This is a genomic window from Nonomuraea rhodomycinica (genome assembly GCF_013363995.1).
In the GTDB taxonomy this organism is placed as follows: domain Bacteria; phylum Actinomycetota; class Actinomycetes; order Streptosporangiales; family Streptosporangiaceae; genus Nonomuraea; species Nonomuraea rhodomycinica.
The window spans coordinates 1-221131 of the sequence record NZ_JABWGO010000012.1 but is presented as its reverse complement, the minus strand read 5'-3'; the positions used below and the strand labels follow the sequence as shown (position 1 = coordinate 221131).

The 221131-nt window shown below is 72.4% G+C and carries 250 protein-coding genes, 8 tRNA genes and 2 pseudogenes (1 of these 260 cut by a window edge); 144 read left to right on the top strand and 116 right to left on the bottom strand.

Annotated elements, in window-relative coordinates:
* From pgm to HT134_RS36700, 4 genes are all read left to right on the top strand, one after another.
* Window positions 1-759, top strand: the 3' end of a protein-coding gene (gene pgm / locus HT134_RS36715; protein WP_175605069.1) for a phosphoglucomutase (alpha-D-glucose-1,6-bisphosphate-dependent). It extends 879 nt beyond the left edge of the window; only the last 759 of its 1638 coding nucleotides appear in the window; its start codon lies beyond the left edge, outside the window; its stop codon occupies window positions 757-759.
* Between the two features lie 153 nt (window positions 760-912).
* Entirely contained in the window at window positions 913-2151 is a 1239-nt protein-coding gene (locus HT134_RS36710) for a hypothetical protein (protein ID WP_175605068.1), read from the top strand.
* Between the two features lie 16 nt (window positions 2152-2167).
* Window positions 2168-2866, top strand: a complete 699-nt coding sequence (locus tag HT134_RS36705) for a DUF2786 domain-containing protein (RefSeq protein WP_175605067.1) — start codon at window positions 2168-2170, stop codon at window positions 2864-2866.
* Window positions 2867-2910: 44 nt separating this feature from the next.
* Window positions 2911-3576 (top strand): HD domain-containing protein, encoded by a 666-nt coding sequence (locus HT134_RS36700; protein WP_175605066.1) that lies wholly within the window; start codon window positions 2911-2913, stop codon window positions 3574-3576.
* Here the strand turns inward: HT134_RS36700 and HT134_RS36695 are convergent.
* From HT134_RS36695 to HT134_RS36685, 3 genes are read right to left on the bottom strand one after another with little or no spacing between them, the layout of a single operon-like run.
* Window positions 3557-3862 (bottom strand): DUF4031 domain-containing protein, encoded by a 306-nt coding sequence (locus HT134_RS36695; RefSeq protein WP_175605065.1) that lies wholly within the window; start codon window positions 3860-3862, stop codon window positions 3557-3559. The two genes, HT134_RS36700 and HT134_RS36695, sit on opposite strands and share 20 nt — an antisense overlap.
* Window positions 3859-4635, bottom strand: coding sequence for an HAD family hydrolase (locus tag HT134_RS36690; RefSeq protein ID WP_175605064.1), 777 nt, complete (start codon window positions 4633-4635; stop codon window positions 3859-3861). Before HT134_RS36690 ends, HT134_RS36695 begins: the two co-directional genes overlap by 4 nt.
* 19 nt (window positions 4636-4654) lie before the next feature.
* The gene (locus HT134_RS36685; protein ID WP_246366195.1) at window positions 4655-5791 is read right to left on the bottom strand and encodes a cytochrome P450; all 1137 of its coding nucleotides are present in this window, start codon (window positions 5789-5791) and stop codon (window positions 4655-4657) included.
* Between the two features lie 346 nt (window positions 5792-6137).
* Here HT134_RS36685 and HT134_RS36680 point away from each other — a divergent pair, with 346 nt between their 5' ends.
* A complete protein-coding gene (locus HT134_RS36680; protein WP_312888703.1) occupies window positions 6138-6695 on the top strand; it encodes a lytic polysaccharide monooxygenase in 558 nt (185 codons plus the stop codon).
* Window positions 6696-6754: 59 nt separating this feature from the next.
* On the opposite strand, the gene HT134_RS36675 is transcribed toward HT134_RS36680, so the two are convergent.
* The 9 genes from HT134_RS36675 to HT134_RS36640 all read right to left on the bottom strand — a co-directional run bounded on the left by HT134_RS36675 (window position 6755) and on the right by HT134_RS36640 (window position 15242).
* Window positions 6755-7579 carry a carbohydrate ABC transporter permease gene (locus HT134_RS36675; protein WP_175605061.1) on the bottom strand — a complete coding sequence of 275 codons (825 nt, stop codon included), beginning with the start codon at window positions 7577-7579 and terminating at the stop codon, window positions 6755-6757.
* Window positions 7569-8498: a carbohydrate ABC transporter permease gene (locus tag HT134_RS36670; protein ID WP_175605150.1), complete on the bottom strand. Its 930-nt coding sequence runs from the start codon at window positions 8496-8498 to the stop codon at window positions 7569-7571. Before HT134_RS36670 ends, HT134_RS36675 begins: the two co-directional genes overlap by 11 nt.
* Entirely contained in the window at window positions 8498-9730 is a 1233-nt protein-coding gene (locus HT134_RS36665; protein ID WP_175605060.1) for an ABC transporter substrate-binding protein, read from the bottom strand. Before HT134_RS36665 ends, HT134_RS36670 begins: the two co-directional genes overlap by 1 nt.
* Before the next feature lie 21 nt (window positions 9731-9751).
* Window positions 9752-11329, bottom strand: a complete 1578-nt coding sequence (locus HT134_RS36660) for an FAD-dependent oxidoreductase (protein ID WP_217708788.1) — start codon at window positions 11327-11329, stop codon at window positions 9752-9754.
* Window positions 11322-12317: a LacI family DNA-binding transcriptional regulator gene (locus HT134_RS36655; protein WP_175605059.1), complete on the bottom strand. Its 996-nt coding sequence runs from the start codon at window positions 12315-12317 to the stop codon at window positions 11322-11324. The genes HT134_RS36660 and HT134_RS36655 overlap by 8 nt, the downstream gene beginning before the upstream one ends.
* Window positions 12318-12422: 105 nt before the next feature.
* Entirely contained in the window at window positions 12423-13652 is a 1230-nt protein-coding gene (locus HT134_RS36650; protein WP_217708787.1) for a hypothetical protein, read from the bottom strand.
* Window positions 13625-14260: a hypothetical protein gene (locus HT134_RS44950; RefSeq protein ID WP_217708786.1), complete on the bottom strand. Its 636-nt coding sequence runs from the start codon at window positions 14258-14260 to the stop codon at window positions 13625-13627. Before HT134_RS44950 ends, HT134_RS36650 begins: the two co-directional genes overlap by 28 nt.
* A gap of 241 nt (window positions 14261-14501) precedes the next feature.
* Window positions 14502-14606, bottom strand: a tRNA-Ser gene (locus tag HT134_RS36645).
* Window positions 14607-14729: 123 nt separating this feature from the next.
* The gene (locus tag HT134_RS36640; RefSeq protein WP_175605058.1) at window positions 14730-15242 is read right to left on the bottom strand and encodes a hypothetical protein; all 513 of its coding nucleotides are present in this window, start codon (window positions 15240-15242) and stop codon (window positions 14730-14732) included.
* Between the two features lie 167 nt (window positions 15243-15409).
* Between HT134_RS36640 and HT134_RS36635 the strand changes: the two genes are divergently transcribed.
* The 38 genes from HT134_RS36635 to HT134_RS36445 all read left to right on the top strand — a co-directional run bounded on the left by HT134_RS36635 (window position 15410) and on the right by HT134_RS36445 (window position 34716).
* Window positions 15410-15658, top strand: coding sequence for a hypothetical protein (locus HT134_RS36635; RefSeq protein ID WP_175605057.1), 249 nt, complete (start codon window positions 15410-15412; stop codon window positions 15656-15658).
* Window positions 15655-15903 carry a helix-turn-helix domain-containing protein gene (locus HT134_RS36630; protein ID WP_175605056.1) on the top strand — a complete coding sequence of 83 codons (249 nt, stop codon included), beginning with the start codon at window positions 15655-15657 and terminating at the stop codon, window positions 15901-15903. The genes HT134_RS36635 and HT134_RS36630 overlap by 4 nt, the downstream gene beginning before the upstream one ends.
* Window positions 15904-15977: 74 nt before the next feature.
* Window positions 15978-16994, top strand: a complete 1017-nt coding sequence (locus HT134_RS36625) for a hypothetical protein (RefSeq protein ID WP_175605055.1) — start codon at window positions 15978-15980, stop codon at window positions 16992-16994.
* Window positions 16991-17188 carry a hypothetical protein gene (locus HT134_RS36620; protein ID WP_175605054.1) on the top strand — a complete coding sequence of 66 codons (198 nt, stop codon included), beginning with the start codon at window positions 16991-16993 and terminating at the stop codon, window positions 17186-17188. The genes HT134_RS36625 and HT134_RS36620 overlap by 4 nt, the downstream gene beginning before the upstream one ends.
* Window positions 17188-17370 carry a hypothetical protein gene (locus HT134_RS36615; protein ID WP_175605053.1) on the top strand — a complete coding sequence of 61 codons (183 nt, stop codon included), beginning with the start codon at window positions 17188-17190 and terminating at the stop codon, window positions 17368-17370. The genes HT134_RS36620 and HT134_RS36615 overlap by 1 nt, the downstream gene beginning before the upstream one ends.
* Before the next feature lie 106 nt (window positions 17371-17476).
* Entirely contained in the window at window positions 17477-17680 is a 204-nt protein-coding gene (locus HT134_RS36610) for a hypothetical protein (protein WP_175605052.1), read from the top strand.
* Window positions 17673-18512 carry a hypothetical protein gene (locus HT134_RS36605; RefSeq protein WP_175605051.1) on the top strand — a complete coding sequence of 280 codons (840 nt, stop codon included), beginning with the start codon at window positions 17673-17675 and terminating at the stop codon, window positions 18510-18512. Before HT134_RS36610 ends, HT134_RS36605 begins: the two co-directional genes overlap by 8 nt.
* The gene (locus HT134_RS36600; protein WP_175605050.1) at window positions 18512-19711 is read left to right on the top strand and encodes a recombination directionality factor; all 1200 of its coding nucleotides are present in this window, start codon (window positions 18512-18514) and stop codon (window positions 19709-19711) included. The genes HT134_RS36605 and HT134_RS36600 overlap by 1 nt, the downstream gene beginning before the upstream one ends.
* Window positions 19711-20445, top strand: a complete 735-nt coding sequence (locus HT134_RS36595) for a 3'-5' exonuclease (RefSeq protein ID WP_175605049.1) — start codon at window positions 19711-19713, stop codon at window positions 20443-20445. The genes HT134_RS36600 and HT134_RS36595 overlap by 1 nt, the downstream gene beginning before the upstream one ends.
* Complete coding sequence (locus HT134_RS36590) at window positions 20442-20783, top strand: hypothetical protein (RefSeq protein WP_175605048.1); 342 nt, start codon at window positions 20442-20444, stop codon at window positions 20781-20783. Before HT134_RS36595 ends, HT134_RS36590 begins: the two co-directional genes overlap by 4 nt.
* Window positions 20780-20989: a hypothetical protein gene (locus HT134_RS36585; RefSeq protein WP_175605047.1), complete on the top strand. Its 210-nt coding sequence runs from the start codon at window positions 20780-20782 to the stop codon at window positions 20987-20989. The genes HT134_RS36590 and HT134_RS36585 overlap by 4 nt, the downstream gene beginning before the upstream one ends.
* The gene (locus HT134_RS36580) at window positions 20986-21171 is read left to right on the top strand and encodes a hypothetical protein (RefSeq protein WP_175605046.1); all 186 of its coding nucleotides are present in this window, start codon (window positions 20986-20988) and stop codon (window positions 21169-21171) included. The genes HT134_RS36585 and HT134_RS36580 overlap by 4 nt, the downstream gene beginning before the upstream one ends.
* A complete protein-coding gene (locus HT134_RS36575; protein ID WP_175605045.1) occupies window positions 21168-21578 on the top strand; it encodes a DUF6197 family protein in 411 nt (136 codons plus the stop codon). Before HT134_RS36580 ends, HT134_RS36575 begins: the two co-directional genes overlap by 4 nt.
* Complete coding sequence (locus tag HT134_RS36570; protein WP_175605044.1) at window positions 21575-21814, top strand: hypothetical protein; 240 nt, start codon at window positions 21575-21577, stop codon at window positions 21812-21814. The genes HT134_RS36575 and HT134_RS36570 overlap by 4 nt, the downstream gene beginning before the upstream one ends.
* Window positions 21814-22050, top strand: a complete 237-nt coding sequence (locus HT134_RS36565) for a hypothetical protein (protein WP_175605043.1) — start codon at window positions 21814-21816, stop codon at window positions 22048-22050. The genes HT134_RS36570 and HT134_RS36565 overlap by 1 nt, the downstream gene beginning before the upstream one ends.
* Before the next feature lie 88 nt (window positions 22051-22138).
* Window positions 22139-22648 (top strand): hypothetical protein, encoded by a 510-nt coding sequence (locus HT134_RS36560; RefSeq protein ID WP_175605042.1) that lies wholly within the window; start codon window positions 22139-22141, stop codon window positions 22646-22648.
* The gene (locus HT134_RS36555; RefSeq protein WP_175605041.1) at window positions 22645-23325 is read left to right on the top strand and encodes a DNA cytosine methyltransferase; all 681 of its coding nucleotides are present in this window, start codon (window positions 22645-22647) and stop codon (window positions 23323-23325) included. The genes HT134_RS36560 and HT134_RS36555 overlap by 4 nt, the downstream gene beginning before the upstream one ends.
* Window positions 23322-23603, top strand: a complete 282-nt coding sequence (locus HT134_RS36550; RefSeq protein WP_175605040.1) for a hypothetical protein — start codon at window positions 23322-23324, stop codon at window positions 23601-23603. Before HT134_RS36555 ends, HT134_RS36550 begins: the two co-directional genes overlap by 4 nt.
* Entirely contained in the window at window positions 23600-24043 is a 444-nt protein-coding gene (locus HT134_RS47900) for a WhiB family transcriptional regulator (RefSeq protein WP_175605039.1), read from the top strand. The genes HT134_RS36550 and HT134_RS47900 overlap by 4 nt, the downstream gene beginning before the upstream one ends.
* Entirely contained in the window at window positions 24040-24420 is a 381-nt protein-coding gene (locus tag HT134_RS36540) for a MazG-like family protein (RefSeq protein WP_217708785.1), read from the top strand. The genes HT134_RS47900 and HT134_RS36540 overlap by 4 nt, the downstream gene beginning before the upstream one ends.
* Window positions 24417-25499 carry a DNA polymerase III subunit beta gene (gene dnaN / locus HT134_RS36535; RefSeq protein WP_175605038.1) on the top strand — a complete coding sequence of 361 codons (1083 nt, stop codon included), beginning with the start codon at window positions 24417-24419 and terminating at the stop codon, window positions 25497-25499. Before HT134_RS36540 ends, dnaN begins: the two co-directional genes overlap by 4 nt.
* Before the next feature lie 223 nt (window positions 25500-25722).
* Entirely contained in the window at window positions 25723-26025 is a 303-nt protein-coding gene (locus HT134_RS36530) for a MerR family transcriptional regulator (protein WP_175605037.1), read from the top strand.
* Window positions 26022-27038: a DNA-methyltransferase gene (locus HT134_RS36525; protein ID WP_175605036.1), complete on the top strand. Its 1017-nt coding sequence runs from the start codon at window positions 26022-26024 to the stop codon at window positions 27036-27038. The genes HT134_RS36530 and HT134_RS36525 overlap by 4 nt, the downstream gene beginning before the upstream one ends.
* 18 nt (window positions 27039-27056) lie before the next feature.
* Complete coding sequence (locus tag HT134_RS36520) at window positions 27057-27242, top strand: hypothetical protein (protein ID WP_175605035.1); 186 nt, start codon at window positions 27057-27059, stop codon at window positions 27240-27242.
* A gap of 63 nt (window positions 27243-27305) precedes the next feature.
* Window positions 27306-28796 (top strand): AAA family ATPase, encoded by a 1491-nt coding sequence (locus HT134_RS36510; RefSeq protein WP_217708784.1) that lies wholly within the window; start codon window positions 27306-27308, stop codon window positions 28794-28796.
* Between the two features lie 247 nt (window positions 28797-29043).
* Entirely contained in the window at window positions 29044-29481 is a 438-nt protein-coding gene (locus HT134_RS36505; protein ID WP_175605034.1) for a hypothetical protein, read from the top strand.
* On the top strand, window positions 29478-30128 hold the full coding sequence (locus tag HT134_RS36500; protein WP_175605033.1) for a hypothetical protein: 651 nt from the start codon (window positions 29478-29480) through the stop codon (window positions 30126-30128). Before HT134_RS36505 ends, HT134_RS36500 begins: the two co-directional genes overlap by 4 nt.
* The gene (locus HT134_RS36495; protein ID WP_175605032.1) at window positions 30125-30409 is read left to right on the top strand and encodes a hypothetical protein; all 285 of its coding nucleotides are present in this window, start codon (window positions 30125-30127) and stop codon (window positions 30407-30409) included. Before HT134_RS36500 ends, HT134_RS36495 begins: the two co-directional genes overlap by 4 nt.
* Before the next feature lie 113 nt (window positions 30410-30522).
* Window positions 30523-30957: a hypothetical protein gene (locus HT134_RS36490; protein ID WP_175605031.1), complete on the top strand. Its 435-nt coding sequence runs from the start codon at window positions 30523-30525 to the stop codon at window positions 30955-30957.
* Window positions 30950-31222, top strand: coding sequence for a hypothetical protein (locus HT134_RS36485; RefSeq protein WP_175605030.1), 273 nt, complete (start codon window positions 30950-30952; stop codon window positions 31220-31222). Before HT134_RS36490 ends, HT134_RS36485 begins: the two co-directional genes overlap by 8 nt.
* Window positions 31219-31479 (top strand): hypothetical protein, encoded by a 261-nt coding sequence (locus tag HT134_RS36480; protein ID WP_175605029.1) that lies wholly within the window; start codon window positions 31219-31221, stop codon window positions 31477-31479. The genes HT134_RS36485 and HT134_RS36480 overlap by 4 nt, the downstream gene beginning before the upstream one ends.
* On the top strand, window positions 31476-31712 hold the full coding sequence (locus HT134_RS36475; RefSeq protein ID WP_175605028.1) for a hypothetical protein: 237 nt from the start codon (window positions 31476-31478) through the stop codon (window positions 31710-31712). Before HT134_RS36480 ends, HT134_RS36475 begins: the two co-directional genes overlap by 4 nt.
* 4 nt (window positions 31713-31716) lie before the next feature.
* Window positions 31717-32475: a hypothetical protein gene (locus tag HT134_RS36470; RefSeq protein WP_175605027.1), complete on the top strand. Its 759-nt coding sequence runs from the start codon at window positions 31717-31719 to the stop codon at window positions 32473-32475.
* A complete protein-coding gene (locus HT134_RS36465) occupies window positions 32472-32732 on the top strand; it encodes a hypothetical protein (RefSeq protein WP_175605026.1) in 261 nt (86 codons plus the stop codon). The genes HT134_RS36470 and HT134_RS36465 overlap by 4 nt, the downstream gene beginning before the upstream one ends.
* A gap of 115 nt (window positions 32733-32847) precedes the next feature.
* Window positions 32848-33888: a tyrosine-type recombinase/integrase gene (locus HT134_RS36460; RefSeq protein WP_175605025.1), complete on the top strand. Its 1041-nt coding sequence runs from the start codon at window positions 32848-32850 to the stop codon at window positions 33886-33888.
* Window positions 33881-34228, top strand: a complete 348-nt coding sequence (locus tag HT134_RS36455) for a hypothetical protein (RefSeq protein WP_175605024.1) — start codon at window positions 33881-33883, stop codon at window positions 34226-34228. The genes HT134_RS36460 and HT134_RS36455 overlap by 8 nt, the downstream gene beginning before the upstream one ends.
* An 8-nt stretch (window positions 34229-34236) precedes the next feature.
* The gene (locus HT134_RS36450) at window positions 34237-34377 is read left to right on the top strand and encodes a hypothetical protein (RefSeq protein ID WP_175605023.1); all 141 of its coding nucleotides are present in this window, start codon (window positions 34237-34239) and stop codon (window positions 34375-34377) included.
* An 87-nt stretch (window positions 34378-34464) separates the two neighbouring features.
* Window positions 34465-34716, top strand: coding sequence for a hypothetical protein (locus HT134_RS36445; RefSeq protein WP_175605022.1), 252 nt, complete (start codon window positions 34465-34467; stop codon window positions 34714-34716).
* Here the strand turns inward: HT134_RS36445 and HT134_RS36440 are convergent.
* Window positions 34713-35054 (bottom strand): hypothetical protein, encoded by a 342-nt coding sequence (locus tag HT134_RS36440; RefSeq protein WP_175605021.1) that lies wholly within the window; start codon window positions 35052-35054, stop codon window positions 34713-34715. The genes HT134_RS36445 and HT134_RS36440 overlap by 4 nt on opposite strands.
* Before the next feature lie 56 nt (window positions 35055-35110).
* Between HT134_RS36440 and HT134_RS36435 the strand changes: the two genes are divergently transcribed.
* From HT134_RS36435 to HT134_RS36330, 22 genes are all read left to right on the top strand, one after another.
* Window positions 35111-35908 (top strand): hypothetical protein, encoded by a 798-nt coding sequence (locus tag HT134_RS36435; RefSeq protein ID WP_175605020.1) that lies wholly within the window; start codon window positions 35111-35113, stop codon window positions 35906-35908.
* Between the two features lie 9 nt (window positions 35909-35917).
* Entirely contained in the window at window positions 35918-36259 is a 342-nt protein-coding gene (locus tag HT134_RS36430; protein ID WP_175605019.1) for a hypothetical protein, read from the top strand.
* Window positions 36260-36263: 4 nt separating this feature from the next.
* Window positions 36264-36866 carry a hypothetical protein gene (locus HT134_RS36425; protein ID WP_175605018.1) on the top strand — a complete coding sequence of 201 codons (603 nt, stop codon included), beginning with the start codon at window positions 36264-36266 and terminating at the stop codon, window positions 36864-36866.
* A gap of 16 nt (window positions 36867-36882) precedes the next feature.
* Window positions 36883-37167, top strand: a complete 285-nt coding sequence (locus tag HT134_RS36420; RefSeq protein WP_175605017.1) for a hypothetical protein — start codon at window positions 36883-36885, stop codon at window positions 37165-37167.
* Between the two features lie 13 nt (window positions 37168-37180).
* The gene (locus tag HT134_RS36415) at window positions 37181-37588 is read left to right on the top strand and encodes a hypothetical protein (RefSeq protein WP_175605016.1); all 408 of its coding nucleotides are present in this window, start codon (window positions 37181-37183) and stop codon (window positions 37586-37588) included.
* Window positions 37589-37599: 11 nt separating this feature from the next.
* A complete protein-coding gene (locus HT134_RS36410; protein ID WP_175605015.1) occupies window positions 37600-37902 on the top strand; it encodes a hypothetical protein in 303 nt (100 codons plus the stop codon).
* Window positions 37903-37906: 4 nt separating this feature from the next.
* A complete protein-coding gene (locus HT134_RS36405) occupies window positions 37907-38806 on the top strand; it encodes a hypothetical protein (protein ID WP_175605014.1) in 900 nt (299 codons plus the stop codon).
* Window positions 38806-39090: a hypothetical protein gene (locus HT134_RS36400; protein ID WP_175605013.1), complete on the top strand. Its 285-nt coding sequence runs from the start codon at window positions 38806-38808 to the stop codon at window positions 39088-39090. The genes HT134_RS36405 and HT134_RS36400 overlap by 1 nt, the downstream gene beginning before the upstream one ends.
* Window positions 39087-40622, top strand: a complete 1536-nt coding sequence (terL, locus tag HT134_RS36395) for a phage terminase large subunit (protein WP_175605012.1) — start codon at window positions 39087-39089, stop codon at window positions 40620-40622. The genes HT134_RS36400 and terL overlap by 4 nt, the downstream gene beginning before the upstream one ends.
* 10 nt (window positions 40623-40632) lie before the next feature.
* Complete coding sequence (locus HT134_RS36390; RefSeq protein ID WP_175605011.1) at window positions 40633-42711, top strand: phage portal protein family protein; 2079 nt, start codon at window positions 40633-40635, stop codon at window positions 42709-42711.
* 9 nt (window positions 42712-42720) lie between these two features.
* On the top strand, window positions 42721-43932 hold the full coding sequence (locus HT134_RS47895) for a head maturation protease, ClpP-related (protein WP_175605010.1): 1212 nt from the start codon (window positions 42721-42723) through the stop codon (window positions 43930-43932).
* Between the two features lie 2 nt (window positions 43933-43934).
* Window positions 43935-44315, top strand: coding sequence for a capsid cement protein (locus tag HT134_RS36380; RefSeq protein ID WP_175605009.1), 381 nt, complete (start codon window positions 43935-43937; stop codon window positions 44313-44315).
* A 21-nt stretch (window positions 44316-44336) separates the two neighbouring features.
* Window positions 44337-45263: a phage major capsid protein gene (locus tag HT134_RS36375; protein WP_175605008.1), complete on the top strand. Its 927-nt coding sequence runs from the start codon at window positions 44337-44339 to the stop codon at window positions 45261-45263.
* A gap of 11 nt (window positions 45264-45274) precedes the next feature.
* Window positions 45275-45652, top strand: coding sequence for a hypothetical protein (locus tag HT134_RS36370; protein ID WP_175605007.1), 378 nt, complete (start codon window positions 45275-45277; stop codon window positions 45650-45652).
* Between the two features lie 73 nt (window positions 45653-45725).
* A complete protein-coding gene (locus HT134_RS36365) occupies window positions 45726-46175 on the top strand; it encodes a hypothetical protein (RefSeq protein WP_175605006.1) in 450 nt (149 codons plus the stop codon).
* Window positions 46176-46184: 9 nt separating this feature from the next.
* Window positions 46185-46637, top strand: coding sequence for a hypothetical protein (locus tag HT134_RS36360; protein ID WP_175605005.1), 453 nt, complete (start codon window positions 46185-46187; stop codon window positions 46635-46637).
* 2 nt (window positions 46638-46639) lie between these two features.
* The gene (locus HT134_RS36355) at window positions 46640-47068 is read left to right on the top strand and encodes a hypothetical protein (protein WP_175605004.1); all 429 of its coding nucleotides are present in this window, start codon (window positions 46640-46642) and stop codon (window positions 47066-47068) included.
* Entirely contained in the window at window positions 47068-47397 is a 330-nt protein-coding gene (locus HT134_RS36350; RefSeq protein WP_175605003.1) for a hypothetical protein, read from the top strand. The genes HT134_RS36355 and HT134_RS36350 overlap by 1 nt, the downstream gene beginning before the upstream one ends.
* A complete protein-coding gene (locus tag HT134_RS36345) occupies window positions 47394-47666 on the top strand; it encodes a hypothetical protein (protein ID WP_175605002.1) in 273 nt (90 codons plus the stop codon). Before HT134_RS36350 ends, HT134_RS36345 begins: the two co-directional genes overlap by 4 nt.
* The gene (locus HT134_RS36340; protein ID WP_175605001.1) at window positions 47666-48220 is read left to right on the top strand and encodes a phage tail tube protein; all 555 of its coding nucleotides are present in this window, start codon (window positions 47666-47668) and stop codon (window positions 48218-48220) included. Before HT134_RS36345 ends, HT134_RS36340 begins: the two co-directional genes overlap by 1 nt.
* The gene (locus HT134_RS36335; RefSeq protein WP_175605000.1) at window positions 48220-48684 is read left to right on the top strand and encodes a hypothetical protein; all 465 of its coding nucleotides are present in this window, start codon (window positions 48220-48222) and stop codon (window positions 48682-48684) included. The genes HT134_RS36340 and HT134_RS36335 overlap by 1 nt, the downstream gene beginning before the upstream one ends.
* Window positions 48685-48961: 277 nt before the next feature.
* Window positions 48962-52360 (top strand): phage tail family protein, encoded by a 3399-nt coding sequence (locus tag HT134_RS36330; protein ID WP_175604999.1) that lies wholly within the window; start codon window positions 48962-48964, stop codon window positions 52358-52360.
* A gap of 1 nt (window position 52361) precedes the next feature.
* Here HT134_RS36330 and HT134_RS36325 read toward each other — a convergent pair whose 3' ends face one another.
* Entirely contained in the window at window positions 52362-52673 is a 312-nt protein-coding gene (locus tag HT134_RS36325) for a hypothetical protein (RefSeq protein WP_175604998.1), read from the bottom strand.
* A gap of 87 nt (window positions 52674-52760) precedes the next feature.
* On the opposite strand from HT134_RS36325, the gene HT134_RS36320 reads away from it, so the two are divergent.
* The 4 genes from HT134_RS36320 (at window position 52761) to HT134_RS36305 (ending at window position 57616) form a co-directional block, all read left to right on the top strand.
* Window positions 52761-53945: a hypothetical protein gene (locus tag HT134_RS36320; protein WP_175604997.1), complete on the top strand. Its 1185-nt coding sequence runs from the start codon at window positions 52761-52763 to the stop codon at window positions 53943-53945.
* A gap of 235 nt (window positions 53946-54180) precedes the next feature.
* On the top strand, window positions 54181-56886 hold the full coding sequence (locus tag HT134_RS36315; protein ID WP_175604996.1) for a phage tail protein: 2706 nt from the start codon (window positions 54181-54183) through the stop codon (window positions 56884-56886).
* Complete coding sequence (locus HT134_RS36310) at window positions 56883-57437, top strand: hypothetical protein (protein WP_175604995.1); 555 nt, start codon at window positions 56883-56885, stop codon at window positions 57435-57437. Before HT134_RS36315 ends, HT134_RS36310 begins: the two co-directional genes overlap by 4 nt.
* On the top strand, window positions 57437-57616 hold the full coding sequence (locus HT134_RS36305; protein ID WP_175604994.1) for a hypothetical protein: 180 nt from the start codon (window positions 57437-57439) through the stop codon (window positions 57614-57616). The genes HT134_RS36310 and HT134_RS36305 overlap by 1 nt, the downstream gene beginning before the upstream one ends.
* On the opposite strand, the gene HT134_RS36300 is transcribed toward HT134_RS36305, so the two are convergent.
* Window positions 57613-57978, bottom strand: a complete 366-nt coding sequence (locus HT134_RS36300) for a hypothetical protein (protein WP_175604993.1) — start codon at window positions 57976-57978, stop codon at window positions 57613-57615. The two genes, HT134_RS36305 and HT134_RS36300, sit on opposite strands and share 4 nt — an antisense overlap.
* A gap of 240 nt (window positions 57979-58218) precedes the next feature.
* Here HT134_RS36300 and HT134_RS36295 point away from each other — a divergent pair, with 240 nt between their 5' ends.
* The 5 genes from HT134_RS36295 (at window position 58219) to HT134_RS36275 (ending at window position 60097) form a co-directional block, all read left to right on the top strand.
* Window positions 58219-58440 (top strand): hypothetical protein, encoded by a 222-nt coding sequence (locus HT134_RS36295; protein ID WP_175604992.1) that lies wholly within the window; start codon window positions 58219-58221, stop codon window positions 58438-58440.
* A complete protein-coding gene (locus tag HT134_RS36290; RefSeq protein ID WP_175604991.1) occupies window positions 58437-58646 on the top strand; it encodes a DUF7620 family protein in 210 nt (69 codons plus the stop codon). Before HT134_RS36295 ends, HT134_RS36290 begins: the two co-directional genes overlap by 4 nt.
* A complete protein-coding gene (locus HT134_RS36285) occupies window positions 58639-58953 on the top strand; it encodes a putative phage holin (RefSeq protein ID WP_175604990.1) in 315 nt (104 codons plus the stop codon). Before HT134_RS36290 ends, HT134_RS36285 begins: the two co-directional genes overlap by 8 nt.
* A 5-nt stretch (window positions 58954-58958) precedes the next feature.
* Window positions 58959-59738 (top strand): peptidoglycan recognition protein family protein, encoded by a 780-nt coding sequence (locus HT134_RS36280; RefSeq protein ID WP_246366240.1) that lies wholly within the window; start codon window positions 58959-58961, stop codon window positions 59736-59738.
* Window positions 59739-59839: 101 nt separating this feature from the next.
* Window positions 59840-60097 carry a holin gene (locus tag HT134_RS36275; RefSeq protein ID WP_175604988.1) on the top strand — a complete coding sequence of 86 codons (258 nt, stop codon included), beginning with the start codon at window positions 59840-59842 and terminating at the stop codon, window positions 60095-60097.
* 87 nt (window positions 60098-60184) lie between these two features.
* On the opposite strand, the gene HT134_RS36270 is transcribed toward HT134_RS36275, so the two are convergent.
* On the bottom strand, window positions 60185-60355 hold the full coding sequence (locus HT134_RS36270) for a hypothetical protein (protein WP_175604987.1): 171 nt from the start codon (window positions 60353-60355) through the stop codon (window positions 60185-60187).
* A gap of 134 nt (window positions 60356-60489) precedes the next feature.
* On the opposite strand from HT134_RS36270, the gene HT134_RS36265 reads away from it, so the two are divergent.
* Window positions 60490-60723, top strand: coding sequence for a DUF8825 domain-containing protein (locus HT134_RS36265; RefSeq protein ID WP_175604986.1), 234 nt, complete (start codon window positions 60490-60492; stop codon window positions 60721-60723).
* On the opposite strand, the gene HT134_RS36260 is transcribed toward HT134_RS36265, so the two are convergent.
* A complete protein-coding gene (locus HT134_RS36260) occupies window positions 60697-60912 on the bottom strand; it encodes a hypothetical protein (RefSeq protein ID WP_175604985.1) in 216 nt (71 codons plus the stop codon). The two genes, HT134_RS36265 and HT134_RS36260, sit on opposite strands and share 27 nt — an antisense overlap.
* Window positions 60913-60940: 28 nt before the next feature.
* Window positions 60941-61192 (bottom strand): GntR family transcriptional regulator, encoded by a 252-nt coding sequence (locus HT134_RS36255; protein ID WP_175605147.1) that lies wholly within the window; start codon window positions 61190-61192, stop codon window positions 60941-60943.
* 177 nt (window positions 61193-61369) lie between these two features.
* On the opposite strand from HT134_RS36255, the gene HT134_RS36250 reads away from it, so the two are divergent.
* Together HT134_RS36250 and HT134_RS36245 are read left to right on the top strand one after the other, a co-directional pair.
* The gene (locus tag HT134_RS36250) at window positions 61370-61603 is read left to right on the top strand and encodes a hypothetical protein (RefSeq protein ID WP_175604984.1); all 234 of its coding nucleotides are present in this window, start codon (window positions 61370-61372) and stop codon (window positions 61601-61603) included.
* Window positions 61600-62211 carry a hypothetical protein gene (locus HT134_RS36245; protein WP_175604983.1) on the top strand — a complete coding sequence of 204 codons (612 nt, stop codon included), beginning with the start codon at window positions 61600-61602 and terminating at the stop codon, window positions 62209-62211. Before HT134_RS36250 ends, HT134_RS36245 begins: the two co-directional genes overlap by 4 nt.
* A 175-nt stretch (window positions 62212-62386) precedes the next feature.
* Here HT134_RS36245 and HT134_RS36240 read toward each other — a convergent pair whose 3' ends face one another.
* The 16 genes from HT134_RS36240 to HT134_RS36165 form a co-directional block, all read right to left on the bottom strand.
* Window positions 62387-62671, bottom strand: coding sequence for a hypothetical protein (locus HT134_RS36240; protein ID WP_175604982.1), 285 nt, complete (start codon window positions 62669-62671; stop codon window positions 62387-62389).
* Between the two features lie 11 nt (window positions 62672-62682).
* Window positions 62683-63102: a hypothetical protein gene (locus HT134_RS36235; protein ID WP_175604981.1), complete on the bottom strand. Its 420-nt coding sequence runs from the start codon at window positions 63100-63102 to the stop codon at window positions 62683-62685.
* A 20-nt stretch (window positions 63103-63122) separates the two neighbouring features.
* Window positions 63123-63269 (bottom strand): hypothetical protein, encoded by a 147-nt coding sequence (locus HT134_RS36230; protein WP_175604980.1) that lies wholly within the window; start codon window positions 63267-63269, stop codon window positions 63123-63125.
* A complete protein-coding gene (locus HT134_RS36225; protein WP_175604979.1) occupies window positions 63269-63577 on the bottom strand; it encodes a hypothetical protein in 309 nt (102 codons plus the stop codon). Before HT134_RS36225 ends, HT134_RS36230 begins: the two co-directional genes overlap by 1 nt.
* Window positions 63578-63604: 27 nt before the next feature.
* Window positions 63605-65071 carry a transfer protein gene (locus HT134_RS36220; RefSeq protein ID WP_175604978.1) on the bottom strand — a complete coding sequence of 489 codons (1467 nt, stop codon included), beginning with the start codon at window positions 65069-65071 and terminating at the stop codon, window positions 63605-63607.
* Window positions 65068-65931, bottom strand: a complete 864-nt coding sequence (locus HT134_RS36215) for a hypothetical protein (protein WP_175604977.1) — start codon at window positions 65929-65931, stop codon at window positions 65068-65070. Before HT134_RS36215 ends, HT134_RS36220 begins: the two co-directional genes overlap by 4 nt.
* Before the next feature lie 12 nt (window positions 65932-65943).
* Window positions 65944-66378 (bottom strand): hypothetical protein, encoded by a 435-nt coding sequence (locus HT134_RS36210; RefSeq protein WP_175604976.1) that lies wholly within the window; start codon window positions 66376-66378, stop codon window positions 65944-65946.
* Window positions 66379-66390: 12 nt separating this feature from the next.
* Window positions 66391-68223: a hypothetical protein gene (locus HT134_RS36205; RefSeq protein ID WP_175604975.1), complete on the bottom strand. Its 1833-nt coding sequence runs from the start codon at window positions 68221-68223 to the stop codon at window positions 66391-66393.
* 143 nt (window positions 68224-68366) lie between these two features.
* Entirely contained in the window at window positions 68367-68579 is a 213-nt protein-coding gene (locus tag HT134_RS36200; protein WP_175604974.1) for a hypothetical protein, read from the bottom strand.
* Between the two features lie 8 nt (window positions 68580-68587).
* Window positions 68588-69097, bottom strand: a complete 510-nt coding sequence (locus tag HT134_RS36195) for a GIY-YIG nuclease family protein (protein WP_376768143.1) — start codon at window positions 69095-69097, stop codon at window positions 68588-68590.
* 36 nt (window positions 69098-69133) lie between these two features.
* A complete protein-coding gene (locus HT134_RS36190) occupies window positions 69134-69598 on the bottom strand; it encodes a hypothetical protein (RefSeq protein ID WP_175604972.1) in 465 nt (154 codons plus the stop codon).
* Window positions 69599-69799: 201 nt separating this feature from the next.
* Window positions 69800-70849, bottom strand: a complete 1050-nt coding sequence (locus HT134_RS36185) for a hypothetical protein (protein WP_175604971.1) — start codon at window positions 70847-70849, stop codon at window positions 69800-69802.
* Window positions 70850-70918: 69 nt separating this feature from the next.
* Window positions 70919-71434, bottom strand: a complete 516-nt coding sequence (locus HT134_RS36180) for a hypothetical protein (RefSeq protein WP_175604970.1) — start codon at window positions 71432-71434, stop codon at window positions 70919-70921.
* 100 nt (window positions 71435-71534) lie between these two features.
* On the bottom strand, window positions 71535-71726 hold the full coding sequence (locus HT134_RS36175; RefSeq protein WP_175604969.1) for a hypothetical protein: 192 nt from the start codon (window positions 71724-71726) through the stop codon (window positions 71535-71537).
* Window positions 71723-72028, bottom strand: coding sequence for a hypothetical protein (locus HT134_RS36170; protein WP_175604968.1), 306 nt, complete (start codon window positions 72026-72028; stop codon window positions 71723-71725). The genes HT134_RS36175 and HT134_RS36170 overlap by 4 nt, the downstream gene beginning before the upstream one ends.
* 107 nt (window positions 72029-72135) lie before the next feature.
* Entirely contained in the window at window positions 72136-72384 is a 249-nt protein-coding gene (locus tag HT134_RS36165) for a helix-turn-helix domain-containing protein (RefSeq protein ID WP_312888702.1), read from the bottom strand.
* A gap of 216 nt (window positions 72385-72600) precedes the next feature.
* On the opposite strand from HT134_RS36165, the gene HT134_RS36160 reads away from it, so the two are divergent.
* From HT134_RS36160 to HT134_RS36140, 5 genes are all read left to right on the top strand, one after another.
* Window positions 72601-73119 carry a GntR family transcriptional regulator gene (locus tag HT134_RS36160; RefSeq protein WP_312888701.1) on the top strand — a complete coding sequence of 173 codons (519 nt, stop codon included), beginning with the start codon at window positions 72601-72603 and terminating at the stop codon, window positions 73117-73119.
* Between the two features lie 23 nt (window positions 73120-73142).
* On the top strand, window positions 73143-73853 hold the full coding sequence (locus HT134_RS36155) for a GntR family transcriptional regulator (RefSeq protein ID WP_175604966.1): 711 nt from the start codon (window positions 73143-73145) through the stop codon (window positions 73851-73853).
* A gap of 333 nt (window positions 73854-74186) precedes the next feature.
* Window positions 74187-74588, top strand: coding sequence for a hypothetical protein (locus HT134_RS36150; protein WP_175604965.1), 402 nt, complete (start codon window positions 74187-74189; stop codon window positions 74586-74588).
* Window positions 74585-75382: a flagellar biosynthesis protein FlhF gene (locus tag HT134_RS36145; protein WP_175604964.1), complete on the top strand. Its 798-nt coding sequence runs from the start codon at window positions 74585-74587 to the stop codon at window positions 75380-75382. Before HT134_RS36150 ends, HT134_RS36145 begins: the two co-directional genes overlap by 4 nt.
* Before the next feature lie 21 nt (window positions 75383-75403).
* The gene (locus HT134_RS36140; RefSeq protein WP_175604963.1) at window positions 75404-76540 is read left to right on the top strand and encodes a tyrosine-type recombinase/integrase; all 1137 of its coding nucleotides are present in this window, start codon (window positions 75404-75406) and stop codon (window positions 76538-76540) included.
* 78 nt (window positions 76541-76618) lie between these two features.
* Here the strand turns inward: HT134_RS36140 and HT134_RS36135 are convergent.
* A tRNA-Val gene (locus HT134_RS36135) sits at window positions 76619-76690 on the bottom strand.
* 442 nt (window positions 76691-77132) lie between these two features.
* Here HT134_RS36135 and HT134_RS36130 point away from each other — a divergent pair.
* Window positions 77133-77549 (top strand): SsgA family sporulation/cell division regulator, encoded by a 417-nt coding sequence (locus HT134_RS36130; protein ID WP_175594684.1) that lies wholly within the window; start codon window positions 77133-77135, stop codon window positions 77547-77549.
* 31 nt (window positions 77550-77580) lie between these two features.
* Here HT134_RS36130 and HT134_RS36125 read toward each other — a convergent pair whose 3' ends face one another.
* On the bottom strand, window positions 77581-78192 hold the full coding sequence (locus HT134_RS36125) for a DUF305 domain-containing protein (RefSeq protein ID WP_217708783.1): 612 nt from the start codon (window positions 78190-78192) through the stop codon (window positions 77581-77583).
* Window positions 78193-78409: 217 nt separating this feature from the next.
* Here HT134_RS36125 and HT134_RS36120 point away from each other — a divergent pair, with 217 nt between their 5' ends.
* Window positions 78410-79636, top strand: coding sequence for an LVIVD repeat-containing protein (locus HT134_RS36120; protein WP_217708782.1), 1227 nt, complete (start codon window positions 78410-78412; stop codon window positions 79634-79636).
* A gap of 66 nt (window positions 79637-79702) precedes the next feature.
* Here the strand turns inward: HT134_RS36120 and HT134_RS36115 are convergent, their stop codons facing one another.
* The 3 genes from HT134_RS36115 to HT134_RS46350 are packed head-to-tail and all read right to left on the bottom strand — an operon-like array spanning window position 79703 to window position 82646.
* Entirely contained in the window at window positions 79703-80533 is an 831-nt protein-coding gene (locus HT134_RS36115) for an aminotransferase class IV (RefSeq protein ID WP_217708781.1), read from the bottom strand.
* Complete coding sequence (locus HT134_RS36110) at window positions 80533-81543, bottom strand: chorismate-binding protein (RefSeq protein ID WP_175604960.1); 1011 nt, start codon at window positions 81541-81543, stop codon at window positions 80533-80535. The genes HT134_RS36115 and HT134_RS36110 overlap by 1 nt, the downstream gene beginning before the upstream one ends.
* Window positions 81510-82646, bottom strand: coding sequence for a LysR family transcriptional regulator (locus HT134_RS46350; protein ID WP_246366194.1), 1137 nt, complete (start codon window positions 82644-82646; stop codon window positions 81510-81512). The genes HT134_RS36110 and HT134_RS46350 overlap by 34 nt, the downstream gene beginning before the upstream one ends.
* 57 nt (window positions 82647-82703) lie before the next feature.
* Here HT134_RS46350 and HT134_RS36095 point away from each other — a divergent pair, with 57 nt between their 5' ends.
* Together HT134_RS36095 and HT134_RS36090 are read left to right on the top strand one after the other, a co-directional pair.
* The gene (locus HT134_RS36095; RefSeq protein ID WP_175604959.1) at window positions 82704-83960 is read left to right on the top strand and encodes a Rid family hydrolase; all 1257 of its coding nucleotides are present in this window, start codon (window positions 82704-82706) and stop codon (window positions 83958-83960) included.
* A gap of 58 nt (window positions 83961-84018) precedes the next feature.
* The gene (locus HT134_RS36090; RefSeq protein WP_175604958.1) at window positions 84019-85596 is read left to right on the top strand and encodes an alpha/beta fold hydrolase; all 1578 of its coding nucleotides are present in this window, start codon (window positions 84019-84021) and stop codon (window positions 85594-85596) included.
* 7 nt (window positions 85597-85603) lie between these two features.
* On the opposite strand, the gene hutH is transcribed toward HT134_RS36090, so the two are convergent.
* Together hutH and HT134_RS36080 are read right to left on the bottom strand one after the other, a co-directional pair.
* The gene (gene hutH, locus HT134_RS36085; protein WP_175604957.1) at window positions 85604-87154 is read right to left on the bottom strand and encodes a histidine ammonia-lyase; all 1551 of its coding nucleotides are present in this window, start codon (window positions 87152-87154) and stop codon (window positions 85604-85606) included.
* A gap of 15 nt (window positions 87155-87169) precedes the next feature.
* The gene (locus HT134_RS36080; RefSeq protein WP_246366193.1) at window positions 87170-87886 is read right to left on the bottom strand and encodes an ArsR/SmtB family transcription factor; all 717 of its coding nucleotides are present in this window, start codon (window positions 87884-87886) and stop codon (window positions 87170-87172) included.
* Window positions 87887-88042: 156 nt separating this feature from the next.
* Between HT134_RS36080 and HT134_RS36075 the strand changes: the two genes are divergently transcribed.
* From HT134_RS36075 to HT134_RS36040, 8 genes are all read left to right on the top strand, one after another.
* On the top strand, window positions 88043-88513 hold the full coding sequence (locus HT134_RS36075; RefSeq protein WP_175604956.1) for a hypothetical protein: 471 nt from the start codon (window positions 88043-88045) through the stop codon (window positions 88511-88513).
* Window positions 88514-88547: 34 nt separating this feature from the next.
* A tRNA-Gly gene (locus tag HT134_RS36070) sits at window positions 88548-88619 on the top strand.
* 15 nt (window positions 88620-88634) lie between these two features.
* Window positions 88635-88705, top strand: a tRNA-Cys gene (locus HT134_RS36065).
* A 7-nt stretch (window positions 88706-88712) separates the two neighbouring features.
* Window positions 88713-88787, top strand: a tRNA-Val gene (locus tag HT134_RS36060).
* A 424-nt stretch (window positions 88788-89211) separates the two neighbouring features.
* Entirely contained in the window at window positions 89212-91227 is a 2016-nt protein-coding gene (locus tag HT134_RS36055; RefSeq protein ID WP_312888698.1) for an ABC transporter ATP-binding protein, read from the top strand.
* Entirely contained in the window at window positions 91227-93053 is a 1827-nt protein-coding gene (locus HT134_RS36050) for an ABC transporter ATP-binding protein (protein WP_175604955.1), read from the top strand. Before HT134_RS36055 ends, HT134_RS36050 begins: the two co-directional genes overlap by 1 nt.
* 666 nt (window positions 93054-93719) lie before the next feature.
* Window positions 93720-94106: a hypothetical protein gene (locus HT134_RS36045; RefSeq protein ID WP_217708780.1), complete on the top strand. Its 387-nt coding sequence runs from the start codon at window positions 93720-93722 to the stop codon at window positions 94104-94106.
* 139 nt (window positions 94107-94245) lie between these two features.
* On the top strand, window positions 94246-94719 hold the full coding sequence (locus HT134_RS36040; protein ID WP_175604953.1) for a hypothetical protein: 474 nt from the start codon (window positions 94246-94248) through the stop codon (window positions 94717-94719).
* A 207-nt stretch (window positions 94720-94926) separates the two neighbouring features.
* Here HT134_RS36040 and HT134_RS36035 read toward each other — a convergent pair whose 3' ends face one another.
* The 11 genes from HT134_RS36035 to HT134_RS35985 form a co-directional block, all read right to left on the bottom strand.
* Window positions 94927-96057 (bottom strand): sugar kinase, encoded by a 1131-nt coding sequence (locus HT134_RS36035; RefSeq protein WP_175604952.1) that lies wholly within the window; start codon window positions 96055-96057, stop codon window positions 94927-94929.
* Window positions 96058-96278: 221 nt separating this feature from the next.
* The gene (locus tag HT134_RS44945; RefSeq protein ID WP_217708779.1) at window positions 96279-97187 is read right to left on the bottom strand and encodes a bifunctional 4-hydroxy-2-oxoglutarate aldolase/2-dehydro-3-deoxy-phosphogluconate aldolase; all 909 of its coding nucleotides are present in this window, start codon (window positions 97185-97187) and stop codon (window positions 96279-96281) included.
* Between the two features lie 4 nt (window positions 97188-97191).
* Window positions 97192-97467: a hypothetical protein gene (locus HT134_RS36025; RefSeq protein ID WP_175604951.1), complete on the bottom strand. Its 276-nt coding sequence runs from the start codon at window positions 97465-97467 to the stop codon at window positions 97192-97194.
* 1 nt (window position 97468) lies between these two features.
* On the bottom strand, window positions 97469-98614 hold the full coding sequence (gene dgoD / locus HT134_RS36020; protein ID WP_175604950.1) for a galactonate dehydratase: 1146 nt from the start codon (window positions 98612-98614) through the stop codon (window positions 97469-97471).
* A 159-nt stretch (window positions 98615-98773) separates the two neighbouring features.
* A complete protein-coding gene (locus HT134_RS36015; RefSeq protein WP_175604949.1) occupies window positions 98774-99454 on the bottom strand; it encodes a FadR/GntR family transcriptional regulator in 681 nt (226 codons plus the stop codon).
* On the bottom strand, window positions 99454-100182 hold the full coding sequence (locus HT134_RS46345; protein WP_175604948.1) for an SDR family NAD(P)-dependent oxidoreductase: 729 nt from the start codon (window positions 100180-100182) through the stop codon (window positions 99454-99456). Before HT134_RS46345 ends, HT134_RS36015 begins: the two co-directional genes overlap by 1 nt.
* A complete protein-coding gene (locus HT134_RS46340; RefSeq protein WP_312888697.1) occupies window positions 100179-102125 on the bottom strand; it encodes a beta-galactosidase in 1947 nt (648 codons plus the stop codon). The genes HT134_RS46345 and HT134_RS46340 overlap by 4 nt, the downstream gene beginning before the upstream one ends.
* Window positions 102122-103045, bottom strand: coding sequence for a carbohydrate ABC transporter permease (locus HT134_RS36000; RefSeq protein ID WP_175604947.1), 924 nt, complete (start codon window positions 103043-103045; stop codon window positions 102122-102124). Before HT134_RS36000 ends, HT134_RS46340 begins: the two co-directional genes overlap by 4 nt.
* Complete coding sequence (locus HT134_RS35995; RefSeq protein WP_312888695.1) at window positions 103039-103977, bottom strand: carbohydrate ABC transporter permease; 939 nt, start codon at window positions 103975-103977, stop codon at window positions 103039-103041. The genes HT134_RS36000 and HT134_RS35995 overlap by 7 nt, the downstream gene beginning before the upstream one ends.
* An 11-nt stretch (window positions 103978-103988) precedes the next feature.
* Window positions 103989-105329 carry an ABC transporter substrate-binding protein gene (locus HT134_RS35990; RefSeq protein WP_175604946.1) on the bottom strand — a complete coding sequence of 447 codons (1341 nt, stop codon included), beginning with the start codon at window positions 105327-105329 and terminating at the stop codon, window positions 103989-103991.
* 142 nt (window positions 105330-105471) lie between these two features.
* Window positions 105472-106185 (bottom strand): hypothetical protein, encoded by a 714-nt coding sequence (locus HT134_RS35985; RefSeq protein WP_175604945.1) that lies wholly within the window; start codon window positions 106183-106185, stop codon window positions 105472-105474.
* 251 nt (window positions 106186-106436) lie between these two features.
* On the opposite strand from HT134_RS35985, the gene HT134_RS35980 reads away from it, so the two are divergent.
* The 4 genes from HT134_RS35980 (at window position 106437) to HT134_RS35965 (ending at window position 109960) form a co-directional block, all read left to right on the top strand.
* Window positions 106437-107102, top strand: coding sequence for an NAD(P)H-binding protein (locus HT134_RS35980; protein ID WP_175604944.1), 666 nt, complete (start codon window positions 106437-106439; stop codon window positions 107100-107102).
* A gap of 117 nt (window positions 107103-107219) precedes the next feature.
* Window positions 107220-108326 carry an LLM class flavin-dependent oxidoreductase gene (locus HT134_RS35975; protein ID WP_175605141.1) on the top strand — a complete coding sequence of 369 codons (1107 nt, stop codon included), beginning with the start codon at window positions 107220-107222 and terminating at the stop codon, window positions 108324-108326.
* A gap of 78 nt (window positions 108327-108404) precedes the next feature.
* The gene (locus tag HT134_RS35970) at window positions 108405-109082 is read left to right on the top strand and encodes an FMN reductase (protein ID WP_175604943.1); all 678 of its coding nucleotides are present in this window, start codon (window positions 108405-108407) and stop codon (window positions 109080-109082) included.
* Between the two features lie 104 nt (window positions 109083-109186).
* Window positions 109187-109960: a chitosanase gene (locus HT134_RS35965; RefSeq protein ID WP_312888694.1), complete on the top strand. Its 774-nt coding sequence runs from the start codon at window positions 109187-109189 to the stop codon at window positions 109958-109960.
* A gap of 47 nt (window positions 109961-110007) precedes the next feature.
* Here the strand turns inward: HT134_RS35965 and HT134_RS35960 are convergent, their stop codons facing one another.
* The 8 genes from HT134_RS35960 to HT134_RS35925 all read right to left on the bottom strand — a co-directional run bounded on the left by HT134_RS35960 (window position 110008) and on the right by HT134_RS35925 (window position 119781).
* Window positions 110008-111423 carry an L-fucose/L-arabinose isomerase family protein gene (locus HT134_RS35960; protein ID WP_175604942.1) on the bottom strand — a complete coding sequence of 472 codons (1416 nt, stop codon included), beginning with the start codon at window positions 111421-111423 and terminating at the stop codon, window positions 110008-110010.
* Window positions 111424-111547: 124 nt separating this feature from the next.
* The gene (locus HT134_RS35955) at window positions 111548-113587 is read right to left on the bottom strand and encodes a bifunctional aldolase/short-chain dehydrogenase (RefSeq protein WP_175604941.1); all 2040 of its coding nucleotides are present in this window, start codon (window positions 113585-113587) and stop codon (window positions 111548-111550) included.
* Window positions 113587-114768: an L-rhamnose isomerase gene (gene rhaI, locus HT134_RS35950; RefSeq protein ID WP_175604940.1), complete on the bottom strand. Its 1182-nt coding sequence runs from the start codon at window positions 114766-114768 to the stop codon at window positions 113587-113589. Before rhaI ends, HT134_RS35955 begins: the two co-directional genes overlap by 1 nt.
* On the bottom strand, window positions 114761-115093 hold the full coding sequence (locus HT134_RS35945; protein ID WP_175604939.1) for an L-rhamnose mutarotase: 333 nt from the start codon (window positions 115091-115093) through the stop codon (window positions 114761-114763). The genes rhaI and HT134_RS35945 overlap by 8 nt, the downstream gene beginning before the upstream one ends.
* A gap of 97 nt (window positions 115094-115190) precedes the next feature.
* Window positions 115191-116264, bottom strand: a complete 1074-nt coding sequence (gene rhaS, locus HT134_RS35940) for a rhamnose ABC transporter substrate-binding protein (RefSeq protein WP_175604938.1) — start codon at window positions 116262-116264, stop codon at window positions 115191-115193.
* Window positions 116261-117217, bottom strand: coding sequence for an ABC transporter permease (locus HT134_RS35935; protein ID WP_175604937.1), 957 nt, complete (start codon window positions 117215-117217; stop codon window positions 116261-116263). The genes rhaS and HT134_RS35935 overlap by 4 nt, the downstream gene beginning before the upstream one ends.
* A complete protein-coding gene (locus HT134_RS35930; RefSeq protein ID WP_175604936.1) occupies window positions 117214-118242 on the bottom strand; it encodes an ABC transporter permease in 1029 nt (342 codons plus the stop codon). The genes HT134_RS35935 and HT134_RS35930 overlap by 4 nt, the downstream gene beginning before the upstream one ends.
* Window positions 118243-118284: 42 nt before the next feature.
* Window positions 118285-119781 carry a sugar ABC transporter ATP-binding protein gene (locus HT134_RS35925; RefSeq protein WP_175604935.1) on the bottom strand — a complete coding sequence of 499 codons (1497 nt, stop codon included), beginning with the start codon at window positions 119779-119781 and terminating at the stop codon, window positions 118285-118287.
* A gap of 122 nt (window positions 119782-119903) precedes the next feature.
* Between HT134_RS35925 and HT134_RS35920 the strand changes: the two genes are divergently transcribed.
* From HT134_RS35920 to HT134_RS35895, 6 genes are read left to right on the top strand one after another with little or no spacing between them, the layout of a single operon-like run.
* Window positions 119904-121259: a rhamnulokinase gene (locus HT134_RS35920; RefSeq protein WP_175604934.1), complete on the top strand. Its 1356-nt coding sequence runs from the start codon at window positions 119904-119906 to the stop codon at window positions 121257-121259.
* Window positions 121247-122251: a LacI family DNA-binding transcriptional regulator gene (locus HT134_RS35915; protein ID WP_175604933.1), complete on the top strand. Its 1005-nt coding sequence runs from the start codon at window positions 121247-121249 to the stop codon at window positions 122249-122251. Before HT134_RS35920 ends, HT134_RS35915 begins: the two co-directional genes overlap by 13 nt.
* A gap of 37 nt (window positions 122252-122288) precedes the next feature.
* Window positions 122289-122849, top strand: a complete 561-nt coding sequence (locus tag HT134_RS35910; protein WP_175604932.1) for a hypothetical protein — start codon at window positions 122289-122291, stop codon at window positions 122847-122849.
* Between the two features lie 58 nt (window positions 122850-122907).
* On the top strand, window positions 122908-123513 hold the full coding sequence (locus tag HT134_RS35905) for a cyclodeaminase/cyclohydrolase family protein (protein WP_175604931.1): 606 nt from the start codon (window positions 122908-122910) through the stop codon (window positions 123511-123513).
* Window positions 123510-124355, top strand: a complete 846-nt coding sequence (locus tag HT134_RS35900; RefSeq protein WP_175604930.1) for a bifunctional 5,10-methylenetetrahydrofolate dehydrogenase/5,10-methenyltetrahydrofolate cyclohydrolase — start codon at window positions 123510-123512, stop codon at window positions 124353-124355. Before HT134_RS35905 ends, HT134_RS35900 begins: the two co-directional genes overlap by 4 nt.
* A gap of 54 nt (window positions 124356-124409) precedes the next feature.
* On the top strand, window positions 124410-125099 hold the full coding sequence (locus HT134_RS35895) for a type 1 glutamine amidotransferase (RefSeq protein WP_175604929.1): 690 nt from the start codon (window positions 124410-124412) through the stop codon (window positions 125097-125099).
* 109 nt (window positions 125100-125208) lie between these two features.
* Here HT134_RS35895 and HT134_RS35890 read toward each other — a convergent pair whose 3' ends face one another.
* A complete protein-coding gene (locus HT134_RS35890) occupies window positions 125209-125949 on the bottom strand; it encodes a sulfite exporter TauE/SafE family protein (protein WP_312888692.1) in 741 nt (246 codons plus the stop codon).
* A gap of 80 nt (window positions 125950-126029) precedes the next feature.
* Here HT134_RS35890 and HT134_RS35885 point away from each other — a divergent pair, with 80 nt between their 5' ends.
* Window positions 126030-126689, top strand: a complete 660-nt coding sequence (locus HT134_RS35885) for an endonuclease V (protein WP_175604928.1) — start codon at window positions 126030-126032, stop codon at window positions 126687-126689.
* A 32-nt stretch (window positions 126690-126721) separates the two neighbouring features.
* Here the strand turns inward: HT134_RS35885 and HT134_RS35880 are convergent, their stop codons facing one another.
* Window positions 126722-127432, bottom strand: a complete 711-nt coding sequence (locus HT134_RS35880; protein ID WP_312888691.1) for an NADPH-dependent F420 reductase — start codon at window positions 127430-127432, stop codon at window positions 126722-126724.
* Window positions 127433-127462: 30 nt separating this feature from the next.
* Between HT134_RS35880 and HT134_RS35875 the strand changes: the two genes are divergently transcribed.
* Window positions 127463-128293 (top strand): maleylpyruvate isomerase family mycothiol-dependent enzyme, encoded by an 831-nt coding sequence (locus tag HT134_RS35875; RefSeq protein WP_175604927.1) that lies wholly within the window; start codon window positions 127463-127465, stop codon window positions 128291-128293.
* Window positions 128294-128318: 25 nt separating this feature from the next.
* Window positions 128319-128678, top strand: coding sequence for a winged helix-turn-helix transcriptional regulator (locus HT134_RS35870; protein WP_175604926.1), 360 nt, complete (start codon window positions 128319-128321; stop codon window positions 128676-128678).
* Between the two features lie 260 nt (window positions 128679-128938).
* Here the strand turns inward: HT134_RS35870 and HT134_RS35865 are convergent, their stop codons facing one another.
* Window positions 128939-129544, bottom strand: coding sequence for a response regulator transcription factor (locus tag HT134_RS35865; RefSeq protein WP_175604925.1), 606 nt, complete (start codon window positions 129542-129544; stop codon window positions 128939-128941).
* Entirely contained in the window at window positions 129541-130887 is a 1347-nt protein-coding gene (locus HT134_RS35860; RefSeq protein ID WP_175604924.1) for a sensor histidine kinase, read from the bottom strand. Before HT134_RS35860 ends, HT134_RS35865 begins: the two co-directional genes overlap by 4 nt.
* Window positions 130888-130997: 110 nt before the next feature.
* Between HT134_RS35860 and HT134_RS35855 the strand changes: the two are divergent.
* Window positions 130998-132125 (top strand): annotated as a pseudogene (locus tag HT134_RS35855) (RNA-guided endonuclease InsQ/TnpB family protein).
* On the opposite strand, the gene HT134_RS35850 reads toward HT134_RS35855, so the two are convergent.
* The 3 genes from HT134_RS35850 to HT134_RS35840 all read right to left on the bottom strand — a co-directional run bounded on the left by HT134_RS35850 (window position 132098) and on the right by HT134_RS35840 (window position 134659).
* Window positions 132098-132835 (bottom strand): ABC transporter permease, encoded by a 738-nt coding sequence (locus HT134_RS35850; RefSeq protein ID WP_175604922.1) that lies wholly within the window; start codon window positions 132833-132835, stop codon window positions 132098-132100. The pseudogene HT134_RS35855 and the gene HT134_RS35850 overlap by 28 nt on opposite strands.
* Window positions 132835-133737, bottom strand: coding sequence for an ABC transporter ATP-binding protein (locus HT134_RS35845; protein WP_175604921.1), 903 nt, complete (start codon window positions 133735-133737; stop codon window positions 132835-132837). The genes HT134_RS35850 and HT134_RS35845 overlap by 1 nt, the downstream gene beginning before the upstream one ends.
* Before the next feature lie 88 nt (window positions 133738-133825).
* Complete coding sequence (locus tag HT134_RS35840) at window positions 133826-134659, bottom strand: HAD family hydrolase (protein WP_312888690.1); 834 nt, start codon at window positions 134657-134659, stop codon at window positions 133826-133828.
* 90 nt (window positions 134660-134749) lie between these two features.
* Here HT134_RS35840 and HT134_RS35835 point away from each other — a divergent pair, with 90 nt between their 5' ends.
* On the top strand, window positions 134750-135121 hold the full coding sequence (locus HT134_RS35835) for a hypothetical protein (protein ID WP_217708817.1): 372 nt from the start codon (window positions 134750-134752) through the stop codon (window positions 135119-135121).
* Window positions 135122-135146: 25 nt separating this feature from the next.
* Here the strand turns inward: HT134_RS35835 and HT134_RS35830 are convergent, their stop codons facing one another.
* Window positions 135147-135623, bottom strand: coding sequence for a DUF2283 domain-containing protein (locus tag HT134_RS35830; protein ID WP_175604919.1), 477 nt, complete (start codon window positions 135621-135623; stop codon window positions 135147-135149).
* Between the two features lie 167 nt (window positions 135624-135790).
* Here HT134_RS35830 and HT134_RS35825 point away from each other — a divergent pair, with 167 nt between their 5' ends.
* The 5 genes from HT134_RS35825 to pyrF all read left to right on the top strand — a co-directional run bounded on the left by HT134_RS35825 (window position 135791) and on the right by pyrF (window position 140895).
* The gene (locus tag HT134_RS35825; RefSeq protein WP_175605136.1) at window positions 135791-136438 is read left to right on the top strand and encodes a GntR family transcriptional regulator; all 648 of its coding nucleotides are present in this window, start codon (window positions 135791-135793) and stop codon (window positions 136436-136438) included.
* Window positions 136439-136546: 108 nt separating this feature from the next.
* Complete coding sequence (locus HT134_RS35820; protein ID WP_175604918.1) at window positions 136547-137920, top strand: MFS transporter; 1374 nt, start codon at window positions 136547-136549, stop codon at window positions 137918-137920.
* Window positions 137917-138861, top strand: a complete 945-nt coding sequence (locus HT134_RS35815; protein WP_175604917.1) for a dihydrodipicolinate synthase family protein — start codon at window positions 137917-137919, stop codon at window positions 138859-138861. Before HT134_RS35820 ends, HT134_RS35815 begins: the two co-directional genes overlap by 4 nt.
* Entirely contained in the window at window positions 138858-139994 is a 1137-nt protein-coding gene (locus HT134_RS35810) for a mandelate racemase/muconate lactonizing enzyme family protein (protein ID WP_175604916.1), read from the top strand. The genes HT134_RS35815 and HT134_RS35810 overlap by 4 nt, the downstream gene beginning before the upstream one ends.
* A gap of 100 nt (window positions 139995-140094) precedes the next feature.
* The gene (pyrF, locus tag HT134_RS35805) at window positions 140095-140895 is read left to right on the top strand and encodes an orotidine-5'-phosphate decarboxylase (protein WP_175604915.1); all 801 of its coding nucleotides are present in this window, start codon (window positions 140095-140097) and stop codon (window positions 140893-140895) included.
* Window positions 140896-140931: 36 nt separating this feature from the next.
* Here the strand turns inward: pyrF and HT134_RS35800 are convergent, their stop codons facing one another.
* From HT134_RS35800 to HT134_RS35735, 14 genes are all read right to left on the bottom strand, one after another.
* Window positions 140932-141951, bottom strand: coding sequence for an AF_0692 family protein (locus tag HT134_RS35800; protein WP_175604914.1), 1020 nt, complete (start codon window positions 141949-141951; stop codon window positions 140932-140934).
* Window positions 141952-142049: 98 nt separating this feature from the next.
* Complete coding sequence (locus HT134_RS35795; RefSeq protein ID WP_175604913.1) at window positions 142050-142739, bottom strand: TetR/AcrR family transcriptional regulator; 690 nt, start codon at window positions 142737-142739, stop codon at window positions 142050-142052.
* 156 nt (window positions 142740-142895) lie between these two features.
* Entirely contained in the window at window positions 142896-143165 is a 270-nt protein-coding gene (locus HT134_RS35790) for a hypothetical protein (protein WP_175604912.1), read from the bottom strand.
* A gap of 57 nt (window positions 143166-143222) precedes the next feature.
* Window positions 143223-143939 carry a polysaccharide deacetylase family protein gene (locus HT134_RS35785; protein ID WP_175604911.1) on the bottom strand — a complete coding sequence of 239 codons (717 nt, stop codon included), beginning with the start codon at window positions 143937-143939 and terminating at the stop codon, window positions 143223-143225.
* A 37-nt stretch (window positions 143940-143976) separates the two neighbouring features.
* A complete protein-coding gene (rbsK, locus tag HT134_RS35780) occupies window positions 143977-144858 on the bottom strand; it encodes a ribokinase (RefSeq protein ID WP_175604910.1) in 882 nt (293 codons plus the stop codon).
* A complete protein-coding gene (locus HT134_RS35775) occupies window positions 144855-146264 on the bottom strand; it encodes an ADP-ribosylglycohydrolase family protein (RefSeq protein ID WP_175604909.1) in 1410 nt (469 codons plus the stop codon). The genes rbsK and HT134_RS35775 overlap by 4 nt, the downstream gene beginning before the upstream one ends.
* Window positions 146261-147481: an ADP-ribosylglycohydrolase family protein gene (locus HT134_RS35770; protein ID WP_175604908.1), complete on the bottom strand. Its 1221-nt coding sequence runs from the start codon at window positions 147479-147481 to the stop codon at window positions 146261-146263. The genes HT134_RS35775 and HT134_RS35770 overlap by 4 nt, the downstream gene beginning before the upstream one ends.
* Window positions 147478-148449 carry an ADP-ribosylglycohydrolase family protein gene (locus tag HT134_RS35765; protein WP_175604907.1) on the bottom strand — a complete coding sequence of 324 codons (972 nt, stop codon included), beginning with the start codon at window positions 148447-148449 and terminating at the stop codon, window positions 147478-147480. The genes HT134_RS35770 and HT134_RS35765 overlap by 4 nt, the downstream gene beginning before the upstream one ends.
* A 6-nt stretch (window positions 148450-148455) precedes the next feature.
* The gene (locus HT134_RS35760; protein ID WP_312888687.1) at window positions 148456-149682 is read right to left on the bottom strand and encodes an ADP-ribosylglycohydrolase family protein; all 1227 of its coding nucleotides are present in this window, start codon (window positions 149680-149682) and stop codon (window positions 148456-148458) included.
* Complete coding sequence (locus tag HT134_RS35755; RefSeq protein ID WP_175604906.1) at window positions 149679-150995, bottom strand: ABC transporter substrate-binding protein; 1317 nt, start codon at window positions 150993-150995, stop codon at window positions 149679-149681. The genes HT134_RS35760 and HT134_RS35755 overlap by 4 nt, the downstream gene beginning before the upstream one ends.
* Window positions 150996-151007: 12 nt before the next feature.
* The gene (locus HT134_RS35750; RefSeq protein WP_312888686.1) at window positions 151008-151859 is read right to left on the bottom strand and encodes a carbohydrate ABC transporter permease; all 852 of its coding nucleotides are present in this window, start codon (window positions 151857-151859) and stop codon (window positions 151008-151010) included.
* Window positions 151856-152776 (bottom strand): carbohydrate ABC transporter permease, encoded by a 921-nt coding sequence (locus HT134_RS35745; RefSeq protein ID WP_175604905.1) that lies wholly within the window; start codon window positions 152774-152776, stop codon window positions 151856-151858. The genes HT134_RS35750 and HT134_RS35745 overlap by 4 nt, the downstream gene beginning before the upstream one ends.
* Entirely contained in the window at window positions 152773-153837 is a 1065-nt protein-coding gene (locus HT134_RS35740; protein ID WP_175604904.1) for a LacI family DNA-binding transcriptional regulator, read from the bottom strand. The genes HT134_RS35745 and HT134_RS35740 overlap by 4 nt, the downstream gene beginning before the upstream one ends.
* 196 nt (window positions 153838-154033) lie before the next feature.
* The gene (locus HT134_RS35735; RefSeq protein ID WP_312888685.1) at window positions 154034-155320 is read right to left on the bottom strand and encodes an MFS transporter; all 1287 of its coding nucleotides are present in this window, start codon (window positions 155318-155320) and stop codon (window positions 154034-154036) included.
* A gap of 244 nt (window positions 155321-155564) precedes the next feature.
* On the opposite strand from HT134_RS35735, the gene HT134_RS35730 reads away from it, so the two are divergent.
* Together HT134_RS35730 and mihF are read left to right on the top strand one after the other, a co-directional pair.
* On the top strand, window positions 155565-156758 hold the full coding sequence (locus HT134_RS35730) for an ROK family transcriptional regulator (protein ID WP_175604903.1): 1194 nt from the start codon (window positions 155565-155567) through the stop codon (window positions 156756-156758).
* Window positions 156759-157479: 721 nt separating this feature from the next.
* Complete coding sequence (gene mihF, locus HT134_RS35725) at window positions 157480-157785, top strand: integration host factor, actinobacterial type (RefSeq protein ID WP_175594632.1); 306 nt, start codon at window positions 157480-157482, stop codon at window positions 157783-157785.
* Window positions 157786-157952: 167 nt separating this feature from the next.
* Here the strand turns inward: mihF and HT134_RS35720 are convergent, their stop codons facing one another.
* Together HT134_RS35720 and HT134_RS35715 are read right to left on the bottom strand one after the other, a co-directional pair.
* Entirely contained in the window at window positions 157953-158600 is a 648-nt protein-coding gene (locus HT134_RS35720) for a response regulator transcription factor (RefSeq protein ID WP_175604902.1), read from the bottom strand.
* Entirely contained in the window at window positions 158591-159838 is a 1248-nt protein-coding gene (locus HT134_RS35715) for a sensor histidine kinase (protein ID WP_175604901.1), read from the bottom strand. The genes HT134_RS35720 and HT134_RS35715 overlap by 10 nt, the downstream gene beginning before the upstream one ends.
* 204 nt (window positions 159839-160042) lie before the next feature.
* On the opposite strand from HT134_RS35715, the gene HT134_RS35710 reads away from it, so the two are divergent.
* From HT134_RS35710 to HT134_RS35700, 3 genes are all read left to right on the top strand, one after another.
* Window positions 160043-161329, top strand: coding sequence for an acyltransferase family protein (locus HT134_RS35710; RefSeq protein ID WP_175604900.1), 1287 nt, complete (start codon window positions 160043-160045; stop codon window positions 161327-161329).
* A 48-nt stretch (window positions 161330-161377) separates the two neighbouring features.
* Window positions 161378-161899, top strand: coding sequence for a GNAT family N-acetyltransferase (locus HT134_RS35705; protein WP_175604899.1), 522 nt, complete (start codon window positions 161378-161380; stop codon window positions 161897-161899).
* Window positions 161900-162187: 288 nt separating this feature from the next.
* Complete coding sequence (locus tag HT134_RS35700) at window positions 162188-164695, top strand: DEAD/DEAH box helicase (protein ID WP_175605132.1); 2508 nt, start codon at window positions 162188-162190, stop codon at window positions 164693-164695.
* A 30-nt stretch (window positions 164696-164725) separates the two neighbouring features.
* Here HT134_RS35700 and HT134_RS35695 read toward each other — a convergent pair whose 3' ends face one another.
* The 4 genes from HT134_RS35695 to HT134_RS35680 are packed head-to-tail and all read right to left on the bottom strand — an operon-like array spanning window position 164726 to window position 169036.
* Window positions 164726-166069 carry an alpha-L-fucosidase gene (locus tag HT134_RS35695; RefSeq protein WP_175604898.1) on the bottom strand — a complete coding sequence of 448 codons (1344 nt, stop codon included), beginning with the start codon at window positions 166067-166069 and terminating at the stop codon, window positions 164726-164728.
* A 9-nt stretch (window positions 166070-166078) separates the two neighbouring features.
* A complete protein-coding gene (locus HT134_RS35690) occupies window positions 166079-166918 on the bottom strand; it encodes a carbohydrate ABC transporter permease (RefSeq protein ID WP_175604897.1) in 840 nt (279 codons plus the stop codon).
* On the bottom strand, window positions 166908-167750 hold the full coding sequence (locus HT134_RS35685) for a carbohydrate ABC transporter permease (RefSeq protein WP_217708777.1): 843 nt from the start codon (window positions 167748-167750) through the stop codon (window positions 166908-166910). The genes HT134_RS35690 and HT134_RS35685 overlap by 11 nt, the downstream gene beginning before the upstream one ends.
* Before the next feature lie 8 nt (window positions 167751-167758).
* Window positions 167759-169036: an ABC transporter substrate-binding protein gene (locus tag HT134_RS35680; RefSeq protein ID WP_175604896.1), complete on the bottom strand. Its 1278-nt coding sequence runs from the start codon at window positions 169034-169036 to the stop codon at window positions 167759-167761.
* Window positions 169037-169147: 111 nt separating this feature from the next.
* On the opposite strand from HT134_RS35680, the gene HT134_RS35675 reads away from it, so the two are divergent.
* Window positions 169148-170284 carry an ROK family transcriptional regulator gene (locus HT134_RS35675; protein ID WP_175604895.1) on the top strand — a complete coding sequence of 379 codons (1137 nt, stop codon included), beginning with the start codon at window positions 169148-169150 and terminating at the stop codon, window positions 170282-170284.
* 33 nt (window positions 170285-170317) lie between these two features.
* Here the strand turns inward: HT134_RS35675 and HT134_RS35670 are convergent, their stop codons facing one another.
* Both HT134_RS35670 and HT134_RS35665 read right to left on the bottom strand, forming a co-directional pair.
* Window positions 170318-170839 carry a hypothetical protein gene (locus HT134_RS35670; RefSeq protein WP_175604894.1) on the bottom strand — a complete coding sequence of 174 codons (522 nt, stop codon included), beginning with the start codon at window positions 170837-170839 and terminating at the stop codon, window positions 170318-170320.
* Between the two features lie 220 nt (window positions 170840-171059).
* Window positions 171060-171638, bottom strand: a complete 579-nt coding sequence (locus tag HT134_RS35665; RefSeq protein ID WP_175604893.1) for a hypothetical protein — start codon at window positions 171636-171638, stop codon at window positions 171060-171062.
* 17 nt (window positions 171639-171655) lie between these two features.
* On the opposite strand from HT134_RS35665, the gene HT134_RS35660 reads away from it, so the two are divergent.
* Window positions 171656-172150: a DUF2087 domain-containing protein gene (locus HT134_RS35660; RefSeq protein WP_175604892.1), complete on the top strand. Its 495-nt coding sequence runs from the start codon at window positions 171656-171658 to the stop codon at window positions 172148-172150.
* 13 nt (window positions 172151-172163) lie between these two features.
* On the opposite strand, the gene HT134_RS35655 is transcribed toward HT134_RS35660, so the two are convergent.
* Genes HT134_RS35655 through HT134_RS35625 form a run of 7 tightly spaced genes read right to left on the bottom strand, consistent with a single transcriptional unit; the run spans window position 172164 to window position 181733 of the window.
* A complete protein-coding gene (locus HT134_RS35655; protein WP_175604891.1) occupies window positions 172164-173798 on the bottom strand; it encodes a beta-N-acetylhexosaminidase in 1635 nt (544 codons plus the stop codon).
* Between the two features lie 43 nt (window positions 173799-173841).
* A complete protein-coding gene (locus HT134_RS35650) occupies window positions 173842-175794 on the bottom strand; it encodes an NPCBM/NEW2 domain-containing protein (RefSeq protein WP_175604890.1) in 1953 nt (650 codons plus the stop codon).
* An 11-nt stretch (window positions 175795-175805) separates the two neighbouring features.
* Window positions 175806-177362: an alkaline phosphatase D family protein gene (locus tag HT134_RS35645; protein ID WP_175604889.1), complete on the bottom strand. Its 1557-nt coding sequence runs from the start codon at window positions 177360-177362 to the stop codon at window positions 175806-175808.
* Between the two features lie 14 nt (window positions 177363-177376).
* Window positions 177377-178687, bottom strand: coding sequence for an ABC transporter substrate-binding protein (locus HT134_RS35640; protein ID WP_175604888.1), 1311 nt, complete (start codon window positions 178685-178687; stop codon window positions 177377-177379).
* A 16-nt stretch (window positions 178688-178703) separates the two neighbouring features.
* Entirely contained in the window at window positions 178704-179522 is an 819-nt protein-coding gene (locus HT134_RS35635; protein WP_175604887.1) for a carbohydrate ABC transporter permease, read from the bottom strand.
* A gap of 10 nt (window positions 179523-179532) precedes the next feature.
* Window positions 179533-180417 carry a carbohydrate ABC transporter permease gene (locus HT134_RS35630; RefSeq protein ID WP_217708776.1) on the bottom strand — a complete coding sequence of 295 codons (885 nt, stop codon included), beginning with the start codon at window positions 180415-180417 and terminating at the stop codon, window positions 179533-179535.
* Window positions 180414-181733: a glycoside hydrolase family 36 protein gene (locus tag HT134_RS35625; protein ID WP_217708775.1), complete on the bottom strand. Its 1320-nt coding sequence runs from the start codon at window positions 181731-181733 to the stop codon at window positions 180414-180416. Before HT134_RS35625 ends, HT134_RS35630 begins: the two co-directional genes overlap by 4 nt.
* 162 nt (window positions 181734-181895) lie before the next feature.
* On the opposite strand from HT134_RS35625, the gene HT134_RS35620 reads away from it, so the two are divergent.
* Together HT134_RS35620 and HT134_RS35615 are read left to right on the top strand one after the other, a co-directional pair.
* A complete protein-coding gene (locus HT134_RS35620) occupies window positions 181896-183065 on the top strand; it encodes an ROK family transcriptional regulator (RefSeq protein WP_175604886.1) in 1170 nt (389 codons plus the stop codon).
* The gene (locus tag HT134_RS35615) at window positions 182957-184045 is read left to right on the top strand and encodes an NAD(P)-dependent oxidoreductase (RefSeq protein WP_312888682.1); all 1089 of its coding nucleotides are present in this window, start codon (window positions 182957-182959) and stop codon (window positions 184043-184045) included. Before HT134_RS35620 ends, HT134_RS35615 begins: the two co-directional genes overlap by 109 nt.
* Window positions 184046-184061: 16 nt before the next feature.
* On the opposite strand, the gene bla is transcribed toward HT134_RS35615, so the two are convergent.
* Window positions 184062-185021, bottom strand: a complete 960-nt coding sequence (bla, locus tag HT134_RS35610; protein ID WP_175604884.1) for a class A beta-lactamase — start codon at window positions 185019-185021, stop codon at window positions 184062-184064.
* A 193-nt stretch (window positions 185022-185214) separates the two neighbouring features.
* On the opposite strand from bla, the gene HT134_RS35605 reads away from it, so the two are divergent.
* Window positions 185215-185523, top strand: a complete 309-nt coding sequence (locus HT134_RS35605; protein ID WP_175604883.1) for a hypothetical protein — start codon at window positions 185215-185217, stop codon at window positions 185521-185523.
* Window positions 185520-186005 carry a GNAT family N-acetyltransferase gene (locus tag HT134_RS35600; protein WP_175604882.1) on the top strand — a complete coding sequence of 162 codons (486 nt, stop codon included), beginning with the start codon at window positions 185520-185522 and terminating at the stop codon, window positions 186003-186005. Before HT134_RS35605 ends, HT134_RS35600 begins: the two co-directional genes overlap by 4 nt.
* Window positions 186006-186082: 77 nt before the next feature.
* Here HT134_RS35600 and HT134_RS35595 read toward each other — a convergent pair.
* The 4 genes from HT134_RS35595 to HT134_RS35580 all read right to left on the bottom strand — a co-directional run bounded on the left by HT134_RS35595 (window position 186083) and on the right by HT134_RS35580 (window position 187047).
* Window positions 186083-186157, bottom strand: a tRNA-Val gene (locus tag HT134_RS35595).
* 1 nt (window position 186158) lies between these two features.
* Window positions 186159-186232: transfer RNA gene (locus tag HT134_RS35590), tRNA-Cys, on the bottom strand.
* A gap of 13 nt (window positions 186233-186245) precedes the next feature.
* Window positions 186246-186317: transfer RNA gene (locus HT134_RS35585), tRNA-Gly, on the bottom strand.
* Between the two features lie 94 nt (window positions 186318-186411).
* Window positions 186412-187047 (bottom strand): ACT domain-containing protein, encoded by a 636-nt coding sequence (locus tag HT134_RS35580; RefSeq protein WP_175604881.1) that lies wholly within the window; start codon window positions 187045-187047, stop codon window positions 186412-186414.
* An 82-nt stretch (window positions 187048-187129) separates the two neighbouring features.
* Here HT134_RS35580 and dusB point away from each other — a divergent pair, with 82 nt between their 5' ends.
* Window positions 187130-188239, top strand: a complete 1110-nt coding sequence (dusB, locus tag HT134_RS35575) for a tRNA dihydrouridine synthase DusB (RefSeq protein WP_312888681.1) — start codon at window positions 187130-187132, stop codon at window positions 188237-188239.
* A gap of 14 nt (window positions 188240-188253) precedes the next feature.
* Here dusB and HT134_RS35570 read toward each other — a convergent pair whose 3' ends face one another.
* A complete protein-coding gene (locus tag HT134_RS35570; protein WP_175604880.1) occupies window positions 188254-189033 on the bottom strand; it encodes a phytanoyl-CoA dioxygenase family protein in 780 nt (259 codons plus the stop codon).
* 41 nt (window positions 189034-189074) lie between these two features.
* Here HT134_RS35570 and HT134_RS35565 point away from each other — a divergent pair, with 41 nt between their 5' ends.
* Together HT134_RS35565 and HT134_RS35560 are read left to right on the top strand one after the other, a co-directional pair.
* A complete protein-coding gene (locus HT134_RS35565; protein ID WP_175604879.1) occupies window positions 189075-190397 on the top strand; it encodes a helix-turn-helix domain-containing protein in 1323 nt (440 codons plus the stop codon).
* Window positions 190398-190449: 52 nt separating this feature from the next.
* Window positions 190450-191220 carry a hypothetical protein gene (locus HT134_RS35560; protein ID WP_175604878.1) on the top strand — a complete coding sequence of 257 codons (771 nt, stop codon included), beginning with the start codon at window positions 190450-190452 and terminating at the stop codon, window positions 191218-191220.
* 21 nt (window positions 191221-191241) lie between these two features.
* Here HT134_RS35560 and HT134_RS35555 read toward each other — a convergent pair whose 3' ends face one another.
* Window positions 191242-191871 (bottom strand): alpha-ketoglutarate-dependent dioxygenase AlkB, encoded by a 630-nt coding sequence (locus HT134_RS35555; RefSeq protein ID WP_175604877.1) that lies wholly within the window; start codon window positions 191869-191871, stop codon window positions 191242-191244.
* Window positions 191872-192177: 306 nt separating this feature from the next.
* Between HT134_RS35555 and HT134_RS35550 the strand changes: the two genes are divergently transcribed.
* Window positions 192178-193422, top strand: coding sequence for an MFS transporter (locus tag HT134_RS35550; RefSeq protein WP_312888680.1), 1245 nt, complete (start codon window positions 192178-192180; stop codon window positions 193420-193422).
* 44 nt (window positions 193423-193466) lie between these two features.
* Here the strand turns inward: HT134_RS35550 and HT134_RS35545 are convergent, their stop codons facing one another.
* Window positions 193467-194780: an FAD-binding oxidoreductase gene (locus tag HT134_RS35545; protein ID WP_175604876.1), complete on the bottom strand. Its 1314-nt coding sequence runs from the start codon at window positions 194778-194780 to the stop codon at window positions 193467-193469.
* Between the two features lie 225 nt (window positions 194781-195005).
* On the opposite strand from HT134_RS35545, the gene HT134_RS35540 reads away from it, so the two are divergent.
* On the top strand, window positions 195006-196520 hold the full coding sequence (locus HT134_RS35540; RefSeq protein ID WP_175604875.1) for a glycoside hydrolase 5 family protein: 1515 nt from the start codon (window positions 195006-195008) through the stop codon (window positions 196518-196520).
* 24 nt (window positions 196521-196544) lie between these two features.
* Here the strand turns inward: HT134_RS35540 and HT134_RS47890 are convergent, their stop codons facing one another.
* The 5 genes from HT134_RS47890 to HT134_RS35515 form a co-directional block, all read right to left on the bottom strand.
* Complete coding sequence (locus HT134_RS47890; RefSeq protein ID WP_312888679.1) at window positions 196545-197285, bottom strand: CGNR zinc finger domain-containing protein; 741 nt, start codon at window positions 197283-197285, stop codon at window positions 196545-196547.
* A gap of 39 nt (window positions 197286-197324) precedes the next feature.
* Complete coding sequence (locus tag HT134_RS35530) at window positions 197325-198374, bottom strand: WD40 repeat domain-containing protein (RefSeq protein ID WP_175604874.1); 1050 nt, start codon at window positions 198372-198374, stop codon at window positions 197325-197327.
* A 5-nt stretch (window positions 198375-198379) separates the two neighbouring features.
* Complete coding sequence (locus HT134_RS35525) at window positions 198380-199387, bottom strand: hypothetical protein (RefSeq protein ID WP_175604873.1); 1008 nt, start codon at window positions 199385-199387, stop codon at window positions 198380-198382.
* Between the two features lie 85 nt (window positions 199388-199472).
* A complete protein-coding gene (locus HT134_RS35520; protein WP_175604872.1) occupies window positions 199473-199835 on the bottom strand; it encodes a DUF2203 domain-containing protein in 363 nt (120 codons plus the stop codon).
* 43 nt (window positions 199836-199878) lie between these two features.
* Window positions 199879-200559 carry a GntR family transcriptional regulator gene (locus HT134_RS35515; RefSeq protein WP_175604871.1) on the bottom strand — a complete coding sequence of 227 codons (681 nt, stop codon included), beginning with the start codon at window positions 200557-200559 and terminating at the stop codon, window positions 199879-199881.
* Window positions 200560-200653: 94 nt separating this feature from the next.
* On the opposite strand from HT134_RS35515, the gene HT134_RS35510 reads away from it, so the two are divergent.
* The 7 genes from HT134_RS35510 to HT134_RS35480 all read left to right on the top strand — a co-directional run bounded on the left by HT134_RS35510 (window position 200654) and on the right by HT134_RS35480 (window position 206105).
* Window positions 200654-201958: an MFS transporter gene (locus HT134_RS35510; protein ID WP_175604870.1), complete on the top strand. Its 1305-nt coding sequence runs from the start codon at window positions 200654-200656 to the stop codon at window positions 201956-201958.
* 102 nt (window positions 201959-202060) lie between these two features.
* Window positions 202061-202993: an SPFH domain-containing protein gene (locus tag HT134_RS35505; protein ID WP_175604869.1), complete on the top strand. Its 933-nt coding sequence runs from the start codon at window positions 202061-202063 to the stop codon at window positions 202991-202993.
* 269 nt (window positions 202994-203262) lie between these two features.
* Window positions 203263-203970 carry a sirohydrochlorin chelatase gene (locus HT134_RS35500; RefSeq protein ID WP_312888678.1) on the top strand — a complete coding sequence of 236 codons (708 nt, stop codon included), beginning with the start codon at window positions 203263-203265 and terminating at the stop codon, window positions 203968-203970.
* Between the two features lie 79 nt (window positions 203971-204049).
* Complete coding sequence (locus HT134_RS35495; protein ID WP_246366187.1) at window positions 204050-204562, top strand: GNAT family N-acetyltransferase; 513 nt, start codon at window positions 204050-204052, stop codon at window positions 204560-204562.
* Between the two features lie 166 nt (window positions 204563-204728).
* Window positions 204729-205184, top strand: coding sequence for a hypothetical protein (locus HT134_RS35490; protein WP_175604867.1), 456 nt, complete (start codon window positions 204729-204731; stop codon window positions 205182-205184).
* Between the two features lie 86 nt (window positions 205185-205270).
* Window positions 205271-205675, top strand: a complete 405-nt coding sequence (locus HT134_RS35485; RefSeq protein WP_175604866.1) for a nitroreductase family deazaflavin-dependent oxidoreductase — start codon at window positions 205271-205273, stop codon at window positions 205673-205675.
* A gap of 61 nt (window positions 205676-205736) precedes the next feature.
* Complete coding sequence (locus tag HT134_RS35480; protein WP_175604865.1) at window positions 205737-206105, top strand: PH domain-containing protein; 369 nt, start codon at window positions 205737-205739, stop codon at window positions 206103-206105.
* 46 nt (window positions 206106-206151) lie between these two features.
* Here the strand turns inward: HT134_RS35480 and glgA are convergent, their stop codons facing one another.
* Window positions 206152-207339 carry a glycogen synthase gene (glgA, locus tag HT134_RS35475; protein WP_175604864.1) on the bottom strand — a complete coding sequence of 396 codons (1188 nt, stop codon included), beginning with the start codon at window positions 207337-207339 and terminating at the stop codon, window positions 206152-206154.
* 206 nt (window positions 207340-207545) lie between these two features.
* Between glgA and glgC the strand changes: the two genes are divergently transcribed.
* Both glgC and kilB read left to right on the top strand, forming a co-directional pair.
* Window positions 207546-208781 (top strand): glucose-1-phosphate adenylyltransferase, encoded by a 1236-nt coding sequence (gene glgC, locus HT134_RS35470; protein WP_175595771.1) that lies wholly within the window; start codon window positions 207546-207548, stop codon window positions 208779-208781.
* A gap of 726 nt (window positions 208782-209507) precedes the next feature.
* Window positions 209508-210026 carry a plasmid transfer protein KilB gene (kilB, locus tag HT134_RS35465; RefSeq protein ID WP_175604863.1) on the top strand — a complete coding sequence of 173 codons (519 nt, stop codon included), beginning with the start codon at window positions 209508-209510 and terminating at the stop codon, window positions 210024-210026.
* A 47-nt stretch (window positions 210027-210073) separates the two neighbouring features.
* Here kilB and HT134_RS35460 read toward each other — a convergent pair whose 3' ends face one another.
* On the bottom strand, window positions 210074-211231 hold the full coding sequence (locus tag HT134_RS35460) for an NsdA family TPR-like regulatory protein (RefSeq protein WP_175604862.1): 1158 nt from the start codon (window positions 211229-211231) through the stop codon (window positions 210074-210076).
* A 463-nt stretch (window positions 211232-211694) separates the two neighbouring features.
* On the opposite strand from HT134_RS35460, the gene HT134_RS47305 reads away from it, so the two are divergent.
* Both HT134_RS47305 and HT134_RS35450 read left to right on the top strand, forming a co-directional pair.
* Complete coding sequence (locus tag HT134_RS47305; RefSeq protein WP_281387836.1) at window positions 211695-211826, top strand: hypothetical protein; 132 nt, start codon at window positions 211695-211697, stop codon at window positions 211824-211826.
* A 225-nt stretch (window positions 211827-212051) separates the two neighbouring features.
* Window positions 212052-212579, top strand: a complete 528-nt coding sequence (locus HT134_RS35450; RefSeq protein WP_175604861.1) for a hypothetical protein — start codon at window positions 212052-212054, stop codon at window positions 212577-212579.
* A 20-nt stretch (window positions 212580-212599) separates the two neighbouring features.
* Here HT134_RS35450 and HT134_RS35445 read toward each other — a convergent pair.
* Both HT134_RS35445 and HT134_RS35440 read right to left on the bottom strand, forming a co-directional pair.
* Window positions 212600-212779, bottom strand: a pseudogene (locus tag HT134_RS35445) (IS5/IS1182 family transposase); the annotation flags it as partial.
* Between the two features lie 119 nt (window positions 212780-212898).
* Window positions 212899-213615: a DUF4386 domain-containing protein gene (locus HT134_RS35440; RefSeq protein WP_175604860.1), complete on the bottom strand. Its 717-nt coding sequence runs from the start codon at window positions 213613-213615 to the stop codon at window positions 212899-212901.
* Between the two features lie 134 nt (window positions 213616-213749).
* Between HT134_RS35440 and HT134_RS35435 the strand changes: the two genes are divergently transcribed.
* Entirely contained in the window at window positions 213750-214460 is a 711-nt protein-coding gene (locus HT134_RS35435; RefSeq protein WP_175604859.1) for a TetR/AcrR family transcriptional regulator, read from the top strand.
* Between the two features lie 764 nt (window positions 214461-215224).
* Here the strand turns inward: HT134_RS35435 and HT134_RS35430 are convergent.
* The gene (locus HT134_RS35430) at window positions 215225-216184 is read right to left on the bottom strand and encodes a YeiH family protein (RefSeq protein ID WP_312888677.1); all 960 of its coding nucleotides are present in this window, start codon (window positions 216182-216184) and stop codon (window positions 215225-215227) included.
* Between the two features lie 643 nt (window positions 216185-216827).
* On the opposite strand from HT134_RS35430, the gene HT134_RS35425 reads away from it, so the two are divergent.
* Both HT134_RS35425 and HT134_RS35420 read left to right on the top strand, forming a co-directional pair.
* On the top strand, window positions 216828-217814 hold the full coding sequence (locus tag HT134_RS35425; RefSeq protein WP_175604857.1) for a LysR family transcriptional regulator: 987 nt from the start codon (window positions 216828-216830) through the stop codon (window positions 217812-217814).
* An 82-nt stretch (window positions 217815-217896) separates the two neighbouring features.
* Complete coding sequence (locus HT134_RS35420; protein WP_175604856.1) at window positions 217897-220851, top strand: ATP-binding protein; 2955 nt, start codon at window positions 217897-217899, stop codon at window positions 220849-220851.
* 74 nt (window positions 220852-220925) lie between these two features.
* On the opposite strand, the gene HT134_RS35415 is transcribed toward HT134_RS35420, so the two are convergent.
* Window positions 220926-221131: proprotein convertase P-domain-containing protein (locus tag HT134_RS35415; protein WP_175604855.1), on the bottom strand; the 206-nt coding region annotated here is incomplete at its 5' end.

Below are 221131 nucleotides of genomic sequence, written 5' to 3'. Positions count from 1 at the left end.
CGCTTCGACGTCGCGACCGGCAACGACGCCGACGCCGACCGGCACGGGATCGTCACGCCCGACGGCGGGCTGCTCAACCCCAACCACTACCTCGCGGTCGCGATCGACTACCTGTACGCGCACCGCGACGGCTGGCCGGCCGACGCCGGGGTGGGCAAGACGATGGTGAGCAGCTCGATCATCGACCGGGTGGCGCGCTCGCTGGGGCGGCGCCTGCACGAGGTGCCGGTCGGGTTCAAGTGGTTCGTCCCGGGGCTGCTCGACGGCTCGCTCGGGTTCGGCGGCGAGGAGAGCGCCGGCGCGTCGTTCCTGCGCCGCGACGGCTCGGTGTGGACGACCGACAAGGACGGCATCATCCTCGCGCTGCTCGCCTCGGAGATCACGGCGGTGACGGGCGCGTCGCCGAGCGCCCGCTACCGGGAGCTGACCTCCCGCTTCGGCGACCCGGCCTACGCCCGGGTGGACGCGCCGGCGACGCGCGAGGAGAAGGCCGTGCTGGGCCGGCTGTCGGCCGACCAGGTGACGGCGACCAGCCTGGCCGGGGAGCCGATCACGTCGGTGCTGACCCGGGCGCCGGGCAACGACGCGCCGCTCGGCGGGGTGAAGGTGGCCACCGAGAGCGCGTGGTTCGCGGCGCGGCCGTCGGGCACCGAGGACGTCTACAAGATCTACGGCGAGTCGTTCAAGGGGCCGGAGCACCTGGCCAAGGTCCAGGAGGAGGCGCGGGCACTGGTCTCCGCGACGCTCGCGGGGGCGTGAGCGGCCGGTGATGCCGGTGGGCGCCGTGGCAAGCTTCGATAAACCCGGGCAAAATGGGGCGGCAGCGGCTGTTTGGCGTACAAGATGGCGACATTCTGCAATGATCTCGTCGTTGGACAGCCTGAGTATGTAGCCCCCCACGGACAGTGACTGATGCCCACATTCGAGGAAATAGCCGCCTTCGTCACGGATAAGCCGGTCGCCACCGCTGTCATCGCCCTGCTGGGCCTGCTCGCCTTGGGCGCCGCCTTCCTCCTGCTCCGGCTCGCCTGGCGGGCCGGCGCGTTCCTGATCGCCCGGTACGTCTCGCCACGCCCGGTCGAGGACATCCTGACGATCGTCGCCGCGTCCATCGCGACCGGCGTGTCGGCGCAGGGCATGTGGCGCTTCTCCGGTGACGTGCTCGGCCTGGACGGCCCGCTGCGGCTGCTGCTGTTCGCGTTCATCGAGGTCGCCATCATCACCTCGGCCGTACGCGCCCGCCGCAACATGCGCGAGAACTTCTCCGCCGGCATCGACGGCATCGCCGTGTGGGCGCTGACCTGCCTGACGGCCGTGCTGTCCAGCATGGACGCGCGCAGTCTGCCCGAGGCGGTCTTCCGGCTCGCCGCGCCGCTCGTCGCCGCCTGGCTGTGGGAGCGCGGCATGGCCATCGAACGGCACCGCATCCGCGGCACCGGCCGCATCAACTGGCGGCTCACGCCCGAGCGGCTGCTGGTGCGCGTCGGCCTGGCCGAGGTGAGCGACCGGACCGCGAGCGAGGTCGACGCCCACCGCCGGCTCACCCGCGTGGCGCTGGCCGCCAAGAAGGCCAAGGCGCTGCGCGAGGCCGGCGCCTCCGACCGCAAGATGCGCGCCGCGCTGGCCCGGCTCGACAAGGCCATGGACCAGGCCGTCGAGCACACCGGCCTGGCCGTGGACCCGGCCCGCCAGGAGGCGCTGCTCGCCCAGATCGCGGCCCTGTACAACACCACGGCCCTCATCGACGCCGACCCGCGCGTGCCGTGGGAGCCGCACGCCGACCACCACCCCGTCCCGGCCCGCCCCGCCCTGCCGGCCGCGCTGGCCGAGCTGGTGGAGGACGAGGACGAGGACGTCACCGTGCTCGACACCACCCCGCAGGTGGTCGACACCGCCCAGCGCGCCGCCCTCATGCGGGCCGCCCGTGACTACTGGGACCGGCAGATCGCCAAGGGCATCGTGCCGCGCACCGTCGACATCGCGCAGGAGATCGGCATCTCGCTGGCCACCGCGCGCCAGTATCGTGCCCTGTGGAAGCTGGAGCCGGAGGCGCACGCCCTCATCGAGGCTCTGTACCAGCAGCACGGCATCGTCGACACAGGGGCCTTCCCGGCCCTCGGCGCCGACGGGCGGGTGCTGACCAAGTCCTGAGGGCGCGGGGGGCCGGGTGAGGGAGCGCACGCTCGAACGGGTCAGGAAGCTCCTGGCCAAGGCCGAACGCACCGACAACGAGCACGAGCGCGCCACGTTCATGGCGGCGGCCTCGGCGCTCATGGCCAAGTACGGCATCGACGCCCTCGACCCCGGCGAGCAGCGCCAGGGCCCCGGCGACCGGATCGTCACGCTGCCGGCGCCGTGGGCGCGGGAGAAGGCCCGCCTGGTGGGGCTGGTGGCGCAGGCCGTGCGCTGCCGGCCGCTGCTCATCGGGCGTGCCGACGGCGGGCACCGGGTCCACATCTTCGGCTTCGCCGCCGATCTGGAGCGCGCCGACCTGCTCGCGACGTCGCTGCTGCTGCAGATGGCCTCCGGGCTCGCCCGCACCCGCCCGCCGGCCGAGGCGGCCGCCGCCCGCGCGTACCGGCGCTCGTGGCTGCTGGGCTTCGCCGACGAGGTGTACCGGCTGCTGCGCGAGGCCGAGCAGCGGGCCGAGGCCGAGCACGTCGCCCCGTCCGGAAGCACCGCTCTGGTGCTGGCCGACCGGCGGGCCGAGGTGGAGCGCGCAGTGGCGGCGCGCTACCCGCGCATCCGGGTGACGGTGCCGCGGATGAGCGGCACCGGCTACCACGACGGGGCCGCCGCGGGTCGCCGCGCCGACCTCGGCCGCACCCGCGTGCCCGACGCCTCCTCCCCCGAGCTGGCCGGCTGATCGCGCCCGGCGGCGGCCGGATGCGGGGGCCTAGGGTGAGGCGCATGGACAACGGCTGGACGGACCCGGCGGGAGGCTCCCCCGCATCGCCGGTGGCCTGGACGGACCTGGCGGGTGGCTCCCCCGCGGCGCTGGCGACCGGCGCGGAGCTGGTGGCGCGCTGGAGCGAGCCGCACCGCCGCTACCACACGCTCGACCACCTGGCCGCCGTGCTGGCCGCCGCCGACCGGCTGGCGGGGGCCGCGGCCGATCCCGCCGCCGTGCGGCTGGCCGCGTGGTTCCACGACGCCGTCTACGACGGGCGGCCCGGCTGGGACGAGGAGCGCAGCGCCCAGCTCGCCCAGGCCCGCCTGCCCCGGTGCGGGGTGCCGCCCGCGCGGGTCGCCGAGGTGGCCCGGCTGGTACGGCTGACCGCCGCCCACGACCGGGTCGCGCCGGGCGACGCGAACGGGGAGGTGCTGTCGGACGCCGACCTGGCCGTGCTGGGCTCCCCGAGCCGGGAGGCGTACGACCTCTACGCGGCCCGGATCCGGCAGGAGTACGCGCACGTGCCCGACGAGCCGTTCCGCGCGGGACGGGCGGCCGTGCTGGAGCGGCTGCTGGCGGCGCCGCGGTTGTACCGGACGCCGGCGGCGTACGAGCTGTGGGAGGAGCGGGCCCGCGCGAACCTGCGCGCCGAGCTGGCGGCCCTCAGGACAGGCCGGCCGTGAGCCCCTCGGCGTCCCCGTCCGGGGCGCGGCGCTTGCGGCGGCGCAGGCCCGCGGCGACCAGGCGGCGCAGCAGCTCGCGCGAACCGACCGCCTCGGCCCCCAGCTCCACGGCCCGCGCGTGGACGGTCTCCGGCACGTCGTAGTGGTCGCGGTCGAACGCCCGGGCCGGCACCCCCAGCAGTGCGGCGAAGGCGTGCAGCTCCTCCAGGGAGTGGTCGCTGACCAGGTGGGACCACATGAGGCCGCGCGGGCCGGGCCAGTTCGGGGGGTCTATGAGCACGGTCACGTGCCCCAGGGTAGGACCCTCCCGCGTACGGTGAGCTCGCCGAGGTCGGCCACGACCACGTCCGCGCCGTGCTCGCGCAGCTCCTCGCCCCGCTCGTCGGCCCGCTCGTCGCCGAGCTCGGGCCGGCCGACCGCGACGACGAGCCCGAAGCCGGCCTTGCGGGCCGCCTCGACGCCCGGCAGCGCCGCCGCCACCACGGCGGTGCGCGGCGGCGGCACGGCCAGCCGGCGGGCGGCCTCCAGGAACAGCGCCGGATCGGGCAGGCCGGGCAGGTTCAGCAGGGCCGCGTCGTCGCCGTCGACGAGCACGTCGAACAGGTGGGTGACGGCGGCCGAGGTGATCAGCTTGCGGCCGTGCATGCCGGCCGAGACGGCCGCGGTGCGCGCTCCCCGGTGGCGCAGCTCGTGCAGCAGCGCCACGGTGGACGGGAACGCGGCGACGCCGTACTCGTCCACCTGGTCGACGAACAGCCGGTCCTTGGCCCGGCCGAGCCCGTGGACGGTCGGCGCGCCCGGCTCGTCGTCGGGCGCGCCCTCCGGCAGCTGCAGGCCGCGCGAGGCGAGGAACGCGCGGACCCCGTCCAGGCGGGTCCGGCCGCCGACGTGGCGCAGGTAGTCGTCGCGGATGTCGAAGGGGGCCGAGCGGCCGCGCAGGAAGGCGTCGAAGACGTGCTTCCAGGCGGCCGCGTGGCCCCGCGCGGTGTCGGTGACCACGCCGTCGGTGTCGAACACGACGACGCTCACCGTGCTCAGGTCGATCGCGGGCTCGTTCACACCTGTGAACGTAACCCCATCACCAGGCGACGGGTAGCTTCTCCACGCCGTGGACGATGGACAGCGCCCGGAACGGCACCTCGCCGGCCACGCGCAGGCCGGGGAAGCGGCGCAGCAGCGCGGGGAACGCGATGCGCATCTCCATCTGGGCCAGCGGCGCGCCGATGCAGCGGTGGATGCCGTGGCCGAAGGCCAGGTGCGAGCCCGCCGTGTCGCGGTGGGGCTTGACCTGGTCCATGTCGTCGCCGAGGCTCGGGTCGCGGTTGGCGGCGCTCAGCGAGCACAGCACCATCTCGCCCTTCTTGACGGTGTGGCCGTGCAGCTCCAGGTCCTCGCGGGCGAAGCGCGGGAAGGCGACCTGCACGACCGTCATGTAGCGCAGCAGCTCCTCGACCACCTCGTTGACGTGGCCGTCGACCTCGCGCACCTTGGCCGCCTGCTCGGGGTTCTGCAGCAGCCACAGGGTGCCGAGCGAGAGCATGCTGGTGCTGGTGTCGTGGCCGCCGGTCAGCAGGCCGTCGGCCATGCTGGCGAGCGTGCGGTCGTCGAGGTCGTCGCCGTGCTCGCGCAGGAGCTGGCCCAGCAGGCCCTCGCCGGGGGCGAGCCGCTCGCGGGCGACGAGGTCGGTCAGGTACGTCATCGCGTCGTTGACGGCCTGCAGGGACGCCTCGGGCCCGGCGGTGAGGTCGAAGCGGTTGGTGCTGATCCGCAGGAAGTCGGCCCGCTCCTCGTACGGCACGCCGAGCAGCTCGCACACCACCAGCGACGGGATCGGCAGGGCGAAGGACTCGACCAGGTCGGCCGGCGGCCCGGCGGCCTCCATCTTGTCGAGGTACTCCTCCACCAGGGCCTCGATGCGGGGCTCCATCCGGCGCAGGCGGCGCACGGTGAACTCCGGGGTGAGGTAGCGGCGCAGCCGGGTGTGCTCGGGCGGGTCGCGGAAGCCGAGGCCGCCCGGGTCCTCCTGGTTGGAGCCGAGCCCGATCACGTTGCCGAAGTCGTTGCTGAAGCGCTCGTGGTCTCCCAGCACGGATCGCACGTCGTGGTAGCGGGTGACCAGGTACACGGTCTGGCCGCCGGGGATCTCCATGGGATAGACGGGATGATCGGCGCGGATGCGCGCGAGCTCCGCTACCGGGTCGAAACCCTCCCTCATGAATTGAACGAGGGGGAACTCTGAGTCTGACATCGAATCCATCCTGTACGGGGAGTTATCGCCATCTAGGGAGGAACCCGGAACGATGGTCCCATCTGCGGGGGGTGGGTCCGGCCGCGGCCCATGCCAGGGGTGCGGGATGGGACGGCTCGCTCCATTCTGTGCCACCGGATGCCGCGGTGCGACGACGCTCTCGCGGAGCCTGCCGGGAGCGCGGGCGGCGACGCCGGCCGTCAGGGGGACGCGCGCGGGCGGCGATGAAAGATACAGGGCCGGCCGTCCCGGCGGGCAGCATGTGGGAGCGCCCCCATTCGTCCGATCCCCCCGCGGAAGATGGAGACCCACCGTGCACTCACCCCCTCACGCCCCGGCCCGCCGCTGGGCCGTCCGCGCCGCCGCCGTGCTGACCGCCGCCGTGGCGTTCCTGGCCACGTGGGCCGTCGCCGCCGACGCCCACGGCACGGTCGTCGACCCGGCCTCCCGCAACTACGGCTGCTGGCTGCGCTGGGGCAGCGACTTCCAGGCCGGGATCCCCGACGGCCGGCTCTGCAGCGGCGGCCACGCCGAGAGCGGCCGCTACGACTCCCTCGACACGCCAGGGGCGTGGAAGACCACGGACGTCCGCACCAGCTTCACGCTCAAGCTCCTGTACCAGGCCCGGCACGGCGCCGACTACCTGCTCGTCTACGTCAGCCGGCCGGGCTTCGACCCCACCCGCCAGGCGCCCGCATGGTCCGACATGCAGCTCCTGACCAGGACCGCGAAGTTCAGCCCGGGTGAGTCCTACACGGTCGGCCTGAGCGTGCCGGGCCGCACGGGCCGGGCGCTGGTCTACACGATCTGGCAGGCCTCGCACCTCGACCAGGCGTTCCTGCTCTGCAGCGACGTGAACTTCGTGAGCTGAGGCCGCGCGCGCGACGAGGAGGCCGCCTCCCCACGGAAGGCGGCCTCCGGTCCGGGCCGTCACCCCTTCAGACCGGTGTGGGCCAGGCCCTCGACGAACTGCTTCTGGGCCAGGACGAAGACCACCAGCACCGGCAGCGCCGTCAGCGAGGCCGCCGCGAGCTGGACGTTCCACATGGGACCGCCGTAGGCGTCGACGAACTGCGTCAGCGCCTGGGGCAGCGTGAACTTCTCCGGGCTGGACAGGAACACGATCGGTTCCAGGTAGAGGTTCCAGCTGTGCAGGAAGGTGAAGATGGCCACGGCCCCCAGGGCGGGGCGGGCCAGCGGGAGGGCGATGCGCCGGAAGGTGGCCAGGCGCCCCAGGCCGTCGACGGCCGCGGCCTCCTCCAGCTCGTGCGGCAGCACCAGGAAGAACTGCCGCATGATGAACGTGGCCAGCACGCTCGGCGCGCCCAGCACCGGCACCAGGACGAGCGGCCAGTGCGTGTCGGTCAGCCCCCAGCCGTGGAAGAGCTGGAACAGCGGCACGATCGTGACTTCGCTCGGGATCAGCAGGCCGGTCAGCACGATCACGAACAGCACGTTCGAGCCGCGGAAGCGGATCCGCGCGAAGGCGTAGCCGGCCAGCGCGGAGACCGCCAGCGTGCCGACGGTGACGACGAGCGCGATGTACAGGCTGTTCCAGTACTGCAGCGCGAACGGCTGCAACGCGAAGACCTGCCGGTAGGCCTCCAGCGTCGGCCGGCCGGGCCACGGCGTCGGCGGGAAGGCGAAGATCTCGCTCACCGGCTTCAGCGAGGAGGTCGCCATCCACCAGGTCGGGAAGACGAACGGCACGCACAGCACGCACAGCAGGCCGTACAGCAGCGTCTTACGCCTCATGGAACACCCACCTCCTGCGCATGCGCCACTGCAGCAGGGTGAGGGCGAGCACGATCACGAACAGCAGCACCGACAGCGTGGCCCCGTAGCCGAAGTGGTGGAACTGGAAGGCCTGCTGGTACAGGTAGTAGACGAGCACGGTGGTCGAGGTGCCGGGACCGCCCTGGGTGAGCACCGCGATCTGGGCGAACACCTGCAGGGAGCCGGCGACCGTGATGATCGAGGTGAGCAGCACGGTCGGGCTGATCATCGGCAGCGTGATCCGCCGGAACCGGGTCCACGCCGAGGCGCCGTCCAGCCGGGCCGCCTCGAACAGCTCCTTCGGCACGCCCTGCAGCGCCGCGAGGAACAGCACCATGTTGAGCCCGACGTTCTTGAACACCTGGACCACGATCACCGAGAGCGTCGCCCAGGAGCCGGTGCGCAGCCAGTTGGGCCCCTCGACGCCGGCGATCCGCAGGATGGCGTTGACGCCGCCGTTGTCCTGGAGGAGGAACCCCCACACGATCGTCCACGCCACGAGCGAGACGACCACCGGGGAGAAGAACAGCGTCCTGAACACCGTGGTGCCGCGCAGCCGCTGGTTCAGCAGGACGGCCAGCAGCAGCGCCAGCGACAGGTTGAGGACGACCAGCCCCGCCGAGAAGAGCCCCGTGGCCATCAGCACCGACGGCACGTTGGGGTCGCTCAGCAGCCGCCGGTAGTTGTCGGCGCCGACGAAGCTGAAGGTGTCGGCCAGAACGTTCCACTCGTTGAGGCTGTAGGTGAGGACCAGAGCCAGCGGCAGGAAGACGAACAGCAGGCTGCCGGCGAGCTGCGGCGCGACGAAGAGATAGCCGAGCAGGTGGTCGCGCCGCCGGCCGGTCCACCAGCCCGCACGGCTGACGGTCCGCGCCCGGCGAGCCACGGACAGCGCCATCACGGGGCCAGCATCGGCTGGATGGCGGCGCAGACGCCCTTCATCACCGTGGCGACGTCCGCATCCGGCTGCCACAGCTTGTCCAGCTCGGCGCGCACGGCCTGGCCGATCTCGGCCTGCCCGGCGTGGCTGGGCTTGACGCGACCGGCGGCGATGCCGTCGACCACGACGTCCTGGAGCTGATCCGGCTTGAGCAGCGGATTGCTCCTGGCCAGCGAGTCGGCGGTCAGCAGCGGCTGCCGGGGCGGCGGGAAGTACTGGGCGAGCTTGGCGGAGTTGGCGGGGTTGGTGAAGAAGGCCAGGAAGTCCGCGGCGGCCTGGGCGTTCCTGGACTTCTTGAGCACGCCGACGCCCGCCTGGCCGATCACGCTGTACGCGCCCTTCGGTCCGGTGGGCAGCGTCACCAGGTCCCAGGCGAAGGCGCCGTCCTTGAGCAGCGAGGCACGGGAGATCTGGGTGATCGTCATCGCGGCCTCACCGGCGAAGAAGTCGGCGGTGGTGCCGGGGGCGGGCATGGCCTTGTCGGTGAAGATCGCCTTGTGCAGGAAGCCCATCGCCTCGATCATCTCGGGCTTGTCGAAGCCGCAGGTCCTGCCGTCCTCGCTCCACGCCTCGGCTCCCCAGCCGCCCCAGACGGAGGCCAGGTTGTCCCAGCCCTTGTAGTCGAAGTCGCGCACCACCAGGCCGGCCTTGCCGGTCTTCTGCTGCACGGCCGACGCGATCTTGACGGCCTCCTCCCACGTCCAGCCCTTCGCCGGCACGCTCTGCCCGGCCTTCTTGAGCAGGTCGGTGTTGACGAAGACGCCGAACGGCGAGGTGGAGAAGGGGTAGGCGTAGAGCGTGCCGTCCTTCTGCCACAGTTTGGTGGTGCTGGGCACGAACTCCTCGGGCTTGACGAGGTTGCCCAGGGGGGCCAGCGCGCCGGAGCTGACGAAGTCGGGAGCCGCGTTCTCGAAGATCCACGCCAGGTCCGGCGCGTTCCCGCCGGCGATCTGGGTGGTCAGCGTGGTCGTGTAGGTCTCCACCGGCAGGGTGTCGTACTTCACCGAGACCTTCGGATGGGTCTTGTTGTACTCGGCCGCGATGTCGTCGAACAGCTTGAGGTGGGCCTCGTTGCCGGTCCAGATCGTCATCCGCAGCGAGACGGGGCCGTCCTGCGGCTCCGCCGAAGATCCGCAGGCCGCGAGGGCCAGCGCGCCCGCCAGCCCGAGCGCGGTCACCTTGATGCGCATGTCGTTACTCCTTGAGGGGGGTTAATATCCGGAGATCTCCGGCCAGTGGAGCTCGATCCCCTGCGCTTCCAGTCGATCCTGGAAGCAAGCCAGCAGGTCTGGATCGTTCCGGACGGCGCGCGGGGGCACCGACCTGTCCAGACAGAAGGCGGCCAGCGCGCCCGCGGCCTCGCCGATGTTCCACTCGACGGGGTGCAGCCGGTAGCAGCCGTTGGTGATGTGCGTGGTGCCGAGGTTCTTGCCGGCGGGCAGCAGGTTGTCCACCCGTCGCGGGATGAGCGCGCCCAGCGGGATCTCGAAGGGAGCGCTCGGCACGTCGATGTAGTTGTCGCCGCCGGTCGAGGGGTGCAGGTCGATGCGGTACATGCCGATGCCGGCCGCGTCGCCGTAGCGGGCGCCCTTGACGACGTCCTGCTCGATGACGGTGTGCTCGGCCAGGATGCGGCGCGACTCGCGGATGTAGGGCGCCTGGGCCAGGCCGTCGGCCGAGCCGGTCACGTCGCCGCGCAGCCTGAGCCCCGGCCAGCCGGTGCCGCCGTCGGGCCGCGGGGCCTCGGTCTGCAGCCAGTACAGGACCGACCGCGACAGCTCGCGCGCGGCGGCCAGGTGCTCGGCGGCGTCGGGCACGTCGAAGGCCGGGCCGAGCACGTAGTCGATCATCGGCCAGTTGACCAGGCAGATGTCGCTGGCGTAGGCGCCCGGGGTGAACAGGCGGCGGGCGGCGATCCGGCGGAAGGTCCACAGGTTGCCGTCGCCGGGGTTGCGCCGCTGGTCGGCGCGGACCAGCAACGGGTCGTCGTCCGGGTTGGGGGTGAAGCCGCGCTCGCCGATCTCCAGCGTGCGCGGGTTGGGGCTGCGCCAGCCCAGCAGCTTGCCGCCCCAGAAGGGCAGCTCGAAGTCGCGCCAGAAGTCGTAGGAGGCGGGCTTGTCGATGGTGTGGTCGCCGTCGACGTGGTCGATCGCGAAGCAGACCGAGACCGCCTGCATGTTGAGCGGCTGCGCCTCGGCGGGGGCGCTCGGCTCGCCGGTGTCGCTCTGCGACTCGAAGCCGGTGACGTACTCCGTGCCGGTGAGCGGCAGCAGCTCGCCCGTCTCGGTGGCGTCCAGGATGTACGGCGCGCTGACCACGACGTCGTCCGAGCCGTGGCGCAGCCGTACCGAGACGACCCGGTCCCAGTCGGTCTCGGCGGCCACCGGCGCGCACGGTTGCAGCACGGACAGCCGCCCGCTCCCGCGGTAGGGGGCCAGCATGGACTCGATGACGGCCAGCGCCACCCGGGGTTCGTGGCAGAGGGGGCTCACCCAGCCGGCGCCGGGGTTGAGCTCGCGCCATGCCCGCGCGGGCCCGGTCAGGGGGTAGTGCCGGCGGTAGTAGGCGCGGATGCCGTCGCGCAGCGCGCGGTAGCTGGCGGTGACGCCGAACTGCTCGACCCAGGTGTGCTCGTCCGGCGGCACGGCCTGGCTGGTCAGCTGCCCGCCCAGCCAGTCGTGCTCCTCGGTCAGGATCACCCGCCGGCCGGCTCTGAGCGCCGCGAGCGCCGCCGCCACTCCCCCGAGGCCGCCTCCGACGACCAGCACCTCGGTGCTCAGCTCACGCAACGTTGTTCCTTCCCAGGGTCGAGCCCTTGACGAGTTCGCATGGGAGCAGCCGCTGGACCGGGCCGCTGCCCTCGATGAGTTCGGTGAGGACCTCCACCGCCTGCCGGCCCATCTCGGCGCGGGGGATGCGGAAGCCGGTGAAGTCGATGTCGGTCGGGGCGGGCCGGGTGGGATCGCCGAGCGTGACGATCGACAGGTCGCCGGCCACGGCCAGGCCGCGCCGCCCGGCCGCCTGGAGGATGAGCGCGCCGTCGGCGTGCTCCTCCACGAAGATCGCGGTGGCGCCGGTGAGCAGCGCCTCCTCGGCGTCGGCCGAGGGGAGGGTGACGGCATGCAGCCCCGCCGTCCCCTCCCTGAAGCCGCGATGGCGGTCGGCGAACGACTCGGGGCCGGCGCCCTGCCCGACATAGGCGAATTTTTCGTGACCCAGGCCGCGCGCCTTCTCCACCAGTTCGCGCACCGCGCTGCCGTAGTCGGCGCCGACGTAGGAGATCGGGCCCCCCGCGTCGTCGCGGCGGCCCACCGAGACGAAGGGGTAGCCCTCGGCGACCAGCCGGGCCAGCTCCTCGCGGTCGAGCTCCCGGCCGAGCAGCACGCAGCCGTCGGCCAGGCGCAGGCGGTGGTCCTGGTGGTAGATGCGCTTGCGGCCGTCCACCAGCGGGGCGCTGGTCAGCAGCAGCAGGTCGCAGCCCACCTGCTCGGCGGACTCCTCGATGCCGACGAGGAACGGGTGGTAGAAGTCCCCCGTCGCGCTCGGGAAGACCGGCTCGTAGGTGAAGACGCCGAGGATCCGGTTCCTGCCCGCCGCCAGCCGCCGGGCCAGCGGGTCGGCCACGTAACCCGTCTCCCTGATGACGCGCAGCACCCGGTCCCTGGTCTCCGCCGGGATCCTCGTCTCGGCTCCCGGACGGTTGTTGAGCACCAGCGAGACCGTGGTCTGGCTGACGCCGGCGAGCCGGGCGATGTCGCGCTGCGTGATGCGTCCCATCTCACCTTCCCCTGCAGTAATGCGCATTAGCGTGACAGTGAGTGTTCAGCATGCGTTTCGTCACCGTCAAGAGGCGGCGCGGGAGTAATGCGGATTAGCAGAGGGTCAGAAGTCGAACGTGATCGTGACCTCGATGGCGCCGTCGTGCGGCACCCGGAGCACGTGCAGGCGCCGCCTGCCGTCCCGCAGGTAGGACACCGAGGTGACGGCGAAGGTGGCCGGCCGTGCCGTGCCCCAGCTGAAGCGGACCACTCCCCCGCCGCGGCGCAGCTCGAACCCGTCGGCGGTCGCGGTCGCCGAGCCGCCGTACGGCGCGGCCGTGCCGTCGGTGAAGGTGACCTGGTCGGTGGGGTGCACGACGATCGGGATCTGTTCGGTGGCCGCCGAGACCGCCTGGACCGAGCGGCGGATCTGGCCGCCGGTGATCCGGACGTCGGTGACCACCGAGGAGTCCGGCGTGTGGAAGCGCAGCCGGTAGGGGTCGCCGCCGAGGAGGTCCACCGGCATGGGGCCGTCGGCGTCGGGCCGCTGGCCGGGGAAGACCGTCGCCCAGCACGCGTGGCTGTTGTCGTTCAGCGACTGGATGATCGTCCCGGCGACCGGATGCCACAGGAAGCTCAGCCCGGTGCGGGGGAAGGAGCTGGACCGTCTGGTGCCGAAGCAGCCGCCCAGGTACAGGTTGGGCCGCCGGATGAAGAAGAACTCCTGCCCGTCGTCGCCGCGGATCTCCTCGAACCGCTTGGAGCGGAGGTAGGGCAGGGCGGCGACGGCCGCGTCCTTGTCCGCGCGAAGCGGATGGCGCTCGCCGTAGAGGGCGTGGGTGAGGATGCGCGGCGAGGTGTCCTGCTTGGCCAGCACGGGAACCGGCGAGGGATCCGCGGCCCAGGCGGCGCGGGCGGCGGCCAGGTCCTCGCGCGCGGACAGGAAGGCGGCCAGCGCGGGCACCTCCGGCACGAACTGGCTGGCCAGCGCGGTCCGCTCCGGGTCGGGCCGGACGTCGTCGTAGAAGCGGGTGCTGGTCCGCGAGGACGACGCGACGTTGGTCAGCCAGCCGGACCCGTCGGGCTCGCGCAGCAGGTTGTAGCCGAGCCAGTCGGCGTACCTGGCGGCCATCCGCACCAGGTGCGGGTCGCCCGACTGGCGCCAGGCGTCGGCCATCTCGGGGAGCATGACCTCGAAGTTGTAGTTCTGGTCCGGCCCCGACTTCTCGTAGAAGAAGCCCGCGGGGCTCTGGCCGGTGCGGGCCATGCGGGCGAAGGCGTCGGTGAGCTGCCCCTGCAGCGCCGGATCGGGGTCCAGGCGCAGGGTCAGGGCGGCGCCCGCGAGACCGGCCATGGTCTGGTTGGCGTACGCCAGTGTGCTTCCCCAGGCCGACCGGTTCGAGCCGTCGAGCAGCCAGGCGGCCGCCTTGTTGAGCGCCGCGGCGAGCTGGGGCTGACGGGCGGGCAGGACCTTGGCCTGGCGCAGCAGGGCGAGGGTCTTGCTGAGGTAGCCCAGCGCGAAGCCGGTGGGGGCGAGCCCGTGCTCGCCTCTGGAGTACTCGGGAACGATCCGTCGGCGTGCTGCAGGCTCAGGTAGTGGCCGAGCGCCGCGTCGAGGGCACTCTGGAGCGCCGGGTCGCCCGAGTACGGGTTCCAGGCCCGCCGCTGGGTGAGGAACCAGGCCAGCGTGTAGACGTGCTCCTGCACGCGGGCGTTGTACGGCGCCGCCGGGCTGCGCCACCAGCCGCCGGCGAAGAAGCCGGAGGCGTCCATGTCGTGGACCATCGGGGCGAGGGTGGTCAGATACGTCGCGAAGCGCTGCTCGGCGGGGGCGAAGAGCCGGCGGTCGGGGGCTCCGGGGGGCAGCGTGGCGAGCGCGAGGGCCTCGGCGCGGCCGGTCGGCAGGGCGGCGGACAGGGCGGCCGCGCCGGCGCCGGTCAGGAGGGTTCGGCGAGTGAGCATGGCGCACACGGTCACGCAGCGGGGTCACGCGTGTCAATAAGCTAATACGAATTAGCGCCCCATGATCACCCGGGAGGGGCGGGTCCTGGGCGATGGAGTGCCGATCGGGTGAATGCGCGCGCCGCACGTTCGGGCCGGCAGCACAGGGGGCGGGGCGCGCCGGCGACGGGGATGCCTGTGGTGGGAGAGCATGCGAGAAGGGGCCCCGGACATCTCCGGAGCCCCTTCTGCCTCTTCGCGGTGGGCGATACTGGGATCGAACCAGTGACCTCTTCGGTGTGAACGAAGACAGTAACCCCAGGTGAGAACTCTGCAGATGCTTCTCTACCTGCGAAAACTGTCGCCCCGTGTCGACTGGTGTCGACTGGTGTCGACACCTCTTGACGCACGCCTGACGCACACAGACGGTCTCGAGGATGCAGATTACAGAGAGCAACGTCTCGGCGGGCGACCAGGACCCCCACCGCCATCAGGAGGGCCGGCGGAACTGTCGGACGTCGGCGTTCGGCCGCTTGTCCTCTTCCTCCTCCATCCGGATCGCGCTCTGCATGGCCACGATCATCGAGCGGCGGACGAACTCCGACAGCCCTTCCATCTCCCACACCTGACGCTCGTACGGGTCGCTGTACGGGTTGGTGTCCGGCGCAGGCTCGGGATGAGACGCCTCTTCCAGTTCCTCCGGAGGGCGGACCGGCAACTCGTCACGCTCGACCTGCCCAGCGAGCACCAGCATCTCGCCGACGTTGAAGCCGAGTGCCCGGCCGATCCGTCGTAGGACGTCGATCTCGACACCTTGGCCCTTGTTGACGACCCGGTTGATGATCGAGACGTGCACGTCCGCTTCGCGCGCAAATTGCGACTGCCCGCCCTTGGCGAGGTCGTAGCCGCGTCGCGTCAGCTCCTGGCGCAGCCAAGCGCCTAGCTGACCTGCCATTTTGCCCACGAGCAATGATGATAGCGCGCTGATCACTTCCCACAACATGGCCGCTGAGGGCACCGAAGCCTGACTGTCCAGGTTTACCCATGTGAAAGCCCTGATTTGTAGCGCAAAGAATCTTGACTTCCCTATTGCTTCTCTGAACAGAGAAGACTAGATTCCAGGCACAGCTTCTCTCCACAGCAAAGTTCGAGCTTCAACTAGGAGGTGCCATGGCGCACAACGTCAAGCTGCGCCGCGACGAATTCGCAGATCAGGCCGCCGCGCTCGGCCTCGACTCGCAGAGCGCCCAGGCCCGCGCCATCGGGGTCCACGTCTCCATCCACAACCGCGTCATCACCGGCAAGACCAAGGACCTGTCGGGCCCTTACGTGATCGGGATCCTCCGGCTGCTCGGCGACGACACCGTACGCGAGCAGATCGAAGCCCTCTTCGACGTGGACGAGCAGGTCGCGTCGTGAAGCGCGCCAAGAGCAAGACCGCCGACACGCAGTTCCAGCTCCCCTTGCTGCTGACCATCCCCCAGGTGTGCGAACAGCTCGGCCTCGACAGCAGGGACGCAGTCTACGACCGCATTCGCGACGGCCTCCTCGAGGCCGTGGACGTGGCCGGACAGGGCAGCACCCGCACCCTGCTGCGCGTCCCGGCCTCCGCGCTCCTGGCGTACGTCGCCAACCTGCCCCGCGTGCACAACCCCACCCCGTAAAAGCCGCGAGGCCCGACCGCTGTCACCGGCCGAGCCCCGCCGATCACATCCCTACTCGAGCGAAGGACGAGATCGTGACCATTCTCGCAGACCACACCGACACCACCAACGAGCGCACCACCATCGAGCTGGCGCCCGCCGACATCCTCGACGCCACCGACGCCCTCCAGCGGCTCGGCGGCAAGCGCATCACCCACATGACCGCCCGCGACCGGCAGGCGCTCACCATGCTCACCTACCTGAACGAGCTGCCCCCGTACCGCCGGAACTTGCTCGCGAGCTTCGTCACCGGCGAGCTGACCGGGCTGACCGGCGGCGCCGCCCGACTGATCCAGCGGTATCTGCCGGCCGTCTCCGACGAGGACCGGCGGGAGTGGCGGTCAACCCGGTATACCGGGTCCGCTCCGGCCCACCAGATCATCACCGCGCTCGCCGGGTACGCCGCCAGCCGCGCCGACGAGTTCGGCAGCCACATCCTCGACGGGGCTCTCCAGACCGCGATCCGCATCGGCCGGCCCAACCTGCCCCTGCACGAGGTGCCCGGCACCGCCAACAAGCTGATCGCCGACGCGCTCGGCGACCTCGACGCGGCTGGGCTCGCCACCCCGTCGCAGGGCAACCCGGTCGAGCGGGCGCTGCGCATCATCGCCGCCCGCGCCGCCCGCCACCACGACGCCGTCGGCGCCGCGCTCCGATGGGCGATGCAGACGCTCGCCGCCGAGATGGCGCACGCCAGCCCCACCCCGATCTCGGACGTCGAGCAGCACGCCGCCCACCAGCAGGTGACGGAGCTGGTCGAGGGGGCCCGCACCGACGACGCGTCGGATCGCATCACCGCCGCGCTCGCCACGTACGTGGACGAGCACAGCAGCGACGCCGGCGGCGGCCACCAGCGCACCATGCTCCTCGCCGCCCAGATCGCCCGCCTGTTCAACGTCACCCCGGGCCAGGCGATCGACCTGGCCAAGCACGACCCCTACGACGACCGCGTCAAGGCCGCCAGCCAGGCCCGCGACGAGGCCCTCGCCCGGGCCCGCCACGCCCGCGAGAACGCCGACTACGACGTGACCCCCGTGGCGGTGACCCGATGAAGATCCGCGACCTGCGCGACGACGACGTCGTCACCAACCCCGACTGGGCCGAAGGTCGGCCGGTCCGCGTCACGAAGCTCGGCGCCAGCGGCGTCCGCTACCAGGACTTGACCGCGCACGGCCGCGCCCGCCAGGTGGACGTGAACCCCGACACCGAGGTCACCGTCAAGGCCCGCCGGTGGGGTGGTCGCTGATGTGGATCGTCCGCCTCCCCGAGCAGCGCATCCCGTTCGGGCCGTTCACCGACGAGCAGGAGGCCCAGCGGTTCGCCGCCTTCCTGACCGCCGAGGTCGACCCCGCCGTCGTCGAGCGGCTGTGCTCGCCGGCCACCGAACTCCTCAACTGGCGCGACCACCTGAACGGCGGTGACCAGTGAGCCGCACGCCGAAGCTGCCGTGGCTGCCGCCCGGCACCTCCTCCACCTGGATCTGCCGGAAGGGCCACGTCAACTTGCGCACGACCACCACCTGCGGGAGCTGCCGGTGAGCACCTTCACCCCCGAGTACGAGGGGCTGCCGTCCGAGGACGAGATCAGCGAGTACCTCGCCAGCCTCGGCGACCCTCACGAGCACCCGTACGACGCCTTCCCCGCCCAGGCCCGGCCCCGGCCGACCTGGCGGGGCGGGCCCCGCCTCGACCACGAGGCCGAGCTCGGCTACGAGGACGAAAGGCGCGACCGTGACTAATCCCAAGCACGCCCGCGACACCGACAACGGCCGCTACTACGAGGACCCCGCCACCGGCGATCTCTACGTCAGCGTCACCAACGTCCTCAACACCCTCAACAAGCCCGCGCTCGCCCCGGCCGCCGCCAAGGTCACCGCCGAGTACTTCGCCGACAACCTCCCGGCCGCCATCCGCGCCAGCCGCAACCCCAGCGCCATGGATGCCTTCATCAAGGCAGCCAAGGCCGAGCACAAGACCGTCTGGGAATCCCGCCGCGACCTCGGCACCCGCGTGCACGCCCTCGCCGAAGCCCACGCCCTCGGCGCCCCGGCCGAGCCCGACGAGGAGGCCCAGCCGTTCGTCGACCAGTACCGGCTGTTCCTCGACGACTTCGGCGTCAACCTCGCCACCGATCTTGAAGCCGTCGAGGTGACCGTCCTCGACCGCACCCACCGCTACGGCGGCACCGCCGACCTGTGGATGCGGCTCAAGGGCCTGCCCGGCGGCCACCCCGATGGCCTGTGGCTGATCGACATCAAGACGTCGCTCACCAAGCCGGCCACCACTGTCTACCGCGACCACCCGCTCCAGCTGTCCGCCCTCCGCTACGCCGAGCTCGCGCTCGCCCCGGACGACAGCGAGCACCCCATCCCGGAATTCGTCGGCACGGCCATCCTCAACCTGCGCTCCACCAACTACGGCTTCGTCCCCGTGCCCACCAGCCGGGAACTGCACGCCGGCTTCCTCGGCCTTCTGCAGGCCTCCTACGTGCTGCACGGCCTCGACATGAAGCCGTGCAAGCCGATCAACACCCCTGCCCGCAAGCCCCGTACCAGGAAGGCAGCCGCCTGATGGGCTCCCGCATCATCACCCTCCAGCGGCAGGCGCGCGAACTCGGCCGCCTGCGCACCGGCTACAGCGTCCCCAACGACGACCCGAACAAGCGGCCCCGCGCGGTCCGCTCCCAGACCTGGATCGTCACCAGCCACGCCGAGCACTACGTGCAGGCCGCCGCCGACATCTGGGGCGGCCAGGTCGAGAAGTGGCAGCCCCAGGGCAACGGCGCCGCCCAGTGGCGGGTCATCACCCAGACCAGCAGCCTCGACGCGATCCTCCCGCCCGGCGACCCGCTCTCCCAGGCGTACGAGACGTGGACGAAGGGCGGAGCGCAGCGCCGCTGCGACGGCATGACGGAGACCCTGTCCGACTCGCCCTGCCTGTGCCGGGCGCAGTGGGGCGAGAACTTCCACGAGGTCGCGCCGCGCGACCTGGCGTGCAAGATGACGACTCGGCTCAACGTCATCCTGCCCGAGATGCCGGACATCGGCGCCTGGCGGGTCGAGACGCACAGCTACCACTCCGCCAACGAGATCGCCGCCGCCGTGGACGTGCTGAAGGGGTCGATTGGCCTCGACGCGCTGATCCCCGTGCGGCTGCGCATCGAGCAGCGCACCCGGGTCGCGCAGGGCAAGACGAAGCAGTTCCCCGTGGTCGCGGTCGAGCTGCGCGGGAGCACGGCCGGGCAGGTGCTGGCCGGTGCTGCGCAGACCGTGCCGGTCGGCGGCGGGCAGCTGCGGCCGGAGGTGGAGCAGGGAGGCGCGGCGGCCCTCGAGGCGCCTCGCCCGGCCGTCAAGCCGACGGCCGAGGACTTCGTCGCTGCCGCGCAGGGCTCGCAGTCCCTGGACGATCTTTCCACCAACCTGGCCGCGGCCCAGCACGCCGGCTTCGCCCGGAACCTGCAGGACCAGAAGGACCCGGTCGCGGTCGCGTTTATGCGCCGCCGCGCCGAGCTGAGTGCCCCGACTACCGCGCCGGTGGCCCCGACTGCGCCGCCGCGTCTCGAGCGGGTGGCCGCCCAGCAGGACAGCGAGGACGCCGATCTGGTGTGGCAGCAGATCGTCGCCGCCTGGCCCGGCACCACCTCCGAGCTCAACACCGCGTTCGCGCAGACCATGAGCGGACTCGACCCCGCCTCCGCCGGCCCGGGCGACCTCTCCACGTTCCTGGCCAAGCTGCGTGCGGGCGAGCTCACCGAGGGGGCGACCTCCTGATGAGCTGGCACAAGGGCATGCTGTGCGCCTTCGACCTTGAAAGCACCGGGGTCCACGTCGACACCGCGCGGATCGTCACCGGCTGCGTCTCCCTCATCAACGGCACCACCGGCGAAGCCCAAACCAAGACGCTGCTCGCCAACCCCGGCATCGACATCCCCGAGCAGGCGACCGCCATCCACGGCATCACCACCGAGCACGCCCGCGAGCACGGCGACGACCCCGCCGTCGTGACTGGGCTGCTCGCCGACACCCTCATGCAGCGCGTGTACGACGGCGTCCCGATCGTCGGCTGCAACGTCGTCTACGACTTCACCCTGCTCGACCGCGAAACCCGCCGGCACGGGCTGGAGCCGTTCGGCGACCGGCTCGCCGCCGCCCAACCGGTCGCGATCGACGTGTACGTGCTCGACAAGGCGATCGACCGCTACCGCAAGGGCTCGCGCAAGCTGACCGACCTGTGCAGCCACTACGGGGTGCGCATCGACGGCGCCCACGACGCGAGCCATGACGCGATCGCCGCCGCCCGGGTCGCCTACCGGATCGCCCAGCGGAACCCGCGCATCGCCGGCATGCCGCTGCACGACCTGCACGCCCTCCAGGTGAAGGCGAAGGCCGAGCAGGCGCGCAGCTTCCGCGACTACCTGGCCCAGCAGGGCAAGCCGCACGGCGACGTGCGCGAGGAGTGGCCGCTCATCCCGTTCACCACCACACCTCAGGGGGTCGAGGCATGACCAGCATCTTCGAACCGGCCGTCCGGCAGTTCGGGCCCGGCGAGCCGCCCCCGCTCGAGGACCGCGACGCGGTACTCGACCGGCTCCACCGGTGGATGGCGCAGGCCGATGAGGACGCCGACGCGCTCGCCCAGCGCGGCGGCCAGGAGCGGGCCATCGCCGCCGAGCACCAGCGGCTGGCGGAACGCTACGACGAGGCCGCGGTCGAGGCCCGCAAGCGGGCGGACCGGTGGCGCCGCCACATCGAGATCGAGATGACCGAGCGGGAGCAGCCGGCGGAGGAGCCGGTGACGCGCCCGGTCGCGCTGCCGCAGCGGCGGGCCCTGTCCGAGTCGTGATCGACCTGCTGCACGGGCTGTCCTTCCTGGCCGGGCTGGCCGGCGGCATCTGGTGCCGCCCGGCCGTCCGCGCCGCAGCCCGCACCCTGCTCGCCTTCCTGAAGCGGCGCGCCCGGCTGGCCCGCCGCTCCCTGGCCGCCCTCTCCCGGGCGGCCCACCTCAGGCCGCACAGGCCCCGCCACGCAACCCCAAGGACACACCCATGAAGCTCATCCTCGCCATCGCCGCAGCCGCCGCCCCGGGCGCGCTCGCCGGCGCGCTCTACATGCTGATCGCCGACCCCGGCAACACCGCCGCCGACGCCGTCCTCGTCGCCGGCTTCGCCGCAGCCACGGCCGGCACCTGGCTGGCCAGCTTCCGCGAGTCGCGGACCGGGGGTGCGCGGTGACCGCCGACACCCTCGACCTCGCCATCAGCGCCGTCCTCCAGCGCGCCGCCGACACCATCGACGACTGGGACCTGTGCAAGGGCGACTACACCGACCCCATCGACGGCGGCTTCTGCACCGCCGGAGCCATCGCCCACGCCTGCGCCCTCGACGCCTCCGACTGGCAGGACGGACACACCCCCGTCTACAACGACCCCGACGAGAACACGCGTTGGCTTGCCCGCCGCGCCGCCGCGCTCACCGCCCTTCGCGCGCTCGCTGGCCACGTCCTCCCGTTCACCCCGCCGGAGGACATGTCCCGCCGGGAGCTGATCGACCTCATCGCCCTGTGGAACGACGACGAGGACCGCACCGCCGAGCAGGTCGTAGAGGCCATGCGCGCCGCCGCCAGCGAGGTGACGGCGTGACCCCGCACACGCTGTGCATCCTCGCCGTCGCCGCCGCATGCGCCGCCGCCGCGATCGGCCACTTCCACAACCCGAACCGGCGCGCCCGGCAGCGGCAGCAGCGGGACGCCGCCGCGCGCCGCCGGCACGACCGCATCCAGATGGCCGGGATGCTCGCCGTCCACGACCCGGAGGCGCTGTTCCTGCGGCTCCTCGCCGACCACCCCGAGCTCAGCACCATCCGCAAGGGGGCGTGATGCACGACGTCACCCACGAGTCCGCCCTGCGCGCCGCCATCCACGCCGAGGTCGACGACCTCGACCCGTGCGACTGCCTCCCGCAGATCCTGGCCGCCGCCCGTCGACGCGCCCCCTGGCTGCTCGCCGTCCTCGCCGGCATCGGCATCGCGCTCATCGCCACCGGCATCCTCCTCGCCACGCAGCAGCACGGCGAGCCCACCCCGACCGCCACCACCCGCCTGCTGGAGGCGTGACATGACCCAGCACCTCACGACGTCCGGGGCCCCCACCATCGGGGGTGGGGCCCCGGCCACCCCCCGCGTGTATGGCCTGGATGTCTCCTTGACCGGCACAGGGATCGCCTCCAGCAGCGGCTGGTGCGACACCACCGGCGAGACCGGCATCACCAGCATGCCCCTCCACGAGCGGGAGCCCGCCATCACCCGCCTGGCCGACCGCATCACCGACTTCATCGGCCCCGACGTCAATCTCGTCGTCATCGAAGCCCCCGCCTACAGCCGGCACGGCGGCGGCGCCCACGAGCGGGCCGGACTGTGGTGGCGCATCGTCCACCGCCTCCACGGCTGGGAGATCCCAGTGGTCGAGGTGCTTCCGAACCTGCGCAGCATCTACGCCACCGGCAAGCACAACGCCCGCAAGACCGAAGTGGTGGACGCGGTCGCCCGACGGTGGCCGAGCTGGCAGACCCGAGGCGACGACAACGCGGCCGACGCCGTGGTCCTCATGGCTCTCGGCCTCCACCACCTCGGCGCGCCGCTGTGCGACATGCCGGCCAAGAACCGGACCGCGCTCGACCGCGTCGCCTGGCCCGAGGCGGTGAGCGTCGCGTGAAGAAGCGCATCCTCGACGGCTTCTGCGGAGCAGGCGGCGCCGCCATGGGCTATCACCTCGCCGGATTCGAAGTCATCGGTGTCGACATCAACCCGCAGCCCAACTACCCCTTCGAATTCCACCAGGGCGACGCCATCGAGTTCGCCAAGCAGCACGGCCACGAATTTGACGCCGCCCACTACAGCCCGCCCTGCCAACACGACTGCACTCTCACCGCAGGCACCAACGCCGGAAAGTTCACCTACCCCGACCTGCTGGAACCGACCAGGCAGGTGGCCGAGTCGATCGGGCGCCCGTACATCATCGAGCAGCCGCCCGGCCGCGCATCGAAGCGGATGCGGGTCGACGTCACTCTGTGCGGCGAGATGTTCGGGCTCGCTGTCATCCGGCATCGCAACTTCGAGCTCGGCGGCTGGACCATGCCGCAGCCCGAGCACATCAAGCACCGCGGCCGGGTGGCCGGCCTGCGACACGGCCAGTGGTTCGAGGGCCCGTACTTCGCCGTGTACGGCGAAGGCGGCGGCAAGGGCACGGTCACGCAGTGGCAGCAGGCAATGGGGATCGACTGGACCGGTGTCCGTAAGGAGATCGCCGAGGCGATCCCGCCCGCATACACCCGACTCATCGGCGGGGCGCTGATGGCCTACCTCGGCGCCGAGGCGGTGATCGTCGGATGAGCCTCGGCATCGAAGTCGCCTGCCGCTGCTGCCACAAACTCGGCCCCCACAACGGCCGAGGACTCCGGCACACCTGCTGGCGCCGCCACCGCAAGGCCGGAACGCTCGACCAGTACCCGCCCCTCGGCGCTGGCCTGCCCCGCCTGTGGCGGATCGAGACCTACCTCGAACTCCGCGAGCGCGGCCTCTCCAAGCAGGAGATCGCCGCGAGGCTCGAAGTGACCGTCCGCTCCGTCGAGCGCTACGCCGCCCAAACCCGGACCGGGGTGGCGGCATGAGCGGCAAGCCCGTCCCCATCACCTGCCGCGACTGCGGACAAGACGGCTACCACGGCGGACGCGGCCTCTGCCGCACCTGCTACACCGCCCACCACAACGCCGGCACCCTCCACCAGTGGCCGTCCGTCAAAGGCGACCACGCCTGGCAGAAGACCAGCCGTCACAGCCGCCCCGAACAGGAACCCCCATCGACGCGGTCCCAGCGCGGCGGCAACTGGCGGGACGACGCAGCATGCCGCAGCGCAGACCCCGAACTGTTCTTCCCGATCACCTCCAGCGACGACCACCCGCAGGTCGAGCAGGCCAAAGCCGTATGCCGCGGCTGCCCCGTCCTCCACGACTGCCTCGACTGGGTGACCCGCAACCCGCAGTGGGACGGCATCTGGGCCGCCACCACACCCCGCCAGCGCCTCCTCCAGCCCGAAAGGACCTCGGCATGACCACCACCGTCCAGCCCGGCCTGTGGCAGCACATCGGCAACGCCCTCGCTTGGGTCGACGCCGCCAACGGCCGCAGCGACCACGAGACGTCCATGCGGCTCCTCAAGCTCGTCGAGGAGGCCGGCGAAGTCGCCGCCGCCTACATCGGCACCGTCGGCCAGAACCCCCGCAAGGGCGTCACCCACACCCGGCAGGACGTCGCCGACGAGCTGTGCGACGTTGCCATCACCGCCCTGGTCGCGCTGGCCACCATCACCGGCGACGCCGACACCGCCCGGGCCGCGCTTGACGCCCACCTGGCCAAGCAGGCGCCCCGCTTCGCCGCCCAGCCCGACACCCAGCTCACCCTCTTCACCACCGCGGAGCCCGCAGCATGAAGCTGACCATCGACCCCAAGCTGCTCGCCGACACCGTCGCCTGGGCCGCCCGCGCCATCCCCACCCGGCCCAGCATCCCCGTCCTGTCCGGCCTTCTCATCGCCGCCCACGACGACCAGCTCGACGTCTCGGCGTTCGACTACGACATCAGCGTCCGCGGCACCATCCCCGCCGACGTCGCCGAGCCCGGCCTCCTCCTCCTGCCCGGCCGCGTCCTCGCCGAGGTCGCCAAGGCGCTCCCCGACCGGGCCATGCTCAACCTCACCGCCACCGACGCCGAAGCCGTCCTCACCTGCGGACGAGCCGAATTCGCCCTCCCCACCCTCCCGGTCGAGGACTACCCCACCCTGCCCGAGCTGCCCGACACCGTCGGCAGCATCGACGCCGACCAGTTCGCCGCCGCCGTCTCCCAAGTCGCCCCCGCCGCCGGCCGCGACGACACCCTCCCCATGCTCACCGGCATCCGCGTCGACGCCGACGGCGACCAGCTCACCCTCGCCGCCACCGACCGGTACAGGATCGCCGCCCGCGACCTCATCTGGCAGCCGAACGGCGCGCCGTTCGGCCAGCTCATCCCCGCCCGGCAGCTCCAGGACATCGCCAAGGGGCTCGGCCACGGCACCGTGCAGATCGGCATCGGCGACGGGCTCACCTCCTTCACCAGCGGCAACCGCCACACCACCGTCCGGCTGCTCGACGACCAGTTCATCGACTACCGCTCCCGCATCACCCACGAGGCGGCCATCAACGTCAGCGTGGACGCCGCAGCGCTCGCCACCGCCGTCAAGCGGATCGCCATCGTGGCTGAGCGCACTACCGCCGTCCACCTCGCCTTCGACCGCGAGCAGGTGCTCGTCCGCGCCGGCGCTGCTGACGTCGGTCGCGGCAACGAAACCGTCGGGTGCACGCTCGCCGGCAACCCGATCCAGATCGCGTTCCAGTCGCAGTACCTGCTAGACGCCCTCAACGCCATCGACGGCACCGCCCGCATCGGCATGGACGGGACGACCAAGCCCGCCCTGTTCCGATCCGACGACGACACCTACCGGTGCCTCGTCATGAGCCTCCGGGTCAGCTGATGACACGCCCGTGCACGCGCTGGGACGCCGCCGCAGGCAAGCACTGCGGCGGCACCCCCACCAGGCTCTACATTTCCGGGCCCAGATGCGCTACCTGCACACCGGCCGCACTCGCCGGCCAGCCCGAGCCAGGCCAAGGCGCGCACTGCGCCCCCAACCGGCTGTACTGCCCGCCCACCAGCCGGTGCGCCACCTGCACCGCCCAGCACGGCGAGGCCACAGCATGAACCAGCTCACCCTGCAGGACGTCCTCGACCGCGGGCTCACCATGCGCACCCTCAACCGGTGGATCGCCCACGGCCACCTCCAACCCGGCCGCCACGGCCACGGCAAACCCCGCGAATGGCCCCAGCAGGAGTTGCAGATCGCCGCCCTGATGATCCGCCTCACCGAAGGCGGGCTCACCACCGGCGTCGCAGCCATCATCGCCCGCGCCCACATCGCCGACGGCGGACGCCCGCTCATCAAACTCGCCCACGGTCTGGTGATCGCGATCGACACCGACCTGCTCAAGGAGACAGCGTGAACGACCGCGCGATCGTGCTCCGCGGCGACGCCCGCAACCTGCCGCTGCCCGACGCCTCGGTGGACCTCATCTGCACGAGCCCGCCCTACTGGGCTCTGCGGGACTACCGCGATGGCGACGCCAGCCTGGAAGGGCAGATCGGCAACGAGCCCACCCCGTGGGGCTACCTCGGCGCGCTCTGGGAGGCCACCGCGGAGTGGGTGCGCGTGTTGAAGCCGTCCGGGTCGCTGTTCGTCGTCCTCGGCGACAAGTGGGCCAACCGCACCCGCGGCGCATGGAGGGGCAGCAGCGACGGCTACACCGGCCGCGCGGACAGCCCCCGCTACGTCCGCCCAAAGGACCTGCCGGAGAAGTCGCTGATCGGGTTGCCGTGGCGGTACGCGATCGGCTGCATCGACCAGCTCGGCCTGATCCTCCGCTCGGAGATCGTGTGGTCGAAGCCGTCCCCGATGCCGGAGTCGGTGACCGACCGGGCCCGACGCAGCCACGAGCAGGTCTTCCACTTCACGCTGCGCCAGCGGTACTTCTCCGCCACCGACGCGATCCGCGAGCCCCACAAAGCGCCGCGGCGGACCGCGGGCGTGACCGCGTTCGCCGCCCGAGACCGGAACATCGCCCGGACGGCGACCGGCGACTACGCCGGGCCGAACCCGCTGGGCGCGATCCCAGGCAGCGTGTGGGAGATCGCCACCCAGCCGCTCCAGGCCCCCGAGGAGCTGACGGTCGGCCACGACGCTGCGTACCCGCCGGCGCTGGTGCGGCGAATCGTCCTCGGCTGGTCACCAGAGGACGGCCTGGTGCTCGACCCGTTCGGCGGCAGCGGCACCACCGCGCTGGTCGCGGCCACGCTTGGCCGCCGCGGCGTGAGCATCGACCGTTCCGCCGGCTACTGCCGGCTCGCCCAGTGGCGCACCACGGACCCGGGAGAACGGGCCCGAGCCCTCGGACTACCGAAGCCGGAGCCCGTCCCCGACTCGCAGCCCGCGCTGTTCGACGACGAGGCGATCGCATGAGGCGCCCAGGAGGTCCGCATGTCCTGGTGCAGCACCTGCCGGCGGCCAGCCACCCGCATCATCACCGGCCGCCGACCAGGACGCTCGCTCTACAGCGCCCTCTCCTGCGACACCTGCGCCGACAAGCACCAGGAGAAAGCCCGGCAGGCCGGGGCCATCACCGACGAACCGCTCGAGGGACGCGCGCAGGACCCGCTGTTCTGACACGGCCACGCCGCCCCACCCCATAGCCCACCATCCGAACGCACACCGTCCAGGGGGGACCGGTTGACCTCCGAGCAGGACCCCAACCAACTGTGGGACCTCCAAGCCGAGCAGGCGGTCCTCGGCACCTGCATGACCGTGCTCTACATCGTCCCGCACATCCGCGCCGTCATCCCCGAACCCCGGGCGTTCTTCCGCAGCCAGCACCAGGTCATCTACAGCGCCATCCTCGACCTCGCCGACCAAGACGCCCCCACCGACACCATCGCCGTCCACGACTACCTGCAGCGCAACAAAACCCTCGGCCAAGCCGGCGGCGGCGACTACCTGCACACCGTCATGTCGGCAGGGCTCCTCGCCGGCGACCCCGCCTACCACGCCCGCATCGTCATGCGGCACTGGTCCAACCGCGAGAGCATCTACAAGCTCGAGCGCGCCATCCGCGAGATCAAGGAACAGGACCCCGACGACGGGCCCGACCGGCTGCGCACCCTCGGCGAGGACCTCCTCAAGTCCGCCGACAACCTCTCCATCGGCGGCGCCCCCGCCGGCGACACCAGCGACCGGTTCCCCCGCCTCGACTGGACGGACGCGTTCGCCACCGACTTCAGCGAAATCAACTGGCTGCCCGGGCGGTGGCTGGAGCGCGGCCAGCAAGTCGCCCTCGTCGGCGACGGCAAGGTCGGCAAGTCCATCTTCACCCTCGACTGGATCTGGCGAGCCATCACCGGCAGGCCCGCGCTCGGCGACATCCGCCGCGAACCCATCAACGTCCTCTACTTCGACCGCGAAAACTCGCTGCGCGACATCGTCACCCGCCTGTCCGCGTTCGGCGCCACCGACGACGACCTCGCCGTCCTCAACGAGCGCTTCGACTACCGGATGTTCCCCCGCTTCTCCGGCGCCCTCAACGCCTCCGACACCGCCGCCAGCGAACTGCTCGCCATCGTCGACGAACAGCCCCGCGACGTCGTCATCCTCGACACCGTCTCCCGCTACATCTCCGGCAAGGAGAACGACTCCGACACCTGGCTCGAGCTGTACCGGCGCGTCCACGAGCCGCTCAAGTCCCGCGGCATCGCCTCGGTCCGGCTCGACCACTTCGGCAAGGACATCGAGAAGGGCTCCCGCGGATCCTCGGCGAAGACGCAGGACGTCGACCACGTGTGGGAGCTCACCGCGTACGACGAAACCCGGACCTTCACCGACACCGTTGAGGCGGTCACCACCCGGCTCAAGATGCTGCGCACCCACACCCGGACCGGTCTGGGCGACGACGTCTTCCACATCACGCGGCGGGGCGAGAAGGAGCGTGGCGGGGCGTGGCTGGCCGGCCGGACCCGGCATGAGCTGACCGACTCCACCGCCGCTGACGCGCACAGGGCGCGCATCCAGACCTACGTGGACGACCTCATCATGCGCGGCGTGCCGGCGGGGTTCGGCAGGGACCGGCTGAAGCAGTGGGCGGCGCAGAACAAGGTGTCGCTGCCGACCAACAACGGCCATCTCGTGGAGGTTGTGCGGGCCCTCAAGGAAGCCCAGAACTCGGCGTAAGGAGGCTTGGAAGAATGTCCCGGTTTGTACCGAAAAACCTGTACCAAATCGCGTTGGTACAGGTCCCGATTTTGACCTGTACCACTGACTGTCCCAACCTGTACCAAGACCTCGCATCGCCGCAGGTCAGACCTGTACCCCTGACTGTCCCAACCTGTACCACCGGCAACCTGTACCTTGTACCACCCCCTTATAGGGGTGGTACAGGGGACAGCCCAGGTACAGCCCGACCCCGCGGCGGCGCCCGATGAACCGCCCCGCCGCCCTCCTCGAACAGCCCACCCTGTGGGACGACCCCGCCCCCGAACCGCAACCCGAGAACACCACCAAGCGCCACAACCGCCGGCACGTCCTCGGCCTGCCGCGGCCCTGGGCCGGGCGCATCCCCTGCGCCGCCCTCTGCCTCATCTGCGGGCGCCCCGACACCATGGGCGTCTGCCCCGACGGCTGCACCACCGTCTGCGGACGCCCCCAGCCAGCCCGACACGACGGCAAAGCCCCCATCGAGGTGTGCCTCATCACCGCCATCGCGATCGCCCGCATCGTCCCCGGAAGGCAGTGGGCCATCGTCACCTGCCCCCACTGCGAGCGCACCCACTGGCACCAACCCGCCCCCGGCCGCCGCTACCGCATCGGGCAGTGCGGGCAGCCCTACATCCTCCACATCCCCGAGGTGACCTCTTGACCAGCGACGACCTCATGCGCGCCGCGGGCGCGGCCTGGTGCGACCAGCACGGCAAGTGGGAGTGTTCGAAGCAGTCGAAGCGCAGCCAGTCCCGCTGCCACGGCCTGGCGATCCGGGGCACGGCGGCGTGCCGTACACACGCTGGCGTGTCCACCGCGGTGGCGAAGGCCAAGGGCGAGGCCCTGTCGGCGTGGCGCGCGGTGCCCGGCCGGCAGGACGTCAGCCCGGCCGAGGCCGTCATGGCGATGCTGCAGATGTCGTGGGCCAGGGTGCACATCTACGCCGGCCTGCTCGAGCAGCAGCTCGCCGAGGCGGACCCGTCGCGCGGTGTCGGCTACGGCGAAGGGCTCGTCGGGCACACCTTCAGCGCGTCGCCGAGCGTGGGCGTGTACGAGTCCGGCGAAGCCGTCCGCGGGCTCGCCAAGCTCGAGGCGGAGGAGCGGGACCGGTGCGTCCGGTACGCCCGGGTGGCGCACGACATGGGGATCGCCGACCGGGAGATCAGGCTGGCGGAGGCTCAGGGCGCTCTGCTGGCCGGGGCGATCTCCCGCATCCTCGACGCGCTCGACCTGACCGCCGCGCAACGCTCCCTGGTGCCGACCGTCGTGCCGGGCATCCTCCTCGAGGTCGCCGGAGGTGCGTCGTGATCCGCATCCGCTGCGCCATCCGCCGCATGCTGGAGTGGCAGCAGGCCAAACGCGACTACCGGGCGCTCTGCCGTCAGGGTCGGGCTCCGCATGTGCGGTTCACCGTGGAGATCCACCCTGACGACTACGAGTGGACGGGCCTGAACGGCATCACCGGCCTGAAGACCACGGTGCCGCTCACCCGCGAGGGCATGCGGTACATCCGGCGCGCCCTCGGCGACATCGAGACGACGTGCATCCGCGGCATCCTCGAGGCCAGCCGCCGCGCGGCTGAGCCATAGCCCGAACCCGCCGAGAAAACCCGCCCAGGACCGCTACAGCGCCGCAGAGATGCATCCTGGGCGATGCTGTGCAGCACAGAACAGGCCCCATCCCTCCGCAGAGACGAGGACCAGTGACCGAGACCGCGCTACGAGGGGACGAGGCGTTCGCCCTCACCACCCTCCGCGAAATGATCGTCAGCCTGCAGGATCACATCGACCGGCGCGCCGCCGAGATCGCCGCCCCCCGCATCACCACCGCCGAGCAAGCCGCCGCCGACGCCAAGGCCGAGACGGAACGCACACGCCAGAGCGTCCAGACGCGCCTCGACGATCTGCGCCAGGAGTTCGACCGTCAGGACAGCGTCCAGCGGCGAGAACTCGCCCGGATGGCCGCCCGCGCGGAGCACGCCGACGCGGTCATCGCCGCTGCTCGCGAACGGCACCCGTCCGCCGACGAGCTCGCCAAGACGAACTCGCAGTCCGGCCGGTACTGCCCGACCTGCATCACCCTCGCACCATGCGACACCAGGCAGATCCTCGACGGACAGGAGCCCGACCATGCCTGACCTCGCGACCGTCAACGCCCGCATCCAAGCGCTCGCCGACCACCTCGGCCGGGAGGGGCACCCCACCCACGACCACCTGTGCCCCGACGACGTGCGCCGCGACCTGCTCGTCGTGCTCGCTGGCCAGGACCTGCCCGGCATGGTGACCGTCGCCAGGGCCGACCTCGACCTCGTCATGAACCACGCCGGCAACCCGCTCCGCGTCGCCGAGTACCCGGCCGCCTGCCAGCGCATCCGCGACGCCCTCGCCCGGGAGCAGCCGTGAACCGCGTCTACGTCGCCCCCGTCGGCACCCGGCCGGACGAGCCCGGCTGGCAGGTCGTCGGCCACGTCGTCGACGACGGGCTCGTCATCATCGACGACCTCCCGCACGCCGAACCCATCCGGTGGCCACTCCGCATCTCGCTGACCCTCACCGCACCCGCGTCCCGGCTCACCTGGTGGCGGTGGCAGCTCGTCACCGGGCGGCCCGGGCCCGGAGCGTCGAGGGTGAAGGCCGAGTACCGGAGGCGGAGCCGATGAACCGCCCCGCCCGGATCGCGGTGCACCTGACCATCCTCGGCCTCATCGCCGACCTGGCCTACATCCTGGCCCACGCCGCCGTGTTCTTCCTCCTCGACGGCATGTGGCTGGAGAGCGCCGCCTACCTCGCGGTCGGCAGCAGCACGATTGCCTGGATCTCCACCACCGGAGCGAGCCGCACCCGCGCTCTGCTCTCCGAGGACAGCCACACCAGTACCGATCAGGGGGAGTAGCACCGTGCCGATCAACCCGAACGCCTGCCCCGGCATCTGCAACCGGGCCGCCCGCGCGGCATGGACGTCGTACGACCAGGCGCTCGCCGACCACGCCGACGCCATGACGGCGTGGCTGCGGCTGCCCGGCGACGACCGCGGACCGCAGCCGGTCGCGCCCGAGCAACCCGGCATGCCGGTCCACGAGGGCGAGCCCGTCTGGTGCCGCCGCTGCCCGAGCATCATCCGCCACGCGCTCGGCGAGCTGGACGACATCGGCGCGCTGCTCGCCGCCAGCGTGGATGGCCACCGCGGCGCTGCCATGGCGGGCCCGAACGGCGTCAAGCCGCTCGACCATCGGCAGCTCGTGGAGGAGCTGGACGATCTGTTCGGGTTCCTCGTCTCGGTGGAGGACGCGTGGCGGCCGGCACGCGGCTACCCGCCCCGACCGCGCCGCGCGCGCGGCGCTGACGCCCGGATGCGCACCGTCGGGTGGCTGCTCGGCCAGCTCGACAACATCCTCCTCGACCCGTGGTCGGTCGAGGTGGGGCTCGACATCCTGCGCTGGCACCGGCGGCTGCTTCGGATGACCAAGTCGGATCCCACGGCACGGCGGTCACCGATCGAGTGCCCGCGCTGCCGGGAACGGCAGGTGCAGCGCCGGGATGACGGGTACTACGAGTGCGGCTCGTGCTGCCGCCTGTTGAACGAGAGGGAGCACGACCGCGAGTATGCAGAGCAGGCCGACCAACATCAGCAGCAAGAGGAGCTGACCGCGAGATGACGCACTGGTTCCTGATCGACGAAGGCGCGCACGCCGGCCGTCCCCGCCTGCAGGGCTGGCTCGAGACCGCGGTCCAGACGGCGGACGGGTGGCTCAGCTACGCGACCTGCCCGCGCTGCTTCGCCATGGTCCAGGTGAGCGGCACCTCCGGCGACCAGACGTGGCGGCACGAGGAGTGGCACGCGGACACGGACTTCCCGATCCCGGCGCGGGTCCGTGACCGGCTCGCCAAGCCTGGCGAGAAGCGCGGCGGCTGAGCGTCCTACAGGGGCCCGATAGAGATCATTGCCACTACATAAGAATGTCTGTTATCAGGTAGCGTACCGGCGTAGCCTCGGGTCAGACGGATCCCCCTCCGAAAGAAGATCACCAGTGATCCATGACGCTGCCGCACTCACCCCCCTCGCCGACTCCCCCATCCCGTTACGCGGCCGGCCACCGGCCCGCGACGACCGCGCCCTCGTCGAACTCATGCACGCCGCCGGCATGACCCCGCTCGCCGTCGCCTCCACCGCCGCGTGGCTCGACGGCGAGAAGCGGGCCAGCCCGAGCACCCGCGCCAGCTACGTCACCGACCTCGGCTGGTGGCTGCACTACCTCCACGCCCGCGGACTCGACCCCGCCGACGTCCACCCGCTCGAGGCCGACCGGTATGCCGCGGCGCTGCGCGCGGCCGGGCTCGCCGACTCCACCCGCGCCCGCCGTCTCGCCGCCGTCTCTTCCTGGTACCGGTACCTCGTGCGCGCGGGCGCCGCCCAGCGCAACCCGCTGCTCGACATGGAGCGGCCCGCCGTCGAGGACGTGTCCAAGACGCGCAGCCTGTCGAAGGATGAGCTCGACCGGATGCTGGCCCACAGTCGCCAGTACGAGACCGCCCGCACCTACGCGCTGCTGTGCCTGCTGGTCGTCACCGCCTGCCGCGTCGGTGGTGTCGTCGCCGTCGGGGTGGACGCGCTCGGCTACGACAAGGGCAACCGGGTCATCGACCTGCCGGTCAAGGGCCGCGGGGGCACGAAGACGAAGCGGTTCATCATCCCGCCGTACGCGTCCGTCGCCCTCGACGCCTACCTGGTAGAGCGAGGCGCCAAGCCCGGCCCGCTGTTCAGCACCTCGACTGGCCGGCCGATCGACCAGCCGTACGTGTACCGGCTCGTGCGCCGTATCGCCAAGGCCGCCGGCGTCCCGCAGTGGGAGTCGCTGTCGCCGCACTCGGTGCGGCACTCGATCGCCACCTACCTGCTGGAGCAGCATCCGCTGCACGTCGTGCAGGACCTGCTCGGCCACGCCGACCCGCGCACCACGCGCCGCTACGACCGCGCCCGCGGGCTGCTCGACCGCTCCCCCGCGTATGCGCTCGGCGCGGCGTTCGCGCAGGGCGAGGCCCAGCATCTGAAGGTAGGCGTCGATGGTTGACCGCGACCCGATGGCCGAAGCCGCAGCACTCGCCGAGACGCTGCGCGAGACGATCGCGAACCTCGACGCCCGCATCGAGGAGCGCGCCTGCGCGATCGCCGCCGAGCAGGGCCACGCTGGCGGCGACCTGTTCGCCCCCGTGCGGAAGTCGCTCGAACAGGCGGGCGAGGCGATGCGCCGGGAGCTGATGGAGAAGGTGGGAGATGCGCCGGGCGCCCGAGAGTTCATCGCCGGCCTTCCGGCTGCTCATTGGACGTACAGCGCGACCGACCTGTTCTTCGAGATCTGGCAGCACAAGCAGCGTCAACTGTTGGCATCCAGCAGGCCCCACCTGCGATAATGGATCTTATGACGGATATCGACACGCTCGCCTGCGACGTGCACCCTGTCGCCGACGGCGTGCTCGTCATCCCCCGCCTGCTGCCCATCGCCATCCCCGAGTCCGCGCTCGGGCTGAGCGTCCGGGAATGGCTCGGCTTGCCCGCCTGACCAGCGGTGTGTAACACTTCTCGCGGTTACCACACGAATGCCCTCACGCCTCACCGCGGAGGGCATTACGCGTTCCAGGGGGTGAACGTGATCCCCGAGCCCGTCACCGCGCAGACCGCCGCCGCCCGCCTCCGCAAGAAGCCCGGGACGATCAGGCAGTGGGCGCGCCGCTACCAGGCCCGCCAGCTCGGCACCGTGGACCGCGCCGTCTACTACTGCTACGACGACCTCGCCACCATCGACGGGTGCATCGCCCGCGGCGAGCAGGTACCCGCCACGCCCGAGCTCCGCGACCAACTGCGCGCCTCGCTGCGCGACCGCTACCGTGCCGCCGCCTAGACCTTGAACCGGGCGATCCGGGCGAGGTGCTCATCGTCCGCCGGCTTGATCAGCCACCAGCCTACCGGCGGCACCTGGTGCAGCAGCACATGCTCGTGGTCCGGCAACCCGAACTGGCTACCGTCCAGGTCGACGAGGTAGGCGTGGAGTTCGATGCGCGGCTTCATCGGCCGGCCGTGCTCGTCGAGGTCGCCCGGCAGCACCTTCGGCGCGATGTAGCGGGCGTGGACGTGGGTGACCCGCCAGCGGTGGATGGGGTTGCCGTACGGCGCGACCCAGCCGCCTGGCTCGGCGGGGTTGTACGGCCAGTTGTGCAGCTCGACGCGTGACGGTTCCACGTCCACATTCTCGCGCAAAGGTTCGACTTGATGCCGGTCAGGGGGTGACCCGCGCGATGCAGTGGCCCATCCCGCCCTTCCCCACCAAAATCGTCGCCGGCGACGCGGTAAACGTGAACGGCTCCGCCCCCAACAGCAAAGGCGCCTGGGTCACCCTGCTCACCCTCCCGGCGGACCGGCCCGCCTCATGGCTCAACCTCGGAAACGACCAGATCAGTGCGTCAGGTGACCGTGCCGCCCTCATGGACATCGGCATCGGCAGCGCAGGTTCGGAAACGATCCTCGCGGCGAACCTGGTCGTCGGCTACCGTGACCACGGCACACTGGCGTTCCCATTGCACATACCCGCAGGCGCCACGATCCGGGCGCGCCTGGCCGGCGCAGTCTCCATGAACATCTGGACGACGGCCACCGCCTACGTTGGCGAGCCGGATTGCGGCTTGTCAGTGCCGGGCCGCATCACCACCTACGGCGTGGTGGCGTCACCGATAGACGCTACGAACGTCACTCCATCCGGAACGCTCAACGTCAAGGGCTCCTACGCGCAGATCACGGCAGCAACCACGGCCCCGATCCACGCGCTGATGGTGCTGGCCCAATCGTCCACTTCCACACCGACCGACACCCGCTACGCGATCGACATCGCAGTGGGCTCGCCCGGCAACGAAACGATCATCGTGCCTAACCACTACGTGCGAGTCGAGAACAGCCCCGTCTGCGTCTACCCGCAGTCGCCTCCGTTCGTTCCTCTGTCGACGTGCATTCCAGCGGGGGTTCGGCTGGCTGCTCGCTGCTCGATCTGGACCGGTTCGTCCGCGCCCATCGAGGTCGCCGTCTACGGGTTTACCTACTAGGAGGCGATCGTGGCGTTGACGATCAGCGCGTCGGGGACGCAGGCCGCGACCATCAACACCGAGCACACGCTCACGACGCTGACCGGCCCGAAGACGTTCACGTTGCACGTCGACTGCAATGCGATGTCCCATGGCAGCGGCACCGCCGACGAGCTCGAACTACGCATCAAGGCGAACGTGCTGTCGGGCGGCACGGAGCGGGTCGTCTACTTCGCGCTGTTCACCGGCGCACAGGACATCCCCATCAAGATCAGCCTGCCGGTGCCGGTTCCGCAGACAGCCACGGTCACCCTCAAACAGACCGCCGGGACCGGGCGCTCGTTCCCGTGGGCGATCACCACCCCCGACTGAGCCGATGTCCCGCTACCGCGACCGCACCATCCCGCGCGGCCAGCCGCCGGTCACCGGCAACCTCACCGCGGCCCTGCCCGCGCTCACCTCAACGGCCTCCGGCACGGTCGAAGCTTCCGGGGCGCTCGCCGCTGCTCTGCCACCCCTCACCGGGCAGGCGTCCGGCCAGGCCACCGCCCGCGGTACGGTCGCCGGAACGCTGCCTCCGCTCACCGCGAGCGCGGCGGGCGCCGTCCACGCGCCCGGCCTGCTCGACGCCACCCTCCCCGCCATCACCGCCCAACTCGACGGCGAGGTGACCGGCGGCTTCCTCACCCCCGTCCTCCCGGCGCTCACCGCCGACATGGCCGGAACCGCCACCGCGACCGGCAGCACGGCCGGGCTCCTGCCCGCCATCGCCGCAGACCTGGCTGGCCAGGTGGTGATCCCGCCTCACGACATCGCCGTCACCGCCGGCCAGGCGCGCCGCGGCTGGGCGTCCGGAAGCCTCGCCCGGTCGTGGGCGGCAGGCGCCCCCGCCACCCGCTGGACGGCCGGCTCGCCGACCCGGGTGTGGGGCAGCACCGAGGCAGCCCGCCGCTGGGCGGCACGCCAGCCCACCACCTGACCCGGGAGGGGTGAGCATGGCGACGAAGATCCCATCCGTCAGCGTCGAATATCTGAAGGTGCCCATCACCGGGCCCTCCGACGTCACCCTCTACACGGTGCAGATGGCGGTCATCCCCGACGGCCAAGACCCGGTCACCCTCGACTGGAAGGCCGCCATCTGGCTCGGCACCAACGCGGCCGTCCTCATCGGCCCAGGCGCCACGATCCCGCTCAGCGAGGGCACCTACCGCGTCTGGGTCAAGATCTCCGCCAGCCCCGAGACCCCGGTCCTCGACGCCGGCCTCATCAACATCACCTAGGAGGGAACGCGCGATGGCGCTCCGCATCCCCACCGCAGCCCGCAACGCCGCCATCGACGCCGTCGTCGACCTCCTCGACGCGGGCGCCGGCGCCGCCACCATCGAGGTGCGCACCGGCTCGCAGCCGGCGACCGCCAACGACGCCGCCACCGGCACCGTCTTGGCGACGTTCACGCTCGCCGACCCTGCCTTCGGGTCCGCGTCCAGCGGCGTGGCCACGCTGGCCAGCACACCGCGCTCCACGACCGGTGTGGCGGCGGGCACCGCCGGCTGGTTCCGCGCCAAGGACTCCAACGGCAACACCGTGTTCGACGGGGCCGTCGGCACGTCCGGCGCGGAGCTCAACCTCAACACGTTGACGATCTCGGTCGGCGTGAACGTCGAGATCACGTCCGGCACCATGACCATGCCCGCGGGCTGAGGGGACTGACCATGTCGCTCTACCTGACCGTCGAGGTGCGCCACGACCCGGCCCACATGACCAGCCCGCCCTACAAGATGCTGATGAACTGGTGCTCGGCCAACAACATCCCCTTGGTCACCGGCTGGATGCTGTACGTCTACAACGAGAACCCGGTGCGCGCCGTGCTGACGGTCATCGACCTTGACGAGCAAGGCGAGTGGATCTGGCCGGAAGGCGCCGACGCCCCGTCAACGCACGAGGTCACCTACACCTGCACGAGCCTGCCGCCGCTGTCCGGGTACATCGTCCGCGGCGGCTCGACCGCGCCGTAGCCCGATGGCGACCCGCCACAACACGGCCTCCAACCCGGCGCTGGCGGTCTCCGACACCGGCTGGGGCGGCGAGGCGGCGCCGGCCAGGACGGCCGTCACCGGCTTCGACCGCGGGTTCGCGGCCCGGTACACCTCCGGCACGTTCCTCCGCACCGCCACCGGCGGTGTGACCGCGGGCCTCGACTACACGCTCAGCGTCTACGTCCGGCCGGCCAACGGATTCTCGTCCGGCGGCAACATCTACATCGAATGGCGGGACGCCGGAGCCTCCGTCATCACCTACAGCAGCGGCTCCTACTCGCTGACCGCCAACACCGTCACCAGGGCCAGCCTCACCGGCACCGCCCCAAGTGGCGCGGCGACTGCCCAGCTCATCCTCGACGGGGCAAACTACAGCGTCACGACCGTGGACGCGACGATGCTGCTCGTCGAGCAGGCCAGCACGCTGCTCGACTACTTCGACGGCGACAGCCCCGGCGCCTCCTGGGACGGGACACCGGGCGAATCCCCGTCCACCCTCCCGGACGCCCTGCCTATCACCGGCGCCCTCGCCGCTGTCCTCCCGTCGCTCGCAGGCTCGGCCACCGCGCTGGTCGAGGCGTCCGGGACCCTGGCCGGGACGCTCCCTCCGATGGCCGCCACCGTGCAGGCGACGGCCAAGGCGTCAGGCTCGCTCACCGCCGCGCTGCCTACCCTCACTGGGGTACTGGCCGGCCAGGTCGCCGCCCCTCCGCAGGGCGCCCTCGCCACGACGCTCCCAGCGCTCCGGGCGTCGCTCACCGGCGTCTCCGACGTGCCCGACCTCGACAGCCCGGTGGACGTGGCACCGCCCCGGCTCGGCTGGCCGGTCGGCGTACCGCGCCTGGCCGACCTGGTAGGGCCGCCCCGACTCGGAGGTGCGTGATGCCGTACATGCCCGCCACCTCCACGGAAGAACTGCACGTCCCCTACCTGCAGGACCTGACCAGCTTCCCGGTCGAGATCGCCATCGTGCCCGTCGCTGATGGGGAACCCGGCGACGACGACTACCACCCCGCGACCTGGGAAGGCGCCGAGGCGGTCCTGCTCATCGGCGCCGGCACCCCCGTCGCGCTGGCGCCGGGCGCCTACGTGGTGTGGACGCGGCTGACCGCGGGCGCTGAGCGTCCGGTACGCCGGTCGGGGATCCTCACGGTCGGCGGGCCATGACCATCACGCCGTGGGAGGTGGCGGCCCGGCACTTCCAGCCGCGGCCCCGACGCTGGGCCACCCCCGGCCAGCTTGCCGCCGCCCTCGACCCCACCACCGTCCAGACGCCCGCGCTGGATGTCATCGACCGGCACCTCGTCGCGCTCGCCGACCGTGACATCGACCGGCTCATGGTGTTCATGCCGCCCCAGGAGGGCAAGTCGGTGCGGGTCTCGCACCGGTTCGTGGAATGGCTGCTCACCACCGACCCCGACCTACGGGTCGCCATCGTGTCGTACGCGGACGAGATGGCCCGCCGCTGGGGCTCCGACATCAAGCTCGACGCCCAGAGCTTCGACGGCACCGACGGCTCCGTGGATCTCGGGCTGCGGCTGCGCGCCGACTCCCGGGCCGCCGGGCGCTGGCAGATCGACGGGCGCAAGGGCGGCGTCTACTGTGTCGGCGTCGCGGGTGCGCTCACCGGCAAGCCGGTCGACGTGATGGTGATCGACGACCCGATCAAGGACCTGGAGCAGGCGCAGAGCGCGGTCTACAGGGAGCGGGCGTGGCGGTTCTGGCAGGCCGTCGCCGTGCCCCGGCTCGGGCCTGGATCCCGGGTGGTGCTGGTGCAGACCCGCTGGCACGAGAACGACCTGGCCGGCCGGCTGCTGGAGCAGGACCCGGACCGGTGGAAGGTCGTGTCGATCCCGGCGCTGGCCGAGTCCGATGAGGACCCGCTCGGCCGGGCGCCGGGTGAGGCGATGCGGTCGGCGCGCGGCGCCCGCGACTGGGCGAAGATCCGCAAGGATGTCGGCGAGTACGTGTGGGCCGCCCTCTACCAGCAGCGCCCGGCACCGGCCGATGGCGGCTTGTTCAAGCGCTCCGGGCTGCGGCACTGGACGCGCGGCGCCGACGAGCGGCTGCTGCTCGACGGGCGGGTCGTGGACCTGCGGGACTGCTGGCGGTTCCTCACCGTCGACCTCGCCGCGTCCACCAAGACGTCGGCCGACTACACGGTCGCGGCGGTGTGGGCGATCGGCGTGGACGGCGACCTCATCATGCTCGACGGCATCCGGGAGCGGATGGACCCGGCCGGGCACTGGCCCGCCGTCCGCGCGCTCCGGGAGCGCTGGTCCGCCGACGTCGTGTTCGTCGAGTCGCGCATGTTCGGCACCACGCTGGTCTACGAGGCGGGCCGCGACGGCGTCCCCGTGCAGGAGCTGCACGCCGACACCGACAAGGTCACCAGGGCGCTGCCGGCGACCGCCCGGGCCGACTCCGGCCGCCTGTGGTTCCCGCCCGAGACGGCGTTTCCGCAGTTCGCGGACTGGCGGGACGAGCTGCTCGCCTTCCCGAACGCAGCCCACGACGACGTCGTCGATGTCGTCGCGTACGCGGCGCGGGTGGCGGGCGCGCACTGGCTGCCGATGGAGTCCGCCGCCCAGGTGGACGCCCGCCGCGCTGCGACCTCCGCGGATGACGTGATCGGGCAGGCATACGCCGCGGCGACCGGCGGCAACACCGGCCTCGACCTGATGAGCATCAACTACTGAGCGGGGTGACATGACTATCAGCGCCCCCACCCAGGACATCGGCCACCTCGAGCAGCACTACGGGCTATGGCTCGGCGACTGGCTCGAGCAGATCCCCGACCTGATCTGGCCCCAGTCCGTCCAGACCTACGCACGGATGCGGCACGACCCCCAGCTCACCGCCGTCCTCGCCGCCTACACCCTGCCCATCCGCCGCGCCACCTGGGCGATCGACCCGGCCGGCTGCCGCGACGAGGTCGTAGCGCTGGTGGCCGACGACCTCGGTCTGCCCATCCTGGGCGCCGACACGGAGCCCGGCCCGGCGCGGCGGCGCGGCGTCCGCTGGGCCGACCACCTCCGCCTCGCTCTGCTCAGCCTCACGTACGGGTTCGCGCCGTTCGAACGCCGGTATGAGATCCGCGACGGCCGGGCCCGGCTCGTCAACCTCGGCGAGCGGCTGCCGCACACGATCGGCGCCATCAACCTGCACCGCGACGGCACCATCAAGACGATCCAGCAGGACCTCGCCCCGATCAGCCCACCGATCCCGGCCGAACGGCTCGTCTGGTACGTCCACGAGCGGGAAGGCGCGAACTGGGCAGGCCGCAGCATCATGCGCGCCGCCTACGGCGCTTGGCTGCTCAAGCACGAAATCTGGCGCGTCCACGCAACGTCGATCCGCCGGTTCGGGATGGGCGTCCCCAACGTGGAAGCACCGCCCGGCGCTACTCCCGTCCAGGTCGCGGAGGCTCAGCGGCTCGCCAGCGCGATGCGGGTGGGCGACCAGTCCGGCGTCGGCCTGCCGAACGGCTTCAAGTTGAACATCACCGGCATGACCGGCTCCGCGCCGGACGCCATGGCGTTCATCCACTACCTCGACCAGCAGATGAGCCGCCAGGCGCTGGCCGGGCTGATGGACCTGGGCGACACGTCCAACGGCTCCCGCGCGCTCGGCGACAGCTTCCTCGACCTGTTCCTCCTGTCGCTGCAGGCGGTCGCCGAGGAGATCGCCGACACCGCCACCTCCGGACAGCCCGGCATGGCCGGCATCGTCGCCCAGCTCGTCGACTACAACTTCGGTGAGGAGGAGCCCGCCCCGCGGATCGTCGTCCAGGACGTCGGCTCCCGCCAGGAGGTCACCGCCGAGGCGCTCGACATGCTGCTGCGGGCCGGCGCCATCAACCCCGACCCCGAGCTGGAGGCGTACGTCCGCAAGGCGTGGCGGCTACCGGAGCGGGCGACCGCGGCGCTCCCGCCGCCTCCCGCGCCGGAGCCGACCCCCGAACCCGCCCCGGCGCCGCAGGCCCGCCACAGGCGGCGTACAGGGCGCGCCCGGCAGGTGCGGGCCGCCGCCGACCAGGAGGGTGTCCGACGCCAGCTGACGCTCGCCGAGGACTCCTCCGGCATGGACCCGGCCGCGATCCAGCAGACGTGGCAGGACGCCCTCGACGCGCTGGTGAACGACTGGCAGGACGTGGCAGAGGGGTGGCGGGACGACCTCGCCGACCAGATCGAGCAGGCCATCGCCGACGACGACCTCGACCAACTCGCCCACCTGACCCTCGACAGCACGGCCGCGGCGGCGCTGCTCACCGCCGCCATGGTCGCGCTCGCCGCGCTGTCAGCCCAGCAGATGGCCGACGAGGCAGCATCCCAGGGCGTCACCGTGGAGCCGGCGCAGCCGGACGAGGAGGCGCTCGGCGCGGTCGCCGCCGTCATCGCCGCCCTGCTCGCCGCCTGGCTGGCCGGCGCCGCCGCCCGGGAAGCTCTGCGCCTGGCCGTGCCGGGCGCGGTCGCCACCGCGGTGGCCGCCGCGGTGCTGGCGTTCCTGGCCGGCCTGTCCGACCGCTTCCTGCGGGATCAGCTCGGGTCGGCTCTGTCGCAGGCGCAGGCGTCCGGCCGGTTCGCGGTGCTCGACGCCGCGCCTGCCGCCCGCTACGTCGCCAGCGAGGTGCTCGACACCGCCACCTGCGGGCCCTGCCGAGACGTCGACGGGGTCGAGTTCGACGACCTGGACGCGGCCCGGGCCGCGTACGGCAACGGCAGCTACATCCACTGCCAGGGCGGCGTGAGGTGCCGAGGCACCGTGTTCGCCCTCTGGAACGACTAGGAGACCCCGGTGAGGCAGAAGACGGCGCGCCCCCAAGCGCGCACCGGTACCGACCGCTGGTACCAGATCCGCAACCTCGCGGACGGGGCCGCAGAAGTCGTCATCTTCGACGAGATCGGCTGGTGGGGCACCAGCGCCGCCGACTTCATCCAGGAGTTGAAGCAGGTCACCGCCTCCGAGATCACCCTCCGGTTGAACTCGCCCGGCGGCGACGTGTTCGACGGCGTGGCCATCATGAACACGCTGCGCGCCCACCCCGCGAAGGTCACCGCCCACGTGGTGTCGCTCGCCGCGTCCATCGCCTCCGTCATCGCGATGGGCGCCGACCGAGTGGTGATGCAACCGCACTCGCAGATGATGATCCACGACGCCAGCGGCCTGTGCGTCGGCGACGCCTCCGACATGCGGAGCATGGCCGACATGCTGGACCGGCAGTCCGACAACATCGCCGCCGTGTACGCCGCCCGCGCGGGCGGCACAGTCGCAGAGTGGCGCGAGCGGATGGCCGCCGAAACGTGGTTCACCGCCGAGGAGGCGGTCGCCGCCGGGCTGGCCGACGAGGTCGCGGCCCGCCGCGAGGACGAGCCTTCCGCCACCAACTCGTGGGACCTGTCCGTGTTCCGCTACGCCGGCCGCGAGTCCGCGCCGGCCCCGGTCGTAGCCACTGCGACCGCCCAGACTCCCCCGGCCGAGCCGGCCGCGGGGCCCGCAATAACCGATCAGGAGGAGGACTCCATGTCCACTCTGAGCGAGGGCCTGCGTGAGCGGCTCGGCATCGGCGCCGACGCTGAGCTCGACGACGACGCCCTGCTCGCCGCGCTCGACGAGGCTCTGACCGAGCGCGCCGACCCCGACACCCCCGAGCCGGCGCCCGCGCCGGAGCCGGTCGCCGCGCGCCTGCCCGAGGGCACGGTCCTCGTCGACAAGGCCACCCTCGACCAGCTGCGCGAGGACGCCGCCCAGGGCGTCGCCGCCCGCGCCCAGCAGCGCACCGAGGCCCGCGACCGGGTGCTCGACGACGCGATCGCCTCCGGCAAGTTCCCGCCCGCGCGGCGCGAGCACTGGGCGCGTCTCTGGGACGCCGACCCCGACGGCACCCGCGACACCCTCGCCAACCTGGCCGAGGGCACCGTTCCGCTGGCCGACCTCGGCGAGCCCGGCGGCGACGACCTCACCGCCGACACCGAGTTCGACCACCTGTTCTCCCGGAAGGCGGGCTGATCATGGCCGACTACACGCCCGTCTACACCGGCGGCGCCGCCCCCTTCTCCATGACCGCGTCCGCCGCCATCACCGGCGGCCAGGTCGTGTTCGCCTCCGGCGTCGGCACCGTCGCCCCCACCGCGGGAGCCAATGGCGCCTACGTCGGCGTCGCCGCCCACGACGCCGCCTCCGGCACCCGAGTCACCGTGTGGCCCATCCCTGGCGTCATCCACGAGTCCACCACCCCCGCCGGTGTCACCGCCGGCGCCGCGCTCACCTCCTCCACGGCGGGCGGCGTCGACTCCGGCACCCTCGCCACTGTGGCCGCCGCCGGCACGCTCATCGGCACCGCCCTGTCCACCGCCGCCTCCGCCGCCAAGTGCCGGTGGATCGGCCGCTAACCCCCGAAAGGAGATCAGGACATGCCTGGTAGCTACCCGGCGGCGCCGCCCACCCTTTCGGGCGACCTGCTCACCATCCACCGGCTCCTCCAGTCGCCGACGCAGATCCAGCGCCGACTGCGCACCTTCACCGATCTGCGGTTCGTGTCCGATCAGATCCTCACCCAGCGGTTCCGCTCCAACGGCGGCGCCGTCCTGTACGAGGTGTCGGAGCCGATCCTCAACGCCCGGCCCGTCGAATCCGTGTCGCCCGGCTCCGAGTACCCCCTCGACGTGCCCCTGTCCGGGGCCGCCGCGATCGCCGCGGTCCAGAAGTGGGGCCAGGCCATCTTCATGACGGACGAGGAGATCCTGCGCAACGTGTACGCCGGCAACGCCGTCGACCGGAACCTGCGCAAGACCGTCAACTCCGTCATCAAGCAGGTCGACTCGGTCGCGCTGTCGGCGATCGCGTCCGCGGTGACGCAGACGATCGCCGCGGTCGGCGCCTGGTCGTCGGCGACGACGATCCTGCGCGACATCGAGAAGGCCAAGGCCGTCATCGTGGACCTGAACATGGGCTACATGCCGGACGCCATCCTGATGTCGTCCAACAAGTACGCGCTCATGGCCTCCGATCCGACGATCGCGAACCTGCGCCGCCGGGAGACCACCGACAACCCCGTCTACACCGGCAAGATCGACGTGCTGGACGACCTCACGGTGATCGTCGCCCCGCTGTCGTCGATGCCGGGCGGCTCAGACGACGTGTGGATCTTCGACACGCAGCAGCTCGGCGGCATGGCCGACGAGCAGGACGCGGCGCCCGGCTACACCGTGTCTGACATGGCGATCCAGGTTAAGTCGGTGCGCGAGGAGGACCGTGACGGCTGGAAGCTGTGGGGCCGCCGCAAGACGGTGCCGGTGATCCAGGAGCCCAGCTCCGGAATCAAGATCACCGGTACGTGAGGGGGGACACCATGACGCAGTACCAGGTGGTCGCCCCGTGCGTGACCCACATCCCGGTCGCCTCGGCGTCCGGGCAGATGCTCGCCACCTTCTACGAGGGCGCGATCCTGCCGGCCGGTGTCCCGGCCGACCGGGTCAAGCACCTGCTCGACTCGAAGCTCATCAAGGCCCTCGACGAGCCGAAGGCTGCGGTCCCAGCGCCGGTCAAGACCAGCTCGTCCGAGACCGAGCCAGCGCCGGCCGAGGGCGGGGAGCATCTGGCCAAGGTGAACTCGCGGTCGTCGAAAGGCGACCTCGTCGAGTACGGCGTCGCCCAGGGTGGCGACCGTGCCGAGCTCGACGCGCTCACCCGCGACGAGCTGCTCGACCGGTACGTCCGGCAGCAGTAGCACGTGGCCCGGCCCGGCGGGACCCCCCGTAACCGCCGGCCGGGCCACCCCACAACAGCAGAGGGAGGTCACCGTGGCGGATCCGTCGTGGACGCCGAGCCTTGAGCAGGTGGCCGACCACATCCCCACCCGCACCCGATCCGCCGCAGCCGCCGGCGACGACAGCATGCTCGGCACGTTCAACCAGCAGACGACGCCGACCAACGAGCAGGCCACCCGCCAGATCACAGCGGCCGTGGCCGAGGTGCTCGCCGCGGTCGGCGGCACCATCCCCGCCGCCCCACCACACCTGGTCACGCTCGCCTCCGAAGCCGCTGCGCTGCGGGCCGCGGCCGACATCGAGCTCGCCTACCCCGGCCGGCAGGCCGACGTCAGCGTCTACGAGCAGCTCGACCGGCGCGCCAAGGACGCGCTGCAGCGGCTGATCGACGCTGTCAACGACGCCAACGCCGGCCCCGAGGGCTCTCTGCTGCCCGTCTATGCGTTCCCCGGCCCGGCCTGGTACGGCGACTACCCCCTGTAGGAGGTGATCGTGGCCGACATCCGGTGGGTGTGGAACGAGCCCGAAGTCTTCCGCGTCCTCAAGTCGTACGAGGGGCCGGTCGGGATGCACATCGCCAAGCTCGCCCGCACGGTGACCCGCGGCGCCAAACGCCGCGCCAACGTCTCCCCCGCCGGCGACATCGAAGCCGGCCGGCCGCCCGGCTACATGCGGGCCCGGATCCGTTGGGACCGGGGACGCGACCTGATCGGTGTCTACGCCGACATCTCCTCACCCGCCCGCACCGCCCGCGACAACGCCCCGTACGGCCTGTTCATGGAGGTCGGCACGCGGGCTCACATCATCCGGCCGCGCCGCCCTGACGGGTGGCTGCGCTGGATCGGTAGCGACGGCCGCGTCCACTTCGCGAAGGTCGTCCACCACCCGGGCACCCGACCGTACGCCTACCTGCGGCGCGCCCTCTGGGCGCTACGCGGAGCCTGACCGTGGCCCGCGTCACCGCCGTCACCGCCATCCGCGCCTGGGTCAACGCGCACCCCACGCTCGCCGGCCCCGGCCGGCCCCTCGCCCTCGGCACCTTCCGCGCCCGGCCACGCTCGCCCGGCCAAGGCGCTTACCTGACCCTGCACCGGCTCGACGGAGCCGACGCCCTCATCGCCGAGGAAGCCGTCGACCAGGCGCGCATCGCCGGCGTCGTCTATGCCGGCACCGAAGAGGCCGCCGAGACCGCTGCGACGGCGTACGCCAACGCGCTCGCCGCCCTCTCCGGCGCTCACACGGCGATGGGCGACGCCGTCTGCCTGGTGGTGGACGACATCACGGGACCGCAGTTCATCGACGACCGGGCCGGGGACAGCGAGCTGTTCGCGTTCTCGGTCGACGCCGACTTCTACCTGATCAACGGAGGTTCATGATGGCGGCTCTACCCCTGCAGGTGATGCAGCCGGGAGGCGCGGCGATCACGCTCGCCGCCGCGTCCGGCGGCGGCGACACGTGCCCAGCCGGCGACGAGATCTTCCTGGAGGTTCTCAACGGCAACGCGGCGGCCCGCACGGTCGTCCTGGCGACGCCCGGCACCTTCCAGGGACTGCCGATCGGCGACCGGTCCGTGACGATCCCCGCCGGCGAGCGGTGGCAGATCCCCGTACCGCGCATCTTCGCGAAGGCCGACGGCCGGTGTGACCTGACGTACACGCCGGACGCCGCTTCGGTGACCATCGGCTGCTTCAAGTACGCGTCATGATGGCCGCCCGACGCGACGACAAGTCGCCCACCCCAGCTCCGGCTCCGGCCGCGCCGCCGTACTACATCGCCGAGCGCCCGCTGTACATCGGCGGCCAGTTCGGGCGCGCCTTCAACCCCGGCGACCAGGTGCCCGTCGAGCACGTCGAGAAGTACGGCTGGCAGACCAAGGTCCGCCTCCCTGACGGATACGCCGCCCCGGACCAGCCCCAAAGCGAGCCTGAGACCGAGAACGGCCAGGCCACCACCACCGGAAAGGGTGACGCCTGATGGCTCGTGGAAACCCGAACGCGATCGCGCTCGGCCCCGGCAAGCTGTACATCGCCGTGCTCGGCACTCCCGAGCCTGCCGACCTGACCACTCCGTGGGAGTCAGTGTCAGCGAACTGGGTGCCGCTCGGCTACACCGACGAAGGCTCGACGTTCAACTACAGCGTCGACAGCGAGAGCGTCGAGGTGGCCGAAGAACTCGACCCCGTCGCCGTCGCGCTCACCAGCCGCGAGGGCAGCGTCTCCTTCGCCCTGGCCGAGATGACGGCCAAGAACATGCAGCGCGCCCTCAACGGCGGCAGCATCGTCGCCGGCACCGGCATCGTCACCTTCGAACCGCCTGACCTGGGCGAAGAGGTCAGAGTCATGCTCGGTTGGGAGTCCGAGGACGGCGAGGAGAGGTGGGTGTATCGCAAGGCGCTGCAGACGGGCGGCCTTGAGATCAACCGCCGCAAGGGCGCCGAGAAGGCAGTCATTCCGTGCGAGTTCAAGCTGGAGAAGCCTTCGGCCGCCAAGCTGTTCAAGGTCATCTTCGACGAGGCGAGGGCCGCCTGATGCGCTCCTACACCTCCAAGCGCCAGCAGAACCAGGCGGCCCCAGTCCTACGGTTTGAGCTCGATGGCGAGGTCTTCACCGGCGAAGGCAGCGTCTCGATGATGGACCTGTCGGAGTTCGCCCGGCTGGCCAGCGTCGGCATGGACACCACCGACCCCCGCGCGGGCGCCATCCTCGCCGACATCTACCTGGCGCTGCTCGGCGAGAACGAGTACCAGCGGTTCCGCGCCCACTGCAGGCGCAACGGCACGGACGGCGAAACGCTGATGAACATCCTCGGCGACCTCGCCTCCGAGGAGGCCGACCGCCCTACGGACAGGTCCTCGGACTCTTCCGATGGGCCGCCGAACGCCGCGGGTACTGCCAGGGTCGTTTCCTTCTCTCGGGGCACGGTGGCCGAGGTCCCGAGCGAGGCCACGGCGGAGACGGAGACGGCGCCTCGCAAGGTCGTCTCCTACGGTTAGAGGATCTTCCCCTACGCGACCAGCTCGACGTCATCCACGCCTGCTGGATCGACTGGCAGCAGCAGACCCTGCAGACGACCGCGCTTCTGGCCCTGGCCGGAGCGCTCGACAAGGTCGAGCCTGACGCCCACACCAGCTTCCGTCAGGCGTTCTCCGACCCCAGCGATTCGAAGCCGCGTCGGCCGCGCACGCCAGAAGAACGCGCCGAGCGCCGCCGTCTGATCGCCCGCATGGCAGCCGGATAGCCACTCTCAAGGACCGGTCGAGGGGGTGCTGCATGCCCGGCACCCCACTGGCGGAGGCGTACGTCCGCGTCCGCGCCCTCACCGACCGGTTCAAGGACGACGTCGAGCGCGGCTTCGCCGGGCTAGGCGACCAGTTCGGCAAGCAGTTCTCCCAGGAAGCGGCCAACCGTCTGCGCGACGAGCGCGGCCGGTTCGCCGCCGCCGGCCGCGACCTCGGCGACGCCGCAGGGGACGCCGCGGGAGAAGAGTTCGGCCGCCGCATGGCCGAGGCGGGCGCCGTCCGGTTCGGTGACGACGGCGCCCCGTTCGTCGCCGCGGGCAAGCGGCTCGGCGGCGACGCCGGTGATGCGGGCGGGCAGGAGTTTTCGCGCCGGTTCTGGCGGGACGCCAACGGCCGGTGGAGGGACGAGCGCGGCCGATTCGTGTCCGCCGGCGAGGCGCTCGGCGAGGCCGCTGGTGACGGCATCAACCGCGGCATCGACCGGCGGATGCGAGACGGTCACGGATCGCGGCTCGGCGAAACCTTCGGTCGAGCGTTTGTCGACGGGCTCGGCGGCAGCCTGTCCAAGCTCGGCGACCTCGGCAAGCGGGCGCTCGACGCGATGCTGCCGTCGCTCGGCCGGTTCACGGCGGGGCTGGGCGCGGCCACGTCTGCTGCTGCTGGGCTGCTGGCCACGGTCGGCAAGTGGGCGGCGGTCGCGTCTGGTGTGGCCGCGCTGGGGGCTGCTGCGGCGTCGGCGGCCGGGTACACGGTGGCGCTGGCCGCGTCGCTGGCGCCGCTGGGCGGGCTGCTCGCTGCGCTGCCCGGCGTCGCCCTCGCTGGGGCTGCCGCCTTCTCGGTGTGGAAGCTCGCGACGGGCGGGCTCGGCGAGGCCATGGGCGCCGCACTGTCGGGCAACGCGAAGAAGCTGGAGGAGGCGCTCGGGAAGCTGAGCGAGAGCGGCCGGGCGTTCATCACCGAGTTCCAGCAGGCCATCCCGCTGCTGCAAGGGTTCAAGGCGGTCGCGCAGGACGCGTTCCTGGAGCCGCTCCTCGGCCAGATGGAGCGGTGGCTGACCTCGGCCAACGTGCTGCGGCCGGCGATCGCCGGGCTGGCCGGCGAGTTCGGCGGCATGGTGCGCACCGTCCTCGACTTCGCGACCGCCGACCGTACCCTCGGCCAGTTCAACACGGTCATCGGCGACACCCACACCCTCGTCGGCGCGCTGAACGGCGCGTTGCAGCCGCTGCTGCGCGGCTTCGTCGATCTGGGCACGGTCGGCTCGTCATGGCTGGCCGGCCTGTCCGGCGGGCTCACCGACTCGCTGACCAGGTTCGGCGAGTGGATGTCCCGGGTGTCGGCCGGGGGGCAGGCGTGGGCGTGGATGGACCGGGCGCTCGCCGTGCTCAAGCAGCTTGGCGCGCTCGCCAAGGACCTGTGGGACATCTTCGACGGGCTGATGGATGCCGCCCGCACCGCCGGGGGCGACGCGCTCGGCGTGCTCGGACAGCTCGTGGACGTGTTCGCCCGCTGGGTCAAGAGCGCGCAGGGCCAGGACGTGCTGGTCACGGTCTTCCGCGCGCTCAACGACATCGGCCGCGCCCTGCTGCCGATCATCCAGGCGGTCGGCGGGGCTGTCGCCGCCATCGCGCCCGAGGCGGCCAAGCTGGCGACCGCGCTCGGGCCGGTGCTCGCGCAGGCCATCGCCGCGCTCGGCCCGGCCATTGCCGCGGTCGGGCCCGGCATCGTCGCCATGATCCACGGTATCGGGCAGGCGGTCGCCGCGCTCGCGCCCGCCATGCTGCCGCTCGGCCAGGCCATCGCCGCGGCGTTCGCCACCTTGAAGCCGCTGCTCGCGGCGATCGGGCCTGCGATCGCCGCCCTCCTGCCCGGCGTGCAGGCGTTCTTCGGCGCCTTCGCTCTGGGGGTGGCCCAGCTCGCGCCGGCGCTGCAGCCCCTCGGCGCCGCCCTGGGCGGCATCCTCTCCGCGATCGCGCCGCTGCTGCCGGTCGTCGGCCAACTTGCCGCCCTGATCGCCACCTCGCTGGCGGGCGGGGTGCAGGCGATCCTGCCGTCCCTGCAGCGGCTCGTTGGCGCGCTCGGGCAGGCCCTGGCCGCGCTGGCGCCGATCGTCCCGATGGTGGTCGAACTGGCCGCCTCGGTGATCAACGCGCTCGTGCCGGCCTTGGCGCCGCTGCTACCGCAGATCGCCGCGCTGATCACTCACCTGGTGCAGGGACTCGTCCCGGCGCTGACTCCGCTGATGCCGATCATCGGTCAGCTGGTCGGGGTGATCGGCCAAGCCTTCGTGTCGGTGCTCGGCGAGCTCATCGGCGTGATCTTGCAAATCCTGCCGCCGTTGACGCAGACGGCGCAGATCATCGGGCTGGCGCTGCTGGACGCGGTCCGGCAGGTCGCGCCGTACATCCCGCAGCTCGTCGGCGCCTTCCTGTCCTTCCTGCCGGCGCTGGTGAACCTGCTGCCGCCGTTGGCGGACCTCGCGGTCAGCTTGATGCCTCGGTTCATCGACGCTGTGGTGGCGATCTTGCCGCACCTGCCGGCGCTGATCAGGAGCATGGTCGACCTGAATCAGGCGATGCTGCCGCTGCTGCCCGTCTTCACGGACCTGTTGAAGCGGATGGCGCCGCATATCCCGTTGTTCATCGAGCTGGCGGCGGTGATCGCCGAGCGGGTGCTGCCGCAGATCACCAAGTTTTTGATCATCGTCACGCAGACGGTCGGCGGCGTGATCCAGAAGTTCACGGAACTGTACGACCGGCTGATCGGCCACAGCATCATCCCCGACCTGATCAACGGCATCAAGAACTGGATCAGCGGCCTGCCCGACATGTTCGCCCGCTGGTTCGGCCAGGCCAAGGACTGGGCGATCGGCAAGTTCAACGAGCTCCTGAACTGGGTCCGCGGCCTGCCCGGCGCCATCACCGGCGCGCTCGGCAACATGGGCAGCCTGCTGGGCGGAGCCGGCCGGGACCTGATCGTGGGGTTCTGGAACGGCATGGTCGGCATGTACAACTGGCTGCGCGACTCGCTGTACAACTTCTTCCGCGGGATCATGCCCGACTGGGTGCGCGACGCCCTCGGCATCCACTCCCCGTCGCGGCTGTTCGCCGAGATCGGCAAGCAGTTGCCGGCCGGTCTCGTGGTGGGCATGGACGCCGGCCAGCCGATGATCCAGTCGGCGGCCCAGCGGATGGCCGATGCCACGGTGGGCGCGTTTACCGAGCCCGCCTCTCCGGCGCCCGCGTTCGACGGGGCGTTCGCGGCCCCGGCCGCGGCACCTGGTGCGGCGGCGGCCGGTGGAGGGGTGACGATCGAGAACCTCACCGTGCGGGGCATCCTCGACCCGCGCGACCCCGGCTCGTTCCGGCGGATGGTCGAGGAGATCCGGCAGGAGATACGCACCTTGGACCGGGAGGTGTACGCCGGATGAGTCATTCCGCCTTCTCGCCGATCATGTTGTACACGGTCTGACGGGCCAGCTTGGTGTGGTTGATGATCGCCTGCGGGGAGACCTGGCCGTCTTGGACGGTGCCGTTCCGCGCGGAAACGGCGGCGGCCCGGATGTAGCGCATCAGGTGCTTGACCTGCTCGCGAGCCGCTCTGAGGTCGTTGCCCAGCATTTCCAGCGTCTGAAGCGCATCAACTTCGGTGAGGAACCTGAAGTCGGGGTCTTCGGTCCAGTCGATGCTGTCGCGGTCGTCGTGGTACAGCTCGTTGGGTCCGGTGATGAGCCGCTGATCCATGCCCGCCTCCATGATGTCTACTACTAGACACTCTAAGGCTCCACCGCCCATCTGTCTACCGGTAGACACTTTCCGTTGGGAGGGCATGTGGCAGACCTGCAGCTCGGCCGTCTCACGCTCCGCGAGACGATGACCTTCTCGGAGAGCGCCTATCAGGGCTGGTCGCTTCACATCTCCGGCGTCGAGGTGTGTCCGCTCATCACCCGCGACGACGTGTGGGACCGCTTCGACGGCGTGCTCGGCGGCCAGGGCGGGCTGGTGCAGGCGATCTGGGAGGAGAAGTCCGAGCGCAACGGCTACTACACGATCAGCTCCGCGTCCGGCGACGTGAAGGACCGGAAGCGCCAGGGCATCACCGAGATCGCCTGGAAGATCAGCCTGCAACGGCACGGCCCGGACACCGACGTCGACCTGGAGTCGCGGCTCGCCGGCGCCGTCCGCGCGAACGACTTCTCGCTGGCGGGCGAGCGGTGGCATGCGCCGCCGATCGGGCACTTCGCCTACTACTCCGGCAGCACGCTGCCGTCCACGATGACCCGCCCCACCACCGACGGCGTGATGACCGTCTACCGCGGCGTGCCCGCGGGGGTGTCGCCGCGATGGGGCTGCCGCGTGGAGGACTACCTGCGCGGCCGGGTTCGGGTGCTGACCGGCGGCGTCGAGCGGGTCGGCACCGCGCACCCGCTGGACGAGGACGCCTGGGAGCTGTCCAACGGGCTCGTCCGCGTCCGGCCCGTGGCCAGCGGCGGAAGTCTGGAGGTTGCCAGCTTCACTGGCGGCGTGTGGCGGCCGAAGCGGTGGTGGGTCGACATCGGCGGCACCCAGGTCACCGGGTGGGACTCGGCGTCGGTGCTGCGCAATGACCTGGAGAGCTGCATCGTGCGGCTGGCTGTCCGCCGCTCGCCGGTCGGCCGCGCCTACCTGGACCTCACCCTGCGCCGCGGCTCCCGGATTCTCGAGGGGTATCTGCAGCGGGGCGACTCCGGCACCATGTCGGTCTACCTCGCCAGCGCGGAGACATGCACGGACGCCACCTCGTACGTGGTGCGCTCCGCCGACGACAGCGACGGCAACCGGGTCGTCGCCGGCTCGGCGCGCAACTTCGACCCGCACGTGAGCGGGGGCCTGACGAAGACGAGCTCGACAGCGATGGACTTCTTCCTCGGCGTCGTGGCCGGCGGCGGCAGCGCGGTGTCGGGCGATCAGGCCACCAACCTCAGGGATCAATACCTCGGCGCGCTGCCCGAGGTTGTCGCGGCCGTGAGGAGGTGACCAGGTGCCGGTCAACGAAGTCCTGATGGGGCTTGGGTCGTGGAGCCTCGTCCTCGTCGACGAGACCCCGAAGACGGTCACCGACCAGCTCGGCTTCTTCGGTCACGTTGCGATCGTGCCTGGCCGGGTGAACCCGGCCGAGTACGGCGACAGCCTGCTCACGATGGCCCGCTACGTCGGCGTCCTCACCGGCCGCGACTTCGACCACCTGCGCAAAACCGTCTCCGGGCATGGCATGGCGGTGTGGCTGGGCGATGCCGACGACAAGGGAGACGTCCTCGAGACCGCGGTGCAGATCACCAACAAGACCTTCCCCGAGGCGATCCGCGCGCTGCTCGGCGCGGCCACGGCGGTGGTGGAGGGCACCCTCTACAGCGGCATCCCGGGCACGTACACGGGCCGCCACCAGTGGCAGAGCAGGCGCAAGGCGATCGACTACGTGTGCTCGACGATGGGCGCCGAGTGGCGCGTCAACGGCAATGCGACCCTCGACGCCGGCCCCGCCGCCTCCCTCTTCCAGTCGACACCGACGTGCGTGATCGTGCGCCGCCGGCCGAACCGGCACACCGACGGCGACGACCTGACCATGCACGGGCTGCGCGGAGACATGGCGCTGGCCCGCGACGTCGACGACTTCACCACCCGCGTGGTGGTACTCGCCGAGGGCGAGGGCAGCTCAACGGCGACCGGATCGGCGAACCACCCGGCGAACCCGTACCTGGATCTCAGAGGCCAGCCCGTCAAGCGGGTCCGCCTGATCAGCGAGTCCGGCACCGCGCCCGGGAACGCCAACACCCGCGCGCAGATCCAGCTCAACCGCTACCTCGGCACCCGCAACGCCATGCGGCTGACCACCGACGACTACGACATCCAGGGCGCCTTCCGCGTCGGCGACTGGGTGTGGGTGTACGACCCCGACTCCGGGCTGGAAGACCCAGCGAACGAGATCACGTTCCGGGGCGAACGCATCAACCCGGTCAAGCTGCGGATGGCGGGCGCCTCGTGGCCAGTCCGCGAAGGGTCGACGGTCGCCTACCGGTCGCAGGCCGGCGTGTGGCTGGATCTGACGCCGTACGTGGACTTCGAGGGCGGCGAGACCACGGTCGATGTGGGTGAGCTGCTGCGGGCCCTGTCGTCGGGCGGTCTGGAGCCGGTCGGGCCGAGGCCGATTCCGGACTCGACGGTGCCGGGCATAGTCAGCTGGGATCTGCCGTTCCTCAGCGGCGTATACCTGGACGCGCTGGGCAACACCCGCGCGAAGATGCTGGTCAAGTGGCTGCTGCCGTTGAACATGGACGGGTCGACGATCCTGGACGGCCACCATTACGAGGTGCAGTACGGGGTGTCGCCCGCCAGCGACTGGCAGACCGCGTACGCGCCGTGGGGCGACCTCCAGGCGATGGTGTTCGACCTGTCTCCCGGCGTCGACTACGACTTCCGGATCCGCGCGGTGGACTCCAGCAACAACCAGGGCGCATGGAGCGTCGTCGAGACCGCGACGGCGAATCCGGACACCATCCCACCCTCAACGCCGGCCGCGCCGACGGTGGCCGGGTCGCGGCTGGCGATCCAGATCACGCACACGCTCGGCAAGGCCAGCGGCGGCACCTACAACTTGGAACTCGACCTGCACCACCTGGAGATTCACGTCGGCTCCACGAGTGGCTTCACCGCGGATGCCAGCACGCTGAAAGGCCAGGTCGCCGCCCACGCAGGCATGCTCACAGCCGGGATCCCGGCCATCGCCACCGTGGACGTCGAGGAGACCACCGCGCGCTGGGTCCGGGTGATCGCCGTAGACGAGGCCGGCAACCGGTCCCCAGCATCGGCGTCGGCCACCGCGACAGCCCTGCTCATCGACGACGCTCACATCAGCAACCTCACCGCCACGAAGATCACGGCGGGGACGTTGAGCGCCGACATCGTGCTCGGCGCCCGCATCAAGACGGCCGACAGTGGGGCGCGAGTGGAGATGAACGCCAGCGGCCTGCAGATGTACAACGGGGCCGGCACCTCGCTCGTCCAGTTGCAGACGAACGGGCAGTTTTTCCTGCGGAGCGGCACGACCGGGGCCCGTATGGACATGTCCACGGTGACCGGTATCCAGTTGTTCAACGCGGGCGGCACTCGGACCGTATGGCTCGACATCGACGGCTCCTTCGAGCTGCGATCGGGAGCCAGTGGTGCCCGCATCCAGATGGACGAGACCGGGCTCAAGGCGTTCAACGGCGGCGGCACCCAGACCGTCACCATCGACAGCTCCTCCGGCAGCTTCACCCTGCGATCGGCCACGTCGGGCGCTCGCATCGAACTCGACACGACCGGGTTCCGCGCCTACAACAGCAGCGGCAGCGCCACCTTCACCGTGTCCGCGTCAACCGGCGATGTCGACCTCACTGGGCGGCTCACGAGCACGGTGAGCGGCAGCTCAGCCCGGCTGGTGGTGAATCCGCTGTTCGGCGCGAACCCTGAGATCCGGTTCTACCGGGACGCCACCCAGTACCACTACATCACGTCGTTCACCGGCGACAATCCGCCCGCAATCCAGATCGGCTCTGTGCTGGTGTCGGACCGGAAGGGCACCATCCAGCTATCCCGGGACGTCGCCCAGCTGACCATCACCGCCGAGAGCGCTGCGATCATCAGCGGACTCGTGGCGAAGGAAGCCGGATGGCTCGACTTCTTCGGCAAGATGGGCAGCCCCGGCTCCGGCGCTGCGTTCGCTCGCGGGCTGGCCAGCTTCCCTTCAGGCACTATCGGCAGCATCGGATACGGGTTCACCTTCAGCGCCACCGCCCTGCCGGTGGCCACCATGTTCAACATCTTCGGCCCGCACGCCGTGTCCGTCACCAGCCGCAACAGCGGCGGTTTCAGCTTCGACACCTACCCATCGCCGCCGGGCGCGGGATACGACGTCATGTACTGGGTGTGGAACCAATGATCGAACGCGAGATCGTCGACGCCTACCTGTGGCAGGGCGACGACGGCACCGCATGGTGGATGATCCACACGACGAATCCGGGCGGCCCGCCGTATGTGTACGCGCTGCCGGCCTGTACGTTCGCGAACCTGGCGGTCGAGTACGGCCTGGACCCGGACGACATCGACACGCTGTTGGACGTCGCGATCCACCAGCTGCACATCCCGGAGCCGGGCGTGCGGCGCAACGCCGAGACCGACCCGGCCGCCCGCAAGGGCATGCTCCGCGGCGGCAGGCCCGTGACGCTGGGCAATGCCGACTCGACATCGCATGCGCGTGAGGCGCACTTGGAGCGCGTTGCCTGGGTGAAGGAGACCGCGGTGCGGGTGACGGCGCCGACGCCGGGACGCCGGCGTGTCGCTTCGCCGCACGCGCTGGATCTCGCCGGCCAGGCGGTCGAGGTGGATCCGGGTGAGCGGCTGGCGGTGTTGAAGGCCACCTACAGGCCGGACCCTCAGCTGATGGCAGAGACTCGCAGGCGGCTGAAGGCCGCCCTTGGAAGGGATGTGTAGTGGACGAGACGCAGCTGAGCGTGGCGACTGACGCCGTGCTGAAGGTGACCGCTGGGCAGCGCAATGCGGCCCTGGATGAGAACGCTCAGCTGCGCGCGCTGGTGCAGCAGCTCGTGGATGAGCGTGACGAGCTGGCCGCCGAGAACAAGCGGCTCCGCGCCGCAGGCCCGGGCGCCTAGTACTGGGGCGGGTACGGCGGCGGCTGGTGCTGCTGCTGGACCGGCACCGTGCGGGTGACCTTCCAGCCGATGAAGCTGACCGGGATCGCCACGAGCAGCCACAGCCCGATCGTCAATAGGGCCAGCCACCAGTGAACGAACACCCACAGGCAGCCGTGCACGATCGCGGTGATCGGGTTGAACCCGCGCTCCCGCACGGTGACCATCTGCACCGGCCCGTACTGCGGCATGGGCGCCGGCAGGTGCGGCTGGCTGTACGGCTGCGGCTGATACGGCTGGCCGCCGTACTGGGGGCCTGACTGCTGGTACGGGTCGTGCGGCTGCTGCGGGTAGCCCACGTTGATCTCCAATGGCCGGGGCATGTGAGACGCCTCCAGCATCCCTCCGGTTTACACCCGCTGCATGTCCGGATCCGGACACATGATCGTGCCGCCCGCCGTTTCGTGAGGGTGCCGGCGGGCGGCACCCCTCTCAGACCCTCCCAGGAAGGCAGGACACGAGTGGAGTGGGCCCAACTCCCGATCCCTCAATTCGGAGCCTTCGGCGTCCTCCTCAGCGTCCTCTGGCTCGTGTTCCGCGGCCACCTAGTCCCCCGCTCCCACGTGGAGGACCTGCGATCCGATCGCGACGCCCGGGTGGCCGAGGCCAACGAGGACGCCGAGCAATGGCGCGCCCTGTACGTGGGCGAGTGCGAAGCCCACGACCTCACCCGGCGAGCGCACGCGGAGGAGATCCGGGCCGCGCTGCTCGCCTCGACCGAGGGGGCGCAGATCGCCGCCGCGCTGCTGAAAGAGCTGCGAACGCAGATCGGGGCCGGCTCATGACCGACGAGCCGCGCGAGGACGAGCACCCGGACATCGATGACGCCAAGCATGCCGTCCAGCAGTCCCGAGAGCGCGCCGAGCAGGAACTCCGGCAGGCCCGGGAGCGGGCCCGGCGGATGCTCGGCCTCGCCGACCGCCTGCGCCGTCTCCGCGAGGAGAACGGCTTCCATCAGCTTTTCGAGGAGGCGTTCGGTGGCCGTGGCTGACCTCATCCAGCACGCCGGCACCGCGCTCATCACCATCTCAGCGTTGCTGGCGGTCGGCTGTGTCGTCGTACACAGCGCCCTGGCCCGCTGGTGGAAGACCGCGGCCGGCCGGCATGCCTTCTCGTTCGAGGCAGTCCTGGCCCTGTCCCTGACGCTGTGGGTGGTGCGGCTCGCGCTCCCGAATTGGGAGTGGTTCACGCTCTTGCGGCTGGCCGCGTTCGCGCTGGTGCCTGTCGTGCTGGCGTGGCGTCTCGTGATCATCGTTCAGGTATGGCGGCGCAGCCACCAACGTAAGGGAGCCTCGTGAAGTTCATGCCGGCCGCCAAGCACGGCGGCATCCAGACCCGCGTCACCCGGATCGTCATCCACGCCACCGTCTCCCCCTGCGTCGAGGGCGGCGCCCGTGCGGTGGCGCGCTACTTCCAGTCGGCGGGCGCCGGCGGCAGCGCCCACTACACGGTCGACCCGGGCGAGGTCGTCGCCTCGGTGCGCGAGGGCGTCGTCGCCTACCATGCGCCGCCGAACACCGGCAGCATCGGCATCGAGCTGTGCGACCCGCAGAAGGGCTCCAGCGCCCGCTGGCGGGACGACGAGCACGAGGCCATGCTCCGGCGCGCCGCGGCGCTGGTGCGGCAGGTCGCGGCCCGCTGGGACGTACCGCTGCGCCGGCTGTCGGTGGCGCAGGTGAAGGCGGGCAAGGCGGGGATCTGCGGGCACGTCGACGTCAGCAAGGCGTTCGGGCAGACCGACCACTCCGACCCGGGCAGTGGGTTCCCGTGGGATCACTTCATGGAGCTCGTCCGCGGCGACGGCGAGGAGCCGCCGCGGGTGGTGGTGAAGGACGGCGTCCCGCAGTGGTCCGGCCGCACGCTCAAGGTGGGCGAGCCGATGCAGCGCGGCGACGACGTGAAGACGTGGCAGGCCAAGATGGCCAAGCGCGGATGGGACATCGACGTGGACGGCTGGTACGGCGCGCAGTCGCGGACGGTGTGCCGAGGCTTCCAGCGGGCCACCGGGCTGCCCGCCACCGGCGAGGTGGACCGGGACACGTGGGCGATGACGTGGTCGTGGCGCCCGCCCGAGAAGTCGTGATCGACGATCTGGCCCGGCTGTACCTGCAACGGCAGCACGGGCCTTCGGTTCCAGATTTCCGCCCCCGCGCGAGGGGCGGCGCATCCCCTGAGGAGGGGCACATGCACAACGCACCTATCGAGTACGGCAAGCCGCCGGTCGAGGCCAAGGTGAAGTGGGCCAGCCTGGGCGGGTTCCTCGGCTCCGTCGGCCTGCTGGCGGTGCTGCAGGCGGTGGACGCTGACCACAGTCTGATCGCGTGGTGGCCCGACTGGGCCGAGGCGGTCACGATCCCGCTGCTGCCGACGGCGATCGGCGCGGTGGCTGGCTGGAAGGCGAAGCACACGGCTCGCCCGGATCTGCCTGTCAACAAGCGGTAGCTCTGGAGCGTCCCACGCTGGCGCCCACCCGGCGTGGGTCCGCCCCCGTCACCCCTTCGCGGGGTGGCGGGGGCTCCTTTCGTGTGCTCAGGCGCCGCCGCGGCGTTCCCGATACGCGCGGCGCACCCGCTCCCGCAGTTCCTCCGGCACCGGCTCGCCCTCGGCGAGCTGGTACTGCAGTCGTTCCGTCGGCGTCATCTGCTTCCACACCTCGGCCAGGTCTGGGTCTTCGCTCGGCAGCATGTGCTCGTCGCTCATCCCGCCATCCTCACCCCGCGGGTTGATCGTCTGAGGCATGTTGGCACAGCCCGCCGTCGAGCCGCTTCCGGTTGGCGCTCCAGGGGCTCATAGGATCGGCTCGCACCACACGCACCACCCCGGGGAGACGCGCCATGGCCTACAACGGACCCGACGACCTGCTGCAGATGAGGCGCGACTTCGTATCTGCGGAGAAGGAGCTCGCCAAGCTCAGCCGCCGGCCCGACCATGATCGGGAGAAGTGGCAGAAGACGCACGCCCAGATGAGGGAGCTCGCGGTCAAGATCCAGGCGCATCCCTGGATGGCTGCGGCCGAGAACCGCTACCAGGCGTGGATGCAGCTACGGGACGCGGCGGTCGAGGGGTAGGTCGATCACTTCGACGAGATCGGGCAGCGGCACCAGCGCGGCGACCTCGGCCACGGTGGTCGCGTAGGCGAGCACGATGTCGCGGATCGGGCCGCGCCGGGTCACGCGCAGCACCTGGCGGGCCCCGTGGCCGCGGTCGAGCAGGATGCGCTCCACCTCGATGCCGCCTGGGCCGTACCACCTGCTCACGGCCGCCAGGCTACGCCAGCCAGGACGGCTACTCGTCCGCCGGCTCCGGCTTCGGAGCGGCCACGAACGTGCCCAAGCCGCGCACCGCGTAAGCGACGCCCTCCTCCCGCAGCCGGATCAGCACCTTGCGGGCCGTGCCACGGGCGACACCGAACTCCTGCACCAGCTGGTGCTCGCTCGGCAGCGGCGAGTCCACCGGGTAGGTGCCGTCGGCGATCCTCGCCTTGAGGATCTCCGCGATCTGCACCCAGCGCGGGGCGTTCAACCGCCATTCGATCATCACGGTTTCACGCTAGGCACCCCTACTGACCTGCGGATACCCATACTTCCTCATGTCTCACCATGGTGAAGTATGGTGAACAGGCGTAGCATGACGGCCACCTAGCCACACATAAAAGTGGGCCCGACCGGCGCGGACACGCCAGCGGGCCCAGACGCACGGTGGAGGTGCGCCCCTATGGCCGAGTCTACGAGCGGCCACGCCGAGAACAACCCCCCGGCGCCGCTCCCCCAGATCCCCGAATGCGACGTAAGCCTGGACGAGACCGGGCTCTACCGGCTGACCCACCGGCGCACCCGGGAGACCGCCACCGCATCCACCCCAGAGCAGGCCGACCTGCAGGGCGCCATCCTCCGCGCGCACGCCGCCCTCACCCGCAAGCTGCCGTTCACGACCGGCGACCTGCGATGACCGCGACCAAGCTGCGCGTCCCCTATATCACTGCCTACTCGGGGGAAGAAGTCGAGGGGAAGCTGGTCCTTCGCTGGCATCCAGAGGCTGCGGGGCTACGCCTCGCCTACGTCGACGAGGTCGCCCTGGATCGCATGTTCGGCGTGCTGTGGGCGCGCCAGGGCATTTCCCGGGGCGGCGCCCCGCAGTGGAAGCTCGTCAACAGCCTGCGGCAGCGGCGCGCCATGTTGCGCAACCTGTGCCAGGTGTGCGGGCGGCCGGCCACTGACCCGATCTCAGGGCGGGTGTGGTGGGTGCTCGCCGATGACCCCACCGACACCAGCGACGGCGCCGGCTACACGAACGCCCCGCCCACCTGCCGTTCCTGCATCCCCGAGGCGATCGCCTCCTGTCCCCGCCTACGCCGATCAGCAGCGGTCTACACCGTCGGCGGCAGCGAGCCGTACGGCGTCCTCGCCGCCGTCGTCCAGGAGTCGACCAGCAACGGCGAGATCGTACTGAAGAAGAACGTCCCCATCCCGCTCGATGCTTTCCAGCGGCTGGAGTTGGCGATGGCGACGCAGCTGCTCGTCGTCGTGCGTGATCTGCGGCGGGAGGCGATCCCATAGTCAGCCTGGCTCCCGCGGAGGCCGGGTGCGCGAACCGCGACCACGTGGGAGCCGGGCGTCAGAGCTGGTCGGCCCTGTCCGGTCGCGGAGGGGGCACCGGGCAGGGCCGCCCTTTCCCCGCGCATGAGTGAGCCCCGACCGTAGGTGACGGCCGGGGCTCTCGTATGTGGCGGTTCTACAGCCCGTAGGCGGCGAGCTCCCGCCGCACCGCCCACCGGCAGAGCGTCCAGGACGCGGCCCGACGGATCTCCTGGGCGCGCTCCGACGTCATGTGGCCGTAGTACATCCATTCGTCGAACTCGTTGCTGGCCGCCGGCCACATGTCGCCGGCTTTCACGCATACCTGCTGCAGGTGGTCGAGGATGAACGCCGCCCCGGGGTCGAGGCAGGGGCGTGTGCTCAGCCCCAGGGTCCGCCGGAGCGTCTTTCGCGCTCGCCAGAAGGTGTAGCTGATGCTCATGGTCGGTGTCCTCACAGGCTGGTGGTGGTGGGCCCTTCGGCCCAGAGTCCGAACGTGGCGTCCGCCCACAGCTTGAGCCGGGTACGGCGCGCCACCTCCTCAGGCGTCAGGTGGGCGGTGCGGTGCGGCCGGCGCAGGATCCTTGCGACGCTCTCCTCCCAGAACTGGGTCAGGAGGTAGGCGACGATGCCCTCCAGTCCGGCGGCGGTGGCGATGTCGGCCTCGTACCGGAAGTGCTCGTGCCAGTCCCGCTTGTGGCCGAGGCCGTGCGCGTCCTCGTACCAGATGCAGCCCTCGGCGATCTCGGCGGCGATCTGGTGCGGCATGTGAGCGACCTGCGCCACGGTGAGCCCGAGCTCACTGGCGAGCGCCATCATGCGGTCGACGCAGCCGGCTCCCCGTACCCGCTCAAGGTTTTGGATCAGTGACATGGGGTTTCTCCCTTGAGAGGTCAGGCGGCCGACATGGGGGCGGGGGCGTGGTGCTCGACGTCGAGGTCGGCGGCCCAGATGGTGCGCTGGCAGTGGGCGCAGCGGTAGAGGATCGGGCCCTCGTCGAGCGCGTGGTGGCAGCGCGGGCAGCGCGAGGTGAGGGTCATCACAGCCACCAGGCGAGGTCGAGGATGACGAACATGGTCGCGCCGATGCCGGCGACGAGCGCCGAGACGGTGGGGACGGTGCCGCGCCGCCACAGGGTGAGGGCGACGTGGAAGCACGCGGCAGCGACGACGAGCGGCGGCAGGAAAACCCACGGGGGCCGCCACGGCTGGGTGTCGCCGAGGAGCCAGAGCGCCCAGACGACGGCGGAGCGCTGGGTGAGCGCCCACGCGCCGAGCAGGACGGCGGCGACGGCGAGGCACATCTCGACGCGGGCGCTGTCCTGTGAGGTGGGGGAATCGATCTCCATGGTGATCTTCCTTTCGTGTTGGGTGATTCAGGCGTTCTGCAGGACGTACATGCCGTGCCCGCCGCGGGCGACGTCGCCGGCGTTGACGAGATCACGGAGGGCGTTCCGGACGGAGTTGGCCGACTTGACCTGCCGGCCACCGTCGGCGTTGACAGAGGCCAGGACGTCTTCGACACTCATCGGCGCGCCAGCGTCGGCCAAGGCGGCCATGACACGGTCGGCCAGGAGGCGCGGCCGGCGGCGGGCCCCACCTTCCGGCTCGTCGTCACCGCCAGGGCCAGCCTGCCCGCGGCCCTTCTGCGAGAGCTCCTCACGCAACTCGGCACACAGCGCCGCCATGTCAGCCTGGTCGTGGCGGGCGGCGTACGCCGCGCCGGCGGCATCCCATGAGGCTTCCTCCAGTTGGGCAGGCTCACCGGGCCCGTAAAGGGCGAGAATCTCGGGATCCAGGCCGGGCAGCGGCGCGATGGAGCCGATCCTCCAGTGCCGCATCATGCTGGTGGGGGTCGAGCTGGACAGCAGATAGGCGGTGCCCTGGGTGTCGCAGAAGTCGTCATCGTCGTCGGCCAGGTCGAACTGGCTGCGCAGCTGGACCGGCTTGAACTGCTTGGGGATCGGCGTCAACGACTGGGCGGCGGACAGCAGGCCGTCCGCGACGAGCTGGGCCATCATCGACGACGACCAGCGCAGCAGGACGATCTCGCCTTCCTTCAGCATCGCGCGCAGCGTGTCCGAGCCGCCGAGCTCCTCGAGGTGGCTGGCCTGGGCGTCCAACTCGATGCCGATGCCTACGCTGCGCCCGGTCCGGCCCAACTCCTTGATCCAATACGTCATCTCGTCCCGGTAGGGGGCGCCGCGCTCCAGCCCGCGGTTGGCCTCATCGAGCCGCACCGACATCAGCGGGTCCGGGTCGCCGATCAGGAAGGCGTTGCGGCCCAACGCCGCGTACCGGCGCTGCCGGGCCTGGGCGACGGCGACCGCCGCCCGCAGCATCAGGACGACCTCCTCCTGGCTGGTGGCGCGCCAGTCGACCTGGCCCTCGGATTCAGGGGCGCTCTGGCCGCCCTTGAGGTCGCCGTACCAACTGACGATCCGGTTCCGCTTCTCGGCGGCGAGTGTGTACTGGACCGTCCGCGACTTGCCGGCGCCGGTCGTCCCCAGGACGAACGCGCGCACCGCGGATCCGGTGCGCGGGTCGAACAGGCGCCGCCGCGCCGGGCGGCCGTTGTGATGGCGGCCGACCACGATCCGCCCGTACCGGTCCATGAGCATGTCGCTCGGCGACGGCGGCGGCATCACGGCGAGCGGGTTGAACGGGTAGATGGTGACGATCGCCTGCCGTCCGCTGGTTTCGACGACGACGCGGGCCGGATCATCGGAGACACCGAGAGCGGAGCACAGCGCTTCCTTGTCGTACTTGATGACCTGGCCGGGCGGCGCCTCCAGCATCAGCTCCACGATCTCGTCGCTGCGGGCCAGCGTGTGCGCGCTCACTGGTCACCTCCGTCAGAGGCCGCGGCGGGCCGGCCGCTGCGCACGCTGATCAGCACGGTCCCTGGCATGGCCAGCGGGGCGATCCTGGAGGCCCACACCGAAGCTGGGTCGCGGGCATCCTCCTGCTGGCCGACCTTCAGCAGCCGCACGGACGCGCCGCGGCCGGGCACCGGCCCGATCGCGATCAGATCCTCGGGGATGTCCATGGCCGCCGACAGGTCCTTGACGTCGATGTTCGGGACCGGGCGGCCCGGGGTGGCCGAGCGGATCACGGCCTTGAGCGACCTCTCGCCGGTCCGCTCGATGCCCTCCAGCAGCGTGCCGGGCGCGGCACCGCCCTTGACGGCCACGTGCTCGGCCCACCAGCGCGCGGCCGGATGGTCGTCGACCAGCTCGTCGGCCGGGTCCTGGGCGGTCGCCGGGGCGGGCGGCGGCGTGGGGGACATCATGCGGCGGGCGACGCGGGCCGGCCGCACCAGCCCGACCCCCAGCGTCCACACGGCCAGAGCGAGCGCCTCCACCCAGTGGATGCCGGGCACGATCCGCTCGCCGACCAGCAGTGCGGCGAGGCTGGCCCCGGGCGCCAGGTACAGCACGGTCGCGACCGTCTTCTGCTGGCCGTCGGGCTTCCACAACCGCAGCGTGGCCAGCCCGACGCCGGACAGGGCGGCGGTCGCCAGTAGGGACGCCCCGGCGAAGTCGCCGGTGAACAGCCCGACCGCCGCGGCGGTGAAGCCGGCCGCGGTGGCCAGGCGGCCCGTGCCGCTGCGTGCGGCGTCGAGGCGGCGGAGCGCCCGGCTGAGGTCGTGCCACTCGGGCAGCGACATGTCCACCTTGGGCAGCGGCGGCGGCGTGTTCACGGTCGTCTCCCTTCAGCGGTTGCTGTAGAACTCGGCTTCGGCCATCGGCACCGACATGCTGCGGGCCTTGTCGGCGACGGTCCCGTAGTCGGCCTGGTGGGCGTCGGACGCCTGGCCGAACATGGTCGCCAGGTCCTCGGTGTCCGCGGCCATCGCGTCGGCTTCATCGAGCACGCTGCGCATGACGGCGGCGGCCTCGTGGTGCTCGCTGACGGTGTCGACGTCCACCTTCAGCGACGCCATCTGCTGGGCCAGCCGGTCCACGCCGGACGAGCAGCCTTCGATGTAGCGGTAGGTGTCCCGCACCTGCTCGCTCAGGCCGCGCAGCCGGATCCCGGCCACCGTGAGCTGGGCGATGATGATGCCGTAGCGCACCACCGTCTCCAGCACGCCGCCGCTGGCCGCCACCGCGGCGCCCGTGTGGCTTCTCTCCAGCTCTGCACCCATGACAGGGCCTCCCTACTCGTCGTGGTATTCGCGCTCGGCGGGCCTGGCGTGGCCTGCGTCGCGGACCGCGTCAGCCAGCGGCTTGTGCCGCGCCGCGGCGTTGCTGCCAGCAGTCGCGATCGCCTCGGCCGCCCGGGGCAGGCTCTCGGCGATGGCGTTCGCGCGGGCCTTGACGGTGAAGGTCTTGTCCATGAGCCGCACCATCCAGCCCGCCAGGACACCCGGCACCTTCAACTCGATGACCTTGGCGTGGACGGCTTCCAGCTTGGTGATGAGCCGTTCGCAACCGTCGGCGGTCGCGCGGGCCTCGGCGACGCCGTCGGTGATCTCCTCGGCCATGTCGGCGTCGGCTTCGATCACGTCGTAGATCGTCAACTCGGCGTCGCCGTACTGGGTCGTGCGGGGCGGCGGCGTGGACATGCTTCGGGCTCCCTGCTCGTACGGGGCTGACTGCGGCGTCGAGCTGGCGTGGCCGGCGGGCAGCGCACGCCACCCCGCCGCGGGCGCCCCGGCGACGGCCCTGGCCGGCTTGTCGGACTGGTCACGGCCGGAGGGCTCGTCGACGCGCTCCATCCGCTCGAAGCGGTAGGCCCGGTCGGCACCGGGCGGGGGTCTCATCCCCTCCCAGCCGGGAGGCGGCGGAGGCGGGGACCTCCACGAGCCGGCGGCGTCCTGGTAGTCGCTCGCGGGCTTCGCGCCCGTGGTGGCCTTGCCGCCGGGCCGTCCGGCTGTCCACCGCTTCGGCCCCGCGCTCCTCTTACCGCCCTTGCGCGCCTTCCAGGTCAGCTTCTGCCCTTCGGGGCGGCGGGATCCGCCCGGCGTCTTGGCGGCCGGCTCGTCCTTGCCGGCGCCGCCCTTCGGCTTCTTCGCCGGCTTGCCGCTGCTCTCAGGGCGTCCGCCGGTCCAGCGCTTCGGCCCGCCGTCGTCCTTGGCGTCCTTGCGCTTGGGCGCCTTCCACGTCAACGGGCGCGGGCCCGGGGGGCTGGGGCGCTTCGCGTCGGGCGCGCCCTTGTCGGAGGTCTTCTTAGCGGCGTCCGGGGAGGGCTGCTTCGGCGACTTGCCCTTCCCCTCGGGGGCTCGGGCGTCCGGGCGCGCCGGCGCGCTGCCGTCCTTGTCGGGACGGCGCTTGCGCTGCTTCGCCTTGTCCTGATCCCGCACCGTCTTGCCGCCAGGCCCGGCCTTGGGCGCCTTGCCGGGGCCGCTCTTGCCGTCGCCTGGCCTCCGCGCGCCTTCAAGGCCGCCTTTCGGCGCCTTGCGCGGCTTCCGCTCGCCGTCATGGCCCGTGTGCCCGCCAGCGCCCCGTCCGCCGCCACGCGGCCCGTGAGGCTTCCTGTGGGCGCCCTCCTGGTGCGAGCGCGTCAGCAACCCGGACCGCTTCCCCTCCGCGCGCGTACCGGCTCCGGCAGCGGCAGCCTTCGCGGTCGCCTTGTCCGCAGCGGCGCGGGCCTGATCGGCGAGCGCCGACCGGTGCCGAGCCCGATGCCACATGCCCTGCGCGGCGGCCACACCCATGGCCGTCATCAGCGCGACGGCGAGCTGGAGAGTGTCCCGCGGCGTCGGGTTGTCCGGGTCCTCCGGCTGCGGCGGGGCGAACGCGCCCTCCTCCTCGTCGTCGGCGGCGGTAGGCGTAGGGAGGGCGGGCATCATCAGGGCTAGCGGAGGAGCCATCTGGCCGACCCGCGGCAAGCTCGGCCACGTCCCGGCCGGCCGGGCCTCCGGTTCGCTGGGGGCGCCCTCAGCCAGGAAGGCGGGGAACTGCGGGGTGGGCTCCGGGGGCAGCGGCGGAGGCGGAACGGACCCGTCCGGCCGGGACCGGAAGCTCACGACATTGTCGTCGTCGCTCACGATGCCCGCTCCTCTCAAGTGTTGACGGAAAGTGACTGAATGACGTACTCTCGCGCGCTCGCGCGCGCAGGCGCTCGCGCGCTCGCATTACACGCGCGAGGCCAGTTCACGGATGAAGATGAACATGGCACCCCCGCGCACGGTTACTGCCTGTAGCGCTGGCAGTAGTTGGTGAGCGTCAGCGCAAGGTCGTGCCACGCCCCCTCGTCACCGTCCGCGGCGCGCTCGCGGGCGATCCTTCGCGCCTCGTCCCACCACAGCTCGGCCACTCCCTGAACCCCGCGGCCAGCTGCCAGCTCCCGGCGCTGCTCGGCGTGCCGACGCTGGTTGTAGGCACGTCGCTCAGCGTTGGTCATCGGCTGCTTCACGGCATCTCCTCACCAGGTCGGCTGATGGGTGCTTGCGGAGGGGCGTCGAACGACGGAGGTAGTACGACCGGCGGAATCTCGAAGAACTCGCTCGCCTCGTCCTCGGCCTTCGACACAGCCGGACGAGCCGGGTGGCGCGGCAGGCTGTTCGCGACCAAGCTGTCCACGAACCAGCGTGGCGCTGGCGACATGGGAGGCAGCAGGCTGGAGACGGCTTCCGGGAGCTTCCAAAAGCCCAGGAGCGCGGCGGTCGCGGCCACGAGCGCCACCGGGTCCTCGTCCCCGAAGTCGAACCATTCGCCGTGCTTCCAGTAGCTGCGGAAGCATGCGTGGAGAACCCGCTCCATATCCCGCCCACCTGGGGTTTTCCACAGCATCCGTAAGGCGACTGGGGAGCCGACCTGCAGCTCCTCCAGCCGCTTGTCCGGGTTGAAGCTGACTCCGATCTTCACAGGTCGCGCTTCGTCTGAGCCGATGAGGTAGAGCCACCTCTGACGCTTGGCCACTGACGTCCTCGCTTCTGCAGAGCGGTCGGTGCGATGTCACGCCGATTCCCGGCGGATCATGTCGAGAAAGCTGCCGTCCTGCGAGGTAGCCGGCGCGCGCGCCTCAGCCGGTCTCCGCTGGGCGACCCGGCCGGCGTCCGTCCCGCGCGCGAGGGCCGGCGCCTGCTTGGCCTGCGCGGCGGCCTGACGTGCGGCGGGGATCTCGTGGCGGTGCTTCCGGTAGCGAGCCTCCAGCCGGTGCGTGAGCTTCATCGCCTTCTCCAGGTGCTCCTGGATCTCGGCGAGCGGCGCAGTCACCCGCCCGTGCCGCCACCACGCTTCGAAGGAGCCGTACTCCGGCGGTGGGTTCTCCGCCCACATCGCCTCGGCGTCCCGTCGGATCCGGGACACATAGTCGGCATACTCCGCCAGGTGGTGCCGTAGCTGGCTGGCGAAGGCGGCCACCATCTCGGGGCGGTCCAGCATTTCCCCGGACCATCCCTCGTCTCTGGTTGTCGTCATCGCTGGGAACTCCTTCGGGAAGTGAACGGGAACAGAGGCAGGGAACTCCGGCGGGAACTCGGTGTCCGCGGAGAGGGAACAAGCGAGGGAACACCGCGGCGTGCTGCGCGGAACTGGGGCGGGAACTCCGGAGGGAACTGGAGCTTCTGCGCGGAGGGAACTGGAGCGCCCGCGCGGTGGAAGGGCGCGCTGGTGTGACCGCTACGGGACCGCACGGAGACGCACCTCCTCGCTTCCGGTTTCGCCCTGGCCGTTTCCGCGGCCGGGGGCCATGTCGGCGATCAGGTTGCGGGCGTACTTCGTGGTGCAGTCGAGCATCGCGGCGAGTTCCTTGACCTCGATGTCGGGGTTGGTGCGGAGGATGCTCGCGGCCCGCGCTCGCTTGTTGACCTGCTGGCCGGCGCCCTTCCCGGACGCGGACTCGATCTCTTTCGGGCGCCGCTTACCGGCGGTGCTGTTCTTGGTCAGCTCCAGTCGGACGCGGGCCTCGGTGGCGATCTCGGCGTCCCGGACCCTGTCCTCGGTTTCGGCCGCGGCTTCCTTCCGAATCTGGGCTACAGCGTGCTCCCAGCGGTCGGCCAGCTCTCCTCGGATCGCCTGCTCTCGCTCGTCCAGTTCCTCGCTGTGCCGCTCCGCGAGTTCCCTTCGGAGCGCAGCGAGTTCCGCGCTGTGGTTCTCCTCGAGTTCCCTCTGGAGTTCCCCGAGTTCCGTCTTCTTCGCCCGCTCCAGTTCCGCCCGCAGTTCCTCCTCGCGGGCGGCCTGTTCCGCTGTGAAATTCCGCCGCAGTTCCGCGTTCAGGACCGGCTCGAGTTCCTTCCGGAGTTCCTCCAACTGGAGAGCCCGGTTGTAGGAGTAGCCGACCCCGGACAGCGCCAGGAGGGCCATGACGGTGGACAGGTCGAGCACGATCGGGAAGAGGACGGCCAGGAAGTGGTTGCCGCCGACGAAGGGCAGCACCACTTCCTGTTGGGCGTTCACGCTGAGCGCCATGCCGCCGACGAAGACCAAGCCGACGCCGCCCTTCAGCAGGTTTGAGGCGTAGGGGTCGGTGAGCAGGTGGGCAAGGAAGGCGGCGGCGATGACGGGTGCGATGCCGATCAGGAAGCCCGCCACCGTCGCCTTGAGGTCGCCTTCGGCGGCTTTGCTGAGGGCGTGCATGACGCTCAAGGTCAAGGAGATGGCCCCGCAGAACACGAGCAGGCCCCAGAGCGGCCATCGCGTGTGGTTGTCGGTGTCGTGCTGGGCGGTCACGGGTGATCTCCTCAAGGTGCTGATGTTGATGTGTGGCGGTGGTTCAGGCGGTCGCTGACGCGAGGGCGATTACGCCGACCCCTCGCTCTCGGGCCGGTCGCGCTGGCTACGGCGGAGCCCGAACTGCCACCAGCGGGGCTGCGGCGTGAGGGCGTCCTGGACGCCGAGCAGGTTCGCGTCGAGCGTCTGGCTGGACTCGCGGATGGCGTCGGCGATGTTGTCGAGCGAGTCGCTGGCGGTCTTCTCGATCGAGGCGGTGATGCCGGAGAGGGCGTCCTCCAGGCGGGCGTTGGACCGGTCGTGGGCGCCGGCCAGGTACCGCACCGCGGTCGCGATCTCGGCGAGCTCCGTGCGGCAGGCGGCGACCTGGCGGACGGCCTCGCGCAGCTCGGCGAGCTCGCTGGTGATGGCCAGCAGCGTGTGCGCGGTCGCGGCCTGGGCCGCGTACATCGCGGTCGCGGCGTCCCGCTCGTGCAGGGTCCGGTGGTTGTCGTGGATGTAACCCTCGTAGAAGTGGCGCCCGTCGGCCGCGTAGGCCAGCAGCGCCATGGCCTGCTCGGCCGGCGTCGCGGTGGTGGTGCTCATCGGGTGGGCTCCTGCTCGTCGGTGTCGGGTGGCGGGTTCATGGCGGCGATGGCGACCTGCCAGGCGTTGAGCGTGGCGAGCGCCTCGGCGAGGCGGCTGTTCACCTGTCGCGGCTACGGCGCAGGCGGGGGTTGCGGGAGAGCACCTCGGCGCGGTTCCTCTCGGCGGCCGACCCCTCGCGGTCGCCTCGCAGCAGCGCGACGAAGGATCGGGCCCAGGTGCCTGCCACGAGTTCGAGTCCTTCGTCGGTGTAGGCGGGCGGGATGTCGTCGCCGTCAGCCCACCCGCTCATCGGGTGACCGTCCCGGCCCGGGCGGCGGCGACCGCGGCGAGGAGGGCGAGGCCGATCGTCTCGGCGTCGTCGAGGGAGAGCGGTTCGTCGGCGCTGCGGTACAGCTCGATGGCGATGCCGTAGCCGGGGTGGTGGTTGATGCCGACGTACGGCCGAGCACCGTGGTGGGGCTGGCCGGGGATCGGCCGGTCGGCGGCGTAGCAAGCCGACTCGCCGTGATCGTGGCGGACGCACCAGGGCGTCGCCACCGGGCAGGGGCGGCGCTGCTGCGGGACCAGGGCCGGGGCGAGGGTCTGTGGCATGATGGTTGCGTTCCTTCCGGCTCGTACGGGCGGGGGGACACGGCGGGCGGCCCGGGTCTTGGCAGATGCGGGGCCGCCTGCGGCATGTCTGGGGTAGGTCGGCGGCATCAGACCGCCACCTCGGCGAGGGTCTCAGCGCGATACACCGCGGCGTACTCCTCCACCACGACGCTCTGGCCCGACTCGGCAATGTCCAGCAGCCGGACGATGAAGGCGCGGGGGACCTTGTAGGTGCGGCGGAACCTGATGCTCGGGATCTCTCCGGCCTTGACCGCTCGATCCACGGTCATGCGGGAGACGTTGAGCATGGCCGCGGCCTGCTTGAGGGTCAGCAGGGCGTGGGGCTCCTTCTGCACAGAATTCACCTCCAGAACTCATGTCGCCCGTCGCTCCGGTGGCTCCTCGGGCACTAAGCGAACTGTATTGCTTCTCCGGAGAAGCCACAAACATTTCGAGGTAACAAACGCCTTGCCTTGATCGGGGAACCGTGTCGCTTCTCCAGTAAGGTGGAGCATTAAGAAGCCGGACATCGATCACAAAACAGGCAGGTCATGGCAGATGCGAAACGGTGGGTGAGCGTTTCCGCCCCATACGTCCGACCGCAAGCAGGTGAACCCGACGCCTGGGCTCAGGAAGCCGCACAGCACGGCCAGGCCGGTACCCAACTCCTCCGCGAAGTCGCCGAGATCGAGCCGCCCGCCCACATCGCCGCCGCACTCGGTATCCAGCCCGGCGAAACCGTGATCGTCCGCCGCCGAACCATGCTGCTCGACGGCCAGCCGGTCGAACTGACCGACTCCTACTACCCGGCGGACATCGCCCGGGGCACCCGCCTCGCCGAGCCGCGAAAGGTTCCAGGCGGAGCCGTCAGGCTGCTTACCGAACTCGGTCACACGCCCGGCCACGCGGACGAGGACGTGTCCGCCCGAGAGCCGACCGACAGGGAACGCCAGATGCTGCACCTACCGGCCGGCGAATGGGTGCTGGTGCTGTTCCGAGTCCTGAAATCCGATGCCGGCCGGCCGATCGAGGCCAGCATGATGACCATGCTCGCGCGGGGCAGACACCTGCGCTACGCCCTGTCCCTGTGACCAGAGAGGACCGACCGGTGGCTATGTCGGATGACCGGCCGAAGCACATCCAGATCGCGGCGGACCTCCGCGCGCAGATCATGGCCGGGACGCTCGCGCCCGGCGAGGCGATCCCTTCTACCCGTGCGCTGCAGCAACGGTACGGAGCGTCCGGCACGGCGATCGCGAACGCGGTCGGCATCCTGAAGGCGGAGGGATGGGTGCTGGGGCAGCAGGGCAAGGCCGTGACAGTGCGAGACGCGCAGATGGTGGTGGTGTCGGAGTCCGCCTACTTCGAGCCGTCGCCTGGCGGGTATTCGTACAAGCTCCTCGGCGTTGAAGAAGGCGAGCCGCCGAAGGATGTTGCGCGTGCCCTCAGCTTGGAGTCTGGGGAGGGGGCCGTGCTGCGCCAGCGCCTCACACTGCGCGCTGGCGTTCCCGTTGAGGTCTGCTGGTCGTACTACCCGCTGAGCATTGCTGCCGGCACTCCGCTGATCAACCGCACCAAGATTCGCGGTGGCGCGCCGGCGGTCCTCGCACAGGCGGGATTTCCCGAGCGGAGGCTGGTCGACCGCGTGTCGTCTCGGATGCCGACTCCTGAGGAGGTCGAGCACCTCGACATCCCCGACGGCGTGTCGGTGCTGAGGCAGTTCCGCGTCATCTACTCGGACAGCGGCCGGCCTGTCGAGGTGAGCATCATCGTCAAGCCGGGCCATCTCTATGAGCTGGAGTATGAGCGAACCATCGAGCAGTGATCCGGCAGCGAAGCCCCCGCATCTGCGGCGGACCTGCCGGCAGCCCTCGCGGTCATCTGTCGTACGACAGGTGACCGCGCACACCGACGCCCACCTGTGTTTTGACCGGCCGTAAACACCGCCTCACACATGGTCTTCGCAGGTAGTGAGGTTGTGCGCGCTAACAACCGAAACTCCTGGTATAGAGCGTGCTTTAAGCTGCATAAAGCTGCAACGTCACGTTCCTGCAACGGTCCTGTCCGTAAGTTGCCGATCGCGGTTTGTGAGCGTCAAATGCCCTATTGAGGCGCAATCCGAAACCGCGTGCGTGGGGCCGCAGCATACCGCCGGGGGGTGGGAAAGATCGCCAACAAAGAAGTGGGCGAAAGCCCGAGACATGCCAAAACAGCCCTGCGGGAGGGCACCACAGACGTACGACAGCTGACCGACGCCCAGCTAGTCGACCCACGGTTCATGCGCACCGTCGTCACCCGCATGGCCGACCAGATCGACACGCTCCAACTCCTCGTCGGCCAACTGTTCGAACAGCTCGACACCGAACGCGCCGGCCACGCGCCGCCCGAAATCCGGCACGCCCTCGCCCGGAAAGGCCGGCGCGTCCACTTCATCACCGAGTGGGTCGACGGCCGCGAGATCACCGTCGGCATCCGGCCGACCGGCCGCGACGACCCGGCCGACGCCGACAGACGGTGGCAGCTGCTGCGCGAACAGTACAGCGGGGGTCGAGACCAGTGAGCGGGTTACCCGACTGGGAGCTCCGGGAGGAGCACGACCCACCGTTCGACGTCGTCGCCCACTGGGAAAACGACCGGCTGATCATCACCGTCGCCACGACGCTCCAGGGCATCGAACGGCAGGACGCGATCGACGCCCTACTGGCCCGCTACCGCCGCCGCGACTGGCGCGGGGTCTTCCCCATCCCGCTGCTGGCCGGCGCCTGGGAGTGGGCGCGTGAGCACGAGCGCGCCGCCTCGGCTGCCGCCGGCACCGCGGCCACCGCGATCGTCGGCACGATCGCCCTCGCCATCACCGGCGTCCTGGACAGCGACGAGCGCAGGCCGTACGCGGCCCCGCCGCCGACGACCATCGTCATGACCGTGGACGGCACCCGCGCCGACCTCCCTTCCACGACCCGGCCGTCGACGGCGCGCCCGTCGCGGCGGCCCACCGCTCCCCCGGCCGTGGCCGAGCCCCGGAGGCTCGCCGCCACACCGGCCACCGCGGGCCCGAGCCAGCGAGGCGCGACGGAGGTGACCCGGCCGGCCCGCCGTACACCGGCGCCGAGCTCGCGGCCCACCAGGAGGCGACCGGAGCCGTCAGCCGCCGTGCGAGAGCCGCGACGGGAACGGGAGACGGTCGTCGCGGTGACGGCCCCGCCACGGCGCACCGAGCGGCCTACAGTGGACGCGCGCCCAGCAGCCACGACAGCGCCCGCACCCCAGCCCGGGCCGACCGCCGCAGCGGGGTGCGGCGGCATCATCCACGCCCGCGTGGATCCGCTGCTGGACGTGTGCGTCCGCCTCCGATAAGCACCCCCTGGAGCGTTCCCCATGCCCTACATCCGCCGCCTCCCGAGCGGCCTCTACCAGGCGACCGTGCGCATGCCCAACGGCAAGCGGGTCACCGAGACGAACCGGCTCAAGTCCGTCGTCGAGAAGTGGGCCAAGCAGCAGGAAGCCAAGTTCGCGGCCGGCGACGTCCGCGACCCGAACGCAGGCAAGATCAAGGTCGCTGACTGGTATGCCCGCTGGACGAAGGCCCGGCTTGTCGAAGGCCCGACGAAGGCCAAGAATGCCTCCCTGTGGGCGACCCACTGCCAGCCCAAGTGGGGCGACTGGCCCATGCAGGCGGTCCAGCGGGTCGACGCCCAGGCGTGGGTGGGCGAACTGATCGAAACCCGGCGTGTCCGGCACAAAGGCCGCACGGTCAGCCCGTTCGCCGACCCGGACGAGATCCCCACGCTGGCCGCGTCGACCATCCACGACATCGTGTATCTGATGGGATCCATGTATCGGGCCGCGATGAAGGAGAACCCTCCGGTCGTCATGGTGAACCCGTTCGGCGACCTCGACCTGCCGCGCCGCAACGCCAAGTCGGTCGAGTTCTACGAGCGGGAGGAGGCCCAGGCGCTGTACGCCGCTGTGGAGGAGCTACACGGCCCCGGGTGGCGGACCCTGGTCGAGCTCGGCATGGACGTGGGGCTGCGGCCTGGTGAGCTGTACGGGCTGCACGCGCACCGGGTGGACTGGATGCGTGGTCTGCTGGCGGTGGTGGAGGTGCAGACCCGGGAGGGGCTGCGCGCGTATCCCAAGAGCATGAAGAGCAACCGGGTGGTGCCGGTGCCGGCGCTCACGCTGGCGGGGATGAGCCGGCTCATGCAGGGCCGGGGGCGCATGGAGAGGGTGTTCACCGCGCCGGGCGGCGGGCTGATCGACGACGGCAACTTCCGCGACCGGATCTGGTACCCGAGCATCGAGGTGGCGGGGATCCGCCGCTTCCCGCCGAGGATCATGCGGCACACCGCGGCGAGCTGGTTGGTTCAGGACGGCGTGCCCCTTTACGACGTACAGTCGCTACTGGGACACGAGAGCTTCACCACTACCCAGCGTTACGCGCATCTGGCTCCGGACGCCCACGAGAAGGTCGTCCAGTCGTGGCGGCGGCGTGCGTCAGGCGACGCACGTTAGCGATCATGACGCACGTACGACGCACGATCATGCAAGAGGCCCTTCCCGGTCTTCCCGGAAAGGGCCTCTGACGTGCGGTGGGCGATACTGGGATCGAACCAGTGACCTCTTCGGTGTGAACGAAGCGCTCTCCCGCTGAGCTAATCGCCCTGATGTGCGGCCCCTTGCGGCTGCCGACGGGAAAACCATACCGCACCCCGGGACCTCCTGGCGAAGCGGCGGCGCGCCGGGAGGCGGTCAGGGGCGGGGATTCGAGGGAAAGGGGGTGGTTGCCCGTCGCCGGAGCGGGTCGGTGGCATACCATCGACGTGTTCCGGTAGGAGCCGATCGTGATCTTTTCTCCGGAAACGTTCATGAAGGGTTCCACCGCAGCCGGCTGGGGAGCGCGCAAAGCCCTCGCAAATACCAGCCGACTGATGACGTTTGGCCAGATAGATGCCCGAATGTCCAGCTGTGAGGTGCGTTACAGAAGGCCCTGGGAGCGGAATCTTTCCTACAGGTTTCTTCGTTCCGCGTCATAGCTCAGGACGAAGTCCGTCAGAGCAGTGAAAGCCCCGAAGAGGGGACCTACGACAAAAAGGTTTGGCTGACGATGAACAGCACCACCGTCTCCGCCGAGCTTGGCCTCCGGCTTGTGGTCCCCGACCGAACCACCGTCCCCCTGCTCGCCGGCCTCAGCTACACCGCCGACGACCCCTACGCGATCCGTATGGCCTTCCACGTGGGGAACGACGAACCGGTCGAGTGGATCTTCGCCAGGGAGCTGCTGACCGTCGGCATCGTGCGCCGCGTCGGCGACGGGGACGTGCAGGTGTGGCCGGCCCGCTCCGACGGCGAGCGCACGCTGCACATCAGCCTGACCTCCCCCTTCGGCCAGGCGCTGTTCGAGGTGCCGTTGACGCCGCTCACCGAGTTCCTGCACCGCACGTACGAGAAGGTGCCCGCGGGGCGCGAGACCGACTTCATGGACCTCGACGCCGAGCTGACCAACATGCTCTGGCCGTCCTGAACCCCCTCGGCAGCACCCTCGGCCCGGCCCGCTAGGCGCCGGGCAGCGACTCCAGCGTCCGCCTCATGCGGGCGATCTCCACGCTCTGGCCCGCGTACACGTCCCGCGCCATGCGCCGCATGCCCACGTCCCGCCCGGCGGAGAGCTGCTCGCGGGCCATCCGCAGCGCGCCCTCGTGGTGCCTGATCATCAGGCGCAGGAACAGGCGGTCGAAGGCGGCGGAGCGGGCGGCGCGCAGGGCGTTCATCTCCTCCAGCGAGGCCATCCCGTAGCCCTCCGGGCCGTGCTCGTGCCCGGCCGGGACGGAGCGGCCGAGGCCGGCGAGCCAGCGGGTCATCACGGTGATCTCGGGCTGCTGGGCCGCGGCGATCTGCGCGGCGAAGCCCCGCACGGTCGCGTTCCCCGTGCGCTCGGCCACCAGGGCGGTCATCTCCAGGGCCTGGCGATGGTGCGGGATCATGCCCTCGGCGAAGCGGACGTCCGCCGCGCCGGGCTCCCGGTCGGCCTGGCCGACCCGCTCCCCCGGCGTGGCCGTACGGGCGGGAGCTCCCGGTTCGCCTGGGACGATCACCGGGGCGCCGGTGCCCACGGCCGAGGGGCCGGCCGCCCGCTCGGCACACGCCCCCACCGCCAATATCGCCATAATTGCGACAAGAGGCGGTACGGACCGCGATCGTACTGACATAGCTTCCATACTGGGACACAAGACGAGGGGTACGTGCGTGATCTCTGCCAGGGTTCGGGGGGCGGTGTTGTGCGCGGTCGCCCTGCTCGTGTCCGCGTGCGGGTCGGGATCGGACCCCGGCGGGCCCACGCCGCGCTCAGCGGGCACCTCACAGGGGTCGGGCGACGACGCCGTGATGACCAGCTCCAACGTCAAGCTGGTGGCCAACGTCCCGCGCGCGGCGCCGCTGAACAACGAGATGGACTGGAACACCGACCTGGCCTTCCAGGGAGACTACGCGTTCGTCGGCAACTTCGGCGGGTTCTCCGTCTACGACATCAGCGACCCGGCCAGGCCGCGGACGGTCAGCCAGGTGGCCTGCCCGGCCCAGCAGAACGACGTCTCCGTCTACGGCGACCTGCTGATCCTGTCGGTGGACGAGCCCCGCAGCGACGCGGGCTGCGGCTCCGACGAGGACACGCGCGCCTGGGAGGGTCTGCGCATCTTCGACATCAGCGACAAGACCCATCCGACGTACGTCTCGTCCGTGGCGACCGAGTGCGGGTCGCACACGCACACCATGGTGCCGCAGGGCGAGACGCTCTACGTGTACGTCTCCTCCCCGGGCGGTGAGGCGGACTCGGCGACCTGCACGCCGGAGCACCAGGTCATCCAGGTCGTGGAGATCCCGGTCAAGGACCCCCGCTCCGCGCGGGTCGTCGCCAGGCCGAACATCTTCCCCGAGCGCCAGAAGGGCAGCGGCGGCTGCCACGACATCACCGCGTACCCGGAGAAGAAGCTCGCCGCCGCGGCCTGCTTCGGCGACGGGGTGCTGCTCGACATCTCCGACCCCGTGAACCCGAGGGTGCTGCAGCAGATCCGCGACGAGACCAACTTCCAGATCTGGCACTCGGCGACGTTCAACAACGACGCCACCAAGGTGGTCTTCAGCGACGAGCTGGGCGGCGGCAGCGCGCCCACCTGCGACCGCAACACCCCGCAGACCAAGGGCGCCAACGCGATCTACGACATCGTCGACGGCCGGCTGGAGCGGCGCGGCTACTTCAAGATGCCCCGCGAGCAGCAGCGGGAGGAGAACTGCGTCGCCCACAACGGCTCGCTCGTGCCGGTGCCCGGCAAGGACGTCATGGTGCAGGCGTGGTACCAGGGCGGGGTGTCGATCTGGGACTTCACCGACTCCTCGGCGCCGAGGGAGATCGGCTTCTTCGAGCGCGGGCCGTACCCGGACGGCGGCGACGACCCGGTGGCCGGCTCCTGGTCGGCTTACTACTACAACGGCTACATCTACTCCAGCGACATCCGCGAGGGGCTCGACGTGATCTCCATCGACGACCCGCTGACGAACCCCGCCAAGAAGGTCAAGATGGACGACTTCAACGTGCAGACGCAGAAGTCGTACTGAGTCAGGCTTCGGGGGCGTCGCCCCGCGCCCGGGCGGCCGGTCAGGCGGGCCGCCCGGGGCCGGACGTCACGGGTCGAGGTCGCCCGCCGAGCGCTCGGCGAAGACCCGCATGGCCTTGGCCGTGATGGGGCCGGGGGCGATCGGCAGCTCGGTGTCGTCGACCAGCCTGATCGGCTGGATGTCGCGCGTGGTGGAGGTCAGGAACGCCTCCTCGGCCTCGTACACGGCCGACAGCGGCACGTCGGCCTCCTCGCCGCCGCACCATTCGAGCACCAGCGCCCGCGTGACGCCCGCCAGGCAGCCGGACGCGAGGGTGGGGGTCAGCAGCCGGCCGTCGCGGACGACGAAGATGTTGGAGCCGGTGCCCTCGCACAGGTCGCCGGCGAGGTTGCCGAAGATCGCCTCGCCGCCCCCGCGGGCCTTGGCGTAGGCCAGGGCCTTGGCGTTGTCGCCGTAGGAGGTGCTCTTGACCCCGGCCAGCGCGCCGCGCTCGTTGCGCGGCCAGGGCACGACGGTCACGTTGGCGGTGACCGGGAACGGCTTCTGCTCGTCGACGATCACCACGGCGGTGGTGCCCTGGTCGCCGCGGTCGGAGCCGAGCGGGCCCGGGCCGCTGGTGTAGGTGATGCGGATGCGGCCCAGCGCCCAGTCGGGGGCGGCGGCCAGGCACTTCGCGACGCCGTCGGCGATGGCCTCGACGTCGGGCTCGGGCAGGTCCATGCGCTGCGCGGAGAGCCTGAGCCGGTCGAGGTGCCGGGTGAGCGCGAACGCGCGGCCGTGGACGATCTTCACGGTCTCGAACACGCCGTCGCCGACCATGAGCCCGTGGTCGAACACCGAGACGGTCGCCCGCTCGGGGTCGATCAGCTCCCCGTTGACCCAGACAGGGATGTTCATCAAGTGCCTCCTGATGATGCCAGTGAGATGAGCCTGGACGCCTTCAGCTCGGTCTCGAGCCACTCACGCCGGGGATCGCTCTCCCAGGTTATGCCCGCGCCCGTGCCGAACCGGATCTCGCCCGCGGCGATCCAGAACGTGCGGATGCCGACGGCCAGCGCCGCCCTGCGTCGGTCGGCGTCGACCCAGCCCACCGCCCCACAGTACGGCCCCCGGGGCGCGGGTTCGAGCTGATTGATGATCCTCAGGGCCGACGACTTGGGGGCCCCGGTGACGGAGCCGGGCGGGAACGTGGCCGCGAACAGCTCGGCCCAGCCCGCGCCGGGCCGCAGCCGGGCGCGCACCGTGGAGACCAGGTGCACCAGGCCGGGGTGCTCCTCGACCGCGCACAGCGACGGCACCTCGACGGAGCCCACGGCGGCGACCCGGCCCAGGTCGTTGCGGACCAGGTCGACGATCATGACGTTCTCGGCGCGGTCCTTGTCGAGCAGGTCGGCGGCGGTGGCGCCGGTGCCCTTGATCGGGCGGGACTCGACGACGTCGCCGTCGCGCGACAGGTAGAGCTCCGGCGAGGCGGACACGACGGTCACGCCCGGCACGTCGATCACCGCGGCGTACGGGGCCGGGTTGCCGGCGGCGAGCCGGGCGGCCAGGGCGAGCGGGTCGGCGTCGGACGGCACGGGCGCGCTCAGCACCCGGCACAGGTTGGCCTGGTAGACCTCGCCGCGCTCGATGTGGTCGCGGATCGTCCCGACGCCGCGCTCGTAGGCGGCCTGGTCGAGGGAGCTGTGCCAGCGGCCGGGCGGTGGACCGTGCCAGGGGCGGCGGGGGCGGGGCAGCGGAGCGGGACGCACCCGGTCGAAGCGGGCGCAGGTCACCTTTCCCTCGTAGTCGGCCACGACCGCCCACCAGCCGTCGCCGTCGAGGGCGGCGAGGTCGGTGGTCAGGTCGCGCAGGCCGGTGGCGAGGAGTCCGCCTACGCGGGCGAAGGCGTCGTGCACGGCTCCCATTGTCCCAGCAGCCGGAGGAACTCCAGCGCCGCGGGCAGCGGACCGGCGGGCACGACCGCGTAGACCTTGCGCGCGGGGGCGGTGCCGCGCAGCGGGCGCAGCACGATCGAGGGCGGCACGCCCCGGGCGGCCAGCTCGGGGACCAGCGTGACGCCCAGCCCGGCGGCGACGAACCCGAACTTGCCCGTCCACTCGGCCACGCGCAGGCCGCTGCGCGGGGTGAACCCGGCGGCGGCGCACGCGGCGGTCAGCAGCGTGGGCTGGCCGCGCGGGGCGGCCTCGATCCACGCCTCGCCAGCCAGGTCGCGCAGGTCGACGGCGTCCTCACGGGACAGGGGGTGCTCGCGCGGCAGGGCGACGAGCAGCCGGTCCTCCCGCAGCAGCACGGCCCGGCCCGGGCCGTCCTCAGGGTCGCCTCGCCGCGGAGCCGCCTCCCCCAGTCTCCCGTCGCGCGGTTGCCCGTCGCTCGGTTTCCCGTCTCCCCGTTTCACGTCTCCCGCGACGCGGCCTTTCCGGGCGGGATCCTCCGACGGCGTGGCGAGGTCTTCCGGAACGTGGCCTGCCGGGGCGAGGGCCTCGGGGACGAGGTCTTCCGGGGCGTACGCGCGGAGCGTGAAGCCGGCGGGCAGGCCGGCCGGGTAGTCGCTGATGACCGCGATGTCCAGCGACCCGGCCTGGAGGAGCTCGACCAGCCGGGAGGTCAGACCTTCGATCACGCGCGGCTCGACGCGCGGCCGGACGCGCGCGAAGACCCTGAGCGTGCCCGGCACCAGGTCCACGTTGGCCGTGGCGAACGCGCCCACGCGCAGCGTGCCGCCGCTCCCGCCGTGGATCGCCGCCAGCTCCTCGCCCGCGCGTTCGAGCCGGTCGAGGACGGCGACGGCGTGGCGATGCAGCGCCCGGCCCGCCGGGGTGAGCCGTACGCCCCGGGCCAGGCGTTCGAACAGCGGCCCTCCGGCGGCGCGCTCCAGCGCGGCGACCCGGCGGGAGACCGCGGACTGGGTGTAGCCGAGCAGCTCGGCCGCCGCGGTGAAGGAGCCGTTGCGGGCCACCTCGTCGAACAGCCGGAGGGTGGCGGTGTCCAAGGTATTCGCGTCAGTCATGGCTGCCATGCAATCTAGTCGCTGGTGGAATCTCTCGTCACGCGGTTCACTGATCACATGACCGCATTCAACGGAAATATCTTTGGAAAGATCACTTTTCTTGGACAGGGGCGGATGGGCGTCCCCATGGCGCGGCGCCTCGCCGACGCCGGCCACCCGGTGACGGTGTGGCGCCGGGGCACGGGCGTGACGGCCGCCGAGGCGGTGCGGGGCGCCGACCTGGTCGTCACGATGCTGCGCGACCCGGCCGCGGTCCGCGAGGTGCTGGCGGCGGCGCTGCCCGGGCTGGCTCCCGGGGCGACGGTGGTGGAGATGTCGACGATCGGCCCGGAGGCGGTGCGGGAGCTGCGGGCGCTGCTGCCGGCGTCCACCGGCCTCGTGGACGCTCCCGTGCTCGGCAGCGTCGGGCCGGCCGCGGACGGCACGCTGACCGTCCTGGCCGGAGGGCTGGACGGGCTCGACGCGCCGGTGGCGGCGAAGGTCCGGGAGGTGCTGTCGGTGTTCGGCACCGTGCGGGAGGCCGGGCCGCTGGGGGCGGCCGCCGCGCTGAAGGTCGCCGTCATGAGCGCGATCGTCCCGGCCCAGGTGCTGATCGCCGAGACGTTCGCGTACGGCACGGCGCACGGCGTGCCGCGCGAGGTGCTGGCCGACGTGCTCGCGGGCACCCCGATCGGGCCGCTGTCGGAGCGGTTGCGCGTGCCCGCGGCGGAGACCCGGTACGCCCTCGGGCTGGCGGCCAAGGACCTCAGCCTCGCGGCCTGGCCGGAGGCGACGCTGGCCACCGCGGCCCGCAGGCGGCTCCAGGAGGCCGAGGCCGCCGGGCTGGGCGGGCGCGACCTCACGGCGATCGCGCCCCACCTGGAAGGCCCCTCCACGCCGCACGCGCACTCGCCGGAGGCCGGTGACGGCGCGCGGACGGGGCGCGCGCCGAGGGCCGTGCCGCTGAACCCGCCGACCGTCCCGGCCACGAACGGCATGTACTCCCACGCCGTCCGGGCCGGCGACACGCTCTACGTGTCGGGGCAGGCCGCCCTCGACGAGGGGCACCGCGTGGTGGGCGAGGGCGACATGACCGTCCAGGCCGAGCACGTCTTCCGGAACCTGGAGCGCATCCTGGCCGACCAGGGGGCGACGTTCGAGGACGTCACGTTCATCCGGACGTACCTGACGGACATGGACCTGCGGATGGAGTACGGCGCGGTGCGGCGCAAGTACATCACCGGGACGCCGCCCGCCAGCACGACCGTCGAGGTGCCGCGGCTGTTCATGCCGGGGCTGCTGCTGGAGGTGGACGTGATCGCGGCCCTGCCGTGAGCGATCACCGGCGTCTCCTTATCCGGATCTAGCAAGATCACCGCTATCTCTGATCCGCATGACGTACCGAACATCACTGACGGCATTCGCGCTGGCGCTCGCGGGGCTGGTGGCGCATCCTTCCCCGGCGGGCGCCGGCGCGGACGCCGGCCCGAGGGCGAGCGCCACCCCCGGCCCGGGCTCCGGCGCGCCGTCCGTCCAGTGGACATCCTGCCCCGCCTACTCCGATGAGGTGATCCGGAGCCTGCGCGTGACCGAGGAGCAGATCCCGGCCTTCCGCGCCCTGATGAAGCGCCTGGAGTGCGGGACGGTCAGCGTCCCGCTGAACCATCGGGACCCCGGCGGGCGGAAGATCGACATCGCGGTGACCCGGCTGGCCGCCACGGACGAGACCCGCCGGCTCGGCGCCATCGCCGTCCTGCCAGGAGGGCCGGGCAACAGTGGATACCTGGACCCGGTCCTGCGGGTCGCGCTCAGGAACGAGCAGATGGCCAAGGCCAACGAGCGATACGACATCATCGGCTTCGACCCGCGCGGGGTGGGCTACAGCACCAAGGTCGCCTGCCCCGTCTCGCCCGTGGGCCCGCAGGAACCGGGCACGCTCACCGAGGAGGCGGCCAGGAAGATCTACGACGCCCAGGTCGCCGCCAACCAGGAGTGCGGACGCTCCGACCCCGCCTTCCTCGGACAGCTCACCACCGAGAGCGTGGCCCAGGACCTGGACCTGGTGCGGACCGCCCTGGGCGAGCGCACGCTCAACCTGCTCGGCTTCTCCTGGGGCACCTACCTGGGCATGGTGTACCGCAGCCGGTTCCCCGAGCACACCGGACGGGCCTTCCTGGACAGCGTGGCGCCGCCGTGGACCCGTCTCGACGAGCATATGAAGGACAGCGCGGAGGCGGCCGAGCGCGACTTCGGGCGCATGGCCGCCTGGCTGGCCCGCCGCGATGCGACCTACGGTCTCGGCGCCACCGCCCGGCAGGTGCGCGAGGAGGTGGCGAAGCTGGTCCGCGCGTACGACAAGAATCCCAAGATCTACACTGACGTGCGGCGGCCCGTCGACGGCTCGGCCGTCGCCGACCTGGCCAAGCGCAACTCGACCGAGTGGACGCGCGCGGGCAGGGCGCTGGCCGAACTGCGGACGGCGACGGGCACCACCGCCCCGCCCACCGTCAAGGAGCTGCTCGGCGCCCCGATGACGGGGACGCCCGTCCCCGGCGCGCCCGAGACGCTGAACATGACCATGAACCTGGCCGTCGCGTGCAACGAGGACGGCAGCCGGGTCGGTTTCGACACCGCCTGGCGTGACTACCGGCGGCTCGTGAAGCGCCATCCGGCGACCGGCCGGTCCTGGGGAGTCGGTGGCATGTGCGCCGGTTGGCCGCTGCCGGTGCAGCAGGTCGCGTTGAAGCGGGGCGGCGGGTCACTGGTCCTGGCCGGGCACCTGTACGAGTTCATGTCCGTCTACGACTGGACGCTGCAGACGCGGCGCGCCGTCGGCGGCACCGTCTACACGGTCGCCGACGACGTGCACGTGTCGACCACCCGGGTGCCCGGGTGCGCCGCCGACGTGGTCCGGTACTTCGAGACGGGCCGGATCGGCGCGGGCTGCGGGGGCGGCGCGGTCCCGAGCTGACCCCGGCTCAGTCGAGCGGGCCCGTGACCGCCTCCACGGCGGCGATCACCGAGCCGTCCGCCACCGAGCGGACCGCCGCGTCGATCTCCGGCGCCAGGAACCGGTCCGGGCCCGGACCCGGCACGGTCTCGCGCAGCGCCTTGACCACGGCCGCCGTGGCCGGGGCGGGCGTCAGCGGGGCGCGCAGGTCGAGCGCGCGGGCGGCGGTCAGCACCTCGATCGCCAGCACCCGCGTCAGGCCGTCGACGGACCGGCGGAGCTTGCGCGCCGCCGACCAGCCCATCGAGACGTGGTCCTCCTGCATGGCCGAGCTGGGGATCGAGTCGACGCTGGCCGGCGCGGCCAGCCGCTTGAGCTCGGAGACGATGGCCGCCTGGGTGTACTGGGCGATCATGTGGCCGGAGTCGACGCCGGGGTCGTCGGCCAGGAACGCGGGCAGCCCGTGGTTGCGGGCCACGTCGAGGAAGCGGTCCGTGCGGCGTTCGGACATGGAGGCGAGGTCGGCGGCGACGATGGCCAGGAAGTCCAGCGCGTACGCGACCGGGGCGCCGTGGAAGTTGCCGTTGGACTCGACGCGGCCGTCGGCGAGCACGGCCGGGTTGTCGACGGCGCTGGCCAGCTCCCAGGTGGCGACGTTGGAGGCGTGGGCGATCGTGTCGCGGGCCGCGCCGGCGACCTGGGGGGCGCAGCGCAGGGAGTAGGCGTCCTGGACGCGGGTGCAGGCGTTGGGGTCGCGGTGGCTCTCCATGATGGCAGAGCCGGCCAGGATCTTCGTCATGTTGGCCGCGGCCCGGGCCTGGCCCGGGTGCGGGCGCAGCGCCTGGAGCTCCGGGGCGAAGACGCGGTCGGTGCCGAGCAGCGCCTCGACGCTCATCGCGGCGCTGACGTCGGCGGTCCTGACCAGGCGGGTGAGGTCGTCGATGGCCAGGATCAGCATGCCGAGCATGCCGTCCGTGCCGTTGATGAGCGCGAGACCCTCCTTGGCGGCCAGCTCGACCGGCTCGATGCCGGCCTGCTTGAGCGCCTCGGCGGCCGAGGTGAGCCGCCCGGAGGCGTCGCGGACCGGGCCCTCCCCCATGAGGGCCAGCGCCACGTGGGCCAGCGGGGCCAGGTCGCCGGAGCAGCCGAGGCTGCCGTACTCGTGCACGACGGGCGTGATGCCGGCGCTGATGAGCGCGGCCAGGGTCTTGGCGGTCGTCGGCCGGATGCCGGTGTGCCCGGTGGCCAGCGTGTGCAGGCGCAGCAGCATGAGCGCGCGCACCACCTCGGTCTCCACCTCGGGGCCGCTGCCGGCCGCGTGCGAGCGGACCAGCGACCGCTGGAGCTGGGCGCGCAGCGCCGGGTCGATGTGCCGCGTGGCGAGCGCACCGAAGCCGGTCGAGACGCCGTAGGCGGGGACGGGACTCTCGGCCAGCTCGTCCACCCGCTGCCGCGCCGCCGCGACCGCCGCCACGGCGTCGTCGGTGAGCTCGACCGCGGCGCCGAGCCGGGCCACCCGGATGACGTCGTCGAAGGTGAGGGGTTCGGGGCCGACGTTCACGACTCCGTTGTCGCGCATGGTGTTCTCTCTCGTTCAGGTAACCGGCGTATGCGATGTTAGCTCCTTACCGGAGAACAGCGCCGCCAGCCCCTCCCTGCCCGCGTCGGTGAGGTTCACCGCCCGGGGGACGGGGCCTCTGACGTACCAGCCGCGTTCGAACAGCACGGCGGTGATCGCGGCGCCGAGCGCACCGCCGAGGTGGGCCCGCCGTTCGGTCCAGTCGAGGCATTCCGGGGCGAAGCGGCGCCTGGCGCGGCGCGCCCCTTCGACGTCCACGCCCAGGCCGCCGAGCAGGCGCTCCCCCTCCGGGGTCACCTCCTCCCCGGCGAGGCAGCCGGCCTCGCGCAGCCGATCGAACAGGCCGACCCCGGCGCGTCCGGCCAGATGGTCGTAGCAGGTGCGGGCCTCCTCCAGCATGCGCGCCTGCCGCGACTGGCGCAGGGAGCGCACGGGCGGGCGCCCGCCGACCCTGGCCAGCACCTCCAGCACCTCGGCGATCTCGGGCCCGGCCAGCCGGTAGTAGCGGTGGCGGCCCTGCCGTACGACGGCGACCAGAGCGCCGTCCAGCAGGCGCGACAGGTGCGCGCTCGCGGTGGCGGCGCTCACCCCCGCCATCCGGGCCAGCTCCCCGGCGGCCAGCGCCTGGCCGCCGAGCAGGGCCGTGAGGATGGCGGCCCGGGTGGGGTCCGCGATGAGCGCCGCGACGGGCGCGATGTCGGCGTCGGCCGCGACGTGCTCCATTGCTGCCATGCCCCCGACCCTAGCCGGGGCACGTTTCGCCGCAGGCCGAAGGATGCGGGCGCCCACGCGGCGGGGACACCCCACGCGATCGCGGTGGCACCCGCGCCTCCCCCGGCGGACATGCTTCGACCGCCGTTTGAGTGCTTCCGGTGCACGATCGGCGCCATGACCGACAACCCCGCGCTCCTCGTGGCCGACTCCGTGGACCGATGCCTCGCCCTGGCCGAGACCTGGCTCGCCTGGGACGGCCGTCCGATCCTGACCGACGGCGCCAACCTGTGGACCCCCGCCAAGGCGGCCCGCCGCATCCAGGACCACCTGATCGACCACCTCGCCGAGGTGGAGGCCCTGCTCGCCGGCGCCGCCCCCGCGCCCGACCCCTGGCACGGCCGCATGGTGACGCTGGACGCGGACTGGGCCCGCTTCACCGAGCTGGACCTCGCCGAGGCGCGTTCCCGCTGGCCCCGCCTCGCCCAGTCCTACGTCAACCGCTACGCGACCGTCCCTGACGCCTGGGACGTCCCCCGCGACCCCAACTGGACGCTGCGCCAGATCGCCGAGCACGTCGCCGGCGTCGTCTGGTACGCGGAGCAGGTCGGCGACCTCCGGTTTGGGGACTCGGCCAGGATTCGCTAGAGTTCTCTCGTCACCGCAACACAGCGGCGGCGACGCGGAAGTGGCTCAGTGGTAGAGCATCACCTTGCCAAGGTGAGGGTCGCGGGTTCGAATCCCGTCTTCCGCTCGGAGCTTCCGGCTCGGTGGAGTGGCCGAGAGGCGAGGCAGCGGCCTGCAAAGCCGTCTACACGGGTTCAAATCCCGTCTCCACCTCGGCAACGGACGATTAGCTCAGCGGGAGAGCGCTTCCCTGACACGGAAGAGGTCACTGGTTCAATCCCAGTATCGTCCACCACACCTCACCCCAGGTCATGCGACCTGGGGTGTTCGTGTTTATTGCCCTTACTTCCGGGGGTCTCCGGTCGCCGTACGGCGTCCTCCGTGGGCGTACGGGGCGGGCTCGCCGCCGGGGTACGGCGTCGCTCGCGGGCGTACGGGCTCATGGCGGGCTCTTGCAAGGAGCAGGACATCCATCGCCGGGGTCTCGTGGGAGTCTCCCAGGCGTACGGGCTGCCGGGCGGCCGTGGTGGCGCGGCGGGAGCAGCGGCGCGGCGCCAGGGACAACGGTGGAAGCAGCGGCGCGGCGCCACGCACAGCGGCGGCAAATCCCCGGGCACGGCCGAGCTCGGCGGCCGGAAATGCAGTGTGAATCTGTCGGTGCCCGGTGATAGAAAACAGGTTCGATACCCATCCGCCTGCCGCCTCGGGGAGCTTGGCCTGTGACCTCCAACAGCACGCCGGAGTTCTCCGTCTCCGGCCCGCGCCACGACCGTCGCGGCCCGGTCCGCTGGCTCTGGTCCCATCTGCGCCGCCAGCCCCTGCACCTGACCGGCTTCCTCGGCGGGTCTCTGGTCATGGTGGTGCTCAACGCGACCGTGCCGTCCCTGACCGGCGACGCGTTCGACGCCGTGCTGGGCCAGCGGGGCGAGCCCGCGGACGCGCTGCGGCCGATCGTGCTGGCGCTGCTGGCGATCGTGCTGGCGCGCGGCGTGTTCGACCTGGTCGCCCGGATGTCGAGCGAGGTGCTGGCCAAGCGGCTGGAGCGCGACGCCCGTGACGAGCTCTACGTGAGCCTGCTGGGCAAGAGCCAGACGTTCCACAACCGGCAGCGGGTGGGCGACCTCATGGCGCGGGCGGCCAACGACATCCGGCAGCTCTCCACCATGGTCACCCCGGGCCTCGACCTCATCGTCGACTCCGGGCTCACCGGCATCGTGCCGCTGTTCTTCATCGGGGCGGTCGACCCGCGGCTGCTGCTCGTGCCCGGGATCTTCGCCGTGGTGTTCGTGGCGGCGCTCTGGCACTACATGCGGCGGCTCAACCCCGTGGCGACCCGCATGCGGGAGGAGTTCGGCGACCTCAACGCCGCGCTCAGCCAGGCGGTGCGCGGCATCGAAGTGATCAAGGTGACGGCGCAGGAGGAGCAGGAACGGCGGCGTTTCCGGTCGTACGCGCGCCGCTACCGCGACTCCTTCGCGCGCAACGGCCTGGTGCAGGCCCGCTACCTGCCGACGCTGCTGTTCGCGTTCGCGATGGCCGGGGCGCTGTGGCACGGCCTGGCCCTGCACGGGTCCGGGCTGATCAGCACCGGGGATCTGGTGGCGTTCATGGGGCTCATGGCCATGCTCGGCTTCCCCACCCAGATCTCGATCTTCACGTTCTCGCTGGTGCAGATCGGCATCGTCTCCTCGCGCCGGATCCTCGACATCATGACGTCCGAGAGCGAGCTGGCGCAGCGCGCCGACGGCCACACCGCGCCGATCGGCGGCGAGATCGTCTTCGAGGACGTCACCTTCGGCTACGGCGAGGGCGAGCCGGCGCTGCGCGGCGTGTCGTTCACCGTGCGGCCGGGCGAGACCGTGGCCGTCGTCGGCGAGACGGGCTCCGGCAAGAGCACGCTCACCAAGCTCGTCCCCCGCATCTACGACGTCACCGCGGGCCGCATCCTCATCGACGGGGTGGACGTCCGCGACTGGGACCTCGACTCGCTGCGCTCCCAGATCTCCACGATCGAGCAGGACATCGTGCTGTTCTCGCGCTCGGTGGCCGAGAACATCGCCTTCAGCCTGGGCCAGCGGGCCGACCGCGAGGCCGTGGTGCGGGCGGCCGAGGACGCGCAGGCGGCCGAGTTCATCGGTGAGCTGTCCGACGGGTACGACACGGTCATCGGCGAGCGGGGCGTCACGCTGTCGGGCGGGCAGCGCCAGCGGCTGGCGATCGCGCGGGCGCTGCTGACCGACCCGGCGATCCTCGTCCTGGACGACTCGACGAGCGCCATCGACTCCGCCACCGAGGACCGGATCCAGCAGGCGATCGGCCGCATCCAGGAGGGGCGCACCACGCTGCTCATCACGCACCGCCTGTCCCAGATCCGCTGGGCCGACAAGGTGCTGCTGCTGAGACGCGGCGAGCTGGCCGACTACGGCACGCACGACGAACTGATCGCCCGCAGCCGCCTCTACCGGCGGATCTTCTCCCACTACGACGAGGTCGACCTGGACGACGGCCGCGCCGCACTCACCGACGACCGGCACGCGCCCGGCGGCGACCAGCACGCGCCCGGCGACGACCAGGACGCCACCGGCGGCGGCCGGGAGGGGCTCGCCGGCGGCCGGGACGTCGATCCACGGGACGCGGATCAACGGGACAAGGATCCGCAGGACGAAGATCTGTTGGACGCGGATCTGGAGGAGGCGGGTCAGGCGATGGCCGGCGAGCAGGGAGGGGTGCGCTGATGGGCTTCATCATGGACGGCCTCGACGCCGAGGACTACGACCGCACCTACGGCGACCGCGAGCTGCTGCGCCGCATCCTGTCGTACTTCCTGCCGAAGCTCGGGGCGATGGTGCTGGTCGCCGTCATGATCGTGCTGGGGTCCGCGAGCCAGGCCGCCATGCCGCTAGTGGCGAGCTGGGGTCTGGACGAGATCCAGAACGGCACCATCGCCGAGACCGGCTGGCGGCTCACGCTCGGCCTGCTGCTGGCGGGCGGGCTCGGCTGGGTGTTCAACTTCGTACGCCAGTGGCAGAGCTCGCGGATCACCGGCGACGTCGTGCTGCGCCTGCGCGAGGACGCGTTCGACGCGGTGCTCCAGCGCGACCTGTCGTTCTACGACGAGACGCCGTCGGGCCGGATCGTCAGCCGGGTGACCTCCGACACCGACGACTTCGCCACGGTCTCCACGCTGACGATGGACCTGATCAGCCAGGTGCTCATGGTGGGCCTGGTGACGGTCCTGCTGTTCATGCGCAGCGTCGAGCTGGCGCTTCTGACGCTGCTCGTGGTGCCCGTCGTGGTGGGCATCGCGCTGCTGTTCCGGCGGGTCGCCCGGACGAGCACCCGCCGGGCGCAGCGGTCGCTGAGCCGCGTCAACGCCAACCTGCAGGAGACCATGGGCGGCATCGCCGTGGCCAAGAACTTCCGGCAGGAGCGGCAGGTCTACGACGAGTTCCGGCCGATCAACCAGCAGAGCTACAAGGTGACGCTGGGACAGGGGTTCGTGTTCTCGTCGATCTTCCCGGTGCTGTTCCTGGTGGCGGGGCTGGCCACGGTCGCCCTGACGCAGCTGGGCGGCACGGCCGTGCTCGGCGGGCGGCTGTCGGCCGGCGACTGGTACCTGTTCCTGCAGGGTGTCGCGCTGTTCTGGTTCCCGCTGACGTCCATCGCCGCGTTCTGGTCGCAGTTCCAGCAGGGCCTCTCGGCGTCGGAGCGGGTGTTCGCGCTCATCGACGCGCCGCCGCGGGTCGTGCAGAGCGACGCCCGCGACGTCGGCCGGGTGGCGGGGCGCATCGAGTTCGACCGGGTCACCTTCGGCTACGACCCGGCCGCCCCGGTGCTGCGTGACTTCGACCTGGTCATCGAGGCGGGCGAGACGGTGGCGCTGGTCGGCCACACGGGCGCCGGCAAGTCCACGCTGAGCAAGCTGATTACCCGCTTCTACGAGTTCCAGGAGGGCCGCCTGCTGATCGACGGCCACGACATCCGCACGTTGGAGCTCGGCGCGTACCGCAGGCAGATCGGCGCGGTGCCGCAGGCGCCGTTCCTGTTCAGCGGCACGGTGGCCGACAACATCCGCTATCCGCGGCCCGAGGCGACCGACGAGGAGGTGCTGGCCGCCGCGACGGCGGTCGGCGGCGGCGACTGGATCGAGGCCCTGCCCCACGGGCTGGCCACGGACGTGGGCGAGCACGGGCGGGCGCTGTCCATGGGGCAGCGGCAGCTCGTGGCGCTGGCCCGGCTGCTGGTGCAGGACCCGGCGATCGTGGTGCTGGACGAGGCCACGGCCAGCGTCGACCCGCTCACGGAGGCGCAGATCCAGGAGGGCCTCGACGTGGTGCTGGCTGGCCGTACGTCGATCGTCATCGCGCACCGGCTGTCCACGATCGAGCACGTCGACCGGATCATCGTCCTGGACCACGGCCGGATCGTCGAGGAGGGCGACCACGCGACGCTGCTGGCCCGCGGAGGGAGGTACTGCGAGGTGTACAACACGTACTTCCGCCACCAGTCGCCGCACTACCGCGCGGGCACGGGGTTCGTCCCGGTCGCGGCTCAGGGCTGAGGGCGCGGGGCGCTTCCCGTCCGTCCCGGCCTGGGAACCGGCCCCTTGCAGGGCCGGTTCCCTTCCGGCCCCGCTTCGACCTGACCCTTCACGGGCGGGTACTTCAGCCCCGCCCCGACCTGACCCGCCACGGGCGGGTGCTTCCGGCCGGGCCTCGGCCTGGCCCCTTACAGACCGGACCGGTTCCTTCCAGGCCGGTTCCCTTCCGGACCGGTTCCCTTCCGGGCCGGCCTCGGGCTGACCTCTACCGGGGGCGACTCCCGCCATGGTCGCCTCCCCCGGCGGGGGCGTGCGGTCCTGAGGCGGAGCCGGCCGGTGGTGAGGAGGTACGACCTCGTGCAGGCGTCGGGCCGGGATGGCGCGGTGAGCACTGTCGCGCCGCCGCGGTCGGTCGCTCCAGCAGGTCACGACCTTCCGCGCGGCTCGTCATGCGGGAGCCCGGCCCACCACGACCGCTCGGCCCGCCCACGGGCATGACAAGGTTTTACGTCGCCGTGGTCGCCTGAAGCCGGCCCGGCCCGGAAAGACGAAGAGCTCTAAGGATGAGGAACCGGCCGACAACCGTCGGCGTTCACGAACATTCCGTCATCCGGGAGCGACGAACCATGCAGTCGATCGTTCTGGAGGCCGTTGATGACGTCACCCTTGACCATGGCTCCACTCCCGATGAGCCGTCCGAACCGGTTCCGGTGGATGAAGGCCCTCGGATTGGTCCTTCTCGGCATCGCGCTGGGGGTGGCGCTGTCCGTCGCGGCGCGGTGGCCGCACTGGGAAGCGGTCTACCGCAGCGACCAGCCGGCCACGGTGGCCTACGCCGACGGTTCGAGGCACCTGCTGGCCCTGGTCCGCCGGAGCTCCTTTGTCGGGGAGTCGCACCAGATCTTCGTCGGCCGGGATCCGAGCCTCTCCTACGGTCACTGGGTGGACATCGAGACGTTCGCCGAGTCTGAGTCGGTCAAGACGACCGAGTGGACGACCTCCGGCGTGCGGGTGGTCTTCGACACCGGCCACGAGCTGTTCGTCCCCGCCAGGTACTTCATCGGCGGCCGGTGACCCGCCCAGGCGAGCGAACGGCAACGCTCTCGGCAGGGTCTCCCTGAACGGTGGGCGCCCTCGATCGCCTGCTCCCGCTCACCTCTCATTGGACGGACGCCCCATGCCCGGGGACCCTCAGGCCATAGGATGCCGCCCTGTGGATCTTGTCTCACACGCCGGTTTACTGGCCCAGGTCATCCCGGCCGTGCTCATCGCGATGGTCGTCGAGTTCCGCGCCGTGCACGACACATGGCGCAGCGTGGCCCAGGATCACGCGAAGAACCGCTCGCCGGCGGAGCGGCAGGAGCTGGCGCGCCTCATCCCGAGGCAGTTGGTCGTCCAACTGGCCGTCATGCTGGTGCTCACCCTGCTGGAAGTCGCGGCGCTCGTGGTCGCCGGTGGGCGATCCGGACCGCTCAAGCTGGCCGAGTGGATCGTACGGGAGCGGGTCGCGGTGTTCGTCCTGGCCGGAGGGCTGGCCATGATCCTGCAGTGGGGCGCGCTGGCGCTCATGCAGAGCTACCAGCGGGCGGGGCTCATCTCGGACCAGGATCGGCGCGCGTTCCACTGGGTGCTGCGGGTGCTGCTGTATGCCACCATCTTCGGAGCGGCGTGGTTGACCTTCGGATGAGCCACCGAACCTCTCTCCGACTTCGGTGCGATGGTCCGACCTCTCCACCCACATCGCCTCCGGGGCCCGAGAGCCGGGAGGCCCTCCGGGAACCGGCGAGCCGGCAAGGACGGCCGGCTGACGGGCTTGGGGGGCCACTGGCCGGGGAGTCAGGAGCCGGGCGCCGGGGGCGAGCGGCTGGGGGTCAGGTGACAGGTGAGCAGCGGGTCAGCGGACGGTTTCGCCCTCGTCCAAGGCGAGGAGGGAGAGCTCGGCGCGGTTCGGCAGGCCGTGCCAGTCGCCATCCGACGCCACCGCGAACGCCCCCACCGTCACCCCGCGCAGCAACCGCTCCCCCAGCGGCAGTCCGTCCAGCAGCCCCGACAGGTAACCGGCCACGAACGCGTCGCCCGCGCCGACCGTGTTCACCGCCCGCACCGGCACCGCTCCCGATGTGGCGTGCCCGCCGTCCGCCGTCCACGCCTCCGCGCCCGCCGCGCCGCGTTTGACGACCACCTCGCTGATCCCGGCCGCGAAAAGCGCGGCAACGTCCCTGTCAACGCCTGTCCCGCCCGCGAGAAGCCCGGGAACATCCTCGTCGGCGCCTGTCCCGCCCGCGAGAAGCCCGGGAACATCCTCGTCGGCGCCTGTCCCGCCCGCGAGAAGCCCGGGAACATCCCCGTCGGCGCCTGTCCCGCCAGCGAAAAGCGCGGGAACATCCTCGTCGGCGCCTGTTCCGGCCGCGGGAAGCGCGGGAACGTCCCCGTCACCGGCTGGCCCGGCGCCGCCGGTGACCAGGGGCAGCTCGTCCGCCGAGGCCACCAGGACGTCCACGTACGGCAGGAGACCCGCCAGCGCCCGTGACGCCGTACCGCGGTCCCACAACCGAGACCGGTGGTTGACGTCGAGGCAGACGCGCGTACCCAGCTCCCGCGCCTGCCGTACGGCGTGCGCGATCGCGGACGCGGCGTCGGGGCCGAGCGCCGGGGTGATGCCGGTGACGTGCAGCATCCTCGCCCCGCCTGCCAGGGCAGCCGTGGCGTCGTCGGATGTGAGGCGGGAGCCCGCGGAGCCGGCGCGGTAGTAGTGGACGCGCGTGATCGTCGCCACCCTGCGTTCCTGGACGAGCAGGCCCGTCGGGTGGTCGGGATCCGTCCTGGCGGTGTCGACGTCGACGCCTTCCGCGCGAAGAGTGCGCAGGACCAGGAGGCCGAGCTCGTCGTCACCCACGACTCCCGCCCAGCGGGCCGTGTGGCCGAGCCTTGCCAGGCCGATCGCCACGTTGGCCTCGGCGCCCGCCATGGACAGCTCCAGGCTGCCTCCCAGGCGCAACGGCCCGCCCCCATGCAGGGACGCCATCGCCTCACCAAGCGTGACGAGGTCGAGGGCCCGGGGCGGCGGTGCGGTCGAGGGCAGGTCCGCGGCTCGGGAGGTGGTGGCCGGGATTCTTGTGGTCGCCGGGATGCTTGAGGCTGTGGGTGCCGTGCTGGACATGTCCGAGGGAACAGGCATGACCGGGTGAAGGTGTGCGGTGGCAGGCATGGCTTTCTCGCCGTGTGACTCCCCGTTCGGGTGGGTCGTCATGGTGTGTCCGCCTCATGTCGGAAATGTCGGCCGCGAGTACGGAGCGCAGCCAGAACGCCGTCCCATGGGACCCCATCGTGCGAGGCGCGGTCCCCAGGGACGCCGTCCCCCGGGGCGCCCTCGCTCAGAGCGCCGCCCTCTGGGGTGCCGTCCCTTGGCGTGCCGTCCCCCGAGGTGCCGTCCCTCCGGGTGCCGTCCCCCGAGGTGCCGTCCCTCGGGGTGCCCTCCCCCGAGGTGCCCTCCCTCGGGGTGCCGTCCTTTGTGACGTCACCGTGCGAGGTGCTGTTCTCTGTGGCGCGGCCGTACGCAGCGTTGTCCCGCCGAACGGCGTGCCCAGATGTGCTGCCGTGTGGGGCGTCGCCCGTCAACGGCGAGCCGACCCCCACCGCCACCGCACCCGCCTCCAGGTACGGGCGGATCTGCTCGGCCGTCACCCCGCCCACGGGGATCAGCGGTATCGACGGGAACGGGTCGCGCAGCGCCGACAGGTAGCCGGGCCCGCCCAGCGAGGCCGGGAAGACCTTGACGGCCGTCGCCCCCGCCTGCCACGCGTGCCACACCTCCGTGGGCGTCAGCGCCCCCACCAGTGCCGGCACCCCCAGCGACAGGGCGCGGGCCGCCCCGGCGCTCATCGCGGGTGTCACCACGAAGCGCGCCCCGGCCTCAAGCGCAGCGTCCGCCTCGGCCTCGGTGAGCACCGTGCCCGCTCCCAGCGTCACCGACGCTCCCAGCTCCGCGTGGAGCCGGGCGATGACGTCCAACGCCCCGGCACCGCTCAGCGACACCTCGAGGACGTCGATGCCCTCCTCCACCAGGACGTGCGCGGTGCGCACCGCAGCCTCCGGGTCGCGGCCTCGCACGATGGCCAGCAGCCGCCGCCGGCGTAGAACGTCGAGAAGGTCCACGTCCTCACCCCGCCATCGAGCCGTCGTGAAGCGGATCCATACCGTCAGGGGGCGTCGGACCGGCGGGGATCCGGTCCACACCACCACCTGCCAGCAAACCGTCATGGAACGGGTCCCCGCCGCCACCCGCCAGTACGCCGCCGCCGCGCAGATCCATGTCACCACCCGCCCTCGAGCCGTCGAGGAGCCGGGCGGCCCTGTGCCCCGTCATCGAGCCGTCGTGGCCGAGGACGACCGGATCGAGCGGGGTGAACGGGTCGAACGGGTCGAGAGCATCCATGTCACCACTCCGCCATCGAGCCGTCGTCGTGTCGCCATACCGGGTTGCGCCAGGCGTGCCCGCGCCGGTCCGCCTCCCGTACCGCCGGCTCGTCGACCACCACGCCGAGGCCCGGCAGAGACGTGCGGTGGGCGTGACCGGCGGTGAAGGCGAACGGCGCCGGGTCGAGCACGTAGTCGAGGAACTCGGTGTCACGGTGGTAGTGGATGCCGGCGCTCTGCTCCTGGATGAGGAAGTTGGGCGTGGCGAAGCCGACCTGGAGACTGGCGGCCAGCGCGATGGGGCCGAGCGGGCAGTGCGGCGCGATCTGCACGTCGAACGTCTCCGCGAGGGCGGCGATGCGCCTGACCTCGGACACGCCGCCCGCGTGGGAGATGTCGGGCTGGGCCACGGCCAGGCCGGAGGTGAGCGCCGGCAGGAAGTCGGAGCGCGAGTAGAGGCGCTCGCCGAGCGCGATCGGCACGTCCGTGGCGGCGGTGAGGTCGGCCAGCCGGTGCAGCAGACCGGGGGCGAGCGGTTCCTCCACGAACATCGGATGCAGCGGCGCCACCGCAGCGATGATCCGGCGGGCGTCGGCCGCCCCGGCCCGGCCGTGCAGGTCGATGGCGAAGTCACGGCCGGGCCCGAGGGCGGAGCGGGCCACCTCGGCCCGGGCGACGACGGTGGCGAGGTCGGCGGCGGTCGCGGCACGCGGCAGCAGGCCGGTCCCGTTCATCTTGATCGCGGTGAACCCGGCCTCGACCTGCTTGTCGATCTCCTCCCGCAGCTCGCCCGGGTCGTCGCCGCCGACCCACGCGTACACCCGGACACGGTCGCGGACCGGCCCGCCGAGCAGTTCGTGCACGGGCGCGCCGTAGTGCTTGCCGGCGATGTCCCACAGTGCCTGGTCCAGGCCCGCCACGGCGCTGGACAGGACGGGGCCGCCCCGGTAGAAGCCGCCCTTGGTGAGCACCTGCCAGTGGTCCTCGATGCGCAGGGCGTCCTGGCCGACGAGGTACTCGGCGAGCACCTCGACCGCGGTGCGGACCACCTCGGCTCGGCCCTCGACGACGGGCTCGCCCCACCCGACGACGCCGTCGTCCGTCTCCACGCGGCAGAACAGCCACCGCGGCGGGACCAGGAACGTCTCGATCCTGGCGATCTTCAAGCGTGCTCCCCCATGATCTCTTCTCCGGGCGGCCGTCGTCTCATGACCGCTCCTCCACCACGCGCCGTTTCACAGCCGTCCCTGTGTCACCGCGACTCGCCGTGGCGTCCTCCGACGGCGCCCCGCCTCACAGCGGTCTCGCGCGAGCGGCACCGCTGCTCACAGCAGCCCCTCCACGTCGCGCCACGCCTTGGCCAGCAGATCGCGCATCGCCGTCTCGGCCGCCTCCGCGTCGCCGCGCCTGATCGCCTCCAGCACCGCCAGATGGCTCGGTACGGGGTCGTCGCCGCCGTTGGCGGCGTGCACGAGCCGGTCGCGGCCGGCCAGGCCGGCGCCCATGACGACGTCCATGCGGACGAGCAGCTCGTTGCCGCCCGCGGCGAGGAGCGCCCGGTGGAAGTCGAGGTCGGCCGCGACGGGGTCGTCGGCCGCCACCATGCGGTCCAGCGCCTGCTGGAGTTCCTCCAGCTGCCCGGGCGTGCGGCGCTGGGCGGCGAGCCGGGCCACCGAGGGCTCGACGATCGAGCGCAGTTCGTGCAGGTCGTGCAGGAACCCGGGGTCGGGACGGCCGGCGAACTTCCACCGGATGACGTCGCCGTCGAGGAGGTTCCAGTCGGCGCGGGGCCGCACGTGGGTGCCGAGCTTGGGCCGGGCCCCGATGAGGCCCTTGGCGGTGAGCACCTTCATCGCCTCGCGCAGCGCCGTGGAGCTGACGCCGAGCCGTTCCTGGAGGGCCACGACGTCGAGGGCGTCGCCCTCCTTGTACTCGCCGCCGAAGATCATGGCGGCGATCGCCTCGACGGTCTGCCCGTGCAGGCCGCGCCCGCTGTAGGCCGCCATCACGCCGAGTCCTTCACGATGCTCCAGCCGCCGTCGGCCGTCAGGCAGGCCCCGGTGACGAACGACGCCTCGTCGGAGGCGAGGAAGGCGATGACCGCGGCCACCTCCTCCGGTGCGCCGAACCGGCCGAGGACGGTGGCGCGCACGCTGCCGGCGCGGCCCCGCTCGTCCACCCGGTCCCAGGCCGGGGTCATGACCGGTCCGGGCAGCACGCAGTTGACCCGCACGGCCGGGCCGTACTCGACCGCGAGCTGCCGGGTGAGCGCCGTCAGCCCGCCCTTGGCGGCGGCGTACGCGGGGTGGCCCGGCAGCCCGACGACGGCGTGGACCGAGGAGGTGATGACCACGGCGCCACCGGTGGCGGCCATCGGCGGCAGCAGCCGGCGCGCACCCAGGAAGGCGGCGGTGAGGCCGACGCCGAGCTGACGGTTCCACGATTCCAGGCTGGTCTCGTGGGCGGGGGCGACCTCCACGACGGCGGCGTTGCTCACGAGCACGTCCACGCGTCCCCAGGCGGCGATCCGCTCCCAGGTCTCCTCGGCGGACACGTCGCCGCGCAGGTGGACGATCTCCGGCATGGTCTCCGAGGCTTCGGCCGCGCTCTCGGCGGCGACGTCGACCACGAGCACCTCGGCGCCCTCGGCGGCCAGCCGGCGGGCGGTGGCCGCGCCGATGCCGGAGGCGCCGCCGGTGACGACGGCGCGGCGGCCCGCGAACCGGCCGCTCACTCGATCTCCCCGAGGGGGACGACGGCGACGTCGAGCGGGCCCAGCTCGGCTCCGGCCGCGCGTACGGGGTGGTCGTTGTGGTTGAGCAGGAACACGTGGCCGCCGCGCCGGACGGCCTCGACTCCGGCGGGCAGCCCGGCCAGGACGGGCTCGACGCCGGCCAGGCGCAGAGTGTCGCGGACGAGGTCGCGCATGGAGCGCTCGGCGGGGCGGGTGCCGAGGTAGGTGGCGGTGCCCCGGCCGTACGCGTGGCGGGTGACGGCGGGCAGGCCGGCGAGCGGGCCGTCGGTGTAGGAGGCGAGCACCTCGGCGCCCTCGGGCACGATGTGGTCGGCCCACAGGTCGGCGGCGCCGCCGGTGGACAGGCCGACCCGCTCGCCGTCGCTGAGCGGCCAGAACTCCTCCACGCGCAGGCCGAGCAGGTCGCGGAAGGCGCCGGGGTGGCCGCCGAGCCGGATGCGGTCGCAGTCGTCGGCGATCCCGCTGAAGAACGACATCAGCAGGTGGCCGCCGTCCTCGACGTACCGCCGCAGGCCCTCGGCCGCCGCGTCGTCGCACAGGTAGAGATTGGGCACGATCACCAGCTTGTACGAGGACAGCCCGGCCGCGGGCGGGACCACGTCGACCGTGACGTTCTCGTGCCAGAGCGGCGCGTAGTGGGCGCGCACCCGCTCCGGCATGCGCAGTTCGGCGGGCCGGGCGTCCAGCTCCAGCGCCCACCAGGCGGGGTAGTCGAAGACGAGCGCCACGTCGGCGGGCACGCGGGTGCCGGCCACGCCGCTCATCGCGCCCAGCTCGGCGCCGAGCGCGGCGGTCTCGCGGAAGATCCGGTCGTGCGGCCCGCCGTGGGAGACGACCGCGGAGTGGAACTTCTCCGCGCCGCCCGGCGAGGCCCGCCACTGGAAGTACATGACGGCGTCGGCGCCGCGGGCGACGGCCTGGTGGCTCCACAGCCGGTTGAGGCCGGGCCGTTTGGGCCGGTTGGGCGGCCGGTAGCTGATGGCGCCGGTCGCGGTCTCCATCATGAGGTACGGCCGGCCGCCGCCGAGGGAGCGCATCTGGTCGTGGAAGAACGCGGCGTCGACGGGGGCGGCCGGGTCCTTCGGCTCGGGGTAGAGGTCGAGCGCGACCACGTCGAAGTCGGGCGCCCAGGAGGCGTAGTCGGCGACCGGCTCCCACATGCCCATGATGTTGGTGGTGACCGGCACCTCCGGGGTGAGCTCGCGCAGGACGGCGCGCTCGGCCCGGTAGCAGGCCAGCAGCGCGTCGGAGCTGAAGCGCCGGTAGTCGAGCTCCTGCGCCGGGTTGCGCAGCGTGGGCGCGGTGCGGGGCGGCAGCACGTCGGCCCAGTCGGAGACGCGCTGGGACCAGAACGTGGTGGACCAGGCGGCGTTGAGGCCGTCGAGGTCGCCGTAGCGCTCGCGCAGCCAGCTCCGGAAGTCGTCGGCGGAGACGTCGCAGTAGCACTCCTGGACGTGGCAGCCGTACTCGTTGCCGACGTGCCAGAGCGCGAGGGCGGGGTGGGTGCCGTAGCGCTTGGCCATCAGCCCGGCGAGGCCGGCGGCGGCCTCGCGGTAGCGGGGCGAGCTGGGGCAGTAGTGCTGGCGCGAGCCGGTCGACAGGCGCACGCCGTCGCGGTTGACCGGCAGGGTCTCGGGGTGGAGCCGGGACAGCCAGGTGGGCGGCGAGGCGGTGCCGGTGGCCAGCGAGACCGCGATGCCGGCCGCGCCGAGCAGGTCCATGACCTCGTCCAGCCAGCCGAAGTCGTACGTGCCGGGCTCGGGCTCGACGCTCGCCCAGGAGAAGATGCCGAGGGTGACGACGCTGACGCCGGCCTCGCGCATGAGGCGGATGTCCTCGCGCCACACCTCCGGCGCCCACTGCTCCGGGTTGTAGTCGGCGCCGAAGCCGATGCTGTCGTTGAGCACGGGCAGGATGTTCACCCTTTGACGCTCCCTGCGGTCAGGCCCGCGCGCCAGAAGCGCTGGAGCGAGGCCATGGTGAGGACGAGGAGGAGTGCCGACACGGCGGCTCCGGTGACCGTCAACTCGAAGAAGGCCGGGTCGCGGAAGGTCTGGGAGTTCCACAGGGCCAGGCCGAGGGTGACGGGGTAGAGCCGCTGGTCGGACAGCATGACGAGGGGCAGGAAGTAGTTGTTCCAGACGCCGATGAACTGGAACAGGAAGATCGTCACCAGCGCCGGGCTCATGATCTTGAGGCCGATGCGGAAGAAGATTCGGTACTCCCCCGCGCCGTCGAGCCGGGCGGACTCCAGCAGCGCGTCGGGGATGGCGGCGTGGGCGTGGATGCGGGCGAGGTAGACGCCGAACGGGCTGACCACGCTGGGCAGCAGCACCGACCAGAACGACCCGGTCAGGCCGGCCTGGCTGAAGATGAGGTACGTGGGCAGGGCCAGCACGGTCGAGGGCACCAGCACGCCGGCGAGGACGAGGTTGAACAGGGCCTCCCGGCCGCGGAAGGGGTACTTGGCCATGGCGTAGCCCGCGGCGGCCGACAGCAGGGTGGCCGCCAGCGCGCCGAGCCCCGCGTACAGGAAGCTGTTGAGGACCCAGCGGCCGAACAGGCCGTCGCCGGTGCCGAACAGGCGGCCGAGGTTGGCGCCGAGCTGCGGGCGCGGCGACCAGAGGCCGAACGTCCCGAACAGGTCGGCGGTGCTCTTGGTCGCGGCGACGAGCACCCACACGACCGGCAGCAGGAAGTAGACGGCCGCGGCGAACAGCAGCGCCAGCACCACCACGGTGGCCGGCTGCACGCGATGCGCCGGGCCCGTGGTCGCGCCGCCGGCGCCCCCCGCCCTGTCACGGCGACCGGCGCGGCCCCCGCCCGCCTCCACGCTCACCATGCCCGGTTCCCCTTCCCGTTGACCAGCCGCAGGAACCCGAGCGAGATCACGAAGGCCATGACGGCGATGAGAGTCGCCTCGGCCGAGGCGAGATGGATGTCGGCCTGGCCGAACGCCTGGTTGTAGGCGGCCAGGTTGGGCGTGTAGTCGCTGGTGATGGCCGTGGTGAGCGGCTTGAGGACGAGCGGCTCGACGAAGAGCTGGAGCGTGCCGATGAGCGTGAACACCGTGATGAGGATCAGCGGCGCGCGCACCAGCGGCACCTTGACGTGCCAGGCGATGCGCGCCTCGCTCGCCCCGTCGACGCGGGCCGCCTCGTAGAGCTCCTGCGGGATGGCCTGCAACCCGGCGATCAGCACCAGCATGTTGTAGCCGGCGAACTGCCAGGTGGCGATGTTGGCGATGGACAGCAGGATCGTCTGCGGCGACAGGAAGTCGTGGGGCAGCCCGGCGGCGGCCAGCACGTCGATGAGCGGGCTGGTCTGCGGCACGTACAGGAAGCCCCACAGCAGCGAGGCGATCACGCCGGGCACGCCGTACGGCAGGAAGAACGACACCCGGAAGAACGCCCGGAAGCGGGCCCGCGCGGAGTCGAGCAGCAGGGCCAGCGCCAGGGCGGCGACCACCATGACCGGCACCTCGATGAGGCTGAACACCAGCACCCGGCCCACGCTGGCGGCGAACGCCGGGCTGGTGAGGGCGGTGGCGTAGTTGCCCAGCCCGGCGAACTCCAGCACCGGCTCGCTCAGCCCGAGGCCGCTGCTGGTGAGCCGGAAGAAGCTCTGGTGGACGGCGTAGCCGATCGGCGCCAGGTAGAACAGCGCGAAGGCCAGGAAGAACGGCGCGACGAAGACCGCCACGTGGAGGCGGGGCCGGCGGGGGCGCCGCCGGGCCGTGCCCGCCGCCGTCCCGGCCGGTGCCCGCCGCAGCACCTCCGCCACCGTCAGCCGCCCGTCACGACGCTCAGGCCCTTGGCCTTGAGCTGGTCGACCATCGCCTGCTGGGTCTTGGCGAAGGCGTCGGTGAGCGTGCCCTGACCCTGGACGGCGGCCTTGGCATTGTCGGTGAGCGTGGCGTAGAGGGCGTCGCTCACCGGCGGCCAGCGCCAGTCGAGGGCGACGGCCGCGTCGGACTGCTGGAAGACGTCCCAGATGTTCTGGCCGCCGTAGAAGGGGAAGACGGTGTCGTCCTTCTGCAGGTTGGTGACCTTGCTGGTGTCCTTGGCGGAGGGCCAGCCGTAGCCGGCGGACAGCAGGGTGTTGACGCTCTGGGGGTCGCTGTTGAGCCAGACCGCGAACTCGGTGGCGGCGGCGGGGTTCTTGGTGCCCTTGAGTATCGCCGAGGAGGAGCCGCCGCCCCAGCTCGCCGAGGTGAACGCCGGGGCGTCCGGCCACTGCGGGATCGGGGCGACGGCCCACTTGCCGGAGGTCTCGGGCGCGTTGCCGCGGATGATCGCATCGCCCCAGGAGCCGCCGATCCAGCCGACGATGCCGCCGGTCTGGAGGTCCTTGTACCAGGCGTTGGACAGGTCGGCCTCGGTCTTGAGCACCTTGTCGTCGAGCAGCTTCTGCCAGAAGGCGGCCATCTTGCGGGTGTCGGGGTTGTCGATGGTGACCTTCCAGGAGTCACCCTCGGTGGAGAACCACTGCTGCCCCGCCTGCTGCGCCAGGGAGATCAGCCACGGCGCCTGGTTGGCGGCGAACGTGGAGATGTAGGCGTTCTTGTCCTTCTTGCGGATGGTCGCCGCGGCGGCGGCGAAGTCGTCCCAGGTCTTGGGCGCCGCGATGCCCCACTTGTCGAACAGGTCCTTGCGGTAGTAGAAGCCCATCGGGCCGCTGGCCTGGGGGATCGCGTAGACCTTGCCGCCGAAGACGCCGGTCTGCCACTGCCAGCCGACGAACTTCGCCGCGTCGTCCTGGGCGTACTCGGTGACGTCCTGCAAGGCGCCGTTGACGAGGAACGAGGGCAGGGAGTCGTAGCCGACCTGGGCCACGTCGGGGGCGTTGCCCGCCTTGACCGCGGCGAGCATCTTGGCGTAGCCGCCGTCGGGGCCGGGGGTGATGGTCTCGAGGTTGACCTGCACGCCGGGATGGGAGGCGTTGAACTGGTCGACCGCCTTCTGGATGTCGGGCACCCACGACCAGAACGTGAGCGTGACCGGCTTGGCCGGATCGCCGCTCGCCGGCGCGGCGGAGGGCTGACCGCCGCCGCCGCACGCCGCGGCGAGGCCGATCGCGGCCGCCATGGCCGCGGCCCGCGCCACCCGGGAGATCTTCGATCCCATGCTGACTCCCTTCCAACGGAACGCCTGACCTCGGGTTCCGGCTTGGAGGGAGACATTATTGGTATTTTATTAATAATGCAATGGCGTTACGTGACCGTTTCCGGGGAGGGAGGTCGGCGCCCTCCCCGGCGGGCCGCGCCGGTCACTCGTCCGGCTTGAAGGTGAAGGTCGAGGGGGCCTTGAACGAGGGGTCCGGCGCGCCGTACACGAGGGAGATCTGCTCATGCGGCTTGACCACGATGGCGGCGGGGTCGCCCGCGACCGGGACGCCGTTCACCTCGGCGGTCAGGGTGCGGCCGGCGCCGGCCTGGAGGGAGCCGATCCGGGTCGCCGACAGCGTGACGCCCCACTGCTCGAAGAGCTGGCCGAGGGTGAAGACCTCGCCCTTGGTGTGCGGCTCGACGTGGATGACGCCCCGGTCGTCGTGGGTGTGCAGGGGCGACATCTCCTCCCCCACGATGCCGATGTCGGCCGGCACCTCGACCTCGTCGCCGTCGACGAAGACGCTCAGGTGCGCGTGGTAGTGCTCGGCGTGGCCCATCGGGCCGTGGGTGAGGCCGGCGGCGCGGATGCCGGGCAGCGGGTCGGCCGGGACGGGCCAGGGCGGCGTGCCGCCGTCCGCCGGGCGGGGCGCGTGGGCGCGGACGTACTGGACGACGGCGACGCCGCCGGCGGCGAGCGCGACGGCGGCCAGGGCGGCGACCAGGACGCGGGCGCCGCGACGGCGGCGGGCGACGCCGGTCTCGTGGGCGGCGGGCGCGGTGAGGCCGGGCGCGGTGAGGTCGGCGTGCGGTTCGGGGGCGGTCTCGGGGGGATCGGCGAGCCGCTGCTGCTGGTGAATCGCCTCGGGTGACATGGGCCCATGATGAGCGAGGAGACCCCTCACGGGGATGGGCCGCGCACAGGCCGGATCCGGCCGTCTTTACCTGCCACCGGTACGGGGTCGCACACGCCCGTTCCTCACCCCGCCTCCCGGGACGAGGTCGCACACGCCCGCTCCATGCGGCCTCCGGGACAGGCCCCGGCCGGGGGCGCGGCTGCTCGTACGGCGGGGAGCCTGGGATGATCGAGGGGAGCGGGTGGCATCCCGCGCAGAACGGAGCCCGGATGAAAGTGATCGTCTTCGGCGCGACCGGCATGGTCGGGCAGGGCGTGCTGCGCGAGTGCCTGCTCGACGACCGGGTGGAGTCCGTGCTCACCGTGGGCCGGACGCCCACCGGGCGCCGGCACCCGAAGCTGCGCGAGGTCGTCCACGGCGACCTGCTGGACCTCACGCCGATCGAGGACGAGCTGGCCGGCCACGACGCGTGCTTCTTCTGCCTCGGCGTCTCCTCGGCCGGCATGGGCGAGGAGGAGTACCGGCGCGTCACGTACGGGTACACGCTGGCCGCGGGCACCACGCTGGCGCGGCTCAATCCGGGCTCGACGTTCGTGTACGTGTCGGGCGCCGGCACCGACCCGGGCGGCCGGGCGATGTGGGCGCGGGTCAAGGGCGCCACCGAGGAGGCGCTGCTGGAGCTGCCGCTGGAGGCGTACATGTTCCGGCCCGGCTACATCCAGCCGGTCCATGGCGCGACGTCGCGGACACGGTGGTACCGGCTGGCGTACGTGGTGACCGCGCCGCTGTACCCGATCCTGCGGCGGGTGTTCGCGGCGAGCGTGACCACGACGGAACGGATCGGCCAGGCCATGATCACGGTGGCCGAGCACGGCGCCCCCGAGCGGATCCTCGACCCGGCGGCGATCAACGCCCTCGCGGCGGCCCGCGCCTAGCCGGATCCGCCCGGCACCGCGCGCGGCGGCCCGGGCCACGATCATGGTGGAATAAGGCGGGGCGCCGTTGCGCTGAGGTAGCTGTTCAAGATTCAACAGTCATGGGTGGTGACTAAGATGCAGTTCGGCGTCTTCAGTGTCGGCGACGTGACCATGGACCCGACCACGGGCCGCACACCGACCGAGCACGAGCGTGTCAAGGCGATGGTGACCATCGCCCTGAAGGCCGAGGAGGTCGGCCTGGACGTGTTCGCCACGGGCGAGCACCACAACCCGCCGTTCGTGCCGTCCTCGCCGACCACGATGCTCGGCTACATCGCGGCGCGGACCGAGCGGCTCGTGCTGTCCACGGCCACGACGCTGATCACGACCAACGACCCGGTCAAGATCGCCGAGGACTTCGCGATGCTGCAGCACCTGGCCGACGGCCGGGTGGACCTGATGCTGGGGCGCGGCAACACCGGCCCGGTCTACCCGTGGTTCGGCCAGGACATCCGCCAGGGCATCCCGCTGGCCGTCGAGAACTACGCGCTGCTGCACAAGCTCTGGCGCGAGGACGTGGTGGACTGGGAGGGCCGCTTCCGCACGCCCCTGCAGGGCTTCACCTCCACGCCGCGCCCGCTCGACGGGGTGCCGCCGTTCGTGTGGCACGGCTCGATCCGCAGCCCGGAGATCGCCGAGCAGGCCGCCTACTACGGCGACGGCTTCTTCGCCAACAACATCTTCTGGCCGAAGGAGCACTTCGTCCGCCTGATCAGCCTCTACCGGCAGCGGTACGCCCACTACGGCCACGGCACGCCGGAGCAGGCGATCGTGGGCCTCGGCGGGCAGGTGTTCATGCGCAAGAACTCCCAGGACGCGGTCCGCGAGTTCCGCCCGTACTTCGACAACGCCCCGGTGTACGGCCACGGGCCGTCGCTGGAGGACTTCATGGCCGAGACGCCGCTCACGGTCGGCAGCCCGCAGCAGGTCATCGACCGCACGCTGACCTTCCGTGAGCACTTCGGCAACTACCAGCGCCAGCTGTTCCTCATGGACCACGCCGGGCTGCCGCTGAAGACGGTCCTGGAGCAGCTCGACATCCTCGGCGAGGAGGTCGTGCCGGTGCTGCGCCGCGAGTTCGCCAAGGACCGTCCGGCGCAGGTGCCGGACGCGCCCACCCACGCCTCGCTGACGGCCGCGGCGACGGCGGCGGCGGCGACCGAGACCTCCACCACTGTCTGAACGACCACCGTCCGAACGACACCGTCAGGATCCCCCTCTCCCGAAGATCCCCCGACGACACCGAACAGGAGTGTGACCATGAAGCTCGTCGCCGTGTCGGCCGGGCTCAGCGAGCCGTCTTCGACCCGGCTGCTGGCCGACCGCCTGCTGGAGGCCACCCGCCGCCATCTGGAGACCGATGACGGTCAGGAGCCGGTGGAGGTGCGCGTGGTGGAGCTGCGCGACCTGGCCGTGGACGTCGCCAACGCCTTCGTCACCGGGTTCCCCGGCGCCCGGCTGCGCGCGGCCATCGAGGCCGTCACCGCGGCCGACGGGCTGGTCGCGGTCACGCCGGTCTTCACCGCCTCCTACAGCGGCCTGTTCAAGTCGTTCTTCGACGTCGTGGAGCCGGACGCGCTGGCGGGCAAGCCGGTGCTGATCGCCGCCACGGGCGGCACGGCCCGGCACTCGCTGGCGCTGGAGCACGCGATGCGGCCCCTGTTCGCGTACCTGCGGGCCGTCGTGGCGCCGACGGCCGTCTACGCGGCCTCGGAGGACTGGGGCGGCGGCCGCGACGCGTTCACCGACGGGCTGGGCGAGCGGATCGGGCGCGCGGCCGGCGAGCTGGCCGCGCTCGTGTCCGGCCGGCCCCGTCAGGCCACGGACAAGGCCGGGGACAAGGCCGGGGACAAGGCCGCGGACAAGGCCGTGGGCGCCGTCGGAGAGGTCGAGGAGGTCGTGCCGTTCGAGCAGCAGCTCGCCGCCCTGCGCCCCTGACCGGACGCCCGCCGATTCATCCGGATTCGGCGTACCGCTTGACTCCTGTGAGTCTCGTTCGTTAGGAAAGATTCCTAACCAACCCCCGGCTCACAGGAGCTCATGTGTTAAGCACCCTCCTCGCCCCCGTCCTGGCGCCCGTGCTCGCGCTGACCCTGCAGGCGCCCGTCGATCTCACCGATCCGCACAAGAAGGACATCGCCATGCAGCTGGTGTCCAGCGCGGAGAACTCGTCGCTCGACTGGAAGGCCCAGTACGGCTACATCGAGGACATCGACGACGGCCGCGGCTACACCGGCGGCATCATCGGCTTCTGCTCCGGCACGCACGACATGCTCCAGCTCGTCGAGCTCTACACCCAGCGCAAGCCCGGCAACGTGCTCGCCAAGTACCTCCCGGCGCTGCGCAAGGTCGACGGCACCGACTCCCACAAGGGCCTCGACCCGAACTTCACCAAGGACTGGAAGAGCGCGGCCAAGGACCCCGTCTTCCAGCAGGCCCAGAACGACGAGCGCGACCGCGTCTACTTCGACCCCGCCGTCAGGCAGGCCAAGAGCGACGGCCTGCGGGCGCTCGGCCAGTTCGCCTACTACGACGCCATGGTCATGCACGGGCCCGGCGACGACAAGCTGAGCTTCGGCGGCATCCGCAAGTCGGCCCTGGCCAAGGCCAAGCCCCCGGCGCAGGGCGGCGACGAGACGACGTACCTCGACGCGTTCCTGGACGCCCGCAAGGCGGCCATGAAGGCGGAGGAGGCCCACGAGGACACCAGCCGCATCGACACGGCGCAGCGGGTCTTCCTCAGGAAGGGCAACCTCGACCTCGACCCGCCGCTCACCTGGAAGGTGTACGGCGACAGCTACACGATCAAGAAGTGACGGAGCCGCCCGGCCGCTCCCCTCGCGCGGCCGGGCGCCCGGCGTGCTCAGATCTGCACCAGCTCCACGTCCATCAGGTCCGCCAGCGCCTTCAGCTCGCCGATCCGGTGGCCGGTGCCGAGCGCCCAGTGGTGGGAGATGCCGGAGGCGCTCCAGGCGTCCGTCCACTCCCCCGGGTCGCGGCCGAAGTCCACCCGCGACGTCGTGTTGCCGATCTTCAGGTGCGGGCCGTCCACGGTCACGCCCTCGGAGGCGACGAACGCGAAGCGGCCGTCGCGCCGCTGGATGAGCCCGAACGCCGTCACCGGCCCGTGCGCCACGTCGAACTCGACCGAGACGCCCCAGCCGCGCTTGCCGTGGAAGACGCCGAGGCCGCGCAGCAGCGGACGGCGGGCGCTGATGGCCAGGTGGGCGGGCCCGTCGTGGCCCATCTCGACGTGGCCGCGCAGGAAGTCCAGCGCCTGCAGCTCGGTGAACGAGCCGCCCGCGCCGAGCCGGTCCATGATCAGCATCGCGAGGGAGGTGCGCAGCTCGTACTCGCCGGCGGCCGGGACGCCGCGCGCCGTGAGCAGCGACGCGCCGAGGATCATGCCGGCGCCGAGCCGCTCGTGGATCTCGCCGTCGAGGCCGCGGTGGTAGTAGGCGAGGCTGTCCAGGTCGAAGTCCTCGACCAGCCGGTCGAGGCCGAGGGAGACGCGGGCGGCCCACTCGAAGTCCTCGGGCACGACCGTGTCGGCCAGCTCGAACACCTCGCGGGCCAGCCCGATGCGCTCCTTGACCTCGGCGTCGCCCACCTTCTCCACGCGGACGCGCAGGTCGTCGAACTCCAGCACCTCGACGTGGCCGCCGAAGTTGACCGGCACGAGCGTGAGGTCGGTGGAGACGTCCAGCATGCCCGGGTAGAGGTGGCCCATCAGCCCGTGGCGGCCCTTGCGCAGGGCGGCGCGCACGCCGGCGGCCTTGACCCACCGCTCGATGCGCTCCCAGGCGCGCGGGTCCTCCAGGTAGCCGGAGACGGAGCGGAACGGGACGCCGGCGCGCGTGAACGTGTTCGCCATCTCCGGCAGCGGGCAGGCGCCGCAGTAGGCCAGCCACTGGCCGGTGTCGAAGGTGTCGTGGTCCATGGACTCGGTGGGCTGCAGGTTGATGAGCAGCACCGGCGCGCCGCTGCGCTGCGCGACCGGCAGCAGCATCGTGGCGGTCATGTAGGTGGTGAGGAAGCCGACGATGAGGTCGCAGCCGGCCTCGCGCAGCCGCTCGGCCGCGACGGCGCCCTCCTGGGCGTCGGAGATGAAGCCGACGTCCACCACCTCGCAGCCGAGCTCCCCCATCCGCTCCGACACGCGCGCGGACGACCGCTTGAGCTGAGGAAGCAGGTCGGGGAACTGGGGCCAGTACGCGCCGAGCCCACCGGCGACGAGCCCGACCTTGGTCCGGGGTGCGGTGGTCCTTTCGAGCGGCATCGTTGCCTCCTGAGGTTTGGGGCCGGTTCTGGGGGTAGCAGGGGTGCGGGGACAGAGGGAAGACGGTGCCGCCGGCGGAGGATGACCGCCGGCGGCACCGCGCGTCAGGAGCCGATGAGCGCGCCTAGCGCAGGAACGCGGCGGCCACGCCGGCGTCGACCGGGATGTGCAGGCCGGTGGTCTGCGCCAGGTCCCCGCCGGTCAGCGCGAAGACGGCCGCCGCCACGTGCTCGGGCAGCACCTCCCGCTTGAGCAGCGTCCGCTGGGCGTAGAACTCGCCGAGCCGCTCCTCCTCCACCCCGTACACGGCCGCCCGGTTGGCGCCCCAGCCGGAGGCGAAGATGCCGGAGCCGCGTACGACGCCGTCGGGGTTGATGCCGTTCACGCGCACGCCGTGCTGGCCGAGCTCGGCGGCGAGCAGCCGCACCTGGTGCGCCTGGTCGGCCTTGGCGGCGCCGTAGGCGACGTTGTTGGGCCCGGCGAAGACGGAGTTCTTCGAGGAGATGTAGATGATGTCGCCGCCCATGCCCTGCTCGACGAGCACGCGGGCGGCCTCGCGGGAGACGAGGAACGAGCCGCGGGCCATGACGTCGTGCTGGAGGTCCCAGTCGGCGAGCGTGGTCTCCAGCAGGGAGCGCGACAGCGACAGGCCGGCGTTGTTGACGACCAGGTCGACGCCGCCGAAGGCGAGGACCGCCTGCCGTACGGCCTCGGCGACCTGCTCCTCGGAGGTGACGTCGGCCTCGGCGGCGATCGCCACGTCCTCGGGGCGCAGCGCCTTGGCGCCGAGCTCCGCGGCGACCTTGCCGGCGGCGGCCACGTCGCGGTCGGCGACGACCACGCACGCGCCCTCGGCGGCCAGGCGGCGCGCGGTGGCGGCGCCGATGCCGGAGCCGCCTCCGGTGACCAGGGCGATCCGGCCGGCCAGCGGCTTGGGCGCGGGCATGCGCCGCAGCTTGGCCTCCTCCAGCTCCCAGTACTCGATGCGGAACTTCTCCGACTCGTCGATCGGCTGGTAGCGGGACAGCGCCTCGGCGCCGCGCATCACGTTGACGGCGTTGACGTAGAACTCGCCGGCCACGCGCGCGGTCTGCTTGTCCTTGCCGAAGCTGAACATGCCGACGCCGGGCACCAGCACGATCGCCGGGTCGGCGCCGCGCATCGGCGGCGAGTCGGGGGTGGCGTGGCGGGCGTAGTAGGCGGCGTACTCCTCGCGGTAGGCGGCGTGCAGCTCGCGCAGGCGGGCCACGGCCTCCTCCAGCGGGACGTCCGGCGCGAGGTCGAGCACGAGCGGCGCGACCTTGGTGCGCAGGAAGTGGTCCGGGCAGGACGTGCCGAGCGCGGCGAGCCTCGGGTGCTCGGCGCGGGCGAGGAAGTCGAGCACCTCGGGCGAGTCGGTGTAGTGGCCCACCTGGCGGGCGTCCGTGCTGGCCAGCCCGCGGATCACCGGGAACAGCTCGGCGGCGCGGCGGCGGCGGGCCTGCTCGGCCAGCGGCTCGTGCACGACGGGGCCGAACGGGTCGGGCCGGCCGTGCTCGGCGATGTACCGCTCGGCGGTACGGATGATCTCCAGGGAGTTGGCCTGGCACTCCTCGCTGGTGGCGCCCCAGGCGGTGATGCCGTGGCCGCCGAGGACGCAGCCGATGGCCTGCGGGTTGGCCTCCTTGATGGCCGCGATGTCGAGGCCGAGCTGGAAGCCGGGCCGCCGCCAGGGCACCCACACGACCCGGTCGCCGAAGATCCGCGTGGTCAGCTCGGGGCCGTCGGCGGCGGTGGCGATCGCGATGCCGGAGTCGGGGTGCAGGTGGTCGACGTGCGTGGCGTCCACGAGGCCGTGCATGGCGGTGTCGATGGACGGCGCGGCGCCGCCCTTGCCGTGCAGGCAGTAGTCGAAGGCGGCGACCATCTCGTCCTCGCGCTCCGGACCCGGGTAGACGCCGGTCAGCGCGCGCAGCCGGTCGAGCCGCAGCACGGCGAGGCCGGCGGCGGTGAGGGTGCCGAGGTCGCCCCCGGACCCCTTCACCCACATCAGCTCGACCTGCTCGCCCGTCACCGGGTCGGTCTCGCTGCCCTTGGCGGAGGCGTTGCCCCCGGCGTAGTTGGTGTTGCGCGGGTCGGCGCCCAGCGCGTGTGCTCGTTCGAGCAGTTCCTGTACGGCCTGCATCAGGCTCCCCACCCTGCCTGCGCGCCGCCGACCCTCTCGGCGGCGATCTTCTCGAAGTAACCGGACCTGGCGTAGGCGGCCATCGGGTCCGGGTCCAGCCCCATCTCCTCGCGCAGCTCGGCGAGCAGGGGGCGGACGTCGGTGTTGTAGGCGTCCATGAGCGCGGCGTTGGCGCCGAGCACGTCGCCCTCGCGCTGCGCGGCGGCCAGCGCGTCACGGTCCACGAGGAGGGCCTTGGCGGTCGCCTCCTGCACGTTCATGACCGACCGGATCTGGCCGGGGATCTTGGGCTCGATGTTGTGGCACTGGTCGAGCATGAACGCGGTCTCGCCGGTGTAGCCGCCGCCGCGGATCACCTCGTACATGATCCGGAAGAGCTGGAACGGGTCGGCGGCGCCGACCATGAGGTCGTCGTCGGCGTAGAAGCGGGAGTTGAAGTCGAAGCCGCCGAGCTTCCCCTCACGCAGCAGGAACGCCACGATGAACTCGATGTTGGTGCCCGGCGCGTGGTGCCCGGTGTCGACGACGACCTGCGCCTTCGGGCCCAGCTTGAGGCAGTGGGCGTACGCGGCGCCCCAGTCGGGCAGGTCGGTCATGTAGAAGGCCGGCTCGAACAGCTTGTACTCCAGCAGGAACCGCTGCCCCTCGCCCAGCCGCTCGTAGACGGCGGCCAGGGCCTCGGCCAGGCGGTCCTGGCGGGCGCGGATGTCGTCCTGGCCCGGGTAGTTGGTGCCGTCGGAGAACCACAGCTTGAGCGTGTCGGACCCGGTCTGGTCCATGATGTCCACGCACTCCAGCAGGTGGCCCAGCGCCTTCTTGCGCACCGCCGGGTCGGGGTGGGTGACGCTGCCCAGCTTGTAGTCGTCGTCCTGGAACACGTTGGAGTTGATGGCGCCGATGGCCACGCCCAGCTCGGAGGCGTGCCGGGCCAGGTCGGCGTAGTCGTCCACCTTGTCCCAGGGGATGTGCAGGGCCACGGTCGGCGCGACGCCCGTGTGGCGGTGCACCTGCGCGGCGTCCGCCAGCTTCTCGTACGGGTCGCGCGGCACGCCCTGCTGGGCGAACACCTTGAACCTGGTGCCGGAGTTGCCGTACGCCCAGGACGGCGTCTCGATGCGCTGCCGGCGCAGCTCTTCCTTGATCAATGCCTTCCCCGATTCCCTCTGTCCTGACTCAGTCAAGGTGGAACACCTCTTCCAGCGGCGCGAACGCCTCGTCCGCGCGGCCGGCCTCGAAGAACGGCGCCATCTCGGCCTGCCACCGGTCGTTGACCTCGGTCCCGGCCATCCGCTCCTGGGCGGCCTCGAAGTCGTCGGTCTCCAGGTAGCCGACGAGCAGGCCGTCCTCGCGCAGGAACAACGAGTAGTTGCCCCACCCGGCCCGCCGCAGGGCCTCCAGCATGTCCGGCCACACGGCCTTGTGCCGCTCGCGGTACTCGTCGAGGCGGTCCTCGCGCACCTTCAGCAGGAAGCACACGCGCCGCGTGCCGCCTTCGCTCGCCTTCACTGGCCCTCGCCTTTCGCTGGTCTCGTCGTAGGGTCTTGTCGTGGTGAGGTCCCCGCCGGGCGGGCGGGGACCGGGTGGAGCGGTCCGGCAGGAGCCGCTAGAAGTCGAACTGGTCGATGTTGGCGGCGTCGAAGGTGAACGGCGGGCCGAGGATGACCTCGCCGTTCGCGCCGATCGTGCGCTCGCCGAGCTTGCCGGCCTTGAACGTCTCGCCCTGGGCGCCGGTGATCTGGCCGGAGACCAGGGCCGCCGCCGCGTAGGAGGCGAGATAGCCGAGGTCCTTGGGGTTCCACAGGGCGAACTTCTCGACCGTGCCGTCCTTGACGAACTGCCGCATCTGGTTGGGGGTGCCCAGGCCGGTCAGCGTGATCTTGCCCTTGTACTTGGAGCCGGAGATGTAGCGGGCCGCCGCGGAGACGCCGACCGTGGTGGGCGAGATGATGCCCTTGAGGTTCGGGTACGCCTGGAGCAGGCCCTGGGTCTCGGTGAACGACTTCTGGTCGTCGTCGTCGCCGTAGGCCACCTTGACGAGCTTCATGTCCTTGTAGTCGGGCTTGGTCAGCTCGTCCTTCATGTACTTGATCCAGGTGTTCTGGTTCGTGGCGTTGGCCGTGGCCGACAGGATGGCGATCTCGCCCTTCTTGCCGATCAGGTCGGCGAGGAGCCGGACCTGGCTGCGGCCGACCTCCTCGGAGCTGGCCTGGTTGATGAACAGGTCGCGGCACTCGGGGGCGGCGTCGGAGTCGTACGAGACGACCTTGGTGCCCTTGGCGCGGGCCTGCTGGAGGGGCCCGCACACGGCGTTGGCGTCGTTGGCGGCGATGAGGATCGCGTCGTGGCCCTGCTGGGTCAGGGTGTTGATGTAGGAGATCTGGGAGGAGGCGGACGCGTCGGACGGGCCGACCTCCTTGGCCTCGCCCTTGAACTCCTTGGCGGCCTCGATGCCGGCATTGTCGACGATGGTCTCGTACGGGTTGTTGATCTGCTTGGGGAGGAACGCCAGCTTCATGCCCTCCTTGAGGGGGGCGTTCGGGTCGGCCTTGGCGGCGGCCGAGGAGGAGGCGGGGGCCGGCGCGGGAGCGGAGGTGACGCTCGACTTGGTGGTGCCGCCGCACGCGGCGACGGCCAGCGACAGCAGGGTGGCGGCGGCGGTGAGGCGCATCGGGGTCATGGGGTTCCTTTCAGGGCGGGCCTGACCAGGGAGACGAGGCGGGGGGTGAGCACCGACACGATGAGGAGGAGTCCGGTGACGATCGACTGGATCTCGGTGGAGACGTCGCCGAGCATGAGCAGGTTGCGCAGGAGCCCGATGAGCAGGACGCCGGCGATCACGCCCCCGAGGGTGCCCTTGCCGCCGTCGAAGTCGACGCCGCCGAGCAGCACGGCCGCGATGACGGCCAGCTCGACGCCGAGGCCGTTGTCGGCGCGGGCCGAGCCGTAGCGCAGGGTGAAGACCACGCCGGCGAACGCGGCGACGGTGCCCGACAGCACGAAGAGCAGCAGCTTGATCCGCTTGACCCGGATGCCGGCGAAGAACGCGGCCTGCTCCTGGGCGCCGATGGCGTACAGCGCGCGGCCGAAGCCGGTGGCGTGCAGGACGACGCCGGTGACCACGGCCAGCAGCGCGAACAGGGCGACCGGGTACGGCACCGGCGTGCCCGGCACGTCGCCCACGGCGAGCGCGGTGTAGGCGGGCGGGAACTGGGCGACGGCCTTGTCGCCGAGCACCACGTACGCCAGGCCCCGGTAGAGGGCGAGCGTGCCGATCGTGACGGCGAGCGACGGCAGCCCGAGCCGGGTCACGAGCAGCCCGTTGACCAGGCCGCACACCGCGCCGACGAGCACGACCAGCGGGATGATGGTCTCGATGGCCAGGCCGGCGTCCCACAGGGCGCCGACCAGCGCGCTCGACAGGCCGAGCACGGAGGCGACCGACAGGTCCACCTCGGCGGCCACCACGAGCAGGGTCATGGCCAGCGCGATGAGCGCGATCTCGCCGAGGTCGCCCAGCGCGAACGACAGGTTGCCGGTGGTCGCGAAGCCGGGCACCGCCAGCGACCCCGCGGCGAACACCGCGACCAGCAGCGCGCCGACCAGCACGTCCCAGCGCAGCACCCGGGTCATCGGCGGCCTCCCTTCCGCAGCAGGCGGGCGACCCGGACCGCGAGCACCCGGTCGACGCTGATGGCCAGCAGCAGCAGCGCGCCGGTGATGGCCTGCTGCCAGAACGGGTTGACCCGGAGCACGACCAGCGCGCTGCCGATCGTGGTCAGCAGCAGCGCTCCGAGCGCGGCGCCGTACACGCTGCCGACGCCTCCGGTGATGGCCACGCCGCCGACCACGACGGCGCTGACCACGAGCAGCTCCCAGCCGTTGGCGGAGTCGCCGACGACCGTGCCGAACCGGGCCAGCCAGAGCACCCCGGCGAGCCCGGCCAGCCCCCCGCTGACCAGGTAGGCCGCGAGGACGCGCCGCCGGACCGGCACGCCGGCCAGGCGGGCCGCCTCGGGGCTGGAGCCGATCGCGTAGAACTCGCGGCCGCTGGGGTAGGCGCGCAGGTACGCCCCCACCGCGAGCATGACCGCCAGCGTGATGAGCGGCAGGTACGGCACGCCGAGCACGGCCCCGTTGCCCAGCGCGAGCAGGGCGGGCGGCAGGTCCACGGCGTTGATCTGCCGCCCGTGGGCGATGTAGTGGTCGAGGCCCTGGATGACGTACAGCGTGCCGAGCGTGACGACGAGGGCGGGCACCCGGCAGAAGCTCACCAGCAGGCCGTTGACCAGGCCGCAGGCGGCCCCGATGGCGACGCCGAGCAGCACGGCGGGCACGAGGCCGGCGCCGCGGGCCAGCACGTCGCCGGTGACGAACGCGACCAGCCCCACCACCGAGCCGACCGACAGGTCGATGTTGCGGGTGATCACCACGACCGACTGGCCGACGGCCAGCAGGGCGAGGATCGCGGTGTTGAGCAGGATGTCCTCGACGCCCTGGCCGGACAGGAAGTTGCCGTTGATCCCGGCGGTCACGGCGACGAGCACGGCCAGGGCGGCCACCAGGCTCAGCTCGCGGGCGCGGAAGACGAGGTCCACCAGGGCGCGGGCCCCGCGCGCCCCCACCTCCCGGCCCGGCGGCGCGGTGGTCGCGGTCATGCGGTCCCCCTCGCGGCCGTCACGCGGCTCTCCTTGCGGCGGTCATGCGGCCCTCCTCGTGGCGGCGTGCATCACGCTCTCCTCGGTGGCCTCGGCGCGCGGGATCTCGGCGGTCAGCCGTCCCTCGCGCATGACGAGCACCCGGTCGGCCATGCCGAGCACCTCGGGCAGGTCGGAGGAGATCATCAGCACGGCGATGCCCTGCCCGGCCAGCTCCGACAGCAGCCGGTGCACCTCGGCCTTGGTGCCCACGTCGATGCCGCGCGTCGGCTCGTCCACGACGAGCACGGACGGCTCGGTGGCCAGCCACTTGGCGAGCACGACCTTCTGCTGGTTGCCGCCGGACAGCACGCCGACGCCGTCGCCGAGCCGGGCGAACTTCAGCCGCAGCCGCGCCGCCCAGTCCGCCGCCCGGTCACGCTCGGCCCGCCGCGAGATCGTCGCCCCGCGGCGCAGGGAGCGCAGGCCGGTCAGGCCGATGTTGCGCTCGATCGACATCTCCATGACCAGGCCCTGCTGGCGGCGGTCCTCGGGGACCAGGGCCAGGCCCGCGCCCATGGCGGCGGTGGGGCTGCCGGGCGGCAGCTCGCGGCCGGCCACGGTGACGGTGCCGGCGTCCCACCGGTCGATGCCGAAGATCGCGCGGGCGACCTCGCTACGGCCGGCGCCGACCAGTCCGGCCAGGGCGACGATCTCGCCGCGGCGCACCTCGAAGGAGACGTCGGTGAAGACGCCCTCGCGGGTCAGCCGCTCGACCTTGAGGGCGACGTCGCCGACGGCCGCGTCCTGCTTGGGGTAGAGCGCGCCGAGGTCGCGGCCCACCATGCGGCGCACCAGGTCGTCGTGGGTGAGGCCGGCGACGGGCTCGCTGGCGATCCACTGGCCGTCCCGCAGCGTGGTGACGCGCTGGCAGAGGGCGAAGATCTCGTCGAGCCGGTGGGAGATGAACAGGATCGCGCAGCCGTGCTCGCGCAGCGCCTCGACCACGGAGAACAGCCGGGCCGTCTCGGCGCCGGACAGCGCGGCGGTCGGCTCGTCCATGATCAGGACACGGGCGTCGCGGGAGAGCGCCTTGGCGATCTCGACGAGCTGCTGGTCGGCGATGGACAGGCCGCGCGTGGGGCGGCCGGGATCGAGGTCGACGCCGAGGCGGCCGAACAGCTCGCGGGTCTGCGCGCGCATGGCGGCGCGGTCGATGCGGCCGAGCGAGCGCCGGGGCTGGCGGCCCATGAAGATGTTCTCGGCGACCGACAGGTCGGGGAAGAGGGTGGGTTCCTGGTAGATGACGGCGACGCCGGCCTGCTGGGCGTCGGCGGGGCCGGTGAGGACGACGGGCTCGCCGTCGAGCAGGATCACGCCCTGGTCGGGGCGGTGGACCCCGGCGAGCGTCTTGACGAGCGTGGACTTGCCCGCGCCGTTCTCGCCCGCGAGGGCGTGCGCCTCCCCCGCGTACAGCTCGATGGAGACGTCCCGCAGCGCCCGGACGGCGCCGAAGGACTTGCTGACGCCGGCGAGTGCGAGCGTGGGGTGAGCGCCCATACAGCCTCCGCGCGACAAACGTTTTAACAGGATGTTTCCGGAATGTAGGCGCTACGCCTGCGGGCGTCAATGGGGCATACTCCGCTATGGCGCCATTGTGATTGATACGTTTTAATCAGGCCATGCGATTCACCGCTGTGGACCTGGGCGCGTCGAGCGGCCGGGTGATGACCGCCGACGTCACCCCCGGCACGATCGAGCTCGCCGAGGCGCACCGCTTCCCCAACCGGCCGGTACGGGTGGCCGGGACCCTGCACTGGGACATCCTCGCCCTCCACCAGGGCGTGCTCGACGGCCTGCGCAAGGCGGGCCCCGCCGAGTCGGCCGGGATCGACTCCTGGGCGGTGGACTACGGCCTGCTCGACGCCGCCGGCCGCCTGATCGGCAACCCGGTCCACTACCGCGACTCCCGCACGGCCGACGTCACCGAGCGGATCGACCCGTACGAGGTGACGGGGCTGCAGTTCCTGCCGTTCACCACCGTCAACCAGCTCCTGCGCGAGCGGCTCGACGGCGCGGAGACGCTGCTGATGATCCCCGACCTGATCGGCTACTGGCTGACCGGCCGGATCGGCGCCGAGCGCACCAACGCCTCCACCACCGGCCTGTACGACGTGACCCGCCGCGACTGGGCGTGGGACCTGGTCGACCGGCTCGGCCTGCCCCGCCGGATCCTGCCGCCCATCACCGACGCCGCGGCCGGCCCCGTGCGCGACGACGTGGCCGCCGAGCTGGGCTACTCCACCGTCGTCACCCAGGTCGCCTCGCACGACACCGCCTCCGCCGTGGTCGCCGTGCCCGCCGCGGGCCCGAACTTCGCCTACATCTCCTGCGGCACCTGGTCGCTCGTCGGCGTCGAGCTGCCCGCGCCCGTGCTCACCGAGGAGAGCCGCCTGGCCAACTTCACCAACGAGACCGGCGTGGACGGCACCGTCCGCTACCTGCGCAACGTCATGGGCCTGTGGATCCTGCAGGAGTGCCTGCGCGTCTGGGACCACCCCGACCTGGAGGCGCTGCTGGCCGAGGCCGGGAAGGTCCGCGTCGAGGCGGTCATCGACCCGGACGACCCGTCGTTCCTGCCGCCGGGCGACATGCCGGCCCGCATCGACGCCTACTGCGCGCGCACGGGGCAGCGCCCTCCGGAGGGGCGGGCGCAGGCCGTACGATGCATCCTGCAGAGCCTCGCCCTCGCCTACGGCAGGGCCGTCGACGACGCGGCCCGCCTCAGCGGGCGGCCCGTCGAGGTCGTCCACCTGGTCGGCGGCGGCTCGCGCAACGCGTTGCTGTGCCGGCTCACCGCCGAGGCGACGGGGCTGCCGGTGGTGGCGGGCCCGGTCGAGGCGGCCGCCCTCGGCAACGCGCTGGTGCAGGCGCGGGCCCGCGGCCTGGTCGGCGACCTGGCCGAGATGCGGGATCTGGTACGGCGGAGCGCGGACGTGCGCACCTATGAGCCCCGGGGGCGTGAATGGCCACAGTGAGCATCAAGGACGTCGCGGCCCGGGCGGGTGTGTCGCCCGGCACGGTGTCCAACGTGCTCAACCGGCCCGAGAAGGTCGCGGGCGACACCCGCGCCCGGGTCGAGGCCGCCATCCGGGAGCTGGGATTCGTCCGGCACGGCTCGGCGTCCACGCTGCGGGCCGGTCACAGCCGCACGATCGGGCTGTCGGTGATCGACATCGGCAACCCGTTCTTCACCGACGTCGCCGCCGGCGTGGAGGACATGGCCAGCGAGCGCGGCTACGCGGTCATCCTCGGCAACTCCTCGGGCAGCCGGCTGAAGGAGGAGCGCAACCTGCTGGTCTTCGCCGAGCAGCGGGTGCGCGGCGTGCTCATCACGCCGTCCGACGAGGACCCTGGCCGGCTGGAGCTGCTGCGCGAGCGGGGCATCGCCGTCGTGCTCGTCGACCACCCGGCGGAGCGCTCCAGCCAGTGCGCGGTCGCGGTCAACGACGTGACCGGCGGCGCGATGGCGGTCGGCCACCTGCTGCGCGGCGGGGCCGGCCGGATCGGCTACGTGACCGGGCCCGCGGCCATCCGGCAGTGCCAGGACCGGCGGCGGGGCGCCGAGCAGGCCCTCGCCGCGGCCGGGCGCGACCCGGCGGAGCTGCGCGAGATCGCGATGCCGGCGATGACCGCCAAGGCCGGCCAGCAGGCGGCCGAGAAGCTGCTAGCCGAGGACACCCTGCCCGACGCGCTGTTCTGCGCCAACGACCTGCTGGCGCTCGGCATGCTGCGGGGGCTGCTCCAGGCGGGCGTGCGGGTGCCGGACGACGTGTCGCTGATCGGGTACGACGACATCGACTTCGCCTCGGCCTCGACCGTGTCGCTGTCGTCGATCCGGCAGCCCACGTACCAGCTCGGCCGGGTGGCCACCGAGTTGCTGCTGGACGAGTGCGACAACCCCGACACGCACGCGCACCAGCAGATCATGTTCCAGCCGGACCTCGTCGTGCGGGAGTCCACGCGGTAGGTTGGAGCCCTGACCGGATGACGGGGGTTGGGGCGTCATGTCCAACGGTGTGCGTCATGTGCTCGGGCTGGTCGCGGGGATCGTCCTGCCGCCGCTGATCGCCGTGATGCTCATGTACGGCGTCACCGAGGTCAACCGGAGCTTCCACAACTTCGCCGTCTCGTGGGCGGGCCTGGCCCTGATCGTGCTCGCCGGCGCGCTGACGGCCGTCCTCGCCGCCTCGCGGATGTCGCCGATCGCCTCGCTGCTCGGCGGGATCGCGTTCGTCGTGCTGGGCGTGCTGCCGTTCATCGAGATCTTCTCGGGGCCGATCGTGCCGGACGCCCTCGTGCCGGGCTGGGTGCGCAACGGCTACCTCACGCTGGGGCTGACGGGGGTGTTCCTGCTCCTCGGGATCGTGCTGCTGGTCTCGTCGGCGTTCCCCTCGCGCTGGCGCGGGCCGCGGCCGGCGGCGCTGTCGCCGGGGTACGGGGCCTCGCGGGGACACGAGGGCCCGCCCTCCTACGGGTCGCCCTCCTACGGGTCCTCCTCCTACGGGTCGTCGCCGTCGTACGGGCAGGTGCCCGACGACACGACGAGACCGATGCACCGCGAGTGACCCGCCCGGCGGTGGTCCGCCGCCGCGTCCGGCGGGGCGGGCTGGCAGAATGCCGCCCATGCGCGACATGGAGATCGGCGGTTTCCTCGAACGGCTGGCCGCCCGCGAGCCGGCCCCGGGCGGCGGCGCCACCGCCGCCCTGCACGCGGCTCAGGCGGCGGCCCTGCTCGGCATGGTGGCCCGGTACACCACCGGCGACCGGTACGCCGAGCACGCCGAGACCGTCGCCGCGGTGACCGCCGAGACCGACACGCTGCGCGAGCGGGCCCTGGACCTCGCCGCCGAGGACGCGGCGGCCTTCACCGCCGTGACGGAGGCGTACCGGCTGCCCAAGGGCGAGGAGCGGAGCGCGGCCATCGCCGCCGCCCTGGCCGGCGCGGCCGAGCCGCCCGCCCGGGTCGCCGGGACGGCCGCGCGCCTGGTGGAGCTCTGCGAGACGCTGCTGCCGATCGGCAACCCCAACGTCGCCACCGACGTGGCCGCCGCCGCCGAGGCGGCCCGGGCCGCGCTGACCACGGCGCGGGTCAACGTCGAGGTCAACATGGGCGGCATCCGGGACGAGCGGGTGCTGGAGGGGCTGCGCGAGCGGCTGGCGGGCGTGGACGACGCCGTCGCCCGGGCCGAGCGGGTGACGCTGGCCGTGCGGAAGGAACTGGCCCGATGACCGGCTCCCCCGGGGTGGAGCTGCGCGGCCGGGAGACCGCCGCGGCGATCAAGGAGGAGATCGCCGGTCTGGTGCGGTCCTCGGCGACGACGCCGCGGCTGGCCGTCGTGGTCGCCACCGGCGACGAGGCGACCCTGTGGTACGTGCGCTCCATCGCCAAGGCCGCCGGCGGCGTGGGCGTCGCCTGCGACGTGGTGGACCTCGGTCCCGCCGCCCCGGCGGAGCGCGTCCGGGCCACGCTCGAACGGCTCAGCGCCGACCCGGGGGTGCACGGCGTCATGCTGCAGACCCCGCTGCCCGAGGGCGTGCCCGCGCAGGAACTGGCCCTCTCGATCGACCCGGCCAAGGACGTCGACGGCGCCAACCCGCTGTCGCTCGGCCGGCTGGCCGCCGGGCTGCCCGCGTTCGCGCCGGCCACGGCCGCCGCGGTGATGGCGCTGCTCGACCACCACGGCGTCGCCCTGGAGGGCGCCCGGGCGGTCGTGGTCGGCCGGTCCACCGTCGTGGGCAAGCCGCTGGCCCACCTGCTGCTCGACCGGCACGCCACCGTGACCGTCTGCCACTCCCGCACCCGCGACCTGGCCGCCGTGACCTCCACCGCCGAGGTGCTGGTCGCGGCCGTGGGCCGGGCGGGGCTGATCGGCGCCGGGCACGTGGCGCCCGGAGCGGTCGTGATCGACGTCGGCACCAACCCGACGGCCGACGGCGGCCTGACCGGCGACGTCGACTTCGACGCGGTCATCGGCAGGGCCGGGGCGCTGACGCCGGTGCCCGGCGGGGTGGGGCCGGTGACGACGGCCCTGCTGCTGCGCCACACCGTCACCGCGGCCGGACTGACGTGACCCGTCCCCCCTCGACGACGCTCCCCCGTACCCGCCGGAAGGTGAAGACGCCCGATGCGTGACGTCCTGATCGTGCAGAACAGCAGGAGCGGCGGCCCCGGCCGGCTCGGCGGCTGGCTGGAGGACATGGGGCTGCGGCTCGACGTCGTCCACGCCTACGACGGCGCCCCCGTGCCCGCGCGGCTGCGCCACGACGCGATGATCATGATGGGCGGCGGTTACCTGCCCGGTGAGGACGACCGGGCGCCGTGGCTGGCGCCCACGCGCGGGCTGGTGGCCGAGGCCCTGGCGGGTCAGGTCCCGTTCCTCGGCATCTGCCTGGGCGGGCAGATGCTCGCCGAGGTGGCGGGCGGCGAGGTGACCGGCGACGCGGGCGCGCCGGAGAACGGCAGCGTCCCGGTCACGCTGCGGCCCGAGACCGCGACCGACGCGCTGTTCCACGGGCTGCCGCCGGTCGTGCCCGCCATCGAGCACCACGTGGACGCGATCACCGCCCTGCCGCCGGACGCGGTCTGGCTCGCCGAGACCGAGCGCTGCCCGTACCAGGCGTTCCGGGTCGGCGGGCGGGCGTGGGGCGTGCAGTTCCACCCCGAGGTGCTGCCGGAGCGCATCCGGACGTGGGAGGTGGACGGCTTCGACCCCGACGAGGTGTACGCGGGGGCGGTGGCCGACGAGCCGGTCTCCACGCCGATCTGGCGGGAGGTCGCCACCCGCTTCGCCAAGCTCGTCGCCGAGCGCGGCTGACGGCCGGACCGGCCCGCGCGTGGCCGCCCGCGCGAGGCCGGTCGCGCGAGGCCGGTCGCCCGGCCGGCTCAGGACGTGTGCGCCTCAGTGAGCCGGTCGCCGGGCCGGCTCAGGACGCGTACGCCTCGTAGCCGAGCTTGGCGGCGACGGCCAGGCCGCAGGCGGCGGCGAGGTAGCGCAGGCTCTGCCCCGGCAGCCGCCGGGCGATCTTCGGCCCGATCCACCCGCCGAGCAGGAACCCGGCCGCGAGCGGCCCCACCGCCACCCAGTCCACGGGGCCGAACAGCGCGAACCCGATCGCCGCGACCGCGTTGGCCAGCCCCGACACCACGTTCTTGACCGCGTTCGTCCGGGCGGGCGCCTGGTCGAGCATCGCCGACAGCACCGCGAACATGAGGATGCCGCCCGCCGCGCCGAAGTAGCCGATGTAGACGGCCACGACGAACAGCGCGATCCGGGCGAGCACGCCGTGCTCCTCGTGCTTGCGCGCCGACGGCGGCCGGACGAGCAGCAGCGAGGCCCCCGCGATGAGCCACGGCGCGATCAGCTCGAACGTCCGCGACGGCGTGAGCAGCAGCAGCGCCGCGCCGGCCGCGCCGCCGAGGGCGGTGACCCAGCCGAGCCGGAGCACCCGCTCGCCCTGCCCGGCCAGCTCGGGCCGCGAGCCGGCCGCCGCGCCGAGGCCGGTGAACAGCAGGGCCACCGTGTTGGTGACGTTGGCGGTGAGCGGCGGCAGGCCGAAGGCCAGCAGCGCGGGATAGGACACGATCGAGGCGAGGCTGACCACGGTGCTGACGATCCCGGCCGCCACACCGACGCCGAGAAGTCCCAGCACGTCACCCACGATCACCTGGACATGCTAGGGGCTGTCCGTTTCGTCCCGGGTGGGCGGGTGCCGTCACGACCTTCCCGCGGGGCTACATTGATCATGTGCGCGTGAACCAGCTTCACCCGTGGCCGGCCACCGTCGAGGAGGCACGGGCCGTCCAGGACCGGCTCCGTCCGCGGGTCGAGCTCACCGGGCCGGCGTCGTTCGGCGTCGTGGCGGGCCTGGACGTCCACTACCACGGTGACGACCGGGTGCGGGCGGCGGTGGTCGTGCTCGACGCCGCCACGCTGGAGGTGGTGGAGCAGGTGACCGCCGAGGGCCGGGCGCGGTTCCCGTACGTGCCCGGGCTGTTCGCCTTCCGGGAGCTGCCCGCGCTGGTCGAGGCCCTGGAACAGCTGCGGACCACGCCGGACCTGCTGGTGTGCGACGGGTACGGGGTGGCGCACCCCCGGGGGTTCGGCCTGGCCTGCCACCTCGGGGTGCTGACCGGGCTGCCGGCGATGGGGGTGGGCAAGACGCCGTTCGTCGGCGACCACGCGCCTCCGGAGGCGGGGCGCGGCTCGTGGACGCCGATCATGCTGGACGGGCGGACGGTGGGCCGGGCGGTCCGCACCCGCGAGGGGGTCAAGCCGGTGTACGTCTCCCCCGGCCACCGCCTCTCCCTGGAGACGGCCACGGAGCAGGTGCTGCGCCTGTCGCCCCGCTACCGGCTGCCGGAGCCCGTCCGCCGCGCCGACCACCTCGCCCGCCACCCGGCCTGACCGCACCGGCCTGACCATCGCCTCGGCCGGGGTCAGGCGCCGGCGTGCTCCAGCGGGGTGAGGATGGCCTGGGCGTCGGCGCCGCCGAACCACAGGCCGATGACGAACGCGGCCGTGGCCTCCAGGAGCGTGGCACGGGCGAGGCCGCCGCCGTCCAGCGGGGTGCAGCCGAGCTCGGCGACCAGCCCCCGCACCTTCTCCACGGCCTCCGGGTCGTCGCCGCAGAGCGGCACCGCCAGCGGCCGGCCGCCGAAGACGGGCGGCGTCATGCGCCAGACGTCCACGTGTCCCAGGTTGAACGCCTTCACAACGTGAGCACCTGTGATATCCGCCGCCATCCGGGCGATCGGACGCACGGGGTCGTACGAGTCCGGCGTGGCGGAGTTCGTCACGTCGATGAGCGGCTTGCCGCGCAGCGCCGGGCCGGCGGCGGTGAGCACGTCGCGCAGTCCCGCCTCCCGGACGGCGGCCATCACGACGTCGCCGAACGCGGCCGCCTCCGCCCACGTGCCCGTCAGCACGGCCCCGTGGGACACGCCGGCCGCGCCGGTCATCCGCGCCGCCGAGGCCGTCGCCCGCACGGGGTCGCGGCCGCTGATCATGACCTCGTGCCCGGCGCGGAACCACTGGGTGCCGAGGGCGTCGGCCATGCCGCCCGCGCCCAGGATGCCGATCCGCATGGTGTTGCTCCGTTCGTCAGAAGGGGTGGTGACGAGGACGACGGTACGGAGGTCGATGCGCACCAATCGGTGCCTTTCGCGTACGGTTGAGGAATGACGATCTTCGGACCGGCCGTCGACGTGCGCCCGCTGTTCCCGCGCGAGCGGCGCGCCCTGCTGGACCTGCTCGGCGGGCTCGGGCCGGCGGACTGGGCGCGGCCGACGGTCTGCCCCGGCTGGGACGTCCACGACGTCGTCGGGCACGTCCTCAACGACTACGCGCGGCGGCTGTCGGGCGGCCGTGACGGGCACGGTGGCGCGGTCTTCGCCTCCGACGAGACGCTGCCGTCCTACCTGGCGCGCGTCAACGAGGAGTTCGTCAGGGCGTCCCGCCAGCTCAGCCCGAGGCTGATGATCGAGCTGCTGGACCACCTCGGACCCCGGCTCGACGCGATGTGGGCGGCCGTGGACCTCACCGGGCCCGCCGGCCTGGACGTGTCGTGGGCGGCGACGGACCTGCCGAGCCCGGCATGGCTGGACGTCGGCCGCGAGTACACCGAGTTCTGGGTGCACCAGCAGCAGGTGCGCGACGCCGTGGGCGTCCCCGGGGCCGACGACCCCGAGCTCGTACGGCCGGTCCTGGAGATCTTCGCCCGGGCCCTGCCGCGGGCGCTGCAGGCGGAGGCACGGCCGGACGGCACGGCCGTCGAGCTGGAGGTCACCGGACCCGCCGGCGGGAGGTGGCTCGCGGTCAGGCGGGACGGCCGGTGGAGACTGGACCCGGGCGAGGCGCGGCCCGCCGCGCGCGTCACCATGGACCAGGACACGTTCTGGCGGCTGGCGAGCAGGGGGATCACGGTCGGGCAGGCCCGCGCCCGCGCGGCGCTGACCGGCGATCCGGCGCTGGCCGGAGCCGTGACCATGCTGCTGGCCGTCGTGGCGTGAGAGCGCGCCGAGGAGGGAGGCGTTCATGGCGTTCCTCGCCGACTGCCAGGCCAGGCTGGCCTTCGACCTGATCGCCAACACCTGGAACGCCGTGGTCGTGTGGGGCCTGCGGCACGGGCCGCGCCGCCCCGGGGAGTTGCGGGCGGCGATCGGCGGCATCAGCCCCAAGATGCTCACCGAGACGCTGCGCCGCCTGGAGGCCAACGGGCTGGTGACGCGCAGGGCGTACGCCGAGGCGCCGCCCCGCGTGGAGTACGCGCTCACCGAGCTGGGCGAGACGCTGCTGGAGCCGATCGAGGGGCTCGGCCGGTGGGCCGCCGAGCACGTGGACGAGGTGATGGCGGCACAGGACCGCCTGGAGGCGGCCGGCGAACCGGCGGGCTGACCGCGACGCGGCCTCCGAGGGCACCCGGTTCGCCCCGTCCGCGAACAACGGCTGAACGTACCTGGACATCAGCTCGTACCACCTGACCTGCTTCAGGCTGGGCTGCCCCAAGGTGACGAACGACGTCCTCCACCTCACCCACCGCGTCCAGCCGGCCGCGGCGCAGTCGGCGTACGCGAAGAGCCGTACGTGCAGACCCTCCAGTACCACGGGGTGAGCAGCGGCCGTTAGGCCCCCTCCCCGCCCGTACCGCCGGAGCCCTACAGCCAGCCCTGGGCCTGGGCGTGGCGGACGGCCTCGACGCGGTTGCGGGTGCGGGTCTTGCCGATGGCCGACGACAGGTAGTTGCGTACCGTGCCCTCCGACAGGTGGAGGCGGGCGGCGATGTCGGCGATCGTGGAGCCGTCGGCCGCGGCGGCGAGCACGTCCCGCTCCCGGCCCGACAGCGGGTTCGGGCCGGCGCTGAGCGCGGCGGCGGCCAGGCCGGGGTCGATGACCCGTTCACCGGCCCGCACGCGGCGCACCGCGGCGGCCAGCTCCCGCGCCGGGCTGTCCTTGACGAGGAACGCCGCCGCGCCCGCCTCCATCGCCCGGCGCAGGTAGCCCGGCCGGCCGAACGTCGTCAGGATCACCACCCGGCAGCCGGGCAGCACCCGGCGGATCTCCTCGGCGGCGGTGATGCCGTCGCCGCCGGGCATCTCGACGTCGAGCAGCGCGACGTCCGGCTCCGTCTTGCGCGCCACGGCCACCGCCTCGGGCCCGGAGGCGGCCTCGCCGACCACCTCGATGTCGCCCTCCAGGCCGAGCAGGGTGACGAGCGCGCCGCGCACCATGGCCTGGTCCTCGGCCAGGATGATCCTGATCACGTCCGCTCCGCCCCCGTCTCGCCGGGCACGCCCCGCACCACCCGCACCGCCGTCACGGCCTCACCGGCGGCGGCACCCGACTCGGCCGGGACGGCAGGCTCGGTCGGATCGCCCGAGCCGGCCGGGGCCGGGACCCGGACGACGAGCCGGAAACCGCCGCGCACCCGGCCCGCCGTCATCGTCCCGCCCGCCGCCGCGACCCGCTCCGCCAGCCCGGCCAGCCCATTGCCCTCCCCCTCGCCCACCGAGCCGACCGGCCCGTCGCCCTTCCCCTCGCCCACCGGCCCGGCCGGCCCGTCGCCCTCCCCCTCGCCCACCGGCCCGGTCAGCCGGTACGCCTCTTGTGAGGCCCCCGACCCCGCGTGGCCGCGTCCGTCGTCGGTGATCTCCAGTGTGGCCTCCGCCCCGTCGTACGTCACGGCGATCTCGCAGCGCCGCGCCCCCGAGTGGCGCAGCACGTTCGTGCTCCCCTCGCGGACCGCCCACGCGAGCAGCCCGTCGAGCGCGGGCGGCAGCGGCGTCCCCGTCAGCCGCACGACCGTGTCCGTGCCCGCCGACTCCAGCGCGGCGCGGGCGCCGTCGACCGCCTCGGCCAGCCCCCGCTGCCGGTAGCCGGTGACGGCCTCGCGCACCTCGACCAGCGCCTGGCGGGCCACCTCCTCGATGTCGCGGATCTCCCGCAGGGCCCGCGGCGACTCCTCGGCCAGCCGCCCGGCCAGCTCGGCCTTCATGGCGATGAGCGACAGGCTGTGGCCGAGCAGGTCGTGCAGGTCGCGGGCGATGCGCAGGCGCTCCTCCCCGGCCGCGAGCCTGGCCACCTCGCCCTGGGCCTCCCGCAGCCGGGACACCAGCAGCCGGGTGTTGCGCACGTTGGTGAACAGCACCCCCAGGGTCGCGACCTGGAAGACGAACAGGAGCAGGGTGCCCGGGTCGGTGCCCATGAGCCCGCCGAGCACGACGATGGTGACGCCCATGCCGGCGACGGCGACCGCTGCCCCCCGCTTCGGCAGCGTCATGGCGTAGGCCACGCTCATGTAGACCGGCAGCGCCAGCCAGGCCCCGCCGAAGATCGGCGGGAGCGCCACGGCGAGCAGCGTGGTGAACCCGAGCAGCGGGTACGTCCAGCGCCCCGGACGGCCGAACGTCCGCTGGCTGAGCACGATCCCCGCGTAGGCGGCGACGAACCCGGCCAGCGCCACGCAGGCCCACACCGCCCGGGCGCCGGTGATCTCCCCGTTCAGCACCCCCAGGACAGGGGCCACGAGGTAGACCAGCCCGACGGAGACACTCAGCAGCCGCCTGGCGGGCGAGAGGCCGTCACGCGGCGGCTCGGGAACGCTCATCGAATCTCCTTGAGCACGGAGGCCCCCCGGGAGGAAACGCGGGACAGTGCCGCACGATGGATGCGAACATCGAAGCGATTCTCCATCGACCGCCTGGTACGAGGTGAGGCGTGGCGCAGGTCGTGAAGCGGGCCTACAGGTACCGCTTCCATCCGACGTCCGAGCAGGCCGAAGAACTCGCTCGGACGTTCGGCTGCGTGCGCCTGGTCTACAACAAGACCCTGGCCGAGCGGACCCGCGCCTACACCTCGGAAGGCCGCCGCATTTCCTACGCGGAGTCCTCGGCCACCCTCACCGCCTGGAAGAAGACCGACGAGCTGGCGTTCCTGAACGAGGTGTCGAGCGTTCCGCTTCAGCAGGCGCTGCGCCACCTTCAGGCGGCGTTCGCGCACTTCTTCGCCCGCCGGGCCCGCTACCCGGCCTTCAAGTCCCGCGAGAAGTCGCGGGCATCGGCCGAGTACACCCGCTCGGCCTTCACATGGCGAGACGGGCGGCTCACCCTCGCCAAGATGCGCCAACCGCTGGACATCGTGTGGTCGCGGCCCCTGCCGCAGGGCGCGCAGCCGTCCACGGTCACTGTCTCCAAGGACGCGGCCGGCCCGGAGCATGAACGGGCCGACCGCCGCAAGCTCGCCCGGGCCCAGCGCGATCTCGCCCGCAAGGAGAAGGGTTCGGCCAACCGGCAGAAGGCGAAACTCAAGCTCGCCCGCGTTCACGCCCGGATCACCGACCGGCGGCGCGACTTCCTGCACAAGCTCACCACTCGGCTCGTCCGTGAGAACCAAACGGTCGTGATCGAGGATCTCACTGTCCGCAACTTGGTCAAGAATCACGGCCTGGCCCGTGCCGTCTGCGACGCCTCCTGGCGCCAGATGCGGTCCATGCTGGAGTACAAGGCCGCCTGGTACGGGCGGGAACTCATCGTGATCGACCGATGGTTCCCTTCCTCCAAGCTGTGTTCGGCGTGCGGTGCCCTGCAGGGCGAGATGCCGCTGGCCGTCCGGGTGTGGCAGTGCGCCTGCGGTGCGCTGCACGACCGCGACGTCAACGCCGCGATCAACATCCTCGCCGCCGAGCTGGCGGAGAGGTGAAACGCCTGTGGAGCCGGTGTAGGACCTCAAGGGCGTAAGCCCGGCGGGCGACTGGCGGTGAAGCAGGAAACCCGACCCGCGAGGGTCGGAATCCCCCGGCTTCAGCCGTGGAGAGGAAGTCAAGCGCGTACGGTAGCCCGCCGGTAGGCGAGGACGGCGAGCACTCCGAGGGCCGCCGCCCAGCCGGCGACCGTGAGCGCGTCCGGCAGGGGCACCCCGTGCCCGGCGATGACGCTCCAGCCCATGTCGGCGTAGGAGTAGGCGGGGGTCACCTCGGCGATGGAGCGCATGGTCTCGCCCATGGCGCTGACCGGGAACCAGAGCCCGCCCACGATCACCAGCCCCAGCATGGTGATCATGGTGACGGGCTGGACGGCGTCGGGCCGCAGCAGCGAGCCCACGACCAGTCCCAGCGCGACGAACGGGACGGCCCCCGCCCACAGCGCCCCTACCAGCGCCGCCCACTGTCCCGCGGACAGCGACACCCCCTGGGTGAGCGCGCCGGCCAGGCACACGAGCAGCATCGAGGGCAGGACCAGCGTCAGCGCGCCCACCAGCTTGCCCACGATGATCATCCAGCCGCGCAGCGGCGTGACCTGGAGCTGCGGCAGCCAGCCGGAGGCGCGTTCCTGCGCCCACGGGCCGGCGGTGTTGACCAGGGTCCCCGAGATCGCGCCATAGGCGGCCATGGAGACCATGACGTACGCGCTGAGGGCGACGCCGCCGTCGGTGGTGCCCTTGCCGAAGACGTTGGCGTTGAGCAGGTAGATGACGAGGGGGAAGCCGATCCCGAGGATCAGGTACCTCCGGTTGCGGACCATGCGGAGGATCTCCAGCCGCACGTACGAGGCGAGCATCACGGCTCCCGGGTGAGGGCGAGGAAGGCGTCTTCGAGGTGGCCGCCGGAGACCTCCAGGTCGTGGACCTCCAGCGTGGTGCCGCGGTACAGCGCGGCGGTGGTGCGGGCGGCGTCGTCGGTGCGCAGCCGGGCCACGCCGTCGCGGATCTCGACCGAGGTGACGCCCGGCAGGGCGTCCAGACCGGCGGCCGGCTGGTCGCCGAGGCGGAAGGTGACCAGCCGCCCGCCCGCCGTGGCCTTGATCTCGGCGGGGGTGCCGTCGGCGGCCAGCCGGCCGCGGGCGATGACGAGCACCCGGTCGGCGTGCTGGTCGGCCTCCTCCAGGTAGTGGGTGGCGAACAGCACCGTACGGCCGCCCGCCGCGTACGCCCGCATGCCGTCCCAGAAACGCCGCCGCGACTCGACGTCCATCGCGGCGGTCGGCTCGTCGAGCACGAGCAGGTCGGGGGCGCCCGCGACGGCCAGCGCGAACCTGACCCGCTGGGCCTGGCCGCCCGACAGCCCCTTCGCGCGCCGCTTGGCCAGGGAGCCGAGGTCGGCCAGGTCGAGGATCTCGGACAGCGGCAGCGGCCGGGGGTAGAGGCCGCGCACGAAGCCGACGAGCTCGCCGACGGTCAGTTCGGGCATCAGCTCGCCCTGCTGGAGCATGGCGCCGACGCGGCCTCGCGCGACGGCCTCCTCGGGGGTGCCGCCGAGGACGCGTACCGTGCCGGACGTGGGCCGGGCCAGGCCGAGCAGCAGCGACACGGTGGTGGACTTGCCGGCCCCGTTGGGGCCGAGCAGGGCGATGGCGCCTCCCGCCGCGGCGGTGAGGCTCAGGCCTTCGACCGCCCGCACGTCGCCGAAGTGCTTGGCGACGCCGGTCAGGGCGAAGGCGGGGGTGGATGGGATGGTCTCCATGGCATCCACGCTAGGAGCGGCCCGGGCGCGTCCCTGGTGCCGTGCGTCCTGCCTTCACGCTGACATTTGTCATGCGCCGGGCGGCGGGTCAGGGGCCGTAGAGGCGTTCGAGGACGACGGCCACGCCGTGGTCGTCGTTCGACAGCGTCCGCCGCTCCACGGCCGCGAGCACCAGGTGGTGGGCGTTGGCCATGGCGTACCCGGCGCCCGCGAAGGCGAGGACGGCGAGGTCGTTGGGCATGTCGCCGAACGCGGCCACCTCGGCCGGTTCGACGCCCCGCTGCGCGCAGAACCCGGCCAGCGTGCCGGCCTTCGTCACCCCCGGCGCGCTGATCTCCAGCAGCCCGCCCACGCCGGAGTGCGTCACCTCGGCACGTCCCGCCACCGCCTCGGCCGCCGCGGCGGCCATGTCGTCCACCGAGTGACGGCCGGACCAGGCCAGCAGCTTGACGAACGGCTCGGCCGTCTCGCGCACGGACCGCACCTCGCGCCGGCTCCTCGGGTCGTGGTGGTGGACGTCGTAGCCGGGCTCGGCCAGCACGACCGTGCCCGTCTCGACGGCGAACGCGACGCCGGGCAGCGCCTCGGCCAGGACGTCGATGACGTGGGCCGCGGCCTCGGGGTGGAGGTCGTGCCGGGTGACGATCTCGCGGGCGGCCAGGTCGTACACGATGGCGCCGTTGCTGCACACGGCGGTGCCGCTGACGCCGGCCGCCTCGGCGATCGGCTCGACCCCGCGGGGCGCGCGGGCGGTCACGAACACGATCTCGGCGCCGGCCGCGCGCGCCAGGCGCAGCGCGCGGCGGGTGCGCGGGGAGACGGAGCCGGTCGAGTCGAGCAGGGTGCCGTCGAGGTCGGTGGCCACGACGCGCGGCCGGGCCTGGTGGTCGGTGGCGGGGGGAAGGTCGCTTGGCGGGGTCACGCGTCGATTATCGCGGCCCTTGCCGTCCCGGTCCCTGCTGTCGCGGGCCCGGTCGCGGCGGGTGCGGCGGAGCCCGATAGGGTGCGCCGCGTGACCGAGACCGTCCGTCAGGACAACCCCGCCGGGTCCGCGCTGAGGTTCGCCACCGAGCTGGTCGCCTGGGTCGCCACCCCGTGGGCCCTCGCCCCCTGGTCCGTCCCGCTGGCCGTCCTGTCGGTGGTCGTGCTGATCGGGCTGCCGACGCTGTTCTCCACGCCCGGGGACAAGCGCAACGTGATCGTGCCCGTGCCGGGGTTCGTGACGATCCTGCTCGTGCTGCTCCAACTCGTCGCCGCGGTGGCCGCGTCGTGGGCGGCCTGGCCCGCGCCGGTGGCGGTCGTCGTGACGGCGCTGGCCGTGGCGACCGTCGCGTTCGAGGTGCCGCGCTGGCGGTGGCTGCTGTCGCGCGGCGCCCGCCCCTAGAGCCGCGACCCCCTGGAGCCGCGGCTCAGAGCCGCATCTCGGACGGCAGGCTGGTCGCCGCGTCCAGCAGCTCGACGCCCAGCAGCTCCCCCGAGGCCCCGTAGTCCAGGACGGCGCCGCCCACCGTCTCCTGGCGCACGGCCTCCCCGGGCGCGATCTCGTGCTTCATCGCGATGTAGGCGACGTCGCCGTCCTTGTCCCAGGTGAGGTAGACCGTCTTGGGCCGCCGGTCGTCCGGCTCCTCCTCCCAGCTCAGCAGCCCCTCCTTGGCCTCGTGCGAGCCGGCCAGCGCGGCGCGGACCATGGCGAGCGCCAGGTCCACCGCCTCCAGCGCGTCGACGCCGGTCACCTTGCGCTCGTGCTCCCACCCGGCCAGCCCGTCGATCCGGTACGGGCACGACCAGTCGCCCGTGGGCTCCTCCGCGGGCACGCCGACGGTGACGGTGACCTCGCTCGGCGGCTCGGTGCGGAGCGTCAGCGTACGGCGGGCGATCTCGTACATGCAGGTGATCTACCCCGGCGCGACCGGCGGGTACCCCGCGGACATTTCCGGCACGTCACCCGGCGGTTTCCTTGCTTCTCCGGCGCGATACGGCTTAAAGTCGCATCTCATACATCGCATATGATGCGCGATCCACCAGGGAGCCATCGCAAGGAGTACGTGTGGCGATGCCAGTCCTCAGTCCCGGCGCGTTGCCGTCCCGCACGGCGCACGTGCTGGAGACGATCAAGGCGGCGATACTCAACGGCCGGTTCAAGCCGGGGACCCCGCTGGTCGAGAGCGACCTGGCCGGCCAGTTCGGCGTCTCGAAGACACCGGTGCGCGAGGCGCTCAAGGCGCTGGAGAGCACGGGGCTCGTCGTCATCCGCCCCTACACGGGCACCACCGTGCGCGAGCTGAGCGACGAGGACGCCCTCGGCGTCTACGACATGCGCCTGCTGCTGGAGCCGGAGGCCGTGCGGCGCAGCGTCGCCGCCGGCGCCAGCTTCGCCGAGGCGGCGCGGGCACTGGAGCGGGCCGCGCACGCCGGCGACGCGTCGGAGCGCAGCGTCGCCAACCGCGACTTCCACGGCGCTCTCTACGCGGGCTGCGGCAACCCGCTGCTCGTCCGCACCCTGGACGGGCTGCGGGACCAGACCGCGCTCGTGTCGGCCTCCTCGTGGTCACGCTCCCCGTCGTGGGAGGAGGAGGCCGAGGAGCACGCGGCGATCCTCGAGCAGGTGCGGGCCGGCGACGCCGACGGCGCGGCCGGGCTCGTGCGCCGGCACATCGAGGGCTTCGTGGCCAGACATCTCAGGAGGGAGCCGTCCGCCTGAGGATCAGCGAGATGCGGCCCGTTCTCCGCCAAGATCCCGAGCCGCATCTCTGAGAACACAAACGCTCCCTCGGGAGCGTCTCTGTCACCCCCCGTCAGAGGAGCAACCATGTCTCATTCTACGCCGACGGGCACCCCGTCGGCCCGGCGCAGCCGCATGCGGTGGACGATCGTCGGCTTCTCGGCCCTCGGCCTGACCATCGCCTACCTCGACCGCGCGGCGCTCAGCGTCGCGATGCCGTTCATGTCCGAGGAGTTCGAGTTCAGCCCCGCCGTGCAGGGTGTGCTGCTCTCGGCGTTCTTCTGGACCTACGCCCTGTTCCAGATCCCGTCCGGCTGGCTGCTGGACCGGTTCGGCCCACGGGTGATCTACCCGGTCGCGGTCGGCTGGTGGTCGATCTGGACGGCTCTGATGGCCGCGACCCAGAGCTTCGGCTGGGTCATCGTCTCGCGCCTCGGCCTCGGCGTCGGCGAGGCGCCCGTGCAGCCCGCCAACGTCAAGGTCGTCTCGCAGTGGTTCCCCCGCAAGGAGCGGGCATTCGCGTCGAGCCTGTTCGACATGGGCCAGCAGATCGGCACCGCGCTCTCGGTCCCGGTGGTGACAGCCCTGGCCGTCCTCGGCGGCTGGCGGCTGTCCTTCCTGGTCATCGGCGTGCTCGGCATCCCGTGGCTCATCGGCTGGCACCTGGTCTACCGGCACCCCGAGCAGCACAAGCGAGTCTCGGCCGAGGAGCTCGCGCACATCCGCTCCGACCAGGCCGAGATGGCCGCCCCCGAGGCGGGCGCCGGCAAGGCCCTCTGGGGCCGGCTCCTGCGCGACAACCAGGTGTGGGCGCTGATGACCGGGTACGTCTTCCGCTCGCTCGCCGGAGCGTTCTTCCTCACCTGGTACCCGAGCTACCTGCTCAAGGACCGCGGGTTCAGCAAGGAGGACTTCGGGATGGTGGGCGCGATCCCCGCGCTCATCGCCATCGGCGCCACCGTGCTCGGCGGCGTCGTGTCGGACCGCATGCTGGCCAAGGGGATGTCCACCAACCTGGCGCGCAAGGTCCCGATCGTCTCCGGTCTCGGCCTGAGCGCCTGCATCGGCTTCGCCCCGTTCATCGAGAGCAACCTCGTGCTGATGATCGTGCTCACGGTCAGCAGCGCCGCCCACTCGTTCGCGGGCGCCGCGATCCTGAGCCTCCCCGCGGAGGTCGCCTCGTCCCCGGCGAGCGTCGGCTCCATCGCCGGGTTCCAGAACTTCGGCTCGCAGCTCGGCAACCTCATCAGCCCGATCGCGATCGGGCTGTTCCTGAGCGCCGGCGGCGGCTCCTACGTCGGCCCCCTGGTCGGCGCCGCCGCGAGCTGCCTCGTCAGCGCCGCCGTCTATCTGTTCTGGGTGCGCGTCAAGCCCGTCACGCCGTCACCGGCCCCGGCGGATCCGGCCCTGGCGGATCCGGCCGGTACGGGCACCGCATCCCCTGAGAGGACCACCACGTGAGCACCACTCCGGACCTCGGAGACCTGAAGGAACGCCTCGCCACCGTCATCGGCATCCCCGTGGTGCCCTACACCGCCGGCGGCGAGATCGACCACGACCGGGCCGTCGCGCTGGCCCGGCGCCTGGTCGGCAACGGGATCACCGCGCTGACCCCGAACGGCAACACCGGCGAGTTCTACGCGCTGTCCCCGGACGAGCGGCGCGCCGTCCTGACCAGCGTCGTCTCCGCCCGCGGCCCTGGCACGACGATCGTCGCCGGGGTCGGGCTGGACGTCGCGACCGCGATCTCGGACGCCCGCTTCGCCCGGGACGCGGGCGCCGACGCCGTCATGATCCACCAGCCGGTGCTGCCGTACCTGTCGGCGCGGGGCTGGGTCGAGTACAACGCCGCCGTCGCCGCGGCCGTGCCGGACCTCGGGGTGCTGCCGTACCTCAGCACCACGGCGGTCACCGGCGCCGACATCGCCCGGCTCGCCGAGCGGGCGCCGAACGTCGTCGGGCTGAAGTACTCGGTGCCGGACCCGGTCGTGTTCGCCACGACGCGCGCGCGGGCGGGCGACGGCCTGCTGTGGGTGGCGGGCCTCGCGGAGTCGTACGCGCCCGCCTACTGGCAGGCCGGGGCCCGCGCGTTCACCTCCGGCCTGGTCAACGTCGCCCCCGCGGTGTCGCTGGAGATGCTCGCGGCCCTGCGGGACGGCGACTACGACGCGGCGGCGCGGGTGTGGCGGCGGATCCGGCACTTCGAGGAGTTGCGGGCCCGCGACCGCGCGGCCGACAACGTCTCCGTGGTCAAGGAGGCGATGCACCAGCTCGGCCTGTGCCGGCGCGAGGTGCGCCCGCCCAGCCACCCGGTGCCCGCCGCGCTGGCGGAGGAGGTGGCCGAGTCGATCAGGTCCTGGCGTGCGGCCGTACCGGAGCTCGAACCGGAGGGGCGGCCGTGAGGATCGCGTCGCTGCGGACCTTCCGCCAGCGGGTGGGCGACCGCCCGCGGGTCCTGGTCAAGATCACGACGGACGACGGGACGGCCGGCTGGTCCGAGGTCTACAACCACGGCCCCGACCTGGCCTACCCGCCACTGCTCGACTACCTCTTCGAGCAGATCAAGGGCATGGACGCGGGCAGCCCGAGCCGGGTCAACCAGTTCCTGCTCCAGTCCTGCCGCTTCCCGCAGGGCGCCCTGGGGCTGGCCGCGATCGCCGCGATCGACCTCGCGCTGTGGGACATCGCCGGCAAGGCGCTGGGCGTGCCGGTCTACCGGCTGCTCGGCGGCGCCGTGCGCGACCGGGTGCGGGTCTACGCCGGCCTGTACTCCGCGCCCGACCCGGCCGAGCTGCGGGACACGACCGCCGCGCTGCACGAGCGGTTCGGGTTCACGGCGTTCAAGCTCAGCCCGTACCGGCGCGACCTGCACCGCTCGCGGTTCGGGCTGGTGGCCGGCGAGCTGGGCGGCTACTTCGGCCGGGTGCGCGAGGAGCATCCGGCGGAGTGGGAGTTCGCCTTCGACGCGCACGCCTGCCTCTGGCAGCCGCGCCAGGCCGTCGAGCTCGGCGCCGCGCTGGCCCCGTACCAGCCGCTGTTCCTGGAGGAGCCGATCCGGCCCGAGCACCTGCCGGCGTGGGCGCGGATCCGGTCGGAGCTGGCCGTGCCGCTCGCGACGGGCGAGTCGCTGTACTCCCCGCACGAGTTCCTGGCGCTGCTGACGGCGCAGGGGGCCGACATCGTACAGCCCGACATCTGCGTGGTCGGCGGGCTGACGCAGATGACGCGGATCGCCGCGCTCGCCGACGCCCACTACGTCCCGGTGGCGCCGCACAACCCGCTCGGCCCGCTCGCCACCGCCGCCAACGTGCATTTCGCGGCGGCGGCGACCAACTTCGCCATCCTGGAGTACAAGCCCGACGAGGTGTCCTGGTGCCCCGACCCGTACCTGCCGGTGGACGGGCACCTGGAGCTGCGCCCGGACCGGCCCGGCTGGGGCGTCGAGATCGACGAGGCCGCCCTGGAGGAGGACGACTGGGTGCACTGGGAACGCCGGGTGCCGGCCCGCCCGGACGGGTCCACGGCCTGGATGTGACCCGATCCGCCCCGTCCCATACCGCCCTCGTCGCAACGCTTTCCGGGCCGCTCCGGCCCGGTCTACCCTGCGAACGTCGGCGAGGGTGGGGGGCGGGACGATGACGGAGCCGTTCGGGACCAGGCTGCGGGCCAGGCTCGACAAGTACGGGCCGCTGTGCGTGGGCCTCGACCCGAGCCCGGCGCTGCTGCACGCGTGGGGCCTGGACGACTCGCCGGCGGGGCTGGAGCGCTTCAGCCGCACGGTGGCCGACGCCGTGGGCGACGTGGCCGCCGTGGTCAAGCCGCAGCCGGCGTTCTTCGAGCGGTGGGGCAGCCGGGGGTTCGCCGTGCTGGAGTCCGTGCTGGCCGACCTGCGCCAGGCCGGGCCGCTGGTCGTGCTCGACGCCGGGCGCGGCGACACCGGCGCCACCATGGCCGCCTACGCCGAGGCGTACCTCGACCACGGCAGCCCGCTGGCGGCCGACGCGGTGACGCTCAGCCCGTACTTCGGGTTCGGGGCGCTGGAGGGGGCGATCACCTCGGCCGTCGCCAACGACGCCGGGGTGTTCGTGCTCACCCGCGCCGGCGGTCCGGAGGCCTTCCGGGAACCGCTCGCGGCGCGGGTCCTCGCGGGCGTCGAGGCGGCCAACGCCGGCCGGACGCCGTTCGGGCCGGTGGGCGTGGTGCTCGGCGGCGTGCCGGGCTCCGGCCTGCTGGACCGGCTCAACGGTCCGGTCCTGGTGCCGGGCGTCGGCGGCCCGCGCGGCCTGTCGCCCGCCGACCTGGCACGGCTGTTCCCCTCGGTACGGCACGCGGTGGTGCCGGCCGTCTCCGGCGCCGTCCTGGCCGACCCGGCGCGGGTGCGCGAGCTGACGCTGCGCCACCGCGACGAGTGCGCCCGCCACCTGTCCGGCCCGTGACCCATGGGGCGGGGCGCCCGCCGGAGGCCCGGCCGGTCAGGTGGACACCCGGCGTGCCGCGATCACGAGCAGGACGACCGCGCCGGCCGTCGCGATCGCGTTGCTGGTCAGGTCGACCGTCTGGCTGATGGGCACGGTCATGGTCGGCTTCCACGGGAAGGAGTGCCACGCGTAGGTGAGCATGGCTCCTGCCGCGAGCGCCAGCCGGTGCGCGTCCGACCAGCCGGAGCGGTGCGACCAGCGCCTCACCAGCAGGCCGGCCGCGGCGAACAGGGTCAGGTAGCCGAGCACGCTGCCCCATGCCGGGAGGGGGATCGCCAGCCAGGGCGACAGGCCGGTGGGATCGATGGCGTAGAGGAGGACGAAGACCGCGCCTGCCGCCAGGGCGAAGGCGAACACCGCCCAGGGGGCGGGCGCGCCGCCCCCGGTCGTGGGGGCGGCGCGACGCAGGCGGAGCCCGAGGACGACGAGCGCGGCGACCACCACGGCGGCCCCGGCGAACTGGAGCGGGCCGGCGAGCAGGCCGATGTCCGCCGCCCTGGCGACGGCGGCGAGCACCGAGTAGAGCGCGAAGAACACGGCCACGGCCCGGAAGCCGCGCTCCTTCAGCCACGGCGTGGTGCCGCGTGGACCGGCCAGCGTCTCGATGATCGCGATCGGGACGCTGATGCTCCAGATGGTGTGCACGCCCGCCATGAACAGGACCCACGGCAGCGCCGTTCCCAGCGCGGGAATGTAGCCGTAGTCGAGGATGCGGACGCCGACCCAGTTCTCGTCCCAGAGCGTCTGGGTGATGAACGCCTCTTCGAACATCCCGTACGCCAGCGCGAACGCCAGCATGGTCGGCCAGCCGCGCCCGGTCCGCCGGACCGCCTCACGGATGAACAGGGCGCCGGCGCCGTAGAGGGGACCGATGACGAGGAACCCCACGACCCCGATCACGTCGGTGATCGGGAAGTTCCCCATCAGGACCTCCGCGTCCAGTGGCGCCAGGAACAACAGTCCGATCGCGGGCGCCAGGCGTACGAGGGGCGGGCTCTGGTGAGTTGTCGTCACGACCTACACCACTCCAAGTGTGAGGGAACGTCGGTCTCGGGAGGAGGCTCCGGGCGCCGCGCACCAGCCCGCGCCGGCTCCTCCGCTCAGGCGGGGGCTCAGGCGAGCTGCTGCCGGCTGATCCCCTCGATCAGCAGGTCGCGCAGGCTGCGGTAGAGCTCGATGGCCTGCGGTACGGCGCGGACGACGCGCTCGCGCGCGTCGGGGGTCTCGAGCGACGACCTGACGATGTACGCGAGCGCGTCGGCCCTTGCCGCCGGCGGGATCTCCTCGTCCGTGCGGTAGGAGTCGACCGTCAGGAATCCGGTGAGGGTCGCGACGAACGCGTGCAGGCGCGTCTCGGGCTCGAGATCGTCGCGTACGACGCCGTGCTCGCGCATGATCTCGAAGTAGTCGGCGATCGTCCGCGCGCGTGCCTTCATGAGCGGGCCGACGTGGTCGGCCCCGGTGCGGGCGAGCGCCCCGAGCGTCTCGGCGTCACCGGTGACGATCAAGCGGATGATCGGGTCCTCGTGCACCGACAGGTACGCCAGCCTGGCCAGCTCGCTCGGGAGCGCGTGGGACGGATCGGCTCGGAAGGCGGTCAGGAACCGGTCGAGCAGTCGTGCCTGCTCACGCATCAGCACGGTGAGGAACAGCACTTCCTTGGTGGCGAAGTGCAGGTAGACCGTTCCCTTGCCGACCCCGGCCCGGCGCGCGACGTCCTCGATCGTCACCCGCCGGTATCCCCACGCGACCAGCAGCTCCCCGGCCGCGTCCAGGATCATGCCGGCCCGATCGTCGCTCATCGCATCTCCTCCGTGACCTCTTGACCCGATTGGCGAATCGAGTCATCGGGTCAACCGTACACCGCCGGAGAGCATGCCGAGGAGCCGGTTCAGCCGGAGACCTCATGAGGCGCGGGGCGCGGGGTGCGGAGCAGGCGTGGCCGGGTCGGGCGGCGGTCAGCCGGTGGGGCCGGCGTCCGGGCGGACCTCCGGCTCCTCGCCGGTCTCGCCGTCGCGGCCCGCGCCGCGCTCGGCGGCGGGTTCCTCGCCACCCTCCGCACCGGCTTGCCCGCCTGCGGCCTGGGCCTCGGGCGGGTCCACGGGCACGGGGCGGCGGGAGCGGGGCGTGCCGGCTCCCGACCGCTCGGCGACGACGTCGCTCTCCGCGTTGAGGCCGGTCACGGTGTCGGGCAGGTCGTCAGGACGATCGTCGTGCTTGTCGCTCATGACCGGTCCCCTGCCCCGCGCGGCGCCGCTGATGTGGCCGGGGACGGGGGAATCCGATCACGCCTGCGACCCGGCCAGCAGTTCCGAGACCGGGACGAACGCGTACCCTTCCGCGCGCAGCGCCGACACCACGCCCCGGATGGCCGCCCGCGTGTTGGCCCCGCTCCCGTACCAGGGGTGCAGCAGGACGATCGACCCGGGCCGCACCTGGGCCCGTACCTCGGCCACGATCTGCTGGGGCGTCGGCGTCTTGCCGGAGTCGGGCTCGACGTCCCACATGACGGTGGTCTGGTGGTGCTCGGCCAGGTACATCGGCAGGGTCAGCAGCTTCTTGCCCGTCGGCGGCCGGAAGGTGATCTCGCCCTTCTGGCCGGCGGCGCGGATCAGCGCGTTCGTCCGCTCCACCTCGTCCTTCACGGTGTCCGGCGAGACGAACACCATGCGCCGGTGCGTGTAGGTGTGGTTGCCCAGCTCGTGCCCCGCCGCGACGAGCGCCGCCGCCTCCTTCGGGAACCTCTCCATCTGGGAGCCGACGACGTAGAAGGTGGCCTTCGCGTCCTCGGCGGCGAGGGCGGCCAGCACCTCGGCGGCGTGCTCGTCCGGCCCGTCGTCGAAGGTGAGCGCGACCACCTTCTCCGGCGTGTCGAACCGCGACACGAGCGTGCCGGCGACCTGGTACGTCCGCGAGTTGACCAGCCGGTACAGGCCGGTGGCGGCCAGCGCGAGCACGACGGCCACCGCCAGAGTCACGAGCAGCCGGCGGCGTCGTCTCATCGGACCTCCCCCATGATCATGATCATGGGGGAGCAGTCTAGAGGGCCGCGTCGATCTCCGCGCGGCTCGGCATGGAGGTGCTCGCGCCCTCCCGCTGCACCGACAGCGCCGCCGCCACCGACGCGAACCGCAGCGCCTCCTCCGCCGGCCGGCCCTCCGCCCTGGCCACGGCGAGCGCGCCGACGAACGTGTCGCCCGCCGCCGTGGTGTCCACGGCCTCCACCCGTACGGCCGGCACGCGCAGCCGCTCGCCCGAGCGCGAGCCGTACAGGGCGCCCTCGGAGCCGAGCGTGATCACCACCTCGGGCACCCGTTCGAGCAGCCGGGACAGCGCCTCGCCGGGGTCGGCGGCGCCGGTGATGGCGGCGGCCTCGTGCTCGTTCGGGACGATGAGCGCGACGGCGTCCAGCAGCTCGTCGGGCAGCGGCTGCGCGGGCGCCGGGGTGAGCACGGCCGGCACCCCCGCCTCGCGGGCGGCGCGGGCCGCGCCGACGACGGCCCGCATGGGCAGTTCGAGCTGGAGCAGCACCGACGCGGAGGCCGCGATGACCGCGCGCTCCTCCTCGGAGGGGGCGGTGACCTGGCCGTTCGCGCCGGGCACCACGATGATCGAGTTGCCGCCGTCGTCGTCCACCACGATGTGCGCGATGCCGCTGGGGCCGGGCACCTGGCGCAGGCGCTCGACGTTCACGCCGGCGACCGCGAGCGTGTCGCGGATCTCCGCGCCGAACGCGTCGTCGCCGACCGCGCCCAGGAAGGAGACCTCGGTGCCGGCGCGGGCGGCGGCGATCGCCTGGTTCGCGCCCTTGCCGCCGGGCACGGTGCGGAACATCCGCCCGGTGACCGTCTCACCGCGCTTCGGGGCCTGGTCCACGTACGCGACCAGGTCCATGTTCGCGCTGCCGAACACCGAGATCATGCCCTCATCAACTCCCTGGTGCGGCGGGCCAGCTCGTCCAGCCCGATACCGTCGAACCCGGTCAGGCTGCTGGCCAGGCTGTTCCTCATCTTCCACCGGGCGGGCACGCCGCCGTTCAGCGCCCCCGCCACCGAGCCGACGGTCGCGCCCGCCGAGTCGGTGTCCCAGCCGCCGGCCACGGCGCCGGCGATGGAGGCGGTGAAGTCGCCCCGGCCGTGGACCAGGGCGGCCGCGATCAGGGCGGCGTTGTTGATCGTGTGGACCCAGTGCAGGCCCGCGTGCCGTTCGTGCAGGCGGTCGAGGACGCGTTCGAAGTCGGGCTCCGAGGCGGCGTCCTCGGCGGCCCGCCGTACCGCGTCGTGCAGCCGCGAGGCGGGCGGGACGACCGACAGGCCGGCGGCCAGCACCTCCTCCACGGACGTCGCCACGAGCGACTGCGCGCACAGGGCGGCGGCGAACATCGCGCCGTAGACGCCGTTGGCGGTGTGCGTCAGCCGGGCGTCGCGCCAGGCGTACTCGGCGGCCGTGGCCGGGTCGCCCGGGTTGACCCACCCGTACACGTCGGTCCGGATGAGCGCGCCGATCCACTCGCGGAACGGGTTGCGGTGCGTGGCCGTCGCGGGCGGCTCGACGCCGGACAGCAGGTTGCGGTACGCGACCCGCTCGGCGGTGAACGTGCGGCCGGCCGGCAGCTCGTCCAGCCACAGCTTGGCCACGTCGTCGGTGGTGAAGCCGCGGCCGTGGCGCTCCAGCACGGTCAGGGCGAGCAGCGGGTAGTTGAGGTCGTCGTCCTCGGGGACGCCGTCGATGTTCTCGGCCAGCGAGTTGACGGCGCTGCGCCGGTTCCAGGGCCAGCGGGCGGCCACGTCGGCGGGCAGGCCCCGCGCCGTGAACCAGCCGCGGATCGGCCAGTTGCCGGTGGCCTGGGCGATCTCCCGGACGCCCTCGCGCGGGATCTTCTCCACGGGCTTGCCGAGCACGCATCCGGCGGCCCGCCCCTCCCAGGCGCCCAGCAGCCGCGCCGGGTCCACCGCGGGGACGGCTCCGGACGGCGAGGAGGGCGCGGAGGGCGCGGGCGAGGCGCCGGTCCGCGTGCCGGGCTGCGTTTCGGTCCGCGTGCCGGGCCGGTGGGCGGGCCAGGCGGGGGTCGCGGCGATGATCGCGTCCAGGTCGGTGGGCTCGCCCAGCGGCGACGGGATCGCCGCCAGCTCGTCCAGCAGCCGCTCGGCCAGCGGGCGCAGCCGCAGCGCGCCCGGCTCGGACGCGCCCGCGCGCGGCGGCGCGTCGTGGCCGCCGGCCGCGCGCCACCGGGCGGCGATCTCCCGCACGTCGCGGCCGTCCTCGGCGGCCTGGCGCAGCTCGTGCCCCACCAGGTCCTCGGGCTGCACCCAGGTGAGACGGATCACGCCCCGCCCTCCGCGCCGTCCAGCGCGCCGCTCGCGGTGCCGCCCGGCGCGCCGTCCGCGGTGAGCAGGGCGGCGAAGGCGCTCTCGTGGGCGCGGCGGCGCGCCTGGTCGTCGGCGTGGACGCGGCGCGCCACCCGCGCGATCGCCCGCCCCGGCTCGACCAGGTCCGTACGGCTGGCCCGCCCGATCTCCTCGACCCACTCCCCCGGCACCGCGGCGAGCCCGCCGAGCGCGCCCGCGACGGCGCCGCCCATGGAGGCGATCGAGTCGGCGTCGCGCCCGTAGTTGACGCCGCCCAGCACCGTCTCGCGGAAGTCGCCCTTGGCGATCACCAGGAACCCGAGGGCCAGCGGCAGCTCCTCGATGCTGTGCACCCGGCTCGGCCGGCGCGCCCCGAGCCCCTGGTCGCGGTAGGTGTCGGCGACCGTGTCGTAGGGCCGCATCGCCGCGCGCAGCGTCTCGAACGAGCCCTCCCAGTGCCCGAGCCCGCGCGCCGCCTCGCAGACCGCCTCGATGGCGGCCCTGGTGCCGTCCTTGGCCAGCCGCAGGCAGGCGGCCACGACGGAGTCGGGGGTGGCGCCCGGGCGCATGGCCTCGGCGACGGCCGCGGCCATCACGCCGGCGGCCTCGCGCCCGTAGCTGGACTGGTGCGCGCCGGTGAGGTCGATCGCCTCCGCGTAGGCGGCGTCGGGGTCGGCGGCGTTGACGACGCCGACCGGCGCCACGTACATGGCGGCGCCGCAGTTGACGATGTTGCCGACACCGGCCTCGCGCGGGTCCACGTGGCCGTAGTGCAGGCGAGCCACGATCCACTTCTCGGCGAGGAAGATCCGGTGCAGCGGCAGGGCCTCGGTCTCCAGCTCGGGGATCCAGCGCCGCTCCCCCATCAGCTCGGGCACCAGGTGCTCGGCCATCGCGTACGCGTCCAGGTGGCCCTGGACCTTCTCGTAGACGCGGATGAGCGCGTGCGTCATCAGGGTGTCGTCGGTGATGTGGCCGTCGCCCTTGTGGTACGGGGCGATGGGGCGGGCGTTGCGCCAGTCCTCGTTGAACGGCGGCACGATGCCCTCGACCGGCCCCCCGTACCGCTGGGTGATCTGCTCGGGCGTCCAGCCCTCGGTGGCGCCGCCCAGCGCGTCGCCGACCGCCGCGCCCGCCACACAGCCCACCGCCTTGTCGGTGAGCAGGTCCGCGGGCTGATCTGCGAGCGGCGTCATACGAGTTCCTCCGTGAGTTCGATGAGATCTGTTCCCGCCAGGTGCGGCAGGCAACAGCCGGCCAGCGTGCGGGCCGAGGCGGTCCACCCCTGCGGGATCGCCTCGAAGCCGCCGCACGCCCCGGTGATCGCGCCGGTCAGGGCGGGCGCCGAGTCGGCCAGCGGCGCCAGGCAGGCGGCGGCGGGCACGGCCCGGCCGAGCGCGCCGCCCGACACCTCGGCCAGCGCCAGTGCGACGGGCACGGTCTGGGCGGCGCCCACCGCGTAGCTGTAGACGTGGTCGAGCAGGGCGGCGTCGAGCGCGGGCACGGCCGCGAACGGGTCGCCCGCCGCGCGCGCCACCTCGATCGCGAGGCGCGCGTTGTGCCCGATGGCGGTGTCCTCGGGCAGAACGGCCAGCGCCGCCTCGACGGCCTGGCCGGCCGAGCCGGTGGCGACCGCCGCGCCGACGGCGGCGGCCATGGCGAGCGCGCCGAGCACGCCGTCGCCGGCGTTGGTCACGCGGGCGTCCTCGGCGGGGTCGCGGCCCAGCGCGCCGAAGGCGACGGCCCGCACGGCGGCGGCGTCGTCGAAGTGGTGCGGGTTGTCGTGGCCGCTGGCGGGCGGCTCGACGCCGCGGGCGAGGTTGTCCAGCGCGGTGGCCACCGAGATGCGCGCCCGCAGGTCCGGGTTCCGCTCGCGGAGCTCGCGGAACGCCTCGGCGCGCGGCCGGTCGATGGTGAGCGCCGTCCAGGCCAGCCACTCGGCGTCGTCGGACGGGCCGAGCGCGAGCGGGGCGACGGGCTGGTTCAGCGCGAACGGCACGGGCAGGGTGGTGACCCGGTGCTCCTCGGCGAACGCGTCGAGCTCCCGGTGCAGGCGCCGGCTCCACGGGGCGTGCAGGGCGGAGCGGTGCCGGCCGGCGGGCCAGCCCGCGGCGTCGCCGACGGCGAGCCCGGCGAAGGCCCCCCGGATTCTGTCCCCCGACATGGTCGTCTACTGTCCTTTCGCCGTACGGCTTGCGCCGCCCGGTCCGTCTGCTTGCCCGCCCGCCCGCGGGCCGGTCTCCCGGTCCGCCGGCGGGGGCGCCGGGTCGTCGCCCGCGCCCCCTCGCGGAACGGTGCTCGCGGCGGCCCGCGAGTCGTCGCCCGCTTCCGCGCCCGGCCGGTGGCGGGCCGCCGCGTCGGTGAGCTCGTCGGCGACGGTCAGGACGTGCCGGCCGGCCACCACGGGCAGGCAGGTGCCCGCGACCGGGCCGATGCGGGCGGCCCACCGTTCCGGCACGCCGCCCTCGCCCTGCCCGGCGCCCGCGACGGCCCCGGCGATGGCGCCGATGGTGTCGGCGTCGCGGCCCAGGCTCACGGCGAACGTCACGGACGCCTCCACGTCGCCGTCACCGGCCAGGTAGGCGGCCAGGGCGAGCGCCACGGCCTCGGGCGCGACGTCGGTCCACGGGTAGTGGCGCACCACGACGGCCTCGTGCAGCGCCTCCATCAGCGCCGCCTCCCCGTCGTCCGGCTCGCGTGCCTCTCCCGGCCCCTCCTGGACGGCGGGCCGGTGCCGGGTGCGGTCGACGGCGGCGACGGCGCGGGTGACCGCGCGGGCCGTCCACGAGTCCTCCGGCACCACCGACAGCGCCGCCGCCACGACCTGGCGTGGCGGCAGCCCCGCCATGGCGGCGGCCACGGCGCCCGCGACGGCGCGCCCGCCGAGGACGCCCTCGCCCGACTGGCTGACCCGCCCGTCCTCCGCCACGAGCCGCGCGGCCTCGGCCGGGTCACCGGGGCAGAAGATCCCGTACGGCGCGGCCCGCATGGCCAGCCCGTCCGACCAGCCGTGCTGGTGAACCAGCCCGGTCATCGGCGGTTCGAGACCCCGGCGGAGCGCTTCGACGGTCCCCAGCTCCGAGAACCCGGCCCCGCGCATGGGGCCGGTGATCCGGGGCAGCACCTCGGCCCGGTAGGCGGCGGCCACGGCGGCCGAGGTGAGGCCGTGCCCGTGCCGGACCAGCTGGGAGGCGGCGAAGATGGCGTACTCGGTGTCGTCCGTGCCGCCGCGCTCGATCTCGGTGAGCCGGCCCCAGCGCCGCCGGATCTCGGCCGGGGTGAGGTTCTCCGCGGGCGCCCCGAGGGCGTCGCCGGCCGCGAGGCCGAGCAGGCACCCTCGGGCCCGGTCGCGGTGGCTCCCCGCCTCGGGACGGGTCACCGCTGCGCGATACGTCACCGCTGGTACCGCTCCAGCACCTTGTTGCCGTCGTCGACCAGCTTCTTCGCCACGTCGTCGATGCTGATCTTGTTGGCGAAGTACTCCTGGAGCGCCGGCGTGGCGACCTTGCTCTTCCACTCGTCGAAGCCGTTGACCTTGAGGAACGGGGCGACGACGAGGTTCTTGGCCGAGGCCGTGGCCACGTCCCAGCCGTTCTCCTTGGTCGTCATCGACGGGTCGGAGGCGGCCTTGACGGAGGTCGGCAGCAGCCAGTCGCCCTTGGCGAGCTTGGCCTGGTTGGTCGGGTTGAGGAAGTACGAGATGAACTTCAGCGCCTCGTCCGGGTGCTTGCTGTCCTGCGCGACCGACAGGGTCTGGGAGACCGCGCCCTGGTCGGAGGTGGTGCCCTTGAGCGGCGGCAGCGTCACCCACTCGAAGCCCTTCGGCGCCTGCTCGGCGACCTGCTGGCGCAGGTAGACGCCGGCGGGCAGCATGGCGAACTTGCCGTTGAAGAAGGCGGGCAGCGGGTCGGCCGTGCCCTGGCCGAGGGCCGCCGGGTCGGCCGACTGGTCCTTGTAGAGCTGGTCGTGGATGCGCTGGAGGACCTGCTTCTCCTCCGGGCCGACCTTGACCGTGGTCTTGCCGTCGACGGTCTGGAAGAAGGTGCCGCCGAAGTTCAGCGCCAGGTTGAGGGTCTTGTTGACCGGCGACTTCATCGGCCAGGCCACGCCGAATTTGTCACCCTTGGTCATCTTCTTGGCGGCCTCGGAGAACTCGTCCCACGTCCACGGGTTGTCGGGGGTGGGGATGCGCACGCCGGCGGCGTCGAGCAGCTTCTTGTTGGCGATGATGACCTGCGACTCCTGCAGGAACGGCACGCCGTACACGCCCTGCTTGCCCTTGCCGTCGTCGAAGGTGACGGTGTCCCAGGACTTCTGCGGGATGTCGCTCTTCAGCTCGGCGGGCAGCTTGTCGGACAGGTCGAGCAGGTAGCCGTCGGAGGCGAAGCCGGACAGGGCGGGCGAGTCGTTGTGGATGACGTCCGGCGCGGTGCCGCCCGCGAACTGGGTGACGAGCTGGTCGTTGACGTTGTCCCAGCTGCCCTGGACGTAGGTGACCTGGATGGTGGGGTTGGCCTTGTTCCACTCGTCGACGATCTGCTTGTTGGCGGCGACCGACTCCTTCTGCCAGGCCAGGCTGAGGAAGTTCAGCTTCACCGGCTCGCCGGGCTTGCCGGCCGCGGAGCCGCCCTTGTCGCCGCCGCCACCGCTGCCGCAGCCGGCGGCCAGTGCGACGATCGCCGCCGCCGCCAAAGCGGACTTCATACGCATGAGAGCCTCCTACTAGCCCTTGACGGCGCCGGCCATCAGGCCGGACTTCAGTCGCCGCTGGATGATTGCGAAAAAGATCAGGCTCGGGATGGTCGCCATGAGCGACGCGGCGGCCAGCGGGCCGAGCCGGGCCACCCCCTCCGGGCCGGTGAAGCGCACCAGTGTCAGGGGGAGCGTCATCACGTCGGGGTCCTGCAGGATCACGAGCGCGAAGAGGAACTCGTTCCACGACGAGATGAACGCGAACAGCAGCGTCGCGACCACGCCGGGCGCGAGCAGCGGCGCCACCACGCCGATGATGGTCCGGATCCGCCCGGCGCCGTCCATGGCCGCGGCCTCCTCCAGCTCGGCCGGCACGGCGCGCACGTATCCCTGGAGCATCCACAGCGCGAACGGCAGCGTGAACGTCACGTGCACGACCACCAGGCCGGGCAGCGTGTTCACCAGCTCCATGTCCCGCAGGATCATGAAGAGCGGGATGATGATCAGGATGAACGGGAAGACCTGGCTGACCAGCACCCACCCGATGGCGATCCGGTTGACCAGGCCGCGGTAGCGGGCCATCGCGTACGCGGCGGGCAGCGAGATCACGACGGTGACGACGCTGCTGGCCAGCGCCACGACCAGGCTGCGGGTGGCCGCGCCGACGAGGTCCTGCTCGCCGAACGCGTCGGCGAAGTTGGCCAGCGTCGGCTCGCGCGGGATCCACGTGGGGTCGGCCAGCGCCATCTCGCGCGGCGTCTTCAGCGCCGTGGACAGCAGCCACAGCAGCGGGAACGCCAGGAAGACGACGTAGGCCAGCAGCGCGAGGTACTGCGGGACGCGCCGCAGCCCGGCGGCCTTCCCGCGGGTGGTGACGGTCACTTGGCCTCCCTCATCTGGCGCCACAGGTACAGGCCGAGCGCCGCGAGCACGACGACGGCCATCGCGAGGCCGAGCATCGAGGCGTAGCCGGCGAACCGGTACCGGAACGCCTCCTCGTAGGCGAACAGCATCGGCAGCCGCGTCTGGCCGCCCGGCCCGCCCTGGGTGAGCACGTAGACCAGGCCGAACTGGTTGATGTTCCACACGAAGTCGAGCGAGGTGATGGCCACGATGACCGGCTTGAGCTGCGGCAGCGTGATGTTCCAGAACTTGCGCCAGCGGCCCGCGCCGTCCACCTCGACGGCCTCGTACAGCTCCCGGGGAACGTTCTGGAGCCCGGCCAGCAGGACGACCGTCGTCTGCGGCATGCCGGTCCAGACGCCGACCACGATGATCGCCGGCAGCGCGAGCGAGAAGTCGGCCAGCCAGTTGATGTGCGTGCCGAGCAGGCTGTTCAGGATGCCGGCGTCGGGGTGGTAGACGAGCTTCCACATCAGGCCGATGACCACCGGCGGCATCGCCCACGGCACGACCGCGAGCACCCGGGCCACGCCCCTGAACCTGAGGTCCTGGTTGAGCAGCAGCGCCAGGCCGAGGGCGGCGAGGAACTGCAGGCCGGTCACCGAGACCGCCCAGATCATGCCGATCCGGAACGACGACCAGAAGTCCTCGGCGGTCAGCAGCTCGCCGAGGTTGTCCAGGCCGACGAAGCTGGTCTCGTGGTTGCGGGTGTTGCGCGCGTCGGTGAACGCGAGCGCGATGCCGTACAGCAGCGGGCCCACGCTGAACAGCAGGACCGGCACGAGCGCGGGCAGCATGAGCACCCACATCTCGCGGGTCTGCCGTGAGAACCTCCTGCGCCGCGCGTGCCGCGCGGGCGGGGTGGGCGGCGCTGGCCTGGTCGCGGTCGCCGTCATGACGTGCCCCCTCCTTCCGTGCTCCTGCCGTCCCTGCTCCTGCCGCGCGTGGCCGGCGGCTCCGGCGTCGTGGAGGCGCGCACCACCAGGCGGGGCGGCACGGTCACCACGCGGGGCTCGTGCTCGCCGTCCTGGAGCCGGTCGAGCAGCAGCTCGGCGGCGACCCGGCCGCGCTCGGCGGACCCGAGCGAGACGCTGGTGAGCGACGGCCACGAGGCCGCGGCGAGGTCCGTGTCGTCCATGCCGACCACCGCGACGTCCTCCGGCACCCGCTTGCCCGCCGCGCGCAGCACGTCGAGCGCGCCGAGCGCGATGAGGTCGTTGGCGCACATGAGCGCGTCGACGTCGGACACCCGGTTGAGCAGGGCCGCGACCGCGCGGCCCCCTTCCGCCCGGTAGAAGTCGCCGATCTCCACCAGCTCCTCGTCGTACGGCAGGCCCAGCTCGGCCAGCGCCTCGCGGTAGGCGGCGCCGCGGGCCGCGCCGGGCACGGTGTCGGTCGGGCCGTTGACCAGCGCGATGCGGCGGCGGCCGAGCGCGTGCAGGTGGTCGACGGCCAGGCGCACGCCGGTGCGGGAGTCGGCCCGCACGTTGTCGACGGGCGTGCCCTCGGGCACGGAGCCGATGACGACGACGGGCGCGCGGGCGGCGCCCAGCATCTGCAGGTGCGCCTCGGTCACGCGCAGCGGCACCATGATCATGCCGTCGACGTAGCGTTCGCCGAGGCTGTGCAGCACGTCGATCTCGTCGGCGACGACGGCGCCGGTGGAGTGGAGCACGAGGCGGTAGCCGGCGGCCTTGAGCACCGGCTGGATCTCGCGCAGCATCGCCAGGTACGCCGGGTTGCCGACGTCGGCCATGGCGAACGCGACCTGATGCGTGCGCCGGGACTTCAGCGACCGGGCCACGGCGTTGCGCACGTAGCCGAGCTCCTCGGCCGCCGCCATCACCTTGCGCACGGTCTCCTGCCGGGTGGGCAGGCCGTTCAGCACCCGCGAGACGGAGGCGATGGACACGCCCGCGCGCTCGGCGATCGTGGTGATCGTGGGTCCCTGTGCCAAGGTCGTCCTTCCGGGTTCGTAAACGTTTCCGGCAAGGATCTGTAAACGTTTACGGTGTTTCGGACATGAAACCGGCAGGCACCATGCCGGTCAAGTCACGATCACATAACACCAGGTCAACGGCATGCCGGGCCGAGCAGGCCGCGGCTTTCGGCCGGGAAACGGTCACGAAACGGGCTCGGGGGCGCGGAGGGCGTCAGGAACGGACGGGAACCTCGGCCCGCGGGTGCTCCGCGGACAGGGAGCGGATGGCGGGGGCGCCGGCGAGCGCGACGACGGCCGCGAGCACGGCCGGGACGATCAGCGCGACCGGCAGCGACGACGCCTCGGCGACGTATCCCAGCACGGCGGGCCCCACCAGCATCCCGCTGTATCCGAACGCCGTCACCAGCGACAGCGCCCGGCCGACCTGGCCGCCGGCGGCCCCCACGGCGCTGAAGATGACCGGCACCACCGTGGCCAGCCCCACCCCGGCCAGCGCCCATCCCGTCCACGCGCACGCCACCCGCACCGCGTCGCCCACCAGCGGCGATGCGAGCACGAGGACGTACCCCAAGGCGGCGAGCAGCCCGGCGAGCTGGATCGTGCGCACGGAGCCGAGCCGCCCCCGGATGGGGTCGCCGAGCAGCCGGACGGTGGTCATGGCGACGGAGAAGATCGTGTACGCGACGGGCGCGGCGGCCGGGTCGGTGCCGAGCACCCAGCGGGCGTGCAGGGCGGCCCAGTCGATCGCGGCGCCCTCGCTCAGGTGCCCCGCGAACGCGGCCAGCCCGAGCATCGCCACCAGCCCCCACCGCAGCCCGGGGCCGGCCCGCCGCACCCGGCCGCCGCCCGCCGGGGCCTCCTCGCCCGCCGCCCGTCCCGCGTCCGCCGCCGCGCCGACCTCGCCGTCCACGGCCGGGACGTCCCGCGACGGGCGCGCCGGGAGCAGACGCAGGGCGAACGGCACGTACACGAACGGCACGACCACCGCCGCCGCCACGAGCAGCACCTGCGCGTCCAGCCCCGTCTGCAGCACCAGCGCCGTCAGCCCGCCCCCGGCCGCGCCGCCCAGGCTCCACGTGCCGTGGAAGGCGGAGATGATCGGCCGTCCGTAGGCGTGCTCGACCTCGACGGAGTGGGTGTTCATCGCCACCTCCGTCACCCCCAGCCCCATGCCGAACACCACGGCCAGCCCGGCCAGCCACAGGTACCCGGAGGCCAGGGCGGGCCCCAGCAGCACCGCCGCCGACAGCGGGCCGGACACCCAGCACACGGCCCGGCTGCTCCACCGGTCCACGAGCGGGCCGGTCACCAGCATGGACACCAGCGCCCCGCCGGAGATCAGCAGCAGCACGCTGCCGAGCCGCGCCGGCCCGAGGTCGAGCCGGTCGTTGAGGGACGGCAGGCCGGCGGCCCACAGGCCCATCACGAACCCCGCCAGGAAGAAGTAGCCGAACACCGCGATCCGGGCGCGCCGCGCCACCGCAAGACTTATGTTCACGGCTAGAGCATAATCGGGAGCAGGCGGACGGCACAACGGCGGTACCTGGTGGGACCGCCGCGAACATCTGGTGGGACCGCCGCGGACAGACCCGCCGGCCGGAGCGCCGGACGGACCGGCGACCGGCCGTGGTAAGTGAAGCGACGTGTGCGGCACAGGGGTGTGGCACGCGACGTGACGCGTCCCCACCGGCGACGCGGAGGGTGCGGCAAGGGCGCCGCGCGGAGGGAAGGGAGCGCCGGAGATGCGAGCGGAGCACGAGGCGGGGGCGACGACCAGCGGGGCGTTGCGGGCCCACAACCGGGTGCGGCTGCTGCGGGCGGTGCACGACTGCGGCGCGTCCCTGACCCGCTCGGCGCTCACCCGCGACCTCGGCCTCGCCCGCGGCACCGCGTCGGTGCTGGTCGGGGAGCTGGCCGAGAGCGGGCTGCTGCACGAGGAACCGGCGGCCGAGCACGGCCGAGGGAGGCCCACGCAGGTCCCGGGCCCGCATCCGCGCGGCCCGATCGCCCTCGCGGTCGACGTGCGGGAGGACGCCTGGGAGGTCGCGGCGTGCGAGCTGGGCGGGCGCGCCACGGTCGTGGAGGTGCGCCCGCACGACGGGACGCCCGAGGGCGCGCTCGTGCCCCTCGGCGCGGCGCTGCGCGCCCGGCTCGAACGGCTGGCCCCCCGGGTCGTCGGCACCGGCGTGGCGCTGGCGGGCCCGGTGCGCCCCGGCGGGCTCGTCGACATCGCGCACCTGCGCTGGACCTCGGTGGACGTCCCCGGCCTGCTGGCCCTCCCCGGGCCGCTGGTCGTGGGCAACGACACGGCGTTCGCCGGGCTGGCCGAGGCGCGGCGGGGCGGGCTGCGCGGCGTCGCCGTGGGGCTGCACCTGCACGTGGACTTCGACCTGGGCGGGACGCTGATCGTGGACGGCCGCCCGCTGGCCGGGGCGACCGGGGTCGGCGCCGAGTTCGGCCACATGCCGCTCACCGGCGGTGACGCGCCCTGCATGTGCGGGGCGTACGGGTGCTGGGGGCAGGAGGTGGGCACGAACGCCCTGCTGCGCCACCTCGGCCTCGCCCACGGCGGCGGGCGGGGCCGCGACCACGCCGAGCGGCTGCTCTCCGCCGCCACGGCGGGCGACGAAGCGGCGGTACGGGCCGTGAGGTCCTGCGCCGGCGCGCTCGGCCGGGGCGTCTCCGCCCTGGTGAACGCGCACGACCCGGAGGCGGTGACCCTGTCGGGGTTCGGCGTGGATCTGCACCGGCTGGCGTTGCCGGAGCTCATGGAGCGGTTCGAGCGCGGCCTGATGGCGATCCGCCGGGAACGGCCGCCCCGGATCGTCCCCTCGGCCCTCGGATGGCGCGGTTCGCTGATCGGCGCCATGGAGTCGGTCTTCGACGCCTTCCTCACGGTGGACGCCGTGGACCAGTGGCGCCGCGCCCACGCCTGAGCTGTCCGTGTTCCGGCGCCCATAGCGCATGGTCGGCACCGGAAAAGTGGCCGCGACACGCCCGAAAATCAGAATGTGATGCAAAACACGCGAGACGGGTGAAACGCCGACACCGCCCGGAATCCGGCACCTGCCCGGTGATCTACCAGCGGTTCCTCCCCGGGCCGCCCGAGAGGCCGCCCCCGTCGGCCGGTGGCCCCCGAGGGGAGGCGGCGGCCGGCCGAGCGGCTCGCGACCGGCGGGCCGTCGAGAGAAGGGCCCGCGACCCGTGCGGACCGGCCGGGCGCGTGAGGGCGCGGGAGCGCGGACACACCTGTCCCGTGAAGAACGCCGACGTAGGCCGCCACCTGGGCTTTTACCGGCCTCCGCGCAGTGAGCGGCGAGCGGCCGGGACCACGCCCGTGCGTCAGCCGGACGGCGCCCTTGCCCCGGTCACAGCGGCGGGCCCGCCCCGGCCGCCGGCGAGGCCGTCCACGCCCTGGCCGGAAGCCGTTTTCCACGCCCGCGCGGCGGCGTCGCGGGAGCGTGCCCAGCGGCGGCGCCCCGCGGGCGTCCCCGCTCCCCCGCGCGGGGCCCCGCCGCCCGCCGAGACGGCCGCACGGGCGCTGCTCCGGCCCTGAGCGGACGCTTTCCGCACCAAGAACCGCTGGTATCCGCCATGATTAGCCACTGCACTACGGGTAACAGAACCCCGAACGTTTAACTCCCCGAGGAGACAGAGATGGCACTTCCCACTCTCACCCCCGAGCAGCGCAAGGCGGCTCTGGAGAAGGCGGCCGAGGCCCGCGCGGCGCGCACCGCCCTGCTGGCCAAGGTCAAGGCCGGCGAGATGACGTTCTCGCAGCTCCTTGAGCGTGACGACGACATCGCCAAGAAGATCAAGGTGTCGCAGGCGCTGCGCGCGGTCAAGGGTGTCGGCCCGGCCAAGGCCACCGCGCTGATGGAGGAGGCCGGCGTCGACGAGAAGCGCCGCCTCGGCGGCCTGGGCGCCCAGCAGCGCAAGAAGCTGGTCGAGGCGCTCGGCTAGACACCGGGTGGCCGGGTCCTGGAGACCGGGTGGCCTGGTCCGCGCGGGTCCGCCGCGCGGGCCGGCCGGCCGCCCGGCCCCGGAACCCCCACCGGCCCCGCACAGCCTCCGGCCTCCCCCACCCGCCGGGCTCCCCGAGAGAGACCCCGCACGTACGGGAGCGCGGGTCAGGAGCGCAGGTAGGCCAGCACGGCGAGCACGCGGCGGTGCTGGTCGCTGTCGTCGGCGTAGAGGCCGAGCTTGCTGAAGATGCTCCTGATGTGCTTCTCCACCGCCCCGTCGCTGATCACCAGCTGCCGCCCGATGGCCGGGTTGGACCTGCCCTCGGCCATGAGCCCCAGCACCTCCCGCTCGCGCGGCGTGAGCTGGGCCAGCGGGTCGTTCTTGCGCCTGCGCACCATCAGCTGCGACACCACCTGAGGATCGAACACGGTGCCGCCCGCGGCCACCCGCCGCAGGCCCTCCAGGAACTCGTCGACGTCCACGACCCGGTCCTTCAGCAGGTAGCCGACCGCGCCCCGGGCGTCGGCCAGCAGGTCGTCGGCGTACGACACCTCGACGTACTGCGACAGGATGAGCACCGGCGTCCCCGGCACCCGCTTGCGGGCCTCGACGGCGGCGCGCAGGCCCTCGTCGGTGAAGGACGGCGGCATCCGCACGTCCACCACCGACACGTCCGGCCGGTGCTCGGACACCGCCGCGACCAGGGAGTCGCCGTCGCCCACGGCGGCCACCACCTCACAGCCGAACTCCTCCAGCAGCCTGACCAGGCCCTCCCTGATCAGGACCGCGTCATCGGCCACGACTACGCGCACGGCACCTCCGCCACGATCACTGTCGGCCCGCCGTCGGGCGAGTCGACCGTGAGCTCCCCGTCGACCGCGCGGAGCCGGTCGGCGAGCCCGGCGAGACCGTGTCCCTTGGCGACGTGTGCGCCGCCGACCCCATCATCCCCGATCGTCAGCATGAGGACGTTGCCGGTGCGGGTGAGCTGGACGGTGCAGACGGTGGCGCGGCTGTGCTTGGCGACGTTCGTCATGGTCTCGGCGACGACGAAGTAGATCGCGTTCTCGACGGCCGCCTGGAAGCGGCCGACGATCTGCACGTCCAGCTCCACGGGCACCGTGCAGCGGCTCGCGAGGGCGGCCAGCGCGGGCGCGAGGCCGCGGTCGGACAGGATGGGCGGCGCGATGCCGCGCGACAGGGCGCGCAGCTCGTCGAGCGTCTCGCGGGTGGCGGTGATCGCGGAGCTGATCGTGGCCTGGGCGGCCGCTGGGTCCTTGGCCATCTGCCGCTGCGCGCGCGACAGCTCCATGGCCAGCGACACCAGGCGCTGCTGGGGGCCGTCGTGGATGTCGCGCTCCAGCTTGCGCAGCGCGTTGGCCTCGGCGGAGACGGCGGCGGCGCGGCCCTCGGCGAGGTCGTCGATGCGCTCCTGCAGCTCGGCGACGCCGGTCAGCAGCGCCCGGCCCAGTCCGGCGCGGATCAGCGCGGCCCCGCGCACCATGAACGGCATGACCAGCAACCCCAGCAGGCCGAGCGACACGTAGAAGACGACGTTCACGCCGTAGCCGCGGCCGAAGCCGAGCAGCTCCGGCAGCTCCATGTTGCCCGGGATGCGCGAGGTCACGACGCCGTAGAGGGGGTAGGTCAGGCCGAGGAAGGGGAGGGCCCAGAACACCACGGTCAGCACGAACGCGATGATCGCCATCGGCAGGTTCAGGATGCCGTGGAGCAGGTCGAGCCAGGACTGCCCGCTGGTCAGCGGGTTGATCAGCCGGCGGAACCGGCCGGCCCCCTCGGGCGCGGGCTTGTAGCGGGGACGCACGGGCGGGCGGCCCAGCACGTCGGACAGCCAGCCGCGCTCGGCGTCGGCGAACCCGCGCGCGATCATGAGGACGCCGGCCAGGATCGGCACGCCGATCCACACGACCGCGGTGCCCAGGCCGGCGGCGAACCCGGAGATCAGGATCGCGAAGCCGATGACCGTCGTGGGGAAGCCCACGAGCGTGTAACGCGTGTCGAGCAGGACACGCCTCATGAGGGAACGCATGGCGCAACGGTATGCCGGTGTCGTCCCCGGTTCGACCCGGTGTGCAGGCATGCCGGGGTAGGGCCCGCCCTACCCCCGCCGGTGGTGAGGTCTCGACCGCGGTTCGGCGGCCCGCGGGAATGTGCCGGGACGGCCGCGCCGGGAGCCTGGGGACATCTCCTCCCCGCGCTTCCCGACGAAGCCGATGAATCGAGGCTCTCCCCCATGACCGTCCTCCTCGACCGTCCGGCGCCGCCCGGCGTCCCCGTCGCGGCCGCCCCGCCGCGCGTCGCCCGGGACCCGTTCATCGACGTGCTGCGCGTCCTGGGCATCGCGCTGGTGGTGTTCCAGCACTGGACGATCCCCGTGCTCGCCTTCGACGGGACGACCCTGACGACGGGCAACGCGCTGGCGACGCCCGGGGTGTGGGTGGTCACGTGGCTCAGCCAGGTGATGCCGCTGGTGTTCTTCGCCGGCGGCGCCGCGAACGCGATCAGCTTCCGCCGCGCCCGGCACGACGCGCCGCGGTGGCTGGCGGCCCGGCTGCGGCGGCTGGCCTGGCCGCTGCTGCCGCTGGCGGCCGTGTGGATCCCGCTGCCGCACGCGCTCGCGGCGCTCGGCGTGCCGGCCCAGCCGCTGGAGACGGGCGCGCGGCTGACCGGCCAGCTCCTGTGGTTCCTCGCCGTCTACGTCATCGCCGTCACGGCCATGCCGCTGATGGCCCGCCTGCACGAGCGGCACGGCGGGCGGGTCCCTGCGGCGCTGGCCGCCGGCGCGGTGCTGACGGACGTCGCCCGCTTCTCCACGGGCCTGGACGCGCTGGGCTACCTCAACATCGTGTTCGTGTGGCTGGCGGTCCACCAGCTCGGCCTGCTGTACGCGGAGGGCCGGCTGACCCGGCCGGGCGTCATGGCGGCGGGCGGGTTCGGGGCCGCGGCGCTGCTGGTGTGGGCGGGGCCGTACCCGGGCAGCATGATCGGCCTGCCCGGCGCCGAGATGTCGAACATGGCGCCCCCGACGCTCGCCATGCTGGCCGTGGCGTTCGGGCAGGTGGGGCTGGCCCTGCTGCTGCGCGGGCGGATCCTGCGGCTGCCGCTGGACGGGCTGCTGTCCTGGGCGGGGCCGCGGATCATGACGGTGTACCTGTGGCACATGCCGGCGCTGTTCGCCGTGACCGGGGTCGTCGTGGTGGGGCTGGGCGTGGACACGCCGGCGCCGGGCGGGGCGGGCTGGTGGGCCGGGTGGCCGTTCTGGTTCGGGGCTCTGTGCCTGGTGATGGGGCCGCTGCTGAAGGGGTTCGCCCGGTTCGAGGAGCCGCCCGCGCTGCCGTACCGGCCGGGCGGGTGGCCGCGGATGCTCCTGGCGGCGGCGCTGACCGGCGCCGGGGTGCTGACGCTCACGGTGGCGGGCTTCGCGCCGGGGATCGCGCCGGTCGCGGCGGTGGCGGCGGTCGGCGGCGCGCTCCTGCTGACGACGGCGCCGCGCCGCCCGGCCCCCGCCCTGCAGCGGTGAACACCCGGAAACACGCCTGTCATGCGATGCCCGCCACAATCGGATGACATGACGACACCACGACCGCTGTCCGAGTCCGACCTCCCCGCCGTCGCCTCCATCTACGCCCATTACGTCGAGAAGAGCGTGGCCACCTTCGACGAGACGCCGCCCGGCGTCGAGGACTGGCGGGCCAAGGCCGCGGCCATCACCGGGGCCGGGCTGCCGTTCCTGGTGACGGAGGAGGACGGCGAGGTGACCGGCTTCGCCTACGCCGGCCCGTTCCGGCCCAAGCCCGCCTACCGTCACACGGCGGAGGACACCGTCTACCTGGCGCCCGGGGCCACGGGACGCGGCCTGGGGCGGCTGCTGCTGGGCGAGCTCATCGAACGCGCCGCCCGCGCCGGGACGCGGCAGATGGTGGCGGTGGTCGCCGACGGCGGCGACAGCGGCAACCCCGCCTCGCTGAGGCTGCACGCGGCGTTCGGCTTCGAGCAGGTGGGGCGGCTGAGGAGCGTCGGCTTCAAGCACGGCCGCTGGATCGACACGATCCTCCTCCAGCGCGCCCTGGACGCCCCCGCCACCCCCTGACCGAACCACCGGGCCGGACAACCCACCCGCGCTACCGGCAAGCGGCTCGACCACCGGGGTTTCCACCCCCTCCCCCGTGCACGCCCGCGACAGAGCGTCAACGCCGCGAACGAGCGGTTCGACCACCGGGGTTTCCACCCCCTCCCCCGTGCACGCCCACAACAGAGCGCCAAAGCCGCGAACGAGCGGCTCGACCACCGGGGTTTCCACCCCCTCCCCCGTGCACGCCCGCAACAGAGCGTCAACGCGGCGAACGAGCGGTTCGACCACCGGGGTTTCTTCGGCAGGATAGAGGGCGTGAGCCTTCTCATCGACCGCCTCCCCGAAGAGATCGACGCCGAACCGGACGCGATCTTCGACGCCTTCGTCTCCTGGAACTCCGAACGCGGGCTCACGCTCTATCCCGCTCAGGAGGAGGCCCTCATCGAGGTGGTCTCCGGCAGCAACCTGATCCTGGCGACCCCGACGGGCTCCGGCAAGAGCCTGGTCGCGGCCGGCGCCCACTTCACGGCGCTCACCCGGGACCTCCGCACGTTCTACACGGCGCCGATCAAGGCCCTGGTGTCGGAGAAGTTCTTCGACCTGTGCGCGATCTTCGGCACCGAGAACGTCGGCATGATGACCGGCGACGCCAGCGTCAACCCGGGCGCCCCCATCATCTGCTGCACCGCCGAGATCCTCGCCAACGTGGCGCTGCGCGACGGGGCGGCGGCCGACATCGGCCAGGTCGTCATGGACGAGTTCCACTTCTACGCCGAGCCCGACCGGGGCTGGGCGTGGCAGGTGCCGCTGCTGGAGCTGCCGCACGTGCAGTTCGTGCTGATGTCGGCCACGCTGGGCGACGTCACGATGTTCGAGCGCGACCTGACCCGGCGCACCGGCCGGCCGACGTCCGTGGTCAAGCACGCCGAGCGGCCCGTCCCGCTGGTCTACTCGTACCGCATGACCCCGCTGCACGAGACGCTGGAGGAGATGCTCAGCACCGGGCAGGCCCCCGTGTACGTCGTCCACTTCACGCAGGCCGCCGCCATGGAACGCGCGCAGGCGCTGATGTCGATCAACATGGCGTCGAAGGCGGAGAAGGAGGCGATCGCCGCGATGATCGGCGGCTTCCGCTTCACCACGCGCTTCGGCCGGGCGCTGTCGCGGCTCGTGCGCCACGGCATCGGCGTGCACCACGCCGGCATGCTGCCCAAGTACCGCCGCCTGGTGGAGCGGCTGGCGCAGGCGGGCCTGCTGAAGGTCATCTGCGGCACCGACACGCTGGGCGTCGGCGTCAACGTGCCGATCCGCACCGTGCTGTTCACCGCGCTGTCGAAGTACGACGGCAACAAGGTGCGCCGGCTGCGGGCCCGCGAGTTCCACCAGATCGCGGGCCGGGCCGGGCGGGCCGGGTTCGACACGATCGGCTACGTCGCCTGCCAGGCGCCCGAGCACGACATCGAGAACGCCAAGGCCCTGGCCAAGATCGGCGACGACCCGAAGCGGCGGCGCGGCTACGCCCGCAAGAAGCCGCCGGAGGGGTTCGTCGGCTGGAGCGAGGAGACGTTCGAGAAGCTGCAGGGCGCCGAGCCCGAGCCGCTGGCCTCCCGCTTCAAGGTGAGCAACGCGATGCTGCTGGCCGTCATCAACCGGCCCGGCGACTGCTTCCAGGCGATGAAGCACCTGCTGACCGACAACCACGAGGACCGCAAGTGGCAGCGGCGGCACATCAGCCAGGCCATCGCCATCTACCGGTCGTTGCTCGCGGGCGGCATCGTCGAGCAGCTCGCCGAGCCCGACGAGCAGGGCCGCCGGGCCCGGCTGACGATCGAGCTGCAGGAGGACTTCGCGCTCAACCAGGCGTTGTCCACCTTCGCCCTGGCCGCCTTCGACCTGCTCGACAAGGAGTCGCCGAGCTACGCCCTGGACATGGTCTCCATCGTCGAGTCCATCCTCGACGACCCGCGCCAGATCCTGTCCGCCCAGCTCAAGAAGGCCAGGGGCGAGGCGGTCGCGCAGATGAAGGCCGACGGCATGGAGTACGAGGAGCGCATGGACGCCCTCGCCGAGGTGATGTACCCGATGCCGCTGGAGACGCTGCTGCTCGGGGCCTACGAGACGTACCGGCGGGGCCACCCGTGGGTGGGCGACTACACGGTCAGCCCCAAGTCGGTGGTGCGCGACATGTACGAGCGGGCGATGACGTTCGGCGAGTACATCCAGTTCTACGAGCTGGCCCGCTCCGAGGGCACGGTGCTGCGCTACCTGGCCGACGCCTACCGCACGCTGTCGCGCACCGTTCCCGAGCACCTGAAGACCGACGACCTGGTCGACCTCATCGAGTGGCTGGGCGAGCTGGTGCGGCAGGTCGACTCGTCGCTGATCGACGAGTGGGAGAAGCTGACCAACCCGGCGGAGGCGCTGGAGCGGCACGAGCAGCTGGAGACCAAGGTCCGGCCGGTCACCGCCAATCCGCGGGCGTTCCGGGTGCTGGTGCGCAACGCGATGTTCCGGCTGGTGGAGCTGTGCGCGCTGGAGAAGGAGGAGGAGCTGGAGGAGCTGGCTCCCGACGTCGACTGGGGAGCGGCGCTCGACGCGTACTACGACGAGCACGAGGAGATCCACACCGACGCCGACGCGCGCGGGCCGGCGCTGCTGCGCATCGAGGAGGAGAGCGGGCTGTGGAAGGTCCGCCAGACGGTCAAGGACCCGGCGGGCGACGGCGACTGGGGCATCGACGCCCAGGTCGATCTGGCGGCCTCCGACGAGGAGGGGCGGGCCGTCCTGCACGTCCTCGGCCTCAACCGGCTCTGAGGGGTCACCGGTCAGGACGGCCGGGCGAGGTCAGGACGGTGGCAGGGTCAGCACGGCGGCCGGCAGGTGGCGCAGGGCCTCCGGGATGACGACCGTGCCGTCCGGGCCGATCTCGGCGGCCCCCTCGCCCCAGTGGGCGCCCGGGCGGCCGAGCAGGTCGGCGGGCAGGCGGAAATCACCGTGCGCCGGGTCGAGCGCGATCACGTTGAGCGTCCCGTCGGGGCGCACGGTGTAACGCAGCGGAGCCCCCACCGGCTCGGCGTGGCGGTGCCAGGGGCGGGTGCCGTAGACGGCGTCCGGGTGGGCGGCCAGCCACCGGCCGAGCTCGCGCAGCCGGGCGACCTGCGCCTCGGGCAGTGACCCGTCGCCGCGCGGGCTGATGTTGAGCAGCAGGTTGCCGTTCTTGGCGACGGTGTCGACCAGGAGGTGGACCAGCTCGGTGGCGTCGATGAGGTGGGTGTCGTCCTCGGCGCGGTTGTAGCCGAACGAGGCGCCCAGGCCGCGCGTCGCCTCCCACGCCCACGCGGGCGTGCCGGTCTCGGTGCGGTACTCGCGGGTGCGGAAGCCCAGGTGCGGCACGCCCCACCGGTCGTTGACCACTCCCTCCGGCACGAGGTCGTAGTAGTGCTCGAACAGCTCGGCCAGGCTGTACGGCCCGGCGGCCTTGGCGGAGTCGGGCCAGTCGATGTCGTTCCACAGCACGTCGGGCCGGTGCGCCTCGACCAGCTCCCGCACCTGCTCGAAGCAGTGGCGGGCGAAGGCCGGGTCGTTGCGCCGGTGGGTGAACAGGTCGGTCAGCGACCGGATCGGCGGGAAGTGCGACACGTGCCAGTCGAGCGCCCCCGAGTAGTAGAGCCCGAAGCGCAGCCCCGCCGACCGGGCGGCGCCGGCCAGCTCGGCGACGACGTCGCGGCGGGGCCCCCGGTGGACGCTGGAGAAGCCGGTGGTGGCGGTGTCCCACAGGCAGAAGCCGTCGTGGTGCTTGGCCGTCGGCACCACGTAGCGCGCCCCGCACGCGGCGAACAGCCGCATCCAGCCGTCGGGGTCGTACCGCTCGGCGGTCCAGGCGTCGGCCAGGTCCTCGTAGGAGGTGCCGACGCCGAAGGAGCTCTCGTGGTAGGCGGCGGTCGGCGAGCCGGGGATGCGCAGGGTGTTGGCGTACCACTCGGCGTACTGGTGGTGGCTGTACTCGAGCTCCACGGGCACGTCCTCGCCCGGCCGGCGGGGCGGCGCCCACCCGGCGACCGAGTACAGCCCCCAGTGGACGAACACGCCGAACTTGGCGTCCCGGTACCAGTCGGGCACCGGTCGGTCGGGGTAGCGCGGCGCGTCCTCACCGAGGTCGGGACCGGTCCGGCGATCGAAGAAGAGCATGGATTCCTTTCAGCGCCCGGCCAGCCCGGCCGTGGCGATTCCCTTCACCAGGTGTTTCTGCAGCGCGACGAGCAGCAGCAGGGTGGGCAGGATCGAGATGACGGAGGCGGCCATGACCAGGTGCCACTGGTTGCCGTTCTGGCCGAAGAACAGTTGCAGCCCGAGCGGCACGGTGCCTCTGGCGTTCACGTCGTTGATCATGATGAGCGGCCACAGGAAGCTGTTCCAGTAGCCGATGAAGGTGAACACGGCGAGCACGCCCAGGGCGGGCCGGGCGAGCGGCAGCATGACCCGCAGGAAGACGCGCACCTCCCCGGCGCCGTCGAGGCGCGCCGCCTCGCGCAGCTCGCCCGGCACGCTCTTGAAGAACTGCCGCAGCAGGAACGCGCCGAAGGCGGTGAACGCCCACGGGAAGATGAGCGCCTGGTAGCTGTCGACCCAGCCGAACGCCTGCATGAGCAGGAACATGGGGACGACCAGCACCTCCTGCGGCACCATCATGGTGGCCAGGAAGACCAGGAAGATCCCGTCCCGGCCGCGCCAGCGCAACGCGGCGAAGGCATAGGCCGACAGCGCGGAGGCGGCCAGCACTACGAGGGTGCCGGCGCCGGCCACCAGCACGCCGTTGCCGATGTAGCGCTCGAAGGGCACGTAGGCGAAGACGTCGGCGAAGTTGCGCCAGCGCAGCTCCGAGCCGACCAGGGAGCCCGGCGAGCCGAACGTCTCGCCCGGCGGCTTGAGGGCCGTGGCGACGGCGAAGATCAGCGGGTAGAGGAACGTCAGGGCGACGGCGGCCAGCAGGACGTGGGAGACGACGCGGCCGGCTCTCCTCGGGGACTCAGCTCTCATAGTGGACCCACCGTTTCTGGCCCACGAACTGCACGGCCGTGACGCCGAGGATGATCGCGAACAGCAGCCACGCGCCCGCCGCGGCCAGCCCGAGGTCGCGGGACTCGAAGCCGGCCTGGTAGACGTTCATGACCAGGGTCTCGGTCGCGTTGCCCGGACCGCCTGCCGTGAGGATGTAGGGCTGGGTGAACACCTGCAGCGCGTTGATCATCGTCATGGTGGCCGCGAAGAACAGCGCCGGCGAGATCAGCGGGAGCTGCACGCTGACGAGCCTGCGCAGCCCGGTCGCCCCGTCGAGCGAGGCGGCCTCCAGCACGCTGGGCGACATCTCGTTGACGGCCGCGGAGAAGACGATCATGTTGTAGCCGAAGCCCTGCCACACGCTCATCGCGACCACCGCGAGCAGCGCGGTGCGGCCGTCGGCCAGCACGTTCGGCGCCCCGCCGAGGGCCTGGAAGAGCAGCTTCCAGATCACCGCGTTGGCCACCATGGGCGTGATGGCCGGGACGAAGAACAGCACCCGCCACAGGTTCGCCCAGCGCGAGCGGTGGATCCAGAAGGCGAGGCCGAGCGCGAGCAGGATGTTGAGCGGCACGTACAGGCCGGTGAAGACGAAGGTGTTGCGCAGCGCGGACAGGAAGTCGGGGTCCTCCCCGAGCAGGTAGCGGAAGTTGTCCAGGCCGACGAACTCCCGCGTGCCGAGCATGGGCCACTGGAAGAAGCTCATGACGACGGCCATCCCGACCGGGAACAGGGTGAACAGTCCCAGCCCGAGCACGCTCGGCGTGACGAAGCCGAGCGCGCTCCACTGCTCTGTCGTGCGCGGTTTCACTGGCCTCTTCACTGGCCTCGGGCGCTCTGCTGCTGGATCGTGGCGAGGGCGTCCTGGGGCGACTGGTCGCCGGTGTAGACCCGGATGAGGTACTGCGCCATGAGCTTGCCGACGCTGTCCCAGTTCTTCGTGGTGAACAGGGGGACGCCGCCGGCCAGGCCGTCCTTGACCGAGGCGATGGCGCCGCGCACCGCCTCGGCGTTCTTCGGGTCCTGCTTGACCAGGAACTCCTCGTAGGCGGCCTGCTGGTCGGTGCGCGAGGGGAAGCTGCGGCCCTGCCCGGCCAGGTAGGCCTGGGCGTCCGGCCCGGTCAGCACCGAGACGGCCTGGGCGGCCTCCGCCGGGTACGGGCAGCCCTTGGCGACGCCGAAGCCGGAGGCGGCGAGGTAGGTCTTGGACCCGCCGGACCCGGCGGGCAGGGGCGCGAACCCGACGGCGAACTTGGCGTCCTTGAGGGCCGAGCCGATGTTCCACGACCCGTCGACCGCCATCATCGCGTTGCCGTTGACGAACTGCGTCTCGCCCCAGCCCACGTCGGAGGAGCTGGCGGGCACCAGCGCCGCCTTGGCGGTGGCCAGGCCGGCGTACCAGGTGAGGGCGTCCACCATCGGCCGGCTGTCGAACTGCAGCTTCACGTCGGGGGTGACCGGCTGGGCGCCGTTGTAGGACAGCAGCATCGACAGCGTGTGCAGGTCGGCGAAGGACATGCCGAACCCGGCCTTGCCGCCGGTGGAGAGCTTCTTGGCCGCCTGCTCGAAGTCGGCGACGGTCCAGCCGCTCTTCGGCTCGGCCACTCCTGCCTTGGTGAAGGCGTCCTTGTTGTAGTAGAGGAGCATCGAGGCCAGGTCGTACGGCAGGGCGAGCTGCTTGCCGCCCAGCTTGAGGGCCTGCAGCGCGGCGGGGGCGAAGCCCTGGACGTCGGCCTTGCCGTCGAGCGGTTCCAGCAGGTCGGCGTAGGCGCTGAGGCGCAGGCTCTGCATGGACACCACGCACGGCTGCTTGCCGGCGGCGAACTCGGTCTGGAGCTTGGTGAAGTAGTCGTTGAACGGCGCCGTGCGGAGGTTGACCTTGATGGCGGGGTGCTTCTGGGTGACGAGCGCGGCGAGATGGTCGAGCTGCGCCTTCTCGTCCTCGCTGCCGGCCCACATCTCCCAGTCCAGCGTGACGGTGCCGCCCGTGTCGCGGGCGCCGCCCGACGTGCCGGTGCCTCCGCCGCCGCCGCACGCGGTGGTGACCATCACGCCTGCCAGCCCCAGGGCCAGCAGGACACCTCTGCGCATGTGCATCTGCGCTCCCTCCTGGACGCCGCCCGTGATATTTTTCGGGGGCGAAATTATTATGGTGGCTGACCTTAGGGTCGGGATGCGCAAGGCGTCAAGAGAGGCAGAATGAGCGGTATGCCCCCACCCCCGTACCGGGAGGACCTGATCAAGGCGGAGATCCTCGCCATGCTCGGGTCACGGCCGCTCAACCGGTCACAGATCGCCGCCCGGCTGGGCCTCGGCGCCGCGACCGTGACGGAGCACACCCGCCGCCTCATCGACCTGGGCTTCCTGCGCGAGCTGCCGCCGCAGGTCAGCGGCAGGGGACGGCCGAAGGTGCCGCTGGAGGTGGTTCCCGACGCGGCCTACACGCTGGGCCTGCGCGTGCACCCCGACCACCTGATGGGCGTGCTGGCACGGCTCGACGGGGGCGAGGTGGCCCGCTTCACCCGGCCGTTCTCGCCCGCGGACGACCCGGTGCGGCAGCTCGCGGCGGCCTGCGAGGACGTGCTGCGCGATCCGGCCACCGGCGCGCGGGTGCTCGGCATCGGGCTGGCCGTCCCCGGGGTGATCGACCCCGGCACCGGGACCGTCCGCCTGTCGCCGCGCATGGGCTGGACCGACCTGCCGCTCCAGCCGCCGCTGGCCGCGCGCCTGCCGGTGCCCGTGCTCATCGACAACGACACCAGGGCCTCCACCACCGGAGAGCTGCTCTACGGCACCGGCCGCGACCACGACGACTTCCTGGTGCTGGCGATCGGCGACGGCGTGGGCATGGGCATCGTGCTCGGCCGCCGGGTGCATCGCGGGCCCGACGGGGTGGCGGGCGAGTTCGGCCACGTACCCACCGGCCCGGACGGCCCGGCGTGCGTGTGCGGCCGGCGGGGCTGTGTCGACGCGTACGTCGCGGACTACGCGCTCGCCGCCGAGGCCGTCAGGCGCGGCCTGGCCGCCGCGCCGCCGCCGCCGGCGGAGCTGCGCCGCCTGGCCGCCGACGACGCGAAGGGCGTGCGCGACCTGCTCGACGAGGCCGGCGAGATCCTCGGCCGGGCCGTGGCCGGCGTGGTCAACGTGCTCGCGGTGCGGGCCCTGACCGTCATCGGGGAGAGCCACGTGCTGTGGCCGTACCTGGCGCCCGGCTTCCACCGCGCGGTCGACGACGGGGTCATCGCGGCGCTGTCGGGGCTGGAGATCACTCTGCGGCCGTGGGACGACAGCGGCCACGCCCGCGGCGCCGCCAGCCTCGTCCTGGCCGCCAGCCTCGCCTCGTGAGCCGCCGGTGCGGGGCTGGGCGGATTCCGGCGATCACGGCCCCTGCCGCCGAGGCATCCGGCCGAGGGAGCGATCGGGGGCGACGACCGGCCAGAACCGGAACCGCCACACCTCCAGCCCCTCAGGAAGCGCGTCCACCGGACAGAGGGGGTTGTCGCCGGGGCGCGAGCTCGCCCTGACCCACCACTGTCGATGTTCCATGCGTAGGTCCAGGAACGCGTACGTCACGCGACCGCCCACCTCGTCGACACAGGCGAAACCCGAGCTCGAGTAGAAGAGGACGGTCCGGCTGCGATGCCACCCTTCGCCGTCACCGGGAGGTTCGGCATCCCACAGCTCCAGTGCGGCTTTCACCTTGTGGAAGCCCACATCGCTGATGACGATCCCGCGGTTGGCCGTGGCGGCGAACCAGTTGTCCGCATCGGCGAGCCGGGCCGTCTCGTCCCACGACGGCCACCCCGGCGGATCCGCGTAGCCGCCCATCCAGGAGGCGAGCAGGAACTGTGAGTGATCCACCTCGACGGTGTCGGCCACCGTGTCGATCGGCCGCGTCATGCGGGCGCTCCGGCCGCTGGATCGGCGGGACGCGCGCCACGTGCCGGACGCGCTTGGAGCCCGGCGGCCCCCGGGCCGACGCCGGGCTCGACGTCCCCCGTCGTGGCAGGACGACGGGGGAGATAGCCGTGTGCCGGAACGGACTGGCAACGGCGTTCCGGCACACGCCTGTTCATCAATCTTCGCGGAGAGTGAGTACAGATGGCGTCATGAGAATGTCTCAAGATCGGGACATTTCGCACCGTGCGACGGTGCAGATCTTGGCGAGCATCCGCCGGGCGTCCTTGATCTGCTCCCGGTAGTCCGCCTTGGCTGGCCTGCCCCACTCCCCCGCGCGCGTGTAGAGGACCAGGGCGTCGGCGCGGCGGACGACCACGGCCCGCTCGCCGCCGATGGCCGGCTTGCCGCCCTGGTAGCTCTGGCCGGACACGGTCACGGCCTCGTCTCCCAGGGCCAGGGGCGCGACGGCGTAACGGTAGCCGCCGGTGCGGCAGGCCGCAGCGGCGGCGCGCAGGTCGCTCATGGCCCGGCGCGCGGCGGCCTCGGAGGCGTACAGGACGACCTGCTCGGACTTGGAGTAGTCGGGCACGGCCGTGTAGACGATGGTCCTGGCCGCGGCCCGTCCGGACTGGCCCAGCCCGGGCCGCTGGCACGGGCCCACCACGAGGGGGGCGCTCTTCTTGCCGCTGACGCTCCAGCTCGTCTCGGGGTCGTCGTCCTTGACCGAGGCGGCCTTGTCGTACAGGAGGAACCCGTTGGGGATGGAGACGGCGGCGGCTAACACCAGACTGATCAGCATGGTTCAAAATAGTACGAATGACTGACGAGGACATCCGGAGAACCCTCGGCCTGCTGGCGCAGGAGGACACACTGCGCGCGTTCGCGTCCCTGGTGCTCGGCGTGGAGGGCGAGCAGCCGCCCAAGGCGCTCGAACGGCTCGCCGGCGGCGGCCTGGCCGCCCGCGGCGAGGACGGGACATGGCGGGCCACCCCCGAGCGCTTCCGCGAGCTGCTGCGCCGGCTCGCGGAGGCGCCCGCCCCGGTGAGCGAGGAGGAGCGCCTGCTGCGGACGTTCCTCGTCGACGGCAGGCTGCGCACCATGCCGATGCGCCGGGAGAAGCGCCTGGTGGTGCTGCGCCACATCGCGCGGCTGTTCGAGCCGGGCGTGCGCTACGCCGAGAAGGACGTCAACGTGACGCTGCGCGCCTTCCACGACGACTACGCCGCGCTGCGCCGCTACCTGGTCGACGAGGGCCTGCTGTCGCGCGAGGACAACGTGTACTGGCGCAGCGGCGGCCCCGTGGACGTGTGACGCGGGAGGACCGCTAGGGCTCGCGGATGTTGCGGGTCCAGGCGTCGATCTTGGCCTGCCAGGCGGCGGCGTCCTCCGGGCGTCCCGGCACCCCGGGCAGCCTCTGCCAGGGCAGCGGCCCGCCCTCGCGCCGGTACTCCACGCCGATCGCGTCCAGCCGGGGCAGGTGCGCCGCCAGCCGCTCCCGGAACTCCGGCAGGTCGCGCCCGGCGGGGCTCCACACGGTCTCGGCGAAGGCGGCCAGCCGCGGGAAGGCCATGTAGTCCACGCGCCGGGGCGAGTCGATGAGCTCGGTCCAGATCGCGCACTGCGAGCCGAGCACGCGCGCGGCGGCCGGGTCGCCGCGCAGCTCGGCGGGCACCGGCTCGAAGGCGTGGACGTCCTCCAGCGTCAGCACCGGGCCGAACGGCGCGGGCTCCTCCGGCCCCGGCCCCTGGCGGTAGTCGAGGTAGACGGACGTGTCGGGACAGGTGATCACGTCGTGGCCGCGGCGGGCGGCGGCGACCGCGCCGTGCTCGCCGCGCCAGGAGGCGACCACGGCGCCCGGCGGCAGGCCGCCCTCCAGGATCTCGTCCCAGCCGACGAGCCGCCGCCCGCGCGCGGCCAGGTGGTCGGCGAACTGGCCGATGAACCAGCTCTGCAGCTCGTCCTCGTCGCGCAGCCCCAGCTCGGCGATCCGGCGGCGCGCCGCGGGGCTGGCCCGCCACTGGTCCTTGCGGCACTCGTCGCCGCCCACGCACACGTACGGCCCCGGGAACAGCTCCAGCACCTCGTCCAGGACGTCGCGGAAGAAGGCGATGGTGGAGTCCTCGACGTTGAGCACGTTGACCCCGATGCCCCAGGTCGTGCGCACCTCCAGCGGGACGTCGAGGTTGCCCAGCTCGGGATGGGCGGCGATGGCGGCCTGGGTGTGGCCGGGCAGGTCGATCTCGGGCACGATCATGATGTGCCGGTCGGCGGCGTAGGCGACGATCTCGCGCAGGTCGTCCTGGGTGTAGTAGCCGCCGTGCGGGCGGCCGTCCATGGGGCCGTCCCAGCCGACCTGGCTCTCCCGCCGCCAGGCGCCCACCTCGGTGAGCCGCGGGTAGCGCCGGATCTCCACCCGCCAGCCCTGGTCGTCGGTCAGGTGCAGGTGCAGCACGTTGAGCTTGTGCAGGGCCATCAGGTCGATGAAGCGCAGCACCTCCCGCTTGGGCAGGAAGTGCCGGGCCACGTCCAGCACGCAGCCGCGCCAGGCGAAGCGCGGCGCGTCCTCGACGAGGACGGCCGGCACCTCCAGCGGGGCGCCGCCGCCGGAAGCCCCCGCCCTGCGGTAGGCGCGCGGCGGCAGGAGCTGCCGCAGCGTCTGCGCGCCGTAGAACGCCCCGGCCGGGCCGCCCGCCTCGACGCGGGCGCCGCCGGTGTCCACGGTCAGCCGGTACGCCTCGGGCGGCAGGTCGGCCAGGGCCAGGCTGATCGTCCCCGACGGCCCCGCGCCCGGGGTCGCCGGCCCGCCCGGCAGGAGCTCGCCCCCGGTCACCGGGGCGAGCTCGGCCCGCAGCCAGGAGGCCACCCCGCCGAGCGCCGGGTCGGCGGCGAGCGCGGTGTCGCGGTCGAGGAGCCATCGGCCCAGGCGGGGCTCGTACCGGACGGGCTTGGGAACGATCATGTGCTCTCTTTCTCCTCAGCGACGCCTGGTCGCGGATGGGCGCCTAGTCGCAGGTGATGGCGGCGTCGGCGAAGTCGGCGTGGTCGGAGGTGGCGTTGTCGCCGCCGTTGGTGGCGACCAGGCGCACGAACCGGGCCCCGCTCACGGAGGCGGTGACCTTCTTGCCGGGCTGCGCGCCGGTCAGCACGCCGGAGTACGCGACCCGGGCACCGTCGGCCCACACCTCGAACCCGGCCGAGCCGGCCGCGCCCACCTCGTCGTCGATCCCGGCGGTGAACTCCACGCTCCGGCACCGGCCGCCCGTGTAGAACTCGATGTCGGCGGGCGCGTGCGCGCCCAGGCCCTTGGCGTAGCGGACGCCCTCGATCGTGAGGGGCCGCCCGTCGCCGGCCGCCTTGTCGCCGTTGCTGGTGTCGCGCTCGACGGGGCCGAAGTAGTTCTTGGCGGAGGTCCACGACAGGTCGCTGAGGTACGTGCGGCCCGGCCCCGGCCCCTGGGCGACGGCCACGACGGCCGTGCCGGTGGCCGTCCCGCCCGTGAAGGCGGCCGTGGTGGTCAGGTCGTAGGCGCGCGGCTCGGTCCCGGCGGGCGGGGTGAGCGCCCAGGTGACGGTGAACGTCTCCCCGGCGTCGAGCCGGGACCGGGTCGCCGGGGTGCGCGCCTCGGCCTTCCACCCGTCGGGCACGGCGAGCGTGACGCGCAGGTCGCGGACCCGGGCGGTGGCGCCGGAGTTGACGACCCGGGTGACGATCTCGCGCTCCTTGCCGGGTTCGAGCATGCCGGGCCGGTCGTCGCCGAGGAAGGCCGGCGGGTCGGTCTCCACGGTGAGCAGGGGCGGGGCCTGCTCGCGGCTCGGGCCGACGCGGTACATCACCGCGCCGTGGGCGGGCACGTGGGCGGACAGCTCGCCGGTGGTGGTGGCGACCTGCCCGCTCCACAGCTCCTCGGCGCGGTAGCGCCCGGCGGGCAGCCGGTGCGCGACGGTGGTCGCCCGGTTGCTCTCGTTGAACAGCACGACCGCCTGGTCGCCCCCGTCGAGGGGTTTGACGAGGACGTGGTACCAGCCGTCGCTGCGGACCAGCCGGGCGGGTGCGCCCAGGCTGTCCTGGTCGACGGCGATCACCTTGGGGTTGGCGACGACCGTCTTCGGGGCGGCCGCCGGGTCGGCCTGGAGGACGAGGGGGGCGGCGCCCACGGCCCACAGCGTGAACTGGGTGCGGTACTCCGCCTCCGTCATGCCGCCGCGGCCGGCCTGGATGAGGTCGGGGTCGGCCCAGTTGCCCGGGCCGGCGTACTGGACGCGGAGCTGGTTGGTCTCCCAGACGTCCACCATGGAGGAGTAGGCGTCGGGCAGGGGCCGGTTGTAGACGTTGGTCCGCCAGGTGACCGCCCCCGAGTCCTTGGCCCACAGCCACGGGACCGTGCTGCCGTCCTCGTTGTTCATGGCGAAGGCGACGGAGTCGCCGAGGGCCTGCCGCATGCGCGGGTAGAGCGTCTGGGCGATCTGCTGGACGTTCTGGCCGGGGAAGTCGGCCGCGGGGATGTTGCACCAGTCGTACTTGACGTGGTCGACGCCCCAGCTCCGCACCAGCTCGGCGTCGGCGCTCTCGTTGCGGTAGGAGCCGGGGCCGCCGCCCGAGCACGCCTTGGTGCCGGCCGACAGGCTGAGGCCGAGCCTGAGCCCGAGGCCGTGCAGGTGGTCGGCCAGGGCCTTGATGCCGCCGGGGAAGCGGGCCGGGTCGGGGGCGAGGGCGCCGTCCACGCGTTGCGGGGCGAGCCAGCAGTCGTCGAGGAGGACGAGGCGGTAGCCGAGGGGCGCGAGGGCGGCGAGCCCGGCGGCGGCCCGCCGTACCGACGCGTCGGACACCGAGCAGCCCAGGGAGCGGCTGCTCCACCCCATCGGGGGGCCGCCGGCCGGCGTCGCGGCGGCGCCGGGCGACGGCAGGAAGGGCAGCGTGAGGAGGGCCGCCGCGGCGGCGGCCGTGAGCTTGCGCATGGGGGTTCCCGTCAGACCTGGTTGAGCCGGGGGGTGCCGGGCTCGATGACGAAGGAGCCGGAGGTGTAGGCCGGGGCGTACGGCTCGGTGACGCGCGACAGCGACCGGAAGTCGACCGTCATCTCGCGCTCGGTGAGCTTGGCGCGGACGTAGCCGCGGCGGCCGTTGAAGAACTTCACGTGCGGGTTCTCGGCCAGCAGGACCCCGGTGTTGGGGTACTCGTCCAGGCCGTCGCCGGCGCTGGTCACCGACGTGGTGACCAGTTCGACGGCGACGGACTTCGACTCGGGGTCCTGGTAGCTGCGCTTCACCTCGCCGGCCCAGTGGGAGTGGACGTCGCCGGTGAGGACGACGGCGTTGCGCTTCGTGGCCTCGATGGCGGCGGTGAGCCGGTCGCGGGAGGCGACGTAGCCGTCCCAGCCCTCGTTGGAGTAGCCCTTGCCCGCGCCGTTGGTCCAGTCCATCTCCATCATGAACACCTGCTGGCCCAGCAGGTCCCAGGTGGCGCCCGACTCCTTGAGCCGGCTCTCCAGCCACGCCTCCTGCTCCTGGCCGAGGATCGTCCGGTTGGGCGCCAGGCGCTCCGCGCAGTCGGGGCCGACCGTGCCGCTCCTGCCGGTGCAGGCGTACAGGTCGCGGTACTGCCGGGTGTCGAGCAGGTGCAGGTTGGCGACGGCGCCCCAGCGCAGCGTGCGGTGCAGCCGCAGCGACGAGCCCTGCGGCCGCTGGGCGCGGCGCAGCGGCATGTTCTCGTAGTACGCCTGGAAGGCGTCGGCGCGGCGCTTGAGGAACGGCGGGTCGGGCTGCTCGGGCACGTCGCCGGCCCAGGCGTTCTCGATGTCGTGGTCGTCCCAGACCACCGCCCAGGGCGCGACCGCGTGGGCGAGCTGGAGCTCGGGGTCGGCCTTGTGCTGGGCGTGGCGTAACCGGTAGCCGGCCAGGTCGAGGCATTCGCCGCCGGCCTGGTCGCGCACCGGGTACTTGTAGTCGCCGTACTCGTAGATGTAGTCGCCGAGGAAGGCGATCAGGTCGGGCTCGTCCTCGGCCATCCGCCGGTACGCGGTGAACCACCCGGTCTGGTAGTCGGCGCACGAGGTGAACGCGAGGTTGAGCGCCCGGCTGCGGGTGCCCGGGGCGGGGGCGGTGACGGTGCGGCCCACGGGCGAGATCTCGCCGTCGGCCCGGAAGCGGTAGAAGTACTCGGCGCCCGGCTGGAGGCCGCCGGGCTCGGCGTGGACGCTGTGGGCCTCCTCCGGCCGGGCCGTCTCGACGCCCTGCCGGACGACGTGGCGGAAGTTCTCGTCCTTGGCGAGCTGCCAGTGGACGGCGACGGGCCGGGACGGCATGCCGCCGAGGCCGTCGGCGGCCAGCGGGTCGGGGGCCAGGCGGGTCCACAGGACCACGCCGTCGGGGAGCGGCTCGCCGGAGGCGACGCCGAGCCGGAACGGGTCGGACAAGGGGGCGCGGCGAAGGGTGCGGGCGGCCGTCGCCTGCGCGGGCGGGACGCCCAGCGCGGCGGCGGCGCCCAGGCCGGCGCCCCCGGCGAGAAACGCACGCCGGGTGATCATGGTTGGGGGGCTCCCTACTTGATGGTGGCGTTGCCCTCGGTGACCGCCTGGTCGGCGGCCTGCTTCGGGGTGAGCCGGCCGAGGTACATCTCGTTGAAGATCTGGTTGAGCTTGGTCTCGAACCCGGTGAACCCGGTGGTCACCGGCAGGGGGAACGTGGTGCCCTCGGCCTCCTTGACGAAGGCGGACACGTCGAGCTTGGCCGTCTTGGCCCAGTGGTCGACGTAGCCCTGGGCGAGCCCGTTGAGCGCGGGGAAGACGTAGCCCTCGTCGGCCATGAGCTTCTGCGGCTCCTCGGTGCCGAGGTAGGCGGCCAGCTTCTGCGCCTGCTCGGGGTGCTTGCTCTTGGCGTAGACGGCCTCGGCCAGGCCGTTGAGGTTGACCGCGCGCCCGGCCGGGCCCTCGGGCATGGGGGCGACGCCCACCTCGAACGCGGCGTCGGGCACCACGAACGGCAGCAGCGCGTTGTTGGCGGGGAACATCGCCACCTCGCCGGCCTTGAACATGTCGGTGGCCTTGCCGGTGGGCGGGTTGGTGCGGGTGGCGGGCGGCGAGACGTGGTGCTTGTTGACCAGGTCCACGCCGAACTGCAGGGCCTGCACGCTCGCGTCGTCGTTGAAGGTGTAGGTGCCGAAGGGCTTGTCGAGCAGCTTGCCGCCGTTGCTGCTGACCCAGTTCATCCACTGGGTCTGGTAGTGGTTCCAGGACAGGAAGCCGTACGTCTTGATCTTCGCGGGGTCGAAGCCGGGGTCGCCGGGGTGCTTTCCGGCCGCGTCGGCGGTGAGCTTGCGGGCGGTCTCCAGGAACGTGCCGGACCCGTCGGGCTTCCAGGTCAGCGTGTCGGGCATCTCGACGCCGGCCTTCTTGAACAGGTCCTTGTTGTAGAGCAGGCCGACGATGCCCCAGTCCTTGGGCATGCCGTACTGCTTGCCCTGGTAGGTGAACGCCTCGGTCACCGTCTTGTGGTACTTCGCGGTGTCCACGGGGACGGGGCTGAGCACGCCCTTGGTGACGTACTCGGGGAACTGGGTGGGCGTCATCCAGAAGACGTCGGGCGCGGTGCCCGCCACGGCGTCGGCCGTGAGCTTGGTCCAGTACTGGTCGTACGGCAGCAGCTCGATCTTGACGTCGATCGACGGGTTGGCCTTCTCGAAGGCGGCCATGACCTTCTCGTAGCCGGCCTTCTGCTGCTCGTCCCACAGGCGGTAGGTCAGGGTGACCTTCCCGCCCGAGGCGCTGTCCGAGCCGCCGGAGCCGCAGGCGGTCAGGGTGAGCACGGCGGCGCCGGCGAGGGACGCGGCCCAGCGAATTCGGGGGGTGAGCATGATTCGCTGACCTCTCTCACTTGAGGCCGGTGAGGACCACCGACCGGACGATGTACTTCTGGAAGAAGATGAAGATCGCCACCATCGGCGCGAGGGCGATCAGGCCGCCGGCCATCATGAGGCCGCGGTCGACGCCGATGCCGACCTTGAGGGCGGAGATGGCGACGGTGACGACCTTGGTCTCGTCGCCGCTGGTGATGATCAGCGGCCAGAGGAAGCTGTTCCAGGACGAGATCACGGTGATGATGGCCAGCGTGCCGATGGCCGGCCGGCACAGCGGGAGCAGGATGCGGAACAGGATGGTCAGGGGTCCCGCGCCGTCGATGCGCGCCGCCTCCTCCAGGCCCCCGGGCAGGCTCTTGAAGAACTGCCGCATCAGGAAGATGCCGTACGGGGTGCCGAGGATGTACGGGGCGAGCAGGCCGTACCAGGTGTTGACCGCTTCCAGCTCGCGCATGATGAGGAACAGCGGGATGACCGTGACCGCGCTCGGCACCATCATCGTGGCCACGTACAGCCAGAACAGCGCGTCGCGGCCCCGGAAGCGGAGCCGGGCGAAGGCGTAGGCGGCGAACGTGGTGAACACGAGCTGCCCCAGCGTGAGCAGGGCCGTCATCACGACCGTGTTGGCGAGGAAGCGGGGGAAGTCGCCGCCGAGGATCTCGGCCAGGTTGGCCGTGGACGGCGGCAGGCCGGGCAGCCACGGCTCGGTGGTGCTGAGCTGGCGCCGCGTCTTGAAGGCCGTCAGCACGACCAGCAGGTACGGGAAGACGGACACGAACGCGCCGGCCGCGAGCGCGGCGTACAGCGCCGTCCGCCTGAACGGTCTCGTCACCGGTGCTCCCTCAGCTCAGGTCGTAGGTGGTGCGGCGGCCGAAGAACCTGACCTGCGCCAGCGTCACCAGGAGGATGACGGCGAACAGCAGCATGGACAGGGTCGAGGCGTAGCCGAAGTCGAACTCGCGGAACGCGGTGCCGAAGATGCGGAAGTTGAGCACGTCGGTGCTGCCGCCCGGCCCGCCGTCGGTCATCACGAAGATGGTGTCGAACGCCTGGAAGGCGCCGATCAGGTTCGTCACCGTGACGAAGAACATCGTGGGGTTGAGCAGGGGTAACGTGATCTTCCAGAACCGCTGGGCGGGGGTGGCGCCGTCGGTGGCGGCCGCGTCGTACAGCTCCTTGGGGATGCCCTGGAGGCCGGCCAGGAAGAACAGCATGGTGTAGCCGGTGTGCTGCCAGATGTTGACCAGCGCCACGGCGGGCAGCGCCCAGGCGGGGTCGGACAGCCAGTCGGGTCCGGCGACGCCGACCAGGTCCAGGGCCCGGTTGAGCGCGCCGTCCCGCGGGTCGAAGATCCAGTCCCAGACGAGGCCCATGACGATCGGGGTGGCCATCCAGGGGATGACGAACAGCGACCGCAGGATCCGCACGCCCTTGATCCGCCGGTCGAGCATCAGGGCCAGCGCCAGGGCGAGGACGGTCTGCAGCGGGATGCACAGCAGGACGTACAGCACCGTGACCCACAGCGAGTGCCACGCCTCGCCGTCGCCCGCCAGCCGGGCGTAGTTCTCCAGCCCGACGAAGACGGGCGCCGACAGCAGCTCCCAGCGGAACAGGCTGAGCGCGAACACGATGACGACGGGCAGCAGGAGGAAGGCGACGACGCCGAGCAGGCTGGGCCCGATGAACAGGTAGGCGTACCAGTCGCCGAGCCGGCGCCGGCCCGTCACGACGGGTCCGTCCGGGTGGGCGTCAGCAGGCGGCGGGTGGTCTCCAGACCCCAGGCGTCCAGGGCGGCGATCGGGTCGCTGGAGCCGCGCAGCCCGCCGCTGCCCTCGACGTGCGCGGCCCACTGCTCGCGGGCCTCGACCTCGGGGCGGACGATGAGGCAGTCGGGGTCGTTGACCCACCACCGGGCGTGCAGGAACTCGCGCGCCGCGCCGGTCAGCCGGGCGCCGAGCTGCGACGGCTGGCTGATGTCGCCCGAGCGCGGGTGCAGCGTCGGGGCGATGTCCGGGCTGACGCGCATGATGTCGACCAGGCCGAGGCTGGGCAGCATCGGCGCGCCGCAGCCGTGCAGCGTGGCGTCCGGTCCCGCGCCCTCGCGCACCAGCTCCAGGCCGCGCCGGTACGCGGCGACGGGGTCGAGGTCCTCGTGCCGCCGGCCGGCCAGCGCCCCCGCGTACAGGTAGTCGAGCTTGAAGTGGGTGATGCCGAGCGCGGCGAAGGCGCGGAAGACGCCCACGAGGTGGGCGGCGGCGTCGGGGTGGGTCACGTCGAGGACGGCGAGGTCCTGGTCCCACATGCGGCCGGCGTGGGCGCCGCGGACCATCCAGTCGGGGTGCTCCCGGTACAGGCGGCTCTGGTGGCCGGCCAGGAAGGGGGCGGTCCAGATGCCGGCCCGCCGGCCCGTCCCGGTGACGGCGCCGACGGCCCGCTCCAGCGAGCCGAACCCGGGACGGGGGTCGAGCCAGTCGCCGATGCCGGCCTCGTAGCCGTCGTCGATGAGGATCATGTCGGCCGTCAGCCGGTGGCGCTCCAGCAGGCGGACGTTGTCCAGGACGTCGGTCTCGGTGACCTTGTCCCAGTAGCCGTACCAGGTGCACCACATGGGCGGCACCGCGGGGAACGCGCCGGGCGCGTGTCCCTCCGCCGTCGCGGCGGCCCACGCGCGCAGGGCCGTGTCCAGGTCGGCGGCGCGCGTGTGCCGTACGGGGCCGTCGGCCGAGACGACGAGCCGGCCGCCCTCGCGGCGGGCCCGGATGGAGGGCACCTCCAGCGGGCCGGGCGCGGACCAGACCTCGACCGGCCCGTCCCCCGGGTCGATCGCCAGCAGGCCCTCGCCCTGGAAGACGCCGTCGGGGACAGGGGTCTCCGGGCGGTAGCAGAGCGTCTGGACGTTGCGGTCCGCCGGGCGCGGCGGGGTCTCGCCGAGCCGGTAGGAACCGGTGGGGCTCCACGACTGCCAGCCGTGTTCGAAGACCCGGCCCCGCTCCGGATCGCACCTGATCTCGCCGACCTCCGCGAACGGCATCGGGTCCCTCATCTCTCTCATACTTACGAAGGAGCGCTTCATTAGTAGCACCGCGCGCTCCGCAGGGTCAATGCCCGATATTGCACGATATGGACGCCCACTACGCGGGGTGCTCCGGCTGGTGAACGCTGGCATAATGGCCAGTTACAGAGGAGACCTACATTAGGAGCGGCGATGGCGAACGTCCGCGGCGGCGACCTGTCGCGGCTCAGGCAGCTCAACGCGCTGGCCGCGATCAGGGCGCTGCGCGAGGCCGGGCCGCTCACCCTCACCGCGCTGGCCGAGCGGACGGGCCTGTCGCGGCCGTCCACCAAGGAGGTCGTGGACGAGCTGACCGGGCTGGGCTGGGTGGAGGAGGTGCCGCCGAACCCCGGCACCATGGGCCGGCCGGCCCGCCGCTACCGCTTCCGCGCCGACTGCGGGCACCTCGTGGGGGTGGACATAGGAGGGCACAACATCCGGGCCGCGCTCTCCGACCTGGACGGCGAGATCCTCGCCGAGACCCGCCAGCCCGTACGCCCCGACGACCCGCTGGAGGAGCGGCTGGCCGCGATCGAGCGCGCGGTGTCCGGCTGCCTGGCGCTCAGCGGCCGGGCCGCGTCCGACCTGTGGCTGGTGGCGGCCGGCACCACGGGCGTCGTCTCCCCCGAGGGCCGCGTGCAGTTCTCGGCCGCGATCCCCGCCTGGATCGGCCTCGACCTGGCGGGCGAGCTGGCGCGCATGTTCCCGTGCGAGGTGCTGGTGGAGAACGACAGCCGCCTGGCCGCCCTCGCCGAGGCCCGCCGCGGCGCCGCCCGGGGAGCCCGTGACGTGGTGTTCCTGCACGTGGGACGGCGCATGGGCACCGGGCTCATCATCGACGGCAAGGTCCACCGGGGGTTCGGCGCGGCGGCCGGCGAGATCGTCATGCTGCCGGAGGCCCGCTGGTACGACGCGCCCGACCACCTCAACACCTGCGCGGTCGTCCCGCCCGGCACGCCCGAGGAGGACGCGGCCGGCTTCACCCTGGCGGCGGCCCGCGACGGCGACCCGGCGGCCCTGGCGGCCGTCGGCCGGTACGTGGACGACCTGGCGGTGGGCACGGCCGCGATGGTCCTGCTGCTGGATCCGCAGGTCGTGGTGCTCGGCGGCGGCTTCTCCCGCTCGGCCGACGTGCTGCTCGGGCCGCTGCGCGAGCGGCTGGAGCGGGCGTGCCTGCGCACCCCCGAGGTGCGGGCGTCGGCGCTGGGCGACGAGTGCGTGGTGATGGGGGCCATCGACTACGCGGTGGACCATCTCGACCGTCACCTGTTCACGCCGGACGCAGGCCCCTCGCTGCCCCTCCCCCAGCCGGCGGGCCGCTGACCGGGTCCGGTCGGGGCGTCCGATACGGTCGAAGGGCATCGGATCGCACCGGATCCGCCACCGTGTGGCACCGGCAGCAGCAGGAGGTGGTCATGGCCGACGCCATCACCGTGAGCGTTCTCGGCACCGGGATCATGGGAGCCGCCATGGCCCGCAACCTCGCCCGGGCGGGCCACCGGGTCCGCGTCTGGAACCGGACGCGCGCCAAGGCCGAACCGCTGGCCGCCGACGGCGCCCACGTCGCCGGCACCCCGGCCGAGGCGGTGGAGGGCGCCGACGTCGTGCTCACCATCCTGTACGACGGCCCGGCGACGCTCGACGCGATGCGCCAGGCGGCGCCGTCCCTGCGTCCCGGCATGGCGTGGGTGCAGTCGACGACCGCCGGGGTCGAGGCCGTCGGCGAGCTGTCCGCCTTCGCCCGCGAGCAGGGGCTGGCGTTCTTCGACGCCCCGGTGCTCGGCACCAAGCAGCCGGCCGAGGCCGGGCAGCTCGTCGTGCTGGCGGCGGGTCCCGCCGGGGCGCGCGACCAGGTCGAGCCGGTCTTCGAGGCCGTCGGCAGCCGTACGGTGTGGACCGGCGAGGACGGCGCGCAGGCGAGCGCGACGCGCCTCAAGCTGGTCGTCAACAGCTGGGTCCTGGCGGTCACCCACGGCACGGCCGAGGCGCTGTCCCTCGCCAAGGCCCTGGGGGTGGACCCGCAGGGCCTGCTGGACGCGGTCGAGGGCGGCCCGCTCGACATGGGCTACCTGCGCGCCAAGTCCGCGCTCATCCTGAACGGCGACCTCAGCTCACCCAGCTTCGCCGTCTCCACGGCGGAGAAGGACGCCCGGCTGATCGTCCAGGCCGGCGAGGGAGCCGGGGTCCGGCTCGACGTGGCGGCGGCCGGCGCCGAGCGCTTCCGCCGGGCCGCCGCCCAGGGCCACGGCGGCGACGACATGGCCGCCTCCTACTACGCCAGCTTCGACGACTCGGCCTCCTGAGGACGCCGGGGGCCGGTCAGGGCATCCTGCCCAGTCCCCGCGCCAGCACGGACGCCGTCGCGGCGACCACGCCGTTGTCCATGGTGGCGTCCGGGTCGGTGCGGTTGGTGTAGACGGCGATGACGATCGGCGCGCCGGTGGGCGGCCAGGCGACGGCGATGTCACTGCCCGGCGCGTACGCTCCGGCGGCGCCTCCGGTCTTGTCGCCGACGGTCCAGTCGGCGGGGAGCCCGGCGCGGATGCGCTTGGTCCCGGTGACGCTGGCGCGCAGCCAGCCGTTCAGCCGGTCCCGGTCCTCGGCCTTCAGGGCGCCGCCCAGGGTGATCTTCTGGAGGTTGCGCGCCATGAGCGCGGGCATGATCGTGTCGCGCTTCTCGCCCGGCTTCCAGACGTTGAGCTCGGGCTCCCAGCGGTCCAGCCGGCCGATCGGGTCGCCGAGGGAGCGGTAGTACCGGGTCAGCCCGGCGGGTCCGCCGATCTGCTTGAGCAGGACGTTACCGGCTGTGTTGTCGCTGACCGTGATGGCCGCGTGGCACAGCCGCTCGACGGTCATGCCGTTGTCGATGTTCTCCTGCAGGCCGGTGACCGGCGAGTCGGCGACGACGTCGTCCTTCGTCCAGCGAAGGGTCCGCTCCAGCAGGCCCGGGTCGGTCCGGCGGGCCTTGTCGAGGATCGCTCCGCACAGGATCGCCTTGAACGTGGAACGGCTGGGGAACCGCTCGTGCGCCCGGTAGGCGAGGGTCTTGCCGGTGCCCGTGTCGAGGGCGAACGCGCCGATGCGCCCCTGGTAGGCGGTCTCCAGCTCGCGCAGCCGCTTGACGACGTCGCCGGGCGCGACGCCGGGCGGCTGGGCGGTGGCCGTGACCCGCTCGGCGGCGGCGACCGGTCCCGTGCCGATGACGGTCCCGGCGAACGCCGTGGAGACCGCCAGAAGCGGCGCTCCCAGCCTCGTCAGGACTTTCCGTATATGCCGCATTCAACAGCTCCATGTCGTTCGTTGCGATCTCCGTGCGCAGAAGAGCAGACCAGACGCCGGACGAAGTTGTCCAATAGTGATATAGGCGACAGATCCATAGAGGTTTGGATATAGATCGAGGTCAACACCCGATTGGTCCGAGGGGCGCACGGATGGCATGCTGTAACCCCCGGCGATCATGAGGAGACCAGCGATGCGCCCTCCCGGCACGCAGCCCGCCGCCCGGCACACCCCGCTCAGCGCGGAGGAGAAGGTCCGAGCCGAGGCCAACTTCGTCCCCCTCGTCGCCGAGCACCTCAGGTCCGGCGGCCGGTTCCGGGTGAGCGCCGACACGCCGGAGATGGTGGAGCTGTTCCAGGGCGTGGCCCGCAGGGTGGGCGACCTGCTCGGGCGTCCCGTGGTCAGCTACGCCAACGGCCGGTACATCGTGATCGCCTTCGGCGAGCAGGCGACGACATCCGATGGTGCCGGGGGCCGGCCAAGGTCATCCTCTGAGGCATGACGAAACCCGTGCGGGTCCGCCCCGCGACGCCGGCGGATGCCGCCACCTTGGCCGAGCTCAACGACTTCGTGCACGCCCTCCACGTGGAGAACCGGCCCGACTTCTTCCGCACGCCCTCGTCGGCCGACGAACTGGTGCCGATCTTCCGCGCCTTCCTCGAACGCGAGGACACCTTCGGGTTCGTCGCGGAGTCCGCGGGACGTGCCGTCGGCTACGTCACGGCGACCGTCCGCCGGCACCCGGGAGACGCGCTCGTGCACCCCCGGAACGTGATCTTCGTGGACCACATCGCCGTGGATCCCGCCCTGGCCCGCGCCGGAGTGGGCACGGCCCTGGTCGAGTCGGTCCGCGCGGCCGGCAGGGAGGTGGGCTGCACCCGCATGATGACCGACGTCTGGGCCTTCAACGAGCGTGCGCTGGCCTTCTTCGAATCCGCCGGTCTCGCCCGCATGACGTACTGGCTGGAGCAGCCGCTGGAGTGAGCGACCCGGGACAGCGAAAAACCCCAGTCTCCCGGCTTCCGCCGTGAGCTGGGGCTTCGTTCGCCATGAAGTCGGCGTGGTGGACGATACTGGGATTGAACCAGTGACCTCTTCCGTGTCAGGGAAGCGCTCTCCCGCTGAGCTAATCGTCCTTGGAGGTGGAGACGGGATTTGAACCCGTGTGGACGGCTTTGCAGGCCGCTGCCTCGCCTCTCGGCCACTCCACCGAGGCCAACTCCGAGCGGAAGACGGGATTCGAACCCGCGACCCTCACCTTGGCAAGGTGATGCTCTACCACTGAGCCACTTCCGCGTTGCCCGACTACTCTAGCGGGTTTTCCGACCGGATGCTCACTCCACGCGCGCCCGGAGCGCCGCGAAGGCTCTTCGGGGAGCGCCGCGAGGGGCTACTTGCGGAGCTGGCGGGCCACGCTGCGCTCCGTCGCCGGGAGGCTGAGGAAGATCTCCAGGATGCGGGTGAGCCGGTGGACCTCGATGCGGTGGAAGGCCGGCCCGTCGGAGCGGGCCAGCAGCAGGGTGAGCGCGAGCGGCGGCAGCGGCGCGTGGATGACGTGCAGGCCGCCCTCCAGCGTGGCCGCCGCGGGGCGGGGCGGCACGGTCTCCGGCAGCGGCACCTTCTGCGGCGCCCGCCAGCTCGCGTACAGCACGCCGTGCTCGGCGGCCGTGGCCGCCCAGTCGGCGCTGAACAGCACGGGCAGCGAGTCGACGAGGGTGGTCAGCGCCCGGTCGCCGGCCGTGGTGATGTACTTGAGGATCTCCAGCTCGGGATAGGTGCCGGGCGCCTCGCGGGTGGTCCAGACGCCCTGGACCGCGACGCCGTCGATGCCCTCCAGGCTCTTGCGCAGGGCGTCCTTGGGGGTGCCCTCGGGGCAGAACACGGTGATGTCGTCGACCGCCTGCCCCGCGCCCCGGTCGAGGACGGTGACCTGGGTGATGTCGGCCCCCGCCGCCCCGAGAACCCGGGTGACCTCGGCCAGCGACCCCGGACGGTCGGGCAGCGCGATGCGGACGCGAAGCAGCATCCTTCCCCTCCCCTGCGAAGATGCCGTTCCCAGCCTATCGGCGAATACCGGTCATGGCCGGACCTGCGCTACAAATGTCCAGGTGAAGATTGGGGCGATGGGGGTGTGGCCGCCGGTCGTGCTGGCGCCGATGGCGGGCATCACGAACGCGCCGTTCCGGGTGCTCTGCCGCGAGCAGGGCGGCGGGCTGTTCGTGTGCGAGATGATCACCACGCGGGCGCTGGTCGAGCGCAACCCCAAGACGCTCCGGATGGTCAGGTTCGCGGAGTCGGAGTCGCCGCGCAGCATCCAGTTGTACGGGGTGGACCCCGACACGGTCGGCCGGGCGGCCAGGATGATCGCCGAGGAGGACCTGGCCGACCACATCGACCTGAACTTCGGCTGCCCCGTGCCCAAGGTGACCCGGCGCGGCGGCGGCTCGGCCCTGCCGTACAAGCGGCATCTGCTGCGGCGCATCCTGCGCGCGGCCGTCGCGAACGCGGGATCCCTGCCCGTGACGATGAAGATGCGCAAGGGCATCGACGACGACCACCTGACCTACCTCGACGCGGGCCGCATCGCGGCCGAGGAGGGCGTCGCGGCGATCGCGCTGCACGCCCGCACGGCCAAGCAGCACTACGGCGGCGTGGCCGACTGGTCGGCGATCGCCCGGCTGAAGGAGGCCGTGCCGGAGATCCCGGTGCTGGGCAACGGCGACATCTGGTGCGCCGACGACGCGCTGCGCATGGTCGCCGAGACCGGCTGCGACGGCGTGGTCGTGGGACGCGGATGCCTGGGCCGGCCGTGGCTGTTCCGCGACCTGGCCAACGCCTTCGACGGCAGCGCCGAACGGGCCCGGCCCACCCTCGGCGAGGTGGCCGCGATGATGGCCCGCCACGCCGAGGGGCTGGTGGAGTGCTTCGACGTGGAGCGGTACGCGGTGGCCGACTTCCGCAAGCACGTCGGCTGGTACCTCAAGGGCTTCGCGGTGGGTGGCGAGCTGCGGCGGGAGCTGGCCTCGGCCGAGTCGCTCGACCAGCTCCGCGAGGGGCTCGCGCGGCTCGACCACGACCAGCCGTGGCCGCCGAACACCGACACGCCGCGCGGCAAGTCCGGCGAGCGGGGCAAGGTGCAGCTGCCGGACGGCTGGCTGGACGACCCGTGGGACGGCGCCGTGCCCGACGACGCCGAGTCCGACACCTCCGGCGGCTGACCCGGCCCCGGCGGCTAGTGCGGGCCGGTCGTGTCCGTGCCGCACGGGCCGCCGCCGACGGCGGGCTCCAGCGCGACGGGCTCGCCGGACATCGTCAGCGTCGGGTAGTGGACGGAGATCCGCTCGGCGGAACGGCCCGCGTAGTGGCAGATGAAGCTGCGCCTGAAGCGGTCGGCCGTGGTGTTGGGCCCCGACCCGTGGACCAGGCTGCCGTTGAAGAACAGCACGTCGCCGGGCTCCATGTCCACCGGCACGGCTTCCAGGCCGGGCGGCGGCGGGACGTACTCCCGGGTGAACGACACATCCAGATCAGCCTCTTCCGGGCAGAACAGGTCCATCTTGTGCGTGCCGGGCACCACCTCCAGGCCGCCGTTCTCCCGGTCGATGCGGTCGAGCGCGATCCAGGCGGCCACGCAGGTGCCCGGCTCGACCTTGAGGTAGAAGTTGTCCTGGTGCAACGCCTGCCCGCGCGCGCCCGGCGGCTTGAAGTAGAACATGCTCTGGGCTGCTATCGGCTCCTCGCCCAGGAGCTCGCGCAGGATCTCCGCGATGCGCGGGTCGAGGAGGCGGCGCAGCGCGAGGTCGTTCACCTGGTGGGGGTGCATGACGCGCGGATAGTCGCGCAGGATGTCGTACGGCTGGCCGGGCTCCTGCGGCCTGGGCTGGAAATGTCCCGGTATGGGGCCTGCGGCGTGCAGGTCCATGAACGCGTCGCGCAGCTCGGCGGCCTCGGCGGCGGTGAAGAGTCCGGGCACGACGGCGTACCCCTGGTCGTGGAAGGTGGTGAGCGTCATGCTTCTCACGCTAGGAAGCAAGGCCGGTGAAAGGTATGCCCGTGACCGCTGACGACATGTCCGTTCCTGCCGCGGAGCTGATCATCGTGGGCCACTTCGACCGGGCGCCGGGGTACGTCACGCGCCGGCCGGGCGGCTCGCCGAGCTGGCTGGTGATGTGGACGCAGGCGGGGTCGGGGCTGGTGGAGCAGGGCGGCGCGTCGTTCACGGCGGGGCCGGGCGACCTGGTGGTGCTGGCCTCGGGCGCGGCACAGCACTACCGGGTGGCGCCGGGGGCGGAGCGGTGGCGCTTCTGGTGGGCGCACTTCCAGCCGCGCCCGTCGTGGCCGGGGTGGCTGGCGCCGTACGCGCGGGCGGCGGGCTGCCACCTGGTGGCGGGGGTACCGGTCGCCCTGCACGAACGGCTCGACCAGGCGTTCCGCCGCGCGCTGCGCGACGCCCGCTGGCTTCCCCCCGCCGACCCCGCACGGCCGGACGCCACCCGTCTCGCACGGCGGGACGGCGCCGACCTCGCACGGCCGGACGGCGCCGATCTCGCACGGCGTGAGGTCACCGAGCCGGCGGGGGCGCGTCATGCGAGCCCCACCGGCCCCGGGTCACCGGCGGGCGGTGCCGGGTCACCGGTCGGCGAAGCGGGGCCGGTGGCAGGGCGGAGCGCGGCCCCAGGCGGCGCGGAGGCATCACGTGGCGAGCAGACGTCAGGCGGTGCGGTGAGGGCCCGGGTTGGGGACAGAGCGTGGGCCCCGGAGACGGCGTCGGACGCCGGGACGGCGCTGGACGCGGAGATGGAGCGGGACGCCGGGACGGCGCTGGACGCGGAGATGGAGCGGGACGCCGGGACGGCGCTGGACGCGGAGATGGAGCGGGACGCGAGTGGGGCCGTGGCCGGGTCGGCGGCGGCTCGGGAGCTGGTGCTCGGCGCGGTCGAGGAGGTGCTGGTACTGGCCACCGCCTCGGCCCGCCGCCCCGGTGACGGCGACGGTGGCGGCGACGGTGGCGGCGGTGGCGGTGACGGGCGGGGCGGCGACCCCCGGGTGCGCCGTGCGCTCGCGCTGATCGCCGCCGAGCCCGGCGCCCCGCACTCGGTCGCCTCGCTGGCGCGCGCCGTCGCCCTGTCGCCGTCCCGCTTCGCGCACCTGTTCACGTCCGAGACGGGCGCGCCGCCGATGCGGGCCGTCCGCCAGGCCCGCATCCGGCACGCGGCCCGCCTCCTCGAGGCCACGGACATGGACGTGGGCCAGGTGGCGACGGCCTCCGGCTTCGTCAGCCCGTTCCACTTCAGCCGGGCGTTCCGGCAGGAGTACGGCCTGCCGCCCCGCGCGTACCGGCGGACCCGCCAGGAGGCGGACCGAGCGGGCTCCTGACACGGTGGCCGATTCGTGATCATGGTCTGGAACGATCTCACGCATGAAAATCATGATCACTGCCATCGTGGCCGGCGGGGCCCTGCTGGTGAGCGCCGCTCCCGCCCAGGCCGCCCCGGCCCGGATCGCCGCCAAGGACCCGATCAGCGCCCTGAAGGCCCGCCTGGTCCCCGGCCACGGCGTCCGCTTCACCGACACCACCACGGTCAAGGCTGACGACGGCGACGCCGGCCTCCTGCAGCGCACCGGCACGTTCCAGTTCTCCAGGAAGGGGATCGCGGCGTCGGACATCACCGCCAAGTGGTCCGCCGGGACCGGTCGTGAGGACGAGATGCCCGAGCGGACCATCAGCATCGGGAAGGTCAGCTACGACCGCAGCGAGATGTGGAAGGACAAGATGCCGCCGGGCAAGACCTGGTACCGCTCCCGCGGTCTGCCCGGAGGCGGTGGCGGCTTCTACGGCCAGGTGATCAACCCCGCCGAGCCCGGCACGCTCGCCGTCCTGCTCAAGAAGGGCAAGCGGTCCGGCGCCACGCTCAAGGGCACGATCACCTTCAAGGAGCTCGCCAAGGTGTCGCCGTGGTTCGACGCGTCCGTTCCGATCCGTTCCGACAACGCGGCGAAGGTGTCCTACACCGTCACGTTCGACGGGACAGGGCTCGCCGCCAAGGTGACCAGCTCGTACCCGGCCAACGCGGTCCTCGACACCTCGGCGCTCGACGGCAAGACCATGACCATCGAGTCGCGCTTCACCGGCTGGGGCCGGAAGGTGTCCGTCAAGGCACCGGACCCGGACACCGTCACCACCAAGGTCTCGGACTGACCCCTCGCCGGAGACACCCGGTCAGCGGACCCCTCGGGGTCGGAACTGGATGCTGATGCGCGGCCCCGTTGGCCGGGTGGTCTTGGGCACGGCGTGCTCCCAGGTGCGCTGGCAGCTCCCGCCCATGACGATGAGGTCGCCGTGGCCGAGGTCGTGGCGCAGGGAGTGGCCGCCGCCGCGCGGGCGCAGCAGCAGGGGCCGGGGGGTGCCGACCGAGATGATGGCGACCATGGTGTCCTCGGTGCTGCCCCGGCCGATCGTGTCGCCGTGCCAGGCCACGCTGTCGCGGCCGTCGCGGTAGTAGCAGAGCCCGGCCGTGCGGAACGGCTCGCCCAGCTCCTCCTCGTAGTGCGCGTTGAGCGCGCGCCGCGCGTCGTCGAGCACCGGGTCGGGCAGCGGCTCGTCCTCCTCGTAGAACTTGAGCAGCCGCGGTACGTCCACGACCTTGTCGTACATCCACCGCCGCTCGCCCTTCCAGGGCACGCGCTCGGCCAGCCGCTCGAACAGCGTGTCGGCCCCCGACAGCCAGCCCGGGCGCACGTCGATCCACGCGCCGTGGTCGAGCTGTGTCCGGTGCACGGTGGCGCCGAGCGCGCCGACGGCGACGTCCTCGTCCAGCCCCAGCAGGGACGCCTGGAAAACACCCCTCATGACACCGAGTGTAGGCCAGCCTTCAAACATCCTTTCGACTAGCCCTCGCCACCTGCTCTTTTCCGCCGCCGCGGACGCCCGCGGTCCCGTAGGGACGTGCGCGATCCCCGGGGGCGGGGCGCGGCATCCGTGCCCGGCCGGTCCGCACGGCACGCAGCCCGCGCGGACCGGCCGGGCGCCCACCGGACGCCCGGGTGTCCCGCCAGTATCCGGCACGGGCCGCTGACCTGCCCAGTACCGGAGCCGCGCGATTCCGGGCGCCACCCGGGTTCCGCCCTCCGACGATGACCATGTAACGTCCTGTCGGTGATAGCCCGTTACATGTTCGGTGCGATCACGGCCCGCACGGGGGACGAGATGTCCGGTCCCGCGCTGCTCGTGGCCGGACTCGCCCTCACCGGGTCGCCCGTGGTGGCGTCCTGGCTGCTGGCCGGGCTGACCGCGTCGGCCGCGGTCGGCGGGCCGCTGCTCGGGGTGCTGCTCGACCGAGCCTCGCACCCCGGCCGGATGCTCGCCGGCTGCCTGCTGGGCTACACCGCGGGCCTGCTGGTCGTGCTGCTGGGGCTGGGCCACGTGCCCGACGCCGCGCTGGTCGCGGTGGCGGTGCTCGCGGGCCTGCTCGGGCCGGCGCTCACCGGCGGCTGGACCGCCCAGCTCCCCCTCCTGGCCCCGGCCGGACGCCTGGAGCGGGCCAGCGCGCTCGACGCGATCAGCTACAACGCCGCGGGCCTGGCCGGGCCGGCCGTGGTGGCGGGGGTCGCGGCGGCGTGGGGCGGGCAGAGCGCCATGGTGGTGTCGCTGGCGCTCCTGGTCGCGGCGGTCCCCATCGCGTACCGGCTCCCCGCGAGGGCGCACCGCGCGACCGGCGCGGACGGAGAGGGGATCCGGCGGGAGCTGGCCGCCGGGTTCACCGCGATCGCGCGCAACGCGCCCCTGCGCCGGGCCACCGTGACCTCGATGGTCTCCTACGCGGGCGTCCCCATGTTCGTCGTCGCGGCGCCGCTGCTGGGGGCGGCTCTGGCGGGGGCGGTGGCGTACGGGGCGCTGCTGCTGGCCCTGACCGCCGGCGCCGCGCTGACCGCCAACGCCGTCCTGGCCCGGCGGCGCCGCACGTCGCCCTCCCCCGACACGATCCTGGCCGCCGCGACGCTGCTCCTCGGCGTGGCGCTGGCGCTCGCGGCCGTCGCGCCGCACCTCGCGGCCCTGGCGCCCCACCTCGCGGCCCTGGCGCCGCACCTCGCGCCGGCGCGGCCCGAGCCGTTCACGGCGGCCTTCGGGGTGGCGGCGCTCGCCGCCGTGCTCGCGGGCGTGGCGGAGGGGCCGCAGCTCACGGCCCTGCTGGCGGTACGGCACCGCGAGGCTCCGCCGCAGCAGCGGAGCCAGATCTTCACCACGGGCGCCAGCCTCAAGATCACCTCGTTCGCCGCCGGTTCCACGGTGGCGGGCCCGCTGGCCGCGCACGACCTGGGCGCCGCCCTCCTGGCCGGGGCGGGGCTCCAGGTCGCCGCGGTGACGGCGTACGCGCTGCTGTCACGGCGCCCCCGCCCCTGACGGGCGCGCGGACGGCGCCGCGCGCCCGCCCCGTCCCCCGGAGGTCAGGCCAGGACGGGGAAGTTGGCGCGGAACACCTGCCCCGGGTCGCGCGACTTCTTGATCTCCCGCAGCCGCGCGAGCGTCTCGGCGGGGAACGCCTGGGCGGCGTCCTCGCCGGGAACCAGGAACGTGTACGGCTTGCGCCCGCTGACCCGCTCCCCGAGCCGCCGCACGATCTCCTCCTGCCTGGCCGGCACCGCCTCGGCGAGCCCGGGCAGCCGCAGCCCGAGCAGGTACAGCAGGTACGGCTCGGCCAGCGCGCCGCTCGCGCCCCCGGCGGGGCGGGCCTCGGCCAGCGCCCCGCCCAGGTGCCTGACATGGAGGTTCAGCAGCGGCGCCATCGGCTCGGACGCGAGGACCTCCAGCACCGCGTCGTCCACGCCGGTCAGCAGCTCCGCCCGCGACAGCGACGGGCTCGGATCGACCGGTTCGTCGGCGATGCCGCCCAGGTCGGCGACGTCCATGACCGCGCGGTTGTCGGACAGGACGCCGCCGATCCTCTCGAACGGCGCCAGCAGGTCCCTGGCCTCCGCCGCACCGCCCAGGTACGTCACGTCCACCGTGACGATCGCGGGCGCGGGAGGCGGCGGCTGCACGCGGTTGACCCACACCGACAGCTCCTCCGGCGCGCCCGCCGTGACCTGGCGGAACGCCTCGAAAACCTCCCCGGCGCGCTCCCCCGGCCACACGAGCCGCCCGCCGTACAGGATCGGCAGCGGGAACAGCTCCAGCTCGACGGCGGTGATCAGCCCGAAGTCCCCGCCGCCGCCCCGCAGGGCCCAGAACAGGTCGGCGTCGGAGTCGGCGGTCACCCGGACCTGCTCGCCGCCGGCGTCCACGACCTCCAAGGCGCGCACGGAGTCGGCGGCCCACCCGTGGGCGCGGCCGAACCACGACAGCCCGCCCCCGGCCACGAACCCGCCCACGCTCACCACGGGCGAGCTGCCCGCCAGGCCGGCCAGGCCGTGCGCGCCGGTCTCGGCCAGGACCCGGCCCCATCGCGCGCCCGCGCCCACGCGGGCGACCCGCGCGGCCGGGTCCGTCTCGACGCCGTCGAGACGGCCGGTACGCAGCAGGATCACGCCCTCCACGTCACCCGAGGCGCCGTGGCCCGAGGGCTGGGCGGCGATCGTCAGCCCCGCGTCGCGGGCGTGACGCACCAGGGCAGCCACGTCCGCCGCGTCCTCGGCCTCGACGACCGCGGCCACCGGCTGGGGCACGCCCACCGTCCACGGACGGCTCGCCTCCTCGAACCCGCCGTCACCAGGGAGGAGCACCCTCCCCTTGACGACATCCCGCAGGCTCTTGCTCGTCATGTGTTCCTCTTCTCCTCACGTGTCCCTCGGGTGATCTTCGCGTATCACTCGGGAGACAGAGCGGGTCTCGCCCGCGCGATCGTGCTGTCGAGCACATGACGGAGCCGAGCGGGAAAGTGTGACCGCCGCGTTCTGGGCGATCAGCGAGGAGATCAGCGAGGAGATCAGCGGGACAAATGCCCCATAAGCGCATAATCTTCCGTGCTGTCGATGGGAGCTGACCGCATGAAACGTGTCCTACTCGTCCTGGCCGTTCTCGCCGCCGGCCTGGGCGCCGGCCTGGGAGTCACCCCCGCCGCCCAGGCCGCGGGCGGGACCGTGGTCCTGAAGTTCTATGACACGGCGGGCAACGGCACCGAACTCAGCGCCACCCAGGTCAAGACCGTGATGCACGGGAGCGGCGGTTCCGACAGCGACGCGCTGGTCGACCCGGTCACGCTGGAGGACGTCAAGGGATATCCGCTGTACAAGAGCGGTTCGCCGGCCCGGTGGCGCTTCGACATCCCCCGCCAGGCCGTCGCGTTCGCCGTGAACTGGCCGACCAGCCGCGGCTTCTCGACGGTCGTCGTCGACAACGGCGGCGCCGGGTTCACCGCCGGCCGGACCCTGGTGTTCAACCAGCAGGCGGCCGAGGACGCCAAGCGGCGGCTGGACGCGGCCCTGGCCGCGCGGCCCGACTACGTCCGCTCGGCGGCGTTCACCGCCGCCCTGGCCGACGCCGTCACCAACCTGAACGCGGCCGACGCCGCGACGACCGACGCCGACCGCGGCAAGTACGGCCAGCGCGCGCTGAGCGCGGTCAACACGGCCAACGACCTGCTCCTCAGCGAGTACGGCCCGGCCTACGCCAGGGCCCACGACACCCAGCCGTGGATCGGGCTCACGGTCGACGACATCGCGTCGCACCCGAACTGGGCCGCCCTGGCCAGGACGCACACGCAGCCGTACGGCTGGGTCAGGATCGTGTTCGACCCGATCGCGGACCACGGGAACGTCGAGCACTACCGCGGCGCCGTGCAGGCGGCCCGCGCCGCGGGGCTGCACGTGATCGGCCAGCCGATCGACTCCACCTTCGCCAACCGCTACACGCGGGCGGAGTACCTGGCCAGGGTCAAGGCCTACGTCGACGCCTACCCGGGCATCGAGGCGTGGGAGGTGGCCAACGAGGTCAACGGCTGCTGGGTCGACAGCCGCACCGACGCCAAGGGCGACTGCGTGGACGAGCTGGTCGACCCTGACGACCGGATCAGGAACAAGATCGCCGACGCCGCCGCCTACGTGCGCTCCAAGGGCGCCAAGGTGGTCGTCACGCTCTACTGGCAGCTCGGCACCGACGAGGCCCGGTGGTCCACCTTCACCTGGGCGCGCGCCAACCTGCCCGCCTCGACCAGGCGGGACATCGACGTGGTGACGCTGTCCACGTACGTGGAGGACGCGCCCATGGGCCTCGCCTTCGACCAGGTCATGCGGGCGCTGCAGGCGGAGTTCCCGGACCAGAAGGTGGCGGTCGGCGAGCTGGACTACTGGAGCGACGACACCACCAAGGCGTTCTGGGCCTTCGACGAGAGCGACCCGCTCGCCGGGCGGCGCGCCGTCGCCGCGCACTACTACGCCGCCTCCCTGGGCTACCCGCGCAGCGTCGGCGGCGCCTTCTGGTGGTACTTCATCCAGGAGCTGCCCGGTGACGCCGGCCTGCAGAAGGCGATCCGCTCAGTGGTGGACCGGCTCACCCTCACCTGAGCCCGAGGGCTTGGGTGAGGGCGGTCAGGCGCGGGAGCGGTGGGCGGCGACGCGTTCGCGAGTGGCGCAGCGGGCGCTGCAGTAGCGGCGCGGGCTGCCGCCCCCGAGGTCGAGATACGGCCGGCGGCAGCCGGGCGAGGCGCACAGCCCGCCGGGCACCCGCTGGTGGTCGGCCAGCAGCACCGCCAGCGCCAGCGCCGACGACGACAGGAACCACTCCGCCCACGGCGCGTCGTCACGGCTGTCCACGTGCAGGTGCCACGGGCTCGTGCCGCCGTGGCGGGTGAGCCGGGGCGCCCGCGCGGTGTCGTCGAGCACCTGGTTGAGCAGCCGGGCGGCCTCGTCGGCACCGGGGGCGGCGAGCACCTCCACCAGCCGGGCCGCCGCCTCCCGCATCGCGGCGACGTCGTCCTCCGTGAGGTACGGACTCATCCCCACCCCGCCGCTCGCGGCCTCAGGAGACGCGAGAGCCCCCACCTCAGGAGACGTGAGAGTCCCGGCCTCCTGAGGCACGGGAGGCGCTCCCCCGTCGCGCGGGCCGGCGACGGCGGACGAGGACGAGACCCGGTCGGCGACAACGGACGAGACCGGGCCGGGGACCGGGACGACCGTCTCGCCGTGCGCCCGCAGCACCTCCGCCACCGCCTCCACGGACGCCCCACCGGACGGACCGCCGGACGGACCCCCCGGCGGCTCCCCGTACAGCAGCACCACGCACAGGTCGACCGCCCGCGCCGCCATCGCCTTGGTGGAGTGAACCTTCACGCCCGCAGCGTATGCCCGCCCCGCCCCGATCGACGCCCGTCACCCGCCGCACGCGGCGAAGACGAAGGTGTCCTTCAGCAGCGCGTACCGGTCCCTGATCGTGACCTTGCCCGTGCCGGTGTCGATCTGCGCGATCGACACCGTGTCGGGCTTGCTCGCGTGGTAGCCCACCAGGTGCACCGTGACCTGTGAGGGCCCCGTCCAGTCCACCATCTCGACGTCGCCGGCCGGCAGCTTCACCTTCAGCCGGGCCGTCACCTGGTCGGTCGCCATGTCGTACAGGGCCAGGCTCCGCTTGGCGACCAGCGCCGCGACCGTGCGGCCGTCGCCGGACAGCGCCTGCGGGCCGTTCGAGGCGACGAGCTGCGGGGGCGTGACGCGGGTCAGCTCCTGTCCCGCGTCGCTGTAGGCGACCAGGATCTGCGAGCCCTCGTCGTCCTCCGACCCGGCGAGCACCTCGCCGCCGTCTGCGCTGAAGCCCTTCAGCTCGTACGCCGACGGGATCGTGCCGATCCGCTCCCCCGTCCCGGTGTCGAACACTCGGGTGTCGCGCGCCTTGTCGCCGCTGAAGGACACCGCGAGCCGGGAGCCGTCGTCGGAGAGCCGGAGCATGGTCTCGTACTGCGCCACCTTGGGCAGCGCGTTCTCCGGGAGCAGGCTGACCCCGCCCCCTAGGGCGCGCAGGGCGAGGCGGCCCTGCTTGGTGTAGTACGCGAGCCGCTGCCCGTTGCCGCTGACCGCGACCGGCGCGGCCACGCCGGTCGCCTTCCGGCCCTTGGCGTCGCGGGCGATCGTCTGGGCGTCGGGCAGCGTGCCCCGCGCGCCGCTGTGCATCACGACGCGCCAGGCGCCGCACGGGCGCGGTTCGCCGCCCTTGGGCCGGCAGCCCTTGATGGAGACGTACCGGACGCTGTCCTGGCCGTGGCCGGTGTGGGCGTGCGGCGGCTCGAGCAGCGCGCCGGCCGCGACCGGCGTCACCGGGGCCGCCAGCGCGGTCGCGGGCGCGGCCAGAAGGGCGGCGAGCCCGAGCGCGGCCCCCACCGCGACGCCCGTCCCCCGGAGCGTTCCCCTGGCGTTCTCGTTCCTCATCGCCATCACTCTCCCGCCACGTAGAAGGCGTACCGGTCCTTGCCGAGGGTGTACCTGTCGTTCTGCCGGACCGCGCCCGTGCCGGGGTCGGCGGTGAGCACCCGTACCACCGCCGGCCTTCCCACGTCGTCGGTCGTCGTCGTGAGGACGAGCCGCCCGTCGGCCGTCCACCGGGCGAGGTACGGCGAGGCGGACGGCTTGAGCGCCAGCTTCACCGTGTCGTGCAGCTCGCCGCTGTCCAGGTCGTAGATCCGCAGCCGCGGCGGACGCTTCGCGTCCGCGTCGCCGTCGATCAGCACCGCCACGGTCCTGCCGTCGGCGGCCAGGGCCAGGGTGGCGGCGTTGGCCACGACCTGGGGCGGCGTCCTGCTCGTCGAGCCGCCGCCGAGCCGGTGGGCGACGAGCGCCGTGGTGTTGTCGCCGGGGAAGCGACGGGCCAGCACCTCGTCGCCGTCGCCGCTGAACCCGGCGGGCTCCTCGGCGGCGGGCAGCTCGGTGACCTTGCCGGTGGCGATCGTGACGACCTTGGTGGGACGGCGGTCCGCGTCGTCGTCGTAGCTGACGAGGAGCCGGTCGCCGGCCGGTGAGAGGGTCAGGGTCAGGTCGCCGGTGCCGGTCCCCTTCGGCACGAGCGACCGGGGCAGCTCCTTGACCCGCCCCCCGGCGGCCCCGCGGACGACGACGCGGTGGTCGCGGGCCAGCTCGTAGGCGATGACGCGGCCGTCGCCGCTGATCGCGAAGCGGCCCTCGTCGTCGACGCGGCGGCCCTTGGCGTCGGTCCGGTTGGTCGCGGCGTCGGGGACGGCGAGCGTGCGGCCGTCGGCCATGAGCAGCCGCCAGTGCCCGCAGGCGCGGGTGTCGCCGCCCTTGCTCTCGCAGGACGGGATCCACGCCGCCCTCGCTGCCGCCGATCCGGTGGCGGCGCTGGAGGCGTGGGCGGGGAGCGGCGCGAGGGCCGTCCCGCCGATGATCGCCGCGGCCAGTAATGCGGCGGATGGTGAGATGTGCCTCATGTCGGTGATCCTTCCGTTCACCCCGGTTAGATCCCGGCATGAGGAGTGCGGTTGGTCACATCTCGGCCACGACCCCGGCGCGCGGCTACGGCAGCGGCCTCCGCCCCGCGAAGCCCAGGTCCGTGCGGTGGTACCAGCCGAGCTCCGTCTCGCCCTCGATCCAGCACAGCCGTACGGACACCTCGTCCAGCACGGCCGGGAAGTCGAGCAGGACGGGCGCGATGCCCTTGATCTCCAGGCCCTGGCCGGCCCACCCGCTCAGGATCTCCTCGATGCGCGCCTCCAGCGCCTTGAGCTCGGGGATCCCGCCGAGCGGGGAGGAGCCGCCGGTGCGCCGGTCGTGGGCGAGCTCGGTCATGTCGGCGCGGGCGGCGACGAGCGCGCGGGCGTCCTCGACGATCGCGGGCAGCAGCGCGCGGGCCTCGTCGGGCGTGTAGAGCCTGTCCATGACCGCACGGTAGCGCGCGCCCCCGCCCCCGGCGGGCCGCCGGTCAGGCGTTCGGCTCGTACGCGTGCACGAGCAGCCGCTCCGCGTCGTCGAGGTAGCCGTCGAGGAAGGCCGCCGCCTCGTCCGCGCGCCCGCTCTCCAGCAGCTCCAGCAGGCGGCGGTTGCGTTCGACGAACGGCTCGTGGAAGTCGCGCGGGTTCTTCATGACGTGGAAGACGAGCCGCAGCTCGGCGAGGAGCTGGCGCATGGCCTCGTCCAGCCGCGGGCTCTCGTTGAGGGTGACCAGCGCCTGGTGGAAGCGGATGTTGGCGGTGCCGACGGCGCGCCAGTCGTCGCGCGCGGCGGCCCGCTCGGCGTCGGCGACGGCCTCCTTGATCAGCCCCAGCGCCTGCGGGGTGGGGTTGCGGCGCACGGCCGCGCCCTCGATGACGCGGCGCACGCGGTAGAGGTCGGCGACGTCCTCTGCCGACAGGATCCGGACGAACACCCCCCGGTTGAGCCGGTGGTCGAGCAGGCGTTCGTGGCCGAGCAGCCGGAACGCCTCCCGCAGGGTGTTGCGCGAGACGCCGAGCGCATCGGAGATCGCCTCCTCCGACAGGCGCTGCCCGGGCTCGAAGAAGCCCTCGCTGATGCGCTCGCGCAGGATGTCGGCGACCCTCTCGGCCGTGCTGCTGCGCCCCAGGCGCGAACGGTCTCGTTCGAGATCGGCAACCCCGTGCTCCACGACGCCAATTAATCATCGAACAAACCCCTTGTCGAATTGTTCAACGATTCTTATGTTGAAGACAAAGCCCTTCAATACCGTGGGGAGCGAAGCGATGGCAGGCTCCACCTCCCAGGCGCGTCGGGTGATCGTCGCCAGCCTGGTCGGCACGTCCCTGGAGTGGTACGACTTCTTCCTGTACACGACCGCGGCCACGCTGGTCTTCGGCAAGCTGTTCTTCCCGACCCTGGAACCGCTCAACGCCACCCTGCTCGCCCTGACCACCAACGCCGTCGCGTTCGTCGCCAGACCCCTCGGCGGCATCGTCTTCGGCCACTTCGGCGACCGGGCGGGGCGCAAGACCGTCCTCGTGGTCACCCTGCTCGTGATGGGCGTCTCGACGTTCCTCATCGGCGTGCTCCCCGGGTACGCCACCATCGGCGTCGCCGCCCCGATCCTGCTGGCGGTGCTGCGCTTCGTGCAGGGGCTCGGGCTGGGCGGCGAGTGGGGCGGGGCGGTCATCATGTCGCTGGAGCACGCCGACGACCGCCGCCGCGGGTTCAACGCGAGCTGGCCCCAGGTCGGGGTGCCGGCCGGGTTCGTGCTGGCCACCGCGCTGCTGGCGCTGCTGTCGGCCACGATGACGGACGCGGCGTTCCTGTCGTGGGGGTGGCGGATCCCGTTCCTGCTGTCGGGCGTGCTGGTGATCGTCGGGCTCTGGGTGCGGCTGAGGGTGACCGAGTCGCCGCTGTTCGCGGAGGTGGAGAAGCAGGGGCGGACGGCGCGGATGCCGCTGGTCGAGGTGCTGCGCACCCACCCGCGGGCGCTGCTGTCGGCCTTCACCGCCCGCATCGGCGTGGACGTCGCCTTCTACACCTTCACCGTCTACATCCTCGTCTACGTGACCGGCCGGCTCGGCCTGCCCCGCTCCGTCGGCCTCAACGCGGTGCTCATCGCCTCGGCCCTGCAACTGGCGCTGATCCCGTTCTTCGGCGCCCTGTCCGACCGCCTCGGCCGGCGGCCGGTCTACCTGGCGGGCGTGGTCGGCGCGGCCGTCTGGGTGTTCGCGTTCTTCCCGCTGCTCGACACCCGCTCGTTCCCGCTCATCGTGCTCGCCGCGGTCGTCGCGCTGGTCACGCACGCGGCCATGTACGGGCCGCAGGCGGCGTTCATCGCCGAGCTGTTCAGCACCCGGCTGCGCTACAGCGGCGCCTCCATGGGCTACCAGGTGGCCGGGATCGTGGGCGGCGCCATCGCGCCGATCATCGCGCTCAAGCTGCTCGACGTGTACGGCACGACGCTCGCCGTGTCGGTGTACGTGGTGATCGCGCTGGCCGTCACGGCCGTGGGCCTGGCCATCGCGCCCGAGACCCGCGACCTCGACCTCGCCCACCCCACCGATCTGGCCCGCCGGGGCTGACCCCGGACCCGGCCGGGTCAGGGGCGTCCCGGCCGCACTCCCCCATACCGCCGCGAATGCGCGGGCGGCGGCTGCCACCGCCGCCCGCGCGGGAGGTCCCCCGTGAGAACCACCCTGCTCGTCATCGCCGCGATCCTGTCCGTCCCGGCGCTCGTCGGCCTCGTCACCGGGCTGGAGCGGACCGACGGCGGCGAGGTCGCCGTCGTCCGCGACGGCGGCCCGTTCGACGACAACAAGGTGCGCCAGGTCATCGACCCGGCCTCCGGCCTGACCTGGACCGGCTGGTGGTCGTCCACGCACGGCTACCCGGCCCAGCAGCGCTTCTACACGATCACCGCCGACCCCGGGCGGGCCACCACCCTCGGCGTGGACGTCGTGACGGTGCCCAGCAGCGACGGCGTGAACCTCGGCATCGAGGGCACCCTGTACTTCACGCTCAACCTCGACCACGCGACGCTCAAGACGTTCGACGACAGGTACGGCACCCGCACCTTCCGCGCGAAGGACGCCGCCGCCCTCTACCCGTGGGAGGGCGACGAGGGGTGGAGCGCCTTCTTCGGCCAGGCGGTGCGGCCGGTCATCGACAACGCGCTGCGCTCCGAGATCGGCGCGATGCGGTGCGGCGAGCTGGTCCCGTCGTGCTCGCTGCTGGAGAGCACGGCGCTCAGGCCGCAGAGCAGCAACACCAACCTGGTCAAGGTGCAGAACGCGGTCAACGCCACACTGGCCCGCGAACTGCCCGGCACGCTGGGCGGCGACTTCCTGACCGGGCTGCGGTTCACGCTGGCCAGGGTGACGCTCCCGGCCGAGGTGCAGAAGGCGGTCGACCGGTCGCTGGCCGCGAGCGCCGCCGTGTCGGAGGCCCAGGCCAAGGTGGAGCAGGCCAAGGCCGAGGCCGCGGCCAACCGGGCGCGCCAGGAGGGCTACGACAAGTGCCCCGCGTGCGCCGAGATCGAGAAGCTCAGGTCGTTGCCGCAGGGCATCACGGTGTACGCCCCGGGCAACCCGCAATCGGTTGTGGTCCCGGCCCGCTGATCTTCCCGGGCCGGCCCGCCGATCTTCCTCGGCATGGCCCGCCGATCTTCCCGCTCCCGGCCTGCTGATCTTCCTCGTCCCGCCGCCGCGACCGCGGGGGCCGCGGCGGACGGGGCGGCGAGCGGCCCGGGAGCGAAGCGGGACGTTGTGATTGAATCGCTGCCGATTCCCAGAACACCGGGCATCCATTGGGCATAAACTGCGCGCCTGTGAGCCTGCCTGTACGTGAACGTTCCCCCCGCCCGGGCGGCGGTCGCCACCGCCGTCCCGTGCCCACGTCCCTGCCGCCGGACGCCCCCGTGCTCGTGCTCGCCGCGCCGGGCGACGCCTCCGGCGTGGCCTCGGAGATCGCCGCGGTCGTGCGGGTGGACAACCCCCAGATCGAGGTGCGTCTGGCGACGGTCGCCGACCTGGCGGACTCCCTGCCCTCCGGCCGCGACGCCGTGGTCGTGCCGCTGCTGACCTGGGACGACCCGGCCGTCCTGGCCGAGATCGGCAAGGCCGTGGCGGCCGGCGGCACCGGTGCGGTGGTGACCGAGGCGCTCGGCCCGCACCCGCTGCTGGCCGAGGCCCTGCACATCAGGCTGGCCGAGAAGGGCCTGGCCCGGGCCGACCGGGTGCGCCTGCTCAACGTCTCCAGCCCCGTCGACGCGGTCATCCTCGGCACCGCCGGCGGCGCGCGGGCGGTGCAGGCCGTCCAGGCCACGGCCGTGCTGCTCGCCTCCCGGCTGACGCTGCCGGTCGTGGCGGCCTCGCTCGACAGCGAGCCGGGCGTGAGCGTGGCCGCCCAGCGGCTGCGCGCCGCGGGGGCCGAGCGGCTGGCCATCGCCCCCTGCGTGATCGGCCACGAGCTGGCCGCGGGCGCCCTGGAGCAGGCCGCCGCCGGCATCGAGGCCGGGTACGCCGAGCCGCTCGGCGCGCACAGCGCCATCGCCGAACTTGTCGCCCGAGCTTACGGTAGTCAACTCGCCACTTGACAAGGGCTTGTGGAGATCGCAGAACTCGCGTTTACTTCTCCCCATGCGCCGCGTGCAGTGCAATGGTGCGCGTTTGTGCTTGCGTGACGTCACGGAGGCCGACGTGGCGGCGCTGCACGCCGTCTACGGCGACCCCGCCGCGACGCGCTTCATGCCCTTCGGCGCCCTCACCCCCGACCAGGTGGGGGCGCTCGTCAAGGAGGCCCTGGAGGCGGCGGAGGAAGAGCCGCGCCGCCTGTACGTCTTCGCGGTCGAGGACGTCGACCACCACGAGGTGATCGGCGTCGCCCGGCTGCACATCGAGGCCGACCTGCCGCACAGCGCCGAGATCGGCCTCGGGCTGCGCCCCGACCAGTGGGGCCGGGGCATGGGCACCGACCTCATCCGGCTGCTGCTGTCGTTCGGCTTCAAGCAGCTCGGCCTGCACCGCGTCTGGGGCGCCCGCTCCCCCGACAACCTGCCCGCGCAGCTCGCGATGCTGACCGCCGGCATGGTCGAGGAGGGCCGCATCCGTCACCACCTGCCGACGCCCGACGGCTGGCGCGACTCCATCGTCCACTCCGCCCTGGAGGACGAGTGGACGGACCGCTGACCCGGCGCCGGGGCCGCCGGGTTTGACAGGCGGGGTGGTTCCGGACGGGAATGACGCCCGACGTCCGCATCCCCGGGCCCCACGGGGTTGACGGGGCGGTGCGTCGCCGCCGGGGATTGTCGGTGGCTCCCCCTACGATGAGGCTCCTCACGGAGGGATCACAGACATGCTCGACTCGCTGATCGTGCCCCTGTTCGTCACGACGGACCTGCCGCCGCGCGCCGACCTGGCCGAGTTCGGCGCGTTGCTGGCCGAGACGGCCCGCACGCTCGACCATGACGGCGTGAGCTACGAGGCGTTCCTGGCCGGCAAGGTGTTCTGGCTCGACCGCCCCGCCACCGCCCGGCAGACGGCCTCCGCCGAGGCGGAGCAGCGCTTCGCCGCGCTGCTCGGCTACCTCGCCGCCTCCGGCCCCGGCCACACGACGCGCGGCGTGGTCGCCGACGTGCGTCGGGCGATCTGCGCGGCGGTCACCGGCCGCTACGGCGACGCGGGCGTCCCTCCGGCCGTGTTCGCGATCCGCGACCGCGACGTGCGCGAGCGCACCCCCGACGCCGCGCTCTACGTCGACACCCGTGACGCGGTCCCCGACCTGGTCACGGTCACCCGCCCCTACCTGTGACGACAGGGGCGGGGCGGCCGGTCAAGTCCTCGTACAGACCCGGCCGCCGGCGGTGACATGCCCCTCGTCGGGGGTAGTCGGCCTGCATGCTTTTCGGCCAGGAACACGTTCAGCGCTATCAGCAGACCAACGGCGAGGAAGGCCACGACTGGAACAACACGACGGTCCTCCTCCTGACCACGAAGGGCCGCCGATCGGGGCGCCCGTACACCACGCCGCTCATCTACCAGAAGCACGGCGACGCCTACGTCGTCGTGGCCTCCAAGGGAGGCGACCCGGACCACCCCGACTGGTACAAGAACCTGGAGCAGAGCTCCGAGGTCGAGGTGCAGGTCAAGGGCGACAAGTTCAAGGCCCGCGCGCACACGGCCATCCCCGAGGAGAAGCCGGAGCTGTGGACCCTGATGACCCGCGCGTGGCCCGACTACGACGAGTACCAGACGAAGACCGACCGCGAGATCCCGGTCGTCGTCCTGGAGCCGCTGCGCTGACCCGCGGGTGACAAACCCGGCCCGGCGGAACGGCGGGGCCGGGTCCGTTCGTTGCCCCGGCATGGCTGACATTCCCTATGATCGGAAAGAACAGCTCAGGCAGATCGAGAGCGGTCTCCTGCCGGGCGAGCGCATCGTCGCCGTCTACGACGCGATCGGCGCGGGGACCGGCTTCCTCGGCCTCACCGACCGCCGGGTCATCGTCCAGGACACGTCGTTCGTCGGCAAGAAGGTCGCGCTCACGAGCATCCCGTACGGGAAGATCTCAGCGGTGAGCGTGGTCAGCAACAAGTCGTTCGCCGGCGGGTTCTTCTCCTCGGGCGCGATCGCCATCCACGTCGGGACGCACACCTACGAGGTGGACTTCCGCGGCGAGAACAAGGCGCACCACGTCCACGACGTGATCCTCCACCACATCTCCCAGGGCTGACGGCCCCCGGCGCCCGGACCCCGGCCGGGGCCGGGCGCCGTCCACGTCAGGCGGCCGGTCCGGTCAGCGAGGCGTACAGCTCCAGGGTGCGCTCGGCGATGCGCTCCCACGAGAAGTGCTCGATCGCCCGGGCGCGCCCGGCCTCGCCCATCCGGCGGGCCCGCTCCGGGTCGGCCAGCAGAGCGTTGACCCGCTCGGCGAAGTCGGCGGCGAAGCGCTCCGGGTCGTGCGGGGTGCCGTCGGGGCCCTGGTCGACCGGCACGAGCAGCCCGGTCTCGCCGTCGGCGACCACCTCGGGGATGCCGCCCGTGGCGGTGGCGACGACGGCCGTCTCGCAGGCCATGGCCTCCAGGTTGACGATGCCCATGGGCTCGTACACCGAGGGGCACACGAACACCGTGGCGTGCGTCAGGAGCTGGATCACCTCGGGCTTGGGCAGCATCTCGGAGATCCAGACCACGCCCTCGCGCTCGCGTTCGAGCTCACGGACCAGGCCGGTCACCTCGGCGGCGATCTCCGGCGTGTCGGGCGCGCCGGCGCAGAGCACGAGCTGCGCGCCGGGGTCGAGCGAGCGCGCCGCGTGCAGGAGGTGGACCAGGCCCTTCTGCCGGGTGATCCGGCCCACGAAGATCACGTACGGCTTGGCGGGGTCCACGCCGTGCCTCTTCAGCACCGCGTCGTCCCGGTCGGGGGCGTACTCGGCGGTGTCGATGCCGTTGTGGATCACGCTCACCCGCTCCGGCGGGATCTCCGGGTAGGCGGCCAGCACGTCGCGCCGCATGCCCTCCGACACCGCGATCACCGCGTCCGCGGCGGCCAGGGCGGTGCGCTCGGCCCAGGAGGAGATCGCGTAGCCGCCGCCGAGCTGCTCGGCCTTCCACGGGCGCAGCGGTTCGAGGCTGTGCGTGGTGACGACGTGCGGGACGCCGTGCAGCAGCTTGGCGACATGGCCGGCGAAGTTGGCGTACCAGGTGTGGGAGTGGACGACGTCGGCGCCCTCGCAGGCGGCGGCCATCTCCAGGTCGACGCCCAGCACCTGGAGCGCCGCGTTGGCCGACTCCAGCCCGCCGGGCACCCGGTAGGCGGACACGCCCGGCATGTCGCGGTCGGCGCCGAAGCAGCGCACCCGGACGTCGGCCAGGCGGCGCAGGCGGCTCGCCAGGTATTCCATGTGGACTCCGGCACCGCCGTACACCTCTGGTGGATACTCCCGGCTGAGCAGATCAACGCGCATGAGACGACCTTACGAGCATCCCGCCCATCAGGGACACACCGGCGTACGACTCGCCGTTCGCGTTCCCTCCGCCCCGCCTCGCCCGCGGACCGGCCGAGGTCATTGCGGCCGACCGGCAAGGAGAAATCACCAAAAACTTAAGAAAAGTGACACTCCGGTACGGGGCCACGTCGATAGATCCGCTCGTAGGGGGTAGCGTCCTGCACATGAGGTCCCGGAGGGTGCTTGCGGTCGTACTGGCAGGTGGCGAGGGGAAGAGGCTCATGCCTCTCACGGCGGACCGGGCGAAACCGGCCGTGCCGTTCGGGGGGATGTACCGTCTGATCGACTTCGTCCTGTCCAACCTCGCCAACGGCGGTTACCTGCAGATCGTCGTACTGACCCAGTACAAGAACCACAGTCTCGACCGTCACGTCTCGCGCACCTGGCGGCTGACGGCCATGCTCGGCAACTACGTCACGCCGGTGCCGGCGCAGCAGCGGCTCGGGCCGCGCTGGTTCTCCGGCTCGGCCGACGCGCTGTTCCAGAACCTGAACCTCATCTACGACGAGATGCCCGACCACGTCATCGTGTTCGGCGCCGACCACATCTACCGGATGGATCCCCGGCAGATGGTCGAGCAGCACGAGGACTCCGGGGCCGACGTCACGGTGGCCGCCATCCGCCAGCCGCTGTCGCTGGCCGACCAGTTCGGCGTCATCGAGACCGACCCGCAGGGCCGGCGGATCGTGGCCTTCCGCGAGAAGCCGAAGGACGCGGTGGGGCTCGCCGACTCGCCCGACGAGGTGTACGCCTCGATGGGCAACTACGTCTTCCGCACCCAGGCCATGATCGACGCGCTGCGCGAGGACGCGCTCGACCCGACGAGCAAGCACGACCTCGGCGGCAACATCATCCCGATGATGGTCAAGTCGGGCGGCGCCGACGTCTACGACTTCGCCAACAACGTCGTGCCGGGCTCCACCGAGCGCGACCGGGGCTACTGGCGCGACGTGGGAACGCTCGACGCCTACTACGAGGCCCACATGGACCTCATCTCGGCCCACCCGATCTTCAACCTGTACAACGACAAGTGGCCGATCCACACCGGCCACGACCCGCTGCCGCCGGCCAAGTTCGTGCACAACGACGGCGACCGGGTCGGCCGGGCGATCGACTCCCTCGTGTCGCCGGGCGTGATCGTCTCCGGCGGCACCGCGATCCGCTCGTGCCTGTCGCCGAAGGTGGTGCTCCACTCGCACTCGCTGGTGGAGGACTCCGTGCTCATGGACAACGTCAAGGTGGGCCGGGGCGCCATCGTCCGGCGGGCCATCATCGACAAGAACGTGGTGATCCCCGACGGGGCGCGCATCGGCTTCGACCTCGACTACGACCGCACCCGCTTCGCGCTGACGCGCGGCGGGGTCGTGGTCATCGGCAAGAACGAGATCGTCGAACGCTGACGGACTCTCGGGGCGGCTTCGGGCGACCAGGGCCCAAAAGCAAGGTCCTCACAAGGGCGCGCTTCGCGCGGAGGGGCTTGGGCCATCAGAGCTCAAAAGCAGGGTCCTCACGGCAGGCGCGCTTCGCGCGATTGGGATTCGGGCTGTGACAGTGGGGGAGCCAAGCTCCCCCACACCCCCTAGCCGGGGGCCTCCGGCCCCCGGACCCCCGAGCGCCGGCCACCTTGAAGGCGGAGAGCCGACGGCAGCAGTTCGATTCACGCATAAATCAGAGAATCATGCGTGGCCCAAAGAATAAATTCCTGCGCGTTCTGCTGTTGGCACTGCGGGCCGCTCGCCTGCCATTTACTTCGGCCATCATCTGGTTTCTCTTCGCCCAATGGAAGCTTACGGACGGTTGGGGCTGGGGTTGACCAGGAAGAGGCACTGGCTGTTCCCGCGTTCCTGGCAGATTAGAACACGGTTGAGCACACGGGACAAGCGCCTGATCGAGTCGCACACTGATTTGCCAAGAGCGAAACCAGACAAACTGCAAGTAGCCACTTTCCTAACGCTGTGCGGCCTCCGCCGCACGGAGCCTTTCTGGCCGAACTCCCCACGCCAGCACATCGCCACTGCTCGCGAGATTCAACAAAGTGGGCGCAGAGAGAGACCACCTCCTGCTAAGGCAGTCGAACTCCTGAAGAGGGACGGCGGGCGGAGCCTCGCTCGTGCTCCACTTGTGAGATGGGGAACGCTCTAGCAAGTCTGATCGCGATCGCTGGCACGCTGTTAGGCGCTTCAGCCACCTATGTCTTCCAGCTACGTACCGCCCGGCAGGCTAGGCGACATGCGTGGGATGAGCGCTTGTGGCAGGAACGGTTGGCTACCTACAGCGCCTTCGCCGATGCCCTGACGTCGTATCGCTATAGTCAAAACGATCGGTGGCATCGGCACAAGGAGGATCCTGACGGGCCGGCTGATGTGGCGGCACGTGATGTCTCGTTCGCGCGGCGAGCGAGCGCCAACTCTGCGCTGTTCAGACTCCAGCTCGTCACAGCGGACCCGGCGCTGAATCACCTCGCCGCCCAGGCGCTAGATGCCGCGTGGAGGATCTATTCCTCGGCAGATCAGACGGAGCTGGACGCCGGCCGTGATCAAGCACTCATCGCTCTCCAAGAGTTCATGAATGCAGCCTCGCAACAGGTGCTGAATGCGGCCGCACGAGGGCAAGCGCAGCGCGCAAGCCTACATCCCTCCCCGTGATCTTGGAATGGAGAGGCTCGCAACCATCGACGCGGGGCCCCTTCTATTCAAGTGCCGTCCAGTTCCCGGTACGCATCGCGCAACTCTCCGGCTTCGGGGACACGGCGCGCCTCGATGGCGTTGATCACCTCTCGTGCTCGCCAATAGCTGGATGGCACCAGGGACCCGCTGGTAAGGGCGGCAAGCGTGATCTGCCCTGCCTCGTCTGGCTGGTCAGCGGCCAGCAGAGCGAGCGCGAGGTCGAGCCGGGCGGAGACTGCCCTCCTCGCGCGAACCGTGCCATCGGCAGCGGACTCCAGACGGGTGAGCACTTGCCTTGCGTACCTCTCGGCCGCCGGGTCGCCGAGCCAGGAAAGTGTGGTCGCGACGTAGGCATCCCTCTTGGAAGGGTCGTAGCGGTAATGGTGCTCGGGCCGCTCGGGCATCGGCAGGGGCGCGACGAGCCGGTCAACGCGGCGCAGTGAGTCCCGGGTCTCCGGACCGGCTCCCAGTCGGGCCCATGCCCGCCCCTCCTGGGCGGTCGCTTGTATGTAGACGGAGCTACCACGTGGCGCGATCGTCTGCGCGCCCTGGGAGAGGGTCAGAGCACGGCGGTAGTCGCCGATCGTGACAGCCTGCCATGCCTCCGTCTCCAGGCACCATGCCGCGATCTCGGAATGCTCGGCGTGGCCGGCCAACTGGGAGGCTGCCCGCAACCATGTGCTCGCCGCCTGGAACTGCCGAAGGTCGATATGGCACGTGGAGGCGAGCAATGACAGCCAGCCGCCGACCGCGAGAAGACGTCGATGCTCGTGGAGCGTCTTCTTGGCGTCGAAGAGATGCGAGACGTAGGACAGGTGCTGGCGGATCCGGTTCAGCAGCTCGGGCGGCGGGGTCACCGGATAGGCGGTCGCGAGGTCGTCAACGGCTGCCTCCAGCCGGTCGAGCGTCTCGGCACCCACGTCGCTTGCAGCGACACGCCGGGTCAACTCCAGCGCTTCGATCTCGTCCCCGTCGAAAGGCACACGAGGGACGGTGCCGCTGGCCTCAGCGCCGAACAACTCCGCTTCCTCCATGCCGAACACCCTGCAGTAGAGCACTCGGTAGGGATCCTTGGGCTGGTGCCTGCCCGCTTCCCAATCCTTGATCATCCGCGTCAGGGATTCCCGTTCGGTGAGCCGGGCGCGGGTGCGGCTGTCAGCGGCCTCGGCAAGCTGCTTGGCCATCTCCCGCTGCGTCCTGACGAAGAGCTCTGCGCTTGAAGTACTTGAGATTTTGACACCCCGCAGCCGCTCCCAGGGCCAAGCGCACCGGGCTCTGTCTGGGAATCAGACGGCAACCTCATACCCGGCGCCGAAAGCGTTCCAACCGTGACAGAGTGATCCGCATGATCCCCGCCCACGTCCCCGACGAGCCACCGCTCACCTACGCCGACAGCTTCGACGTACCGGTCCTTTTCCGTAACGGGCCTGCGAAGAAGCCCAGGAGGCAGTGGCGGACGGCCAAGCACAAGCTGTGGGCGGGGTCGGGTGGGTTTCCGGCGATCGACGGCTGGTACATTTCGACGACCACCCGGCGGGAGAGAATCAGCCGCAGTATGCGCACGGGGAGCTCGTCGCCCGTGTTGCGCCGCTGTATGCCTATCTCGGCATGCACCCCGTCATGCCTCAGTACCCCGTACGAGGCACCATGGGCTGGCGTCTGACCCTGAACCCGGTGTACGCGTACGGCACCGAGCGCACCGCGAAGAACGCAGCCTCCTACCGGCTGGGGAGTGCGTCGCCGGACGTCAAGCAGATCGGGCAGGAGGCGGCCTCGTAGGCTTCAGCCGCACCTGGCTCAGCCATCCGCTGCTCCCTGAGGCTGCCTTTCCGGCCCGCGCAGTGATCAGCCAATAGGCGACCCCGCGGCGAGCAACGACCACGCCCAGCTGATCGGTGGCGGTAGCCAGGCAGTAGCGACGGGTGCGTCCATCGCCGATCCGGCACCCTATGTTGGCTTTATCCGCTCTGCCGGAGCGGCGAAGCGGTCCGGGGAAGGCATCTCATGATTCAAGCCATCGCCAGGGTACGCGGCCTGTCGAAGGCATTGGTGGCGTGCTCGTACGGGGCGGCGGTGCTGACGCTGACATGGCTCACCCAGGACGGTCACCTCGGCGACGCGATGTTCGGGGTGATGGCCATGATGCTCATGGCCTTCCCGCTTTCTCTCGCCGGCGGCTCCTTGTACGGAACACTGCAACAACTGATCTACCCGACGAAGCATGACGATCCCACCTATGGAGTGAACTACCCGTACGCCTGGGACTACGTCCTGATGGCGTGGCCGGGGATCGTCATTGCGATCGTGTTGGCGGTCCTGCTGGCATGGCGGCGCACACGTACGGCGGGGCGTGTCAGCGGGTGGTTCTTGGCCGCGGCCGTCATTGTGACGGGAGTGGTGACCATCTTCGACGACTGGGGGCCACGTCGGCCGTATGGCTGGCCGTTCCTCGTCTATGGGCTGATCATGGCCACCGGGTTGATCGCTGTGGGCAGGACGGCCGTGGAGGAAGCCGCCGCTGCGGACGTCTAAGAGCCTGCGCAAATAGGTGGCCGGTCATGGGCGTCCAGCGCGATCTGCTTCAGGCGGGTGAACAGCCCGAGCTGTATCCACTCGTCGCGGCTGTTGCGGATCGTGCTGGCCGAGCAGCTGGAGTCCGCGATCGCCTCGTACGAGCAGCCGAACCGAAGGACGTGCAGCAGCTTGTCGAAGACGATCCGGTCGCTGTCCCGTCGGCCGACCGGGCCGCGCCCGCCGCCTGTCTGCGCGGGCCGACGTCATGCCATCAGGGGAAAGACTCGGCCGGCGCACGGGGCCGGGTTGGCGGGAGCCTTGGCTTCGGGCCGTGCCGTCAGCGGCGCTCACTGCCTGCCGGCGAGGCGGCGGTGGCGTCGATCGCTCCGGCAGACGGCTTGAATCCCCTGGTGATGAGCCAGATGGCCAAGGTCAGCTCCCAGGCGAACACCGGTATCGCGGTGAGCGCCCCCACCCCGGAGGCCTGCTGGTAGAGGCCGAACAGCTCGGCAATCGCGGAAGCGAAGATCAGCGGGCCGCCGACCAGCCCCAGCACGGCGATGAAGCGCGGCACGAGCTGCGAGCGGTACATGAGGTACGCCATGACCACCGTGTTGGCTCCACAGACGAAGTTGGGCCCGAGCAGGAACGTCCAGTCATGGACCGCGACCAGCGCTCGGCCCGTGGTGAGGAGTGAGGCCGGGTCCGCCCCCTGCGGAGGATGCTGACGCAGCGTCACGACCGCGAGAAGGCTGACGATGCCGACGGTGATGACGGCGGCCTCCAGGGTGCGAAGGCCGACGTAACCGACGGCGAGGCCTTCGCTGTGCCGCCGGGCGACGGGGAACAGGGTGAACGCGGTGCCGACGATCGCGATGGCGAGGACCACCTCGAACAGGGCGCCCAGGAGCACCCTGGTGTCCGCGCCGCGGCCGACGATGTAATCGGCGTTGTGCAGCACCGGGCCGTACAGGAAGAGCCCGCCGATCGAGGTGACATGGGTGACGAGGTAGCACACGCCCGCCACTGTCGCGAGCTTTCTTGGTGAGGCCACCGGGACTCCTTAGGTGATGTGGTCGCGCCGCAAAGGTGTACGACGTACACCTTTGGTCGTCACAGTATGGTGTATCGCGTACACCTGTCAATGGGGGATCGGCGACGACCGGTCGAAGGGGAGGCGGTCAGCAGATGACCCAGCAGACAGAACCGGCGCGCCGGACGCCCCTCAACCGGGACCGTGTGCTGCGTGCCGCCGTCGCGCTCGCCGACCGCGCCGGCATCGAGGCGCTGAGCATGCGCAGCCTGGCGCACGAGCTGAACGTCGTGCCGATGGCGCTCTACAAGCACGTGGCCAACAAGGAGCAGCTCCTCGACGGCATGGTGGATGTCATCGTCGGCGAGATCGATCCCCCGGCCGGCGACGCGGACTGGAAGAGCGCGATCCGCCGCCGCATCCTCTCGGCACGACGAGCGCTCCTGCGCCACCCCTGGGCCTCGCGCGTCATCGAGTCCCGAACCAGCCCCACCCCCGGTGTACTCGACTACCTCAACTCGATCATCGGCATGTTCCGGGCCGGCGGCCTGTCCCCCGACCTCACCCACCACGCGATGCACGCCCTGGGCAGCCGCGTATGGGGGTTCACCCAGGAACTGTTCCCGGCCTCGCCGGGGCCGGCTCCGGCCGACGCCGACCCCCAGGCCCTCGCGGCCCTGCTCGGCGAGATGGCCACCCGGTACCCGCACATCGTCGAGATCGTGCTGGCTCGACCGCACGACGGCGAATCGGTCGTGGGCCAGGGCTGTGACGACCAGTTCGAGTTCGAGTTCGCCCTGGACCTCCTGCTGGACGGGTTCGAACGACTCCACCGGCAGGGATGGACGTCTGCCGAGCGATTCTGACGCGACGGCGGTACCTCCCGCTGGACCAGGCAACAGGTCCTCGCGCTGCCCCCTCGCACCGCGTCACCATGTGAGGGTTTCCGGCCTGCCACCCGATAGCCCTCCGCCGTAAGAAGGCTTCGATGACACGATCATCACCGTCCGCAGCCTGATCCGCCGTGCCTGGAGCACCCACCGCTGGGATACACGCCCCCGACGCCGACCATGACCGGCCGCCTCTCTGCGCGGCTTCTAAGGCCGTGTTCCGAAAGATCACGTGGGAGGCCGAACGAAGAGGTCTCCGGCTGCCGAAGTGGTACAAGCTGCGGTTGATCGTCGGGATCCGGTGGCGAATCCGTACCGTGGGCGCCGTGGCGGGATGTACCGCCCTGCTGCAGCCACTGGTTCACCGTGTACGGCTTGTTCCGTCGCTGGCGTGTCGCGCCGGTGGTGCCCGGCGGTGGCAGCCTCAAGGTGGCCGGTCGCAGGTCCAGGTCGGCCGGGGGCACTCCAGGAGCGCCCCCGAAGTCGCCGGCGGACAGCGTGCCGTCACCTGTGACAGCTGCGCCTCTGAGCAGGCGGGCGGGGATGGTGCGGCCTCGGGCCGGGCTGGCGTGGGCCATGCCCGAGGCGGGACCGCCGTCCGGCCGGGGGGCGCCATTCCCGCCGGTCAGACCGTGGCCCGTCGATCATCCGGATGTCGTCCACGGTAGCCAGGTGATCGTCACGGCTGCCACTCATTAACCCAGCCACCGGCCGAGCCAGGACTCCCCCTCAAGGACCCGTCAGCGCAGGACGAGCACCCCGGCCAGTGCCACGAGGGTGACGAGCAGCGCCGAGGCCGCCCCGAGGGCGACGGCGCGGCGGCCGGTGCTGAGCAGTTCCCGCACCCGTACGGCCGTCCCCATGGCGAACAGCGCGGCGGTGAACAGCACCGTCTCGGCCGTCCTGATCGGCGTGAGCCAGGCGTCCGGGACCGCGCCGAGGCTGCGCAGGGCGACCACCGCCAGGAACCCGGCGACGAACAGCGGCACCACGGGAGTCCTGCCCCGGGGGCCGGGCCGGGCGGCGCGGCGGCGCCAGAGGCTGACGCCCGCGATGAGCGGGGCCAGCATGACGACGCGGGTGAGCTTGACGACCACGGCCGTGGCGAGGGCGGCCGGCCCGGCCGTCTGCGCCGTGGCCACCACCTGGGCCACCTCCTGCACGCTCGCCCCGGTCCAGATGCCGAAGCTCTCCGCGGGCAGGTGAAGGAGCCCGCCGGCGACGGGCAGGAGGGCGATCGCGAGGGAGCCGTACAGGGTGACCAGGGCGACCGCGGTCATGACGTCCCGCTTCTCGCTGTCGGTCACGCCGTCCATGGCGGCGATGGCCGCGGCGCCGCAGATGGAGAAGCCGGTGGCCACGAGCAGGGCCGGCTCGCGGCCCAGGCCGAGCCGCGTCCCGAGCCACCAGGTGCCGGAGAACGTCACGGCGACCGTCGTCACGACCAGCAGCAGCACCGGGAGTCCCAGGGCGAGGACGTCCGGCACCGCGAGCCGCGCGCCGAGCAGGACGACGCCGAGGCGCAGCAGCCGCCCGGAGGCGAACGCCAGGCCGGGCCGCAGGGCCTCCGGCCGCGCGCCGAGGTTCCCCAGGAGGGCGCCGAGGACGACGGCCACCATCAGCGGGCTCACGGCGGGCACGAGCGCGTTGACGGCCACCGCCACGGCCACCCCGGCGGCGGCCACGAGAAGACCGGGCACGAGGGATCCCCCGGCAGCGGCGACACGCGCCACGCCGGCGGAGGGCAGGCTTTCGGACGGCGGCCCGGCGGAGAGCGGGCTCATGGGCGGCGCCTCGGTGGGGAGCGCGGTCATGGACGGCGCGCCGGCGGACGGTGAGATGCCGGGGCCTGGGCTCGCCGATGGCGCCCCGGCGGGGAGTGGGCTGGCCGACGGCGTGCGGGTGGGAACGGAGCGGGTGGAGGCGGAGCTGGCGGACGGGTCGGTGAAGGGTGTCGCGCTGGCGGACGGGGACTCCGAGGAGGACACGGAGGCGGCCGGGGGATGGATGGACGCCGCACTCGCGGAGCCCGCACTCGCGGAGCCCGCACTCGCGGAGCCCGCACTCGCGGAGCCCGCACTCGCGGAGCCCGCACTCGGGAGCGGCACACGGGTGGGCGTCGTGCTCGTGGAAAGTGTGCGGGTGGACGGTGTGCGGGTGGGCGCTGGGCTTGGAGACGACGTGCGATTGGGCGCCGCGCTCTTGGGCGGCGTGGGGGTGGACGCCGGGTGGGTGGGCGGCGTGTCGGAGGGCGGGCTGGTGGACGCGCTCATGAGCCGATCTTCACAACCGCGCGGCACACCCGGTAGACACCGGTTCCGCAGCGGGTCATACGGTGAGTGCATGACCCGACGATGGCCCGACCTGGGCAGCCTCGAACTGCTCCTGCTGATCGCCGAGCACGGCAGCCTGGGCAAGGCCGCCAGGCTGCACGGCATCACGCAGGCGTCGGCGAGCCGCCGGCTCGACACCCTGGAGCGCGAGCTGGGCGTCCCGCTGCTGCACCGCTCGACCACCGGCTCGCGGCTCACCCCGCAGGGCGAGGTCGTCGCGGGCCGGGCGCGGGTGGCGCTGGAGGCGGCCGGCGAGCTGCTGACCGGTGTGGAGGCGCTGCGCCGGGAGCGTGACGCCCGCGTGCGGGTGGCGGCCAGCATGACGGTCGCCGAGTACCTGCTGCCCGGCTGGCTCGTGGCGCTGCGCCGGACCGCGCCGGACGTGGAGGTGGGGCTGCGGGTGGCCAACTCGGGCGTCGTGTGCCGGCTCGCCGGCGAGGGCGACATCGACGTGGGCTTCATCGAGTCGCCGTACGTGCCGGAGGGGCTGACCGCCCGGCTCATCGCGCAGGACCGGATGGTCGTCGTCGTGGCGCCCCGGCATCCCTGGGCGCGGCGGCGCGCTCCTCTGGAGTTCGCGGAGCTGGCGGCGACACCGCTGGTCATGCGCGAGCCCGGTTCGGGCACCCGCCAGGCCGTCGATCGGATCATGGCCGGGCGGGACGTCGCCGCCCCGGTCCTGGAGCTGACCTCGAACGCCGCGGTGAAGGTGGCGGTGGAGGCGGGGGTCGCGCCGGCGGTGCTCAGCGTGCTGGCCGTGGCGGCCGAGCTGCGCGAGGGGCGGCTGGTCGAGGCGCCCGTCGCGGACTTCGACGGGCGGCGGCCGCTGTTCGCGGTCTGGCGGGGCCGGGCCCGGCCGGCGGGCGCCGCGGCCGAGCTCGTCCGCCTCGCCGGCGCCTCCGGTCACGCCGGCACCAGCCCGAAGGGCCCCGTACGGAAGGCGGGAGCGGAGCCGGCACGGCCCGTTCGAGGGGGCCGGCGGGTGACCGGTCAGTAAGGGGAGGGTTGACCGCACTTGACCATTAGTGGATAACGGAATCCGGCACGGGCAGCACACCCGCACTGTTTCGGAGCACCCGATGACGAGCCTCGCCTCCCCAGCGCTGGTCGGACGCGACACGCAGCTCAGGGCGCTCCTCCACGCGATCATCGACCCGCCGGCCGTGGTGCTGGTGCAGGGTGAGGCGGGGATCGGCAAGACCCGGCTGGTCCGCGCGGCCGTCGAGCTCCTTCCCGACGAGCGCACCGTGCTGGTCGGGCACTGCCACCAGCTCAGGGAGCCGTTCCCGTACGGGCCGGTCTTCGACGCGCTGCGCCACGCGGCCGCCGCGCTGCCCGACCGCTCGGCGCTGAACCCGGTGACCGGGACGCTGCGCGGCTACCTGCCGGAGCTGGCCGAGCACCTGCCGCCGGCGCCGCCTCCGCCGCCGGTCGACGACCCGAGCGCGGAGCGCCACCGGCTGTTCCGCGCCGTGCACGCGCTGCTGAGCGCGGCGGGGCCGGTCCTGCTCGTGGTGGAGGACCTGCACTGGGCCGACGACGGCACGCGTGACCTGCTGCGCTTCCTCACCGACCAGCCTCCCGCGGGCCTGGCCCTGGTGGTCACGTTCCGGCGGGAGGACCTGCCGGTGCCGGGGCTGCCGTTCGGCCACGCCTACCGGCATCCGCAGGGCGTCAACAGCTCGGTGGTGGCGCTGGCGCCGCTGGACGTGGAGGGGGTGCGGCGCATGGCGGGCACCCTGCTCGGGCGCGCAGAGCTGTCCGTGTCCTTCGCGGCCCGGCTGCGTGAGCACACGGGCGGCGTCCCGTTCGTGGTGGAGGAGGTCGTCCGCTCGCTGCTCGACGAGGCCGGCCGGTTCCCGGGGGCCGACAAGGACGGCGAGGACGGCGAGGGCGGCGAGGGCGGCGATGCCGACCCGACCGGCCTGGATCGCATCGCGGTGCCGCTGCTGCTGCGCGAGGCGATGGCCGAGCAGCTCTCCGGCCTCTCCCCCGCCGCGCTGCGCGCCGTGCACGCCGCCGCGGTGCTCCAGCTCCCCGCCGACGAGCCGCTGATCGCCGCCGTGGTGCATCCGCCGGATGGCGACGAGGCGGCCGGCCCCGTGGTCCGGCCGCCCGGCGCGCCGTGGGACGGCGGCCCCGACGGGACGGGGCTGCGTGAGGCGCTCAGGGCGGGCGTGCTGCTGGAGCACCCCGACGGCCAGTACGGCTTCCGGCACACGCTCGCCCAGCAGGCCGTCTACGACGCGATCCCGGGCCCCGACCGGCGGCTGCTGCACCGGCGGGCCATGGCGGCGCTGGCCACGCTCGACCAGCGGCCGCTGGTCCGGCTCGCCTACCACGCCAGGCGCGCGGGCGACTTCGACGCCTGGCGGCGGCACGGCGAGGCCGCCGCCGACCAGGCCGCGGCGCTCGGCGACGTGCCGCTCGCCGTCGAACTGCTGGAGGGCATGCTCGCCGACCCCAAGCTGCCGCACGAGGCCCGCGGCCCGCTGGCCCTGCGGCTCAGCAGGCTGGCCGCCGTGGGCCTGTCGCACCGGCGGGTCGTCCGGCTGCTGCGCCATCTGCTGTCGGACGACTTCCTGGCGCCGGGGGCGCGCGGCGAGGCCCGGCTCAACCTGGGCGTGCTGCTGTCGAACCAGGCGGGCGCCATCGAGGCGGGGCGCCGGGAGGTGCTCGCCGCGCTCCCCGACCTCACCGACCGTCCCGGCATGGCGGCCAGGGGGCTGGCGCTGCTGGCCATCCCGGCGTGGGGTCCCGAGCCGATCGCCACCCACCAGAAGTGGATGGACCAGGCCGAGAGTCTCGTGGTCGCGGAGGACGACCCGGAGCTGGCGGCCACGGTCCACGCCAACAAGGTCGCCTTCGCCATGCTGGTCGGCTCGCCGGAGGCGTTCGAGCTGGCCGAGACCCTGCCCGCGGACCACCCGTCGGCGGGGGTCCGGCGCCAGGTGGCCCGCGCCTACTCCAACCTGTGCGACGCGGCCATCCCGCTCGGCCACTACGCGGCGGCCGAGCGGTACGCCCGCCTCGGCCGGCGGATCGCCGAGGAGAGCGGCGCCCTGTACCCGGTCTACCTCATGGAGATGTCCTCGATCAGGCTCGACTGGCTGACCGGGCGGTGGGAGCGGCTGCGCGAGCGGGCGGTCGCGGCCGTCGAGCGGATGCCGGAGGCGCCGCTGCTCGGCGTGGACGCCCAGCTCGTGCTCGGCATGCTGGCGCTGGCCAGCGGCGAGTGGGAGGAGGCGGGGCGGCGGCTGGAGGCCGCGGGGACGCGGACGGCCGACTCGGCCTTCCTCCCGGTGGCGGCCTGCGCCTCGGGCGGGCTGATCGAGCTGTCGCTGATCCGCGGCGAGGTGGACGCGGCGCTGGCCGAGGCGCGCGGCGCGGTGGCGCGGCTGCGCCGCAAGGGCGTGTGGGTGTGGGGCGACCAGCTCGTCCCGGCGGCCGTCACCGCGCTGCTGAGGGCGGGGCGCCGTCATGAGGCCGCGGAGCTGGCGGAGGAGTTCGCCGCGGGCATCGAGGGCCGGGACGCGCCGTCGGCCATGGCGGCGCTGGAGGTGGCGCGCGGGGCGCTGGCGCGGGGCCGGGGCGTGCTGGAGGAGGCCCTGGAGTGCCATGCCCGCGCCCGGGAGGCGTACGAGGCGATGCCCAGGCCGTACGGCGCGGCCCGGGCGGCGGAGGACGAGGCGGACACCCGGCTGGAGCTCGGCGACCGGGAGTGGGCGGCCCGGCTCGTCGCCGACGCCGCCGAACGGTACGCGACCCTCGGCAGCACGCACGACGCGGCCCGCTGCCGCCACAAGCTGCGCACGATCGGCGTGGGCGGGCCGCCGCGCCGGGGGCGCAGGGCGGCCGGCGGCGTGCTGTCGCCGCGGGAGCGCGAGGTGGCCCGGCTGGTGGCGCAGGGCCGCACCAACAGGGAGATCGCCGAGGTGCTGTTCCTGTCGCGCCGTACGGTGGACACGCACGTGGCGCGGGTGCTGCAGAAGCTCGGTGTGCGTACCCGCACCGAGGTGGACCCGCCTCCCTGACCGGGCCCGCGGCAACGGGAAGGGGAAAGCCCCGGCCAGGGGGAGAGTCGGCCGGGGCTTTCGCTCGACGGGGGTCAGACGGTGATGCTCCAGGAGTCCAGGAACCCGGTGTCACCGAGGTAGACGTCGCTGACCTCGAGGGTCCAGGTGCCCGCGGCCTGCTGGCTGACCGGCACCGAGTAGGTCCTGGTGCCGTAGGAGGTGCAGCTCGTGCCGCCGTACCGGTCGACCGCGTACCACTGGCCGCTGGGTCCGCGCAGCCAGATGTCGAGGTCCTCGG

Coding starts and splice junctions, on each gene's coding strand:
- HT134_RS36710 (WP_175605068.1), top strand. CDS start 913: ATGCCCACATTCGAGGAAATAGCCGCCTTCGTCACGGATAAGCCGGTC.
- HT134_RS36700 (WP_175605066.1), top strand. CDS start 2,911: ATGGACAACGGCTGGACGGACCCGGCGGGAGGCTCCCCCGCATCGCCG.
- HT134_RS36685 (WP_246366195.1), bottom strand. CDS start 5,791: ATGAGGGAGGGTTTCGACCCGGTAGCGGAGCTCGCGCGCATCCGCGCC.
- HT134_RS36675 (WP_175605061.1), bottom strand. CDS start 7,579: ATGAGGCGTAAGACGCTGCTGTACGGCCTGCTGTGCGTGCTGTGCGTG.
- HT134_RS36670 (WP_175605150.1), bottom strand. CDS start 8,498: ATGGCGCTGTCCGTGGCTCGCCGGGCGCGGACCGTCAGCCGTGCGGGC.
- HT134_RS36665 (WP_175605060.1), bottom strand. CDS start 9,730: ATGCGCATCAAGGTGACCGCGCTCGGGCTGGCGGGCGCGCTGGCCCTC.
- HT134_RS36655 (WP_175605059.1), bottom strand. CDS start 12,317: ATGGGACGCATCACGCAGCGCGACATCGCCCGGCTCGCCGGCGTCAGC.
- HT134_RS36650 (WP_217708787.1), bottom strand. CDS start 13,652: ATGGCCGGTCTCGCGGGCGCCGCCCTGACCCTGCGCCTGGACCCCGAT.
- HT134_RS44950 (WP_217708786.1), bottom strand. CDS start 14,260: ATGCTCACTCGCCGAACCCTCCTGACCGGCGCCGGCGCGGCCGCCCTG.
- HT134_RS36640 (WP_175605058.1), bottom strand. CDS start 15,242: ATGTTGTGGGAAGTGATCAGCGCGCTATCATCATTGCTCGTGGGCAAA.
- HT134_RS36635 (WP_175605057.1), top strand. CDS start 15,410: ATGGCGCACAACGTCAAGCTGCGCCGCGACGAATTCGCAGATCAGGCC.
- HT134_RS36620 (WP_175605054.1), top strand. CDS start 16,991: ATGAAGATCCGCGACCTGCGCGACGACGACGTCGTCACCAACCCCGAC.
- HT134_RS36615 (WP_175605053.1), top strand. CDS start 17,188: ATGTGGATCGTCCGCCTCCCCGAGCAGCGCATCCCGTTCGGGCCGTTC.
- HT134_RS36600 (WP_175605050.1), top strand. CDS start 18,512: ATGGGCTCCCGCATCATCACCCTCCAGCGGCAGGCGCGCGAACTCGGC.
- HT134_RS36595 (WP_175605049.1), top strand. CDS start 19,711: ATGAGCTGGCACAAGGGCATGCTGTGCGCCTTCGACCTTGAAAGCACC.
- HT134_RS36590 (WP_175605048.1), top strand. CDS start 20,442: ATGACCAGCATCTTCGAACCGGCCGTCCGGCAGTTCGGGCCCGGCGAG.
- HT134_RS36580 (WP_175605046.1), top strand. CDS start 20,986: ATGAAGCTCATCCTCGCCATCGCCGCAGCCGCCGCCCCGGGCGCGCTC.
- HT134_RS36565 (WP_175605043.1), top strand. CDS start 21,814: ATGCACGACGTCACCCACGAGTCCGCCCTGCGCGCCGCCATCCACGCC.
- HT134_RS36550 (WP_175605040.1), top strand. CDS start 23,322: ATGAGCCTCGGCATCGAAGTCGCCTGCCGCTGCTGCCACAAACTCGGC.
- HT134_RS47900 (WP_175605039.1), top strand. CDS start 23,600: ATGAGCGGCAAGCCCGTCCCCATCACCTGCCGCGACTGCGGACAAGAC.
- HT134_RS36540 (WP_217708785.1), top strand. CDS start 24,040: ATGACCACCACCGTCCAGCCCGGCCTGTGGCAGCACATCGGCAACGCC.
- dnaN (WP_175605038.1), top strand. CDS start 24,417: ATGAAGCTGACCATCGACCCCAAGCTGCTCGCCGACACCGTCGCCTGG.
- HT134_RS36530 (WP_175605037.1), top strand. CDS start 25,723: ATGAACCAGCTCACCCTGCAGGACGTCCTCGACCGCGGGCTCACCATG.
- HT134_RS36520 (WP_175605035.1), top strand. CDS start 27,057: ATGTCCTGGTGCAGCACCTGCCGGCGGCCAGCCACCCGCATCATCACC.
- HT134_RS36505 (WP_175605034.1), top strand. CDS start 29,044: ATGAACCGCCCCGCCGCCCTCCTCGAACAGCCCACCCTGTGGGACGAC.
- HT134_RS36485 (WP_175605030.1), top strand. CDS start 30,950: ATGCCTGACCTCGCGACCGTCAACGCCCGCATCCAAGCGCTCGCCGAC.
- HT134_RS36475 (WP_175605028.1), top strand. CDS start 31,476: ATGAACCGCCCCGCCCGGATCGCGGTGCACCTGACCATCCTCGGCCTC.
- HT134_RS36465 (WP_175605026.1), top strand. CDS start 32,472: ATGACGCACTGGTTCCTGATCGACGAAGGCGCGCACGCCGGCCGTCCC.
- HT134_RS36455 (WP_175605024.1), top strand. CDS start 33,881: ATGGTTGACCGCGACCCGATGGCCGAAGCCGCAGCACTCGCCGAGACG.
- HT134_RS36450 (WP_175605023.1), top strand. CDS start 34,237: ATGACGGATATCGACACGCTCGCCTGCGACGTGCACCCTGTCGCCGAC.
- HT134_RS36435 (WP_175605020.1), top strand. CDS start 35,111: ATGCAGTGGCCCATCCCGCCCTTCCCCACCAAAATCGTCGCCGGCGAC.
- HT134_RS36425 (WP_175605018.1), top strand. CDS start 36,264: ATGTCCCGCTACCGCGACCGCACCATCCCGCGCGGCCAGCCGCCGGTC.
- HT134_RS36420 (WP_175605017.1), top strand. CDS start 36,883: ATGGCGACGAAGATCCCATCCGTCAGCGTCGAATATCTGAAGGTGCCC.
- HT134_RS36415 (WP_175605016.1), top strand. CDS start 37,181: ATGGCGCTCCGCATCCCCACCGCAGCCCGCAACGCCGCCATCGACGCC.
- HT134_RS36410 (WP_175605015.1), top strand. CDS start 37,600: ATGTCGCTCTACCTGACCGTCGAGGTGCGCCACGACCCGGCCCACATG.
- HT134_RS36405 (WP_175605014.1), top strand. CDS start 37,907: ATGGCGACCCGCCACAACACGGCCTCCAACCCGGCGCTGGCGGTCTCC.
- HT134_RS36400 (WP_175605013.1), top strand. CDS start 38,806: ATGCCGTACATGCCCGCCACCTCCACGGAAGAACTGCACGTCCCCTAC.
- terL (WP_175605012.1), top strand. CDS start 39,087: ATGACCATCACGCCGTGGGAGGTGGCGGCCCGGCACTTCCAGCCGCGG.
- HT134_RS36390 (WP_175605011.1), top strand. CDS start 40,633: ATGACTATCAGCGCCCCCACCCAGGACATCGGCCACCTCGAGCAGCAC.
- HT134_RS36380 (WP_175605009.1), top strand. CDS start 43,935: ATGGCCGACTACACGCCCGTCTACACCGGCGGCGCCGCCCCCTTCTCC.
- HT134_RS36375 (WP_175605008.1), top strand. CDS start 44,337: ATGCCTGGTAGCTACCCGGCGGCGCCGCCCACCCTTTCGGGCGACCTG.
- HT134_RS36370 (WP_175605007.1), top strand. CDS start 45,275: ATGACGCAGTACCAGGTGGTCGCCCCGTGCGTGACCCACATCCCGGTC.
- HT134_RS36350 (WP_175605003.1), top strand. CDS start 47,068: ATGGCGGCTCTACCCCTGCAGGTGATGCAGCCGGGAGGCGCGGCGATC.
- HT134_RS36345 (WP_175605002.1), top strand. CDS start 47,394: ATGATGGCCGCCCGACGCGACGACAAGTCGCCCACCCCAGCTCCGGCT.
- HT134_RS36340 (WP_175605001.1), top strand. CDS start 47,666: ATGGCTCGTGGAAACCCGAACGCGATCGCGCTCGGCCCCGGCAAGCTG.
- HT134_RS36335 (WP_175605000.1), top strand. CDS start 48,220: ATGCGCTCCTACACCTCCAAGCGCCAGCAGAACCAGGCGGCCCCAGTC.
- HT134_RS36330 (WP_175604999.1), top strand. CDS start 48,962: ATGCCCGGCACCCCACTGGCGGAGGCGTACGTCCGCGTCCGCGCCCTC.
- HT134_RS36325 (WP_175604998.1), bottom strand. CDS start 52,673: ATGGATCAGCGGCTCATCACCGGACCCAACGAGCTGTACCACGACGAC.
- HT134_RS36315 (WP_175604996.1), top strand. CDS start 54,181: ATGGCGGTGTGGCTGGGCGATGCCGACGACAAGGGAGACGTCCTCGAG.
- HT134_RS36310 (WP_175604995.1), top strand. CDS start 56,883: ATGATCGAACGCGAGATCGTCGACGCCTACCTGTGGCAGGGCGACGAC.
- HT134_RS36300 (WP_175604993.1), bottom strand. CDS start 57,978: ATGCCCCGGCCATTGGAGATCAACGTGGGCTACCCGCAGCAGCCGCAC.
- HT134_RS36290 (WP_175604991.1), top strand. CDS start 58,437: ATGACCGACGAGCCGCGCGAGGACGAGCACCCGGACATCGATGACGCC.
- HT134_RS36280 (WP_246366240.1), top strand. CDS start 58,959: ATGCCGGCCGCCAAGCACGGCGGCATCCAGACCCGCGTCACCCGGATC.
- HT134_RS36275 (WP_175604988.1), top strand. CDS start 59,840: ATGCACAACGCACCTATCGAGTACGGCAAGCCGCCGGTCGAGGCCAAG.
- HT134_RS36270 (WP_175604987.1), bottom strand. CDS start 60,355: ATGAGCGACGAGCACATGCTGCCGAGCGAAGACCCAGACCTGGCCGAG.
- HT134_RS36265 (WP_175604986.1), top strand. CDS start 60,490: ATGGCCTACAACGGACCCGACGACCTGCTGCAGATGAGGCGCGACTTC.
- HT134_RS36255 (WP_175605147.1), bottom strand. CDS start 61,192: ATGATCGAATGGCGGTTGAACGCCCCGCGCTGGGTGCAGATCGCGGAG.
- HT134_RS36250 (WP_175604984.1), top strand. CDS start 61,370: ATGGCCGAGTCTACGAGCGGCCACGCCGAGAACAACCCCCCGGCGCCG.
- HT134_RS36245 (WP_175604983.1), top strand. CDS start 61,600: ATGACCGCGACCAAGCTGCGCGTCCCCTATATCACTGCCTACTCGGGG.
- HT134_RS36240 (WP_175604982.1), bottom strand. CDS start 62,671: ATGAGCATCAGCTACACCTTCTGGCGAGCGCGAAAGACGCTCCGGCGG.
- HT134_RS36235 (WP_175604981.1), bottom strand. CDS start 63,102: ATGTCACTGATCCAAAACCTTGAGCGGGTACGGGGAGCCGGCTGCGTC.
- HT134_RS36230 (WP_175604980.1), bottom strand. CDS start 63,269: ATGACCCTCACCTCGCGCTGCCCGCGCTGCCACCACGCGCTCGACGAG.
- HT134_RS36225 (WP_175604979.1), bottom strand. CDS start 63,577: ATGGAGATCGATTCCCCCACCTCACAGGACAGCGCCCGCGTCGAGATG.
- HT134_RS36210 (WP_175604976.1), bottom strand. CDS start 66,378: ATGGGTGCAGAGCTGGAGAGAAGCCACACGGGCGCCGCGGTGGCGGCC.
- HT134_RS36200 (WP_175604974.1), bottom strand. CDS start 68,579: ATGACCAACGCTGAGCGACGTGCCTACAACCAGCGTCGGCACGCCGAG.
- HT134_RS36190 (WP_175604972.1), bottom strand. CDS start 69,598: ATGACGACAACCAGAGACGAGGGATGGTCCGGGGAAATGCTGGACCGC.
- HT134_RS36180 (WP_175604970.1), bottom strand. CDS start 71,434: ATGAGCACCACCACCGCGACGCCGGCCGAGCAGGCCATGGCGCTGCTG.
- HT134_RS36175 (WP_175604969.1), bottom strand. CDS start 71,726: ATGAGCGGGTGGGCTGACGGCGACGACATCCCGCCCGCCTACACCGAC.
- HT134_RS36170 (WP_175604968.1), bottom strand. CDS start 72,028: ATGCCACAGACCCTCGCCCCGGCCCTGGTCCCGCAGCAGCGCCGCCCC.
- HT134_RS36155 (WP_175604966.1), top strand. CDS start 73,143: ATGTCGGATGACCGGCCGAAGCACATCCAGATCGCGGCGGACCTCCGC.
- HT134_RS36140 (WP_175604963.1), top strand. CDS start 75,404: ATGCCCTACATCCGCCGCCTCCCGAGCGGCCTCTACCAGGCGACCGTG.
- HT134_RS36130 (WP_175594684.1), top strand. CDS start 77,133: ATGAACAGCACCACCGTCTCCGCCGAGCTTGGCCTCCGGCTTGTGGTC.
- HT134_RS36125 (WP_217708783.1), bottom strand. CDS start 78,192: ATGGCGATATTGGCGGTGGGGGCGTGTGCCGAGCGGGCGGCCGGCCCC.
- HT134_RS36120 (WP_217708782.1), top strand. CDS start 78,410: ATGACCAGCTCCAACGTCAAGCTGGTGGCCAACGTCCCGCGCGCGGCG.
- HT134_RS36115 (WP_217708781.1), bottom strand. CDS start 80,533: ATGAACATCCCTGTCTGGGTCAACGGGGAGCTGATCGACCCCGAGCGG.
- HT134_RS36110 (WP_175604960.1), bottom strand. CDS start 81,543: ATGGGAGCCGTGCACGACGCCTTCGCCCGCGTAGGCGGACTCCTCGCC.
- HT134_RS46350 (WP_246366194.1), bottom strand. CDS start 82,646: ATGACTGACGCGAATACCTTGGACACCGCCACCCTCCGGCTGTTCGAC.
- HT134_RS36095 (WP_175604959.1), top strand. CDS start 82,704: ATGACCGCATTCAACGGAAATATCTTTGGAAAGATCACTTTTCTTGGA.
- HT134_RS36090 (WP_175604958.1), top strand. CDS start 84,019: ATGACGTACCGAACATCACTGACGGCATTCGCGCTGGCGCTCGCGGGG.
- hutH (WP_175604957.1), bottom strand. CDS start 87,154: ATGCGCGACAACGGAGTCGTGAACGTCGGCCCCGAACCCCTCACCTTC.
- HT134_RS36080 (WP_246366193.1), bottom strand. CDS start 87,886: ATGGCAGCAATGGAGCACGTCGCGGCCGACGCCGACATCGCGCCCGTC.
- HT134_RS36075 (WP_175604956.1), top strand. CDS start 88,043: ATGACCGACAACCCCGCGCTCCTCGTGGCCGACTCCGTGGACCGATGC.
- HT134_RS36050 (WP_175604955.1), top strand. CDS start 91,227: ATGGGCTTCATCATGGACGGCCTCGACGCCGAGGACTACGACCGCACC.
- HT134_RS36045 (WP_217708780.1), top strand. CDS start 93,720: ATGAGCCGTCCGAACCGGTTCCGGTGGATGAAGGCCCTCGGATTGGTC.
- HT134_RS36035 (WP_175604952.1), bottom strand. CDS start 96,057: ATGGCGTCCCTGCATGGGGGCGGGCCGTTGCGCCTGGGAGGCAGCCTG.
- HT134_RS36025 (WP_175604951.1), bottom strand. CDS start 97,467: ATGGATGCTCTCGACCCGTTCGACCCGTTCACCCCGCTCGATCCGGTC.
- HT134_RS36015 (WP_175604949.1), bottom strand. CDS start 99,454: ATGGCGGCCTACAGCGGGCGCGGCCTGCACGGGCAGACCGTCGAGGCG.
- HT134_RS36000 (WP_175604947.1), bottom strand. CDS start 103,045: ATGGTGAGCGTGGAGGCGGGCGGGGGCCGCGCCGGTCGCCGTGACAGG.
- HT134_RS35990 (WP_175604946.1), bottom strand. CDS start 105,329: ATGGGATCGAAGATCTCCCGGGTGGCGCGGGCCGCGGCCATGGCGGCC.
- HT134_RS35985 (WP_175604945.1), bottom strand. CDS start 106,185: ATGTCACCCGAGGCGATTCACCAGCAGCAGCGGCTCGCCGATCCCCCC.
- HT134_RS35980 (WP_175604944.1), top strand. CDS start 106,437: ATGAAAGTGATCGTCTTCGGCGCGACCGGCATGGTCGGGCAGGGCGTG.
- HT134_RS35975 (WP_175605141.1), top strand. CDS start 107,220: ATGCAGTTCGGCGTCTTCAGTGTCGGCGACGTGACCATGGACCCGACC.
- HT134_RS35970 (WP_175604943.1), top strand. CDS start 108,405: ATGAAGCTCGTCGCCGTGTCGGCCGGGCTCAGCGAGCCGTCTTCGACC.
- HT134_RS35960 (WP_175604942.1), bottom strand. CDS start 111,423: ATGCCGCTCGAAAGGACCACCGCACCCCGGACCAAGGTCGGGCTCGTC.
- HT134_RS35955 (WP_175604941.1), bottom strand. CDS start 113,587: ATGCAGGCCGTACAGGAACTGCTCGAACGAGCACACGCGCTGGGCGCC.
- rhaS (WP_175604938.1), bottom strand. CDS start 116,264: ATGACCCCGATGCGCCTCACCGCCGCCGCCACCCTGCTGTCGCTGGCC.
- HT134_RS35935 (WP_175604937.1), bottom strand. CDS start 117,217: ATGACCCGGGTGCTGCGCTGGGACGTGCTGGTCGGCGCGCTGCTGGTC.
- HT134_RS35930 (WP_175604936.1), bottom strand. CDS start 118,242: ATGACCGCGACCACCGCGCCGCCGGGCCGGGAGGTGGGGGCGCGCGGG.
- HT134_RS35925 (WP_175604935.1), bottom strand. CDS start 119,781: ATGGGCGCTCACCCCACGCTCGCACTCGCCGGCGTCAGCAAGTCCTTC.
- HT134_RS35920 (WP_175604934.1), top strand. CDS start 119,904: ATGCGATTCACCGCTGTGGACCTGGGCGCGTCGAGCGGCCGGGTGATG.
- HT134_RS35915 (WP_175604933.1), top strand. CDS start 121,247: ATGGCCACAGTGAGCATCAAGGACGTCGCGGCCCGGGCGGGTGTGTCG.
- HT134_RS35910 (WP_175604932.1), top strand. CDS start 122,289: ATGTCCAACGGTGTGCGTCATGTGCTCGGGCTGGTCGCGGGGATCGTC.
- HT134_RS35905 (WP_175604931.1), top strand. CDS start 122,908: ATGCGCGACATGGAGATCGGCGGTTTCCTCGAACGGCTGGCCGCCCGC.
- HT134_RS35900 (WP_175604930.1), top strand. CDS start 123,510: ATGACCGGCTCCCCCGGGGTGGAGCTGCGCGGCCGGGAGACCGCCGCG.
- HT134_RS35895 (WP_175604929.1), top strand. CDS start 124,410: ATGCGTGACGTCCTGATCGTGCAGAACAGCAGGAGCGGCGGCCCCGGC.
- HT134_RS35875 (WP_175604927.1), top strand. CDS start 127,463: ATGACGATCTTCGGACCGGCCGTCGACGTGCGCCCGCTGTTCCCGCGC.
- HT134_RS35870 (WP_175604926.1), top strand. CDS start 128,319: ATGGCGTTCCTCGCCGACTGCCAGGCCAGGCTGGCCTTCGACCTGATC.
- HT134_RS35860 (WP_175604924.1), bottom strand. CDS start 130,887: ATGAGCGTTCCCGAGCCGCCGCGTGACGGCCTCTCGCCCGCCAGGCGG.
- HT134_RS35850 (WP_175604922.1), bottom strand. CDS start 132,835: ATGCTCGCCTCGTACGTGCGGCTGGAGATCCTCCGCATGGTCCGCAAC.
- HT134_RS35845 (WP_175604921.1), bottom strand. CDS start 133,737: ATGGAGACCATCCCATCCACCCCCGCCTTCGCCCTGACCGGCGTCGCC.
- HT134_RS35830 (WP_175604919.1), bottom strand. CDS start 135,623: ATGTACGAGATCGCCCGCCGTACGCTGACGCTCCGCACCGAGCCGCCG.
- HT134_RS35825 (WP_175605136.1), top strand. CDS start 135,791: ATGCCAGTCCTCAGTCCCGGCGCGTTGCCGTCCCGCACGGCGCACGTG.
- HT134_RS35820 (WP_175604918.1), top strand. CDS start 136,547: ATGTCTCATTCTACGCCGACGGGCACCCCGTCGGCCCGGCGCAGCCGC.
- pyrF (WP_175604915.1), top strand. CDS start 140,095: ATGACGGAGCCGTTCGGGACCAGGCTGCGGGCCAGGCTCGACAAGTAC.
- HT134_RS35795 (WP_175604913.1), bottom strand. CDS start 142,739: ATGAGCGACGATCGGGCCGGCATGATCCTGGACGCGGCCGGGGAGCTG.
- HT134_RS35790 (WP_175604912.1), bottom strand. CDS start 143,165: ATGAGCGACAAGCACGACGATCGTCCTGACGACCTGCCCGACACCGTG.
- HT134_RS35785 (WP_175604911.1), bottom strand. CDS start 143,939: ATGAGACGACGCCGCCGGCTGCTCGTGACTCTGGCGGTGGCCGTCGTG.
- rbsK (WP_175604910.1), bottom strand. CDS start 144,858: ATGATCTCGGTGTTCGGCAGCGCGAACATGGACCTGGTCGCGTACGTG.
- HT134_RS35770 (WP_175604908.1), bottom strand. CDS start 147,481: ATGACGCCGCTCGCAGATCAGCCCGCGGACCTGCTCACCGACAAGGCG.
- HT134_RS35765 (WP_175604907.1), bottom strand. CDS start 148,449: ATGTCGGGGGACAGAATCCGGGGGGCCTTCGCCGGGCTCGCCGTCGGC.
- HT134_RS35755 (WP_175604906.1), bottom strand. CDS start 150,995: ATGCGTATGAAGTCCGCTTTGGCGGCGGCGGCGATCGTCGCACTGGCC.
- HT134_RS35745 (WP_175604905.1), bottom strand. CDS start 152,776: ATGACGGCGACCGCGACCAGGCCAGCGCCGCCCACCCCGCCCGCGCGG.
- HT134_RS35730 (WP_175604903.1), top strand. CDS start 155,565: ATGCGAGCGGAGCACGAGGCGGGGGCGACGACCAGCGGGGCGTTGCGG.
- mihF (WP_175594632.1), top strand. CDS start 157,480: ATGGCACTTCCCACTCTCACCCCCGAGCAGCGCAAGGCGGCTCTGGAG.
- HT134_RS35715 (WP_175604901.1), bottom strand. CDS start 159,838: ATGCGTTCCCTCATGAGGCGTGTCCTGCTCGACACGCGTTACACGCTC.
- HT134_RS35710 (WP_175604900.1), top strand. CDS start 160,043: ATGACCGTCCTCCTCGACCGTCCGGCGCCGCCCGGCGTCCCCGTCGCG.
- HT134_RS35705 (WP_175604899.1), top strand. CDS start 161,378: ATGACGACACCACGACCGCTGTCCGAGTCCGACCTCCCCGCCGTCGCC.
- HT134_RS35695 (WP_175604898.1), bottom strand. CDS start 166,069: ATGCTCTTCTTCGATCGCCGGACCGGTCCCGACCTCGGTGAGGACGCG.
- HT134_RS35690 (WP_175604897.1), bottom strand. CDS start 166,918: ATGAGAGCTGAGTCCCCGAGGAGAGCCGGCCGCGTCGTCTCCCACGTC.
- HT134_RS35680 (WP_175604896.1), bottom strand. CDS start 169,036: ATGCACATGCGCAGAGGTGTCCTGCTGGCCCTGGGGCTGGCAGGCGTG.
- HT134_RS35675 (WP_175604895.1), top strand. CDS start 169,148: ATGCCCCCACCCCCGTACCGGGAGGACCTGATCAAGGCGGAGATCCTC.
- HT134_RS35670 (WP_175604894.1), bottom strand. CDS start 170,839: ATGACGCGGCCGATCGACACGGTGGCCGACACCGTCGAGGTGGATCAC.
- HT134_RS35665 (WP_175604893.1), bottom strand. CDS start 171,638: ATGCTGATCAGTCTGGTGTTAGCCGCCGCCGTCTCCATCCCCAACGGG.
- HT134_RS35660 (WP_175604892.1), top strand. CDS start 171,656: ATGACTGACGAGGACATCCGGAGAACCCTCGGCCTGCTGGCGCAGGAG.
- HT134_RS35655 (WP_175604891.1), bottom strand. CDS start 173,798: ATGATCGTTCCCAAGCCCGTCCGGTACGAGCCCCGCCTGGGCCGATGG.
- HT134_RS35650 (WP_175604890.1), bottom strand. CDS start 175,794: ATGCGCAAGCTCACGGCCGCCGCCGCGGCGGCCCTCCTCACGCTGCCC.
- HT134_RS35645 (WP_175604889.1), bottom strand. CDS start 177,362: ATGATCACCCGGCGTGCGTTTCTCGCCGGGGGCGCCGGCCTGGGCGCC.
- HT134_RS35640 (WP_175604888.1), bottom strand. CDS start 178,687: ATGCTCACCCCCCGAATTCGCTGGGCCGCGTCCCTCGCCGGCGCCGCC.
- HT134_RS35625 (WP_217708775.1), bottom strand. CDS start 181,733: ATGAGGGACCCGATGCCGTTCGCGGAGGTCGGCGAGATCAGGTGCGAT.
- HT134_RS35620 (WP_175604886.1), top strand. CDS start 181,896: ATGGCGAACGTCCGCGGCGGCGACCTGTCGCGGCTCAGGCAGCTCAAC.
- bla (WP_175604884.1), bottom strand. CDS start 185,021: ATGCGGCATATACGGAAAGTCCTGACGAGGCTGGGAGCGCCGCTTCTG.
- HT134_RS35605 (WP_175604883.1), top strand. CDS start 185,215: ATGCGCCCTCCCGGCACGCAGCCCGCCGCCCGGCACACCCCGCTCAGC.
- HT134_RS35600 (WP_175604882.1), top strand. CDS start 185,520: ATGACGAAACCCGTGCGGGTCCGCCCCGCGACGCCGGCGGATGCCGCC.
- HT134_RS35580 (WP_175604881.1), bottom strand. CDS start 187,047: ATGCTGCTTCGCGTCCGCATCGCGCTGCCCGACCGTCCGGGGTCGCTG.
- HT134_RS35570 (WP_175604880.1), bottom strand. CDS start 189,033: ATGACGCTCACCACCTTCCACGACCAGGGGTACGCCGTCGTGCCCGGA.
- HT134_RS35560 (WP_175604878.1), top strand. CDS start 190,450: ATGATCACTGCCATCGTGGCCGGCGGGGCCCTGCTGGTGAGCGCCGCT.
- HT134_RS35555 (WP_175604877.1), bottom strand. CDS start 191,871: ATGAGGGGTGTTTTCCAGGCGTCCCTGCTGGGGCTGGACGAGGACGTC.
- HT134_RS35545 (WP_175604876.1), bottom strand. CDS start 194,780: ATGACGAGCAAGAGCCTGCGGGATGTCGTCAAGGGGAGGGTGCTCCTC.
- HT134_RS35540 (WP_175604875.1), top strand. CDS start 195,006: ATGAAACGTGTCCTACTCGTCCTGGCCGTTCTCGCCGCCGGCCTGGGC.
- HT134_RS35530 (WP_175604874.1), bottom strand. CDS start 198,374: ATGAGGAACGAGAACGCCAGGGGAACGCTCCGGGGGACGGGCGTCGCG.
- HT134_RS35525 (WP_175604873.1), bottom strand. CDS start 199,387: ATGAGGCACATCTCACCATCCGCCGCATTACTGGCCGCGGCGATCATC.
- HT134_RS35520 (WP_175604872.1), bottom strand. CDS start 199,835: ATGGACAGGCTCTACACGCCCGACGAGGCCCGCGCGCTGCTGCCCGCG.
- HT134_RS35510 (WP_175604870.1), top strand. CDS start 200,654: ATGGCAGGCTCCACCTCCCAGGCGCGTCGGGTGATCGTCGCCAGCCTG.
- HT134_RS35490 (WP_175604867.1), top strand. CDS start 204,729: ATGCTCGACTCGCTGATCGTGCCCCTGTTCGTCACGACGGACCTGCCG.
- HT134_RS35485 (WP_175604866.1), top strand. CDS start 205,271: ATGCTTTTCGGCCAGGAACACGTTCAGCGCTATCAGCAGACCAACGGC.
- HT134_RS35480 (WP_175604865.1), top strand. CDS start 205,737: ATGGCTGACATTCCCTATGATCGGAAAGAACAGCTCAGGCAGATCGAG.
- glgA (WP_175604864.1), bottom strand. CDS start 207,339: ATGCGCGTTGATCTGCTCAGCCGGGAGTATCCACCAGAGGTGTACGGC.
- glgC (WP_175595771.1), top strand. CDS start 207,546: ATGAGGTCCCGGAGGGTGCTTGCGGTCGTACTGGCAGGTGGCGAGGGG.
- kilB (WP_175604863.1), top strand. CDS start 209,508: ATGGGGAACGCTCTAGCAAGTCTGATCGCGATCGCTGGCACGCTGTTA.
- HT134_RS35460 (WP_175604862.1), bottom strand. CDS start 211,231: ATGGCCAAGCAGCTTGCCGAGGCCGCTGACAGCCGCACCCGCGCCCGG.
- HT134_RS47305 (WP_281387836.1), top strand. CDS start 211,695: ATGGGCTGGCGTCTGACCCTGAACCCGGTGTACGCGTACGGCACCGAG.
- HT134_RS35450 (WP_175604861.1), top strand. CDS start 212,052: ATGATTCAAGCCATCGCCAGGGTACGCGGCCTGTCGAAGGCATTGGTG.
- HT134_RS35435 (WP_175604859.1), top strand. CDS start 213,750: ATGACCCAGCAGACAGAACCGGCGCGCCGGACGCCCCTCAACCGGGAC.
- HT134_RS35425 (WP_175604857.1), top strand. CDS start 216,828: ATGACCCGACGATGGCCCGACCTGGGCAGCCTCGAACTGCTCCTGCTG.
- HT134_RS35420 (WP_175604856.1), top strand. CDS start 217,897: ATGACGAGCCTCGCCTCCCCAGCGCTGGTCGGACGCGACACGCAGCTC.